Origin of the sequence: Pseudomonas moorei (genome assembly GCF_042846945.1) — a bacterium.
GTDB lineage: Bacteria > Pseudomonadota > Gammaproteobacteria > Pseudomonadales > Pseudomonadaceae > Aquipseudomonas > Aquipseudomonas moorei.
The window spans coordinates 2,458,825-2,688,578 of sequence record NZ_AP035776.1 but is presented as its reverse complement, the minus strand read 5'-3'; the positions used below and the strand labels follow the sequence as shown (position 1 = coordinate 2,688,578).

207 protein-coding genes, 2 tRNA genes and 2 pseudogenes (2 of these 211 only partly in view) are annotated in these 229,754 nt (G+C 59.5%); 100 read left to right on the top strand and 111 right to left on the bottom strand.

Annotated features, from left to right (window positions below; all coding sequences use genetic code 11):
- Both ACGJAX_RS12415 and pcaR read right to left on the bottom strand, forming a co-directional pair.
- Positions 1-574: the beginning of an aromatic acid/H+ symport family MFS transporter gene (locus ACGJAX_RS12415; protein ID WP_390959140.1), read on the bottom strand. It extends 773 nt beyond the left edge of the window; only the first 574 of its 1,347 coding nucleotides appear in the window; the start codon lies at positions 572-574; its stop codon lies off the left edge, out of view.
- Between the two features lie 288 nt (positions 575-862).
- A complete protein-coding gene (gene pcaR / locus ACGJAX_RS12410; RefSeq protein ID WP_090317180.1) occupies positions 863-1,705 on the bottom strand; it encodes a pca regulon transcriptional regulator PcaR in 843 nt (280 codons plus the stop codon).
- A 687-nt stretch (positions 1,706-2,392) separates the two neighbouring features.
- Here pcaR and ACGJAX_RS12405 point away from each other — a divergent pair.
- Together ACGJAX_RS12405 and ACGJAX_RS12400 are read left to right on the top strand one after the other, a co-directional pair.
- Entirely contained in the window at positions 2,393-2,593 is a 201-nt protein-coding gene (locus tag ACGJAX_RS12405; protein WP_090317178.1) for a hypothetical protein, read from the top strand.
- A gap of 376 nt (positions 2,594-2,969) precedes the next feature.
- The gene (locus ACGJAX_RS12400) at positions 2,970-4,445 is read left to right on the top strand and encodes an inorganic phosphate transporter (RefSeq protein WP_090317175.1); all 1,476 of its coding nucleotides are present in this window, start codon (positions 2,970-2,972) and stop codon (positions 4,443-4,445) included.
- Between the two features lie 183 nt (positions 4,446-4,628).
- Here ACGJAX_RS12400 and ccoM read toward each other — a convergent pair whose 3' ends face one another.
- From ccoM to ACGJAX_RS12385, 3 genes are all read right to left on the bottom strand, one after another.
- Entirely contained in the window at positions 4,629-4,745 is a 117-nt protein-coding gene (gene ccoM, locus ACGJAX_RS12395) for a cytochrome c oxidase subunit CcoM (RefSeq protein ID WP_046816669.1), read from the bottom strand.
- 142 nt (positions 4,746-4,887) lie between these two features.
- A complete protein-coding gene (locus ACGJAX_RS12390) occupies positions 4,888-5,049 on the bottom strand; it encodes a hypothetical protein (protein WP_007998358.1) in 162 nt (53 codons plus the stop codon).
- Positions 5,050-5,149: 100 nt separating this feature from the next.
- Positions 5,150-5,491 carry an aspartate-semialdehyde dehydrogenase gene (locus ACGJAX_RS12385; RefSeq protein WP_390959137.1) on the bottom strand — a complete coding sequence of 114 codons (342 nt, stop codon included), beginning with the start codon at positions 5,489-5,491 and terminating at the stop codon, positions 5,150-5,152.
- 218 nt (positions 5,492-5,709) lie between these two features.
- Between ACGJAX_RS12385 and rapA the strand changes: the two genes are divergently transcribed.
- Positions 5,710-8,556, top strand: coding sequence for an RNA polymerase-associated protein RapA (gene rapA / locus ACGJAX_RS12380; RefSeq protein ID WP_390959135.1), 2,847 nt, complete (start codon positions 5,710-5,712; stop codon positions 8,554-8,556).
- Positions 8,557-8,741: 185 nt separating this feature from the next.
- On the opposite strand, the gene ACGJAX_RS12375 is transcribed toward rapA, so the two are convergent.
- A complete protein-coding gene (locus tag ACGJAX_RS12375) occupies positions 8,742-10,091 on the bottom strand; it encodes an MFS transporter (RefSeq protein WP_390959133.1) in 1,350 nt (449 codons plus the stop codon).
- 291 nt (positions 10,092-10,382) lie between these two features.
- Here ACGJAX_RS12375 and ACGJAX_RS12370 point away from each other — a divergent pair, with 291 nt between their 5' ends.
- On the top strand, positions 10,383-12,599 hold the full coding sequence (locus tag ACGJAX_RS12370; RefSeq protein ID WP_390959857.1) for an EAL domain-containing protein: 2,217 nt from the start codon (positions 10,383-10,385) through the stop codon (positions 12,597-12,599).
- Here the strand turns inward: ACGJAX_RS12370 and ACGJAX_RS12365 are convergent.
- Complete coding sequence (locus ACGJAX_RS12365) at positions 12,556-13,452, bottom strand: NAD(P)-binding domain-containing protein (protein ID WP_390959131.1); 897 nt, start codon at positions 13,450-13,452, stop codon at positions 12,556-12,558. The two genes, ACGJAX_RS12370 and ACGJAX_RS12365, sit on opposite strands and share 44 nt — an antisense overlap.
- Positions 13,453-13,650: 198 nt before the next feature.
- Between ACGJAX_RS12365 and ACGJAX_RS12360 the strand changes: the two genes are divergently transcribed.
- Positions 13,651-15,855: a hypothetical protein gene (locus ACGJAX_RS12360; RefSeq protein WP_090317167.1), complete on the top strand. Its 2,205-nt coding sequence runs from the start codon at positions 13,651-13,653 to the stop codon at positions 15,853-15,855.
- A 242-nt stretch (positions 15,856-16,097) separates the two neighbouring features.
- Here the strand turns inward: ACGJAX_RS12360 and ACGJAX_RS12355 are convergent, their stop codons facing one another.
- Positions 16,098-16,403: a DUF2288 family protein gene (locus ACGJAX_RS12355; protein ID WP_390959129.1), complete on the bottom strand. Its 306-nt coding sequence runs from the start codon at positions 16,401-16,403 to the stop codon at positions 16,098-16,100.
- Positions 16,404-16,754: 351 nt separating this feature from the next.
- Between ACGJAX_RS12355 and ACGJAX_RS12350 the strand changes: the two genes are divergently transcribed.
- From ACGJAX_RS12350 to ACGJAX_RS12330, 5 genes are all read left to right on the top strand, one after another.
- The gene (locus ACGJAX_RS12350; protein ID WP_390959127.1) at positions 16,755-17,882 is read left to right on the top strand and encodes a high-affinity branched-chain amino acid ABC transporter substrate-binding protein; all 1,128 of its coding nucleotides are present in this window, start codon (positions 16,755-16,757) and stop codon (positions 17,880-17,882) included.
- A 232-nt stretch (positions 17,883-18,114) separates the two neighbouring features.
- On the top strand, positions 18,115-19,038 hold the full coding sequence (gene livH / locus ACGJAX_RS12345; protein WP_090317159.1) for a high-affinity branched-chain amino acid ABC transporter permease LivH: 924 nt from the start codon (positions 18,115-18,117) through the stop codon (positions 19,036-19,038).
- A complete protein-coding gene (locus ACGJAX_RS12340; protein ID WP_047526473.1) occupies positions 19,035-20,291 on the top strand; it encodes a high-affinity branched-chain amino acid ABC transporter permease LivM in 1,257 nt (418 codons plus the stop codon). The genes livH and ACGJAX_RS12340 overlap by 4 nt, the downstream gene beginning before the upstream one ends.
- Positions 20,288-21,055: a high-affinity branched-chain amino acid ABC transporter ATP-binding protein LivG gene (gene livG / locus ACGJAX_RS12335; RefSeq protein ID WP_247254828.1), complete on the top strand. Its 768-nt coding sequence runs from the start codon at positions 20,288-20,290 to the stop codon at positions 21,053-21,055. Before ACGJAX_RS12340 ends, livG begins: the two co-directional genes overlap by 4 nt.
- Positions 21,056-21,757 carry an ABC transporter ATP-binding protein gene (locus tag ACGJAX_RS12330; protein ID WP_060541114.1) on the top strand — a complete coding sequence of 234 codons (702 nt, stop codon included), beginning with the start codon at positions 21,056-21,058 and terminating at the stop codon, positions 21,755-21,757.
- Between the two features lie 178 nt (positions 21,758-21,935).
- On the opposite strand, the gene ACGJAX_RS12325 is transcribed toward ACGJAX_RS12330, so the two are convergent.
- A complete protein-coding gene (locus tag ACGJAX_RS12325) occupies positions 21,936-22,844 on the bottom strand; it encodes a LysR family transcriptional regulator (protein WP_248915685.1) in 909 nt (302 codons plus the stop codon).
- A 105-nt stretch (positions 22,845-22,949) separates the two neighbouring features.
- Here ACGJAX_RS12325 and ACGJAX_RS12320 point away from each other — a divergent pair, with 105 nt between their 5' ends.
- The 3 genes from ACGJAX_RS12320 (at position 22,950) to ACGJAX_RS12310 (ending at position 25,983) form a co-directional block, all read left to right on the top strand.
- Positions 22,950-23,549 (top strand): short chain dehydrogenase, encoded by a 600-nt coding sequence (locus ACGJAX_RS12320; protein WP_247254830.1) that lies wholly within the window; start codon positions 22,950-22,952, stop codon positions 23,547-23,549.
- A gap of 59 nt (positions 23,550-23,608) precedes the next feature.
- Positions 23,609-24,274, top strand: a complete 666-nt coding sequence (locus ACGJAX_RS12315) for a COG3650 family protein (protein ID WP_390959124.1) — start codon at positions 23,609-23,611, stop codon at positions 24,272-24,274.
- A gap of 95 nt (positions 24,275-24,369) precedes the next feature.
- On the top strand, positions 24,370-25,983 hold the full coding sequence (locus ACGJAX_RS12310) for an FAD-dependent protein (protein ID WP_390959122.1): 1,614 nt from the start codon (positions 24,370-24,372) through the stop codon (positions 25,981-25,983).
- Between the two features lie 116 nt (positions 25,984-26,099).
- Here the strand turns inward: ACGJAX_RS12310 and ACGJAX_RS12305 are convergent, their stop codons facing one another.
- Positions 26,100-27,197: a PLP-dependent cysteine synthase family protein gene (locus ACGJAX_RS12305; protein WP_174552472.1), complete on the bottom strand. Its 1,098-nt coding sequence runs from the start codon at positions 27,195-27,197 to the stop codon at positions 26,100-26,102.
- A 247-nt stretch (positions 27,198-27,444) separates the two neighbouring features.
- Between ACGJAX_RS12305 and nhaA the strand changes: the two genes are divergently transcribed.
- A complete protein-coding gene (nhaA, locus tag ACGJAX_RS12300) occupies positions 27,445-28,632 on the top strand; it encodes a Na+/H+ antiporter NhaA (protein WP_090317132.1) in 1,188 nt (395 codons plus the stop codon).
- Between the two features lie 141 nt (positions 28,633-28,773).
- Here the strand turns inward: nhaA and ACGJAX_RS12295 are convergent, their stop codons facing one another.
- A complete protein-coding gene (locus ACGJAX_RS12295) occupies positions 28,774-29,238 on the bottom strand; it encodes a glycine zipper 2TM domain-containing protein (RefSeq protein WP_090317129.1) in 465 nt (154 codons plus the stop codon).
- Between the two features lie 168 nt (positions 29,239-29,406).
- Between ACGJAX_RS12295 and ACGJAX_RS12290 the strand changes: the two genes are divergently transcribed.
- Positions 29,407-29,643: a hypothetical protein gene (locus ACGJAX_RS12290; RefSeq protein WP_390959119.1), complete on the top strand. Its 237-nt coding sequence runs from the start codon at positions 29,407-29,409 to the stop codon at positions 29,641-29,643.
- Between the two features lie 5 nt (positions 29,644-29,648).
- On the opposite strand, the gene pdxH is transcribed toward ACGJAX_RS12290, so the two are convergent.
- The 5 genes from pdxH to dinG all read right to left on the bottom strand — a co-directional run bounded on the left by pdxH (position 29,649) and on the right by dinG (position 37,566).
- Positions 29,649-30,296: a pyridoxamine 5'-phosphate oxidase gene (pdxH, locus tag ACGJAX_RS12285; RefSeq protein WP_390959117.1), complete on the bottom strand. Its 648-nt coding sequence runs from the start codon at positions 30,294-30,296 to the stop codon at positions 29,649-29,651.
- 24 nt (positions 30,297-30,320) lie between these two features.
- Complete coding sequence (locus ACGJAX_RS12280) at positions 30,321-31,319, bottom strand: OmpA family protein (protein ID WP_390959116.1); 999 nt, start codon at positions 31,317-31,319, stop codon at positions 30,321-30,323.
- Between the two features lie 113 nt (positions 31,320-31,432).
- Positions 31,433-32,578, bottom strand: coding sequence for a serine hydrolase (locus ACGJAX_RS12275; protein WP_390959114.1), 1,146 nt, complete (start codon positions 32,576-32,578; stop codon positions 31,433-31,435).
- 234 nt (positions 32,579-32,812) lie between these two features.
- Positions 32,813-35,326, bottom strand: a complete 2,514-nt coding sequence (locus ACGJAX_RS12270; RefSeq protein ID WP_390959112.1) for a beta-agarase — start codon at positions 35,324-35,326, stop codon at positions 32,813-32,815.
- Positions 35,327-35,421: 95 nt separating this feature from the next.
- Positions 35,422-37,566 carry an ATP-dependent DNA helicase DinG gene (gene dinG / locus ACGJAX_RS12265; RefSeq protein WP_390959110.1) on the bottom strand — a complete coding sequence of 715 codons (2,145 nt, stop codon included), beginning with the start codon at positions 37,564-37,566 and terminating at the stop codon, positions 35,422-35,424.
- 99 nt (positions 37,567-37,665) lie between these two features.
- Here dinG and ACGJAX_RS12260 point away from each other — a divergent pair, with 99 nt between their 5' ends.
- Positions 37,666-38,130 (top strand): CopD family protein, encoded by a 465-nt coding sequence (locus ACGJAX_RS12260; protein WP_090317107.1) that lies wholly within the window; start codon positions 37,666-37,668, stop codon positions 38,128-38,130.
- 164 nt (positions 38,131-38,294) lie between these two features.
- On the opposite strand, the gene ACGJAX_RS12255 is transcribed toward ACGJAX_RS12260, so the two are convergent.
- The 4 genes from ACGJAX_RS12255 to ACGJAX_RS12240 form a co-directional block, all read right to left on the bottom strand.
- On the bottom strand, positions 38,295-39,053 hold the full coding sequence (locus tag ACGJAX_RS12255) for a collagen-like protein (RefSeq protein WP_390959108.1): 759 nt from the start codon (positions 39,051-39,053) through the stop codon (positions 38,295-38,297).
- Entirely contained in the window at positions 39,046-39,324 is a 279-nt protein-coding gene (locus ACGJAX_RS12250; RefSeq protein ID WP_090317101.1) for a DUF1145 domain-containing protein, read from the bottom strand. The genes ACGJAX_RS12255 and ACGJAX_RS12250 overlap by 8 nt, the downstream gene beginning before the upstream one ends.
- A gap of 147 nt (positions 39,325-39,471) precedes the next feature.
- Positions 39,472-40,191 (bottom strand): OmpA family protein, encoded by a 720-nt coding sequence (locus ACGJAX_RS12245; protein ID WP_390959106.1) that lies wholly within the window; start codon positions 40,189-40,191, stop codon positions 39,472-39,474.
- Positions 40,192-40,281: 90 nt separating this feature from the next.
- Positions 40,282-40,977 carry an OmpA family protein gene (locus ACGJAX_RS12240; RefSeq protein ID WP_390959105.1) on the bottom strand — a complete coding sequence of 232 codons (696 nt, stop codon included), beginning with the start codon at positions 40,975-40,977 and terminating at the stop codon, positions 40,282-40,284.
- A 190-nt stretch (positions 40,978-41,167) separates the two neighbouring features.
- Here ACGJAX_RS12240 and ACGJAX_RS12235 point away from each other — a divergent pair, with 190 nt between their 5' ends.
- From ACGJAX_RS12235 to ACGJAX_RS12220, 4 genes are read left to right on the top strand one after another with little or no spacing between them, the layout of a single operon-like run.
- Positions 41,168-41,665 (top strand): DUF6231 family protein, encoded by a 498-nt coding sequence (locus ACGJAX_RS12235; protein WP_090317098.1) that lies wholly within the window; start codon positions 41,168-41,170, stop codon positions 41,663-41,665.
- 4 nt (positions 41,666-41,669) lie between these two features.
- Positions 41,670-42,146 (top strand): YchJ family protein, encoded by a 477-nt coding sequence (locus ACGJAX_RS12230; protein ID WP_090317097.1) that lies wholly within the window; start codon positions 41,670-41,672, stop codon positions 42,144-42,146.
- Positions 42,147-42,189: 43 nt separating this feature from the next.
- Positions 42,190-42,675 carry an LEA type 2 family protein gene (locus ACGJAX_RS12225; RefSeq protein WP_390959102.1) on the top strand — a complete coding sequence of 162 codons (486 nt, stop codon included), beginning with the start codon at positions 42,190-42,192 and terminating at the stop codon, positions 42,673-42,675.
- A 5-nt stretch (positions 42,676-42,680) separates the two neighbouring features.
- Positions 42,681-42,881, top strand: coding sequence for an SEC-C metal-binding domain-containing protein (locus ACGJAX_RS12220; protein ID WP_034146774.1), 201 nt, complete (start codon positions 42,681-42,683; stop codon positions 42,879-42,881).
- 101 nt (positions 42,882-42,982) lie between these two features.
- On the opposite strand, the gene ACGJAX_RS12215 is transcribed toward ACGJAX_RS12220, so the two are convergent.
- Positions 42,983-43,540 carry a cysteine hydrolase family protein gene (locus tag ACGJAX_RS12215; RefSeq protein WP_247254846.1) on the bottom strand — a complete coding sequence of 186 codons (558 nt, stop codon included), beginning with the start codon at positions 43,538-43,540 and terminating at the stop codon, positions 42,983-42,985.
- 190 nt (positions 43,541-43,730) lie between these two features.
- Between ACGJAX_RS12215 and ACGJAX_RS12210 the strand changes: the two genes are divergently transcribed.
- The 7 genes and pseudogenes from ACGJAX_RS12210 (at position 43,731) to ACGJAX_RS12180 (ending at position 51,599) form a co-directional block, all read left to right on the top strand.
- Positions 43,731-46,181, top strand: a complete 2,451-nt coding sequence (locus ACGJAX_RS12210; RefSeq protein WP_390959100.1) for a penicillin acylase family protein — start codon at positions 43,731-43,733, stop codon at positions 46,179-46,181.
- A gap of 225 nt (positions 46,182-46,406) precedes the next feature.
- Positions 46,407-47,008: pseudogene (locus ACGJAX_RS12205) on the top strand (ATP-dependent DNA ligase); the annotation flags it as partial.
- A gap of 406 nt (positions 47,009-47,414) precedes the next feature.
- Positions 47,415-48,197, top strand: coding sequence for a transporter substrate-binding domain-containing protein (locus ACGJAX_RS12200; RefSeq protein ID WP_090317093.1), 783 nt, complete (start codon positions 47,415-47,417; stop codon positions 48,195-48,197).
- A gap of 57 nt (positions 48,198-48,254) precedes the next feature.
- Complete coding sequence (locus ACGJAX_RS12195) at positions 48,255-48,983, top strand: ABC transporter permease (RefSeq protein ID WP_247254848.1); 729 nt, start codon at positions 48,255-48,257, stop codon at positions 48,981-48,983.
- Entirely contained in the window at positions 48,980-49,690 is a 711-nt protein-coding gene (locus tag ACGJAX_RS12190; protein WP_090317091.1) for an ABC transporter permease, read from the top strand. The genes ACGJAX_RS12195 and ACGJAX_RS12190 overlap by 4 nt, the downstream gene beginning before the upstream one ends.
- Positions 49,691-49,702: 12 nt before the next feature.
- Positions 49,703-50,821 carry a succinylglutamate desuccinylase/aspartoacylase family protein gene (locus ACGJAX_RS12185; protein ID WP_247254849.1) on the top strand — a complete coding sequence of 373 codons (1,119 nt, stop codon included), beginning with the start codon at positions 49,703-49,705 and terminating at the stop codon, positions 50,819-50,821.
- 13 nt (positions 50,822-50,834) lie between these two features.
- Positions 50,835-51,599, top strand: coding sequence for an ATP-binding cassette domain-containing protein (locus tag ACGJAX_RS12180; protein ID WP_390959097.1), 765 nt, complete (start codon positions 50,835-50,837; stop codon positions 51,597-51,599).
- A 53-nt stretch (positions 51,600-51,652) separates the two neighbouring features.
- Here the strand turns inward: ACGJAX_RS12180 and ACGJAX_RS12175 are convergent, their stop codons facing one another.
- From ACGJAX_RS12175 to dcd, 3 genes are all read right to left on the bottom strand, one after another.
- Entirely contained in the window at positions 51,653-52,033 is a 381-nt protein-coding gene (locus ACGJAX_RS12175) for a hypothetical protein (RefSeq protein WP_390959095.1), read from the bottom strand.
- A gap of 416 nt (positions 52,034-52,449) precedes the next feature.
- Positions 52,450-52,659 carry a hypothetical protein gene (locus ACGJAX_RS12170; protein ID WP_390959094.1) on the bottom strand — a complete coding sequence of 70 codons (210 nt, stop codon included), beginning with the start codon at positions 52,657-52,659 and terminating at the stop codon, positions 52,450-52,452.
- A 106-nt stretch (positions 52,660-52,765) separates the two neighbouring features.
- On the bottom strand, positions 52,766-53,332 hold the full coding sequence (gene dcd / locus ACGJAX_RS12165; protein WP_007904652.1) for a dCTP deaminase: 567 nt from the start codon (positions 53,330-53,332) through the stop codon (positions 52,766-52,768).
- On the opposite strand from dcd, the gene ACGJAX_RS12160 reads away from it, so the two are divergent.
- On the top strand, positions 53,313-53,531 hold the full coding sequence (locus tag ACGJAX_RS12160) for a hypothetical protein (protein ID WP_139204756.1): 219 nt from the start codon (positions 53,313-53,315) through the stop codon (positions 53,529-53,531). The genes dcd and ACGJAX_RS12160 overlap by 20 nt on opposite strands.
- Before the next feature lie 155 nt (positions 53,532-53,686).
- Positions 53,687-53,896, top strand: coding sequence for a cold-shock protein (locus ACGJAX_RS12155; protein WP_002554837.1), 210 nt, complete (start codon positions 53,687-53,689; stop codon positions 53,894-53,896).
- Between the two features lie 110 nt (positions 53,897-54,006).
- Here the strand turns inward: ACGJAX_RS12155 and ACGJAX_RS12150 are convergent, their stop codons facing one another.
- The gene (locus tag ACGJAX_RS12150; protein WP_390959090.1) at positions 54,007-55,014 is read right to left on the bottom strand and encodes a DUF481 domain-containing protein; all 1,008 of its coding nucleotides are present in this window, start codon (positions 55,012-55,014) and stop codon (positions 54,007-54,009) included.
- A 163-nt stretch (positions 55,015-55,177) separates the two neighbouring features.
- On the opposite strand from ACGJAX_RS12150, the gene ACGJAX_RS12145 reads away from it, so the two are divergent.
- From ACGJAX_RS12145 to ACGJAX_RS12130, 4 genes are all read left to right on the top strand, one after another.
- On the top strand, positions 55,178-55,531 hold the full coding sequence (locus ACGJAX_RS12145; RefSeq protein WP_090317072.1) for an MGMT family protein: 354 nt from the start codon (positions 55,178-55,180) through the stop codon (positions 55,529-55,531).
- A gap of 44 nt (positions 55,532-55,575) precedes the next feature.
- On the top strand, positions 55,576-57,135 hold the full coding sequence (locus tag ACGJAX_RS12140; protein WP_247254853.1) for an AmpG family muropeptide MFS transporter: 1,560 nt from the start codon (positions 55,576-55,578) through the stop codon (positions 57,133-57,135).
- Positions 57,136-57,278: 143 nt separating this feature from the next.
- Complete coding sequence (locus ACGJAX_RS12135; RefSeq protein WP_247254854.1) at positions 57,279-58,994, top strand: proline--tRNA ligase; 1,716 nt, start codon at positions 57,279-57,281, stop codon at positions 58,992-58,994.
- Between the two features lie 17 nt (positions 58,995-59,011).
- A complete protein-coding gene (locus ACGJAX_RS12130; protein ID WP_247254855.1) occupies positions 59,012-59,965 on the top strand; it encodes a hypothetical protein in 954 nt (317 codons plus the stop codon).
- Positions 59,966-60,026: 61 nt separating this feature from the next.
- Here ACGJAX_RS12130 and dinB read toward each other — a convergent pair whose 3' ends face one another.
- Entirely contained in the window at positions 60,027-61,088 is a 1,062-nt protein-coding gene (dinB, locus tag ACGJAX_RS12125) for a DNA polymerase IV (protein ID WP_390959087.1), read from the bottom strand.
- Positions 61,089-61,389: 301 nt separating this feature from the next.
- On the opposite strand from dinB, the gene ACGJAX_RS12120 reads away from it, so the two are divergent.
- From ACGJAX_RS12120 to ACGJAX_RS12105, 4 genes are all read left to right on the top strand, one after another.
- Positions 61,390-61,466 (top strand) — tRNA-Met (locus tag ACGJAX_RS12120).
- A gap of 228 nt (positions 61,467-61,694) precedes the next feature.
- A tRNA-Met gene (locus ACGJAX_RS12115) sits at positions 61,695-61,771 on the top strand.
- A gap of 276 nt (positions 61,772-62,047) precedes the next feature.
- On the top strand, positions 62,048-64,690 hold the full coding sequence (gene mprF, locus ACGJAX_RS12110) for a bifunctional lysylphosphatidylglycerol flippase/synthetase MprF (RefSeq protein WP_390959085.1): 2,643 nt from the start codon (positions 62,048-62,050) through the stop codon (positions 64,688-64,690).
- On the top strand, positions 64,690-65,988 hold the full coding sequence (locus tag ACGJAX_RS12105; RefSeq protein WP_390959083.1) for an AcvB/VirJ family lysyl-phosphatidylglycerol hydrolase: 1,299 nt from the start codon (positions 64,690-64,692) through the stop codon (positions 65,986-65,988). Before mprF ends, ACGJAX_RS12105 begins: the two co-directional genes overlap by 1 nt.
- 251 nt (positions 65,989-66,239) lie before the next feature.
- Here the strand turns inward: ACGJAX_RS12105 and ACGJAX_RS12100 are convergent, their stop codons facing one another.
- A complete protein-coding gene (locus ACGJAX_RS12100) occupies positions 66,240-68,081 on the bottom strand; it encodes a KUP/HAK/KT family potassium transporter (protein ID WP_390959855.1) in 1,842 nt (613 codons plus the stop codon).
- 351 nt (positions 68,082-68,432) lie between these two features.
- Here ACGJAX_RS12100 and rimO point away from each other — a divergent pair, with 351 nt between their 5' ends.
- The 6 genes from rimO (at position 68,433) to tsaA (ending at position 73,591) form a co-directional block, all read left to right on the top strand.
- Positions 68,433-69,770 (top strand): 30S ribosomal protein S12 methylthiotransferase RimO, encoded by a 1,338-nt coding sequence (rimO, locus tag ACGJAX_RS12095; protein ID WP_247254860.1) that lies wholly within the window; start codon positions 68,433-68,435, stop codon positions 69,768-69,770.
- Between the two features lie 124 nt (positions 69,771-69,894).
- The gene (locus ACGJAX_RS12090; RefSeq protein WP_090317044.1) at positions 69,895-70,368 is read left to right on the top strand and encodes a GNAT family N-acetyltransferase; all 474 of its coding nucleotides are present in this window, start codon (positions 69,895-69,897) and stop codon (positions 70,366-70,368) included.
- A gap of 184 nt (positions 70,369-70,552) precedes the next feature.
- On the top strand, positions 70,553-71,263 hold the full coding sequence (locus tag ACGJAX_RS12085) for a S4 domain-containing protein (RefSeq protein ID WP_390959081.1): 711 nt from the start codon (positions 70,553-70,555) through the stop codon (positions 71,261-71,263).
- Positions 71,264-71,338: 75 nt separating this feature from the next.
- Positions 71,339-71,809: a DUF1456 family protein gene (locus ACGJAX_RS12080; RefSeq protein ID WP_090317038.1), complete on the top strand. Its 471-nt coding sequence runs from the start codon at positions 71,339-71,341 to the stop codon at positions 71,807-71,809.
- Between the two features lie 198 nt (positions 71,810-72,007).
- Positions 72,008-72,778: an SDR family oxidoreductase gene (locus tag ACGJAX_RS12075; protein ID WP_390959079.1), complete on the top strand. Its 771-nt coding sequence runs from the start codon at positions 72,008-72,010 to the stop codon at positions 72,776-72,778.
- Positions 72,779-72,892: 114 nt separating this feature from the next.
- Positions 72,893-73,591: a tRNA (N6-threonylcarbamoyladenosine(37)-N6)-methyltransferase TrmO gene (tsaA, locus tag ACGJAX_RS12070; RefSeq protein WP_390959077.1), complete on the top strand. Its 699-nt coding sequence runs from the start codon at positions 72,893-72,895 to the stop codon at positions 73,589-73,591.
- 183 nt (positions 73,592-73,774) lie between these two features.
- Here the strand turns inward: tsaA and fpr are convergent, their stop codons facing one another.
- A complete protein-coding gene (gene fpr, locus ACGJAX_RS12065; RefSeq protein WP_003443014.1) occupies positions 73,775-74,554 on the bottom strand; it encodes a ferredoxin-NADP reductase in 780 nt (259 codons plus the stop codon).
- A 135-nt stretch (positions 74,555-74,689) separates the two neighbouring features.
- Here fpr and ACGJAX_RS12060 point away from each other — a divergent pair, with 135 nt between their 5' ends.
- Positions 74,690-75,616 carry a LysR family transcriptional regulator gene (locus tag ACGJAX_RS12060; protein ID WP_390959075.1) on the top strand — a complete coding sequence of 309 codons (927 nt, stop codon included), beginning with the start codon at positions 74,690-74,692 and terminating at the stop codon, positions 75,614-75,616.
- Here the strand turns inward: ACGJAX_RS12060 and ACGJAX_RS12055 are convergent.
- The 3 genes from ACGJAX_RS12055 to ACGJAX_RS12045 all read right to left on the bottom strand — a co-directional run bounded on the left by ACGJAX_RS12055 (position 75,613) and on the right by ACGJAX_RS12045 (position 77,653).
- Positions 75,613-75,975 carry a diacylglycerol kinase gene (locus tag ACGJAX_RS12055; protein WP_090317026.1) on the bottom strand — a complete coding sequence of 121 codons (363 nt, stop codon included), beginning with the start codon at positions 75,973-75,975 and terminating at the stop codon, positions 75,613-75,615. The genes ACGJAX_RS12060 and ACGJAX_RS12055 overlap by 4 nt on opposite strands.
- Before the next feature lie 76 nt (positions 75,976-76,051).
- On the bottom strand, positions 76,052-76,702 hold the full coding sequence (erdR, locus tag ACGJAX_RS12050) for a response regulator transcription factor ErdR (RefSeq protein ID WP_247254863.1): 651 nt from the start codon (positions 76,700-76,702) through the stop codon (positions 76,052-76,054).
- Positions 76,703-76,909: 207 nt separating this feature from the next.
- Positions 76,910-77,653 carry a tRNA-uridine aminocarboxypropyltransferase gene (locus ACGJAX_RS12045; protein ID WP_247254864.1) on the bottom strand — a complete coding sequence of 248 codons (744 nt, stop codon included), beginning with the start codon at positions 77,651-77,653 and terminating at the stop codon, positions 76,910-76,912.
- A 190-nt stretch (positions 77,654-77,843) separates the two neighbouring features.
- On the opposite strand from ACGJAX_RS12045, the gene ACGJAX_RS12040 reads away from it, so the two are divergent.
- Positions 77,844-78,266, top strand: coding sequence for a PA3611 family quorum-sensing-regulated virulence factor (locus tag ACGJAX_RS12040; RefSeq protein ID WP_247254865.1), 423 nt, complete (start codon positions 77,844-77,846; stop codon positions 78,264-78,266).
- On the opposite strand, the gene ACGJAX_RS12035 is transcribed toward ACGJAX_RS12040, so the two are convergent.
- Positions 78,267-78,467: a hypothetical protein gene (locus tag ACGJAX_RS12035; protein ID WP_390959072.1), complete on the bottom strand. Its 201-nt coding sequence runs from the start codon at positions 78,465-78,467 to the stop codon at positions 78,267-78,269. It abuts the gene before it with no gap.
- A 482-nt stretch (positions 78,468-78,949) separates the two neighbouring features.
- On the opposite strand from ACGJAX_RS12035, the gene ACGJAX_RS12030 reads away from it, so the two are divergent.
- Entirely contained in the window at positions 78,950-80,068 is a 1,119-nt protein-coding gene (locus ACGJAX_RS12030) for a TIGR00730 family Rossman fold protein (RefSeq protein ID WP_390959070.1), read from the top strand.
- Positions 80,069-80,111: 43 nt separating this feature from the next.
- Here ACGJAX_RS12030 and recX read toward each other — a convergent pair whose 3' ends face one another.
- The 5 genes from recX to ACGJAX_RS12005 form a co-directional block, all read right to left on the bottom strand.
- The gene (gene recX, locus ACGJAX_RS12025) at positions 80,112-80,579 is read right to left on the bottom strand and encodes a recombination regulator RecX (protein WP_390959068.1); all 468 of its coding nucleotides are present in this window, start codon (positions 80,577-80,579) and stop codon (positions 80,112-80,114) included.
- Between the two features lie 8 nt (positions 80,580-80,587).
- Positions 80,588-81,640, bottom strand: a complete 1,053-nt coding sequence (recA, locus tag ACGJAX_RS12020; RefSeq protein WP_090317008.1) for a recombinase RecA — start codon at positions 81,638-81,640, stop codon at positions 80,588-80,590.
- A gap of 83 nt (positions 81,641-81,723) precedes the next feature.
- Positions 81,724-82,224, bottom strand: coding sequence for a CinA family protein (locus tag ACGJAX_RS12015; protein WP_090318348.1), 501 nt, complete (start codon positions 82,222-82,224; stop codon positions 81,724-81,726).
- A gap of 167 nt (positions 82,225-82,391) precedes the next feature.
- Positions 82,392-82,742 carry a phage holin family protein gene (locus ACGJAX_RS12010; RefSeq protein WP_390959066.1) on the bottom strand — a complete coding sequence of 117 codons (351 nt, stop codon included), beginning with the start codon at positions 82,740-82,742 and terminating at the stop codon, positions 82,392-82,394.
- 278 nt (positions 82,743-83,020) lie between these two features.
- Entirely contained in the window at positions 83,021-83,755 is a 735-nt protein-coding gene (locus ACGJAX_RS12005; protein ID WP_248916828.1) for a S24 family peptidase, read from the bottom strand.
- A 188-nt stretch (positions 83,756-83,943) separates the two neighbouring features.
- On the opposite strand from ACGJAX_RS12005, the gene mutS reads away from it, so the two are divergent.
- Together mutS and fdxA are read left to right on the top strand one after the other, a co-directional pair.
- Complete coding sequence (gene mutS, locus ACGJAX_RS12000) at positions 83,944-86,523, top strand: DNA mismatch repair protein MutS (RefSeq protein WP_390959064.1); 2,580 nt, start codon at positions 83,944-83,946, stop codon at positions 86,521-86,523.
- A 141-nt stretch (positions 86,524-86,664) separates the two neighbouring features.
- Complete coding sequence (gene fdxA, locus ACGJAX_RS11995; protein ID WP_007908827.1) at positions 86,665-86,988, top strand: ferredoxin FdxA; 324 nt, start codon at positions 86,665-86,667, stop codon at positions 86,986-86,988.
- A gap of 117 nt (positions 86,989-87,105) precedes the next feature.
- Here fdxA and ACGJAX_RS11990 read toward each other — a convergent pair whose 3' ends face one another.
- From ACGJAX_RS11990 to ACGJAX_RS11950, 9 genes are all read right to left on the bottom strand, one after another.
- A complete protein-coding gene (locus ACGJAX_RS11990; RefSeq protein ID WP_390956034.1) occupies positions 87,106-88,524 on the bottom strand; it encodes an IS1182-like element ISPfl3 family transposase in 1,419 nt (472 codons plus the stop codon).
- A gap of 531 nt (positions 88,525-89,055) precedes the next feature.
- A complete protein-coding gene (gene rpoS / locus ACGJAX_RS11985; RefSeq protein ID WP_059407844.1) occupies positions 89,056-90,063 on the bottom strand; it encodes an RNA polymerase sigma factor RpoS in 1,008 nt (335 codons plus the stop codon).
- A gap of 103 nt (positions 90,064-90,166) precedes the next feature.
- Positions 90,167-91,024, bottom strand: a complete 858-nt coding sequence (locus ACGJAX_RS11980) for a peptidoglycan DD-metalloendopeptidase family protein (protein WP_090316990.1) — start codon at positions 91,022-91,024, stop codon at positions 90,167-90,169.
- A gap of 211 nt (positions 91,025-91,235) precedes the next feature.
- Positions 91,236-91,871 carry a protein-L-isoaspartate(D-aspartate) O-methyltransferase gene (locus tag ACGJAX_RS11975; protein WP_247254909.1) on the bottom strand — a complete coding sequence of 212 codons (636 nt, stop codon included), beginning with the start codon at positions 91,869-91,871 and terminating at the stop codon, positions 91,236-91,238.
- A 41-nt stretch (positions 91,872-91,912) separates the two neighbouring features.
- Positions 91,913-92,662 carry a 5'/3'-nucleotidase SurE gene (surE, locus tag ACGJAX_RS11970; RefSeq protein WP_247254872.1) on the bottom strand — a complete coding sequence of 250 codons (750 nt, stop codon included), beginning with the start codon at positions 92,660-92,662 and terminating at the stop codon, positions 91,913-91,915.
- Positions 92,650-93,708 (bottom strand): tRNA pseudouridine(13) synthase TruD, encoded by a 1,059-nt coding sequence (gene truD, locus ACGJAX_RS11965; protein WP_090316985.1) that lies wholly within the window; start codon positions 93,706-93,708, stop codon positions 92,650-92,652. Before truD ends, surE begins: the two co-directional genes overlap by 13 nt.
- The gene (gene ispF, locus ACGJAX_RS11960) at positions 93,705-94,178 is read right to left on the bottom strand and encodes a 2-C-methyl-D-erythritol 2,4-cyclodiphosphate synthase (protein ID WP_390959060.1); all 474 of its coding nucleotides are present in this window, start codon (positions 94,176-94,178) and stop codon (positions 93,705-93,707) included. The genes truD and ispF overlap by 4 nt, the downstream gene beginning before the upstream one ends.
- Before the next feature lie 103 nt (positions 94,179-94,281).
- The gene (gene fghA, locus ACGJAX_RS11955; RefSeq protein ID WP_390959058.1) at positions 94,282-95,151 is read right to left on the bottom strand and encodes an S-formylglutathione hydrolase; all 870 of its coding nucleotides are present in this window, start codon (positions 95,149-95,151) and stop codon (positions 94,282-94,284) included.
- Between the two features lie 8 nt (positions 95,152-95,159).
- A complete protein-coding gene (locus tag ACGJAX_RS11950; RefSeq protein ID WP_248916830.1) occupies positions 95,160-96,272 on the bottom strand; it encodes an S-(hydroxymethyl)glutathione dehydrogenase/class III alcohol dehydrogenase in 1,113 nt (370 codons plus the stop codon).
- Between the two features lie 107 nt (positions 96,273-96,379).
- On the opposite strand from ACGJAX_RS11950, the gene ACGJAX_RS11945 reads away from it, so the two are divergent.
- Positions 96,380-97,276 carry a LysR substrate-binding domain-containing protein gene (locus ACGJAX_RS11945; RefSeq protein WP_090316976.1) on the top strand — a complete coding sequence of 299 codons (897 nt, stop codon included), beginning with the start codon at positions 96,380-96,382 and terminating at the stop codon, positions 97,274-97,276.
- Positions 97,277-97,282: 6 nt separating this feature from the next.
- Here ACGJAX_RS11945 and ispD read toward each other — a convergent pair whose 3' ends face one another.
- The 23 genes from ispD to rpsB form a co-directional block, all read right to left on the bottom strand.
- On the bottom strand, positions 97,283-97,990 hold the full coding sequence (gene ispD, locus ACGJAX_RS11940) for a 2-C-methyl-D-erythritol 4-phosphate cytidylyltransferase (RefSeq protein ID WP_247254875.1): 708 nt from the start codon (positions 97,988-97,990) through the stop codon (positions 97,283-97,285).
- Complete coding sequence (gene ftsB / locus ACGJAX_RS11935; RefSeq protein ID WP_047526337.1) at positions 97,987-98,265, bottom strand: cell division protein FtsB; 279 nt, start codon at positions 98,263-98,265, stop codon at positions 97,987-97,989. Before ftsB ends, ispD begins: the two co-directional genes overlap by 4 nt.
- Positions 98,266-98,436: 171 nt before the next feature.
- A complete protein-coding gene (gene eno, locus ACGJAX_RS11930; RefSeq protein WP_090316970.1) occupies positions 98,437-99,726 on the bottom strand; it encodes a phosphopyruvate hydratase in 1,290 nt (429 codons plus the stop codon).
- Positions 99,727-99,882: 156 nt separating this feature from the next.
- A complete protein-coding gene (kdsA, locus tag ACGJAX_RS11925) occupies positions 99,883-100,728 on the bottom strand; it encodes a 3-deoxy-8-phosphooctulonate synthase (RefSeq protein ID WP_090316966.1) in 846 nt (281 codons plus the stop codon).
- Between the two features lie 5 nt (positions 100,729-100,733).
- Positions 100,734-102,365: a CTP synthase gene (locus ACGJAX_RS11920; protein WP_090316963.1), complete on the bottom strand. Its 1,632-nt coding sequence runs from the start codon at positions 102,363-102,365 to the stop codon at positions 100,734-100,736.
- 274 nt (positions 102,366-102,639) lie between these two features.
- Positions 102,640-103,968, bottom strand: a complete 1,329-nt coding sequence (gene tilS / locus ACGJAX_RS11915) for a tRNA lysidine(34) synthetase TilS (RefSeq protein ID WP_390959054.1) — start codon at positions 103,966-103,968, stop codon at positions 102,640-102,642.
- A gap of 138 nt (positions 103,969-104,106) precedes the next feature.
- Positions 104,107-105,054, bottom strand: a complete 948-nt coding sequence (locus tag ACGJAX_RS11910) for an acetyl-CoA carboxylase carboxyltransferase subunit alpha (protein ID WP_090316955.1) — start codon at positions 105,052-105,054, stop codon at positions 104,107-104,109.
- Between the two features lie 139 nt (positions 105,055-105,193).
- On the bottom strand, positions 105,194-108,715 hold the full coding sequence (dnaE, locus tag ACGJAX_RS11905; protein WP_390959052.1) for a DNA polymerase III subunit alpha: 3,522 nt from the start codon (positions 108,713-108,715) through the stop codon (positions 105,194-105,196).
- Between the two features lie 77 nt (positions 108,716-108,792).
- Positions 108,793-109,419, bottom strand: coding sequence for a ribonuclease HII (gene rnhB, locus ACGJAX_RS11900; RefSeq protein WP_096513158.1), 627 nt, complete (start codon positions 109,417-109,419; stop codon positions 108,793-108,795).
- Positions 109,420-109,430: 11 nt separating this feature from the next.
- Positions 109,431-110,561 carry a lipid-A-disaccharide synthase gene (gene lpxB, locus ACGJAX_RS11895; RefSeq protein WP_247254879.1) on the bottom strand — a complete coding sequence of 377 codons (1,131 nt, stop codon included), beginning with the start codon at positions 110,559-110,561 and terminating at the stop codon, positions 109,431-109,433.
- Positions 110,562-110,563: 2 nt separating this feature from the next.
- The gene (gene lpxA, locus ACGJAX_RS11890; protein WP_390959050.1) at positions 110,564-111,340 is read right to left on the bottom strand and encodes an acyl-ACP--UDP-N-acetylglucosamine O-acyltransferase; all 777 of its coding nucleotides are present in this window, start codon (positions 111,338-111,340) and stop codon (positions 110,564-110,566) included.
- Positions 111,337-111,777, bottom strand: a complete 441-nt coding sequence (gene fabZ / locus ACGJAX_RS11885; protein WP_007940511.1) for a 3-hydroxyacyl-ACP dehydratase FabZ — start codon at positions 111,775-111,777, stop codon at positions 111,337-111,339. Before fabZ ends, lpxA begins: the two co-directional genes overlap by 4 nt.
- Before the next feature lie 108 nt (positions 111,778-111,885).
- A complete protein-coding gene (lpxD, locus tag ACGJAX_RS11880; protein ID WP_390959048.1) occupies positions 111,886-112,941 on the bottom strand; it encodes a UDP-3-O-(3-hydroxymyristoyl)glucosamine N-acyltransferase in 1,056 nt (351 codons plus the stop codon).
- A 3-nt stretch (positions 112,942-112,944) separates the two neighbouring features.
- Entirely contained in the window at positions 112,945-113,448 is a 504-nt protein-coding gene (locus tag ACGJAX_RS11875) for an OmpH family outer membrane protein (protein WP_007990260.1), read from the bottom strand.
- Between the two features lie 45 nt (positions 113,449-113,493).
- Entirely contained in the window at positions 113,494-115,872 is a 2,379-nt protein-coding gene (gene bamA / locus ACGJAX_RS11870; protein WP_247254882.1) for an outer membrane protein assembly factor BamA, read from the bottom strand.
- A 72-nt stretch (positions 115,873-115,944) separates the two neighbouring features.
- Entirely contained in the window at positions 115,945-117,297 is a 1,353-nt protein-coding gene (gene rseP, locus ACGJAX_RS11865) for a sigma E protease regulator RseP (RefSeq protein WP_390959046.1), read from the bottom strand.
- A gap of 52 nt (positions 117,298-117,349) precedes the next feature.
- Positions 117,350-118,540: a 1-deoxy-D-xylulose-5-phosphate reductoisomerase gene (gene ispC, locus ACGJAX_RS11860; RefSeq protein WP_390959044.1), complete on the bottom strand. Its 1,191-nt coding sequence runs from the start codon at positions 118,538-118,540 to the stop codon at positions 117,350-117,352.
- On the bottom strand, positions 118,537-119,343 hold the full coding sequence (locus ACGJAX_RS11855; RefSeq protein ID WP_390959042.1) for a phosphatidate cytidylyltransferase: 807 nt from the start codon (positions 119,341-119,343) through the stop codon (positions 118,537-118,539). Before ACGJAX_RS11855 ends, ispC begins: the two co-directional genes overlap by 4 nt.
- Positions 119,343-120,098 (bottom strand): polyprenyl diphosphate synthase, encoded by a 756-nt coding sequence (gene uppS, locus ACGJAX_RS11850; RefSeq protein ID WP_247254886.1) that lies wholly within the window; start codon positions 120,096-120,098, stop codon positions 119,343-119,345. Before uppS ends, ACGJAX_RS11855 begins: the two co-directional genes overlap by 1 nt.
- 13 nt (positions 120,099-120,111) lie before the next feature.
- Positions 120,112-120,669 (bottom strand): ribosome recycling factor, encoded by a 558-nt coding sequence (frr, locus tag ACGJAX_RS11845; protein ID WP_007978385.1) that lies wholly within the window; start codon positions 120,667-120,669, stop codon positions 120,112-120,114.
- Positions 120,666-121,409, bottom strand: coding sequence for a UMP kinase (pyrH, locus tag ACGJAX_RS11840; protein WP_003222124.1), 744 nt, complete (start codon positions 121,407-121,409; stop codon positions 120,666-120,668). The genes frr and pyrH overlap by 4 nt, the downstream gene beginning before the upstream one ends.
- Positions 121,410-121,620: 211 nt before the next feature.
- Positions 121,621-122,487 (bottom strand): translation elongation factor Ts, encoded by an 867-nt coding sequence (tsf, locus tag ACGJAX_RS11835; RefSeq protein WP_090316925.1) that lies wholly within the window; start codon positions 122,485-122,487, stop codon positions 121,621-121,623.
- A 190-nt stretch (positions 122,488-122,677) separates the two neighbouring features.
- Positions 122,678-123,415: a 30S ribosomal protein S2 gene (gene rpsB / locus ACGJAX_RS11830; protein WP_008057307.1), complete on the bottom strand. Its 738-nt coding sequence runs from the start codon at positions 123,413-123,415 to the stop codon at positions 122,678-122,680.
- Positions 123,416-123,785: 370 nt separating this feature from the next.
- On the opposite strand from rpsB, the gene map reads away from it, so the two are divergent.
- The 3 genes from map (at position 123,786) to dapC (ending at position 128,698) form a co-directional block, all read left to right on the top strand.
- A complete protein-coding gene (gene map / locus ACGJAX_RS11825; RefSeq protein WP_247254887.1) occupies positions 123,786-124,568 on the top strand; it encodes a type I methionyl aminopeptidase in 783 nt (260 codons plus the stop codon).
- A gap of 45 nt (positions 124,569-124,613) precedes the next feature.
- Positions 124,614-127,316: a [protein-PII] uridylyltransferase gene (locus tag ACGJAX_RS11820; RefSeq protein ID WP_390959038.1), complete on the top strand. Its 2,703-nt coding sequence runs from the start codon at positions 124,614-124,616 to the stop codon at positions 127,314-127,316.
- Between the two features lie 182 nt (positions 127,317-127,498).
- Positions 127,499-128,698, top strand: coding sequence for a succinyldiaminopimelate transaminase (gene dapC, locus ACGJAX_RS11815; RefSeq protein ID WP_390959036.1), 1,200 nt, complete (start codon positions 127,499-127,501; stop codon positions 128,696-128,698).
- 536 nt (positions 128,699-129,234) lie between these two features.
- Here the strand turns inward: dapC and ACGJAX_RS11810 are convergent.
- Entirely contained in the window at positions 129,235-129,684 is a 450-nt protein-coding gene (locus ACGJAX_RS11810; RefSeq protein WP_390959034.1) for a hemerythrin domain-containing protein, read from the bottom strand.
- 798 nt (positions 129,685-130,482) lie between these two features.
- On the opposite strand from ACGJAX_RS11810, the gene ACGJAX_RS11805 reads away from it, so the two are divergent.
- The 4 genes from ACGJAX_RS11805 to ACGJAX_RS11790 all read left to right on the top strand — a co-directional run bounded on the left by ACGJAX_RS11805 (position 130,483) and on the right by ACGJAX_RS11790 (position 133,627).
- Entirely contained in the window at positions 130,483-130,791 is a 309-nt protein-coding gene (locus tag ACGJAX_RS11805) for a Spx/MgsR family RNA polymerase-binding regulatory protein (RefSeq protein ID WP_390959852.1), read from the top strand.
- A 32-nt stretch (positions 130,792-130,823) separates the two neighbouring features.
- Positions 130,824-131,858: a 2,3,4,5-tetrahydropyridine-2,6-dicarboxylate N-succinyltransferase gene (gene dapD / locus ACGJAX_RS11800; RefSeq protein ID WP_090316911.1), complete on the top strand. Its 1,035-nt coding sequence runs from the start codon at positions 130,824-130,826 to the stop codon at positions 131,856-131,858.
- A 162-nt stretch (positions 131,859-132,020) separates the two neighbouring features.
- Positions 132,021-133,226 (top strand): aminotransferase class V-fold PLP-dependent enzyme, encoded by a 1,206-nt coding sequence (locus ACGJAX_RS11795; protein WP_390959032.1) that lies wholly within the window; start codon positions 132,021-132,023, stop codon positions 133,224-133,226.
- Complete coding sequence (locus tag ACGJAX_RS11790; protein WP_390959030.1) at positions 133,223-133,627, top strand: SufE family protein; 405 nt, start codon at positions 133,223-133,225, stop codon at positions 133,625-133,627. Before ACGJAX_RS11795 ends, ACGJAX_RS11790 begins: the two co-directional genes overlap by 4 nt.
- Before the next feature lie 100 nt (positions 133,628-133,727).
- Here the strand turns inward: ACGJAX_RS11790 and tcdA are convergent, their stop codons facing one another.
- A complete protein-coding gene (gene tcdA / locus ACGJAX_RS11785; protein ID WP_189340452.1) occupies positions 133,728-134,540 on the bottom strand; it encodes a tRNA cyclic N6-threonylcarbamoyladenosine(37) synthase TcdA in 813 nt (270 codons plus the stop codon).
- Between the two features lie 224 nt (positions 134,541-134,764).
- On the opposite strand from tcdA, the gene ACGJAX_RS11780 reads away from it, so the two are divergent.
- The 4 genes from ACGJAX_RS11780 to ACGJAX_RS11765 all read left to right on the top strand — a co-directional run bounded on the left by ACGJAX_RS11780 (position 134,765) and on the right by ACGJAX_RS11765 (position 139,994).
- The gene (locus ACGJAX_RS11780; RefSeq protein ID WP_090316903.1) at positions 134,765-137,356 is read left to right on the top strand and encodes a glycosyltransferase; all 2,592 of its coding nucleotides are present in this window, start codon (positions 134,765-134,767) and stop codon (positions 137,354-137,356) included.
- Positions 137,357-137,575: 219 nt separating this feature from the next.
- Positions 137,576-138,727 (top strand): succinyl-diaminopimelate desuccinylase, encoded by a 1,152-nt coding sequence (dapE, locus tag ACGJAX_RS11775; RefSeq protein WP_390959027.1) that lies wholly within the window; start codon positions 137,576-137,578, stop codon positions 138,725-138,727.
- Complete coding sequence (locus ACGJAX_RS11770) at positions 138,727-139,536, top strand: putative RNA methyltransferase (protein ID WP_390959025.1); 810 nt, start codon at positions 138,727-138,729, stop codon at positions 139,534-139,536. Before dapE ends, ACGJAX_RS11770 begins: the two co-directional genes overlap by 1 nt.
- An 80-nt stretch (positions 139,537-139,616) precedes the next feature.
- Complete coding sequence (locus ACGJAX_RS11765) at positions 139,617-139,994, top strand: hypothetical protein (protein WP_020799880.1); 378 nt, start codon at positions 139,617-139,619, stop codon at positions 139,992-139,994.
- Between the two features lie 143 nt (positions 139,995-140,137).
- Here ACGJAX_RS11765 and ACGJAX_RS11760 read toward each other — a convergent pair whose 3' ends face one another.
- Positions 140,138-140,347, bottom strand: a complete 210-nt coding sequence (locus ACGJAX_RS11760) for a cold shock domain-containing protein (RefSeq protein WP_019647794.1) — start codon at positions 140,345-140,347, stop codon at positions 140,138-140,140.
- A 233-nt stretch (positions 140,348-140,580) separates the two neighbouring features.
- On the opposite strand from ACGJAX_RS11760, the gene plsB reads away from it, so the two are divergent.
- The 4 genes from plsB (at position 140,581) to ACGJAX_RS11740 (ending at position 144,831) form a co-directional block, all read left to right on the top strand.
- A complete protein-coding gene (gene plsB / locus ACGJAX_RS11755) occupies positions 140,581-143,073 on the top strand; it encodes a glycerol-3-phosphate 1-O-acyltransferase PlsB (RefSeq protein ID WP_390959023.1) in 2,493 nt (830 codons plus the stop codon).
- Between the two features lie 146 nt (positions 143,074-143,219).
- Positions 143,220-143,564, top strand: coding sequence for a YbaY family lipoprotein (locus ACGJAX_RS11750; protein ID WP_390959021.1), 345 nt, complete (start codon positions 143,220-143,222; stop codon positions 143,562-143,564).
- Between the two features lie 151 nt (positions 143,565-143,715).
- Positions 143,716-144,114, top strand: a complete 399-nt coding sequence (locus tag ACGJAX_RS11745; RefSeq protein ID WP_390959019.1) for a YbaY family lipoprotein — start codon at positions 143,716-143,718, stop codon at positions 144,112-144,114.
- 27 nt (positions 144,115-144,141) lie between these two features.
- Positions 144,142-144,831 (top strand): DUF4197 domain-containing protein, encoded by a 690-nt coding sequence (locus ACGJAX_RS11740; RefSeq protein ID WP_090316888.1) that lies wholly within the window; start codon positions 144,142-144,144, stop codon positions 144,829-144,831.
- A 525-nt stretch (positions 144,832-145,356) separates the two neighbouring features.
- Here the strand turns inward: ACGJAX_RS11740 and ACGJAX_RS11735 are convergent.
- The gene (locus ACGJAX_RS11735; RefSeq protein ID WP_390959017.1) at positions 145,357-148,422 is read right to left on the bottom strand and encodes an efflux RND transporter permease subunit; all 3,066 of its coding nucleotides are present in this window, start codon (positions 148,420-148,422) and stop codon (positions 145,357-145,359) included.
- A gap of 6 nt (positions 148,423-148,428) precedes the next feature.
- Positions 148,429-149,529 carry an efflux RND transporter periplasmic adaptor subunit gene (locus ACGJAX_RS11730; RefSeq protein WP_390959015.1) on the bottom strand — a complete coding sequence of 367 codons (1,101 nt, stop codon included), beginning with the start codon at positions 149,527-149,529 and terminating at the stop codon, positions 148,429-148,431.
- A 93-nt stretch (positions 149,530-149,622) separates the two neighbouring features.
- Between ACGJAX_RS11730 and ACGJAX_RS11725 the strand changes: the two genes are divergently transcribed.
- Positions 149,623-150,267 carry a TetR/AcrR family transcriptional regulator gene (locus tag ACGJAX_RS11725; RefSeq protein WP_247254900.1) on the top strand — a complete coding sequence of 215 codons (645 nt, stop codon included), beginning with the start codon at positions 149,623-149,625 and terminating at the stop codon, positions 150,265-150,267.
- A gap of 106 nt (positions 150,268-150,373) precedes the next feature.
- Here the strand turns inward: ACGJAX_RS11725 and ACGJAX_RS11720 are convergent, their stop codons facing one another.
- On the bottom strand, positions 150,374-151,156 hold the full coding sequence (locus tag ACGJAX_RS11720; protein WP_281439139.1) for a class I SAM-dependent methyltransferase: 783 nt from the start codon (positions 151,154-151,156) through the stop codon (positions 150,374-150,376).
- A gap of 93 nt (positions 151,157-151,249) precedes the next feature.
- On the opposite strand from ACGJAX_RS11720, the gene ACGJAX_RS11715 reads away from it, so the two are divergent.
- On the top strand, positions 151,250-151,870 hold the full coding sequence (locus tag ACGJAX_RS11715) for an energy transducer TonB (protein WP_090316873.1): 621 nt from the start codon (positions 151,250-151,252) through the stop codon (positions 151,868-151,870).
- Between the two features lie 22 nt (positions 151,871-151,892).
- On the opposite strand, the gene ACGJAX_RS11710 is transcribed toward ACGJAX_RS11715, so the two are convergent.
- The 6 genes from ACGJAX_RS11710 to ppc all read right to left on the bottom strand — a co-directional run bounded on the left by ACGJAX_RS11710 (position 151,893) and on the right by ppc (position 158,539).
- A complete protein-coding gene (locus ACGJAX_RS11710; protein ID WP_090316869.1) occupies positions 151,893-152,714 on the bottom strand; it encodes an oxaloacetate decarboxylase in 822 nt (273 codons plus the stop codon).
- A gap of 33 nt (positions 152,715-152,747) precedes the next feature.
- Complete coding sequence (locus tag ACGJAX_RS11705; RefSeq protein WP_390959012.1) at positions 152,748-153,608, bottom strand: DUF72 domain-containing protein; 861 nt, start codon at positions 153,606-153,608, stop codon at positions 152,748-152,750.
- A complete protein-coding gene (locus ACGJAX_RS11700) occupies positions 153,608-153,913 on the bottom strand; it encodes a hypothetical protein (RefSeq protein WP_390959010.1) in 306 nt (101 codons plus the stop codon). The genes ACGJAX_RS11705 and ACGJAX_RS11700 overlap by 1 nt, the downstream gene beginning before the upstream one ends.
- A 290-nt stretch (positions 153,914-154,203) precedes the next feature.
- Positions 154,204-154,878 (bottom strand): tRNA (adenosine(37)-N6)-threonylcarbamoyltransferase complex dimerization subunit type 1 TsaB, encoded by a 675-nt coding sequence (gene tsaB / locus ACGJAX_RS11695; protein WP_390959008.1) that lies wholly within the window; start codon positions 154,876-154,878, stop codon positions 154,204-154,206.
- A gap of 94 nt (positions 154,879-154,972) precedes the next feature.
- The gene (gene adk / locus ACGJAX_RS11690; protein ID WP_090316858.1) at positions 154,973-155,620 is read right to left on the bottom strand and encodes an adenylate kinase; all 648 of its coding nucleotides are present in this window, start codon (positions 155,618-155,620) and stop codon (positions 154,973-154,975) included.
- A gap of 288 nt (positions 155,621-155,908) precedes the next feature.
- Positions 155,909-158,539 (bottom strand): phosphoenolpyruvate carboxylase, encoded by a 2,631-nt coding sequence (gene ppc, locus ACGJAX_RS11685; RefSeq protein ID WP_390959006.1) that lies wholly within the window; start codon positions 158,537-158,539, stop codon positions 155,909-155,911.
- Between the two features lie 202 nt (positions 158,540-158,741).
- Here ppc and ACGJAX_RS11680 point away from each other — a divergent pair, with 202 nt between their 5' ends.
- The 3 genes from ACGJAX_RS11680 (at position 158,742) to ACGJAX_RS11670 (ending at position 160,669) form a co-directional block, all read left to right on the top strand.
- Positions 158,742-159,086, top strand: a complete 345-nt coding sequence (locus ACGJAX_RS11680) for a pilin assembly protein (RefSeq protein ID WP_090316851.1) — start codon at positions 158,742-158,744, stop codon at positions 159,084-159,086.
- Positions 159,087-159,397: 311 nt separating this feature from the next.
- Positions 159,398-159,811, top strand: a complete 414-nt coding sequence (locus ACGJAX_RS11675; RefSeq protein WP_390959004.1) for a DUF4398 domain-containing protein — start codon at positions 159,398-159,400, stop codon at positions 159,809-159,811.
- Positions 159,812-159,871: 60 nt separating this feature from the next.
- The gene (locus ACGJAX_RS11670; protein WP_090318342.1) at positions 159,872-160,669 is read left to right on the top strand and encodes an OmpA family protein; all 798 of its coding nucleotides are present in this window, start codon (positions 159,872-159,874) and stop codon (positions 160,667-160,669) included.
- 109 nt (positions 160,670-160,778) lie between these two features.
- Here the strand turns inward: ACGJAX_RS11670 and ACGJAX_RS11665 are convergent, their stop codons facing one another.
- The 15 genes from ACGJAX_RS11665 to ACGJAX_RS11595 all read right to left on the bottom strand — a co-directional run bounded on the left by ACGJAX_RS11665 (position 160,779) and on the right by ACGJAX_RS11595 (position 177,339).
- Complete coding sequence (locus tag ACGJAX_RS11665) at positions 160,779-161,108, bottom strand: hypothetical protein (protein ID WP_090316845.1); 330 nt, start codon at positions 161,106-161,108, stop codon at positions 160,779-160,781.
- 32 nt (positions 161,109-161,140) lie between these two features.
- Entirely contained in the window at positions 161,141-162,019 is an 879-nt protein-coding gene (locus ACGJAX_RS11660; protein WP_390959002.1) for an alpha/beta fold hydrolase, read from the bottom strand.
- A 130-nt stretch (positions 162,020-162,149) separates the two neighbouring features.
- On the bottom strand, positions 162,150-163,427 hold the full coding sequence (locus ACGJAX_RS11655; protein WP_090316839.1) for a flavohemoglobin expression-modulating QEGLA motif protein: 1,278 nt from the start codon (positions 163,425-163,427) through the stop codon (positions 162,150-162,152).
- Between the two features lie 31 nt (positions 163,428-163,458).
- On the bottom strand, positions 163,459-164,013 hold the full coding sequence (locus ACGJAX_RS11650; RefSeq protein ID WP_390959000.1) for a hypothetical protein: 555 nt from the start codon (positions 164,011-164,013) through the stop codon (positions 163,459-163,461).
- Between the two features lie 122 nt (positions 164,014-164,135).
- Positions 164,136-164,840 carry a TetR/AcrR family transcriptional regulator gene (locus tag ACGJAX_RS11645; RefSeq protein ID WP_090318336.1) on the bottom strand — a complete coding sequence of 235 codons (705 nt, stop codon included), beginning with the start codon at positions 164,838-164,840 and terminating at the stop codon, positions 164,136-164,138.
- 112 nt (positions 164,841-164,952) lie between these two features.
- Positions 164,953-166,455 (bottom strand): lysine--tRNA ligase, encoded by a 1,503-nt coding sequence (gene lysS, locus ACGJAX_RS11640; RefSeq protein ID WP_247258299.1) that lies wholly within the window; start codon positions 166,453-166,455, stop codon positions 164,953-164,955.
- A gap of 78 nt (positions 166,456-166,533) precedes the next feature.
- Positions 166,534-167,629 (bottom strand): peptide chain release factor 2 gene (gene prfB, locus ACGJAX_RS11635; RefSeq protein WP_103403637.1). Its coding sequence is split into 2 segments (ribosomal slippage): positions 166,534-167,556 and positions 167,558-167,629, totalling 1,095 coding nucleotides; the frame shifts between segments, so codons are not numbered across the junction.
- 258 nt (positions 167,630-167,887) lie between these two features.
- Positions 167,888-168,889 (bottom strand): diguanylate cyclase, encoded by a 1,002-nt coding sequence (locus tag ACGJAX_RS11630; protein ID WP_390958997.1) that lies wholly within the window; start codon positions 168,887-168,889, stop codon positions 167,888-167,890.
- A 48-nt stretch (positions 168,890-168,937) separates the two neighbouring features.
- On the bottom strand, positions 168,938-169,948 hold the full coding sequence (locus ACGJAX_RS11625) for a chemotaxis response regulator protein-glutamate methylesterase (RefSeq protein WP_090316827.1): 1,011 nt from the start codon (positions 169,946-169,948) through the stop codon (positions 168,938-168,940).
- Positions 169,945-172,230 (bottom strand): response regulator, encoded by a 2,286-nt coding sequence (locus tag ACGJAX_RS11620; RefSeq protein ID WP_390958995.1) that lies wholly within the window; start codon positions 172,228-172,230, stop codon positions 169,945-169,947. The genes ACGJAX_RS11625 and ACGJAX_RS11620 overlap by 4 nt, the downstream gene beginning before the upstream one ends.
- Complete coding sequence (locus ACGJAX_RS11615) at positions 172,227-172,910, bottom strand: chemotaxis protein CheW (RefSeq protein ID WP_390958993.1); 684 nt, start codon at positions 172,908-172,910, stop codon at positions 172,227-172,229. Before ACGJAX_RS11615 ends, ACGJAX_RS11620 begins: the two co-directional genes overlap by 4 nt.
- Entirely contained in the window at positions 172,907-174,178 is a 1,272-nt protein-coding gene (locus ACGJAX_RS11610) for a CheR family methyltransferase (RefSeq protein WP_390958991.1), read from the bottom strand. The genes ACGJAX_RS11615 and ACGJAX_RS11610 overlap by 4 nt, the downstream gene beginning before the upstream one ends.
- Positions 174,175-174,711, bottom strand: a complete 537-nt coding sequence (locus ACGJAX_RS11605) for a chemotaxis protein CheW (RefSeq protein WP_090316808.1) — start codon at positions 174,709-174,711, stop codon at positions 174,175-174,177. Before ACGJAX_RS11605 ends, ACGJAX_RS11610 begins: the two co-directional genes overlap by 4 nt.
- Positions 174,711-176,333, bottom strand: a complete 1,623-nt coding sequence (locus ACGJAX_RS11600) for a methyl-accepting chemotaxis protein (RefSeq protein WP_390958989.1) — start codon at positions 176,331-176,333, stop codon at positions 174,711-174,713. The genes ACGJAX_RS11605 and ACGJAX_RS11600 overlap by 1 nt, the downstream gene beginning before the upstream one ends.
- 283 nt (positions 176,334-176,616) lie before the next feature.
- Entirely contained in the window at positions 176,617-177,339 is a 723-nt protein-coding gene (locus ACGJAX_RS11595) for a DUF533 domain-containing protein (RefSeq protein ID WP_390958987.1), read from the bottom strand.
- A 188-nt stretch (positions 177,340-177,527) separates the two neighbouring features.
- Between ACGJAX_RS11595 and ACGJAX_RS11590 the strand changes: the two genes are divergently transcribed.
- From ACGJAX_RS11590 to ACGJAX_RS11565, 6 genes are all read left to right on the top strand, one after another.
- The gene (locus ACGJAX_RS11590; protein ID WP_090316798.1) at positions 177,528-178,442 is read left to right on the top strand and encodes a LysR family transcriptional regulator; all 915 of its coding nucleotides are present in this window, start codon (positions 177,528-177,530) and stop codon (positions 178,440-178,442) included.
- 99 nt (positions 178,443-178,541) lie between these two features.
- On the top strand, positions 178,542-180,029 hold the full coding sequence (locus ACGJAX_RS11585; protein WP_247257945.1) for a gamma-aminobutyraldehyde dehydrogenase: 1,488 nt from the start codon (positions 178,542-178,544) through the stop codon (positions 180,027-180,029).
- 84 nt (positions 180,030-180,113) lie between these two features.
- Positions 180,114-181,265, top strand: a complete 1,152-nt coding sequence (gene ydcS, locus ACGJAX_RS11580; RefSeq protein WP_390958984.1) for a putative ABC transporter substrate-binding protein YdcS — start codon at positions 180,114-180,116, stop codon at positions 181,263-181,265.
- Positions 181,266-181,481: 216 nt separating this feature from the next.
- Complete coding sequence (locus tag ACGJAX_RS11575; protein WP_247257946.1) at positions 181,482-182,519, top strand: ABC transporter ATP-binding protein; 1,038 nt, start codon at positions 181,482-181,484, stop codon at positions 182,517-182,519.
- Position 182,520: 1 nt separating this feature from the next.
- Complete coding sequence (locus ACGJAX_RS11570; RefSeq protein WP_247257947.1) at positions 182,521-183,468, top strand: ABC transporter permease; 948 nt, start codon at positions 182,521-182,523, stop codon at positions 183,466-183,468.
- Positions 183,458-184,267, top strand: a complete 810-nt coding sequence (locus tag ACGJAX_RS11565; protein WP_390958982.1) for an ABC transporter permease subunit — start codon at positions 183,458-183,460, stop codon at positions 184,265-184,267. Before ACGJAX_RS11570 ends, ACGJAX_RS11565 begins: the two co-directional genes overlap by 11 nt.
- A gap of 5 nt (positions 184,268-184,272) precedes the next feature.
- On the opposite strand, the gene ACGJAX_RS11560 is transcribed toward ACGJAX_RS11565, so the two are convergent.
- Positions 184,273-184,443, bottom strand: coding sequence for a hypothetical protein (locus ACGJAX_RS11560; protein ID WP_247257949.1), 171 nt, complete (start codon positions 184,441-184,443; stop codon positions 184,273-184,275).
- Here ACGJAX_RS11560 and ACGJAX_RS11555 point away from each other — a divergent pair.
- Both ACGJAX_RS11555 and ACGJAX_RS11550 read left to right on the top strand, forming a co-directional pair.
- The gene (locus ACGJAX_RS11555; RefSeq protein WP_090316780.1) at positions 184,442-185,866 is read left to right on the top strand and encodes a gamma-aminobutyraldehyde dehydrogenase; all 1,425 of its coding nucleotides are present in this window, start codon (positions 184,442-184,444) and stop codon (positions 185,864-185,866) included. The genes ACGJAX_RS11560 and ACGJAX_RS11555 overlap by 2 nt on opposite strands.
- Before the next feature lie 283 nt (positions 185,867-186,149).
- On the top strand, positions 186,150-187,634 hold the full coding sequence (locus ACGJAX_RS11550; protein ID WP_390958979.1) for an amino acid permease: 1,485 nt from the start codon (positions 186,150-186,152) through the stop codon (positions 187,632-187,634).
- Between the two features lie 214 nt (positions 187,635-187,848).
- Here the strand turns inward: ACGJAX_RS11550 and ACGJAX_RS11545 are convergent, their stop codons facing one another.
- Entirely contained in the window at positions 187,849-188,250 is a 402-nt protein-coding gene (locus ACGJAX_RS11545) for a type II toxin-antitoxin system VapC family toxin (RefSeq protein WP_248914457.1), read from the bottom strand.
- Positions 188,250-188,492, bottom strand: coding sequence for an AbrB/MazE/SpoVT family DNA-binding domain-containing protein (locus ACGJAX_RS11540; RefSeq protein WP_248914456.1), 243 nt, complete (start codon positions 188,490-188,492; stop codon positions 188,250-188,252). The genes ACGJAX_RS11545 and ACGJAX_RS11540 overlap by 1 nt, the downstream gene beginning before the upstream one ends.
- Before the next feature lie 504 nt (positions 188,493-188,996).
- Here ACGJAX_RS11540 and ACGJAX_RS11535 point away from each other — a divergent pair.
- A pseudogene (locus ACGJAX_RS11535) lies at positions 188,997-189,505 on the top strand (Bro-N domain-containing protein).
- A gap of 56 nt (positions 189,506-189,561) precedes the next feature.
- Here the strand turns inward: ACGJAX_RS11535 and ACGJAX_RS11530 are convergent.
- Positions 189,562-189,747 (bottom strand): hypothetical protein, encoded by a 186-nt coding sequence (locus ACGJAX_RS11530; protein WP_247257953.1) that lies wholly within the window; start codon positions 189,745-189,747, stop codon positions 189,562-189,564.
- A gap of 414 nt (positions 189,748-190,161) precedes the next feature.
- On the opposite strand from ACGJAX_RS11530, the gene ACGJAX_RS11525 reads away from it, so the two are divergent.
- The 10 genes from ACGJAX_RS11525 to ACGJAX_RS11480 all read left to right on the top strand — a co-directional run bounded on the left by ACGJAX_RS11525 (position 190,162) and on the right by ACGJAX_RS11480 (position 200,153).
- Positions 190,162-191,787: a glucan biosynthesis protein gene (locus tag ACGJAX_RS11525; protein WP_390958977.1), complete on the top strand. Its 1,626-nt coding sequence runs from the start codon at positions 190,162-190,164 to the stop codon at positions 191,785-191,787.
- Positions 191,788-192,062: 275 nt separating this feature from the next.
- A complete protein-coding gene (locus ACGJAX_RS11520) occupies positions 192,063-192,977 on the top strand; it encodes a glutamate/aspartate ABC transporter substrate-binding protein (RefSeq protein WP_090318333.1) in 915 nt (304 codons plus the stop codon).
- Between the two features lie 211 nt (positions 192,978-193,188).
- Positions 193,189-193,935 (top strand): amino acid ABC transporter permease, encoded by a 747-nt coding sequence (locus ACGJAX_RS11515; protein WP_047538290.1) that lies wholly within the window; start codon positions 193,189-193,191, stop codon positions 193,933-193,935.
- Entirely contained in the window at positions 193,935-194,606 is a 672-nt protein-coding gene (locus tag ACGJAX_RS11510) for an ABC transporter permease subunit (protein ID WP_390958974.1), read from the top strand. Before ACGJAX_RS11515 ends, ACGJAX_RS11510 begins: the two co-directional genes overlap by 1 nt.
- Positions 194,603-195,337 (top strand): amino acid ABC transporter ATP-binding protein, encoded by a 735-nt coding sequence (locus ACGJAX_RS11505; RefSeq protein WP_247257957.1) that lies wholly within the window; start codon positions 194,603-194,605, stop codon positions 195,335-195,337. Before ACGJAX_RS11510 ends, ACGJAX_RS11505 begins: the two co-directional genes overlap by 4 nt.
- Positions 195,338-195,556: 219 nt before the next feature.
- Complete coding sequence (locus ACGJAX_RS11500; RefSeq protein ID WP_248914452.1) at positions 195,557-197,458, top strand: sensor histidine kinase; 1,902 nt, start codon at positions 195,557-195,559, stop codon at positions 197,456-197,458.
- A gap of 44 nt (positions 197,459-197,502) precedes the next feature.
- Entirely contained in the window at positions 197,503-198,783 is a 1,281-nt protein-coding gene (locus ACGJAX_RS11495; RefSeq protein WP_245706672.1) for a sigma-54 dependent transcriptional regulator, read from the top strand.
- Positions 198,784-198,791: 8 nt separating this feature from the next.
- Entirely contained in the window at positions 198,792-199,121 is a 330-nt protein-coding gene (locus ACGJAX_RS11490) for a GlpM family protein (RefSeq protein ID WP_162493925.1), read from the top strand.
- Between the two features lie 248 nt (positions 199,122-199,369).
- Complete coding sequence (locus ACGJAX_RS11485) at positions 199,370-199,744, top strand: transporter (protein WP_390958972.1); 375 nt, start codon at positions 199,370-199,372, stop codon at positions 199,742-199,744.
- 10 nt (positions 199,745-199,754) lie between these two features.
- Positions 199,755-200,153 carry an EamA family transporter gene (locus ACGJAX_RS11480; protein ID WP_390959849.1) on the top strand — a complete coding sequence of 133 codons (399 nt, stop codon included), beginning with the start codon at positions 199,755-199,757 and terminating at the stop codon, positions 200,151-200,153.
- 50 nt (positions 200,154-200,203) lie between these two features.
- Here the strand turns inward: ACGJAX_RS11480 and ACGJAX_RS11475 are convergent, their stop codons facing one another.
- Positions 200,204-200,965, bottom strand: a complete 762-nt coding sequence (locus ACGJAX_RS11475) for a MipA/OmpV family protein (RefSeq protein WP_090316740.1) — start codon at positions 200,963-200,965, stop codon at positions 200,204-200,206.
- A gap of 219 nt (positions 200,966-201,184) precedes the next feature.
- On the opposite strand from ACGJAX_RS11475, the gene ACGJAX_RS11470 reads away from it, so the two are divergent.
- From ACGJAX_RS11470 to ACGJAX_RS11450, 5 genes are all read left to right on the top strand, one after another.
- A complete protein-coding gene (locus ACGJAX_RS11470) occupies positions 201,185-201,883 on the top strand; it encodes an MtnX-like HAD-IB family phosphatase (protein WP_090316738.1) in 699 nt (232 codons plus the stop codon).
- A complete protein-coding gene (locus tag ACGJAX_RS11465) occupies positions 201,876-203,270 on the top strand; it encodes an aspartate aminotransferase family protein (RefSeq protein ID WP_090316734.1) in 1,395 nt (464 codons plus the stop codon). The genes ACGJAX_RS11470 and ACGJAX_RS11465 overlap by 8 nt, the downstream gene beginning before the upstream one ends.
- Positions 203,267-204,157, top strand: coding sequence for an alpha/beta fold hydrolase (locus tag ACGJAX_RS11460; protein ID WP_390958969.1), 891 nt, complete (start codon positions 203,267-203,269; stop codon positions 204,155-204,157). The genes ACGJAX_RS11465 and ACGJAX_RS11460 overlap by 4 nt, the downstream gene beginning before the upstream one ends.
- A 113-nt stretch (positions 204,158-204,270) precedes the next feature.
- Entirely contained in the window at positions 204,271-206,043 is a 1,773-nt protein-coding gene (locus ACGJAX_RS11455; protein ID WP_390958967.1) for an ATP-binding protein, read from the top strand.
- Positions 206,033-207,424 carry a sigma 54-interacting transcriptional regulator gene (locus tag ACGJAX_RS11450; RefSeq protein ID WP_390958965.1) on the top strand — a complete coding sequence of 464 codons (1,392 nt, stop codon included), beginning with the start codon at positions 206,033-206,035 and terminating at the stop codon, positions 207,422-207,424. Before ACGJAX_RS11455 ends, ACGJAX_RS11450 begins: the two co-directional genes overlap by 11 nt.
- 61 nt (positions 207,425-207,485) lie before the next feature.
- Here ACGJAX_RS11450 and ACGJAX_RS11445 read toward each other — a convergent pair whose 3' ends face one another.
- On the bottom strand, positions 207,486-208,151 hold the full coding sequence (locus ACGJAX_RS11445; RefSeq protein ID WP_390958963.1) for a DsbA family protein: 666 nt from the start codon (positions 208,149-208,151) through the stop codon (positions 207,486-207,488).
- A gap of 143 nt (positions 208,152-208,294) precedes the next feature.
- Positions 208,295-209,314 (bottom strand): alpha/beta fold hydrolase, encoded by a 1,020-nt coding sequence (locus ACGJAX_RS11440; RefSeq protein ID WP_247257965.1) that lies wholly within the window; start codon positions 209,312-209,314, stop codon positions 208,295-208,297.
- A 208-nt stretch (positions 209,315-209,522) separates the two neighbouring features.
- Between ACGJAX_RS11440 and ACGJAX_RS11435 the strand changes: the two genes are divergently transcribed.
- Positions 209,523-214,739 carry a dermonecrotic toxin domain-containing protein gene (locus ACGJAX_RS11435; protein WP_390958960.1) on the top strand — a complete coding sequence of 1,739 codons (5,217 nt, stop codon included), beginning with the start codon at positions 209,523-209,525 and terminating at the stop codon, positions 214,737-214,739.
- A 61-nt stretch (positions 214,740-214,800) separates the two neighbouring features.
- Here the strand turns inward: ACGJAX_RS11435 and metE are convergent, their stop codons facing one another.
- Entirely contained in the window at positions 214,801-217,113 is a 2,313-nt protein-coding gene (metE, locus tag ACGJAX_RS11430; protein WP_390958958.1) for a 5-methyltetrahydropteroyltriglutamate--homocysteine S-methyltransferase, read from the bottom strand.
- Between the two features lie 107 nt (positions 217,114-217,220).
- Between metE and metR the strand changes: the two genes are divergently transcribed.
- Positions 217,221-218,138 carry a transcriptional regulator MetR gene (gene metR, locus ACGJAX_RS11425; protein ID WP_090316714.1) on the top strand — a complete coding sequence of 306 codons (918 nt, stop codon included), beginning with the start codon at positions 217,221-217,223 and terminating at the stop codon, positions 218,136-218,138.
- Positions 218,139-218,194: 56 nt separating this feature from the next.
- Here the strand turns inward: metR and ACGJAX_RS11420 are convergent, their stop codons facing one another.
- Genes ACGJAX_RS11420 through ACGJAX_RS11410 form a run of 3 tightly spaced genes read right to left on the bottom strand, consistent with a single transcriptional unit; the run spans position 218,195 to position 219,799 of the window.
- On the bottom strand, positions 218,195-218,692 hold the full coding sequence (locus ACGJAX_RS11420; protein ID WP_248914448.1) for a GNAT family N-acetyltransferase: 498 nt from the start codon (positions 218,690-218,692) through the stop codon (positions 218,195-218,197).
- A gap of 2 nt (positions 218,693-218,694) precedes the next feature.
- Positions 218,695-219,333: a LysE family transporter gene (locus ACGJAX_RS11415; protein WP_390958956.1), complete on the bottom strand. Its 639-nt coding sequence runs from the start codon at positions 219,331-219,333 to the stop codon at positions 218,695-218,697.
- A 22-nt stretch (positions 219,334-219,355) separates the two neighbouring features.
- Positions 219,356-219,799 (bottom strand): NUDIX domain-containing protein, encoded by a 444-nt coding sequence (locus ACGJAX_RS11410; RefSeq protein WP_390958954.1) that lies wholly within the window; start codon positions 219,797-219,799, stop codon positions 219,356-219,358.
- A 192-nt stretch (positions 219,800-219,991) separates the two neighbouring features.
- Between ACGJAX_RS11410 and ACGJAX_RS11405 the strand changes: the two genes are divergently transcribed.
- Complete coding sequence (locus ACGJAX_RS11405; protein ID WP_247257971.1) at positions 219,992-220,462, top strand: DUF4234 domain-containing protein; 471 nt, start codon at positions 219,992-219,994, stop codon at positions 220,460-220,462.
- Between the two features lie 265 nt (positions 220,463-220,727).
- On the opposite strand, the gene ACGJAX_RS11400 is transcribed toward ACGJAX_RS11405, so the two are convergent.
- On the bottom strand, positions 220,728-221,549 hold the full coding sequence (locus ACGJAX_RS11400) for a nitrilase-related carbon-nitrogen hydrolase (RefSeq protein WP_390958952.1): 822 nt from the start codon (positions 221,547-221,549) through the stop codon (positions 220,728-220,730).
- A gap of 126 nt (positions 221,550-221,675) precedes the next feature.
- Here ACGJAX_RS11400 and ACGJAX_RS11395 point away from each other — a divergent pair, with 126 nt between their 5' ends.
- The gene (locus ACGJAX_RS11395; protein ID WP_390958950.1) at positions 221,676-222,476 is read left to right on the top strand and encodes a LuxR C-terminal-related transcriptional regulator; all 801 of its coding nucleotides are present in this window, start codon (positions 221,676-221,678) and stop codon (positions 222,474-222,476) included.
- A 169-nt stretch (positions 222,477-222,645) separates the two neighbouring features.
- Positions 222,646-224,265, top strand: a complete 1,620-nt coding sequence (locus ACGJAX_RS11390; RefSeq protein ID WP_390958948.1) for a glutamate synthase-related protein — start codon at positions 222,646-222,648, stop codon at positions 224,263-224,265.
- 24 nt (positions 224,266-224,289) lie between these two features.
- On the opposite strand, the gene ACGJAX_RS11385 is transcribed toward ACGJAX_RS11390, so the two are convergent.
- Genes ACGJAX_RS11385 through ACGJAX_RS11375 form a run of 3 tightly spaced genes read right to left on the bottom strand, consistent with a single transcriptional unit; the run spans position 224,290 to position 227,112 of the window.
- Positions 224,290-225,798: a glucosyltransferase domain-containing protein gene (locus tag ACGJAX_RS11385; protein ID WP_390958946.1), complete on the bottom strand. Its 1,509-nt coding sequence runs from the start codon at positions 225,796-225,798 to the stop codon at positions 224,290-224,292.
- A gap of 1 nt (position 225,799) precedes the next feature.
- Positions 225,800-226,741, bottom strand: coding sequence for a glycosyltransferase (locus ACGJAX_RS11380; protein ID WP_390958944.1), 942 nt, complete (start codon positions 226,739-226,741; stop codon positions 225,800-225,802).
- Positions 226,738-227,112: a GtrA family protein gene (locus tag ACGJAX_RS11375; RefSeq protein ID WP_090316690.1), complete on the bottom strand. Its 375-nt coding sequence runs from the start codon at positions 227,110-227,112 to the stop codon at positions 226,738-226,740. Before ACGJAX_RS11375 ends, ACGJAX_RS11380 begins: the two co-directional genes overlap by 4 nt.
- A 249-nt stretch (positions 227,113-227,361) precedes the next feature.
- On the opposite strand from ACGJAX_RS11375, the gene ACGJAX_RS11370 reads away from it, so the two are divergent.
- Both ACGJAX_RS11370 and ACGJAX_RS11365 read left to right on the top strand, forming a co-directional pair.
- Complete coding sequence (locus tag ACGJAX_RS11370; protein ID WP_390958942.1) at positions 227,362-228,501, top strand: OpgC domain-containing protein; 1,140 nt, start codon at positions 227,362-227,364, stop codon at positions 228,499-228,501.
- Positions 228,502-228,767: 266 nt separating this feature from the next.
- Positions 228,768-229,754 carry the beginning of a transglycosylase domain-containing protein gene (locus tag ACGJAX_RS11365; protein WP_390959847.1) on the top strand. The gene runs 2,133 nt beyond the window's last position, so only the first 987 of its 3,120 coding nucleotides appear in the window; its start codon is at positions 228,768-228,770; its stop codon lies beyond the right edge, outside the window.

Below are 229,754 nucleotides of genomic sequence, written 5' to 3'. Positions count from 1 at the left end.
GGATCCCACCGATCAGCAACAGGCTGTGCCAGCCGAACGTCGGTATCAACTTGGCGGAGATGAATCCGCCCCCGGCCATGCCAAGGTTGAAACCGCAGAACATGCTGGTCACCAGCAAGGATTTCTTGCGCTCCGGGGTGTATTCCGACAGCAGCGTCGTGGCGTTGGGCATACCCGCCCCCAGTCCCAGGCCGGTCAGGAAACGCAGCACGAGCAACTGGTCGACATTGGTGCTGTAGGCCGAGGCCAGGCTAAACGCACCGAACAACAGCACCGCCCCCACCAATACGACTTTTCGCCCGAAGCGGTCAGCCAAGGGGCCGGAACCCAGTGCGCCGAAGACCATGCCGATCAGTGCCGCACTCATCACCGGGCCAAGGCTGGCCCGATCAATGCCCCAATCCTGGGACAGGGCCGGCGCGATAAACCCCATGGCGGCCGTGTCGAGGCCATCGAGGAAGACAATCAGGAAACACAGGATCACCACGCGCCACTGATAGCGCGAAATGGGTTGACCGTTGATGAAGGACTGCACATCAAGGCAGTGACCTACAGCAGACTGAGGCTGGTTCATTGTTTTTATTCCACGCAAAAAACGCAGTCGAACAGCTGCCAGCCGCGGCTGACGCTGTTACTGGGAAAGGGGTGTCGGGATCAGGCGATCCAGGTCTGGCAAGAAAAACAACGGGAACGCCAGCAGGTGGGGAACATGCGCATAGGGGAGCCTCTTCTCATTATTATGGGGTCGTCGTCCGGCGCCGATTCGGCATCGACAGCGCCGGGTGACGCTGCCGCGACATTAATGAGCCTGAGGAAAGAGCGTCAATTCGCCAAACGCGACTCTGTGCGTTTATCGAACAGCTTAGGTGAACAGCTGGGAACTGAGGTCGCGGCTGGCACTCAACAGGCCGGGCAGGAAGCGTTGCTCCAGTTCGTTGCGACTGACTCGCCCGGCGTGGGTGCTGACGTTCAGGGCCGCGACGACCTGGCCGGACGCGTCGTACACTGGAACGGCAATCGAGCGCAGCCCCTGTTCCAGCTCCTGATCGACGATGCACCAGCCCTGTTGCCGCACTTCTTGCAGGCACTCCAGCAGTGCTTCGGGGGTGTGGATGGTTCGACTGGTCTTGGCTTGCAGGTCGGCGTGGTCGAGATATTCACCCAGCGACGTGTCGTCCAGCGCAGCGAGCAGGATCCTGCCCATCGACGTGCAATAGGCCGGCAAGCGCCCGCCCACCGAGAGATCAACGGAAATCAGACGCTGAGTGGTCGCCGAACGGGCGATGTACAAAATGTCATCACCTTCCAGGGTCGCCATGTTGCAGGCCTCATGCAGTTGCTCGCTCATGCGGTCCAGATACGGCTGGGCAGAGACCGCCAGCGGCGTGGAAGAGACATAGGCGTGCCCGAGGGTCAGCACTTTGGGTAGCAGGGAATAGGTGCGCCCGTCGGTGGTGGCGTAGCCGAGTTTGATCAGCGTGTGCAGGCAACGGCGCACGGCGGCGCGGGGAATTTCCGTGCGATGACTGATCTGGGCGATGGTCAGGTGCCGCTTGCGCTCCTGGAATGCTTGCACGACGGCCAATCCACGTGCCAGGGAGGTCATGAAATCCGGATCGCCGGTCAGGGCCTGGATCCGCTTGGCTGGCGAGGCAACGATCGGCGGTGCCACTGAAGCGAAGGAGTTGCGCATTTGATCGTTCATTTAAGGTCCTTTTCCCACACGGATCAGCGACTATTACAAGCGGCTATCGACCTGCTATACAAGCCCGCACCGCCAACATTGGGCGATTATCGAACCATCGACCGATAATCGCAATTGACGCAGTCCGTGAACCGTACGCTCACTGACCGGGTCGTGCTGTCTTCCTTTAATAAGCTTTTACCCAGGCGCCAATGCGGACTTCAGGCTTCGCTATAGTTGCCTTACTTGTTCGGCTTAATGGCGCCAGAAAGGCATCGCTGCAAAGTGATACCCGCCAACGATCTAGTTCACACTAAAAGTTGCCTGCAACAACACAATCACACATCAAGATCTACTTTTACTGAGTTGACGATAGTGTTCTGTGATTCGCTCGCTATAATACAAACAGTAGCCAAGCGGCATTTTATTCGCCGAACACGCTACCCGGTGGCGCGATGTTCCATCGCTGCTGCCCTCGGCAAGCGCCCGACGCTGACCGCACAAGGTTCGCCATCACGCTCGCCGAAATAGGATACTGATGCTACGTCAGCTGTTTATCTCTGGTGCCGTAGCCGCCTGCAAAACGGAAGTATCGATCACACAACCGAAAACGATGGTTTTCGAGCCTCGCTGGTTCGACGAGTGTGGTCAATACATTGAACGCAGCGCGATTCACCAGAATTCATCTCAACTCAATCAGGTAGCACTGTGACGAAAGACGAACTGCGCGCGGAACTTGAGCGCCAGGAACAACGTTACAAGGAAGTTTACGGCGGGGAAGTCACCACCTACGCCGCCCAACCCGAGCCGGAACGCAAACCCTGGCGTAAACGCGCCACCGTTCAGGATCAGGCTTTCATTCAGGAATTGCAGAAAATGGAAAAGGAACTCAAAGCCGAAGAGCCATGACTGCTTCGGCCTGAATCCTTTCAAGGGTCTGCATTTGCCCCCGTTAAAAGCGGGATGTACTGATGTTGCCTTTTACGCCCGCCACGAGCGGGCTGAAGCTATCTTGTCCATCGGACGAGGTAAAAGGCTCATATCTGACCCTCATTTCAGAATTTTCACACAAGTACCCAGCTCCGCCTGCCGGTGAGGGAAACCCTTGTGGCGCAAGGCTTTCCAAATAAATTCAACGACTTGTGAAACCCGAAAATTCGCTGACGCTTCGGGTATGGATACAAAATAATTCGTTGAAGAATGTTACCGATGAGCAGCAAGTGCATCGATTCACAGTCTTTTCTGGCATAATCGCGCCCCCTTATGACCGGGTCAGAAAACCTTCATGATCGATTTATTCAGCGGACTGGATGCTTGGGTGCTTGTGAGCCTCTTGCTCGCCCTGGCTTTTGTCCTCGCCTTCGAGTTCATCAATGGATTTCATGACACCGCTAACGCGGTCGCCACTGTTATCTACACCAAAGCAATGCCGCCCCATCTGGCCGTGTTTTTTTCCGGTGTGTTCAATTTCCTCGGCGTATTGCTGGGCGGCGTTGGCGTGGCGTATGCCATCGTTCACCTGCTGCCGGTGGAGCTGCTGATCAATGTGAATACCGGCCACGGCCTGGCAATGGTGTTCTCGTTGCTCGCCGCCGCCATCGCCTGGAACCTGGGCACCTGGTATTTCGGTATCCCCGCCTCCAGCTCCCACACCCTGATCGGCTCGATCCTCGGCGTCGGTCTGGCCAACGCCCTGATCAACGACATTCCGTTGGCCGACGGGGTGAACTGGCAGAAAGCGATTGATATCGGCGCATCGCTGGTGTTCTCGCCGATGGCGGGTTTCCTGATTGCCGCATTGATCCTGATCGGTCTCAAATGGTGGCGTCCGCTGTCGAAGATGCACAAGACACCGGAAGAGCGCCGCAAGATCGACGACAAGAAACACCCGCCGTTCTGGAACCGCCTGGTGCTGGTGATTTCGGCAATGGCCGTGAGTTTCGTGCACGGTTCCAACGATGGCCAGAAAGGTATTGGCCTGATCATGCTGGTATTGATCGGTATCGTGCCGGCGCAGTTCGTGCTTGACCTGAACAGCACCACTTACCAGATCGAGCGCACCCGCGACGCGACCCTGCACCTGAGCCAGTTCTACCAGCGCAATCACGAGACCCTGGGTGAGTTCCTGGCCCTGGGCAAGAGCGTGGAAGGCGATCTTCCGGAGAAATTCCGTTGCAACCCGCAACAGACCGAACCGACCATTACCGCCCTGCTCGGCACGCTCAAGGGCGTAGCCGACTACCACTCGCTGACGTCGGAACACCGCATCGAAGTTCGTCGCTACTTGCTCTGCCTGGACGACACGGCGAAGAAAGTCAGCAAGTTGCCTGGCCTGGCAGCACGAGAAAAAGCTGACCTGGACAAGCTGCGCAAAGACCTGACCACCACCACCGAATACGCCCCGTTCTGGGTGATTCTGGCGGTCGCACTGGCCCTCGGCCTAGGCACCATGGTCGGCTGGAAACGCGTGGTACTGACCATCGGCGAGAAGATCGGCAAGCAGGGCATGACCTATTCCCAGGGCATGTCGGCACAGATCACCACCGCGAGCCTGATCGGCATGGCCAACATCTTCAGCCTGCCGGTGTCCACGACTCACGTCCTTTCCTCGGGTGTGGCCGGTACCATGGTCGCCAACAAAAGCGGACTGCAAGGCGGCACCGTCAGAAACATCCTGCTGGCCTGGGTCCTGACCCTGCCAGCCACGGTGGGCCTGTCGGCCGGTCTGTTCTGGCTGGCCTCGAAGGCACTCGGCAGCTGATACGCAGCCAAACGGAAAAGGCGCGCTCCGCAAGGACCGCGCCTTTTTTATTGCTGCAATTCTGCAGAAACAGCAATCCTCCTGTGTGCGAGCCCTGCATTGTCGGTCAGTTTTTCGCAGACAAAAAAAAGGGCAACCGAAGTTGCCCAAAATGCCTTGCGTGCCCATTACATCGAGAAAGACTTACGGTTTTTTCCGCTTGTGCGAGTCCTTCCAGATAAACAATCCGAATCCTGCAAAAAAAACAAACATGAGGCTGACGGTCAGCACTCCAGCGATCACCACGTTGTCGAAAAACATGACGCGTCTCCTGCAGTTGCCTTGTTGCGATGGGATTAAGTTAACCAAACAGGCAGGAGAAAATATTGACCGGGGTCAATGTCGCCCGATAACGGGGATAAAGGAGGGGAAAAACTGACCTACATCAATTAGCGCTATGGGCTTAGCGCTTTTTCGGTTTGTTTTTTGGCTTTTTCTTGGCTTTGCCCAAAGGCATGGCTTGCTCGAACGCCTGGCGCACTTCATTCAGGCGTTTGTCATTAAGGTCATGGATACGCTTGGCGCGTTCGGCGTTGAGGTCGATCAGCTTGTCGTCTTGGCTCATGGCGTTAAGTGCATCGCTTGAATTGAGGGTGCGCTGCCGCATCGGTTGGCAGGATTTTGCCAATAATGCGGTCTGACGACGGCGCTGACCAGCCGCCAACTCAAATCTCGATATCTACCCACAAGCCTTGACGGGGCTGATCCTCCATCAGTGGCACCACCGGCACGGTGTTATCGGCGTTAAGTTCATCGCCCGGAATCGCCAGGTGCGCTTCGGGGTCATCATCGGCTTCCCGACGGCGGCGCTGGCGTTCCTGCTGCCGACGCTGCTCCTCACGCAACAGCAAGGTAGCTTCGTCAGAATCGCGATGTTTCAGGTCGATCGTGCTGTCGCTGGAGCTCTCCTGCGCAGGAACCACGGGCGCGATGTCTGGGCGCGGACGGATCGGGTCATGCTGTGAGGTGATCGGTACGGCACTCAAGGGGAGCATCGGTGGCAGCATATTTATCAGTCTCCTGTGAGCAGGCTGTCGGCCGCGCAGAGGGCGACTTGAGCCATCGGTCGCAAACTGTGACCCGATTGGCACGAAAGAGTGCCCTTCCCCGCACACCTGACGCGGGTGGGCTAACGTAAGACTCAGAGTTTTTATGAGAGTCTTTTGGCCCTCAAGCCCTCATTCCGTTAAGATAGCCCGCTTTTTCAAGGTGGGAGTCAGGCAGCATGGCGCAGCAGTATCAACCGGGGCAACGCTGGATCAGTGACAGCGAAGCCGAGCTGGGTTTAGGCACCGTTCTGGCACAGGACGGCCGCTTGTTGACCGTGCTCTACCCGGCCACTGGCGACACCCGCCAGTACGCGCTTCGGAATGCGCCCCTCACCCGCGTGCGGTTCTCGCCGGGTGACACCATCACTCACTTCGAAGGCTGGAAGCTGATCGTTCGCGAAGTCGACGACATCGATGGGTTGCTGGTCTATCACGGCCTCAACGCACAGAACGAAGTGGTCACCCTGCCGGAAACCCAACTGTCGAATTTCATCCAGTTCCGCCTGGCCAGCGACCGCCTGTTCGCCGGGCAGATCGACCCGCTTCCCTGGTTCTCCCTGCGCTATCACACCCTGGAACACACCAGCCGCCAATTGCAATCCGCGCTCTGGGGCCTGGGTGGCGTGCGTGCGCAACCGATCGCGCACCAGCTGCACATCGCCCGTGAAGTCGCCGACCGTATCGCTCCACGGGTTTTGCTGGCCGACGAAGTGGGTCTGGGCAAGACCATCGAAGCCGGTCTGGTGATCCATCGCCAATTGCTGTCGGGGCGCGCCAATCGCGTGCTGATCCTGGTGCCGGAGAACCTTCAGCACCAGTGGCTGGTGGAAATGCGTCGCCGTTTCAACCTGCAGGTCGCGCTGTTCGACGAAGAACGCTTCATCGAAAGCGATGCCGGCAACCCGTTCGAAGACACTCAGCTCGCGCTGGTGGCACTCGAATGGCTGGTGGAAGATGAAAAAGCCCAGGACGCGCTGTTCGCAGCCGGTTGGGACTTGCTGGTTGTCGACGAAGCGCATCACCTGGTGTGGCACGAAGATCAGGTCAGCCCCGAGTACTCGCTGGTCGAGCAACTTGCCGAAACCATCCCGGGCGTGCTGCTGCTGACCGCGACCCCGGAACAACTGGGCCAGGACAGCCACTTCGCCCGTCTGCGCCTGCTCGATCCAAACCGTTTCCATGATCTGCACGCCTTCCGCGCCGAGAGCGAAAACTATCGCCCGGTGGCCGAGGCCGTCCAGGAACTGCTGGACCAGGGGCGTCTGTCGCCTGAAGCGCACAAGACCATCCATGGCTTCCTCGGTAACGAAGGCGAAGCCCTGCTGAGCGCAGTCAACGATGGCGATACCGAAGCCAGCGCCCGTCTCGTGCGCGAACTGCTGGACCGTCACGGCACTGGCCGCGTGCTGTTCCGTAACACCCGCGCGGCCGTGCAGGGTTTCCCGGAGCGCAAACTGCATCCGTACCCGCTGCCGTGCCCGGACGAATACCTCGAGCTGCCATTGGGCGATCACGCCGAGCTCTACCCGGAAGTCAGCTTCCAGGCGCAGCCGGACGCCAACGAAGAAGAGCGCTGGTGGAAATTCGACCCGCGCGTCGAGTGGCTGATCGACACCCTGAAGATGCTCAAGCGCACCAAGGTGCTGGTGATCTGCGCCCACGCTGAAACCGCCATGGACCTGGAAGACGCCCTGCGCGTGCGCTCGGGCATTCCGGCCACGGTGTTCCACGAGGGCATGAACATCCTCGAACGTGACCGTGCCGCCGCTTACTTCGCCGACGAGGAATTTGGCGCGCAAGTGCTGATCTGCTCGGAAATCGGCAGCGAAGGCCGCAACTTCCAGTTCTCCCATCACCTGGTGCTGTTCGATCTGCCGTCGCACCCGGACCTGCTTGAACAACGTATCGGTCGCCTGGACCGGATCGGTCAGAAGCACGTCATCGAATTGCATGTGCCATACCTGGAAACCAGCCCGCAAGAGCGCCTGTTCCAGTGGTACCACGAAGCGCTGAACGCGTTCCTCAATACTTGCCCGACCGGCAACGCCCTGCAGCATCAATTCGGCCCGCGTCTGCTGCCGCTGCTGGAAGAAGCCGACGACGCTGAATGGCAAGCGCTGATCAACGAAGCCCGCACCGAGCGCGAGCGCCTGGAAGCCGAGTTGCACACCGGCCGCGACCGTTTGCTGGAACTCAATTCCGGTGGCGCTGGCGAAGGCGATGCACTGGTCGAAGCCATCCTCGAGCAAGACGATCAGTTCACCCTGCCGATCTACATGGAAACCCTGTTCGATGCATTTGGCATCGACAGCGAAGACCATTCGGAAAACGCCCTGATCCTCAAGCCGAGCGAGAAAATGCTCGACGCCAGCTTCCCGCTGGGCGACGACGAAGGCGTGACCATCACCTACGACCGCAACCAGGCGCTGTCCCGCGAGGACATGCAGTTCATCACCTGGGAACACCCGATGGTTCAGGGCGGTATGGATTTGGTGCTGTCCGGCTCCATGGGTAACACCGCCGTGGCACTGATCAAGAACAAGGCATTGAAACCCGGCACGGTGTTGCTCGAATTGCTCTATGTCAGCGAAGTGGTTGCCCCGCGTTCGCTGCAACTGGGCCGCTACCTGCCACCGGCCGCCCTGCGCTGCCTGCTCGACCCGAACGGTAACGACCTGTCGGCCCGGGTATCGTTCGAGACCTTGAACGATCAGCTGGAAAGCGTACCGCGCGCCAGCGCCAACAAATTCATCCAGGCCCAGCGCGATCAGCTGACGCCACGGATCAATGCTGGCGAAGACAAGATCTACCCGCGTCACGCCGAGCGTGTGGCCGAGGCGCAACGTCGTCTGGCAGCCGATACCGATGAAGAACTGGCTCGCCTGACCGCCTTGCAAGCGGTCAACCCGACCGTACGTGACAGCGAACTGGTTGCCCTGCGCAAACAACGCGAGCAAGGCCTGGCCATGCTCGACAAGGCCGCGCTACGACTGGAAGCGATCCGGGTGTTGGTGGCGGGTTAAATCCCCTGCTCCACCGCTATAAATGAAAAGGCCCGCAGCGATGCGGGCCTTTTTTTGTTACCTGAATTTAATCGGGTGCTGCTGATGGCCTCTTCGCGAGCAAGCCCGCTCCTACGGTGTTCGAGTCGTGCACAGAATCTGTAAATACCCCAAACCTATGGGAGAGAGCTTGCTCGCGAAAGCGATTATGCAGTCGCTGCAACTCCGTCTGGCTCAACCACAGCAATCAACCCCTCCTTCATCCGCTTGGCATCGCGCACAAAACACCGCGAAGCCAGGAACAGAAACACCATGGTGAAAAACAGCGCCACCGGGATCAGGTACATCGCATCATGCAGGCCGACGGCCTTGAACGCCTCGGTCATCTGTTCGGCACCGGCGGCAAGCATCGCTGTATGGGCGAAGTGATCAGACAACGCGCCCACCACCACCGGACCCAGTCCACCGCCCAGCAGGTACAACCCGGCAAAAAACAGCGCCATGGCTGTCGCCCTCAGGCGCGGTTCGACCACGTCCTGAATCGCCGTGTACACGCAGGTGTAAAAATTATAGGCAAACAACCAGCCCAGACTGAACACCGCCACGAATACGCCAATCTCGATTCGCCCCGCATGCAGCGCCCAGGCCGTGCACAGGGTCGAGATAATCAGGCTCACCGCGGCAAACAGCAGACGCCCGTTGGCGACGCGCTGATGAATCTTGTCCGCGACCCAGCCACCCAGCGTCAGGCCGACCAACCCGGTCACACCGACAATCACACCGGTCGCCACCGCCGCCTCCTGCAACGGCATCAGGAAGTAACGCTGCAGCATCGGCACCAGAAACGAGTTGCAGGCATAGGTCGCGAAGTTGAAGCAGAGACCGGCCAACACCAGCCACAGGAAAGTCGGCACCGCCAACACCCGGCGAATTGGCCGGTCTACGCGCTCCTGCGAGACCTGTACGCTCTCGGCAGCGCCCCGTTTCGGTTCTTTGATGAAGAACATGAAGACCGCCAGGATCAGTCCCGGCACGGCAGCGATGAAGAACGGTGCGCGCCAGCTGTCGAATGCCTTGACCATCGCACCGATGGTGAAGAACGCCAGCAACAGCCCCAAAGGCAGGCCAAGCATGAAGATACCCATGGCCCGCGCCCGCCGGTGAGCCGGAAACAAATCGCCGATCAACGAGTTGGCGGCGGGCGCGTAACTGGCCTCCCCGATGCCGATGCCCATGCGCACGACCAGGAAACTCCAGAAACTGCCCACCATGCCGTTGATTGCGGTCAACCCGCTCCACACGGCCAGCCCCCAGCCCATCAACTTGCTGCGCGAACCGGTATCGGCCATCCGCCCCAATGGCAGGCCGGCGATGGCGTAGACGAGGGTGAAGGCGGTGCCGATGATCCCCAGTTGAAAGTCGCTGAGGTGCCATTCCATGCGGATCGGCTCAATGATGATGGCCGGGATGGTGCGGTCGAAAAAGTTGAACAGGTTGGCCAGGAACAGCAGGAACAGAATGCGCCAGGCATTCGCCGCTTGGGTCGAGTTCTGCATGGGTCCATCTCTTTTATTGTTATGGGGCTTCACTGCCAGCGCATCCGAGCCCGGAGTTTGCAATCTAGTCAGCCCCTCAAATGCTGTCTGTCATTATTCGCAAGACTGATACCCAACCATGGGGACGGGCGCAGCCCATGCAACAATTTATTTCCAAACGCTCTAAACCTAATTCCAAAAAGGTTGGGTTCAATTAGCCACTACGGCTTGCGCTTCGTACATGGCTTCTATACTCCAATGCATTCGCCAGCGCCGATTGCGCGGGCCGGGATGATCTTGATGGGGCATGCTATGGAGTGGCTTGGTTTGCATTTCATTACCGAGCTATCGGAAAGCGGGCAAGTCATACTCAATTGCATGCACGACCCATTTCTGGTGTTACTGGCCTATCTGGTCGCCTGTGCTGGCAGTTTTGCCACACTGGACATGGCCGAGCGGGTTGCCCATGCAGATAACCCTTCCTCCCAACGCCTTTGGCGCTGGGTCGGTGCCGGATGCCTGGCGGGCGGTATCTGGGCCATGCATTTCATTGGCATGCTCGCGTTCAAAGTGCCGGTGGATGTTCATTTCCAACTGCCCGTTACTTTGTTGTCCCTGTTGATCGCCCTGCTCACCTCCTGGCTGGTGATGTACACCCTCAGCCGTCCCGCCCTGAGCTTTTGGCGATGCCTTAAGGCATCGGTCTGGATCGGCATGGGCATCTCGACCATGCATTACGTGGGCATGGGTGCCATGAAGTCGCAGGCGATGGTCTACTACCAGCCAGTGTTGTTCGCGCTATCCATACTGGTCGCGATAGGCGCCAGTCTGGCGGCACTGTTACTGGCTCGCCATTTGCGCAACGGCACCGGGATGTTTCATCAGTTGCTCAAGTACAGCGCGAGCCTGGTGCTCGGGGCCGGCATCATCAGCATGCACTTCACGGGAATGGCGGCCTTCAATCTGGCGCTGCCAAGCGGCACCCCCTTGCCGCAGCCGGGGGAACACAACCACCTGCAGCTGGGGGTGACTGTCGCGATCATGACGCTGCTCATCATTGGCAGCTGCATCAGCGCAGCCCTGGCGGACAAGAAACTGCAAATCAAGGATCACGATTTGCAACGGGTGAACTCGTTGCTCAGCCAACTCGACCAGGCTCGAGTATCCCTGCAACAGGTCGCGCATTACGATGCCTTGACCAGCCTGATCAACCGACGCGGCTTCAACCAGATCTTCGCCGAGAAGCTCATCGAGAAAACCCACGAAGGCGGCATGCTCGCGGTCCTGTTCCTCGACATCGACCATTTCAAGAGGATCAACGACAGCCTTGGCCATGACGCTGGAGACGAACTGCTCAAGGTATTGGCCAGCCACATCAAGGCCTCCGTGCGCAGCCACGAAGATGTGGTTGCGCGCTTCGGTGGCGACGAGTTCTGCATCCTCATCGATCTGCACGATCGCGACGAGGCCCGGCAAATGGCCCAGCGCATCATGCAGAAAATGAAAGACCCCATCGAACTGGCCGGACGGCGCATGGTGATGACCACCAGCATCGGCATCAGCGTGTTCCCGGAGGACGGCAAGACTTGCGAGGAGCTGCTGAAGAATGCCGACCTGGCGCTGTATCAGTCCAAGGGTAGCGGGCGTAACGGCTTGAATTTTTTCAGCGCCAATCTCAAGGCCCGGGCCACGCTGGAGCTGCAACTGGAAGAAGAGCTGCGCCATGCCTTGCGAGAAGATGCTGGCCTGATGCTCTATTACCAACCCATCTATGACCTGAAGACCGGGCAAGTCAGCAAGCTTGAAGCGTTGATTCGCTGGCAGCATCCGATCCACGGATTTCTCGCACCGGACCGCTTCATTCCCATCGCCGAGGCCAATGGCCTGATCACCGAACTCGACAAGTGGGTGTTGCGCAAGGCCTGCGAGGACCTCGGCGAGCTATCGCGCCAGGGCCGCGAAAGCCTGAAGATCGCCGTGAATTGCTCACCCCTGACCCTCGTGCGCGAAGAGTTGCCCAGTGAAATCGAGCAGGCGCTACGCAGTGCCGGGGTCGCACCGCAACGGCTGGAGCTGGAGGTGACCGAGCATGCCCTGATGGGCAAAATCGCCGATACGCTGGTGTTGCTGCAGCAGATTCGCGCCCTGGGCGTGTCGCTGTCGATCGATGACTTTGGCACCGGCTACTCGTCCCTCGCGTACCTCAAGCGCTTGCCACTCAACACATTGAAGATCGATCGCTCGTTCATTGTCGACATCCCCAAGTCCGCCCAGGACATGGAAATCGTCCAGGCCATTATCGTGATGGCCCACACCCTGCACCTGGAAGTGGTCACTGAGGGCGTCGAGACTTTCGAGCAGTACCAGCTTCTCGAACACCACGGCTGCGACTACGTCCAGGGCTACCTGCTCAGCCGCCCGATACCACTGGCTGGCTTACGTCCGGTGCTGGATGAAATCAACCAGCGCAGGCACACCTTCAGCGTTACGCCCCTGAGCCTGGTTCACGGTACAACTGCACTAATGTAGCGGGATCTTTTTCCAGGAAACCCTGACTGCCATGCAATCGCATCAACTGCGCTGCCAGGCCACTGATCGGAGTTGCCGAGCCTTGCTCGCGGGAAAACTTCACCGCTGTATCCAGATCCTTGAGCAGGGTTCGCACGTGCCATTTGACCGGTTCGAAACGGCTGTCAGCCATTTGCGGGCCGAGGATCTGCAAGGGTTTCGAATCGGCAAAGCCACCGGCCAGCGCCTCGGCGATCAGACTCGCATCGACACCGGAGCGCTCGGCCAACGCCACCACTTCGGCAATCACCAGGGCGTTGCAGGCCACGATCATCTGGTTGCAGGCCTTGGTCACCTGCCCCGCGCCGACTGCGCCCATGTGCGTCACTCGCTGACCCAGGCTCAATAAAACAGGCTTGACCCGCTCAAGGTTTGCCGCATCGCCACCGACCATGATCGCCAGACTGCCGGCCTCGGCGCCGACCACGCCGCCGGATACCGGCGCATCCAGCCAGCCCATACCGGTTTTACTGACAAGCGCCGAAGCCATTTCCCGCGTTGCGGTAGGCTCCAGGCTGGAAAAATCCACCAGCAACTGGCCCTTTTTCGCGCCCTCGACAACCCCTGCCACACCAAAAACCACCTCACGTACCACCGAAGTGTCAGCCAGGCACAGCATCACCACATCGGCGTGCCGGCACAGCTCGGCAGGCGTCGCGACCTGGCGAGCGCCGGCTTCGACCAGTGATGCGCACTTGGCCGGATGACGGTTCCACACCGTCAGCGGATAACCCGCCGCGAGCAGGCGCCGGCACATCGGCAACCCCATCAAACCTATACCGGCGAACCCCAACGAAGGTAGCGTTGACATCATTTGGCCTCCTTTTGATTAAAGATCGCTGAATAGTGGCCGATTCATCATGACTTAGGAAAGGATTCTCCCGAGCGACGTTCAGGCCACGGCCACTGACGCTTGGACCCAATACGCGCTGAAAAAAGACGCGAGTTCTCATTCCGTGACAGTCGACGACAGTGAGTCGCCCGACCATCCAGCCCAGGTACATGGCGAACAATGACTTCTAAAAACAATCCGGCCACTGCGGTATCCGACCTGACCTTGAGCCCCGCAGCGAACGCGCCTGCCCTTGCTCCGTCAAAGCCTCTGCTGCCGTCACGCCCGCTGGGGACTCAGCAATACCTGTACTTCACGGAAACCAATACCGACCGCATCCTCGATAACCTCGATGGACTGCGCGACATGGTGTTCCCGCGCCCACCGCATCTGGAAGGCGACAACGAACAGCACAATGATCAGGAATTCCCGTCGGTGTGCCTGATCGGCCTGGGTCGTTGCGGCTCGAACATCGCCCTGGACGTCGCGGAGCTGGTGTACAACGCCCGCAAGTTCTACCTCAACGAATTCAATAACGAAGATCGTTTGTCGCCGGACAAACGCTTTGCCGAAAAGGGCTACAGCCCGGCACAGTGGATTCGCAACAATCTGCGCCTGGGGCCGAACAAGGCCACCAAACCGGTGTTCCTGGTAGAGCCGCTGGTCATGCTCGGAGACCTGGACAAAGACATCGCCGGCCGTATTCGCTTCTCGCGCAAGGGCGAAAAGAGCGGATTCCTGCGCGACTACAGCAAGATGAAAATCATGGACTTGTCGGAAGTCCACGCCGGAGGTGCCGGTAACGCGCCGATCCTGGGTCAGTACCTGGCCAAGATCATCCTTAACAAGGACACCCAGCGTTTCTCCAGCCCTGACTGGAAAATGATTCACTCGTACCTGATCGACAGCTGCGGCATCAAGGCCAACCAGTCGCGTCTTTACTTCTCGATCTTCAGTGCCGGTGGCGGTACCGGTTCAGGCATGGCTTCGGAGTTCGGCCTGGCCCAACAGCACTCGTACATGAACAAGACGTTCGACACCAAGCCGATGGACGAGCATGACGGCAAGAGTGGTCATTCCTTCGTCTTCGAGCCGATCTTCACCAGCGGCATCTGCGTGCTGCCGAACATTTCCGATCACCGCAGCGAAATGTCCGAAGCGTTGCATATCAACGCCGGTCGCCTGTTGTGCAAATACCTGTCGGAAGAGTGGGACTTCTCCTACAACTTCGCCAATGAAGACAGCAGCGAAGCGAGCGTCATGGGCCGTATCCGCCCATGGAACGCCATGATGCTGATCTCCAACGACATCATGCGTTACGCCGAAGAGAGCGACGACGGCAACATCCAGAACATTGATGTCAATGCCATGGAAAAGCATGCCAACCAATACATCTCGCAGCAGATCTTCAACATTCTGACGGCGCAAGCGGTCACCACCGACTACGACCAGAACTATTTCCGTCGCGCGGGCATCGACATCGGCGAGACCATTCGTCTCGATGCCAACGACCTGTTCATGAGTCTGGCCGGCCCGGTGGCCATTGCCTACGCCGAATCCGTCGTACCGGAAACCCCGCCGCCGACCAGCGACAAGTTCAAGGTGTTCGAGAAAGAGCCTCAGCGCCTGAACATCGACGACCTGTTCTTCCGCTCCATCGACCTGCCGCACTTCAACAAGGTCACCCAGGCCATCGAAGGCATCAGCCTGCTGCCCATCGAGTCCAAGCGTTATCGGGCGTCGCTGGAGCAGTACAAGAATTCGGGGTATGACGCGGCCGCATTGCACGACCTGCACTTCTTCAAGAACTGCTCGTCGGTGGTGTCGATCGTCTCCCTGCCGAAGGACTACAAACTGTCCTACATGGATCTGAACCGGCTCAAGACCCACCTCAACAGCCTGTTCCCCAACACCACGCTCAAGCGCTATGCACTGGTGATCGGCGCCTCGGCCAACCTGTCCCTGACCACGCTGATCGCCAAAAGCCCATGTCTGTCGGACGACTTCCTGACGCTGATCGTGGCGTTCATCAAGCGTTGCTTTGCGAAAACTCCGTACCGCTTCGATGACACCCTCGACAACTCGATCCTGGACTTCATCATTAATGAACAGTTCGACGAGGACCTGATTGACGACCTGCTCAACGAGTTCGAAAACCCGGCCAAGATCCTCGACACCAACTGGTATGCGATCAAGCCGATGTACGAGAAAAAGTATCGCGAACTGATCAACGACAAGGAGAAGTTTGTCTCGATCAACGACATTCGCCTGTCCCGGGACTGCGTGAAGAAAGCGATCAAGTACCTGCGCGAGATCTACCGTCACCGCATTGGCAAGACCAAGGTCATTTCGCTGAATAACCATACGGGTAAAACCGCTTACTGACACCGACGCCATACCGCGTCTTGGCCAATCGCGAGCGAGCTCGCTCGCGATGACGGCCTCGCAAACCATACAAATCACAACATCCAGAAACAATTAAGCAGCCCTCAGGCTGCTCTCTTAACTGTTCCCGTTACGTTTACGTCACCGTGAGGCTGTGGCATTTCTCTACGGCAACGTGCCATCACGCTACTCGCCTACACACTTTTAATCGTCCGCACGGAGCACCAAGAAGGTGCAGGCATTTACGCCATTGCCCTTTCCTGGATCATTATCCACGGCGAAACGACCACCGCCCACAACTCGGGATCACGTTCAAACAGATCCAGCGCCCGCGTTTCAGACAGCTTGGCGACCTTATCGGCAGCCAACCAGGCAGCCACTTTCTCGCTCTCATCAGTGGCCACAGCCTCGGCGGCGGCGATCAAATCCAGACCAGGGTCGACCCACAATAGGGCACCCTTGGCGAAGAACGGCTCCAACTCCTTCCAGGTAATAGATGCAGTTTCTCCAAGCAGCTTGGCATAGAGGGTGCTAGGTTCTTGAGTCATGGGTCCTGTCCGGAAAAGAAATCGACGCAATGATAACGTCGGTGATCTGGCAGAAAAACCCAGAAACACGTGGAGTCACCGAATGAAAAGAGCAGGAATGCCAAGGAATGCACGGAATCTGGCTATTAGCCCTCCAAAGACCCGCCGCAATTCTGTCTTTTTCTTTCAAAAAAGCGACACCCCCGAGTTTTGCCCCTCGCCGCCAGCTTCCCAGGCTGACAATCGGCGCTCTACACTGTACCGGTACAGTTGCCGGGGGGCTTTTCCGGGGGATGTCGTGGATATCTGACCCGGTTCTTGCTGCCAACGGCGCCAGGACTATAAAAAATACAACAGTAAGAGTGGAGCACTATGACTAAGGCTACTAAGCAGATTTCCAAACTGTTTGCCGCTATGGTTCTGGCCGGGGTTGCCAGCCATTCGTTCGCAGCTGACACCATCAAGATCGGCATTGCCGGCCCTAAAACCGGTCCTGTAGCCCAATACGGCGACATGCAGTTCAGTGGCGCCAAAATGGCCATCGAGCAAATCAACGCCAAGGGCGGCGTCGATGGCAAGAAACTCGAAGCCGTTGAATACGATGACGCCTGTGATCCAAAACAAGCGGTCGCGGTCGCGAACAAAGTCGTCAACGACGGCGTGAAATTCGTGGTTGGCCACCTGTGCTCCAGCTCCACTCAACCGGCTTCGGACATCTACGAAGACGAAGGTGTGATCATGATCACCCCGGCTGCCACCAGCCCGGACATCACCAACCGTGGTTACAAAATGGTGTTCCGCACCATCGGCCTGGACAGCGCCCAGGGCCCTGCCGCCGGTAACTACATTGCCGATCACGTAAAACCGAAAATCGTTGCTGTGCTGCACGACAAACAGCAATACGGTGAAGGCATCGCCACCGCCGTGAAGCAAACCCTCGAGAAGAAAGGCGTCAAGGTTGCCGTGTTCGAAGGCATCAACGCCGGCGACAAAGACTTCTCTTCGATGATCTCCAAGCTCAAGCAAGCCAACGTCGACTTCGTCTACTACGGCGGCTACCACCCGGAGCTGGGTCTGATCCTGCGTCAATCCCAGGAAAAAGGCCTGAAAGCCAAGTTCATGGGTCCGGAAGGCGTGGGTAACGACTCCATTTCGCAGATCGCCAAGGACGCTTCCGAAGGCCTGCTGGTGACCCTGCCGAAATCCTTCGACCAGGATCCGGCCAACGTCGCCCTGGCTGATGCGTTCAAAGCCAAGAAAGAAGATCCAAGCGGTCCGTTCGTGTTCCCGGCCTACTCGGCTGTTGAAGTCATTGCCGGCGGTATCGCTGCCGCCAAGAGCGAAGACACCGCCAAAGTGGCTGCTGCCATCCACGCTGGTACCTTCAAGACTCCAACTGGCGACCTGAGCTTCGACGCCAAGGGCGACCTGAAAGACTTCAAATTCGTGGTTTACGAGTGGCACTTCGGCAAACCTAAAACTGAAGTTTCGCCTCAGTAAGGCCTTGCCTGACTGACTGCCAACAAAGCCCACGGCGTGCCGTGGGCTTTGTTTTACGAACGTATTGGGCCGCGCTGGCGTGATCCGCTAGTCTCCCCACCTGAAAATCTCAAAACCGTCATCAGCGGTTCGCTGGCAAACCTCGAATTCGAAGTGGATGCAGATCCATGGGGCTCGAGCGGGAAAATGACTCCACCAGTGAAATGCGTATCAGGTTTTTAGGAGCGCTGTAATGCCTGACATCTATCACTTTTTCCAACAGCTGGTTAATGGTCTGACCATTGGCAGCACATATGCCCTGATCGCCATCGGCTATACGATGGTTTACGGCATCATTGGAATGATCAACTTCGCCCACGGCGAGGTGTACATGATCGGTTCCTACGTGGCGTTCATCGCCATCGCCGGACTGTCCATGCTGGGACTCGACAGTGTTCCACTGTTGATGACCGCCGCTTTTCTCGCCACCATCGTGGTAACCAGTGCCTACGGTTACAGCATCGAACGGATCGCCTACCGCCCACTTCGCGGCAGCAACCGTCTGATCCCGCTGATTTCCGCCATCGGCATGTCGATCTTCCTGCAGAACACGGTTCTGCTGGCGCAAGACTCCAAGGACAAATCCATTCCCAACCTGATTCCGGGCAACTTTTCCATCGGGCCAGGTGGCGCACATGAAGTGCTGATTTCCTACATGCAAATCGTGGTGTTCGTGGTGACCCTGGTCGCCATGCTCGGCCTCACGCTGTTCATCTCCCGCTCTCGCCTGGGTCGTGCCTGCCGCGCCTGCGCCGAAGACATCAAGATGGCCAACCTGCTGGGCATCAACACCAACAACATCATCGCCCTGACCTTCGTCATCGGTGCCGCGCTGGCGGCCATCGCTGCCGTGCTGCTGAGCATGCAATACGGCGTGATCAACCCGAACGCCGGATTCCTGGTCGGCCTCAAGGCCTTCACCGCTGCGGTATTGGGCGGTATCGGCAGCATTCCGGGCGCCATGCTCGGCGGGCTGGTGCTTGGCGTGGCGGAAGCCTTCGGTGCCGATATTTTCGGCGACCAGTACAAGGACGTCGTGGCGTTCGGCCTATTGGTTCTGGTGTTGTTGTTCCGGCCAACCGGCCTGCTGGGCCGTCCGGAGGTTGAGAAAGTATGACTAGGAATCTTAAACAGGCGTTGTTCAGCGCCTTGCTGGTGTGGGCCGTGGCCTACCCGGTACTCGGTCTGAAGCTGACCATCGTCGGCATCAACCTCGAAGTCCATGGCACCAGCAACGCCACGCTGATCACCATCGCCGTGTGCTCGGTGCTGATGTTCCTGCGTGTGATCTTCGACCGGGAGATCAGCTCGGCCTGGCGTTCCTCGCCCGGCGTGCCGCTGATTCCGGCCAAGGCCAGTAACTTCCTGACCCTGCCGACCACCCAGCGCTGGATCATCATTGCGCTGATCGCCGGTGCGCTGGTCTGGCCGTTCTTCGGCTCGCGCGGCGCGGTGGACATCGCGACCCTGGTGCTGATCTACGTGATGCTCGGCCTCGGCCTGAACATCGTGGTCGGCCTGGCCGGCCTGCTCGACCTCGGTTACGTCGGCTTCTACGCCGTCGGCGCCTACAGCTACGCGCTGCTGTCGCACTACTACGGTCTGAGCTTCTGGATCTGCCTGCCAATCGCCGGCCTGATGTCCGCCACCTTCGGCTTCCTGCTCGGCTTCCCGGTACTGCGTCTGCGCGGTGACTACCTGGCGATCGTGACCCTGGGCTTTGGTGAGATCATCCGTCTGTTCCTGCGTAACCTGACCGGCCTCACTGGCGGTCCGAACGGTATCAGCAACATCGAGAAGCCGACGTTCTTCGGCCTGACCTTCGAACGTAAAGCCGCTGAAGGGATGCAGACCTTCCACGAGTACTTCGGCCTGGAATACAACTCGATCAACAAGGTGATCTTCCTTTACCTGGTTGCGTTGCTCCTGGCACTGGGTGCGCTGTTCGTCATCAACCGCTTGCTGCGCATGCCTCTGGGCCGCGCGTGGGAAGCATTGCGTGAAGACGAAATCGCCTGCCGCGCACTGGGTCTGAACCCGACCGTCATCAAGCTTTCGGCCTTTACCCTGGGTGCCAGCTTCGCCGGTTTTGCCGGCAGCTTCTTCGCTGCCCGTCAGGGCCTGGTGACGCCAGAGTCCTTCACCTTCATCGAGTCGGCGATCATTCTCGCCATCGTCGTTTTGGGTGGCATGGGCTCGCAGCTGGGTGTGATCCTCGCGGCCGTGGTGATGATCCTGTTGCCGGAAATGATGCGTGAGTTCAGTGAGTACCGCATGTTGATGTTCGGTGCCTTGATGGTACTGATGATGATCTGGCGCCCTCAGGGTCTGCTGCCCATGCAACGTCCTCACATGGAGCTGCGCAAATGAGCCGCGAGATCCTGAAAGTAGAAAACCTGAGCATGCGCTTCGGCGGCTTGCTGGCGGTCAACGGCGTAGCCTTGAGCGTGAAAGAGAAACAAGTGGTTGCCCTGATCGGCCCCAACGGCGCCGGCAAGACCACCGTGTTCAACTGCCTGACCGGCTTCTACAAGCCGAGCGGCGGCAGCATCCTGCTGGACGGCGAGCCGATCGAAGGCCTGCCTGGCCACAAGATCGCCCTCAAAGGCGTGGTGCGCACCTTCCAGAACGTGCGGTTGTTCAAGGACATGACCGCGGTCGAGAACCTCTTGATCGCCCAGCATCGTCACCTGAACACCAACTTCCTGTCCGGCCTGTTCAAGACCCCGTCGTTCCGCAAAAGCGAACGCGAGGCCATGGAGTTCGCCGAATACTGGCTGGACAAGGTTCATCTCAAGGAGTTCGCCAACCGTCCGGCCGGCACCCTGGCCTACGGTCAGCAGCGTCGCCTGGAAATCGCCCGCTGCATGATGACCCGCCCGCGGATCCTCATGCTCGACGAGCCCGCAGCCGGCCTGAACCCGAAGGAAACCGAAGACCTCAAGGCGCTGATCAGCGTGCTGCGCGAAGAGCACAACGTCACCGTGCTGTTGATCGAGCACGACATGAAACTGGTCATGAGCATTTCCGACCACATCGTCGTGATCAACCAGGGCACGCCGTTGGCCGACGGTACGCCGGAACAGATCCGCGACAATCCTGAAGTGATCAAAGCCTACCTGGGGGAAGCGTAAATGCTGCAGTTCGAAAACGTTTCCACCTTCTATGGCAAGATCCAGGCCCTGCACAGCGTCAACGTGGAAATCCGCCAGGGCGAAATCGTGACGCTGATCGGCGCCAACGGCGCGGGCAAATCCACCCTGCTGATGACCCTCTGCGGTTCGCCGCAAGCTCACAGCGGCAGCATCCGTTACATGGGTGAAGAGCTGGTGGGGCAGACCTCGGCACAGATCATGCGCAAGAGTATTGCCGTGGTTCCGGAAGGCCGTCGGGTGTTCTCGCGCCTGACCGTGGAAGAAAACCTCTCCATGGGTGGTTTCTTCACCGCAAAGGGCGATTATCAGGAGCAAATGGACAAGGTCCTCGGACTTTTCCCACGCCTGAAAGAGCGCTTTAACCAACGCGGCGGCACCATGTCCGGCGGCGAACAGCAAATGCTTGCCATCGGCCGTGCGCTGATGAGCAAACCCAAGCTGCTGCTGCTCGACGAGCCATCGCTGGGCCTGGCACCGATCATCATCCAGCAGATCTTCGACATCATCGAACAACTGCGCAAGGACGGTGTGACGGTGTTCCTGGTAGAGCAAAACGCCAACCAGGCGCTGAAAATCGCCGACCGTGCCTACGTGCTGGAAAACGGTCGTGTGGTGATGCAAGGCACCGGTGAAGCACTGCTGACCGATCCGAAAGTGCGCGAAGCGTACCTCGGCGGCTAAGGCTTTACGGCAGACTAGAAACGGCCTTCGGGCCGTTTTTTATGCCCGCCACCTCTATAGCCATACAGATCCTTTGTAGGAGCGAGCTTGCTCGCGAAGAACCTGAGAGCGCCGCGTTCATCAAGGCTGTCCTCGTTAGCGTTGACGACCATCGTCGGACCCGCCCGGAGCAAGCTCGCTACAGCCGATCCAGTGCCTCCCCACTGCGTTTGAACCAGCCAATCAGATAATCCGACAACACTTGCGTACGCTTGGGCAGCCCACCCTGATACGGATGCACCAGGTACATCGGCATGCTCCGGGTCTGATAATCGCGCAGGAGCCAGCGCAAACGTCCGTCAGCCAATTCCGCGGGCAGCAAGTAGGACGGCAAACGCGCAATACCCGCACCGGCCAGGGCGGCCTTCTTCAACAGGTTGTAATGGTTGCTGGCAAAGGGCCCGGACACGCGCACCCGCAACAATTCATGTTGCTGGTGATACAGCCATTCTTCCCGACCGCTGTAGTGGCTGTTGAGCAGGCAGCGATGGTCAGCCAATGCCTGAGGCGTCAGCGGCTCACCGTATTGCTCGAGATACGCCGGGCTGGCGCAGGTCATTTCGTGCCACGCCAGCAACGGGCGAGCGACCAGGCGCTGGTCATTGGCCACATCCGAGCGAACCGCGAGATCATAGCCATCACGGGATAAATCGCGATAGTTGTTGCTCAGGTCCAACTCGATCTGCACCTGTGGGTACCGGCTCGAGAACTCCAGCAGCAAGCCATCGAAAAAGGTCTCTCCCAGCGAAACCGGGACTGTCATTCGCACCGGGCCGGCCATGTCGTCCTTCAGTCGTGCCAAGGCCTGACGCGCCCGATCGACCTGCACCACCAGCGCCTGCGCCTGCGGCAGCAAGGCAGCGCCAGCGGCCGTCAGGCTCAAGCGCCGTGTGGTGCGCTGCAGCAAGACCACGGAAAACTGCGCTTCCAGCTGACTGATCCGCTTGGACAGTTGCCCCTTGCTGCAACCCAATTGTTGCGCCGCCAGAGTAAAGCTCCCCGCCTCGACCAGCACCGCGAACGCCGCGAGATCGTCCATTTCGCTCATGGATTGTTTCCAATAGAAAACCAAATGTTGCCTATTAGCGCGCTTATCAACGAAAAAAACCACTCTAAACTGAAACCTCATTCCACCCACTCGAGGATCAGCACCATGAAAATTCTTTTGATCGGCGCAGGCGGCACCATCGGTTCAGCGGTCGACAAGGAGCTGTCTCAACGCCACGAAATCGTCCGCATCGGCCGCAAGAGCGGTGATTTTCAAGTGGACATCAGCGACAGCGGGTCGATTCGCAAACTGTTCGAGCAAACCGGAAAGTTCGATGCGCTGATCTGCGCCGCCGGTAACGTGACCTTCGCACCGCTGGCCGAAATGACGGAAGAGAGTTTCGCCCTGGGCCTCAAAGACAAACTGATGGGCCAGGTCAACCTGCTGCTGATCGGTCGCGAGTTCGCCAATGACGGCGCTTCGTTCACTTTCACCACCGGCGTACTCAGCCACGACCCGATCCGCAGCGGTGCCTCGGCAGCGTTGGTCAACGGTGCACTGGATAGTTTCGTCCGCGCCGCCGCCATCGAACTGCCACGTGGCCTGCGAGTGAACTCGATCAGCCCGAACGTACTGGTTGAAGCCATGGGCAAATACGCGCCGTACTTCCGTGGTTTCAAACCGGTACCTGCGGCGGATGTCGCACTGGCCTACGCCAAAAGCGTGGAAGGCCTGCAGACAGGCCAGACCATTCACGTGGGCTAAAGCCTTGTGATGAACGGTCAGGCTGAGTAACGTGGCGGCACTTGTCAGGAGACCCCAAGATGCGTGCCGCCCGTTCCTTAGTCCTCGTTGCCCTGCTTCCGTTGTTCGCCGCCTGCCAGTTATTCGACGGCTCGCGTGAAAGCGCCTCCCATGTCGGCCAGACCCGCCTGCAAGGCCAGTTGAGCGCAGCCGATGGCAAGCTGCTGTTCCAGCCTTGCGGCGAACAGCGTCGTTATGTGGTCAACGACACAGGCGGCACCAGCGTCCTGCAACAGGCGGCCAGCCTGGCCGATACCCAGGGCACGCTGTTTGCCGACGTGCGCGGGCGAATCGTTTCCGGCAGCGGCGACGGTCAGTTCGACCTGGAAACGCTGTACCGCGTCGAGCGCTCGGGCACGGCCTGTGACGATCCCAACTTCAAATTGCTGATCCTGCGGGCCGCCGGCCATTCCCCGGAGTGGAACGTCAAAGTCAGCGGCAAGGGCATGGTCATCGACCGTGCCGGCCAGCCTCCCCTCGCCGTCCCGTATGTCGAAGAACAACTGGGCGATGGCCGCTTCAACCTCAGCACCGAAGCCAACAATCAGCACATCGAACTGTGGGTCGCGCCGCAACGCTGCGTCGACGGCAGCACCGGCAGTATTCAGCACATGAGTGCCGAGTTGCGCATCGATGGGCAGGTACAGCGTGGCTGCGGGTATTTCGGCGGCTCGCGCAACGACTGATCGTTTTTGCCTCACGGGACCGGGCGTTTGAGGCTTATAATCGCCGGCTTCAAACGCCCTGGCGCAGTTGTGCGCCCCGCGAACCGGATCCCGTCATGTTACGAATCACCGAACTCAAGTTGCCGATCGACCATCCCGATGAAGACCTGCGCCCTGCCATTGTGCAGCGCCTGGGTATCGCCAGTGATGACCTGCTCGACTTCACCCTGTTCAAGCGCAGCTACGATGCGCGCAAGAAATCTTCCGAGCTGTGCTTCATCTACACCATCGACCTCACCGTGCGCGATGAGGCCTCGGTTCTGCACAAGTTCGCCGATGACCGTAACGTCAACGTGGCACCGGATGTCAGTTACAAAATGGTCGGCCAGGCGCCGGCTGGCCTGAGCGTCCGCCCGATCGTCGTCGGCTTCGGCCCCTGCGGGATTTTTGCCGGGCTGCTGCTCGCACAAATGGGTTTCAAGCCGATCATCCTCGAACGCGGTACCGAAGTGCGCCAGCGCACCAAGGACACCTGGGGCCTGTGGCGCAAAAGCGTGCTCAACCCCGAGTCCAATGTGCAGTTCGGTGAAGGCGGCGCGGGGACATTCTCCGACGGCAAGCTCTACAGCCAGATCAAGGACCCGAAATTCCTCGGTCGCAAGGTCCTGCATGAGTTCGTCAAGGCCGGTGCGCCGGAAGAAATCCTCTACGTCAGCAAACCGCACATCGGTACGTTCCGACTGACTGGCGTTGTGGAAAACATGCGTGAGCAGATTCGCGCCCTGGGCGGTGAAGTACGCTTCCAGCAGCGGGTTACCGACGTGTTGATCGAAGACGGTCAACTGGTTGGTGTCGAACTCAATGGTGACGAGCAAATCCACTCCAGGCACGTGATTCTGGCCCTCGGCCACAGTGCCCGCGACACCTTCCGCATGCTGCATGGCCGCGGCGTGTTCATGGAGGCCAAGCCGTTCTCCGTGGGTTTCCGCATCGAGCACCCGCAATCGCTGATCGACCGCGCACGCCTTGGCAAATACGCCGGGCACCCGAAACTCGGCGCCGCCGACTACAAACTGGTGCACCACGCCAGGAACGGTCGCTCGGTGTACAGCTTCTGCATGTGCCCAGGCGGCACGGTGGTGGCGGCGACTTCCGAGCCGAATCGAGTCGTCACCAACGGCATGAGCCAGTACTCGCGCAACGAGCGCAACGCCAACTCCGGGATCGTCGTCGGCATTACCCCGGAAGTCGATTATCCGGGCGGTCCACTGGCAGGTATCGAGTTGCAGGAACGCCTGGAGTCCCACGCCTTTGTGCTGGGCGGCAGCAACTATGAAGCCCCGGCGCAGCTGGTCGGCGACTTCATTGCCGGCAAGCCGTCCACCGAACTGGGCACTGTCGAGCCGTCCTACAAACCGGGCGTTGCCTTGGGTGACCTGGCCCTGGCCCTGCCGGCATTCGCCATCGAAGCGATTCGCGAAGCCTTGCCGGCGTTCGAGAAACAGATCCGTGGTTATTCGCTGCATGATGCGGTGTTGACCGGTATCGAAACCCGTACTTCGTCGCCGCTACGCATTACCCGTAACGAGTCGTTGCAAAGCCTGAACGTGAAGGGCTTGTTCCCGGCCGGTGAAGGCGCGGGTTATGCGGGTGGGATTCTGTCGGCGGGTGTCGATGGCATTCGCATTGCCGAAGCCGTGGCACGGGATATTCTCGGCCTGCAAGCCTGATACCAATCAAAGGTGGGAGCGGGCTTGCTCGCGAAAGCGGTTGATCAGTCAATATCTCTATTGAATGTGACCCGATATTCGCGAGCAAGCCCGCTCTCACATTGGTTTTCGGTGTGTCAGATATTGGCGCGCAGAATGCTGGCCGGCAGGGGCTCGCCGCGCTCGACCGTTGCCGCAACCGATTCGATCAACCCGCTCAACGCGTACCCCTCGGCCTTGAGCCAATCCTGATCGTAGTAAGTCGTGGCATAGCGCTCACCGCCATCGCACAAAATCGCCACGATCGACCCTGTCTCTCCCGCCGCGGCCATCTGCTGTGCCGCCATCAATGCCCCGATCAGGTTGGTCCCGCTTGATCCGCCCACATGACGACCCAGACGCTCGGCCAGGTAATGCATGGCCGCCAGTGACAATGCATCCGGCACCTTGACCATCGCGTCGATCACCTTGGGCAGAAACGATGCCTCTACCCGTGGCCGGCCTATGCCCTCAATGCGTGAGCCATGAGGCAGGCGCAAGCTGGCATCGCCGCTCTGGTAATAATCAAAAAACACCGAACGCTCGGCATCGGCACACAGCACGCGGGTGCAATGCTGGCGATAACGCACATAGCGCCCCAGGGTCGCCGTGGTGCCGCCGGTGCCAGGGCTGGAAATCAGCCAGCTCGGCTCTGGGTGCTGCTCGAAACGCATTTGCTGGAAAATCGATTCGGCGATGTTGTTGTTCGCCCGCCAGTCGGTGGCGCGTTCGGCGTATGTGAACTGATCGATGAAATGCCCATCGTGTTCACGGGCCAGGCGCTCGGACTCGGCATAGATCTGTGTCGGATCATCCACCAAATGACTCTGGCCGCCATAGAAAGCGATCTGTGCGATTTTTTCCCTGGAGGTGGTTGCCGGCATCACGGCAATGAACGGCAAGCCCAGCATGCGGGCGAAGTACGCCTCGGAAATCGCCGTCGAGCCGCTGGACGCCTCGATCACCGGCGCGCCGGGCTTGAGCCAGCCGTTACACAGGGCATAGAGGAACAATGAACGGGCCAGACGGTGCTTGAGGCTACCAGTGGGATGGCTTGATTCATCCTTGAAGTACAACTCGATGCCCGGAAAACCCGGCAGCGGCAAAGGGATCAGGTGGGTATCGGCGCTGCGCTGGAAGTCGGCTTCAATGATCCGGATGGCTTCGCGGGCCCACTGTCGGTTGTCGCTCATGATGGTTTTCTCGTGGAATCGGACAGGAGTCGGCCTTGTCGCAAGCCTCAGCCATCAAGCTTAGGAAAAATCCTACATCACGCACAGGTACAGCTGAGCTTCAATACGCCCGGCAACTGCTAGGCTCATGACCTTGCAGGACAATCGCGTTGTAACGACATATAACAAAAAAGAATATAACTTTTGTTTTAACAACTAACCGTACGGGTTAGGGTGTCCCACCTTTTTAATTCATCGATGGAGAGCAACCTTGCCTCTGCGTAGCACTTTCACGCGTTTCTTTCAGTTGGAAGCTGCCAGCGGTCTGTTACTGATCGCTGCGGCTGCCCTCGCTTTAGTCATCAACAACTCGCCGCTATCATGGCTGTACAGCAGCTTTCTGGATACGCCGGTGGTGGCGCAGATCGGTGCGCTGCAAATCGCCAAACCGGCGCTGCTCTGGATCAACGACGGCTTGATGGCCCTGTTCTTCCTGCTGATCGGCCTGGAGGTGAAGCGCGAGGTCCTCGACGGTCAGTTATCGAAACCTTCGCAGGTCGTCCTGCCCGGTGCCGCAGCAATTGGCGGCATGGTCGTGCCGGCTCTGGTCTACTGGTTTTTCAACCGTGACAACCCCGCCGCGCTCAGTGGTTGGGCCATTCCAATGGCGACTGATATCGCCTTCGCCCTTGGTGTCCTTGCACTGCTGGGCAAGCGCGTGCCGGTATCACTGAAACTGTTTTTGATGACCCTGGCCATCATCGATGACCTGGGCGCGATCATCGTCATCGCGATCTTCTACTCGGGAACCCTGTCGACCCTTTCATTGGCACTCGCCGGGACGTGCATTGTTGCATTGATCGCGATGAACCGGCTCGGCGTGGTCAAGCTCGGTCCTTACATGATCATCGGTTTGATCCTGTGGGTGTGCGTTCTCAAGAGCGGTGTCCACGCGACGCTGGCCGGCGTCACTCTGGCGTTCTGCATCCCGTTGCGCACGAAAAACGCCGAACCCTCACCACTGCTGAACCTGGAGCACGCCCTCCACCCATGGGTGGCCTACGGCATCCTGCCACTGTTCGCCTTCGCCAACGCCGGCCTGTCCCTGAGCGGCGTCACCGTCGAGAGCTTCACCCACCACGTGCCAATGGGCATCGCGGTCGGCCTGTTGCTGGGCAAGACCCTCGGCGTATTCGGCCTGACCTGGCTCGCGGTGAAAATCGGCATCGCCGCCCTGCCCCAAGGTGCCAACTGGGGTCAGGTGCTGGGTGTAGCGGTCCTCTGCGGGATCGGATTCACCATGAGCCTGTTTGTCGGCTCCCTGGCCTTCGAACCGGGTGTCAGCGACTATGCGGGTATGGATCGGATGGGGATTTTGACCGGTTCGATACTGGCTGCGTTGATCGGTTATGCGGTGACGGCGATGTCGAGTCGCAAGCACGCTGCGTTGCCATCCTGAGTATCAGAGGCCATTTTTAAGTTCGTCAAAGAGCCACCCTGAAGCCACAAGGTAGCCCGGCTCAGCCAGAACAACCGCTTCACCAACAAAAAACCCCGACCAGTTCACCTGATCGGGGTTTTCTTTAACGCTTGTTCCGGCTTAGTGCGAAACGCGGCTGGTCCCGCCAACGGTGGAAATGCGTACACGCTCACCCACGCGGAACACTTCGTTCGGCTGAACTTCCTGGACATAGGCGCGCATGCTGCCGTCGTCTTCGCGTACGGTGATCTCGACACCCTGGGTACGAGTCAGGCCTTCTTCGGCTGCCGAACCCACCAGGCCGCCGGCGACTGCGCCGATGACCGCAGCGACGATGCTGCCCTTGCCGCCACCGATGGCGCTACCGCCAACACCGCCAACGACTGCACCGGCAGCGCCGCCGATTGGGGTCTTGGTACCTTCGATTTTAACCGGACGCAGGGATTCGATGGTGCCCATGCGAACGGTCTGCACGCGACGCGCTTCGTCACGGGAGTAGGAGTCACCGGTCAGGCTCGATTGGCAGCCGGCGAGCAACATCGCCATCGTGGAAAAGGAAGCAACCAGCAAAACAGACTTACGCATAGCATCAACTCCAAAGGACAAGTAATCATTTAACTCCGAGGCTTGACGCCTGTCACGGCATCGCCCGGATAAAAATGTTTTGATTCAGGACATGTACAGGCACTTTCACGAATTTCAACACACGGTAGCGGGAAATTCTTCGATCTGCGCGACTGACCCAGGATTTTCATGGATTACTTTATCATTGTCGTCACTACGGTTGCCGGTTTGTACTTCCATGGGTGGTTGTACGTGCGGATCAAACGCTGGATGGACCGCGATCTGGCTCTGGCACTGGCCGGAAAGGACGAGCGGAAAAAAGCGTTCATGCTCCAGCAACTGGCAAACGCTCGAGTGCAAAAGATCAAGCGTCGAGATCTGCCGCAATGGCTGGAAGCCGCTGCGGCAGGCTATCCCGATCAGTAGACTGCTTAGGGTGCCAGACGCTCAAGCGTCCAGTCGGCGCCCTGCAAGCGATAGTTCAGGCGGTCGTGCAAGCGACTAGGACGACCTTGCCAGAACTCGATGCGCTCCGGCAGCAGACGGTAACCGCCCCAATGTTCCGGGCAGTGCGGCTGGGTGTCGCTGAAACGTTGTTCGGTGTCCTTGAGCAGCGCTTCCAGTTCGGCGCGGTCGGCAATCACCCGGCTCTGGGGCGAAGCCCAGGCACCGAGGCGGCTGCCCAACGGGCGAACCTGATAGTAAGCGTCGGACTCTTCAGGCGTGACCTTCTCCACCCGCCCCTCGATGCGCACCTGGCGCTCCAGGGTTGGCCAGTAAAAGGTCATGGCCGCGAACGGATTCGCAACCAGATGCTGGCCCTTGGCACTGTCGTAATTGGTGAAAAAGGTAAAACCCTGCGCATCCAGCCCCTTGAGCAAGAGGATACGGCAGTGCGGTCGACCGTCCTGATCGACCGTGGCCAAGGTCATGGCGTTTGCCTCCACCGGCGCCTGTTCGGTTTTCACCGCCTCGGCGAACCATTGGTGGAACAGCGCAAACGGCTCGGCCGGGGCTTGCGCCTCGGTCAAGCCATCACGGGTGTAATCGCGACGCATATCAACCAGGGCCTTGGTCATGGCATTTTCCTTTTGGTTAACGAATCACTGCTTAGTGGTATCGGCGTCGGCGGCTTTTTTCGTGTCTGCAGCAGCTTTGGCCGGTGCAGTCTTTTTCGCTGGAGTCGCGGTTTTAGCCGGAGTCTTCTTGGCGGTGGCTTTCTTGGCCGGTGCTTTTTTCTTCGCTGAAGCCGCAGCTTTCTTGGCCGCCGGTGCCGGGGTCACTGGCTTGGCAGCTGGCTTGACGTCTTGCGCGGCAACCATCGTCACCGGCGCCGGGGCCGGCATGTTGTACTTGCTCAGCAATGCAACCATGGTGTTCTGCGGAGTGACCAGCAACTCTACACGACGGTTCAAGGCACGGCCTTCAGCGCTGTCGTTGGCGGCACGCGGGGCATCACCGCCCATGCCGCGCAGCATCAGGCGATCACGCTGCAGGCCGCTGAGACGGAAAATCGCGGCCACCGCTTGCGCGCGCTCCTGACTCAACGTTACGTTGGCCGCTGCGGCTCCCGAGGTATCACTGTGGCCCAGCACCAGTACAGCAGTCTTCGGATCGACTTCGAGGACTTTCGCGACGCGGGTGAACGGGCCAAGGGTCACGGGCAGCAGCATCGCCGGGCGAGCCGGGTTGAACGAGCCTTCGACCGGTGCCGTCACCACCAGCACGTTTTCACGACGCTCAAGTTGCAGGTTGCTGCCCTTGATCGCTTCGCGCAGGCGCGGCTCGTAGTCGTCGAGCCAGGCCTGGGTCACTTTAGGGTCCGGCATCGGCACGGCCTTGGCGGTGCCCTGCTCCTTGGTGGTGTTCTGCTCCTTGCCACCGAACGGCCACCACCACTTGGTACCGGCATCGGCATCGGCCTTGGCAACCGGAGCGGCAACGGCAGGTTTCAGCGGGGCAGGCGCCGGGTCTTTGGCTGCGACTTTGTCTGATGAACCAAACGGCCACCAACTGCCGCCATCTGCATCATTTTTAGGAGTCTGTGCACAACCGGTAATAGCGAAGCACAGTGCCAAAGCGAGGGTTGGTTTGGATGACATTGGATATCCACAAAAATGAAGTCATAAAAATCAGGCCGGATTGGCCCGCTAAAACAGACGGTTGGAAACTTAAAAGGCTTTCGGGTTCCAGCTCCGGAACCCGAAAGCCTGATTTACAGACAAGTGGCCAATACCCGCACAAGCTTTTGCGCGCGCGGATCCATTAAGACGTACGGGCCCAGTGTATTTGTCACAAAACCGAAAGCTACATCGTGCTCCGGGTCAGCAAAACCGATGGAACCGCCCGCGCCCGGATGTCCGAACGCTCGCGGGCCCAGGCCGAACGTAGCGTTGGGCACATCCGGCTGATCGAGCATGCAACCCAGACCGAATCGTGTCCGGGTCAGTAAAGTCTTATCCTCGCCGAGGCTGTGCTCGCGGGTCAGTTCGCCGAGCATTTCGCCTTCGAGCAAGCTGCCATCGAGCAGACCGGCGTAGAACCCGGCCAGGCTGCGGGCGTTACCGTGGCCGTTGGCCGCAGGTTGCTGCATGCGCCGCCACTCCGGCTTGTTGGTGCTGGTCAGCACTGACGGAGGGTTGGTAAACGCCCGGGTGGTCATGGCCGCTGGTTCGCGCATCGTCACTTGCAGCAGCCGCTGGGCCGCTGCATCACCGACGTTGCCCTTGCCACGGGCGATATGCGCCACCCGATGAAACTCTTCGTCGGCCAGGCCGACGTGGAAATCCAGTCCCAAAGGCTTCGCTACCCGTGCCACGATGGACTCACCCGGCCCGCGCCCATCGGCACGACGCAACAGCTCACCGACCAGCCAGCCATAGGTGATTGCCGCATACCCGTGCCCCTGCCCCGGCGTCCACCACGGAGTTTCGGCAGCCAGGGCATCGACCATGGTTTGCCAGTCGTAAAGTGCTTCGGGCGCCAGCAACTCCCGTAGCGCCGGCAAACCGGCCTGGTGACAGAGCAATTGGCGCAACGTCACAGACTCTTTGCCGGCTGCGGCAAATTCCGGCCAGTACCGGGCAACCGGTGCATCCAGTTGCAGCTTTCCTTCGGCGACCAATTGCAGGGCAGTAACGGCAGCGAAGGTTTTGGTGCAAGAAAACAGGTTGGCGATGGTGTCGCTGTGCCAGGCTTGCGCGCCGTCCTTGTCGGAAGTACCGGCCCAGAGATCGACGACGGTTTCGCCACCGATCCGGATGCACAACGCCGCACCACGCTCCTGAGCATCGTCGAACAGCGCCGCGAACGCCTCGCGTACCGCTTCGAACTTGAGCTCGTAATAACCCTGAATCTGCACCCGCTACTCTCCGGATAAGCGTTCTACAAAATGCCCCGCATTGTTCCAGCCTTTGAGGGATTTGGGAACAGGGCCAGGCCGGGCGGTCAGCCGCCCCTGGAAGTGATCAGATTGTTTCTGGCGTCCGCACAGACGTCATCGCGAGCAGGCTCGCACACACTGGATTTCAATCGTTTCATAGGTTCCTGTGGGGCGAGCCTGCTCGCGATAAACGATAACGCGGTCCGTCCAGACTCAGTGCCCCTTGCCGGAATGCCCGCCAGTGGCCTTGCCTGGCCCTTGGCCGGCTTCGCCTTTGCGCCCGCCCTCGGTGTCATGGTTGGCTTTATTGGCCTCGGCACTGGCCTTCTGCGCCTCTTTGCCCAACTGTTCAATGGCTGCCAGGTTGCTTTTGCGCACACTGTCGACAAAGCCCTGGAATGGCAGATCGGTAATACCGACCAGGCCAAAATGACCGTTTTCGCCATCCAGCAGTCGCCCGGTTACGGGTTGGTCTAGGTATTGGAACCAGTGCACCCCGACAATCGACGGCTCGCTCAGTGCTTGCTTGAGGAAATTCGCGTAGGCCGGCCCACGGTCCTCTTCCTTCGCCAATTGAGTCACGCCGCCCCAGTATGGGCCGCGATCCGTCGAACCGAAGTTGAACTCAGTGATCAGCACCGGTTTGTCGAGGCTTTTCAGTTGGGCGAAGTCATAGCCGTCCTGGGGTTGCAGGGTGTACATGTTGAAACTCAGTACGTCGCAATACTGGGCACAGGACTCCACGGCTTCTGGCGTACTGATGGCAAAACGGCCACCGAGCAACAACTGGTTTGGCGCGTGCCACTTTAGCGAATCGGAAATGGTCTTGAAGTAAGTGTCGGCGAAGACCTTCTGGAAGTATTTGAAGTCGGCCTCGATTTCCGGGTGGTCAGCGCTTGGCAGCGGCGGCACGAAACCGGGGTCTTCCATTAATTCCCAGGCCGGCAGATCAATGCCCCAGGCTTTCGACAGCCCTGCCTGATTGCGGTACTTGTCGCGCAATTGCTTGAGGAACGCTCGTTTGGCCGGCACGTCGGTGGTCATTTTCAACGTACCGTAGGCCAGGGCGTAGCGGGCTTTGGGGTCGTCGCCCGGGCCAGCCCAGGCCAGTTCATTATCGGCGTAGTAACCGATCAGCCAAGGGTCATCACGATGATCGCGGGCCGCAATGGCCACCGCGCGCTCGGTGGCCATGGCGAAACGCGGATCGAACGGGTCTGGCATGCCGCCCCACCAGTCGGTCCCCGTGCTGATGCTGGCGTAATCGCCGACGATTGACAGCGGTAAGGTGTAGGGTACCCGTTCAGCATCGCCCAGCACCGGCGCGCTCCAGTTGCCGATGGTGTTGAAACCCCAGGCTTGCAGTCGATCAAGGGTGTGGCGGGTCCAGCGCGGCTCATCGATCGTCGTTTTGCAGGGGCCAGCAGGGGTTGGCTCAGCCGCTTTCGCTGCCGTGGCATCGGCGGCGCCGGTCTTGGCGGCTTCGGCGATACCGGCTTCGGCCGTTGAAGGAACCACGGGTTGCTCGGCAGCCTTCTCGGTCGTTGCCTCTACCGCTTCGGCCTTGGCCGCTTCAGCCACGCCAGACTTGGTATCGCGATCCAAAGCGCAAGGGTCGCCGTACAAACGCTGCAGATTCGCGCCGTAGAAGTCATACCATTGGCCGAAATTGAAGCCCCGGCCCAGGTCGACGCCGTTACCGCCACGGTTGTCGCCTTCACCGAAGTGATGAGCCAGTGCCTCATCAGCCTTGGGCAGGGACTCGAACATCCATTCGCGACCGGCGGTGTAAGTCTGATTGACGTCCGGGGTAACGGTGTTGACCCCCAGCGAATAGAACGGGTGCCCTTGTGGCGTCACCAGGTACCAGCGACCGTCGCGTTTCTCCGTGCGGAAGAAACCGCTGGCCTTGAATGACGGGCCTTTGGTCCAGCCACCGAATTTGTCCAGCGAAGACTTCTCGCGCTCGGCCAGCCAGGTTTTCAGTTGTTGCTGTTCCTTGGCCGCAGCGCTTTTCAGTTGTTCGTCGCTGCTGACCTTTTCCGGCCATTTGGCCCGGGTCGATTGACCGTAGGCATCCACCAATCCGCCATACACGGCCTGGGTCACGGCCTCGGCATTCTGCACACCGAAGCGCTCCAGCAGAATGCTCTGGGCGACTTTCGGCTGATCCATCGACACGCTCACCGACACGACCTGGCCGCGATCCAGATCACCAGCGCTGCTGGCCAGAAGGATGCGCTGACCCTCGACCGTCATCGGCATGGGCGGCCCGGCTTTCATGCCCATGCTCAACGGCGACGTCGGCTGCAACGGCACCAACAGGGTCTGCGCCGGGCCGGCCGGCAGATCGACACGGCTGACCAGGGTCTTGCCATCGTTGCTCTGGATGGCCACGTACAGGGTCAGCGCCCAATCCATGGCGTTTTGCACGCGCAAGCTCATGAAGCCTGACTGAGACCAGTCCCAGGCCCCGTTCTGGGGGCTCAAACGCAAGGTTGGCCGGGCGACCGGATTGAATGTCACCCGGCGCAGCACTTCACCTTCGGCGGTTTGCTCGGCGTTGGATTGCGGCAGGCTCGCATCCTGGGTCGCTACCTGGACCACATCGGCGGGACGCACAAAGTTGAACAGCGTCTGCTGGTTGGCAGTAGCCGCCAGCAAAGGCGATGCAAACAACAGGGCAAAAACGGCAGGTAACGATTGACGCAACGAACGGCGAATCATGAGAACGGAATTCTCCCTAGCGACCCGGATGGGCCAGTGGAAAAGCAATGACAGAGAGATAGACAACACGGTGGGCTGATTTGCCCACCGATGTGTCAGGAAATTTCACGACGAAATGGCGGCAACGCATTGAGGATCGCCTTGCCATAGCGCTGGGTGACCAGGCGCCGGTCAAGCAAGGTGATGGTGCCGCGGTCTTCTTCGGTGCGCAGCAAGCGGCCGCAAGCCTGTACCAGCTTCAGCGAAGCGTCGGGCACGGAGATTTCCATGAAGGGATTGCCGCCACGGGCTTCGATCCATTCGGCCAGCGCCGCCTCGACCGGGTCATCCGGCACCGAGAACGGAATCTTGGCGATCACCACATGCTCGCAATAGGCGCCGGGCAGGTCGACCCCTTCAGCGAAACTGGCCAGGCCGAACAGCACGCTGGAATCGCCGCCATCAACCCGCGCCTTGTGCTTGTTCAGGGTTTCCTGCTTCGACAGGTTGCCCTGAATGAACACTTGCTTGCGCCAATCGCGATCCAGGCCGTCGAACACGTCCTGCATCTGCTTGCGCGAGGAAAACAGCACCAGGGTGCCACGAGAGCCGTCTACCAGTTCCGGCAGATCGCGGATGATCGCGGCCGTGTGCGCTGCCGCATCCCGCGGGTCAGCATTCAGATTCGGCACCCGCAACACTCCGGCATCGGCGTGATGGAACGGGCTGGGCACCACGGCGGTCACCGCTTTTTTCGGCAGACCGGCGCGCATGCGGAAGCGGTCGAAGGTGCCGAGGGCGGTCAATGTGGCTGAGGTCACCAGCGCACCGTAGGCTACGTTCCACAAGTTGCGTCGCAGCATTTCCGCCGCGAGGATCGGACTGGCGTTAACTTCAATGTCGAACAGCGAGCCGCTCTCGGCCAGGGTCAGCCAGCGCGCCATGGGCGGGTTGTCTTCCGGATCTTCGACGGTGAAGGCGGTCCACAACTCCCAGTTGCCCGAAGAACGCGACAACAGGCTGCCGAACAGCGGATACCACTCTTCGGCCTGATTGCTGGCAATACCGATGTTGACCTCACCGTCCATGCCTTCCTTGAGCAAATCGGTGAGGCGCGTGAACAGGTCGGTCAGGCGGGCAAAGCCTTTTTTCAGCTCGATGCCCATTTCGCGCATGTGCTCGGGGATGACCCCGCCGACGAACCGGTGGCGCGGCCGCTCGCGACCTTCGACATCTTCGCCGGGTTTGAACTCAGCGACCTGCTCGCAGGCAGTAAACATGAACTGCTGCTGGGTCTTGATCTCCCGCGCCAGCTCCGGCACCTGCTCGATCAACTTGCCCAGATCGCCGGGCAACGGGTGTTGTGCCAGCAACTTGGTGAGGTTCTTGGCCGTGGTTTCCAGCCAATCAGCGGTGGAACGCAGGCGCGTGTAGTGGGCGAAATGGCCGATGGCCTTGTCCGGCAGGTGATGGCCTTCGTCGAATACGTAAATAGTGTCTCGCGGGTCCGGCAGCACGGCGCCGCCGCCCAGGGCCAGGTCAGCCAGGACCATGTCGTGGTTGGTGACGATGACGTCGACCTTGCCCATGCCTTCGCGGGCCTTATAGAAGGCGCACTGGCCGAAGTTCGGGCAATGTCGGTTGGTGCACTGGCTGTGATCGGTGGTCAGGCGCGCCCAGTCGGCGTCTTCCAGGGCGGTGGACCAGCTGTCACGATCGCCGTCCCATTTATTGCCGGCGAGTTTTTCGATCATGCTGGTGAACAGCTTCTGGCTGGCCTCATCGACCTCGATCTTGAAGCCTTCCTCTTCGAACAACTGTGCCGTGGCGGTCTGTGCGTGACCTTCCTGGAGCAACATGTCGAGTTTGGACAGGCACATGTAGCGCCCGCGCCCCTTGGCCAACGCAAAGCTGAAATTCAGCCCGCTGTTGCGCATCAAGTCAGGCAAGTCCTTGTAGACGATCTGCTCTTGCAGGGCGACGGTGGCCGTGGCGATCACCAGGCGTTTGTCGGCCGCTTTCGCCGTCGGGATGGCGGCCAGGCTGTAGGCGACGGTCTTGCCGGTACCGGTGCCGGCTTCCACCGCGACAATCGCGGGCTCGCCGCTGCGCCGGCCTTCGTCATCGGTGTCGATATCCCCGAGGACCTTGGCCACTTCGGCAATCATCAGGCGTTGGCCGTAGCGCGGCTTGAGGCTCTTGGCTTCGAGAAAACGCGAATAGGCGCCCTGGATCGTGGTTTTGAGTTCAGTGCTGATCATGGATTGTCGGGCGCAAAAAACGCTGGATAAATTTTCAGTGGTTCGGAACGACGGCTATCATACCCCGCTAATTAATCCCGCGCAGAACGGAGTACCCCAATGACCGCTTTTAGCCTTGTCTATAGCCTGCATGTCCTCGCCGCACTGGTGTGGGTAGGCGGCATGTTTTTCGCCTGGATGGTCTTGCGCCCCGCGGCTGTGAAGGCCCTTGAGGGCCCTGCCCGACTGAAGTTGTGGGTAGAAGTGTTTCAAGGTTTTTTCCGCTGGGTCTGGGTCGCCGTCGTACTGCTGCCCGTCAGCGGCGTGGGCATGTTGCATATGCACTTCAACGGTTTTGAAACCGCCCCGCGATATGTGCAGGTGATGATGGGCTTGTATGTGGTGATGACGGCGCTGTTCATCCGGATTCAGGCGCTGATGCTGCCTGAGTTGCGCACGGCGGTCACCGCACAGGATTGGCCGGTCGGGGCGGCGGTGCTCGGGAAGATTCGGCGCCTGGTGGGGATCAATCTGATTGTCGGCTTGCTGCTGGTGGCGATTGCCGCAGCGCGTCCGATGTTTTGATGAATACATAAGTTCTGTGGCGAGGGAGCTTGCTCCCGTTCGGCTGCATAGCAGTCGTCATCCAGCGACCCCGTACATTCTGGAAAAACACGATTGCCGATGTCGGGGCCGCTTCGCGGCCCAGCGGGAGCAAGCTCCCTCGCCACCAGGGTAGTCGGTTGTTCTTACAGCCGCTGAACCGTCACCTCTCCTGACGCACCGGCCGGCCCCGGCTGGCCATCGGCGCCAGGTTTGCCGCTTTTGCCGCCATCGGCCTCGTAGATGAAGCAACCCTTGGCTTTACCGCCCGCTCCAGGCTTGCCGCCGGGACCGGCCAAGCCACCAGCTCCACCGGCCACCTGAACCTTGATCTGCTGCGCAGGATAATCGCGCGGCACTATCAGCTTGACCAACGCCCCCGGCGCGCCTGGCTGACCGTTACTGCCATCGCTGCCATCGACACCGCGACCTGCCTGCCCCCAGGCGCAACCCGGCGCCTGGCCATTGGCCCCGTCGAGGCCGACAAATCCCGGCGCTCCCGTACCACCGCGAGCATCCACCAACAATTGCGGCGCCTTCAGTGCCTTGATCTGCAAGTTCAGATTACGCCCCGAGCGGGCGGCCTTCTGGTAAGTGCCGGGCGCACCGCGAGCGGTGATCTGGCTGCCCTCGGACAACTCGGCACGGCTGACCTTCAACTCCAGCGCTTGTTCACCGGGCACGATGGCAATCCGCGCATCACGCCCCAGGCGCAATTCACCGACGGTGACCTCGGTGACATTCGACGGGATCAGCAGAGTTCCGTAATCGGCCACTTCCAGACGTTCCAGCTGCAAGGTGCTGGCGGTGTTGGGCAGGCGCATCAGCGAGTTGGTTTCAACACTCACCACCTGCGCGCAGGCCAGAGGGCTGATGAGTACGGCGAGCAGACAGAGTTTACGCATGAGAAGCCTTCGGTGCGGTCGGAGCGGGAATGGTTTGCAGGTGGAATACGCCGAAAAAGAGGATTTTCAAGCGATCACGCCAGGGATGGTCGCGGCCCCTGAGGCTGCGGAAGCTGAAGACGGCCTCCAGCAGGTGGAGCCCTGCCAGCAGGCTGCCGGCCAGGTTGACCAACAGATGCAGCGGATGGATGAACGGCGTGAGCAGATTGACCAGCACCACTAACCAGAACAGCAGGGACAACAGCTTCCCCAGCCCCCATATCACCTTCATACGCTCCCCCGGTGAGAATTATTATTTGCACGCACAGTAACGGCTTCCGCGCGGGATAAGCCAGAGGGCAAACAAAAATTCTTCAAGAAGACCGCCGAATGGCTGCCGGAACGCCGCAAAAAAAGCCCGACAGCTCTATTCCGTGGCTTAGCGATTGATATGCAATTCCACCCGACGGTTTTTCGCGCGTCCTGCATCGGTTTCGTTATCGGCCACTGGCTGACTTTCACCCTTGCCCTCGCTGGTGAGTTTGTTCGGCGCCACGCCCTGGCTCAATAGGTATTGCGCGACACTGCTGGCGCGCCGCTCCGAGAGTGCCTGGTTGTAGGTATCGGACCCGACGCTGTCGGTGAAGCCAACCACCTTGATGCTGACCACATCGGCGTCCTCCAGCTTGCCCATGATCGCGTCCAGCTGACTCTTCGCGGCGGGCGTCAGCTCGGACTGATTAAAGGCAAACAGGACATCGCCGGCATCGCTCAGGGTGATGACCTCCGATTGCACCGGTTCGGCTGGCTTCACGCTGGCCGGATACTGCGGCAAAGGGCAACCATGATGATCGACAGGGGTATTGGCCGGTGTGTCAGGGCAGCGATCACGACGGTCGAAAACGCCATCGCCGTCCTCGTCGCCATCCTGGGCATAACAAATCAAACCACCGGTCAAAATACCGAGCGCCGCTCCGCCGGCCGCCCATCCACCACTTTCGAATGCGCCCAGGCCTCCGCCGACCAGTCCGCCAATGGCGCTGCAGATCGGCCAGGTACGTTGATTGAGGGGGGCAGTACCATCACTGTGAGTGGCGCAACCGGTCAACAGGCTGCCAAGCAGCAGAACCGGCAGGACGGTCCGTGTGAGTCTGGTCATTTTCAGAAGCTCCTGTGTCACCGGCCAGTGCCGGTTACACAGGAGTAAAGACCCGCATCCGCGACTGCACAAGGCACGGATGCGAGGGGCTTAGCGCTCGATTTTGATTTCCGTGCGACGGTTCTGCGCACGGCCGTCGGCGGTTTTGTTATCGGCAACCGGCTGGCTTTCACCGGCACCGGAAACAGACACGAAGTTGCTACGCGGCACGCCTTGCTGGATGAGGTACTCAACCACCGAATGGGCGCGTTTATCCGACAGTTTCTGGTTGTAGGTGGCACTGCCCACGCTGTCGGTATGACCCACAACGGTCATCCGTGCGGTAGGGGCTTCGGCTTTCAAGCGAGTGGCGATCTTATCGAGCACCTGCTTGTCAGACGCGGTGAGTGTCGCTTTGTCGAACTGGAAGTGAACATCGCGGATGACAATCGTTTCTTCCTTGACCACCACGGCCTCTTCGACCACTGGTGCAGGCGCCGGTGGTGGGCAACCATTGGCATCGACCTTCACGCCATGAGGCGTGCCTGGGCACTTGTCGCGGCTATCCGGCACACCATCGCCGTCTTCGTCGCCATCGCCGTGAACCCAGCAATAGGCCGCTGCCGTACCACCGACAATCAGCGCGCCATAACCCGCCCAGGAGGAGCTCTCGGTTGCCCCGAGACCCGCGCCCACGACACCACCGACGGCCGCACAGGTCGGCCAGTCGGTTTTTTGCAAACCTGCGCAACCAGTCAACACACTGGTTAGCAGAACCAGGGGTAATGCTGTCCGAACTATGCTCATCTAGTTTTCTCCTGAAGGATCGGCTTAGAACCGATTCAGGGAGTAAAGACCGGAGTTTTAATCTCCGCCAGCAATAGGCCATTGCTGTTTTGTCCAGTGTTCAGGACCAATCGCCACTTTTGCGTCAAAGCCGCTCTAGGCTCGGACTCGCAGGCAGGCTAGTCTTGGCAGATCTGACTGAGGATCTTTGATGATTGCAGGTAACTCTTCGCGCACGCCGCAGCAAGCGCTGGCCGCTTTGCTGGATCTTTACGCCCCTTCGCGCCTGTTGCTGATCGGCGCCAGCGAATTCCCGGCGCTTGAAGCTTTCAAGCTCGCCCATCCGGACACCTGCGTGGCGCACGCGGCACCAGGGCCATTGCCGGCCGAACTGGCGGCGCGCCGATTTGACCTGGCACTGGTAGTCGATTGCCTCGAGCACTTGCCCAAGCGTGACGGCCTGAATTTGCTCGGCGGTATCCGCAACCTCAATGCCAGCCGCATCGCGGTGCTGGCAGACCTGCCCGCTAGCGGCTGGCAAGAAACGGACTTCTTCTCCCTGGCCCTGCAAGCCAGCGAACGTTTCCAGCGTGACGATCAAGTGCTGACACTGTTCACCTATGATCTGCTTGACTACAAGCAAGTCCCCGACTGGCTCAACTCGCGGTTCTGGGCCAATCCGGAAAACTTCGGGAAATATTGGTGGTAACGCAATGAGTACATCCATTTGCCCTTGCGGCAGCGGCACTCTGCTCGATGCTTGCTGCGGTCATTACCATGCCGGGCACCCGGCCCCTTGCGCCGAAGCTCTGATGCGCTCGCGCTACAGCGCTTACGTGCTGGGCTTGATCGATTATCTGGTGGCGACGACCCTGCCCGCGCAGCAGGCCGGCCTTGATCGGCAATCGATCAGCAACTGGAGCGCCCAGAGCACCTGGCTGGGTCTTGAGGTAGAAAGCTCCGAAGTCCTCGGCGGTCAACCGGAACACGCCTTCGTGACCTTCACCGCACGCTGGCACGATGGCAGCGGCGAACACAGTCATCGTGAGCGTTCGTCATTCGTACAGAACGCCGGTCGCTGGTATTTCATCGATCCCACCGTGCCCCTCGACATCGGGCGTAACGACGCCTGCCCCTGCGCCAGCGGGCAAAAGTTCAAGAAGTGCTGCTCGGGTTATTTCGCCCGTTGAGGTAAATCCAGGGAGCTAGACTGGGCATCAAAGGAGTCCCGCCATGCTCAGTCGACGACGCACACTTCAAACCCTCATCCTGCTGGTGTTTCTTGGGCTCGGCGGTTGTGCGTCGTGGTTCAGCGATGAGGAACCGGACCCCGAGGTCCATCTGGTCAGGGTCGAAGTCGTGCGGGCCAAGTTGCTGGAGCAGCGGTTTGTGCTGCATTTCCGGATCGATAATCCCAACGACAGCGACCTGACGGTGCGAGGGCTGGAGTATCGCATTCATCTTGGCGACCTCCTGCTGGCCGAAGGCGAGCATGAACACTGGATCACCGTCGGGCCCAAAAGCAGCGGTTTTTACAACGTACCGATCCGCACCAACCTGTGGTCGAAAGTGAGGGATTTGGTCAAGCAACTGAAAAGCCCCAGGCAACCCGTCCCCTATCGGCTGGAAGGTGAAATGGAAACCGGTTTATTCATCGCCCACTACGTGCACCTGGCGCGTAATGGCGTGATAATCCCCGCCGATCTAATTCCGGAGTAACCCCGATGACCCAGCAACCCCATGTACATGGCCCAGACTGCAACCACGATCATGACCACCATGATCACGACCACGGCCATGTCCACGGCCCGAACTGCGGCCATGCTCACCAGGAACCGGTGCGCAATGCCCTGAAAGATGTTGGCCGCAATGACCCGTGCCCATGCGGCAATGGCAAGAAGTTCAAGAAGTGCCACGGCGCTTGATGGGTTAGACCCATTTCCCTGTGGAACCGGCTTGCTGGCGATCAATGCGACGCGTTTTGTCATACGCACCGCTTCGCCGGCAAGCCAGCTCCCTCAGGTTTTCAGTCGGCCATCAAGATCTGTGCGGTACTGACGACCGTCGCATACTCGCCATGCAGATTCCCCAGCGACATCCCGTGTACATCCTCGGCGGAACGGGCCTTACCGAAAAAGTCAGGCTTGTCGAAGGTAAAGCACGCATCCTCCACCACCCACGCATCGAACCCCAGATTGCCCGCGGTACGCGCAGTGGACTCCACGGAATTGTGGGTCGCCACGCCGACGATGATCAATTGTTCGATCCCCGATTCATGCAAACGCGCCTCCAGCCCCGTCGAACAAAACGCATCCGGCACTTGTTTTTGAATCAACTGCTCGCCAGGCAATGGCTGAAAGCGCTCCTGAAACTCCACGCCCGATTGCTGTGGCCAGAACACCGAATCCTGCGAGCGGGACAGGTGTTGCACGTGAATGATCGGCCGCCCGCTGCGACGCCAGTGGGCTAACAGCTCCAACATGCGATCTTCGGCCCGAGGATTGTTGCGCCGGCCGAGTCTGGGGTGAAGGATGCCTTTTTGTTGATCGATGATGATCAGTGCCGCGTTCTTCTCAAGCTCCATGCTCGCTCTTCTCACGCCAGGTCAGTTGATTCGCTGCACTTCAACATCGGCCCCGGCCGGTGGCAAGCCATCGAATGCAAACCGGATCCCGGACAAATCCTGAAATAACCTCGCCACCTGCTTGCGCGGCCACCTCCTGCTCACTAACGTAGCGCCTTTACTGACGTTACCGCCCCGCAGGAGCTTTGCCATGGCCTCGCCAGCCCTTACACATTTTCTACCCCGGTTCGGCGTTGCCGCAGCAGTTGCAGGTGTTTTGAGCCTGACCGGCTGTCAGAACTTCAACGCACAGGACACCGTTCCGCCGACTTCCGGCGTACAGCCGCTCAAAGGCCTGGCGCAGAACGTTTCGGTGCGCCGTAATGCCATGGGCATGCCGCTGATCGAAAGCAGCAGCTTCCACGACGCTCTGTTCACCCTCGGCTACGTGCATGCCAGCGACCGTATCACGCAGATGGTCACCTTGCGCTTGCTGGCCCAGGGCCGTCTGGCCGAGATGCGCGGTTCGGACCTGCTCGATGCCGACCGCTACATGCGCGCAGTCAACCTGAAGAAAAGCGCAGGAGAGCTATACAAGGCGTCTTCGCCACGCCTCAAGCGTTTCTTTGAGGTCTATGCCCGCGGGGTCAACGCTTACCTGTTCCGCTACCGCGACAAGCTGCCGGCCGATCTCGCCGCCAGCGGCTACAAACCTGAATACTGGCAACCGGAAGATTCGGCGCTGATTTTCTGCCTGTTCAACTTCAGCCAGTCAGCCAACCTGCCCGAAGAAATCTCCGCGCTGGTGCTGGCCCAAACGGTGCCCACCGACAAGCTGCCGTGGCTGATCCCTTCTGCCCCGGATGAACAATTGCCAGTGGCCGAAAGCGAAAAGCTGCAAGGCATCAAGCTCAACGGGCAAATACCGGGGCTGGCTGATATCAGCAAAGCCACGAGCCAGCTAGCCGAGCTGAATCTGCTCGGTGCCACTTCATCGAACAACTGGGCCATCGCCCCGCAACGCAGCCGCAGCGGCAAGAGCCTGCTGGCCAGCGACAGCCATGGGCCGATGGGCGTGCCGTCGTTGTTCAGCTACGTGCAGATTCGCGCACCGAAATATCAGGCGTCCGGCGTGACCATTGCCGGCTTGCCAATGGTGCTCGGCGGGTTCAACGGCAAAGTCGCGTGGAGCACGACCAGCGTCATGGGCGACAACCAGGACCTGTTCCTGGAAAAAATCAAACGCCAGGGCAACGGCCTGGCCTACGAAAACGGCGGCAAGTGGCAGCCGGCAAGCGTGCGTAACGAAACCTACTTCATCAAAGGCCAGCGGCCGATTCGCGAAGCAGTGTACGAAACCCGCCACGGCCCGCTGCTCAACAGCACCCAGGGTCTTGCCCAGGGCAGCGGCTTCGGCCTGGCCTTGCAGACGCCGAGCTTCACCGATGACAAAACCCTGGATGCTTTTTTTGACCTGTCCCGCGCACAGAATGTCGAGAAGGCGTCGGACGCCAGCCGCGAGATCCGTGCCATTGCACTGAATCTGGTGTTTGCCGATGCCAGCAACATTGGCTGGCAAGTCACCGGTCGCTACCCGAACCGTCGTGAAGGCGAAGGCCTGCTGCCCTCGCCGGGTTGGGAGGGTCGCTACGATTGGGACGGCTACGCCGACCCGATGCTGCACCCCTATGATCAAGACCCGGCCCAGGGCTGGCTCGGCACCGCGAACCAGCGGGTCATCCCCCATGGCTATGGCATGCAACTGTCCAATTCCTGGTCGGCGCCGGAACGTGGCGAACGCCTGGCTGAACTGGCCGGCGTGGGCAAACATGACACCCGTAGCCTGATCGCGATGCAGTACGACCAGACCACCACCTTCGCCGCCAAACTGAAAAAAATGTTCGAAGCGCCGGGCATGTCGCAACCGCTCAAACAAGCCATCGCGGCATTGCCCGCAGCGGATGGAGCCAAGGCACGAGAGGCACTGAGCCGCTTGATGGCATTCGATGGCAAGCTCAGCCCGACCTCCGCCGACGCGGCGATCTACGAGCTGTTCCTGCAGGAAAGCGCCAAGCAGATTTTCCTCGACGAACTGGGACCGGAAAGCAGCCCGGCGTGGAAAGCCTTTGTCGCCAACGGCAAGTTGTCCTACTCCGCCCAGGCCGATCACCTGTTGGGCCGCGAAGACAGTCCATTCTGGGATGACGTGCGCACCGCGCAAAAAGAAGACAAACCGGCGACTCTCGCCCGCAGCCTGGCAGCGGCGATCAGCGCCGGGGACAGTCAGCTGGGTGGCGACCACAAAGCCTGGCAGTGGGGCAAACTGCACCGCTACGAATGGAAGAATGCCAGTGGCCAGACCGTGCGCGGTCCGCTGCCGGCCGGCGGCGATCACACCACGCTCAACACCGCTGCGTTCGCCTGGGGCCAGGACTTCAACACCACGCTGGCGCCTGCCATGCGCTTTATCGTCGACTTCGGCCTGGCCGAACCGCTGATGGGCCAGAACGCCACCGGCCAGTCCGGCAACCCGGCCAGTGCGAATTACCTGAACAGTATCGACCCCTGGCTGAAAGGCCAGTACATGAGCCTGCCGATGCAGCCGCAGAACTTTGACAAGGTCTACGGAACCCAGCGTCTGACCCTGACGCCGGGTAAATAAGGACCGACACCCATACCCGGTGGGAGCCCGCTCGCGATGAGGCCATGCCAGTCAACTCAAGAGGTGACTGACAGGCCGCCATCGCGAGCAGGCTCCCACATCGGTACAGCGCCACCCCATCAAATCCCGATAGAACTTCTCGCTCCACGCCAGCCTCCTGGCTAACAAGCCATCCACTCTGCTCACCATCATGGTTCTTGTTATCGCGCGTCCCGAAGGTTTGTACTGCCCCGCCAACGAGTGGCAAGTGGAATATATGTGGGATGGCATCCGCGCCCAACTGATCAAACGCCGGCAGCACCCGCCGTGCAACCGTTCGCCCTTCTGCAGCAGCGGATTGGCCGTAAAACCTTGGCAGAAAAATACTCAATGACGTGCCGGTAGTGATCCTTGCCTACGTTTTGCTGGAGTGGGAAGGCCAGGACTGGCACAACCAGCCTCAGGCCCGGCGGCGCAGTCAGATGGAACAGGTCATCGTCCGAGGCAACAACCCGGTATTGCTCGCCTCGCCACTGCTGACCGGCAACGACTGGTTCGACCTGGCCCGCCAGCGCGAAGCGTCGCGCAGCCTGGGCGTCGAAGGCATGATGCTCAAGGCCCGGGAGGCGTTGTATGGCGTTGGTCGCACCAAGGAAATGAGGGTGTGATGGAAATGGAAAGTCGACCCGTTCAGCATCGACGCGGTGCTCATTTATGCGCAACGCGGTCATGGCCGCTGGGCAAGCCTCTATAGCGACTACACTTTCGCCGTCTGGGACGGCCCGCCCGATGCCAGTGAACGCTCGCTGGTGCCCTTCGCAAAGGCTTACTCGGGGCTGACCGACGAGGCTGACCATCTCGGCACGTTGCAGGACTTACTCAGTTAACCAGCCCCTGTGAACACCAGTCCCCTGTGGCGAGGGAGCTTGCTCCGCTCGGCTACGAAACAGCCGTAATCGCGCCTCATCAGGGCCGACTACAGAATTGTGTACACAGGTTTTGCGGTCGCTTCGCAACCCAGCGGGAGCAAGCGCCCTCGCCACAGGCATTGGCATCAAGTCGAACCGAAATAGTGCAGGCTTCCCACGCCGCCCATTTTCGTGCACTAATCCCATCCGGCAATTTCCTGAACACCTTTTAAAACGCTTGTTCGGCACTCTGGTTCGGAAATTGCTACTTTCAGTAGGTCTTACGCTTACCAGTAACAATAAATCTGCGCCACAAGCGCTCATATTGGTTCTTAGGGATTGAATAATGAAAAAAGCATTGCTGACCCTTTCTGCACTGGCATTGTGCGTAGCTGCTGGCTCCGCGCTGGCAAAGGAATACAAAGAGTTGCGTTTTGGCGTTGACCCTTCCTACGCACCGTTCGAGTCGAAAGCGGCCGACGGCAGCCTGGTAGGTTTCGACATCGACCTGGGGAACGCGATCTGTGCCGAACTGAAGGTCAAGTGCAAATGGGTCGAAAGCGATTTCGACGGCATGATTCCTGGCCTGAAGGCCAATAAATTCGACGGCGTGATCTCTTCGATGACCGTCACCCCGGCCCGCGAAAAAGTCATCGACTTCTCCAGCGAGCTGTTCTCCGGCCCGACTGCCTACGTGTCCAAGAAAGGTTCTGGCATCACTGCAGACGTCGCTTCGCTCAAAGGCAAAACCGTCGGCTACGAGCAAGGCACCATTCAGGAAGCCTATGCCAAGGCCGTTCTGGACAAGGCTGGCGTGAAAACCCAGGCCTATCAAAACCAGGACCAGGTGTATTCCGACCTGACTTCCGGTCGTCTCGACGCCGGTATCCAGGACATGCTGCAAGCCGAACTGGGCTTCCTGAAGTCGCCAAACGGTGCCAATTTCGAAATCAGCAAGCCGGTCGATAACGAACTGCTGCCGGCTAAAACAGCGGTCGGTATTAAGAAAGGTAACACTGAGCTGAAAGCACTTTTGGATAAAGGTATCAAAGCGTTACACGATGATGGCACCTACGCCACCATTCAGAAGAAACACTTTGGCGATCTGAATCTGTATAGCGGCAAATAATGCCCGGCGCCCATCTCGCGATGGGCGCTTTTTTCTTCCGATCTGGTTGCTGATTTTATGTTTGAAAACCTCCTGCAAAATCTGGGGCTCGCAGCCTTCAGCCTCAAGGGTTTCGGCCCGTTGCTGATGGAAGGCACCTGGATGACCATCAAATTATCGGCGATGTCGCTGCTGGTGGCCGTGTTGCTCGGCCTGCTCGGCGCCAGTGCCAAACTGTCAAAAGTCAAATTGCTGCGCTTGCCTGCCCAGTGCTACACAACGCTGATTCGCGGCGTGCCGGATCTGGTACTGATGCTCTTGATCTTCTACAGCCTGCAAACCTGGCTGACGTCGTTCACCGACTACATGGAATGGGAATACATCGAGATCAACCCGTTCAGCGCCGGGGTCATTACCCTGGGTTTCATTTATGGCGCGTATTTCACCGAAACCTTCCGTGGCGCGATTCTCGCAGTACCGCGGGGTCAGGTCGAAGCCGCCACCGCCTATGGCCTCAAACGCGGCCAGCGCTTCTGGATCGTGGTGTTTCCGCAGATGATGCGTTTTGCCCTGCCGGGTATCGGCAACAACTGGATGGTCATGCTCAAGGCCACCGCGCTGGTATCGATCATTGGCCTGGCCGACCTGGTCAAGGCTGCGCAGGACGCCGGTAAAAGCAGCTATCAGCTGTTCTATTTCCTGGTACTCGCCGCCTTGATCTACCTGGCGATCACCAGTGCCTCCAACTTCATTCTGCGCAGGCTGGAACGCCGGTACGCCGCCGGTACACGGGAGGCCGTGCGATGATCGAACTCTTGCAGGAATACTGGAAAGCCTTCCTCTACACAGACGGCCAGAACATCACCGGCCTGGCCATGACCCTGTGGCTGCTCAGCGCGTCGATCTTCTTCGGCTTCCTGGTGTCGATCCCACTGTCCATCGCCCGGGTCTCGCCGCAGCTCTACATTCGCTGGCCCGTGCAGTTCTACACCTACCTGTTCCGTGGTACGCCGCTGTATATCCAATTGCTGATTTGCTACACAGGCATTTACAGCCTGGCCGCCGTGCGCGCGCAGCCGCTGCTCGACAGTTTTTTCCGCGATGCGATGAACTGCACCATCCTGGCCTTCGCCCTGAACACCTGCGCCTACACCACGGAGATCTTCGCCGGGGCCATTCGCAGCATGAACCACGGTGAAGTCGAAGCGGCCAAGGCTTACGGCCTGACCGGCTGGAAGTTGTATGCCTACGTGATCATGCCGTCGGCCCTGCGTCGCTCGTTGCCGTACTACAGCAACGAAGTGATTCTGATGCTGCACTCGACCACCGTGGCGTTCACCGCGACCATCCCGGACATTCTGAAAGTCGCTCGGGACGCCAACTCGGCGACCTTCCTGACCTTCCAGTCGTTCGGCATTGCCGCGTTGATCTACCTGACCGTCACCTTTGCGCTGGTCGGCCTGTTCCGTCTCGCCGAACGCCGATGGCTGGCCTTCCTCGGGCCGACCCACTAGGACTTCTCGCACATGCGCCACCAGATACATGACTTGCTGTCCCCGCTGCCGGGGACCGCACGACAGATCCACAGTTTTCACTTCGGGCCGCAACCGGCCAAAGGCAAGATTTACATCCAGTCATCCCTTCACGCCGATGAATTGCCCGGCATGCTGGTGGCCTGGCACCTCAAGCAACGCCTGGCGGAGCTGGAAGCCGCCGGCCGCCTGCGCAGCGAAATCGTTCTGGTGCCGGTGGCCAATCCGGTCGGCCTGGAGCAAGTGCTGATGGACGTGCCGCTGGGCCGCTACGAACTGGAAAGCGGTCAGAACTTCAACCGCTGGTTCGTCGATCTGAGCGAAGAGGTCGGCAACGAGATCGAAGGCCAACTGGGCGACGACCCGCAGCGCAATCTCGAACTGATCCGCATCAGCCTGCGCCACGCACTTGCCCGGCAGACCGCCAGCACCCAACTGCAATCCCAACGCCTGACCCTACAACGACTGGCCTGCGATGCCGACATGGTGCTGGACCTGCATTGCGATTTCGAAGCCGTCGCGCACCTGTACACCACGCCGGATGCCTGGCCGCAGGTCGAGCCGCTGGCCCGTTATATCGGCGCCGAGGCCAGCCTGTTGGCCACCGACTCCGGTGGTCAGTCGTTCGACGAATGCTTCACCTTGCTCTGGTGGCAGTTGAAAGAACGCTTCGGCGAACAGTTCGAGATTCCGCCCGGCAGCTTTTCCGTCACCGTCGAACTGCGCGGTCAGGGCGACGTCAACCACCCGCTGGCCAGCCTGGACAGCCAGGCACTGATCGATTACCTGATTCATTTCGGAGCGATTGCCGGCGAACCGGCGCCCCTGCCCGAGCTACCCTACCCGGCCACTCCACTGGCCGGTGTCGAACCTGTGGCCACGCCTGTCGGCGGGCTACTGGTGTTCGCCGCGCTGCCAGGAGAGTACCTGGAAGCCGGGCAATTGATCGCTGAAATCATTGATCCGATCGCTGATCGCGTCACTCCTGTTCATTGCACCGCCGCCGGGTTGATGTACGCCCGCTCGCTGCGCCGCATGGCCACTGCCGGCATGGTGATCGCCCATGTCGCGGGCACCGAAGCCTATCGCAGCGGTTACCTACTTTCGCCTTGAGGATGTCTGTTCCATGTACAAACTGACCATCGAAGACCTGCATAAAAGCTACGGCGATCATCAGGTGCTCAAAGGCGTTTCCCTCAAGGCCAACACCGGCGACGTCATCAGTCTGATCGGCGCCAGCGGCTCGGGCAAAAGTACCTTTCTGCGCTGCATCAATTTTCTCGAACAACCCAACGACGGCGCCATGAGCCTCGATGGCCAGGCGATCCGCATGATCAAGGATCGACACGGCATGCATGTCGCCGATCCGGATGAACTGCAACGGATCCGTACCCGCCTGGCCATGGTGTTCCAGCATTTCAACTTGTGGAGCCACATGACCGTACTGGAGAACATCACCATGGCTCCGCGCCGGGTGCTGGGTTGCGGCAAGCAGGAAGCCGAAGACCGCGCGCGCCGCTATCTGGACAAGGTTGGCCTGCCTGCGCGTGTGGCGGACCAATATCCGGCGTTCCTGTCCGGCGGTCAGCAACAGCGGGTGGCCATTGCCAGGGCACTGGCCATGGAGCCGGAGGTCATGCTGTTCGATGAGCCCACATCGGCGCTGGACCCGGAACTGGTGGGTGAGGTACTGCGCGTGATCCAGGGCCTGGCCGAAGAAGGCCGGACCATGATCATGGTGACCCACGAAATGAGCTTCGCCCGCAAGGTCTCGAGCCAGGTGCTGTTCCTGCATCAGGGTCTGGTGGAAGAGGAAGGCGCGCCGGAAGACATGCTGGGCAATCCGAAGAGTGAACGGTTGAAGCAATTCCTCAGCGGTAACCTGAAATAAACGCCGAGCGAAAAAAGGGGGGAGCCGTATTCCCGGCTCCCCCCACTCAAACGTCAAACAGTCGCTTCGTGCTCAAGCCTGAAACGGCCATTGGTCACTTCCAGACCGTCAGCATCCATACCGCTGAAGCTCCCGGCAAACTGCGCTTCCCCGCCCACCGTCAACTCAAGCACGCCTCGATACAAATCCGCTTCGGAGGTGCCTGTCACGTGGATAATCATCGGGGAGCTTTCAGTAAGCCCTAAATTGAAACTGCCGCTCTGGATACCAACCGGCAGATAGACATAAAACGCCGTCCCTTGCCCGTTATCAGCCTCGATACAGTGGATACCTGGCCGATCATAGAAGTAGAGTCCGTGCGTCACGCGAAACGGCTGGGGACCGTCGGCCGTGTTCACATCGGCACTTAAATGCCCTGCTCGATTTGTACTCATTTGAAGTCCTTTTCATAGACATGGATAACTGCTCGACGCCGACCCTTCCCAAAGGGTCGCAGAACGAGTAACGCCGGGATAAGAACACGGCAGGATCACCAAGTGGTTTCGACGGCGATTACAGTTATTGCCGGATATGAATCGATCAACACGGGAGCGAGCCTCGCCCGCACCGAAGCACAAGCAGCACTCTCGGCATTACGCAGGGTGGTGGTCGATAAATGGCACGAATTGCCCGGCAACAAGCGTGGCGTGCAACTGCAGTGGGCTATGGCCCGATGCGTTTACTGGTGGCTATGAAATCCGCCGGGGCGACAACTGTAGGGCGGTGTCATCGGCGACAACGAAATATGGCCAGTCAGCTGAAGTCTTCGCAGACCTCAGTTGACTGGCCATTCATTTTTCTGCGCAGTGAATCAGACCACGGGCGCGGGAGGCGGCTCATCCGGCAGGGTGGGCTCACCAGGCTCGTTGGGTTGTTCGTTGGGCGTATCGGGATCGGGTTGACCGGGGATGCCCCCTGCCATGTTGATCGGCGGGTGTGCCAACAAGGACCAGGCCAAGACGCCAACCTGATTGGGCTCCAGCCTTGCCAGTTCGGCACTTATTCGCGGGTCGATCTTCATAAAGCACTCCTGAGCGATGGCCCGATCCGCCTTGCGCGAATCGGAGCGTACACTCCATAGAGTGTACGCTCGCTCAAGAATTCCCACGGTTTGTCAGACGGCTGACTCAGGTCCGCGGCAAGGTCACGCCACGCTGGCCCTGGTACTTGCCGCCGCGATCCTTATAGGAAACTTCACACTCTTCGTCAGACTCGAGGAACAGCATCTGCGCCACGCCTTCATTGGCGTAGATTTTCGCCGGCAGATTGGTGGTATTGGAGAACTCCAGGGTGACGTGACCTTCCCACTCAGGCTCCAGCGGCGTGACGTTGACGATGATGCCGCAGCGCGCGTAGGTGCTTTTACCCAGGCAGATAGTCAACACATTACGCGGAATGCGGAAGTATTCGACGGTACTGGCCAGGGCGAAGGAGTTGGGCGGAATGATGCACACGTCGCTGTGGATATCGACGAAGCTGCCTGCATCGAAGTTCTTCGGGTCGACGATTGCCGAATTGATGTTGGTGAACACCTTGAAATGATTAGTGCAACGCACATCGTAGCCGTAGCTCGAAACACCGTAGGAGATCACCCGGCTATCGTCGCTGCCGCGCACCTGGCGTTCTACGAAGGGCTCGATCATGCCGTGCTCTTGCGCCATGCGGCGAATCCACTTGTCCGATTTGATGCTCATGGCGGGTGTCCTGAATAACGTGGTGGAAAAAATCTGTCCGGCATCTTACCGGGGCGCGCCGCCGGGTTCAAAGCGCGAGGCACAATTCTCGACGATCCTGCCGGATTTACGGACCTTCGAAGCAATACCCCGCACCGTCAGTCATGAAAACAGAGAAACCTTCGCAAGAAACATTGGCACGTTCCGGAAAAAGGGTTAAGGTGACGTCACTGTGCTGCTTGTGTCACTGAGAATCTCTACACGATATGTTGAATTTCGATCCAACCATCTACAAGAATTTTTCCTGCTCTTTGCACTCAGTCTCGGCCAGGGTTCTTCCTGAGTCGCAGTTATCTTTGTTCAAGGAGTTACACCATGTCTAATCGCCAAACCGGTACCGTTAAGTGGTTCAACGATGAAAAAGGCTTCGGCTTCATCACTCCACAATCCGGTGACGACCTGTTCGTTCACTTCAAAGCTATCCAATCCGACGGCTTCAAAAGCCTGAAAGAAGGCCAACAGGTTTCTTTCATCGCTACCCGCGGTCAGAAAGGCATGCAAGCTGAAGAAGTTCAAGTTATCTAACTTGTACTTGCTTTAGTAGAAAGCCCCGCCCTCAACAGCGGGGCTTTTTTGTGCCTGCGTGCTTTTTTCCAGGCATGAAAAAACGCAGCCCAAGCTGCGTTTTCCAGCATTTACCAGGTCACGCCAAACCCTGCGGTGTAACGGGTCTTGCTCAAGTCAGCCTCATCGGAACCACTGACGATATCCCTCTCCGCCTTCAGGTTCAGTGACGCCCAATCGGTCACTTTGTAGCGCAAGCCCATCTCGGCATCCAGCGCGTAGTCGGCCACGCCCGACAACGGCTTGCCCACCTCGCCATTGGTGAAGAATTCTACCTTCTTGCCTATCAGGTAACGGTTGTAATCCCACTTCATGGCCAAAGAATAGAAATTCTCCTGGCTACCGTCGCGATACTCGTAATCGGTGCGGTTGACCAGCGACCCCAGGGAAAAGGCACCCAATTCGTCATCCCAGAACTGATAGCCGGGACCGGTACCCACGGTACGCTGACGAGACAGGTCTTCTACCTTGTCGCGCTTGTAAACCAGGCGACCTTCCCAGAACCATTTGTCGGTGATAAAGCGGTCGAGGGAGTATTCGGCCCGCCAGTTATCCGTGGTGACGACGCCATCCTGGAACTCGCGGTTGTATTCGCCTTCCGCGATATGCCGCCAACGACCATGGCGCGCAGTGGTCTTGAAGTCGATGCCGTAATCATCGGTATCTTTGTCCGCACGCTGGTAATCCAGGGCCGCGTCGATATTGCCCTTCCATACCAGATCCTCGACCACCGGCTTGGGCTTGAGGATCTGCTGGACACTGGCCAGCTCTACCGTCTTGGGTGCCTCACCGTTGGCCAAAGTGACTTTGCCCTCATCAGCCGCCTGCAGCGACTTGGCCTTCTCACCCGTATAGGCGTCCTGCTTGACCAACAACTCCTGATCACTTTCCAGGGTTTTGACCTGCTTCCAGTCAATCGGCACCGCGCCGGCATACCCGGTCTGGATCAGCAGCTTGCCACCGTCGAACAGAATGATCTTGCCACTCAACTTGTCACCGTTCTTCAACCAGACGGTATCCGCGAGCACGGGGGTGGAAGCACTGACGATGGCGAGGCACAGCAAGGTTTTGGAGAACATAAGCAAATAAAGGCTCAGGTACGCGAAAAAATCGGCATTATCCGCTGGAATAAGCCCCTAGCAAGGACTGACCCCGACGCTATCTGCTGAGTTCATTTCTCAATGGGCGATCGAGGATTTACTCTAAAGACAGTACTGCGAATTTTTTTCAGGAAGCCCGGACGTGATCGACCCCACCACTGCCCCCGAGAGCGCGGCACAAATCCGACGCACGGCACTCTACCTGACACTCGCGCAAGTGCCAGAAGGCAAAGTAGTGAGTTATGGCCAATTGGCCGAGCTGGCCGGATTGGGTCGCGCAGCCCGCTGGGTCGGACGAACACTGAGCCAATTACCTGGCGACAGTAAACTACCCTGGCACCGCGTTCTCGCAGCCGGAGGGCGCATCAGCCTGCCTGCGGGCAGTCCATCCGGGGACGAACAACGCGCCCGATTGCGCATGGAGGGCATCAGTATCCTGAACAATCGTGTTGATATTCAGCGCCATGGCTGGCGTCCAGTAGAGCACAGCGGTTAGAGTGCGCGCTTTGTTTCCGTATTTCTTGAGGCAGACTCCAGCCCATGCCCCGTAAAACCTGGCGCGCCGCGCTCGCCGCTTATGCCAGCCCCTCGACGCTCGTACTGTTGTTGTTGGGTTTCGCCGCCGGCCTGCCCTACATGTTGGTGTTTTCGACCCTTTCAGTCTGGCTGCGCGAAGCCGGCGTGGCTCGCGAAACCATCGGTTATGCAAGCCTGATCGGTCTGGCCTACGCCTTCAAATGGGTCTGGTCGCCACTGCTCGACCAATGGCGCCTGCCGCTGCTGGGCAAGCTCGGTCGACGCCGCTCCTGGCTTGTGTTGTCCCAATCCCTGATAATTCTGGGCCTGATCGGGATGGGTTTCTGCGACCCGCAAAAACATCTGTCCTGGCTGATCGCCATCGCGGTCGTTGTCGCATTCGCCTCGGCGACGCAAGACATCGCCGTGGACGCCTACCGTCTGGAAATTGCCGAAGACAGTCGCCAGGCCGCGCTGGCCGCCAGTTACATGTCCGGTTATCGGATTGCCGCTTTGCTGGCTACGGCAGGCGCGCTGTTCTTCGCTGAAGGGTTTGGCTCAACCGGCTTCAACTATAAGCACTCCGCCTGGACCGGCACCTACGTGCTGTTCGGCGTGCTGATGATCCCGGCGCTGCTGACCTCCTTCTTCATGCGCGAACCACCGGTCCCGCTGCGCACCCAACTGCAAGCCGGGCGTTACAGCTTCGCGCATCAGTTGGCTTCCGTGTTCGTGCTGATTGTACTGCTGGTGTCCGTCCCGGCCATGTTCACCCAGCTGTACAACACCGACTTTGCCAGCGTGCTGTTCAAAGGCGTGAGCCTGCTCGACCTTCTGCTCGAGGACCGCGCATTCCTGCGGGCAATCCTCTATACCACGCTGACCGCACTGTGCCTGTCGACCATGGGTCGCCGTGGGTTGGCGCCAGTGCTGACGCCGGTCAACGACTTTATTATTCGTTACCGCTGGCAGGCCTTGCTGCTGCTTGGGCTGATCGCCACCTATCGGATGTCCGATACGGTCATGGGGGTGATGGCCAACGTTTTCTACATCGACCAAGGCTTCACCAAGGACCAGATTGCCGGCGTCAGTAAGATTTTCGGCCTGATCATGACCCTGGTGGGCGCCGGCATGGGTGGCCTGCTGATCGTGCGCTTCGGCATTCTGCCAATCCTGTTCATCGGTGGCGCCGCATCGGCAGCGACCAACCTGCTATTCCTGATGCTCGCGGACATGGGCCCCAACCTGAACATGCTGATCGTGACCATTTCACTGGATAACTTCGCTTCGGGCATGGCGACTTCAGCCTTCGTCGCTTACCTGTCGAGCCTGACCAACCTCAAATTCTCGGCGACCCAATATGCCCTGCTCAGCTCGATCATGCTCTTGCTGCCACGCTTGATCGGCGGCTACTCAGGCGTCATGGTGGAGAAGTTCGGTTACCACAACTTCTTCCTGATTACCGCCCTGCTGGGCATTCCAACCCTGATATTGATCGCCCTGCACTGGTTCCAGGAGAGCCGCCGTGCAGGACCGACACCGACGCCGGAACCGGTTCCGACCCAGGTTGCGGAAGAATCGTAGGAAACATCCGCAGGAAACCTTGCAGAGGGCGCTGAGATTCCCGCCCTCCTGCCATACCGCCGACCGCACGCCTGTACGACAGCGGATCTCGCCCGTACAATGCTCCGTCATTTCTCGTCATTAGCAACCGACAACGGCCAACCATGCGCACCAGTCAATTTTTGCTCGCCACACAGAAAGAAACGCCTTCCGATGCGGTCGTGATCAGCCACCAGTTGATGCTGCGCGCCGGCATGATCCGCAAACTCGCCTCGGGCCTGTACACCTGGCTGCCGATGGGCTTGCGAGTAATGCGCAAGGTCGAAGCCGTCGTTCGTGAAGAAATGAACGCCGCCGGCTCGCTTGAAGTGTTGATGCCGAGCACTCAACCGGCAGAGCTGTGGCAGGAATCCGGTCGCTGGGAAGAGTACGGCCCTGAATTGCTGCGCTTCAAGGATCGCCACGGTCGCGATTTCTGCGCCGGCCCGACCCACGAAGAAGTCATCACCGATCTGATGCGCAACGAATTGAGCAGCTACAAACAGCTGCCGATCAACCTTTACCAGATCCAGACCAAGTTCCGTGACGAAATCCGCCCACGCTTCGGTTTGATGCGCGGTCGCGAATTCATCATGAAGGACGCCTATTCGTTCCACGCTGACCAGCCATCGCTGCAAGTCACCTACGACCGCATGCATCAGGCGTACTGCAACGTGTTCACCCGCCTGGGCCTGAAATTCCGCCCGGTTGAAGCCGACAACGGCTCCATCGGCGGTGCCGGCTCCCACGAGTTCCACGTACTGGCCGAGTCCGGTGAAGACGATATCGTCTTCAGCAACGGTTCCGACTACGCCGCGAACATCGAGAAAGCCGAAGCCGTGCCGCGCGAAACCTCCCGCGCAGCGCCGACCGAAGAACTGCGCCTGGTCGACACGCCGAACGCCAAGACCATCGCGCAACTGGTCGAAGGCTTCAACCTGCCGATCGAGAAAACCATCAAGACCCTCGTGGTTCACGCTGAAGAGAAAGGCAAGCTGATTGCCCTGATCATCCGTGGCGACCATGAACTGAACGAAATCAAGGCCGCCAACCAGCCTGGCGTTGCCAGCCCGCTGGTCATGGCCTCCGAAACCGAACTGCGCGACGCCATCGGCGCCGGTGCCGGCTCCCTCGGCCCGCTTAACCTGCCACTGCCAATCATTATCGACCGCTCGGTCGAACTGATGAGCGACTTCGGCATTGGGGCGAACATCGACGACAAGCACTACTTCGGCGTGAACTGGGAACGCGACCTGCCGGTTCCGACCGTTGCCGACCTGCGTAACGTTGTCAGCGGCGACCCAAGCCCGGATGGCAAGGGCACCCTGGAAATCAAACGCGGCATCGAAGTCGGGCACATCTTCCAGCTGGGCAACAAGTACAGCAAAGCGATGAAGTGTGAAGTGCTGGGCGAGAACGGCAAGCCGATCACCCTGGAAATGGGCTGCTACGGCATTGGCGTTTCCCGTGTGGTTGCAGCTGCCATCGAGCAGAACAACGACGAAAAAGGGATTATCTGGAGTGACGCGCTCGCACCGTTCCAGATCGCCCTGGTGCCACTGCGCTACGAAACCGATCTGGTTCGCGAAGCCACCGACAAGCTGTATGCAGAACTGACTGCAGCCGGCTTCGAAGTGCTGCTGGACGATCGCGACAAGAAAACCAGCCCGGGCATCAAGTTCGCGGACATGGAGCTGATCGGCATTCCTCACCGGATCGTGGTCAGCGACCGCGGCCTTGCCGAAGGCAACCTGGAATACAAGAGTCGTACCGAGGCCGAGCCGCAAGCGCTCCCGGTCGCTGACGTACTGTCTTTCCTGCAGGCCCGTATCCGCCGCTGAAACCAGATAGAGACGTCATGTTCAAGCGAAACACCTTAGGCCTCGGTGGTGCCGCCCTGTGCGGCACCCTGTTGGTCAGCGGCTGTGCCAATCACATGTCACAGCGCAGCGAGCACGAGGAACGGGTCGAGCGTAAATTGCTCGACCACAGTCTGCAGATCGATGTCGGTGAGCCCAAGGTACTTGAGCTGCCACAACGCCGGGTGAAAATCCACGAGCAGAAGACCTTCGAAGTCACCGAGTTCGACGTCACCCGTCATTATGATCGCTACACCCCATACCAACCCTGGCGGAAGATCTACGAGATCCCGCTCGGCGCGGTAGCGGTGGTGGGTGGTGTCTGTGCGAACGTGGTCAACGTCTTTGCCTTCGGCAACCTGCCCGACAGCATGACCAAGGACTGGCTCAGCTACGGTTTCGCCGGACTCAATCCGTTCATGAACATGCAATCCAACGGTCGCGCGCAGCAGAACCTGGCTGGCATCGACGAAGTCCAGCGCGACAAGCGCATGGAATATTCGAGCCTGCCCTGGAGCGAGCGTCCGGTCGAAGTCAAGGCCGGCAAGGAAACCTTCGAGCTGACCACCGACAAGAACGGCGTGCTCCGCCTGAATCTGCTGGACAGTCCGTTCGCCGAATATGACCTCAATCATCTGGGCAAGCTGCAGATCAGTGTCAGTGACTCAAAGGGCGATGTGCATACCGACTCCTCCCTTGTGCTCAGCAGCACCCTGCGCGGCAAATTGCTCGAAGCTCACAGTCTGATTTACGACGACCTCGAAGACGACGAAGTGAGCCAGTGGGTACACCGGGTCAAACGCCTGTCGGAGCTGGGTCTTGAAGAAGAAGCGAGCGAACTGGAGCAGAGCCTGGTCGAATTGACCCGCAACGATCCTGAGCTGCAGACCGAATTCCTCAAGTCCCTGACCAAGAATGCCGGACGCCTGGTGGCGGATCCAGGACCGAACTAACGCTCAAAGCTTCGCGGGCAAGTCGAGTCGCCCGCGAAGCGGCCTCACAGGCACCGCAAAACTACCGCTCAAACAACTCCATCTGCTCAAACCCGCCCCGCAAATCCTCCAGCCTTACTCCCACGCCCAATAATCGCACCGGCTTGCCACCTCGATTGAACGCCTGCGTCAGCATCAACTGGTAACTGCCCAAGTCCCGCCCTGCCCCTGCCTGCTCAAGTGTGGTCTGGGTAAAATCATGGAACTTCACTTTGACGAACGGCTTGCCCGGTCGATAGCTGCTGTCGATTCGCTCCATGCGGGTTCTGAGGGTTTCCAGTAACTCCGGCAGCTTATCCAGACAACTGCGCAGATCCGGCAGATCGACATCGTAAGTATTTTCGACGCTGATCGACTGCCGACGACTGTCGTTATGCACCAGACGGTCATCGATCCCGCGGGCCAGACTCCAGAGACGCTCGCCAAAACTGCCGAATTCGCGCACCAGCGCCAACTTGTCCCACTCGCGAAGTTGCAAACAGTCGACAATCCCGAGCTTGGCCAGCTTGTCGGCGGTCACTTTGCCAACGCCATGCAGCTTATTGACCGTCAAGCCACTGACAAAGTCATCGACCTGATCCGGCGTGATGACAAACAACCCATTGGGCTTTTTCCAGTCGCTGGCGATCTTGGCGAGAAACTTGTTTGGCGCCACGCCCGCCGAAACGGTGATATGCAACTGATTGGAGACCCTTCGACGGATGTCCTGGGCAATTCGGGTGGCACTTCCACCGAAATGCGCGCTGTCCGACACATCCAGGTAGGCCTCATCCAGGGAAAGTGGCTCGATGATGTCGGTGTAATCGCGAAAGATCGTATGAATTTCCTTCGATGCTTCTCTATAGGCGTCCATTCGCGGCTTGACGATGGTCAGGTCCGGGCAGAGTTTCAACGCGTGCCCGGACGACATCGCGGACCGCACGCCATAGGCCCGTGCCTCGTAATTGCAGGTGGCGATCACTCCACGCCGATCCGCCGACCCACCTACCGCCAGCGGCTTGCCGGCCAGGCGCGGATCGTCACGCATCTCGATGGCGGCGTAGAAGCAGTCACAATCGACGTGGATGATTTTTCGCTGAGTCATATCAACGCGGTGTTCATGAAGAGGAAATGTCGTCTTGCCGTGTCGGACATTCAGTATCTCACTGACACCTGTATATAGCACCAGTACTCAGAATGTTCTTTTCCAATTGTGGGAAAGCGCCCGATAAATTTATTTTCTTAATCGAAAGGCGCGCACCAATAGAGCTGAAACCCTTGCCACGCCTGCCTCACAGCGATACTCGACCACCTTCAAATCAAGCTAAGCGTTTGAACAGGAACAGGTTTTATCGAAATTGGTGATTGACACCCCGGCGTATCTCTATAGAATGCCGATCCACAGACGCGGGATGGAGCAGTCTGGTAGCTCGTCGGGCTCATAACCCGAAGGTCGTCGGTTCAAATCCGGCTCCCGCAACCAAACATCAAAAAAGGCTACTCGAAAGAGTGGCCTTTTTTGTGCGCGCCTGTTTTGTGCAGAAGGTGCGACATTAGCGCAGGCACCCCCGCCACAGAAATCAGAAATCGTTCTGGTTCCGAATCTTAAGCCGCTCCCGCGACCGTTTGCCGCTCTTTTACGTTTATTTGACCGGGTTCAGGATTAACGGTTGACACTCAGGCGTATCTCTATAGAATGCCGCCACACAGACGCGGGATGGAGCAGTCTGGTAGCTCGTCGGGCTCATAACCCGAAGGTCGTCGGTTCAAATCCGGCTCCCGCAACCAAACATCAAAAAAGGCTACTCGAAAGAGTGGCCTTTTTTGTATCTGTTGAAAAAGCCCTTTCGCAACAATGATCTGTCACTGTGTAGTGAGCCGTCCGGGGTCACCTAAGCGCTGAGTTCCGACTATGCTCAAACGCACACTTTCCCCCCACGACTGATGACATGCCGTCGCCGAGAGCCGGTGATAGCGTTAATATTTGTGATTATTTTTTTCTACAGGGATTGGTAACTTGGCTGGATACCCCCATCCTGTCGCGCACAATCCAAGAGGTGATTGATGCGCGCCAACTCGTCTGATTCACAAGACACCGTCACAGCGACACATCCGATCAAGGCGGAGCGCTTGCGCCTGCTCGATCTGATCAGCAAATACCGGCAGCCCATCGGCCTGGCGGTCACTCTGCTGCTGTTCGCGATTGCGCTGATTGCCTGTCGTCATCTGCTGAGCGAGCTCGATCTGGATGCTCTGCACGACTCGATCCTCGACGTTCCGAAACCCGCATTGCTGGGCGCCCTGGGCGCAACCGTGGCGGGCTTCATCATTTTGCTGGGGTACGAATGGTCAGCCAGTCGCTACGCCGGCGTGAACCTGGCGCCACGCACCCTGGCCCTGGGAGGCTTCACCGCTTTCGCCATCGGGAATGCCATCGGTCTTTCGATGCTGTCGGGCGGTTCGGTTCGCTACCGCCTGTATGCACGTCATGGTCTGGGGGCCGCTGAGGTCGCCCACATGACATTGTTCGCCAGCCTCTCCCTGGGCTGCGCCTTGCCACCGCTCGCCGCACTGGCGACGCTCAGCGACCTTCCAGCGGCCTCCATTGCACTGGGCCTGTCCGAAGTCCTGCTGGGTTCGGTAGCCACGGCTGTATTACTGCTGTTTTCGGTACTGGCCATCGGCATCTACCGCCGCCGCCTGCCGGAACAACCCTACGCGGACAACCTGATGGTCAAGGTCGGCCGTCGTACCTTGCGCCTGCCGGGACGCCGCCTGACCTTCCTGCAACTGATCATTACCGCGCTGGACGTGGCCGCCGCCGCGACCGTGCTTTACCTGTTACTGCCGGAAGCACCGCCGTTCGGTGCGTTCCTGCTGGTCTATCTGCTGGCCTTGGCTGCTGGCGTTCTCAGCCATGTGCCGGGCGGTGTCGGCGTATTCGAAGCGATTTTGCTGGCGGCCTTCTCCGACAAACTCGGCGCCGCCCCACTGGCCGCTGCCCTGTTGCTGTATCGCCTGATCTACGTCGTCCTGCCGATGCTGGTGGCCTGCCTGTTGTTGCTGATCAACGAAGGTCAGCGCATCTTCCAGACCCGCCAGTCCTTGCGTGCAGCATCGGGCATGGCCGCACCGATTCTGGCTGTGCTGGTGTTTCTCTCCGGCGTGGTTCTGCTGTTCTCCGGCGCGACACCGGAAATCGACACTCGCCTGGAACACATCGGCTTTCTCATTCCCCATCGACTGGTTGATGCTTCGCACTTTGGTGCCAGCCTGATTGGCGTACTGTGCCTGCTACTGGCCCAGGGCCTGCGTCGTCGACTGTCGGCTGCCTGGATGCTGACCACCATTCTGTTGCTGGTGGGCGCCCTGCTCTCGCTGCTAAAGGGCTTCGACTGGGAAGAAGCCTGCCTGATGACCTTGACCGCAGCTTTACTGGGGGTTTTCCGGCGTTCGTTCTATCGCCCCAGCCGCCTGACAGAAGTGCCTTTCTCACCACTCTATCTAGTGTCGAGCCTGTGCGTGCTTGGCGCCTCCATGTGGCTGCTTCTGTTCGCCTATCAGGATGTTCCGTACAGCCATCAACTCTGGTGGCAATTCACCCTCGATGCCGATGCCCCTCGTGGCTTGCGTTCGCTGCTCGGTGCCGCCGTGTTGCTGGTGGTGGTTTCCCTGACCTGGCTGCTGCGTACCGCCCGTCCGGTCATCCATCTGCCGACCCCGGACGAACTGGAGCGCGCGAGCAAGATCCTGATGGCCTCGTCGCAACCGGATGGCGGCCTGGCCCTGACCGGCGACAAGGCACTGCTGTTTCACCCCAACGATCAAGCGTTCCTGATGTACGCCCGCCGCGGCCGCAGCCTGGTAGCGCTGTATGACCCGATCGGTCCGAGCCAGCAACGGGCGGAAATGATCTGGCAGTTCCGCGACCTGTGCGATATCCACCATGCGCGCCCCGTGTTCTATCAAGTGCGCGCGGAAAACCTGCCGTACTACATGGACATCGGCCTGACGGCGATCAAACTCGGCGAAGAAGCCAGGGTCGACCTGCACCGCTTTGATCTCGACGCCAAGGGCAAAGAGATGAAGGACCTGCGCTACACCTGGAACCGCGGCACACGGGATGGCCTGTCACTGGAGATCTTCGAGCCGGGCCAGGCGCCGATGGACGAGTTGAAGGTGATTTCCGATGCCTGGCTGACAGGCAAGAACGTACGCGAAAAAGGCTTCTCCCTCGGCCGCTTCAGTGATGACTACCTCAAGTACTTCCGCATTGCGGTCATCCGCTTCGAAGGACGTCCGGTGGCGTTCGCCAACCTGCTCGAGACCTACAGCCACGACCTGGCCAGCCTCGACCTGATGCGCGCCCACCCGGACGCCCCCAAACTGACCATGGAATTCATGATGGTCGGCTTGATTCAACATTATAAAAATCATGGTTACGCGCGCTTCAGCCTGGGCATGGTGCCGTTGTCGGGGCTGCAACCCCGTCGCGGCGCCCCCTTGACCCAGCGTCTGGGCTCGATGGTTTTCCGCCGTGGTGAGCAGCTCTACAACTTCCAAGGCTTGCGCCGCTTCAAAGACAAATTCCAGCCTGACTGGGAACCCCGTTATATGGCCGTGCCCGCCGGACTCGATCCGCTGGTTGCCCTGGCCGATACTGCTGCCCTGATCGCGGGCGGCTTGACTGGATTGGTGAAACGCTGATGATTCGACGCTCCTTGCGGTACGTTCTGGGCACACTGGTGGTGCTGGCCCTGATTCTCGGTGGTGGCTACTGGTACCTGAAACGCCCGGCACCGGAACCGACCCTCGAACAGCTGACCCCGGCCGACGGCACGGCCATGACCCGTGTCATCCCGGGCAACACGCCTCGCGCCCAGGTGCTGGTGGCGGTCACTGAGGAACAGAAGCTCAGCGACAATCAATTGATGACCCTGAGTCGCAGCGGTTCGGCGCAGATTGTCCAGGTAGTCCTGCCCCAGGACTGTCTGCTGCAAAGCCGCGCCTTGCAATCGGGCTTGAGGGAACTCAAAGGCCCGGCAACCCTGGTCAGCGGTATCGGCCCAGGTGCGGTACTCGCCTGGCGCTGGTTGTCCGAGCAGAAAAATGACAACGCCCAAGCCGTCTCGGTCGACCTGGCCCTGGAAAAGGGTGGCTGCACTCACCTGCTACCGAAAAGCGCTTCTCACGGCCATTGGCTGGTGGCGTGGAACGACAACCCGGATGACACCAGTGCCGGCTTCGTGCGCGACCAACCCAACGCCGAAACCAGTATCAGTGACTACGACATCAACCTGCCGCAAGTGCTGAACAATGAACTGCGCAAGCTCCTGGTCGGTGGCGACAAGGCCTCCGGCGGGCTGCAGATTCCCGTGGTTGAAGTGCCGGCCGGCCAGGCCAAGGACACCGTGACCCTGTTCCTGTCCGGTGACGGTGGCTGGCGTGACCTCGACCGCGACGTGGCGGGCGAAATGGCGAAGATCGGCTACCCGGTGGTCGGCATCGATACCCTGCGCTACTACTGGCAGCACAAGAGCCCCGAGCAAAGCGCGCTGGACCTTGCCGAACTGATGCAGCACTACCGGCAGAAATGGGGCACCAAGCGCTTCATCCTCACGGGCTACTCGTTTGGCGCCGATGTGTTGCCTGCGATCTACAACCGCCTGGCAGAGTCCGAGCAGCAGCGTGTCGACGCGATCATCCTGCTGGCCTTTGCCCGCACCGGCAGCTTCGAAATCGAAGTCGAAGGCTGGCTTGGCAACGCCGGCAAAGAAGCCGCCACCGGCCCGGAAATGGCCAAGCTGCCCGCCGCCAAAGTGGTGTGCATCTACGGTGAAGAAGAAGTCAATGAAAGTGGCTGCACCGACAAGACCGCCGTGGGCGAAGCCATCAAGCTGCCTGGGGGTCACCACTTCGACGAGAACTACCCGGCCCTGGCCAAGCGCCTGGTGGACATCATCATAAAACGCCAGGCCAAGGACGAGGCAACAGCGCAGGAGTGATGTGAGCCGCGCAAACAAAAAAGCCCCTACCGCTACATAAGCGTGGGGGCTTTTTCATTTCAGCAAGTACTGCATATCCTGTGTGTGCGAGCCTGCTCGCGAAAGCGATGGGTCAGTCAACATAGAAGTTAAATGTCAGCCCGCCTTCGCGAGCACGCTTGCACACAGCGGTATCCGCGCAAGGTTCATTCAATTGCCAGGCAACAAAAAGCCCCCGATACCGCGAGGCATCGGGGGCTGTTGATTCAGGCTTACATCTCGACCTGAGTACCCAGCTCAATCACCCGGTTCAGCGGCAGATTGAAGAAGCGCAGATTGCTGTTGGCGTTTTTCAACATGAAGGCGAACAGCGCCTCACGCCAGCGGGCCATGCCTTCGATTTTAGAGGCGATGACCGTCTCACGACTGAGGAAGTAGGTCGTGCGCATCGGGCTGAAGTCCAGTTCATCCAGATGGCACAGCTTCAGCGCTTGCGGCACATCCGGCTCGTCGGTGAAACCGAAGTGCAGGATCACCCGGAAGAAACCCTCACCGTAGGAGTCGACCTCGAACCGGCGTGACGGCGGCACACGCGGGATATCCTCGTACACCACCGTCAATAGCACCACTTGCTCGTGCAACACCTGGTTATGCAACAGATTGTGCAGCAGGGCATGAGGCACGGCATCTGGCCGTGCGGTGAGGAATACAGCAGTACCCTGAACACGATGCGGCGGTTGTACGGCGATACTGCTGATGAAAATCGGCAGCGGCAAGCCACCTTCGTCCAGACGCTCCACCAGCAGCTCCTTACCGCGCTTCCAGGTGGTCATAAGAATGAAGAGTACGATCCCCGCCAAAACCGGGAACGCACCGCCTTGAATGATCTTCGGCACGTTGGCCGCAAAGAACAGTCCATCGACCAAAATGAAGCCGATCAGAATCGGTACTGCCAGCAATGGCGGCCACTTCCAGAGCAGGAGTATCACCGCCGCCACCAGAATACTGGTAATCAGCATGGTGCCGGTCACCGCTACGCCATAGGCCGAAGCCAGCGCCCCGGAGGACTCAAAGCCGATGACAAGCAGAATTACACCGACCATCAGCGCCCAGTTCACCGCCCCGATGTAAATCTGTCCCTGCTCGGCGCTGGAAGTGTGCTGAATGTGCATGCGTGGAATGTAGCCCAGCTGAATGGCCTGTCGAGTCAACGAGAAAGCACCGGAAATCACCGCTTGCGAAGCAATGACCGTTGCCAGAGTGGCCAGCACCACTAATGGCACCAACGCCCAATTAGGCGCCAACAGATAGAACGGGTTACGCGCCGCCTCAGGGTTTTCCAGCAACAAAGCGCCCTGACCGAAGTAGTTCAGCACCAGAGCCGGCAGCACCAGCGCCAGCCAGGCGCGGGCAATCGGCTTGCGTCCGAAGTGGCCCATGTCGGCGTAAAGAGCTTCGGCACCGGTCAATGCCAGCACGACTGCGCCCAGGATCGCCACGCCCATGCCGGGATGCACGATAAAGAAACGCACGCCCCACATCGGGTTCAAGGCACTCAACACCTCTGGGTGCTTGATGATGCCGCTGATACCGAGAATGGCCAGCACCAGAAACCACGCCACCATGACGGGGCCGAACAACTTGCCGATACGATCGGTGCCATGTTTCTGGATCAGGAACAACGCGACCAAAACCACCAGCGACATGGGCACGACCCAGCGCTCTAGTCCGTCGAACGCCAGTTCCAGACCTTCAACCGCTGACAATACAGAAATGGCAGGTGTGATCATGCTGTCGCCGTAGAACAGCGCCGCACCAATCAGCCCCAGAATCACCAGCACTGCACGCAACTTCGGGTAAGCGTGTGCGGCACGCCGGGCCAGCGCCGTCAGCGCCATGATCCCGCCCTCTCCCTGGTTGTCGGCACGCAATACGAACAGTACGTACTTGATCGTAACCACCCAGACCAACGACCAGAAAATCAATGCAAGAATCCCGAAGACCCCGTCCTGATTGACCGGTACTCCGTAATGCTCGGAAAAAACCTCTTTAAGGGTATACAACGGGCTTGTGCCGATGTCGCCGTAAACCACCCCGACTGCCGCGACCAGCATGCTCAACGGTTTTGCTACCGAATGTCCGGCATCTGCCGTCTGACTACTTGCCTGCCCCATCCAACACTCCCTACTTCTCAGACCCGGCTTCTTCGAATGAAGCACTATGCTTTGTCGTGCAGCATGCGCTGTTTTACTTCAGGTTACAGACGTTTTGTTGACTGTAAAAATTCGGTAAAGCCCAACGGCGCGAAGCATAGCGCAGCACTCGTCGTATTTCCCTGCATAAAGCTGGTCAAGTGCGCTCCCCATCGATAGAATTGCGCACTTTTTGATCAGAGGCGCGATAGAGCGTCCTTTTGTCGCCTTGCCGATCATGGCTGGAGGCGTCACAAAATACCGAGGTTAGACATGTCCACCACTCCTGCGCCGGCCAATCCAAAGGTTGGCTTCGTATCCCTGGGTTGCCCGAAAGCACTGGTCGACTCCGAGCGCATCCTCACCCAACTGCGGATGGAAGGCTATGACGTCGTGTCCACTTATCAGGACGCTGACGTAGTGGTGGTCAACACCTGCGGCTTCATCGATTCGGCCAAGGCGGAATCCCTGGAAGTAATCGGCGAAGCCATCAAGGAAAACGGCAAGGTCATCGTGACCGGCTGCATGGGCGTCGAAGAAGGCAACATCCGCAACGTGCACCCGAGCGTGCTGGCCGTGACTGGCCCGCAGCAGTACGAGCAAGTGGTCAACGCCGTGCATGAAGTCGTGCCGCCGCGTCAGGATCACAACCCGCTGATCGACCTGGTGCCGCCACAAGGCATCAAACTGACCCCGCGCCACTACGCCTACCTGAAGATTTCCGAAGGCTGCAACCATAGCTGCAGCTTCTGCATCATCCCGTCGATGCGCGGCAAGCTGGTCAGCCGCCCGGTCGGTGACGTGCTCGACGAGGCCCAGCGCCTGGTCAAATCCGGCGTAAAAGAGCTGTTGGTGATCTCCCAGGACACCAGCGCCTACGGCGTCGACGTGAAATACCGCACCGGCTTCTGGAACGGCGCGCCAGTGAAAACCCGCATGACAGAACTCTGCGAGGCCCTCAGCACCCTGGGCGTCTGGGTTCGTCTGCACTACGTCTACCCGTATCCGCACGTTGACGAACTGATCCCGCTGATGGCCGCCGGCAAGATCCTTCCGTACCTGGACATCCCGTTCCAGCACGCCAGCCCGAAAGTGCTCAAGGCGATGAAACGCCCGGCCTTCGAAGACAAGACCCTGGCGCGCATCAAGAACTGGCGCGAAATCTGCCCGGACCTGATTATCCGTTCGACCTTCATCGTCGGCTTCCCGGGCGAAACCGAGGAAGACTTCCAGTACCTGCTGAACTGGCTGACCGAAGCGCAACTCGACCGCGTCGGCTGCTTCCAGTATTCGCCGGTTGAAGGCGCTCCAGCCAACGACCTGGATCTGGAAGTCGTTCCGGACGAGGTCAAACAGGACCGCTGGGAGCGCTTCATGGCGCACCAGCAGGCGATCAGCTCGGCGCGCCTGCAACTGCGCATCGGCCGTGAAATCGAAGTGCTGGTCGATGAAGTCGACGAGCAAGGCGCCGTTGGCCGTTGCTTCTTCGATGCCCCGGAAATTGACGGCAACGTGTTCATCGACAATGGCAGCAACTTGAAGCCGGGCGACAAGGTCTGGTGCAAAGTGACCGACGCCGACGAATACGATCTGTGGGCTGAACAGATCTAAACGCCAAAAATACGAAAAGCCCCGCTCTCTTGACGAGATGCGGGGCTTTTTTACGGCTATCGTTTTATGAAGAACGGAGTCTCATCTCATAATAGTCGGTTGAAAAAAGAAGGAGCAGTCAGGCATGCGCCAACATTCGGTCATCCATACGCCGAAACAGAGCGACTACGAAGAGCTGACACGGGTTTGGGAAGCTTCAGTGCGCGCGACCCACGACTTTCTTCCAGAGAGTTATATCGAATTGTTGAAGAACCTGGTGCTGACCCGTTACCTCGACGCGGTCATGCTGATCTGCACCAAAGACCCACGCCAGCGCATTACCGGATTTGCCGGTGTAGCGGCTGGCAAGATCGAAATGCTGTTCATCGACCCGGCGCATCGCGGTCAGGGCCTGGGCAAGCAGTTGTTGCGCTATGCCATGGAAAACCTCAACGCCGATGAACTGGACGTCAACGAACAGAACCCGCAAGCCATCGGCTTTTACTTCAAACAGGGCTTCGAAGTCATTGGTCGCTCAGAAGTCGACGGCATGGGGCAGCCGTATCCATTACTGCATATGCGGATGCGCCAAAACCACACACGTTCGCAACACGGCTGACACCGCACAAAACAACTGTAGGAGCTGGCTTGCCAGCGAAGAGACCCGAGCGCCTTGCAGCGATCAATCGGCCGCCTTCGTTGGCAAGCCAAATCCTACAAAAAGCCCCTGCGGCAAAATGGATCCGGGATTAACCGGCGCCAGGCAGGTACAATGCCCACCCCTTTTTTCTTGCGGCCCTGTCATGACTGACCCGATTCGACTCTCCAAACGCCTCATCGAACTCGTCGGCTGCTCCCGTCGGGAGGCTGATCTGTTCATCGAGGGCGGCTGGGTGACCGTCGACGGCGAAGTCATCGATGAACCGCAGTTCAAGGTCGGCGACCAGAAAGTCGAGCTCGACAAGGACGCCAAGGCTACCGCGCCGGAGCCGGTGACCATTCTGCTCAATGTGCCCGCCGGCATGGACGCGGACACTGCCATGGCGACCATCAGCGCCGAAACCCTGAGCGAAGAACACCGCTACGGCAAACGCCCGCTCAAGGGTCACTTCCTGCGCCTGACCGCCAGCACCGACCTGCAGGCCAATGCGAGCGGCTTGCTGGTGTTCACCCAGGACTGGAAGATCCTGCGCAAACTCACCGCTGACGCGAGCAAGATCGAGCAGGAATACGTGGTCGAAGTCGAAGGCGACATGCTTGAGCACGGCCTCAATCGCTTGCAGCACGGCCTGACCTACAAGGGCAAGGAGCTGCCGCCTGTGAAGGCCAGCTGGCAAAACGAAAACCGCCTGCGGTTTGCCATGAAGAACCCGCAACCGGGCGTGATCGCCCTGTTCTGCCAGGCCGTCGGCCTGAAGGTCGTGGGCATCCGCCGCATCCGCATCGGCGGCGTGTCCATCGGCAAAGTGCCCCTGGGGCAATGGCGCTACCTGACCGGCAAAGAGAAGTTCTAAGACGCTCGCGCCGCCACACATTTCGGCGTCGCTGTTTTCTGCGACGCCCATAGCTGAATTATCAGGATTGCTCACATGATTCATAACGACGTACTGCGCAGCGTGCGCTACATGCTCGACATCAGCGACAAGAAAGTCATCGAGATCATCAAGCTCGGTGGCATGGACGTGCCCTTGGCCGATCTGGTGAGCTACCTCGACAAAAAAGAGGAAGACGAAGAAGGCTTCGTACGCTGCCCGGATGAAGTCATGGCGCATTTCCTCGACGGCCTGGTGATCTTCAAGCGCGGCAAGGACGAAAGCCGTCCTCCGCAGCCGATCGAAGTGCCGGTGACCAACAACATCATCCTGAAAAAGCTGCGCGTGGCCTTCGAACTGAAAGAAGACGACATGCACGCGATCCTCAAGGCCGCCGAGTTCCCGGTGTCCAAACCCGAGTTGAGCGCCCTGTTCCGCAAGTTCGGCCACACCAACTATCGCCCGTGCGGCGACCAGTTGCTGCGCAACTTCCTCAAGGGCCTGACCCTGCGCGTACGCCCGCAGTAACTGCTCCGCCTGGAGCTGGCTTGCCAGCGAAGCCTTCAATAACGCCGCGTCGATCCAGTCGATACGCGTTATCGTTAGCGACCTTCGCAGGCAAACCAGCTCAGGGCCGAATGGCCCTCCATTCCGCTTGAAAATAGTGGCTCCGCTTCCAGCGGCTGACGACTAGGGTGTTAAGACCCTCAGCTCTCAGGACTCGCCATGCACCCCTACTTTTCCCTGCAAGGCCGCACCGCTCTGGTGACCGGCGGCACTCGTGGTATCGGCAAAATGATCGCCAAGGCGTACGTCGAGGCGGGCGCGACCGTGTACGTCTGCGCTCGCGATGTCGAAGCCTGCCGGCAAACGGCTGATGAGCTCGGCGCACTTGGACGCTGCCACGCAGTCGCTGCCAATCTGGCCACGGAAGAAGGCGTGCAGCAATTGGCCGCCCGCCTGAGCGAGCAGATCAGCCACCTCAATATCCTGGTGAACAACGCAGGCACCACCTGGGGTGCACCACTGGAGAGCTACCCGGTCAAAGGCTGGGGAAAAGTCATGCAACTCAATGTGACGTCGGTGTTCAACTGCATCCAGCAATTCCTGCCACTGCTGCGCAAGGCCGGCTCACCGGCGAATCCGGCACGGATCATCAACATTGGCTCAGTGGCGGGGATTTCCTCCTTCGGCGAACAGGCTTATGCCTATGGACCGAGCAAGGCGGCCCTGCATCAACTGTCGCGCATTCTGGCGCGGGAACTGGTGAGCCAGCACATCAACGTCAATGTGATCGCGCCGGGACGTTTTCCGAGCAAGATGACCCAGCACATCGGCAACGATGAGCAGGCATTGGCCGAAGATACGGCGTTGATTCCAATGAAGCGCTGGGGTCGGGAGGAAGAGATGGCGGCCCTGGCGATCAGTCTGGCAAGTACGGCGGGGGCCTACATGACCGGGAATATCATTCCGCTGGATGGCGGCTTCAGTCTCTGAAATTGGCGGTGCGGCCATCGCGGGCAAGCCCGCGATGGCGAGTTGACAGTCACCACCGATACAAAGGTTGATCGGGTTATCATGCCTGCCCGCTCCCCGCCTCGATTTCAAACCATGACCTACAGCGTTTCTCCCATCGGCTTCGTGCGCTCCTGCTTCAAGGAGAAGTTCGCCATCCCGCGCCAACCCCAACTGGCCCCGGCCGCACGCGGCGTGCTGGAACTGGTGGCGCCATTCGATCAGGGCGACGCGGTGCAGGGTCTGGAGCAGGTCAGTCACGTCTGGCTGTTGTTCCTGTTTCATCAAGCCCTGGAAGACAAGCCACGGCTGAAGGTCCGCCCCCCGCGCCTCGGCGGCAACAAATCCATGGGGGTGTTTGCCACTCGCGCTACACACCGGCCCAATGGCATTGGCCAGTCCGTGGTCAAGCTGGACAAGGTCGAAGCCAATCGCTTGTGGATATCCGGCATCGACCTGTTGGACGGCACGCCGATTCTCGACATCAAGCCCTACGTGCCTTACGCCGATATCATCGACAGCGCCACCAACACCATCGCCAGCGCCGCGCCCCGGTTGATTGCCGTGCAATGGACGGACACCGCGCTGCAACAGGCCCATGGGCATGCTCAGCGCCTTCAGGAGCCACTGGTCGAGCTGATCGAGCAATGCCTGGCGCAAGATCCTCGCCCGGCTTACCAGTCGCCTGTACCGGAACGGGAGTACGGCGCGCAGTTCTGGGACCTCGATGTGCGTTGGCATTACCCGACACCGGAGCTGATCCGTGTGCTCGAAGTCATTCCTGCAAAGGGCTGAATGGCGGAAACGAAAAAGCCCGCATGACCTGACCAGGTCATGCGGGCTTTTCAGATGCGCTGCAAAACTACTGTAGGAGCGAGCCCGCTCGCGAAAAACCTGAGGACGCCTCGGGGCATCATGCTTCCCGCGTTAACGTTGACCTCCATCACGAGCTGGCTCGCTCCTACGGGTGACCTACGGTCACTTCTCGACGAACGCACGCTCGATCAAGTAATCACCCGGCTCACGCATCCGTGGCGATACTTTCAGGCCAAAGCTGTTCAGTACTTCGCTGGTCTCGTCGAGCATGCTCGGGCTGCCGCACAGCATGGCGCGGTCGTCCTGCGGGTTGATCGGTGGCAGACCGATGTCGCTGAACAGCTTGCCACTGCGCATCAGGTCGGTCAGGCGGCCTTCGTTCTCGAACGGCTCACGGGTCACGGTCGGGTAGTAGATCAGCTTGTCACGCAGCGCTTCGCCGAAGAACTCGTTCTGCGGCAGGTGCTCGGTGATGAACTCGCGGTAGGCGACTTCGTTGACGTAGCGTACGCCGTGGCACAGGATCACTTTTTCGAAGCGCTCGTAGGTTTCCGGATCCTGGATGACGCTCATGAACGGCGCCAGGCCGGTGCCGGTGCTGAGCAGGTACAAATGTTTGCCAGGCTTCAAGTCATCCAGTACCAGCGTGCCGGTAGGCTTCTTGCTGATGATGATCTCGTCGCCTTCCTTCAGGTGTTGCAACTGCGAAGTCAGCGGACCATCAGGTACCTTGATGCTGAAGAACTCGAGATGCTCTTCCCAGTTCGGGCTGGCAATCGAGTAAGCGCGCATAAGCGGGCGGCCATTGGGCTGTTGCAGGCCGATCATCACGAACTGACCGTTCTCGAAGCGCAGGCCCGGATCACGGGTGCACTTGAAGCTGAACAGAGTGTCATTCCAGTGATGAACACTGAGGACACGCTCGTGGTTCATGTTGCTCATGTACGGGGACTCCTGGAGATTTGTCTGCGCGCCCTGCGAAAAATAGCTGGCTTCGCACAATTGCATCGCATTCTAAAGGCAGCGACAATATCTGTTAAATGGATTATTAAGATAAGGGTTATCGGTTATATCGATATGCGATTTACTCTCCGTCAACTGCAAGTATTTGTCGCCGTCGCCCAGCAGGAAAGCGTGTCCCGTGCCGCGGGCCTGCTTAACCTCTCGCAATCGGCGGCGAGTACCTCGATCACCGAGCTGGAACGCCAGTCGAGCTGCCAATTGTTCGACCGCGCTGGCAAACGGCTGAGCCTCAACGCCCTTGGTAAACAGCTGCTGCCGCAAGCAGTGGCCATGCTCGACCAGGCCAAGGAAATCGAAGACCTGCTCAATGGCAAGTCCGGATTCGGCTCATTGGCGGTAGGCGCAACCCTGACCATTGGCAATTACCTGGCAACCCTGCTGATTGGCGGCTTCATGCAACGCCACCCGGAAAGCCAAGTGAAGCTGCATGTGCAGAACACTGCTAACATCGTGCATCAAGTGGCCCACTATGAAATTGATCTGGGTCTGATCGAAGGCGATTGCAGCCATCCGGACATCGAAGTGCAAAGCTGGGTCGAAGATGAACTGGTGGTGTTCTGCGCGCCCCAGCATCCACTGGCCAAACGCGGCACGGCTACCATGGATGAGTTGAGCCACGAAGCCTGGATTTTGCGCGAGCAGGGTTCGGGCACGCGACTGACCTTCGATCAGGCCATGCGCCATCACCGAAGCGCGCTGAACATACGCCTGGAGCTGGAGCACACCGAAGCGATCAAACGCGCCGTGGAGTCCGGACTGGGGATCGGTTGTATTTCGCGGCTGGCGCTACGGGATGCGTTCCGGCGCGGCAGCCTCGTACCGGTGGAGACACCGGATCTGGACCTGGCGCGACAGTTTTATTTCATCTGGCACAAACAGAAGTATCAGACATCGGCAATGCGTGAGTTCCTCGATCTGTGCCGCGCCTTCACCGCCGGGGTTCAGCGCAGCGACGAGATCGTACTGCCGACGATTGCTTAAAGCAGAATCACTGCCCACACCAGCGCGATCATGCTCAATGCCACGAGTTGCGCGGCACTGCCCATGTCCTTGGCGTTTTTCGACAATGGGTGCAATTCAAGGGAAATACGGTCGATGGCCGCTTCCACCGCCGAATTGAGCAACTCGACAATCAAGGCCAGCAGACAGACTGCAATCAACAGCGCCCGCTCGACACGGCTTACGCTCAGGAAAAAAGACAGCGGAATCAGGATGACGTTGAGCAGTACCAGTTGCCGAAAAGCCGCTTCGCCGGTGAAGGCTGCGCGTAGACCGTCCAGAGAATAACCAGAGGCGTTGAGGATGCGTTTCAGGCCGGTCTGGCCTTTGAAAGGTGACATAGGGTATGCAACTGACCAAAAAAGAAGTGGGAAAGCTAGATTAGCCACAGTCAAAAAAGCGTGAAGACGCCTTTCCTTAATGGCTCGGAATTGACTCAAGTTGTTGCAGAAGCAGCGCGGCCTGGGTTCGGGTCCGGACATTCAGTTTACGGAAAATCGCGGTTACGTGAGCTTTGATCGTCGCCTCGGAAACACTCAGCTCGTAAGCGATCTGCTTGTTCAGCAGCCCTTCACAGACCATGGTCAACACGCGAAACTGCTGCGGCGTCAGGCTCGCAAGGCCCTCACTGGCCGCCTTTGCCTCATCGGAAACACTGACGGCCTCGAACGCTTGCGGTGGCCAGTAAACATCGCCATCCAGGACCGCTCGCACGGCTTTCTGGATCACACTCAGGTCACTGGACTTGGGGATGAAGCCACTGGCGCCAAATTCACGGGACTTGACCATGATCGTGGCTTCTTCCTGAGCCGAGACCATGACCACCGGAATTTGCGGATACTGACCGCGCAACAATACAAGCCCGGAAAAACCGTAAGCACCCGGCATGTTCAGATCCAGCAACACCAGATCCCAATCAGCCTTTTCTGTCAGACGGGTTTCCAGCTCGGCAATGCTCGCCACTTCGACAAGACGGACATCCGGGCCAAGACCCAGCGTCAACGCTTGATGCAAGGCCGAACGAAAAAGCGGGTGGTCATCGGCAATCAGGATTTCGTATGTGGCCATTTTCAAATGATCCTGTTCTTCAAACACTCAAGGTGCAGCCACGGAGCCGCACCAGCAGGGCACGTTCAACGCCAATCACGTGGCTCTCACGTTAAAGAAACGGCGTATGAATCCTTGGCCGCGCCCCAATCGGCGCCAAGCATGCCCAGCGTAGCCGGGGTGGTCAAGGTGCATGGCCCGGACAGTTCTTTGCAGTATGGGCGACAATCAGTTCATTGAGGCGGCACTACCCTGCACGAACGGCATCAACTCGGCGTGCGCCGGTGTTTCAACGTTCATTTCAAGCTGACGCTTGGCATCAAGGTAATGCTGGCTAAACACGTCGAAATAAGCGTCCAGTGCCGATGCAGCCTGCACATCGCCTGCAAGATCGAGGCACAACGCCGCGACTTCCGCGGTGCACAGGTGTTCGCTCCGGGTAGAGCGGCGCAATTGATAGCGGGAGAGTTTTTCCGGCAGCAGGCTGAGGATCGGCAATGCGTCGAAGTAGGGACTTTTGCGAAAAATCTTGCGTGCTTCGGTCCAGGTCGCGTCGAGCAATATGAACAGCGGCCGCTTGGTGCTATCAAGCGTCACGCTGTGGGTTACCCGCTCAGGCGCGACGTATTCGCCCGGGAACACCAGGTAAGGCTGCCATTGCGGGTCGGACAGCAATGCCAAAAGCTCTGGGTCGACCTCGGTGCGCGACCAGATGAACGCGTGATTGTCACGAACCACATCGGCGATCAACCAGCCGGTATTGCTCGGCTTGAACACTTCCTTGTTCGTCATGATCAGGCACACACCCGAGCGGGTTTCCACCAGCGGACGCCACGCGCACAAGCAATGGCTCTCGATCACACGACAGGCACGGCAACGGGTCGCCCGCCAGCCACGGGCCTGAATCGGCTTGATGCCTTCTTCTTCGCGCTGATCGCGCAAGCGGGCTACGGCGTTAGGAGCATGGCTCATCGCGTGCAACGCCGAAAAAATGGGGAAATCGACACGTACAATTCTCGGCAAGGCAATAAAAGTCGGCAGTTTAACAGAGCGATGAGCGCAATCCTGTACCGTCCCGACCACCTCCCCTATAATTCACCGCCACTGAACGCACAGTCACGTGACTGGTCGAAGCACTCAGTCACTGAATCAGGAGAGTTTCATGCTGCGCCTTATCGTTCCCACCGCTGCCATTTTGCTGGCGGCGTCCTTCAATGCCCAGGCTGCGTCCCTGAGTGAACAGAATCTGAACAAAGAGCTGCAGAACGTCGCCACCCAAAGCAGTGTTGGCACTCCACGGGCGATCAATGAAGACATTCTCGATCAGGGCTATACCGTCGAGGGAACGACGCTGATTAACCATCTGAGCGTACAAAGCAGCCACGCCAACAAGATGCGCGCCGATCCAAAAGCCGTGTATTTCCAACTCGGTGCCGCGGTATGCAACAACCCGTCGTACCGCAAGCTGATGGCCAAAGGTGCAACCATGCGTTACGACTTCACCGAAGTGAAGACCAATCGCGCGGTCGGCTCTGCCAGCTACCAGGAATCGGATTGCCCGAAAGCCCCTCAGAAGAAAAAGTAATCAGTGAGACTTGGCGCGCCGCTGTTCATCTTCGGCGCGCAATTCCGCCACCAACGCCTGCAAGTAACGTGAACGCCGCTCCGCGTCCATAAGACGCCGGCAGCACTCCTCCTCAAGACTTAGATGATTGGTCTCGGCTGATGACTTCAGCAATCGATACAGTTGCGTATCGATCTCTATTTCCAGAATGACTCTGGCCATGGCTCCCGCCTCCTTGCTCCTCGCTCTTTTGAGCGACAAATCCTTAAACCGCTCGTACGGTGCGCCTACCCTTGACGCCAAGTTGTCGTGATACACCTGTAGGTTAGTTAATCAGAATGCTGCTCCTTGGGCGTGCCTTCAGACGAGTGGTGAAACCACCTCGCAAATCGTCAATAAGCGGTTGCCAGGAAAGACTTTGCGGCGCAATGATCAAGGCAGCGAAAATTTCCGCGAGGGTCTAAATTTCAACGTATCCACAATCACTTTTTCAGGGCAGGAAAGGGGCCGCCCGTAACGTATTGCGTTGTGCGAACGTTTCTTCAATCCAAGGAAAAACAGAACCTCTATGGATGACCCGCCAATCATTCGGGTTATGTGGATCGCCCAGGCATGGGCTTGGGCAGACAACGACACAAGAGGTGTCGTGGTGGCGACGAACGAATTCGTCGCTACCGAAGGTTCTGTGCAGAAGGAGAAGTTGAATGCCTTACCAACCGAATGACCTCTTGAGCCGTCATTTTGAACAAAGCGGCCACGACCTCATCAACAAGGTCGAAGAACAACTCAACCTGGTCTCACCCAACAGCCCGAATATTCCGATTTACCGCGACATGATCCTGACCGTGCTGCGCATGGCCCAGGAAGACCACAACCGCTGGAATGCCAAAATCACCCTTCAAACCCTGCGCGAATTGGAGCAGGCCTTCCGCGTACTGGAGCAGTTCAAAGGACGGCGTAAAGTCACTGTTTTCGGCTCGGCCCGTACGCCTATAGAGCATCCGCTGTACGGAATGGCCCGTGAACTCGGCGCCGCACTGGCCCGCTCAGATCTGATGGTTATCACCGGTGCCGGTGGCGGTATCATGGCCGCAGCCCATGAAGGGGCTGGCCTGACACACAGCCTGGGCTTCAACATCACTCTGCCCTTCGAACAACACGCCAACCCGACCGTCAACGGCACCACCAACCTGCTGCCCTTCCACTTCTTCTTCACGCGCAAACTGTTCTTCGTCAAGGAAGCCGACGCGCTGGTGCTATGCCCAGGTGGCTTTGGCACGCTGGATGAAGCACTGGAAGTACTGACGCTGATCCAGACCGGAAAAACGCCATTGGTGCCGGTCGTGCTGCTGGACGCTCCCGGCGGCAAATTCTGGCAGGTCGCGTTAGACTTCATTCACCAGCAATTGGTGGAAAACCGCTACATCCTGCCCACTGATATGAAACTGGTGAAACTGGTCTACTGCGTCGATGAAGCGGTAGAGCACATCAACCAGTTCTACAGCAACTTCCACTCCAGCCGCTGGCTCAAGCATCAATTCCTGATTCGCATGAATCACACACTCAGTGACCGGGCGCTCGAACACATGCAAGTGGCGTTCGCCGATCTTTGCCTGAGCGATCATTTCCATCAACACGTCTACAGCAGCGAGGAACATGACGAAGCCGAGTTCAGTCATCTGGCAAGACTGGCATTCAACTTCAATGCCCGTGATCATGGCCGGCTGCGAGAACTGGTGGATTACATCAATCTGCCGGAAAACTGGGCGCAGTCCCAACCTCAGGTGCAACAGCACACTCGTGAAACGTCAAAGGTTATCTGAGGCATAAAAAAACGGCCCGCTATGCAATAGCGAGCCGTTTCAGTCAATCATCCATCCCTCGGCCACTGAACAAGCGGCTGATCATTTCCATGGAGTACCCCCGATACGCCAGGAACCTGCCTTGTTTGGCACGCTCCCGGGTGTCGATTGGCAAATGCCCGGAAAACTTGCGCCGCCAGGTGTCTTCCAGATGTACCTGCCAGTCTATTCCGCTCTCGCGCAACGCAAGGTCGATATCGCTGCGCTGCAGGCCACGCTGGCTCAACTCTTCGCGAATGCGCATGGGACCGTAACCGGAGCGAGCTCGGTAGGAAACGAAGCTTTCGAGATAACGGGATTCAGATAACAGCCCCTCTTCCGTCAATCGGTCGAGTGCTGTTTCGATCATTTCAGGGAGAGCGCCGCGCTGACGCAGCTTGCGCGTCAGCTCGACTCGACCATGCTCGCGACGTGCGAGCAGGTCCATTGCGGTTCGCCGCACCGCGACGAGGGTATCGAGTACGGCGGTCATCGGTTCTATCAGATATCAGCGTCAGCCAGGTCATCTTCAGTCTCTTTGACTGGCGAAGCCTTGACGTCCGGCGCTGGGGTCAGCAGTTTGTCGCGAAGTTGTTTCTCAAGGGCCGCAGCAACTTCCGGGTTATCCGCCAGGAACTTGGCCGAGTTGGCTTTACCCTGACCGATCTTGGTGCCGTTGTAGGCATACCATGCACCGGATTTTTCAACGAAACCGTGCAAAACACCCAGGTCGATCATCTCGCCATTGAGGTAGATGCCCTTGCCGTAAAGAATCTGGAACTCGGCCTGCCGGAACGGCGAAGCCACCTTGTTCTTCACAACCTTGACGCGGGTCTCGCTACCAACGACTTCGTCACCTTCTTTCACTGCGCCAGTACGGCGGATATCCAGACGAACCGAAGCATAGAATTTCAGTGCGTTACCACCCGTGGTAGTTTCCGGGCTGCCGAACATCACGCCGATTTTCATACGGATCTGGTTGATGAAGATCACCAGGCAGTTGGCGTTCTTGATGTTACCAGTGATCTTACGCAGCGCCTGGGACATCAGACGGGCTTGCAAGCCCACGTGCATGTCACCCATTTCGCCTTCGATTTCTGCTTTTGGCACCAGCGCCGCCACGGAGTCGACGATGATCACGTCAACGGCATTGGAACGCACCAGCATGTCGGTGATTTCCAGTGCTTGCTCGCCGGTGTCCGGCTGGGAAACCAGCAGGTCGTCGACGTTGACGCCCAGCTTGCCGGCGTATTCAGGATCGAGGGCGTGTTCAGCATCGACGAATGCGCACGTCGCGCCAGCTTTTTGAGCCTGGGCGATCACGGACAAGGTCAGTGTGGTTTTACCGGAAGATTCAGGACCGTAGATTTCAACAATACGGCCTTTTGGCAGACCGCCAATGCCCAATGCGATATCCAGCCCCAAAGAGCCGGTGGAGATGGATGGAATCGCCTGACGGTCCTGATCGCCCATACGCATTACGGCACCCTTGCCGAATTGACGTTCGATCTGACCCAGGGCCGCAGCCAAGGCTTTCTTCTTGTTGTCGTCCATTAAAGTCCTCACGTAATCAATAAGGCCTGACGGCCAACACCTGTATAAGTAGACAGTATTATTCCACAGCGTTCGAGGATCGCCTACCCCTGATTTGAGATTTCTCCGGCGGCATGTCGCAGCAGCCCCTCTAGCGCGGCCTTCACCGTTTGTCGGCGAACTTCGTCGCGGTTGCCCGGGAAGTGTTGCAACTCACTGAACACTTGCTCGCCCACGCCCCAGGCCAGCCATACGGTGCCCACTGGTTTGCCTGGCGAGCCGCCGTCCGGCCCGGCGATGCCGCTGACCGCCACGGCAAAACGCGCATGGCTTTTTTCCTGTGCGCCACGGACCATGGCTTCGACGACCTCGCGACTGACCGCCCCCACTGTTGAAAACAACTCGGCAGGGACATTCAACTGCTGGGTCTTCTGGCGGTTGGAGTAAGTAACGTAACCCGCCTCGAACCATGCCGAACTACCCGGGATCCGGGTTATCGCTTCGGAAATTCCGCCGCCCGTACAGGACTCTGCTGCGGTGACATGGGCGTTGAGAACCTGCAAGCGTCTGCCGAGTTCGGCGGCCAGTTGTGTGATTTCTTTCACAGTCATCTCCTGATCGGGCGGAATGAGACCTACCGTACACGAGCGAACCATGCTTGCAAGTTACGGAGTCGATCGAAATGTTAGCGAGCACGCGCTCTGAGATAGGTACGACTCGTGACCGACCCGCGCAAGAAACGCAGTCACGCGTTTGGGTGTATCGACGGGATTCATTGTTGGTCCGGACGGGAATCTCGGGGCGGCATTTCACAAATGCCAATCCGCCTGGCCGCCCAACGCTCATAAAGACCGATCGCCACGTCCGCACCAGCCATCGCGGTGAGGCACCCGAAGGCGCCTGCGACCCAGATCGACAGGCCGGCGGCATACAACAGCATGATCGCCGAGACCCCGCCGACCATACAGGCCCCGGAGCGCAGGACCAGCCGTCGCAGCAGCGTCCAGCCACGAGCGCCATCCTTGTCGGCGCGCCACATTTCACCTGACAGCCCACCCACTAAGGCAAGCACGATGACCAGCCAGATTGGCATGTCCAACAACGCTTGTTGCTCAATTGTCATGTCACGCCTCCTGGGGTAATTGATGGGCGATGTGCAAGTGCACTTAACCATTACGCAGCCTTGCTTTAGATACGCAGAGAACTTCGGTTAGATCTGCTTTATAGAACGCCTTGACAGCAAATTTATGCATCAATGCATATTCAGTCAATGACAAAATGCATTTGCTCATACATTAAAAATGCACCAGCGCACAAAAACGCCCATAAACAGGGATGCCGGGCCTTTTGGCAGGCGAAAAAAAACCCGCCTGATGACGGGTTCATCTGACAGTGACAAGATTATCGGGCGTACATGCCCCACCAGAAGACATGACCGAGGATGACGATTTGCTCCTCCTGGATTTCCTGGAAGGTGTAGTCCTCGTCCGGGTGTTCTTCGCGATTGAAGCTGCGCAGCCGAATTCCGGTAGGCAGGCGATAAAGCTGTTTCACCCGCAGTTGACCGTTGTGGTTGATGGCATAGAGGTCGCCATCGACGATGTCGCCAATCCCGCACTTGCCGGCATTGACCCCGACCGTGGCGCCGTCGCGCAGCACAGGCAGCATGCTATTGCCACGCACGGTCACGCATTTGGCCTGGTCGAATTGCACACCATTATGGCGCAAGCTGCGCTTGCCGAAGCGCAGACTAGAGCGCTCACTCTCTTCGATGACGAATCTTCCCGATCCCGCAGCCAATTCAACTTCTCGAAGAAAGGGGACCGACACCTCGTCGTCATCGACAGGGGTATCGTCGTCCCACAGACTGATGTCCTTGAGTTCAGGATGCAATTCATCGCGTCTCCCATGGTAGGCCGACGCGACATCTGCGCGACCGCGCAACTGATCGGTGCTCACGGCGAAGTACTCGGCGATCTTCGAGATGTGTTTATCCGACGGGTCGACGATCTTCCCGCTGAGGATCCGCGAGAGGGTGGATTGAGGCACGCCAGTGCGACGGTAAAGCTCCGTGGGGGAGATCCCGTGCTGGTCGAGCAGTGCTCTTAAGACGGTAGAAACGTTGCGTTTTTGCATACCCCACATAGTGCTTGTTCTGTTCCCGGAAGACAAATGCATAATTGCATAAATTAGTAGAAGCAAGCCGCGAGGCGTTCATGCCTGCGTCCGGCGGACCGCCCATGTTAATCTTGCGCCCATTGCGGAAAAGCCCGGCGATTGCCCCGCTTTTGCCCCACACCTTTCAATGAGTTTTCCGATTCCCGATGAATAAAGCCCTTTCCGACCTGTCCTCCCACACGCCGATGATGCAGCAGTACTGGCGCCTGAAGAACCAGCACCCTGATCAGTTGATGTTCTACCGCATGGGCGACTTCTACGAGATCTTCTATGAAGACGCGAAGAAGGCCGCCAAGCTGCTGGACATCACCCTGACCGCCCGTGGGCAGTCGGCCGGGCAAGCGATTCCGATGTGCGGAATTCCTTACCACGCCGCCGAAGGTTATTTGGCGAAATTGGTGAAGCTTGGCGAGTCGGTGGTGATCTGTGAACAGGTTGGCGACCCGGCGACCAGCAAAGGGCCGGTGGATCGCCAGGTCGTACGGATCATCACGCCGGGGACAGTGAGCGACGAAGCGCTGCTGGATGAGCGTCGAGACAACCTGATCGCCGCGGTACTGGGTGACGAACGCCTGTTCGGTCTGGCAGTGCTGGACATCACCAGCGGCAATTTCAGTGTGCTGGAAATCAAAGGCTGGGAAAACCTGCTGGCGGAACTGGAGCGGGTCAATCCGGTGGAGCTTTTGATACCGGATGACTGGCCGAAAGACCTTCCGGCGGAAAAACGTCGCGGGGTGCGTCGCCGTGCGCCGTGGGATTTCGAGCGTGATTCGGCGCTGAAAAGTCTTTGCCAGCAATTCGCTACCCAGGATCTGAAAGGCTTCGGTTGCGAAAACCTGACCCTGGCCATCGGCGCCGCCGGTTGCCTGCTGGCTTACGCGAAAGAAACCCAGCGCACCGCACTCCCACACCTGCGCAGCTTGCGTCATGAACGCCTGGACGACACCGTCGTACTCGACGGCGCAAGCCGGCGCAACCTGGAGTTGGACACCAACCTGGCCGGCGGTCGTGACAACACTCTGCAATCGGTGGTCGACCGTTGCCAGACGGCCATGGGCAGCCGCCTTCTGACCCGTTGGCTGAACCGCCCGCTACGCGACCTCACGGTATTGCTGGCCCGCCAGACGTCGATCACCTGCCTGCTCGACGGCTATCGTTTCGAGAAGCTGCAACCGCAGCTCAAGGAAATCGGCGACATCGAGCGAATTCTCGCGCGAATCGGCCTGCGCAACGCTCGCCCGCGTGACCTTGCGCGATTGCGCGACGCCCTCGGTGCACTGCCGCAATTGCAAGTGGCGATGACTGAGCTTGAAGCCCCGCACATTATCCAACTGGCCAAGACCACCAGTACCTACCCGGAATTGGCGGCATTGCTGGAAAAAGCCATCATCGACAATCCGCCAGCAGTGATTCGCGATGGCGGTGTATTGAAGACCGGTTACGACAGTGAGCTCGATGAACTGCAATCACTCAGCGAGAACGCCGGGCAGTTCCTGATTGACCTCGAAGCACGAGAAAAGGCCCGCACCGGCCTCTCGCACCTGAAAGTTGGCTACAACCGCATTCACGGTTACTTCATCGAACTGCCAAGCAAGCAGGCCGAATCAGCACCGGCTGACTACATCCGCCGCCAGACGCTCAAAGGCGCCGAACGCTTCATTACACCGGAACTGAAAGCCTTCGAAGACAAGGCGCTTTCGGCCAAGAGCCGTGCCCTGGCGCGGGAAAAAATGCTCTACGAAGCGCTGCTCGAAGACCTGATTACACAGTTGCCACCGCTGCAGGATACCGCTGCGGCGCTGGCCGAGCTGGACGTGCTGAGCAACCTGGCCGAGCGCGCATTGAACCTCGACCTGAACTGCCCGCGCTTCGTCAGCGAGCCGTGCATGCGCATTACCCAGGGGCGTCACCCGGTAGTTGAGCAAGTTCTGACCACACCGTTTGTCGCCAACGACCTGAGCCTGGACGATAACACTCGGATGCTGGTGATTACCGGTCCGAACATGGGCGGTAAATCCACCTATATGAGGCAAACCGCGCTGATCGTGCTGCTGGCACACATCGGCAGCTTCGTGCCGGCGGCCAGTTGTGAGCTGTCCCTGGTCGACCGCATATTCACCCGGATCGGCTCCAGTGACGATCTGGCAGGCGGACGTTCGACTTTCATGGTCGAAATGAGCGAAACCGCCAACATCCTGCACAACGCCACCGAGCGCAGCCTGGTGCTGATGGATGAAGTCGGGCGTGGCACCAGTACTTTCGATGGTCTCTCCCTGGCGTGGGCGGCAGCGGAGCGCCTGGCGCACCTGCAGGCCTATACCCTGTTCGCCACCCACTACTTTGAACTGACGGTCCTGCCGGAAGCCCAGCCGTTGGTGGCCAACGTGCACCTCAATGCCACCGAGCACAATGAACGTATCGTGTTCCTGCACCACGTCCTGCCGGGGCCTGCCAGCCAAAGCTATGGCCTGGCGGTTGCGCAACTGGCCGGCGTGCCGAGTGAAGTGATCTTGCGTGCCCGAGAGCATTTGAGCCGCCTGGAAGATACCGCCCTGCCGCATGAGGCGCCCAAGCCCGCCAAAGGCAAGCCGGCCGCGCCGCAACAAAGCGATATGTTCGCCAGCCTGCCCCATCCGGTACTGGATGAACTGGCAAAACTCGACCTGGATGACATGACGCCGCGTCGCGCGCTCGAAATGCTCTATACACTAAAGACACGGATCTAACGCATAAGCTTGCAAGCTGTTAGAATCTCGCGCGGTTTGGGATGCTGCAGGCTATAGCCTGGCCTGCAGACTATCGCTCTCAAACCTGGCGACCCCAACGTGAAGGGGCTCCGCTGCCGCCGCCTGAGGAGAAAATTAGAAATGACCTTCGTCGTCACCGACAACTGCATCAAGTGCAAGTACACCGACTGCGTAGAAGTGTGTCCGGTGGACTGCTTTTACGAAGGCCCGAATTTCCTGGTGATTCACCCGGATGAGTGCATCGACTGCGCACTGTGCGAACCCGAATGCCCTGCCGTGGCCATCTTCTCCGAAGATGAAGTCCCGGAAGAGATGCAGGAATTCATTCAGCTCAACGTTGAGCTGGCTGAAATCTGGCCTAACATCACCGAGAAGAAAGAATCGTTGCCCGATGCCGAAGAGTGGGATGGCGTCAAAGGCAAGATCAAAGATCTCGAACGCTGATTACCCCCGCGTTTACGAAAAGGCCCCTTGTCAGACTGTGTGAAAACACACTGACAGACCTTAGACCAAACGCCCCGACTTGTTCGGGGCGTTTGTTTTTGTGCTGAAAAAGGCTCTTCAGCCCATTAGTTGCATCATTTTCTTGGCTCCCAGGACACTGATCGCCCGCTTGAAATTGTACGCGGTCACGGCCAGGGCCATTTCAGCTTTCGTCCCTTCAAGTTGTCGTAGCAAGAACCGCCCGTTCCCAAATAGCCATTGTTTGAGATTGCCAAACGGGTGCTCCACGATGGATCTGCGTCGCTCCATCATCTCTGGATGCAGTTGCATCCGCTGTGCCATACGCTCAAAGGCTTCCTCTTGTGCGTGACGTGAGACATAGCGGCGCTGAGCCGTTGTACATTGGGCTTTCAGCGCACATCCAGTGCAGTCGCTGACTGCCGCCTGGTAGATCCGGTCGCCTTTGTAACGCTGCTTCAGGGTTAGCCATTGACCTGCCGGGCACTGGTATCGATCCTGTTCAGCGTCATAGGTAAAGTCCTGGCGCTCGAATAATGTCTCTCCGCCTGGGTTCGAAGTTCGGTTTGGCGGCACGTACACGGTAATGGAGGCCTCCTCGCACGCCTGGAATTGCTGGCCATTTGAGTAGCCCATATCGGCTGTCACGGTCAGCGTGTCCTGCCCCAGTTCGGCCTTGGCAGCTTTAGCTATGGGTTCAAGCTGTTTGCGGTCGTCACCATCTTGCGTCACCTCATGGTGCAAAATCAGACAGTGCTCTGCGTCCACGGCTGTTTGCACGTTATAGGCAACACGCGCCCCCTTTGGCGTGCGCATCATTCGGGCATCGCTTTCGTGCGTGTTGAATTGCTCCAGCCCCATCGACTTCATCAAAGCTTGGCAACTACGGTTGTCTTGCTGCTTGGCCTCAAGCTTCGCCAGTGCCGCCTTGATCGCAGTGCGATCGACCACTTGCTCGCCCTCTGCTTTATCAGCGGCATCCAGGTCAGCCAGGTATTGGGCAATCCGCTTATCCAGCTTCTCCTCCTGACGCTTGAGCTGATTCAAATTCAGGTGGCGTCGCGAGGAAGCGACAGCCTGAAACTTACTGCCGTCGATCGCAACCAGATCACCCGCAATCAAGCCGACGGATCGGCAGAACTGCACAAAAGCTCGGCACGTCGTAACGAAAGCTACTTTGTTGTTCTTGCGAAAGTCGGCGATGGTCTTGAAGTCGGGTTTAAGCCGGTTGATCAACCACATCACTTCGATGTTGCGTTGGCACTCAGCTTCTAGGCGCCGCGACGAGCGAATGCGCTGAAAATAGCCATAGAGATAGAGCTTGAGCTGATCGGCGGGGTCGTAAGCAGGGCGCCCAGTGGCCTTGGGCTGAGCTTTCTCAAAACCGAGCTGGCCCAGATCGAGCTTGGCGACATACAGGTCGATGACCCGTACGAGGTGATCTTCAGGGATCAGTTCCTCCAGCGAGACCGGGAACAGGCTGGTCTGGCTACGGGACTCTCCTTGTATGTAGGCCATAACGAAAAATGCTCCGTATCTTTCGATACGGAGCATTCTCTTAAAGGGCCGGACAGATTGCTAGGTTTTCACACAGTCTGTTGTGGGCCTTTTTGCTTTTCCATGGGCGAAAAAAAAGGGGCGGTTTGACCCGCCCACATTTTTTCCTTATTCCCTTTGTTCCTTTTCATCGTCCTGATGAATCGCTTCCTGCGATGTCCCTTCCCTTCGTCCTTGAAGGGCGTGTCTGTCCGTCGACACAGCCCGAATACTAGAGCGTTCAGCGGTAAGAGCAATCGGGCTCCGGGGCTGGCCCGGCTTGTCATATATCGTAAATCTTAAGTTTTTTACCTACGTTTCAATGGGATAGATCTTCTCTGTCAGATGTATAACCGACGACTGCCCTGGAAAAATAACGAACACTTACGAAAGAGTAAGCAATGACTTACAACGCAAGACTACGAACCAGAGGTCATGCCCGGGGATGCAGTCGTTTTATCTCCAACAACAAAAAGCCCCGAACCAGTCGGGGCTTTTTTAGCTACGAGACAGTTACTGGAACAGCGACTCGCTGGACAGGCCGTTTTTCTCCAGAATCTCCCGAAGACGCTTCAGGCCTTCAACCTGAATCTGTCTGACTCGTTCCCGAGTCAGGCCAATCTCAAGGCCTACGTCTTCAAGGGTGCTGCTTTCGTGGCCGCGCAGACCGAAACGCCGCACCACCACTTCGCGCTGCTTGTCGGTCAACTCTGAAAGCCACTGATCGATGCTCTGGGACAGGTCGTCATCCTGCAACAGTTCGCATGGATCGGTTGGGCGATCGTCAGTAAGGGTATCCAGCAGGGTTTTATCCGAATCCGGACCCAGCGAGACGTCGACCGAAGAAACCCGCTCGTTCAGGCCCAGCATGCGCTTGACCTCACCTACCGGTTTTTCCAGCAGGTTGGCTATTTCTTCGGGTGAGGGTTCATGGTCGAGTTTTTGCGTCAGCTCCCGTGCGGCCCGCAGGTACACGTTGAGCTCTTTGACCACATGAATCGGCAACCGGATGGTCCGGGTCTGATTCATGATTGCGCGTTCGATGGTTTGACGAATCCACCAGGTTGCGTAGGTCGAGAAGCGGAAGCCGCGTTCAGGGTCAAATTTCTCTACCGCGCGGATCAACCCCAGGTTGCCCTCCTCGATCAGATCCAGCAACGACAAACCGCGATTGACGTAACGCCGGGCAATTTTCACTACCAGCCGCAAGTTACTTTCGATCATGCGTTTGCGTCCGGCCGGATCGCCACTTTGCGACAGGCGCGCAAAATGAACTTCTTCTTCGGGGGACAATAATGGGGAAAAACCGATTTCATTGAGATACAGCTGCGTGGCATCGAGTGCACGCGTGTAATCAATGTATTTGTGCTGCTTTAACGACGCGGAGTGTTTGGATTTGGCACGAACGGAAGGTGGAGCCGCCCCTTCATCATTCGACATCGAATCCGTACCGATGCCGGTCTCCATAAGGAGAACCTCATCGTCGATGTCAAACTCCGGCACTTCTTTACTGAGAGCCATTGTTATAGTCCTTTGGTGAGTTCGACCTCAAGCTCAAGCGGCGCCTTTATCCTTGGCAACGCTGGAGCCTGTCCCCTCTACGATGGAACAGGCTGGTAAGCGATCAACGACGTGGCAGGAATTGCAGCGGATCTACAGGTTTACCTTGCCGGCGAATCTCAAAATGCAGTTTCACCCGGTCCGTACCCGTTGACCCCATTTCGGCAATTGTCTGTCCGACCTTGACCTGCTGCCCCTCCCGAACCAACAGCCTGCGGTTGTGTCCGTAGGCACTGACGTAGGTTTCGCTGTGTTTGATGATCACTAATTCGCCGTAGCCCCTTAAGCCACTCCCGGCGTATACGACAGTCCCATCAGACGCAGCTAAAACAGGCTGTCCCAAATCCCCGGCGATATCAATTCCTTTATTCAAACTACCGTTTGAAGAGAATTTTCCAATTAAAATGCCATTAGATGGCCATCCCCAGCCGGTCGGGGCCGGGCCCGGGGGAGGCAATGGTTCGGGAGCCGGCTTGTTGGCGACGGACGGTACCACCGTCGGCGCAGTGGTGGTCGAACCGTTTACCGGACGACGGATCACCGTGGTTTTAATCGAGGACGATGGCGTTGAATTTGACGAACTGACTGTCGTTGTCGACGTTGAATCGCTGCGTCCGTCGAAGCGAATCGTCTGACCCGGATGGATCGTATAAGGCGCAGGAATGTTGTTGCGCGCCGCCAGGGCCTTGTAGTCCCAGCCATAGCGAAAGGCAATGGAAAACAGGGTGTCTTTGGGGCGAACGACGTACTGCCCCGTCGTCACGGCCGGACGCTGGGCCACGGCATTGTTGCGATCGACCACGCGTACATCGCTGGATTTGTTGCTGGAACATCCGACCAGCAAGGTGCTCAAGACAAGGCCAGTCACCAGGCGCTGAAAGCTCGTTATACCCATACGCTGCGCAATGACTGTGAGACTCACCCGCCGCTCCCTTTATGGTGGCTGAAAATGTGATTTGCCGTGTTTAGGCATGAAGTGTCGCAAGTATAACGGGCCGGGCACGCTTTACCTTTAATGAAGCGAAATGGCTTCGCGCACACGTTTGCTGCCCGATAAAACAACCTGTTTAACTGATCGACGCCGCTATAAGACAAAGGCAATCGAGGAGAATTCAGCGGGCCGAAACAAATGCTCAGGCCAGTGGCCCGTTGAGCAACGGAACGAAGCGCACCGCCTCCAGAACGCGCCTGGAAAAGCCGTGTTCTTCTCGAATGATCAGCAGCAACTGCTGAACCTCTCCCGACCCCACCGGGATCACCATACGCCCGCCGGGTGCCAGTTGATCGAGGAGCGCCTGCGGGACATCGGTCGCCACCGCTGTCACGATAATGCCATTGTACGGCGCCAGCGCCGGCCAGCCTTCCCAGCCATCGCCCCAACGAAACACCACATTGCGCAGGTTCAATTCAACCAGGCGTTCCTTGGCGCGATCCTGAAGGACTTTGATGCGCTCGACGGAAAACACTCGTTCGACCAGCTGCGACAAAACAGCCGTCTGATAACCCGACCCCGTTCCGATTTCCAGCACTTTGTCCAATGGGCCGGCTTCCAGTAGCAGCTCGCTCATGCGCGCCACCATATAAGGCTGGGAAATGGTCTGGTTATGCCCGATCGGCAGCGCCGTATCTTCGTAGGCGCGGTGCGCCAGCGCTTCGTCGACGAACAAGTGACGAGGTGTGCGGCGGATGACTTCCAGCACCTTGGCGTTCGACAACCCTTCCTCGTACAAACGCTGGATAAGGCGCTCACGGGTCCGTTGCGACGTCATCCCGATGCCGCGACGCAGCATATCGTCGTGCTCACGAGACATTAGCGCAGCCCCTCCAGCCAGCCATCGAGACTTCTGAAGGCGTCATTGAAGGTACGATCCAGTTGCAATGGGGTAATGGACACATAGCCCTGCATGACCGCATGAAAATCAGTGCCCGGACCGCCGTCCTCGGCATCCCCGGCAGCCGCGATCCAGTATCCGGCCTTGCCTCGCGGGTCGACCACCTGCGTCGGCGCCGCCGCACGGGCGCGATGGCCGAGACGGGTCAACTGGATACCGCGGATGTGGGCCAGCGGCAAATTCGGAATGTTCACGTTCAATACCGTACGCGGAGGAAGTTCAAGTTCAGCATGAGCTTCGACCAGTTTGCGCGCAAAGTACGCTGCCGTTGGAAGGTTCTCGACTTGTCGTGAGACCAACGAAAAGGCGAACGAAGGGCGTGCCAGGAAACGCCCTTCGAGCGCGGCCGCCACGGTTCCGGAATACAGGACATCGTCCCCCAGGTTGGCGCCCAGGTTGATCCCGGACACCACCATATCCGCTTCACGCTCCAGCAAGCCATTGAGGCCCAGGTGCACGCAATCGGTCGGCGTGCCATTCACGCTGATAAAGCCATTGGTCAGCGTCTGCGGGTGCAACGGACGGTCGAGCGTCAATGAGCTGCTGGCGCCGCTTTTGTCCTGGTCCGGGGCGATAACCACGCACTCGGTGTAATCCGCCAGCGCAGCATAAAGCGCGGCGAGACCGGGTGCGGTTACCCCATCGTCGTTTGAAATCAGAATACGCATGGGCTGTCCGTTTGCCCCACCGGCACCAGATCAACGAGTTCGCGCACCAATACAGTGGCGAAGCATCCGGCCGGCAGGACGAATTCCAGTTGCAGAATGTCAGGCTCGGGATAATGCCACGTCAACCCGGCTATGGGCAGTCGCAGGATGCGACGTTCGTGGCTCATTCCGGCGTTAATCAACCAATCGCGAAGGTCGGCTTCGCGGGCGGCGATTGCCTGCTCCAGTTCATGGACAGCGCCCGCGGTCGGCGAGTCACCTTCGCCCCACTGCGGGCCGGTCGGATGCAGATCGAGAATCGCCAGACGCGGGTCGCTGCACTCGGCCTCACCGGCCGGAAAGAAGCTGCGGCTATCGGTGAATGCCAGCAAATCACCCACTTGGGCGCGCTGCCAGGTGCCATCGGCGACACGGGCGGCCAACACCTGGTTGAACAGAAAACTACGGGCTGTGGAGAGCAGGCGCGACCTGACGTTGCGTTGCTCTGGCAAGGCCTTGCGCGCAGCCCAGGCGCGGGCATCGACCACATTGCCGCCATCGTGCCCGAAGCGCTGGGCGCCGAAATAGTTGGGGATGCCTTGTTGGGCGATCAACTGCAGGCGCTCTTCAATGGCCGCCTTGTCGCCGGCGAACTGCGTCAGGCGCAAAGTAAAGCCATTGGCCGAGTGGGCGCCGCGTTGCAGCTTGCGTTTGTGCCGACTGGTCTTGAGGATTTTCAGCGTGTCGTTTTCTGCCGCCGACAGATCCGGATCGGCCTTGCCCGGCAACTGCACGCTGAACCACTGTCGTGTCAGCGCCTGGCGATCCTTGAGCCCGGCATAGCTGACGGTGCGCAATGGCACGCCAGCGGCCTTGGCAATGCGCCGCGCTGCTTCTTCCGTATTCAGGCCGCGTTTTTCCACCCAGATCCACAGGTGTTCGCCATCACCGCTCAAAGGGATATCAAGGACTTCGTCGACCTGAAAATCTTCCGCGATGGCTTTCAAGACTGCGGTGCCGAGGGCTTCACCATAGGCCCGCGGGCCGAGCAATTGCAGTTCGTTCATGCGCGCAGCAACAAGGCAACGGAATGTACCGCAATGCCTTCTTCGCGACCGACAAAGCCAAGCTTTTCGGTAGTGGTAGCCTTGACGTTCACTTGATCCAACTCAACTTGAAGATCCGCGGCAATCAGCGCGCGCATCGATTCGATATGCGGGGCCATTTTCGGCGCCTGGGCGACGATGGTGTTATCGACGTTGCCGATCTTCCAGCCCTTGGCGTGAATCAGTGCGACGACATGACGCAACAGCCCACGGCTGTCGGCGCCCTTGAATTGCGGGTCGGTGTCCGGGAAATGCTTGCCGATGTCACCCAGCGCAGCCGCGCCGAGCAAGGCATCGCTCAAGGCGTGGAGCAGGACGTCACCGTCGGAATGGGCGAGCAGCCCGAAGCCGTGTGCAATGCGCACGCCGCCCAAAGTGATGAAATCGCCTTCAGCGAAACGGTGCACATCATAGCCGTGGCCAATACGCATAAAAAAACGCCCCGATTTTTGTCAGGGCAAGATTCTACCTGCTATTGAGCGGCTAGTGTCCTGTCTCACAAGTACGTTCCTCTTTTGACGACAACAGACGCCGTCAAAAAGGAACAGTACTTGCGAGACGGGGCACTAAAGCATGCGCGTGATGCCGCAAGTGATCATCGATGAAACTGGCGATGAAGAAATAGCTGTGGTCATAGCCGGGCTGCAAGCGCAACGTCAGCGGATGACCGGCCAGTTTGGCGACCTGTTGCAAGGCTTCGGGCTTAAGCTGAGTGGCCAGGAAATCATCGCGATCACCCTGATCGACCAACAGCGGCAACTTCTCGTCAGCCTCGGCAATCAATGCGCAGGCATCCCACTCGCGCCACTTGGAACGGTCTTCCCCGAGGTATCGGGAAAAAGCCTTCTGCCCCCAAGGGCAGTCCATCGGATTGTTGATCGGCGAAAACGCCGACACCGAGAGATAACGCCCCGGGTTGCGCAAGGCGCAGACCAACGCACCGTGTCCGCCCATGGAGTGACCGCTGATGCCGCGCTTGTCCGACGCAGGGAAATGAGCCTCAACCAAGGCAGGCAATTCCTGCACGACGTAGTCATGCATCCGATAGTGACGCGACCAGGGTTCCTGCGTGGCATTCAGATAAAAACCTGCGCCGAGACCGAAGTCCCAGGCGCCTTCCGGATCGCCCGCCACCTCCGGACCACGAGGGCTGGTGTCCGGTGCAACGATGATCAATCCCAGCTCGGCAGCCATGCGCATCGCGCCGGCCTTCTGCATGAAGTTCTCGTCGGTGCAGGTCAGGCCGGACAGCCAGTACAGCACCGGCAGTTGACCGCCCTGCTCCGCCTGCGGCGGCAGGTACACGGCAAACACCATGTCGCAGCCGAGCACGTCTGAGCGATGCCGGTAACGCTTGTGCCAGCCGCCGAAGCTTTTCTGGCAGGAAATATTTTCCAGGCTCATGGCTGACCTCAGAAATGGATGACGGTGCGGATGCTTTTTCCTTCATGCATCAGGTCGAAAGCCTTGTTTATATCTTCCAGGCCCATGGTGTGGGTGATGAAGGTGTCCAACGGGATTTCCCCGGTTTCGGCCATTTCCACGTAGCTTGGCAACTCGGTACGGCCGCGCACGCCACCGAACGCCGAACCGCGCCAGACGCGACCGGTGACCAACTGGAACGGACGGGTGGAGATTTCCTGACCGGCACCGGCCACACCGATGATGACCGACTCGCCCCATCCCTTGTGGCAGCACTCCAGTGCGGCACGCATCAATTGGACATTGCCGATGCATTCGAAGGAGAAGTCGACGCCACCATCGGTCATGTCGACGATGACTTCCTGAATCGGACGGTCGAAGTCTTTCGGGTTCACGCAGTCGGTTGCACCCAACTGTTTGGCGATTTCAAATTTGGCCGGGTTGATATCGATGGCAATGATACGGCCGGCCTTGGCTTTGACTGCACCGATGACAGCCGACAGACCGATACCGCCAAGGCCGAAAATGGCCACGGTATCACCGGGTTTCACCTTGGCAGTGTTGAGGACTGCGCCGATGCCGGTGGTGACACCACAACCCAACAGGCAGACTTTTTCCAGGGGTGCTTCTTTAGCGATCTTGGCCACGGAGATTTCCGGCAACACGGTGTACTCGGAAAAAGTCGAAGTGCCCATGTAGTGGAAAATCGTTTCACCCTTGTAGGAAAAACGCGAAGTGCCATCCGGCATCAGACCTTTGCCCTGAGTTGCGCGAATTGCCTGGCAAAGGTTGGTTTTGCCCGACAGACAGAATTTGCACTGACGGCATTCAGGGGTGTACAGCGGGATCACATGGTCGCCGACGGCCACAGAGGTCACGCCCTCGCCAATGGCTTCGACAATCGCACCACCTTCGTGACCGAGAATCGACGGAAAGATACCTTCCGGGTCGGCACCGGACAGGGTGTAGGCATCGGTATGGCAAACACCGGAAGCCACCACGCGCAGCAACACTTCACCGGCCTTGGGCATGGCGACATCGACTTCAACAATCTCCAGAGGTTTCTTGGCCTCGAAGGCAACGGCGGCGCGCGACTTGATCATGGTGATTCTCCAGTGAATAAAAACGAGACAGGGAGTGTATTACAGCGCCTTACGGTGAATAATCCGGACAAAAGCAAAACATTATTGCTACACAGGGATAATCCAGGATGTCCGAAAATCGCTGGGAAGGTATCGACGAATTTGTCGCGGTCGCCGAATGCAGTCAGTTCACCGCTGCCGCCGAACGCCTGGGGGTTTCTTCCTCCCACATCAGTCGACAAATCGTACGACTGGAAGAACGCCTGCAAACCCGCTTGCTCTATCGCAGTACGCGCCGGGTCGCGCTGACCGAAGCCGGGCAAACTTTTTTGCAACATTGCCAGCGTTTGCAGGACGGTCGCGAGGAGGCGTTGCGCGCGGTCGGCGACTTGACCAGCGAGCCCAAGGGCATGTTGCGCATGACCTGCGCCGTAGCCTACGGCGAACGCTTTATCGTGCCACTGGTCACGCGTTTCATGGGGCTCTATCCGCAGTTGCGGATCGACATTGAACTGAGCAATCGCCAGCTCGATCTGGTGCATGAGGGCCTGGACCTGGCCATCCGCCTGGGTCGCTTGCAGGACTCGCGACTGGTCGCCACCCGCCTCGCGCCACGGCGCATGTTTCTTTGCGCGTCGCCTTCCTACCTGGAACGTTATGGTCGCCCACACAGTTTGTCGGAATTGAGCCGTCATAACTGCCTGATCGGCAGCTCCGATCTCTGGCAACTGGAACAGAACGGGCGGGAATTTTCCCAGCGCGTCCAGGGAAACTGGCGCTGTAACAGTGGGCAAGCGGTGCTGGATGCGGCGCTACAGGGCGTAGGGTTATGCCAGCTGCCGGATTATTACGTGCTGGAGCATTTGAAAAGCGGTGCGTTGATTTCGCTATTGGAGGCGCATCAGCCGCCGAACACTGCGGTGTGGGCGCTTTATCCACAGCAACGGCATCTGTCGCCCAAGGTGCGCAAACTGGTCGATTATCTGAAGGAAGGATTGGCCGAAAGACCCGAATATCGGGGTTAGGATCGACTAGCCTCGGTTAGCCCAACGTTGACGCAACCACTCCAAATCTTCAGGGCGAGTGACCTTGAGATTATCGGCGCGCCCTTCGATCAGGCGCGGCGCCATCCCCGCCCACTCCATGGCCGAAGCTTCGTCGGTAATGACGGCGTCGGCCACCAGGCTGTCCGCCAGCGCGCGATGCAATGCGCCAAGACGGAACATCTGCGGCGTATAGGCTTGCCAGATCACGCTGCGATCCACGGTTTCCACCACACGCCCCTGCTTATCGACCCGTTTCAAGGTATCCCGTGCCGGCACCGCCAGCAGTCCACCCACCGGATCCTCCGCCAGGTCGCCCAGCAACTTGTCCAGATCATCGCGACTCAGATTGGGCCGGGCAGCATCGTGCACCAACACCCAATCCTCATCGTCCGCACCTAACGCATGCAAGTGCAGCAACGCATTGAGTACCGATCCGGAACGCTCGGCACCGCCGTCAACGCGTTGAATGCGCCGATCGGAAGCACACGCCAGGTTCGGCCAGTAAGGATCATCAACAGCAAGACTGACCACCAACCCCTTGAGGGCCGGGTGATCAAGGAAACAGCCGAGGCTGTGTTCGAGAATAGTGCGCCCGCCCAATTGCAGGTATTGCTTGGGACGGTCTGCGGCCATACGGGCACCGACGCCCGCGGCAGGAATCACGGCCCAGAAGGCCGGTAGAGACACGTTCATTGCGCCAGCTGGTAAAGGGTTTCACCGTCCTTGACCATGCCCAGCTCATGGCGAGCCCGCTCTTCAACAGTCTCCATGCCCTTTTTCAACTCGCTGACTTCAGCGTCCATCACCCGATTGCGCTCCAGCAACGACTCGTTCTCAGCGTGCTGATCCGCGATCTGCTGAGTCAGTTCGGCCACTTGCGCCAGACTGCCATTGCCCACCCACAGGCGGTACTGCAGGCCAGCCAGCAGCAGGAGCAAAACGAGGAACAACCAATTGGGACTGCGCATCGAATATCAGGTATCCAGTGAAAAAAGACAGCCATACCAAAACATGAAGCTACTGATAGCACGAAGCCTGGATGAACCAGGCTTGTGCTTATAAGGCATCAGATTAGTGGTAAAAACGTCGCCGCAGCGATTTTTCCGACACAATCCGGTGTCTTTTTTACTATGTACTGGTTAGCCGCGGAATTCGCTGCGGCCGTTGTACTTGGCTTTGCCGTTCAACTGCTCTTCGATACGCAGCAGTTGGTTGTACTTGGAAACGCGATCGGAGCGGCACAGGGAGCCGGTCTTGATCTGGCCAGCCGAGGTGCCCACAGCCAGGTCGGCAATGGTCGAGTCTTCGGTTTCGCCGGAGCGGTGCGAGATCACGGCGGTGTAACCAGCGGCCTTGGCCATCTGGATGGCTTCCAGGGTTTCGGTCAGGGTGCCGATCTGGTTGAACTTGATCAGGATCGAGTTGGCGATCTTTTTGTCGATGCCTTCTTTCAGGATCTTGGTGTTGGTCACGAACAGGTCGTCGCCTACCAGCTGGGTCTTCTCGCCGATCTTGTCGGTGAGGATTTTCCAGCCAGCCCAGTCGGACTCGTCCAGACCGTCTTCGATGGAAATGATTGGGTAACGCTCGGTCAGACCTTTCAGGTAATCAGCAAAACCTTCAGCGGTGAAGACTTGGCCTTCGCCCGACAGGTTGTATTTACCGTCTTCGTAGAATTCGCTGGCCGCGCAGTCCAGAGCCAGGGTCACGTCGGTGCCCAGCTTGTAACCGGCATTGGCCACGGCTTCGGAGATCACTTTCAAAGCGTCTTCGTTGGAGGCCAGGTTCGGCGCGAAACCACCTTCGTCACCGACGGCAGTGCTCAGGCCACGGGCCTTCAGCACGGCTTTGAGGTGATGGAAAATCTCGGTGCCCATGCGCAGACCTTCCGAGAAAGTCTTGGCGCCTACTGGCTGAACCATGAATTCCTGGATATCGACGTTGTTGTCGGCGTGCTCGCCACCGTTGATGATGTTCATCATCGGAACCGGCATCGAGTAAACACCCGGGGTGCCGTTCAGGTTGGCAATGTGAGCGTACAGCGGCAGATCCTGGTCCTGTGCAGCTGCCTTGGCCGCAGCCAGGGAAACGGCGAGGATCGCGTTGGCGCCCAGGGTTGCCTTGTTTTCAGTACCGTCGAGCTTGATCATCGCCAGATCCAGCGCTTTCTGGTCGCTTGGGTCTGTACCTTTCAACAGGTCGCGGATCGGACCATTGATGTTGGCAACGGCCTTCAGTACGCCCTTGCCCAGGTAACGGCTTTTGTCGCCATCACGCAGCTCGAGCGCTTCACGCGAGCCAGTGGAAGCACCGGACGGCGCGCAGGCGCTGCCGATGATGCCGTTGTCGAGAAGCACGTCCGCTTCCACGGTGGGATTGCCACGGGAGTCGAGAACTTCACGACCTTTGATGTCGACGATTTTAGCCATTGTTGTAAACACTCCAAAGTTGACGAAAACGACGCAGCTGTAGGAAATCTTTTATCGTCGGCAAGTGATGTGCAGCGGGCAGACTTGCGGACGACAAGGCCCAGACCCGAGGGCCTGAGCGTTAAATCGTGCGGTACTTTACCGGAGAAATGAGGATTACGCGGTTTCTACCGTCGGAAAACTCTTCACCAGTTCGTCCAGGGCTTTTAGCTGGGCCAGGAATGGCTCCAGTTTGTCCAGACGCAAGGCGCAAGGGCCGTCGCACTTGGCGTTGTCCGGGTCCGGGTGGGCTTCCAGGAACAGGCCAGCCAGGGACTGACTCATGCCTGCCTTGGCCAGATCGGTGACCTGGGCGCGACGACCACCGGCGGAATCGGAGCGACCGCCAGGCATTTGCAGGGCGTGGGTCACATCGAAGAACACCGGGTATTCGAACTGCTTCATGATGCCGAAGCCGAGCATGTCGACGACCAGGTTGTTGTAGCCAAAACTCGAACCGCGCTCGCAGAGGATCAACTGATCATTACCGGCCTCCACGCACTTGTTCAGGATGTGTTTCATTTCCTGAGGTGCGAGGAATTGAGCCTTCTTGATATTGATCACGGCCCCCGTCTTGGCCATCGCGACCACCAGGTCGGTCTGGCGCGACAGGAAGGCCGGCAGCTGAATGATGTCGCAGACCTCAGCAACGACCGCGGCCTGCTCCGGCTCATGGACGTCGGTGATGATCGGCACACCAAAGGCTTGCTTGATGTCCTGGAAGATCCGCATGCCCTCTTCCAGGCCGGGGCCACGGTAAGAGGTCACGGAGGAGCGGTTAGCCTTGTCGAAACTGGCCTTGAACACGTAAGGGATACCGAGCTTCTCGGTAACCTTCACGTATTCTTCGCAGACCTGCATTGCCATGTCGCGGCTTTCCAGCACGTTCATGCCACCGAACAGCACCATTGGCTTGTCGTTGGCAATCTCGATATCGCCTACACGGATGATCTTCTGCGCCATAAGGTTCAAGCCTTCTTCTGGTGTTGAGCCAAAGCGGCTTTGACGAAACCACTGAACAACGGGTGACCGTCGCGAGGTGTCGAGGTGAACTCAGGGTGGAACTGGCAAGCAACGAACCATGGGTGATCCGGTGCTTCAACCACCTCAACCAGCGCGCCATCACCGGAACGACCGGAGATTTTCAGGCCGGCTTCGATGATTTGCGGCAGCAGGTTGTTGTTCACTTCGTAGCGATGACGGTGACGTTCGACAATCACGTCCTTGCCGTAGCAATCGTGAACCAGGGAACCCGGCTCCAGCAGGCAGTCCTGCGCACCGAGGCGCATGGTGCCGCCCAGATCGGACGCTTCGGTACGGATTTCGACGGCACCTGTGGCATCTTCCCACTCGGTGATCAGGCCCACGACCGGGTGACCGCTGGCGCGATCAAACTCGGTGGAGTTGGCGTCTTTCCAGCCCATGACGTTACGAGCGAACTCGATCACGGCCACCTGCATGCCCAGGCAGATACCCAGGTATGGCACCTTGTTTTCGCGAGCGTATTGAACGGCAGTGATCTTGCCTTCCACGCCACGCAGACCAAAGCCACCCGGGACCAGGATTGCATCAACGCCTTCGAGCAGCGCGGTGCCCTGGTTTTCGATGTCTTCGGAATCGATGTAGCGCAGGTTGACCTTGGTACGGTTGCTGATGCCGGCATGACTCATCGCTTCGATCAGCGACTTGTAGGCGTCCAGCAGCTCCATGTACTTGCCGACCATGGCGATGGTGACTTCGTGCTCCGGGTTCAGCTTGGCGTCGACCACAGCTTCCCACTCAGACAGATCGGCACCGCCACATTGCAGGCCGAAACGCTCGACGACGAAATCGTCCAGACCCTGGGAATGCAGAATGCCCGGGATCTTGTAGATGGTGTCGGCGTCTTCCAGCGCGATCACTGCACGTTCTTCAACGTTGGTGAATTGCGCGATCTTGCGACGCGAAGACACATCGATCGGATGATCGGAACGGCAAACCAGCACGTCAGGTTGCAGGCCGATGGAGCGCAGCTCCTTGACCGAGTGCTGGGTTGGCTTGGTTTTGGTTTCGCCGGCAGTGGCGATGTACGGCACCAGCGTCAGGTGCATCAGCATCGCGCGCTTGGCGCCGACTTCGAAACGCAACTGGCGGATGGCTTCGAGGAACGGTTGGGATTCGATGTCACCCACGGTGCCACCGATCTCGACCATCGCCACGTCGGCGTCGCCGGCGCCCTTGATGATACGGCGCTTGATTTCGTCGGTGATGTGCGGGATGACCTGGATGGTTGCGCCCAGGTAGTCACCACGACGCTCTTTGCGCAGCACATGCTCATAGACACGGCCGGTGGTGAAGTTGTTGTTCTGGGTCATGGTCGTGCGGATGAACCGCTCGTAGTGGCCCAGGTCCAGGTCGGTCTCGGCGCCGTCGTGGGTGACGAACACTTCTCCGTGCTGGAACGGGCTCATGGTGCCCGGGTCGACGTTGATGTACGGGTCCAGCTTCAGCATGGTGACCTTAAGTCCCCGCGCCTCCAGGATGGCCGCCAATGATGCCGATGCAATGCCTTTCCCCAATGAAGAAACAACACCGCCCGTGACGAATATGTAGCGCGTCATGAAAAACCCTAGAAGTCTGCGTTAAAGCGGTCCGAGCCGCCGGGGAAAGCGAAGGAAGGCCGAAGCCCCCGATCACCTGCATTAATCACAGTGCACCTTTCAAAAAAACCGCCGCGTTGGGACAGACCGGAAGATGAAACACCGGTACGTTGCTCGCTACACATTTTTTGGAATCGCCCAGCAAAGACTGCTTGGTAATCGGCAACTCCTGCAATTCAGGCGAATCCACAGAAGTTGTATCAAGAAGGGAGCGTAGTCTACCGGAAAGCCCCTTTCAGCTCAAACCTTGATCTTCGCTCGGCGGTTGCCAGCACAATTTCCAGCCATCTGCCGTACTGCCATCCAGCCCCGGAAGGTTCGCCACCGCCAGCAATTGCTGACCTTTGTACAGCAGCGGCAATCTGCCGCGGACGAACAACGGTACAGCGCTTTCGTTGAGCAAACGCTTCAAGTCGCGATGACCCCGACCTGGCAAATCCATCACCTCGCCCCCTTCACGATAGCGGATCTGCAAAGGACCATCGGGCATTTGCCCGGTGAGGGCAAGCACACCATTGTCGGGTAGGACCCGTGGCAGCACAGGGTCGGGCCACGCGCCAACAGCAGGAGGCGGACGCAACCAGGTGCCGGATAACCACCAGACTCGCCCCCCGGCGCGATGCAACTCACCCTCCGCCAAGCGCCAGAGGGGCCGCGCATCGCCAGTGGCATCGCGCAAATCCTCCCAACCCGACCAATGGTCGCTGTCCGGGAGGTTTGTCAGGGGCTCGAGCCAGTGACTCAACGCGTTGCGTTGGCGCGCGTCGGAGAGTTTTTCCAACGGTGCCAATTCCAGCGACGGCAATCCCAGCCAGTCGAAATCACCGGGTGTGCTGGCCTGGCTCAAGTCGATTTGTGCCAACTCGCCGAGCAATCCTTGCGCTTCGCCCATATGCCCAGCGCTGCGGGCCATACTCGCGATTGCCTGCGGCCAGCGCGCGGTCAATACCGGCAACACCTGATGACGCAGATAATTGCGCGAGAAGTGTTGATCCAGGTTAGAAGGGTCCTCGATCCAGCTCAATTGATGCTCGGCCGCGTAGGCTTCCAGATCGGTGCGAGTCGCATCCAGCAAGGGCCGCAACAGATAGCCCTTGCCCAGCCGACGCTGGCGAGGCATCCCCGACAGACCTCGCACCCCGGCCCCCCGCAACAATCGGAACAGCAGCGTTTCCGCCTGGTCGTCACGATGCTGTCCAGTCAACAAAACTTCATTGGCCCGGGTGACCTCGACGAACACACCATAACGGGCATCCCGGGCCGCACGCTCGAGGCTGGCGCCAGGCTGAACCTGCACCCGACTCACGTGCAATGGCACTTGCAGTGCGTCACACACCGACCGGCAATGATCCGGCCAGGCATCAGCCACAGGCTGAAGACCGTGATGGACATGAATGGCACTCAATGGCGGCACGGATTCGGTTTTCGCGAGTTTTGCGAGAAGGTGCAGCAGGACGGTGGAGTCGAGACCACCGGAGAACGCGATGTGCCAGGCTTTGGCGTTGCGCCAGGGCGCGAGATTCAGGAGAAGTCTGGTGGGCAGATCAATATTTGACTGACTCATAACCTTCATTCACTTAAATCAAATGTGGGAGCGAGCTTGCTCGCGATAGCGGTATAACAGACAACGAATTGGTTGAATGTTAAGACCCCATCGCGAGCAAGCTCGCTCCCACATGGTAAAGCGAACAGCGAGGTCAGGTCAGAGACCGTAGCTCATCAGACGCTCGTAACGACGATCCAGCAACGCCTTGTGATCGAGCTTCTTCAGCATCGCCAGTTGCGAGCTCAGTTCGGCACGGATATTGGCAGCGGCCGCCGCTGGATCACGGTGCGCACCGCCCAAAGGCTCGCTGATCACTTTGTCCACGATGCCCAGGCCTTTGAGGCGCTCGGCGGTAATGCCCATGGCTTCAGCGGCGTCCGGTGCCTTCTCGGCGGTTTTCCACAGGATCGAAGCGCAACCTTCCGGCGAGATCACCGCGTAGGTCGAGTACTGCAGCATGTTCAACTGATCGCAAACACCGATCGCCAAAGCGCCACCGGAACCACCCTCACCGATCACGGTGGCGATGATTGGGGTTTTCAGGCGAGCCATGACACGCAGGTTCCAGGCAATGGCTTCGCTCTGGTTGCGCTCTTCGGCGTCGATGCCAGGGTAAGCGCCCGGCGTATCGATGAAGGTCAGAATCGGCATCTTGAAGCGTTCGGCCATTTCCATCAGGCGGCAGGCCTTGCGGTAGCCTTCCGGACGCGGCATGCCGAAGTTGCGGCGAACCTTTTCGCGCACTTCACGGCCTTTCTGGTGACCGATCACCATCACTGGCTGGTCATCCAGACGAGCGATACCGCCTACGATGGCGGCGTCGTCGGAGAAGTGGCGGTCGCCGTGCAACTCATCGAACTCGGTGAAGATATGTTCGATGTAGTCCAGGGTGTATGGGCGACGCGGGTGACGCGCCAGACGCGCGATCTGCCAGCTGGTCAGCTTGCCGAAGATGTCTTCGGTCAGGGTGCTGCTTTTATCCTGCAGGCGGGAGATCTCATCGCCGATATTCAGCGAATTGTCATTACCGACCAAGCGCAACTCTTCGATCTTGGCTTGCAGGTCGGCGATCGGCTGTTCGAAATCTAGAAAATTCGGGTTCATAGGCGTCCGTCTTGGGTCGACGTCCAAGAGAGCTTGGGCCGGCCGGTTGTCTATTCGCGCCCTACCTTAAGGGACAGGCGCGTTCAGGTCGAGATTAAAAATTCAGGTCAAGGTCAGGGCGATCCAACAGCCCTGACCGTCAACGGTATTGGAGGAAGACGTTGTCTCGCCCGAACTGGTCACGCAGGGCTTGAATCAACGCATCCGCCGGATCGATTCGCCAGCCTTCGCCGAACTGCAGCAAGGCTTTCGCATCGGGACTGGTGTAGTCCATGGTGATCGGGCACGCACCGCGGTGACGCTTGAGCAACTCACCCAGCCAGCGTAGCTGATCACCTTTCAAATCTTTCGCGTTCAACTTCAGGCGCAGGCTCTCAGCCAGGTTGGTACGCGCATCTTCCATGCTCATTACCCGCTTGACCCGCAACCGCAGGCCGCCTGAGAAGTCATCGTTGCTGACTTCGCCTTCAACTACCACCATTGCATCGGTCTGCAACAGTGATTGCGCGGAATGGAACGCATCGGCAAACAGCGACGCCTCGATCCGCCCGGAACGGTCATCAAGGGTAATGAACCCCATCTTGTCGCCCTTTTTGTTCTTCATTACCCGCAGGGCGATGATCATGCCGGCGACCGTCTGGGTATCGCGCGCAGGCTTGAGATCAATGATGCGCTGACGGGCGAAACGGCGTATTTCACCTTCGTATTCGTCAATCGGGTGACCGGTCAGGTACAGGCCCAGGGTGTCTTTTTCCCCTTTCAACCGCTCCTTGAGGGTCAGTTCCTTGGCTCTGCGATGATTGGCGTAGACATCGGCATCTTCTTCGACGAACAAACCGCCAAACAGGTCGGCATGGCCGCTGTCGTGGGTTCGGGCAGTCTGCTCGGCAGCCTTGATCGCCTCTTCCATGGCCGTCAGCAGGACGGCACGATTGCGGTCGATATTGGCTTGATAGGCCTTCGGCTCGTCGTGGAAATACGGGCCAAGACGATCCAGCGCACCGCTGCGGATCAAGCCGTCGAGAGTGCGCTTGTTGATGCGCTTGAGGTCGACCCGGGCACAGAAATCGAACAGATCCTTGAACGGACCGTCCAGGCGCGCTTCGGTGATCGCTTCGACCGGCCCCTCGCCCACGCCCTTGATCGCGCCCAGGCCGTAAATGATCCGGCCTTCGTCGTTCACCGTGAACTTGAACTCCGAGGTGTTCACATCCGGTGCATCCAGGCGCAACTTCATCGTGCGCACTTCTTCTATCAAGGTCACGACCTTGTCGGTGTTGTGCATATCCGCCGAAAGCACCGCCGCCATGAATGGCGCCGGGTAGTGCGCCTTGAGCCATGCCGTCTGGTACGAGACCAGACCATAAGCGGCGGAGTGGGATTTGTTGAAGCCGTAGCCGGCGAACTTTTCCACCAGGTCGAAGATGTTACCGGCCAGGTCAGCATCGATATTGTTGGTGGCGCAACCTTCAATGAAACCGCCACGCTGCTTGGCCATTTCTTCGGGCTTTTTCTTACCCATCGCCCGACGCAGCATGTCCGCACCGCCAAGGGTGTAGCCGGCCATGACCTGGGCAATCTGCATCACCTGTTCCTGATACAGGATGATGCCGTAGGTTGGCGCCAATACGGGTTTGAGGCCTTCGTACTGGTAATCCGAGTGCGGGTACGCCAGTTCGGCGCGACCGTGTTTACGGTTGATGAAGTCATCCACCATGCCCGATTGCAGCGGGCCGGGACGGAACAGCGCCACCAGTGCGATCAAGTCTTCCAGGCAGTCGGGCTTGAGCTTCTTGATCAGCTCTTTCATGCCGCGGGATTCGAGCTGGAACACCGCCGTGGTTTCGGCTTTTTGCAGCAGCGTGTAGGTCGGCTTGTCGTCCAGCGGGATAAACGCGATATCCAGTGGCGGCTCGTTGACCTTGGCGCGGTCGCGATTGATGGTTTTCAGCGCCCAGTCGATGATCGTCAGGGTCCGCAGGCCGAGGAAGTCGAACTTCACCAGACCGGCGGCTTCAACGTCGTCCTTGTCGAACTGGGTCACCAGGCCATCGCCTGCTTCGTCGCAATAGATCGGCGAGAAGTCGGTCAGTTTGGTAGGCGCGATCACCACGCCACCGGCGTGCTTGCCGACGTTACGCACCACACCTTCAAGCTTGCGGGCCATCTCCCAGATTTCCGCGGCTTCTTCATCGACCTTGATGAAGTCACGCAGGATCTCTTCCTGTTCGTAGGCCTTTTCCAGGGTCATGCCGACTTCGAACGGAATCATCTTCGACAGACGATCCGCCAGGCCATAAGACTTGCCCTGCACCCGCGCCACGTCACGGACCACGGCTTTTGCGGCCATGGAACCGAAGGTGATGATCTGGCTTACCGCGTTGCGGCCGTACTTTTCGGCCACGTAGTCGATCACCCGGTCACGACCATCCATGCAGAAGTCGACGTCGAAGTCGGGCATGGAGACCCGTTCCGGGTTAAGGAAACGTTCGAACAGCAGGTCATATTCCAGCGGGTCGAGGTCGGTGATCTTCTGTACATAGGCCACCAGCGACCCGGCACCCGATCCACGGCCAGGCCCCACCGGCACGCCGTTGTTCTTGGCCCACTGGATAAAGTCCATCACGATCAGGAAGTAACCCGGGAATCCCATCTGGATGATGATATCCAGCTCGAAATTCAGCCGGTCGACATAGACCTGGCGCTTGGCCTCATAGTCTTCAGTGGTGTCCTTGGGCAGCAGAACCGCAAGCCGCTCCTCAAGACCTTCGAAGGAAACCTTGCGGAAATATTCGTCGATGGTCATGCCATCGGGAATCGGGAAGTTGGGCAGGAAGTGCGTGCCCAGCTTGACTTCGATGTTGCAGCGCTTGGCGATCTCGACCGTGTTTTCCAGCGCTTCGGGAATATCGCTGAACAGCTCGGCCATTTCCTCGGCGCTTTTGAGGTACTGCTGATCGCTGTAATTCTTCGAACGCCGCGGATCGTCGAGGGCACGGCCCTCGCCGATGCAAACGCGGGTTTCGTGGGCCGCGAAGTCTTCCTGCTTGATGAAGCGCACATCGTTGGTCGCCACCAGCGGCGCACCGATTTTCTCGGCCAGCGCCACGGCGCCGTGCAGTTGCTCTTCGTCGTTGGGGCGGTTGGTGCGCTGGATTTCCAGATAGAAGCGGTCCGGGAACACTGCCATCCACTCCCGCGCCAAGGCTTCGGCTTCGTCCGGGTTGCCACTGAGCATCGCCTGGCCGATTTCACCCTCTTTCGCTGCCGACAGCATGATCAAGCCTGCACTGGCTTCAGCAACCCACTCGCGCTCGATGATGATCGAACCGTTACGCTGGCCGTCGATAAAGCCCCGTGAAATCAGCTCGGTAAGATTGCGATAACCTTCGGCGTTCATCACCAACAGGCTGATCCGGCTCAGCGGGTTGTCCGGATCCTTGTTCGACAGCCACAGGTCGGCGCCGCAGATCGGCTTGATCCCGGCACCCATGGCGGCTTTATAGAATTTGACCAGGGAACACATGTTGTTCTGATCGGTGACCGCAACGGCAGGCATGTTCATGCCTACCAGGGTCTTGACCAGCGGCTTGATCCGCACCAGACCGTCGACCAGGGAATATTCAGTGTGCAGGCGTAGATGAACGAATGAAGCCGGCATAGTGATCCTGCGTATATTCATGAAAACAACAAGGCCCGGATTGTACCGGGCCTTGGCAAAAAAAATCAGCCTTGCTGCTAACTCTCGATCAGGCTTTCCCGCGCTTCATAAGCCAGACGCACAGGTGCAAACGAACGTCGGTGGATAGGCGTCGGCCCAAGGCGTGCGAGCGCTTCCAGATGAACTGGCGTCGGGTAGCCTTTATGGCCGCCGATACCATAACCAGGGTAAATCAGCTCGAAAGCCGCCATTTCCCGATCACGACTGACCTTGGCCAGAATCGAAGCCGCTGCAATGGCCGGTACCTTGCCATCCCCCTGCACCACCGCTTCGGCGCGCATCGGCAATTTCGGACAGCGATTCCCGTCGATCATCGCCAGTTTCGGCTGGATATGCAGCCCTGCTACTGCGCGCTGCATGGCCAGCATGGTGGCATGCAGGATGTTCAGCTCGTCGATCTCTTCGACTTCCGCGCGGGCGATACACCAGCTCAGGGCTTTCTCGCAGATTTCATCGTAGAGTTTTTCGCGGCGAGCTTCGGTGAGTTTCTTGGAGTCATTCAAACCGAGAATCGGACGGTTCGGATCAAGGATTACCGCAGCCGTCACCACGGCGCCGCAGAGCGGACCGCGACCAACTTCGTCGACACCGGCAACCAAATCTTCCACTTCAGCGACCAAGGTGAAATCCAGCCCCATCTGCATGCTTGCTTTACTCATTGTACTTGGCCGATCAGGTTCAGCACCGCATCCGCCGCCTGATTAGAGGCATCCAGACGCAAGGTACGGTGGATTTCATCAAAACCGCGGGTTTGCTCTTCGCCACCCTCGATCAGCGGCGACAGGGTCTGGGCCAGGGCTTCGACCGTCGCATCGTCTTGCAGCAACTCGGGCACCAGCAGACGCTGGGCCAGCAGGTTCGGCAGAGAGACGTAGGGGCTTTTCACCATCCGCTTGAGAATCCAGAACGTCAGCGGCGCCAAGCGATACGCGACCACCATGGGCCGCTTGTACAACAGGGCTTCAAGCGTTGCGGTTCCAGAGGCGATCAGTACCGCATCACACGCCGCCAAGGCCAGATGGGATTTGCCATCGAGCAACGTGAGCGGCAGATCGCGACCGGCCAACAGCTCTTCAAGCTGCGCGCGGCGCTGCGGATTGGCACATGGCAAGACAAACCGCACGCCTGGACGCAGCGCCCGCAGGCGTTGGGCCGCGTCGAGAAACAAGGCACCGAGACGGCCCACTTCGCCGCCTCGACTGCCGGGCATCAGGGCGACCAACGGCCCATCAGGCAATCCAAGCTCGGCCCGCGCTGCTGCGCGGTCTGCCTCGAGCGGAATGGCATCGGCAAGGGTGTGCCCGACAAACCGTACCGGCACGCCCTTCTCTTCATAGAACTTTGCTTCGAATGGAAATAGCGTGAGCATCAGATCGCAACCTTCGCGAATCTTCAGCACCCGCTTCTGCCGCCATGCCCAGACCGACGGGCTGACGTAATGCACGGTCTTGATGCCGGCCTGACGCAGCTTGAGTTCGATATTGAGATTGAAGTCCGGGGCATCGATTCCGATGAACACGTCCGGCTTCGCAGCAATCAGGTCCGCGACCAGTTTCTTGCGACGCGCCAGCAATTCGCGCAACCGACCCAGCACTTCCACCAGGCCCATGACGGACAGGCGCTCCATCGGGAAATACGAGGTCAGGCCCTCAGCCTGCATCAATGGACCGCCGACACCGATGAACTCGACTGCCGGGTGTTGAGCCTTGAGCGCACGCATCAGCCCCGCACCCAGAATGTCACCGGAAGCCTCACCCGCCACCAGCGCGATTCGCAGATTGGCCATGACTAGCGGGTGATGCCGCGGGTCGAAGACTGGATGGAGTCGCGGAACACCGCCACTTCCGGGAATTGCTCAGACGATTCGGCCAGCTCGGCGAGCGCCTGCTCAACCGTCAGCCCCTGGCGGTAGACCACCTTGTAGGCGCGACGCAGGGCGTGGATTGCATCTTCGCTGAAACCACGACGGCGCATGCCCTCGAAGTTCATGCTGCGGGCCTCGGCCGGGTTGCCGAACACCGTGACATAAGCGGGAACGTCTTTACCAATGGCGGTTCCCATGCCGGAGAAGCTATGGGCGCCAATGTGGCAATACTGGTGAACCAGGGTAAAACCGGAAAGGATCGCCCAGTCGTCAACGTGCACATGACCGGCAAGTGCAGTGTTATTGACCAGAATGCAATGGTTGCCGATGACACTGTCGTGACCGATGTGCGCGTAGGCCATGATCAGGTTGTGGTCACCCAGGGTGGTTTCCGAACGGTCTTGAATAGTGCCCCGGTGAATGGTCACGCCTTCGCGAATGACGTTATGGTCGCCAATGACCAGTCGGGTTTCTTCACCCTTGTATTTCAGATCAGGCGTGTCCTCGCCTACCGAGGAAAACTGATAGATGCGATTGTGCTTACCGATTCGGGTCGGACCTTTAAGAATCACGTGCGGCCCGATCACTGTTCCCTCGCCGATTTCCACACCTGCGCCGACGATCGACCACGGGCCGACCTCGACACCGTCGGCCAGAACAGCCGTCGGATCGATGATTGCGCGAGGGTCAATCAAACTCATAGTTTGCGTTCCGCGCAGATGATTTCAGCAGAGCAGACTGGTTTGCCATCGACCGAAGCCTGGCATTCGAACTTCCAGATCTGACGCTTGCAGCTGATGAACTTGGCTTCAAGGATCAACTGGTCACCCGGCAACACCGGCTGGCGGAAACGCAGCTTGTCGGAACCGACGAAGTAGTAAAGCGTGCCATCAGCCGGCTTCACGTCGAGCATTTTGAAACCAAGGATCCCGGCAGCCTGAGCCATCGCCTCGATGATCAGCACGCCCGGCATGATTGGATGCGCGGGGAAGTGACCATTGAAGAATGGTTCGTTGATGCTGACATTCTTGTAGGCGCGAATGCGCTTGCCTTCCACATCCAGATCCACGACCCGATCCACCAGCAGGAACGGGTAACGGTGAGGCAGGTATTCGCGAATCTCGTTGATGTCCATCATTTCGGGGGGAAGCCTATGTAAAGATTGGAAGCGCGCGACTGACGCGCACTCCTCTAGCAAATCAAGGGCGCAGTCTAGCGGCTGTGCACGCTTGATATGGAAATGGTATCAGCCATCTGATGAAGCATTACCGTCAGGGGTCACTTCCCCTACTTGCTTTTCAAGCTGTCGCAAACGCCGTGCGATATCATCAAGCTGACGGATACGGGCCGCGCTTTTGCGCCACTCGGCCGCTGGCTGCATTGCCGTACCGGAAGAGTAGGAACCTGGCTCGGTGATCGAGTGGGTCACCATGGTCATCCCGGTAATGAAAACGTTGTCGCAAATATCGATATGCCCCACCAGCCCCACACCACCAGCAAGCATGCAATGCTTACCGATTTTGGTGCTGCCGGAAATCCCCACGCACGCAGCCATAGCCGTGTGATCACCAATCTGGACGTTGTGGGCGATCTGAATCTGGTTGTCGAGCTTAACGCCATTACCAATGACGGTATCGGCCAGCGCACCGCGGTCGATGGCGGTGTTCACGCCAATTTCCACATCGTCACCAACCAGCACGCCACCGATCTGGGCGATTTTCTGCCAGATACCCTTCTGGTTGGCAAAACCAAAGCCTTCACCACCGAGTACGGCACCGGACTGGATAACCACCCGCTTCCCGACGCGTACATCGTGATAGAGCGTGACCCGCGGCGCGAGCCAGCCACCTTCGCCGATGACACTACGAGCGCCGATGAAGCAGTGCGCACCAACCGTCACACCCGCGCCAATATGCGCCCCGCTTTCGATGACCGCAAAAGCACCAATACTTGCCGCAGGATCGACCACTGCGTCATGCGCAATCACGGCCGTGGGATGAACACCCGCAGCAACCTTGGGCTTGGGATCGAACAAGTGAGAAATACGAGCGTAGGCGGCGTATGGGTCAGGTACCACCAGTGCATCACCGGCAAAACCTTCAGCATCAGCAGCTTTGAGCAACAAAGCTGCGGCTTGACTGCCTGCCAGGTATTTACGGTACTGGGGATTTGCGAGAAAGCTCAACTGAGTTGGGCCAGCCTCCTGCAAGGTAGCTAGCCCAGTAATTGCTTTGTCCGGGTCGCCACTGAGGGTGGCACCGAGGAACTCGGCCAACTGGCCGAGCTTGATAGTCACGGTCATGGATTATTTCAGCTGATTCATGCGCTCGATAACCTGGCGCGTGATGTCGTACTGAGGTTTGACATCAATCACTGCACCACGCTCGAACACCAGGTCGAAAGCACCTTTCTTGATGACTTCTTCTACAGCGCTATCCAGTTTCGGCTTGAGCTGCTTCAGCATTTCACGGTCGGCAACGGCTTTGGCTTCATTCAACTCCTTGGACTGGAATTGGAAGTCACGAGCCTTTTGCTTGAATTCAAGCTCCAGACGCTCACGCTCGCCTTGCTGCATTTTGTCACCACCAGCCATCAGACGATCCTGAATGCCCTTGGCACTGCTTTCCAGTGTCTTGAGCTTGGTCAGCTGCGGACCAAATTTTTTCTCGGCATCAACGGCGTATTTCTTGGCCGCATCAGACTCCAGCAATGCCATCTGATAGTTCAGAACAGCGATTTTCATGTCGGCAAAAGCCGGGCCTGCTACCAGTACGGAAGCCAGGAGAACCAATTGAGTCAACTTACGCACGATGCACTCCTACAAAATCCATTGTCATTATCTTGGGTCAGACGCTTAGAACGTCTGGCCGAGGGAGAATTGGAACACTTGAGTCTCGGCATTGCTGTCCGGTTTTTTAACTGGCATCGCCAACGCGAAGCTCAACGGACCAAGGGCGGTAACCCAAGTCACACCGACACCCACAGAACTGGCCATATTGCTCAGGCTGATGTCATTACATTGAGTATTGGACTTCGAGCCATCGGCGTTGGTGCTCTGCTTGCAAGTCGAATCGAACACGTTACCCACATCCCAGAATACCGAGGTACGCAAGGAGCGCTGATCTTTCACGAACGGCAACGGGAACAGAAGCTCTACACCACCCTGAATCAGGACGTTACCACCAAACGGCAGCGGATCCTGGTCCGGATCGACTGCGGTCCCCGGGTTCACGCCCCGGCTCGGAGTACTACGAGGCCCCAGAGTGCTGTCCTTGAAGCCACGAACCGAGTTGAAACCACCAGCATAGTAGTTTTCATAGAATGGCAAGCCATCAGTGGAACCATAACCATCGCCATAACCCAGTTCGGTGTGCAGACGCATGGTGTAGTTTTCAGACAACGGCTGGAACAGTTGACCACGGTAATCCAGTTTGAAGAACGACAAATCGCTGCCCGGTGTTGTCGCTTCCGCAGTCAGGCTTTGGGAATGACCACGGGTCGCCAATACGCCTTTGTTCAATGTGGACTCGGACCAACCGGCCGACGCCTTGAAGTTCAGGTACTGATCGCCTTGCTGGTTAACGAAGTTGAAGATTTCGTCGACTGTGTAAAGACCCGTCTTGATCTTGTCCTGTTGCGCCGTCAAACCAAAGGTAAGACGCGAAGTCTCGCTGATCGGATAACCGACACTGACGCCCGCTCCCAAGCTGTCTACGGCGTAGCTGGCAACGTTTACATCAAGATTTTTATAGTCGGTCGTACGATAGAACGCGTTGTAACCCAGGCTCACACCATCAGCAGTCCAGTACGGGTCGACATAACCGAAGTTATAGCGACTTTGATATTGGCTGCGAGTCAAGCCGATGCTGACCTTGTTACCCGTACCCAGAAAGTTGTTCTGGGTAATCGAACCACCGAGAATCAGACCTGCACTCTGTGCAAAACCAATACTCGCGGTAATCGAACCGGACGCTTGCTCTTCAACGCTGTAATTCACGTCCACCTGGTCATCGACGCCAGGCACGGCTGGTGTTTCAACGTTGACTTCCTTGAAGAAGCCCAGTCGTTCCAGACGAGTCTTGGATTGATCGATCAGGTAAGTCGACGCCCAACCACCTTCCATCTGACGCATTTCACGACGCAGCACTTCGTCTTCGGACTTGGTGTTGCCACGGAAGTTGATGCGGTTGACGTAAGCACGCTTGCCCGGATCCACAGCAAAGGTGATATCTACGGTGTGGTCTTCATCATGAGGCTGCGGCACGCCGTTGACGTTGGCGAAGGTATAGCCTTCGTTACCCAGGCGACGAGTGATCAGCTCGGACGTAGTGGTCATCAGCTTGCGCGAGAATACCTGGCCTTTCTGCACCAGGAGCAGGGACTTGACCTGATCCTCGGGGACCTTCAGGTCACCGCTCAACTTGACGTCACGTACGGTGTATTTTTCGCCTTCGTTAATATTGACGGTGATGTAGACATGCTTCTTGTCCGGGGTGATGGAGACCTGGGTCGAAGCGATATCCATGTTGATATAGCCACGGTCCAGGTAGTAGGAACGCAGACGCTCCAGGTCACCGGACAGTTTTTCACGAGCGTACTTGTCGTCGTTCTTGAAGAACGACAACCAGTTGGTTGTCTTGAGTTCAAACAGATCAATGAGGTCTTCATCAGGGAAGACAGTGTTGCCTACCACGTTGATGTGCTGGATAGCTGCGACGGTGCCTTCGTTGATGTTGACCTTCAAGCCGACGCGGTTGCGCGGCTGCGGTACCACCTCGGTGTCGACGGTAGCGGAGTAGCGACCCTGAGCGACGTATTGGCGCTGCAGCTCGTTACGTACACCTTCGAGGGTAGCGCGCTGGAAGATCTCGCCTTCGGCCAGGCCGGATTGTTTAAGGCCCTTCATCAGGTCTTCAGTGGAAATCGCCTTGTTACCTTCGATCTCGATACTGGCGACCGACGGACGCTCGACTACAGTAATAACCAGGACGTTGCCATCGCGGCCCAGCTGGATATCTTGAAAGAAACCGGTTTTGAACAACGCACGAGTGGATTCCACCAGGCGACGATCATCCGCCTGTTCGCCGACGTTCAACGGCAAAGCACCAAAGACGCTACCCGCGGAGACCCGCTGGAGGCCATTGACGCGAATATCAGAGATAGTGAAGGACTCGGCGTGAACTTCGGCGATCATCAATACGGTGAGAACCGCAGTTAGCAGCAGACGTTTCATGAAGTCCTTTCTTATTCCAACTGGCAATAAACAAACTGCCGCAAAATGCGGCAGATTCGCAATTCAGCGACGTTACAGACGACCCAGATCATTGACCAGAGCAAGCAACATCACTCCGACCACCAAACTGATACCGATCTGTATCCCCCAACCTTGCACCCGATCCGACAAGGGACGACCACGCGCCCACTCAATCAGATAAAACAACAAATGCCCCCCATCCAGCACAGGAATGGGCAGCAAATTCAGAACACCCAAGCTAATACTCAGATAAGCAAGGAAATTCAGGAAATCAGCAACACCCGACTGGGCCGAAGCGCCCGCCACTTTAGCAATGGTTATCGGTCCACTCAAGTTTTTTACCGAGAGCTCACCGAACAACATTTTCTTGAGTGAATCCAGGGTCAGCACGCTCATTGTCCAGGTGCGTCGAGCCCCCTCAGCAATTGCGGCCACTGGCCCGTAACTGACCTCGCGAATCATCTCGGGCGGCCAGTCGACAGCCTTCACCCCAGCCCCCAGGTAACCAGTGGGGGCTTTGCTTTCGCCACGGGCAGCCAGCGTGACAGGGACGTCAATTTGAGCACTATCACGTTCAACCCGCAGCATGATTTTGGTACCAGGATGCATACGAACGGTATCGACCACCTGCTGCCAGTCATCCAGCGCCTTGCCATCCAGTGCCAACAATCGGTCGCCGGTTTTCAGGCCAGCCGCTTGAGCCGGGCCCTTCGGATCCAGTTCGGCCAGTACCGGCGGCAATGCAGGGCGCCAAGGACGGATACCCAGCGAACGAATCGGATCCGGCTCATCAGCCCCCTTGAGCCATTTATCCAGCGCCAGCTCACGAGGAGAGTCAACCGTGGAGCCCTGATCACGAACCAACACCTGCAGCGAACCGCTCTCCCCCAGTCGGCGGACCAATTGCAAATTCACCGCCGCCCAGCCGGTAGTCGGCTCACCGTCGATGGAGATAATTTCCTGTCCAGGGCTCAAACCGGCCCTGGCGGCGATACTGCCCGACTCCACAGCACCGATGACCGGGCGCACCTGCTCGCTACCGAGCATGGCCAATACCCAGAAAAACACCATCGCCAACAGAAAGTTGGCGATCGGTCCCGCTGCCACGATGGCAATGCGCTGGCGCACGGATTTGCGATTGAAGGAATGATCGAGCTGATCGACAGGCACTTCACCTTCGCGCTCATCAAGCATTTTGACGTAGCCGCCCAAAGGGATGGCGGCTATCACGAACTCAGTGCCTTTCTTGTCGTGCCAGCGCAGCAGCGGCATCCCGAAGCCCACGGAAAAGCGCAGCACTTTGACCCCACAGCGACGCGCAACCCAAAAATGGCCGAACTCGTGGAAGGTAACCAGCACGCCCAGAGCCACCAGGGTGCCGACAATCATATAGAGCGCGCTCATCTACTTTCTCCGCATTCCTATCCGGTGCTGCATGGGCCAACGCAGTGCACACTTACCGCCCGTATCGACTCAACCATTGTTCGGCCAGTACACGCGCCTTCGCATCTGCCGTGAACACTGCCTCGAGATCATCCACTGCTACCACAGGCTCGAGATTCAACGTTTCCTCGATGATACTCGCGATTTCGGGGTAGCGGACCCGCCCGTCGAGAAAGGCTGCTACCGCGACCTCATTTGCCGCATTCAACATGGCCGGAGCACTGTTGCCTGCTTCGGCCGCCAGGCGCGCCAGCCGCAGACAAGGAAACCGCTCTTCGTCGGGCGCCTGGAAGTCCAGGCGCGCGATAGCAAACAGATCCAGCGGTGCCACCCCCGAATCGATTCGCTCTGGCCAGGCCAGGGCGTTGGCGATTGGCGTGCGCATGTCCGGGTTGCCCAACTGAGCCAACACCGAGCCATCGATGTAATCGACCAGCGAATGAATCACGCTCTGCGGATGAACCACCACTTCGACCTGCGACGGCGTGGCATCGAATAGCCAGCAGGCTTCGATCAATTCGAGACCTTTATTCATCATGCTGGCCGAATCGACCGAAATCTTGCGCCCCATGGACCAGTTCGGATGAGCGCAGGCCTGCTCGGGAGTCACATGGGCCAGTTCAGCCATGGGCGTCTGGCGGAACGGGCCGCCAGAGGCTGTCAGCAAAATCCGACGCACACCCACCGCACCGAGACCACGGGCAAAATCCTGCGGCATGCACTGGAATATCGCGTTGTGCTCACTGTCGATCGGCAGCAACACCGAACCACTCTTGCGCACGGCCTGCATGAACAACGCACCGGACATTACCAGCGCTTCTTTGTTGGCCAGGAGAATTTTCTTGCCCGCCTCGACGGCCGCCAGGGTTGGACGCAATCCCGCCGCACCGACAATGGCCGCCATGACCGCATCGACTTCAGGGTCCGCAGCAATCTGACACAGCCCTTCTTCCCCCACCAGAACCCGGGTTGAAAGCCCCGCTGCATGCAGATCATCCTGCAAGGCTCGAGCGACTCCTGCCTCTGGCACAACAGCGAACCGCGGCGCGTGACGCACGCATAGTGCCAACAACTCACGCAAACGCGTGAAGCCGCTCAGGGCAAAGACTTGATAACGCCCGGGATGGCGAGCAATGACATCGAGAGTACTCAGACCGATCGAACCGGTCGCTCCCAGAACGGTAATCTGCTGTGGGCGGTTCAAGGCGCAGCCATCCACAACAGTACGGCAAACACGGGAATAGCCGCCGTCAGACTGTCGATCCGATCCAGCACTCCGCCATGCCCCGGCAACAGATTACTGCTGTCCTTGATCCCGGACTGACGCTTGAACATGCTTTCGGTGAGGTCACCCACAACCGAGACAAACACGATCAAGGCTGCGCCGACCAACCCCTTGAACAGCTGAGCAACCGTCCAGTCCCGAACAAATCCGACGATGACAGTGATGAGCAGGCTCGCCACCAAACCGCCGTAAACGCCTTCCCAACTCTTGCCAGGACTGACCTGCGGCGCCAGCTTGCGCTTGCCAAAGGCCCGGCCGGAAAAATATGCACCGATATCGGCGCCCCAGACCAGCACCATCACCGCCATGATCAACCAGTTCCCCAGCGGTTCCTGCTTGATCAAGACCAGCCCCTGCCAGGCTGGCAATAGAATCAACAGTCCGACCACCAGCTTGCAGGCCGCGCTGGCCCAATGCTCGCTGGTCTGCGGATAGGTAAGCACGAGATAGGTCGCAACCCCCCACCAGATGACAGAAGCCCCCAGTATCCAGGGCGCGAGACCGGGTAGCAGGTGCATGACCAACAACATCACCGCGACGACAGCAGCATAACCAATACGCATCGACTGGGCGGTAAAGCCTGCCAGGCGAGCCCATTCCCAGGCACCGAGAGTCACAACCAACCCGATGAACAAGGCAAAAGCGGAACCCTCGAGGAGAAAAAAACCGCACAGGGCAATCGGCAGCAGGATCAATGCCGTGATGATTCGTTGTTTAAGCATTAAACCCGGGCTCCAGCCTCTACCTGCTCGCTCGTTTTACCGAAGCGGCGCTGGCGAGATGCGAAATCGGCCAGCGCGTTCCGCATGGCATCGTGTTTGAAGTCCGGCCAGAACAGGTCGGAAAAATACAACTCGGCATAAGCCAACTGCCACAGCAGAAAGTTGCTGATGCGGTGCTCGCCTCCGGTACGGATGCACAGATCCGGCAACGGCAGATCGCCCGTAGCCAGACAGGTTTGCAGCAGTTCCGGGGTGATGTCTTCAGGACGCAGATGCCCGGCCTGAACTTCCCGCGCCAGGCGCTGTGCGGCTTGCGCGATATCCCATTGACCGCCGTAGTTGGCCGCGATCTGCAGGATGAAGCGATTGGTGCCAGCCGTCATGGCCTCGGCCTCACGCATGGCAGCCTGTAGCTCCGGGTGAAAACGCGAGCGGTCGCCAATGATGCGCAAACTGATGTTGTTCTCATTGAGGCGCTTGGCCTCACGACGCAATGCCTTGAAGAACAAGTCCATCAAGGCACTGACCTCATCGGCCGGACGCTGCCAGTTCTCGCTCGAGAACGCGAACAAGGTGAGCACTTCGACTCCTGCCTCGGCACACACCTCGATAACCGCACGAACCGCATCCACACCCGCTTTATGCCCGGCGACGCCAGGCATAAAGCGTTTTTTCGCCCAGCGATTATTACCATCCATGATGATCGCGACATGGCGCGGCACCGTGGACGGTGCAACCTGCTTGGTCTTTTCCATGAAAACGCGACCCTTATACGGCCATCAGGTCTTTTTCTTTCTCTGCCAGCTTCGCGTCGATTTCAGCCACGAACTTCTTGGTCAGATCGTCGATTTCGCCGGTGGCGCGACGCTCTTCGTCTTCGCTGATTTCTTTTTCCTTGACCAGATCCTTCAGCGAGCTGTTGGCATCACGACGGATGTTGCGCACGGCTACACGGGCGTCTTCGGCAACGTCACGAGCCTGCTTGGTGAAGCCCCGACGGGTTTCTTCAGTCAGGGCAGGCATGGAGATCAGCAGCAACTCGCCAAGGTTGGTCGGGTTCAGGTTCAGACCGGCGCTGCCGATCGCCTTGTCGACGGCGCCGAGCATGTTGCGCTCGAATGCAACGACTTGCAGGGTACGAGCATCTTTAACGGTGATGTTGGCCACTTGCTTGATCGGAGTATCGGAACCGTAGTACGGCACCATCACGCCTTCCAGGATGCTTGGGTGTGCTTGACCGGTACGAATACGGCCGAAGTTGTGCGCCAGCGACTCCACGGATTTCTGCATGCGCTCTTTAGCGTCTTTCTTGATTTCGTTGATCATTGTTGGCCTTCCTCGATCAGGGTCCCTTCAGCGCCGCCGTGCACGATGTTCAGCAGGGCGCCGGGCTTGTTCATGTTAAATACGCGCAATGGCATCTTGTGGTCGCGGCACAGGCAAATGGCCGTCAGATCCATCACCCCAAGCTTGCGATCCAGTACTTCATCGTAGGTCAGATGATCGAACTTCTCGGCATGCGGGTCTTTGAATGGGTCAGCGGTGTAGACGCCATCGACCTTGGTCGCCTTGAGCACGACATCGGCATCGATTTCGATCGCGCGCAGGCAGGCTGCCGAATCCGTAGTGAAGAATGGATTGCCGGTACCGGCCGCGAAAATCACTACATCCTTGGAGTTGAGGTGGCGCATGGCCTTGCGGCGATCATAATGATCGGTTACGCCAACCATGGAAATGGCCGACATCACGATGGCGGAGATATTGGCACGTTCGAGCGCGTCGCGCATGGCCAAGGCGTTCATCACAGTGGCCAGCATGCCCATGTGGTCGCCAGTGACCCGATCCATGCCAGCCTTGCTCAGCGCCTCGCCGCGGAACAGGTTTCCGCCGCCGATCACCAGACCGACCTGAACACCGATGCCAACCAGCTGGCCAACTTCCAGCGCCATGCGATCCAGAACTTTCGGATCGATCCCGAACTCTTCCGAGCCCATCAGGGCCTCGCCGCTAAGCTTGAGTAGAATGCGTTTATAGCGAGCCTGATAACCACTGCCCTGCTGAGCCATTGCGAATCTCTCCTGCGGCGTATTTTAAAAATTCTTTGCGAGCTGTTTTCAGCTGGCGTTCACTCTAGCTTGGCGCTGCTTCAGCGCCATCGGAACATGGCTTTGTAAGCCAGTTCCAAAAGGAAACCAATTAAAAATTGGTACCCCATCTGAAAAGAGGCTGCGCGCGTGAGCGGGCAGCCTCTTCAGGGCGACAGTTAAAAAAACCGTCTTATTGCTTGGAAGCAGCCGCAACCTGAGCAGCAACTTCTTCAGCGAAGTTGTCAACTGGCTTCTCGATGCCTTCGCCAACCTTGAAGTAGGTGAAGGATACGATTTCTGCGCCAGCTTTCTTGGCCAGAGCACCAACGGTGACTTCTGGATTCATGACGAAAGCTTGCTCGACCAGGCTGGCTTCGGCCAGGAACTTGGTGATACGGCCGGCGATCATCTTCTCGACGATTTCTGCTGGCTTGCCTTTCATCTTGTCTTCGTTCAGGGTCAGGAAAACACCCTTCTCGCGCTCGATGGCTTCTGGCGAAACCTGCGATGGCAGCAGGAACTCAGGGTTGCTTGCCGCCACGTGCATGGCGATCTCTTTGGCCAGCTGAACATCGCCGCCCTTCAGAACAACAGCAACACCGATCTTGTTACCGTGCAGGTAGGTGCCGACAACATCACCCTCTACGCGTACCAGACGACGAATGTTGACGTTTTCGCCAACCTTGGCAACCAGGGCTTCACGAGCCGATTCCTGAGCGGCGATCAGCGGAGCTGCGTCGGTCAGTTTTTCGGCGAAAGCTTTTTCTACGCTGGCAGCAACGAAGTTCTTGAAGTCATCTTGCAGGGCCAGGAAGTCGGTCTGCGAGTTCACTTCCAGCAGTACCGCGGACTTGTCGTCAGCCTTGATGGCGATTGCGCCTTCAGCAGCAACGTTACCCGCTTTCTTGGCAGCCTTGATGGCGCCCGAAGCACGCATGTCATCAATGGCTTTTTCGATGTCGCCGCCAGCCTTGGTCAAGGCTTTTTTGCAGTCCATCATGCCTTCGCCAGTACGCTCGCGCAGTTCTTTGACCAACGCTGCAGTAATCTCTGCCATTTCAAAATTCCTCTTGGATAGGTTATCAACCATTCCACCCGATCGAACGGGCGTTCAATTCTTCCCGAACCACCCTTGTTAGCTGCCGCACGTTACAGATAAAGCAGTGGGCGCCGACAAATGGTTTTCGAGGTGGCAAAAAGGGGGCCAAGCCCCCTTTTTGCTTACTGAGTCAACGCCAGGGCGTCAATTACTCAGCTGCAGCTGCCGGAGCTTCTTCAACGAAAACTTCGGTGCCGCCAGCAACGTTGTTGCGACCACGGATAACAGCGTCAGCCATCGAACCCATGTACAGCTGGATAGCGCGGATTGCGTCATCGTTGCCTGGGATGATGTAGTCAACGCCTTCCGGGCTGCTGTTGGTATCGACTACGCCGATAACCGGGATGCCCAGCTTGTTGGCTTCGGTGATCGCGATGCGCTCGTGATCAACGTCGATTACGAACAGAGCGTCTGGCAGACCGCCCATGTCCTTGATACCACCCAGGGAACGATCCAGCTTTTCCAGGTCACGGGAGCGCATCAGCGCTTCTTTCTTGGTCAGCTTGGCGAAAGTACCGTCTTCGGCTTGTACTTCAAGGTCACGCAGACGCTTGATGGAAGCACGGATGGTTTTGAAGTTGGTCAGCATGCCGCCCAACCAGCGGTGGTCGACGTACGGCGAACCGCAACGTGCTGCTTCTTCAGCAACGATCTTGCCAGCGGAACGCTTGGTGCCGACGAACAGAATCTTGTTTTTGCCCTGGGCCAGACGCTCTACGAAAGTCAGAGCTTCGTTGAACATTGGCAGGGTTTTTTCAAGGTTGATGATGTGGATCTTGTTACGCGCGCCGAAAATGTATTTACCCATTTTCGGGTTCCAGTAACGGGTCTGGTGACCGAAGTGCACACCGGCCTTCAGCATATCGCGCATGTTGACTTGGGACATGATAGTTCCTTAATAAGTCGGGTTTGGCCTCCACGTATCCCAATGACCAACCAGCAGCATCAGCTGAAGGCACCCAGGTCATCGTGTCGACACGTGTGTGGATTTAGGCTTTTCGGGGCATCCCCGGAAAGCGGCGCATTTTATATCACAGGGGAGGAAAAAACGAAACCCGGATTCTGAAATCCTGGCGACCACGCAGCTCCATCCCTTGGAATCCGCCCACAATGCACCATTCTATGGAGAGAAGCGATGCACAGAGCGGCGGATTTGCCCTGATCGTCTGTTAGAATTGCGTTTTTCAGGGCTGCGAAGTTCGATTGCGCAACGCCCTTTTCGTTGAGAAGCGCCATCGAGCGCAGAGAGAGCCTGTATGACCGTCACCCTCAAAACCCCCGAGGACATCGCAAAAATGCGCGTCGCCGGCAAACTGGCCGCCGATGTGCTGGAAATGATTGCCGAATACGTCAAGCCGGGTGTGACCACCGATCAACTGAACCAGATCTGCCACGACTATATTGTCAACGAGCAGAAAGCCATCCCTGCCCCGCTGAATTACAAGGGCTACCCGAAGTCGATTTGCACGTCGATCAACCACGTGGTCTGCCACGGCATCCCGAACGACAAGCCGCTGAAAGATGGCGACACCCTGAACATCGACGTCACTGTCATCAAGGACGGCTTCCACGGTGATACCAGCCGCATGTTCCACGTCGGCACCGTGCCGGTCTGGGCCGAGCGTCTGTCGCAAGTGACCCAGGAATGCATGTACAAGGCGATTGAAATCGTCAAACCCGGTTGCCGCCTTGGCGACATCGGTGAAATCATCCAGAAACACGCTGAAAAGAATGGTTTCTCGGTGGTTCGCGAATTCTGTGGTCACGGCATCGGCAAAGTCTTCCACGAAGAACCGCAGATCCTGCATTACGGACGCGCAGGCACCGGCATGGAACTGCAAGCCGGCATGACCTTCACCATCGAGCCGATGATCAACCAGGGCAAGGCTGACACCAAGGTGCTGGGTGACGGCTGGACTGCGATCACCAAGGACCGCAAGCTGTCGGCACAGTGGGAACACACGCTGCTGGTGACCGAGACCGGTTACGAGATCTTCACCTTGCGCAGCGATGACACCATCCCGCGCATTTCGGCCTGATCCGCCCCGCTCCACTCCCAGCCTTATAGAAAGGAAAGCCAATCGATGCCGCAGGTGGATCCAGAACTCTTCGATCGCGGCCAGTTCCAGGCTGAACTGGCCCTGAAGGCAAGCCCCATTGCGGCCTTCAAGAAGGCGATCCGCCAGGCCCGCGAGGTGCTCGACGGGCGCTTTCGCAGCGGCCGGGACATTCGCCGGCTGATCGAGGACCGTGCCTGGTTCGTCGATAACATCCTGCAAAAGGCCTGGGAGCAGTTCAACTGGAGTGAAGACGCCGACATCGCACTGGTAGCGGTCGGTGGCTATGGTCGGGGCGAACTGCACCCGTATTCAGACATTGACCTGTTGATCCTGCTCGACAGCGCCGATCACGAAATCTTCCGTGACTCCATCGAGCGCTTTCTGACGTTGCTGTGGGACATTGGCCTGGAAGTCGGTCAGAGCGTTCGCTCGGTCGAAGAGTGCGCCGTCGAGGCCCGCGCCGATCTGACGGTTGTCACCAACCTGATGGAAAGCCGCACCATCTGTGGCCCCGAGCGCTTGCGCCAACGCATGCTGGACGTCACCAGCACCGCACACATGTGGCCGAGCAAGGATTTCTTCCTGGCCAAGCGTGCCGAACAGAAGGCCCGTCACCACAAGTACAACGACACCGAATACAACCTGGAACCCAACGTCAAAGGCTCGCCGGGCGGACTAAGGGATATTCAGACGATTCTGTGGGTGGCTCGTCGCGAGTACGGCACCCTGAACCTGCGCGCACTGGCAGGAGAAGGTTTCTTGGTAGAAAGCGAAAACGCCCTGCTGGCCTCGTCCCAGGAGTTCCTGTGGAAGGTGCGTTACGCCCTGCACATGCTCGCTGGACGTTCGGAAGATCGCCTGCTGTTCGATCACCAGCGCACCATTGCCAAGCTGCTGGGGTTCGAAGGTGACGATGCCAAGCAAGCCATCGAAAACTTCATGCAGCAGTATTACCGGGTGGTGATGAGCATCGCTCAGCTCAGCGACTTGATCATCCAGCACTTCGAAGAGGTCATCCTCGCGCCGGATGATCAAGCGCCGCCGCAGCCGATCAACTCGCGATTCCAGCTCCACGATGGCTACATCGAGGCGCGCAACGACAACGTGTTCCGCCGCACTCCGTTTGCCATGCTCGAAATCTTCGTGCTGATGGCCCAGCAACCGGAAATCAAGGGCGTACGTGCCGACACCATTCGCCTGCTGCGTGAGAACCGGCACCTGATCGACGACGATTTCCGCAACGATATTCGCAACACCAGCCTGTTCATCGAATTGTTCAAGTGCAAGATCGGCATCCATCGCAACCTGCGACGCATGAACCGTTACGGCATCCTCGGGCGCTATCTGCCGGAATTCGGCTTTATCGTCGGACAGATGCAGCACGACCTGTTTCACATCTATACGGTCGACGCCCACACTCTGAATCTGATCAAACACCTGCGTAAGTTGCAGTACACGCAGGTGTCGGAAAAATTCCCGCTAGCCAGCAAGCTCATGGGCAAACTGCCCAAACCCGAGCTGATCTACCTGGCCGGGCTGTATCACGACATCGGCAAGGGCCGGCATGGCGACCACTCGGATATCGGCGCCGTGGATGCGGAGGCTTTTTGCCAGCGTCACCAACTGCCCGTGTGGGACAGTCGCCTGATCGTCTGGCTGGTGCAGAACCATCTGGTGATGTCGACCACCGCCCAGCGCAAGGACTTGTCAGACCCGCAGGTGATCCACGATTTCGCACAGATCGTCGGCGATGAAACCCGCCTCAATTACCTCTACGTGTTGACCGTCGCCGACATCAACGCCACCAACCCGACGCTGTGGAACTCCTGGCGCGCCAGCCTCCTGCGCCAGCTCTACACCGAAACCAAGCGTGCCCTTCGACGCGGCCTGGAAAACCCGGTTGATCGCGAAGAGCAGATCCGCCAGACCCAGAGCGCCGCCCTGGACATCCTGGTGCGCGGCGGCACCGATCCGGACGATGTCGAGCAGCTTTGGGCGCAACTGGGCGATGACTATTTCCTGCGCCATACCGCCGGCGACGTGGCCTGGCACAGCGATGCGATCCTTCAGCAGCCAGCCGATGGCGGGCCACTGGTGCTGATCAAGGAAACCACTCAGCGCGAGTTCGAGGGTGGCACGCAGATCTTCATCTACGCCCCCGACCAGCACGACTTCTTTGCCGTGACCGTCGCCGCGATGGACCAGCTCAACCTGAACATCCACGACGCCCGGGTCATCACCTCCAGCAGCCAGTTCACCCTCGACACCTACATTGTGCTCGACGCGGATGGCGACTCGATCGGCGATAACCCGGAGCGGGTCAAGGAGATCCGCGACGGACTGACCGAAGCCTTGCGAAATCCGGACGACTACCCGACCATCATCCAGCGCCGGGTCCCCCGCCAGCTCAAGCATTTCGCCTTCGCGCCGCAGGTGACGATCCACAACGACGCCCAGCGCCCGGTCACCGTGCTTGAACTGACCGCTCCCGACCGCCCTGGCCTGCTGGCGCGGATCGGAACGATCTTCCTGGAATTCGACCTGTCGTTGCAGAACGCCAAGATTGCGACCTTGGGCGAACGGGTGGAAGACGTGTTTTTCATCACCGACGCCAACAACCAGCCATTGTCCGACCCGCAGCTGTGCAGCCGGTTACAGGATGCAATCGTCGAGCAGTTAAGCGTCAATCAGGAACCCGAAATCAAACTGTCGCGAATCAGTATCTGACATGACAAATTTTCCCCTGTGGAAGCGAGCCAGCCCTTTGTAGGAGCCGGCTTGCCAGCGATGGACCCAAGAACACCGCGTTTACCCGGCAAGCACGCGTTATCGTTAACGACCATCGCTGGCAAGCCGGCTCCCACAGGAAACATGGGTTGCCCACACCCCGCACCGAACGAGATCTACCGATGAACAACGCTCTGACCCAGCTCCAGCCCTACCCTTTCGAAAAGCTCCGCGCGCTGCTCGGTAGCGTCACGCCAAACCCGGAAAAACGTGCCATCGCACTGTCCATCGGCGAGCCGAAACACCGTTCGCCAAGCTTTGTCGCCGAAGCCCTGGCAAGCAATCTGGATCAGATGGCCGTATACCCGACCACCCTCGGCATCCCGGCCCTGCGTGAAGCCATCGCCGCGTGGTGCGAGCGTCGCTTCAACGTCCCTAACGGCTGGATTGACCCGGCGCGCAACGTGCTGCCAGTCAACGGTACCCGTGAAGCGCTGTTCGCCTTCACCCAGACCGTCATCAACCGTGGCGACGATGCATTGGTGGTCAGCCCGAACCCGTTCTATCAGATCTACGAAGGCGCCGCGTTCCTGGCCGGAGCCAAGCCGCACTACTTGCCATGCCTGGATGAAAACGGCTTCAACCCGGATTTCGACGCCGTTTCACCGGACATCTGGAAACGCTGCCAGATCCTGTTCCTGTGCTCGCCAGGCAATCCGACCGGCGCACTGATCCCGGTCGAAACGCTGAAAAATCTGATTTCCCTGGCCGATGAGTACGACTTCGTGATCGCTGCCGACGAGTGCTACAGCGAACTGTACTTCGACGAACAAACCCCGCCGGCCGGCCTGCTCAGTGCCTGCGTGGAACTGGGCCGCAAGGACTTCAAGCGTTGCGTGGTATTCCATAGCCTGTCCAAGCGCTCGAACCTGCCGGGCCTGCGTTCGGGTTTTGTCGCCGGTGATGCGGACATTCTCAAAGGCTTCTTGCTGTATCGCACTTACCACGGCTGCGCGATGCCGGTGCAAACCCAACTGGCCAGCGTTGCCGCGTGGAACGACGAAGTGCACGTGCGCGCCAACCGTGCGTTGTACCGCGAGAAGTATGACGCGGTGCTGGAGATCCTCAGCCCGGTCATGGACGTACAGCGCCCGGATGGTGGTTTTTACCTGTGGCCGAATGTGGCCGGTGACGACGCGGCCTTCTGCCGTGACCTGTTCGAACAGGAGCATGTGACCGTGGTGCCGGGCTCCTACCTGTCGCGGGATGTCGATGGCGTCAACCCGGGTGCTGGCCGTGTGCGCATGGCCCTGGTTGCACCGTTGGCTGAATGTGTCGAGGCTGCAGAACGTATCCGCGACTTCATCCAGCGCCGTAAATAAGCGCAATACCTGCAGGAACCGAGTTTGCTCGCGATGGTGTATTCAAGAGCTCCATCGCCGGCAAGCCCTACTCTTGCTGGACAAACGGTTATTTGACCTGACCGAGTTTCGCCCCACTCAAGTCCTGTTCACCCAGTACCTCGCGCAGTACGTCATCGGCAATCTGGTGGACAGCCGCCAGACGCTCTGCCCCCAGAAAAACCGCAACACCAGCAGCACCAGGAATATAACTGGGCTTCTTGGGCCGTTCTGTAATTCAGAGTCAGGATGAAGCAAGGCAGGGCTTGGCCTTGAAGATTTTGTCCCGTGCAAAACTCTATCTCACACAGTGTGTGATCGTTGTTAAATAGTCTTTGATCTTTGTGTAGTTGGCACAGACGCCAAAGCGAAAGGACTTGCAACGAGAAACAGTCAATACACAGACACCCCGGCGAGCCAATGAGACTGGGGAAAAAATTACCTGGCACCCACACAACCACTAAATCAGGTCGAATACTAAGTAGTCGTTAAACTTTAACGTCTACGGTGAACTCCAATTAATGCCATTGACGCTTTATTTCCTGCCACTGGTTGTCTGACAGCCACTTATCTGCCACCGGAAAGAAAATATTCTCCTCCGCGTCCATATGATCGTAATATTTTTTGATGAAGTCATCGATAGTGTCAGCAATCACTCTCGTTTCCTGAGTTGTGTCCTCCAACATCTTCAGCTGTCCAGCAATGCGCCCAAACGCCTGATGATCTCGCTCGATATCCTTGACCCGCTGGTGGATCGGTGCATCAGTCGCTAGCAAGGCCAGTCGAATAAGTTCTTCATTTTCATGGTGGTGTCGCTCTGCATCACCATGCAAGGCTTCCAACATCTTGAACAACGGACTGCAGTCATTGGAGCCATGTCTCAGCTGCCTCAGCAACTCATTGATCTGAGTAATTTTTATAGCCACTTCATGATGATAGGCCTGAAGTTCTTTCAACAAGACGTTCATATCAAATCCTCGTCACGACACCAAACCATCACAGAAAAATATTTTTAACAAGCAACCTCATTTGATACCCACGCCTTTAAATTTCCATAATTTCCAACACCTTGCAGCACGCGTCGACTAATACTATTTAACCTATTTAGTATAGGCGAGCGAAGAGCTCTCACCCCGGGAAATTTGCCGCCCTTGGAACAAATTAAAATATCAAGTGAATGTTCATATGCACTATTTAATTTGCTGGATGGCCGCCTGCGAATATGAGAGGAAAAAGCAGCACCCATCATCGACGCACCATCGACCGGCGACCATGAGCTTGATCCAGTCGGCACGGCTCAAGAGGCATGAACCGTATGCTTATCTGAGGGGTCGCTCTCACATGCCTGCCGACTCACCGGGCGAGTGAGATCGCCCGTCCGATCAGACGTGAAATGCCGATCAATATGAGCATGATCCGAACGGTGTAGGCGGTTTGCATAACGCTGGATTTCCGGGCGATCGACAGCATTGAAGTGCCACATTAGCCGCTTAGACTGTGCACTGACCTTTGCACCAATGTCGCACGCAGCAATCACCGCTATCACCCCAAACCCTGCAGGAGCCTTGCTTGCTCACGATAGCGTCGGATCAGCCATCATCAATGTTGAATGTTAAGCCGCCATCGCGAGCAAGCTCGCTTCCACAGGATTTGCGCTTCCATGGCATAATCCCGGACCTTTCATTTCCGGCACCTGTAAAGGGGGCGATTCCTTGACCGTTTCAAGTAAAACGTTGCACCTTTTCGGCATCAAAGCCTGCGACACCATGAAAAAGGCGCGCACCTGGCTTGATGAACACGCTGTCAGCTATGACTGCCATGATTACAAGGCGGTCGGTATCGACCGTGAACACCTGACCCAATGGTGCAACGAGCACGGCTGGGAAGTGGTGTTGAACCGTGCAGGCACGACCTTTCGCAAGCTCGACGACGAACGCAAAGCCGATCTCGACCAGTCGAAAGCCATCGAGCTGATGCTCGCACAACCTTCGATGATCAAGCGCCCGGTGCTCGATCTCGGTGACCGAACCCTGATTGGCTTCAAGCCAGATATCTACGCGGCAGCACTCAAGTAAGCAGCCCGTTCCAATTTGCTAGAGGTATCAACATGTCCACTACCCCGTTCAGCCTGGCCTTTGGTGTCGGCACTCAAAACCGTCAAGGCGCATGGCTGGAAGTGTTTTACGCGCAGCCATTGCTCAATCCGTCCGCCGAACTGATCGCTGCCATTGCCCCGATTCTGGGCTACACCGAAGGCAACCAGGCCATCGCCTTCACCACCGCACAGGCTTCGCAACTGGCTGAAGCGGTCAAAGCGGTCGACGCTGCCCAGGCCGCCCTGCTGACCCGTCTGGCCGAGAGCCACAAGCCGTTGGTCGCGACCATTCTGGCCGAAGACGCTCAACTGACTTCCACACCTGAGGCTTACCTCAAGCTGCACCTGCTGTCCCATCGTCTGGTCAAGCCGCACGGCCTGAACCTGGCCGGTGTGTTCCCGCTGCTGCCAAACGTGGCATGGACCAGCCAGGGTGCAATCGACCTGGCCGAACTGGCCGAGCATCAACTGGAAGCCCGCCTGCGTGGCGAATTGCTCGAAGTGTTCTCGGTAGACAAGTTCCCGAAAATGACCGACTACGTCGTACCGGCCGGCGTGCGTATCGCTGACGCGGCACGTCTGCGCCTGGGCGCTTACGTTGGTGAAGGCACCACCGTGATGCACGAAGGTTTCGTCAACTTCAACGCTGGCACCGAAGGTCCGGGGATGATCGAAGGCCGTGTATCGGCTGGCGTGTTCGTCGGCAAAGGCTCTGACCTGGGCGGCGGCTGCTCGACCATGGGCACCCTGTCGGGCGGCGGCAACATCGTGATCAAGGTGGGCGAAGGCTGCCTGATCGGCGCCAACGCCGGTATCGGTATCCCGCTGGGCGACCGCAACACCGTTGAATCGGGCCTGTACGTGACCGCTGGCACCAAAGTGGCGCTGCTGGACGAGAAAAACCAGTTGGTCAAAGTGGTCAAGGCCCGTGAACTGGCCGGTCAGCCTGACCTGCTGTTCCGTCGCAATTCGGAAACCGGTGCCGTGGAGTGCAAAACCCACAAATCGGCGATCGAACTGAACGAAGCGCTGCACGCTCACAACTAAGCGTCACACAAGCTCACCTGTAGGAGCGAGCCTGCTCGCGATGGACGTCAACGATAACGCGGGGCATCAGATAGCCCGTGTCGTCCACTCGATCATCGCGAGCAGGCTCGCTCCCACAGGGGTCTGGCGTACGCCCGCCCAAGTTCAACAGGGCTCAAAAGCATGATGATTCCCTCCCCCTGGCGCGCCGACTTTCCGGCCATCGCCGCGCTGCAACGGCAAGACCAGACCTATCTGGACAACGCCGCCACCACGCAAAAACCTCAAGCCCTGCTCGATGCCCTCACGCATTACTACGCCAATGGCGCGGCCAACGTGCATCGGGCGCAACACCTGCCAGGTGCTCACGCCACCCAGGCGTTCGAGGACAGCCGCAGCAAAGTCGCCCAGTGGCTCAATGCCGGTGACAGCGGGCAGATTATCTTCACCCACGGCGCGACGTCTGCGCTGAATCTCCTGGCCTATGGCCTGGAACACGTATTCAACCCGGGCGATGAAATTGTCATCAGCGCCCTGGAACATCACGCCAACCTGCTGCCATGGCAGCAACTGGCGAAGCGTCGCGCATTGAAACTGGTGATCCTGCCGCTGAACGCCGACGGTCTGATCGACCTCGAAGCCGCGGCGCAATTGATCGGCCCGCACACACGCCTGTTGGCGGTCAGCCAATTGTCCAACGTGCTCGGCGCCTGGCAACCGCTGCCCGCATTGTTGGCGATGGCCAAGGCGCACAATGCATTGACTGTGATCGACGGTGCCCAAGGCGTGGTCCATGGTCGACATGACGTCCAGGCACTGGGTTGCGACTTCTATGTGTTTTCCAGCCACAAGCTCTATGGCCCCGATGGCCTGGGCGTGCTGTTTGGACGCCATGAAGCTCTGAAACAGCTTCAGCCCTGGCAGTTCGGCGGCGAGATGGTGCTGGACGCCAACTACCACGACGCACGTTTTCGCCCTGCACCGCTGGGATTTGAGGCGGGCACACCGCCCATTGCCAGTGTGATCGGTCTGGGCGCGACTCTGGATTACCTCGCCGGGCTTGATCAGGACGCCGTGTCCGCCCATGAAGCGGCACTGCATGACTATCTGATCAAAGGCCTTGAGGCGCGCAACGGCATCCGCCTGCTGGGTACACCGCAAGTGGCACTGGCCAGTTTTACCGTCGAGGGTGTGCATAACTCCGATCTGGCCCACTTGCTGACCGAGCAAGGGATCGCCGTTCGCGCCGGTCATCACTGCGCCATGCCATTGCTCAAAAGCCTTCAACTGGCCGGGGCGATTAGGGTGTCGCTGGGGTTATACAATGACTCTGAAGACCTTGAGCGCTTCTTTGAAGCCCTGGACCAGGCACTGGAGTTGCTTCGATGAGTTTGCCCGACGATGCCGTGACCGCCCTGCAAGCCTTTCAGAATGCGCCCGGCTGGGAACAACGGGCACGCCTGTTGATGCAATGGGGCGAACGCCTGCCGGCGTTGAGCGATGAGGATAAAGTCGAGGCCAACCGCGTGCACGGCTGTGAAAGCCAGGTATGGCTGGTGGGCGAGCTGCGCGATGGTCATTGGCAGTTCAGCGCCAACAGCGATGCGCGGTTGATTCGCGGATTGGTGGCGTTGCTGCTGGCGCGAGTCAACGGCTTGTCGGCGATTGAGTTGCAACAGGTGGATTTGCCGGACTGGTTCAATCAGCTGGGGCTCGGTCGCCAGTTGTCCCAGTCCCGTAGCAATGGTTTGAATGCTGTTTTACAGCGGATGCGTGACTTGGCAGGTTAATAGCCATCGCGAGCTGGCTCGTTCCCACCAGGGATTTGTATTCGACGCCTATCCAATGTGTGTGCGAGCCTGCTCGCGATGAGGCCATCAGCAACAACCATCAAACCTCAGGTTTGACCCGATCCGCCGGCCGCCGCACCCCCGCCACGATCTTATCCACAGCCTTGGTCGCCGCGACCATGCCGAACGTCGCCGTCACCATCATCACCGCGCCAAACCCGCCGGCGCAGTCGAGCTTCACACCATCACCGACAAAACTCTTCTGCAGGCAAATGCTGCCGTCCGGTTTCGGGTAGCGCAGCTGCTCGGTGGAAAACACGCAGGGCACGCTGTAATGGCGGGTCACGGTGCGCGAGAAGCCATAGTCGCGGCGCAGGGTTGAGCGCACTTTCGAGGCCAATGGGTCGTTGAAGGTGCGGTTGAGGTCACAGACCTGGATCAATGTCGGATCAATCTGCCCGCCCGCGCCGCCAGTGGTGATGATCTGGATCTTGCGGCGCTTGCACCAGGCGATCAGCGCCGCCTTCGCATTGACGCTGTCGATGCAATCGATCACGCAGTCGATGTTCGGCGTGATGTACTCGGCCATGGTCTCGCGGGTGACGAAATCCGCCACCGCGTGCACGGTACAGTCCGGGTTGATACCGCGCAGGCGCTCGGCCATCACCTCGACCTTGGGCTTGCCAACGGTGCTGTCCAGCGCATGCAACTGACGGTTGGCATTGCTGACGCAAACGTCGTCCAGGTCGAACAGCGAAATCTCGCCCACGCCGCTACGGGCCATGGCTTCCGCCGCCCAGGAACCGACACCTCCGACGCCGACGATCGCCACATGGGCCGCGCGCAGGCGCTCAAGGCCTTCGATGCCATACAAACGGGCAATACCAGCAAACCGCGGATCTTCTGTACTCATGACCATTACCCCAAAAACCGGCGCGCATTATAGAGGGTGTCCGGCCTTCTAATAAGATTTAACTTTCAAGCTACAAGTGTAAGAACTTATGTGAAAGCACATTGCCCAATGTCGGGCATTTCCCTGTCCGCTGTACGGTCAGTGAATCGCCGGTGTAGGATGCGCGCCCCTTGGCGGTAGCCAACCGTTCCTTCGTTCCACAGCCTTTGGAACCCGAAATAGCTATGTCATCGCGTAAATTTGGACTCAATCTGGTGGTGGTGCTCGCCATCGCCGCCTTGTTTACCGGCTTCTGGGCGCTGATCAATCGCCCGGTCACCGCTCCCAACTGGCCTGAACAGATTTCCGGCTTCTCGTATTCGCCGTTCCAGCAGGGCCAATTCCCACAGAAGGACCAGTACCCCACTGACGACCAGATGCGACGTGATCTGGAGATCATGAGCAAGCTGACGGACAACATCCGTATTTACTCGGTCGACGGCACGCTGGAGGACATCCCCAAGCTCGCGGAAGAATTCGGCCTGCGGGTGACCCTGGGGATCTGGATCAGCCCGGACCAGGAGCGTAACGAGCGAGAAATCGCCCGGGCCATCGAGCTGGCCAACACTTCGCGCAGCGTCGTGCGTGTGGTTGTAGGCAACGAGGCGATTTTCCGTAAGGAAATTACCGCCCAGGAACTCAGCGTACTGCTGGACCGCGTTCGCGCCGCCGTGAAGGTGCCGGTCACCACGTCCGAGCAGTGGCACGTCTGGGAAGAACACCCGGAACTGGCCAAGCACGTCGACCTGATCGCCGCGCACGTTCTTCCTTACTGGGAATTTATCCCGGTGGACAAGGCTCAGCAGTTCGTTCTGGACCGCGCCCGCGACCTGAAAAAGCTGTTCCCGAAAAAACCGCTGTTGCTGTCTGAAGTCGGCTGGCCGAGCAACGGCCGCATGCGCGGGGGCGCCGACGCGTCGCCGGCAGACCAGGCGATCTACTTGCGCAACCTGGTCAACAAACTCAACCGCCAGGGCTTCAACTACTTCGTGATCGAGGCCTTTGACCAGCCGTGGAAGGCCAGCGACGAAGGTTCGGTGGGTGCGTATTGGGGCGTGTTCAATGCCGCGCGCCAGCAGAAATTCAACTTCGAAGGCCCGGTAGTCGCCATTCCGCAATGGCGCGTACTGGCTATTGGCTCGGTGGTGCTCGCACTGCTGTCGCTGACCCTGCTGATGATCGACGGTTCGGCCCTGCGCCAACGTGGTCGTACCTTCCTGACGTTTATCGCGTTCCTCTGCGGTTCGGTGTTGGTATGGATCGGTTATGACTACAGCCAGCAATACAGCACCTGGTTCAGCCTGACGGTGGGCTTCCTGCTCGCCCTTGGTGCGCTCGGGGTGTTTATCGTGCTGCTCACCGAGGCACATGAACTGGCCGAGGCGGTGTGGACTCACAAGCGCCGCCGGGAATTCCTGCCGGTGGTCGGTGATTCGAGCTACCGTCCCAAAGTGTCAATTCACGTGCCCTGCTACAACGAGCCGCCCGAGATGGTCAAACAGACCCTCGATGCCCTGGCCAACCTTGACTATCCGGACTTCGAAGTCCTGATTATCGACAACAACACCAAGGACCCGGCGGTCTGGGAACCGGTGCGTGACTACTGCGAAACCCTCGGCCCGCGCTTCAAGTTTTTCCACGTCGCGCCATTGGCCGGCTTCAAGGGCGGTGCGCTGAACTACCTGATTCCGCATACCGCCAAGGACGCCGAAGTCATCGCAGTCATCGACTCGGATTATTGTGTGCATCCGAACTGGCTCAAGCATATGGTGCCGCACTTCGCCGATCCGAAAATCGCCGTGGTGCAATCGCCACAGGACTATCGCGACCAGAACGAAAGCACCTTCAAGAAGCTCTGCTACGCGGAATACAAAGGCTTCTTCCACATCGGCATGGTCACCCGCAACGACCGTGACGCGATCATCCAGCACGGCACCATGACCATGACCCGTCGCTCGGTGCTCGAAGAACTGGGCTGGGCCGACTGGTGCATCTGTGAGGACGCCGAGCTGGGTCTGCGGGTGTTCGAAAAAGGTCTGTCGGCGGCGTACTACCACGACAGTTACGGCAAGGGCCTGATGCCCGATACCTTTATCGACTTCAAGAAACAGCGGTTCCGCTGGGCCTACGGTGCCATTCAGATCATCAAGCGCCACACCGCCAGCCTGCTGCGCGGCAAGGACACCCAACTGACCCGCGGCCAGCGTTATCACTTCCTCGCGGGCTGGTTGCCGTGGGTGGCGGACGGCATGAACATCTTCTTCACCGTTGGTGCACTGCTGTGGTCGGCGGCGATGATCATCGTGCCGCAACGGGTCGATCCGCCGCTGCTGATCTTCGCAATCCCGCCTCTGGCACTGTTCGTGTTCAAGGTCGGCAAGATCATCTTCCTCTACCGCCGTGCGGTGGGCGTGAACCTGAAAGACGCGTTCTGCGCGGCCCTGGCCGGGCTGGCGTTGTCGCACACCATCGCCAAAGCGGTGCTGTACGGCTTCTTCACCAGCAGCATTCCGTTCTTCCGCACCCCGAAAAATGCCGACAACCACGGCTTCTGGGTGGCGATTTCGGAAGCTCGCGAAGAGGTGTTCATCATGCTGCTGCTATGGGGCGCGGCGCTGGGGATCTTCCTGGTCAACGGCATGCCGAGCAATGACATGCGCTTCTGGGTCACCATGTTGCTGGTGCAATCGCTGCCTTACCTGGCGGCGCTGATCATGGCGTTCCTGTCGTCGCTGCCAAAACCCGTGGCCGAGACGGCAACGGCACCTGCGGTCTAAATCTTCGCGGATGCACTAAACGGCGGCCTATGGTCGCCGTTTTGCTTTAAGATAACCGCCATTTTGCAGGGCTTGGCGCAATACGAATCCCTGTGGGAGGGAGCCTGCTCACGATGACGATGTAACAATCACAGATTATGTTGACTGACACGCCGCCATCGCGAGCGGCTCGCTCCCACATTGGCCCTTGCCCATATTCAAGTTTTCCGGAGTTTTCACATGACGGCCCACGCCGACCTTTCGCCGACCCTTCAACTCGCCATCGACCTGATCCGTCGTCCATCCGTGACGCCGGTCGACGCCGATTGCCAGAAGCAGATGATGCAGCGCCTGGGCGATGCCGGTTTTGCGCTCGAGCCGATGCGCATCGAGGATGTGGATAACTTCTGGGCTACCCACGGTAATCACGACAGTCCCGTACTGTGCTTTGCCGGTCACACCGACGTCGTACCGACCGGCCCTGTGACCGCCTGGCAGATCGACCCGTTCAACGCGGTGATCGACGAACACGGTATGCTCTGCGGCCGTGGCGCGGCGGACATGAAAGGCAGCCTCGCCGCCATGACCGTGGCCGCCGAACGTTTCGTCGCCGACTACCCGGATCACAAGGGCAAGGTCGCGTTCCTGATCACCAGTGACGAAGAAGGCCCGGCGCACCATGGCACCAAAGCCGTGGTCGAGCGCCTGGCCGCGCGCAAGGAGCGTCTGGACTGGTGCATCGTCGGCGAGCCGTCGAGCACAACCCTGGTCGGTGACGTGGTCAAGAACGGCCGTCGCGGTTCCCTTGGCGCCAAGCTGACCGTCCGCGGCCTGCAGGGCCATGTCGCCTATCCGCATCTGGCGAAGAACCCGATCCACCTCGCTGCCCCGGCCCTGGCCGAACTGGCCGCCGAGCACTGGGATCACGGCAACGATTTTTTCCCGCCGACCAGTTTCCAGATTTCCAACGTCAACTCCGGCACCGGTGCGACCAACGTCATCCCCGGCGACCTGGTAGCGGTGTTCAACTTCCGCTTCTCTACCGAGTCGACCGTCGAAGGCCTGCAAAAACGCGTGGCCGACATCCTCGACAAACACCGTCTGGACTGGCACATCGACTGGGCACTGTCCGGCCTGCCATTCCTCACCGAACCGGGCGCGCTGCTCGACGCAGTCTCGTCCAGCATCAAGGACATCACCGGTCGCGAGACCAAGGCGTCCACCAGCGGCGGCACCTCCGACGGGCGTTTCATCGCCACCCTGGGCACGCAAGTGGTTGAGCTGGGGCCGGTCAACGCGACCATCCACCAGGTCAACGAACGGGTTCTGGCGGCTGATCTCGACGTGCTGACCGAAATCTATTACCAGACCCTGATCAAGTTGCTCGCCTGATGCTGGCCTGCCCGATATGCAGCGAACCGCTCAACGCGGTAGACAACGGCGTGGCCTGCCCCGCCGGGCATCGTTTCGACCGAGCACGCCAGGGTTACCTGAACCTGCTGCCGGTGCAGCACAAGAACAGCCGCGATCCCGGGGACAACCAGGCGATGGTCGAAGCCCGCCGCGACTTTCTGAACGCTGGGCACTACGCGCCGGTGGCCAGGCGCCTGGCGGAGCTGGCGGCCGGGTATGCGCCGCAGCGCTGGCTGGACATCGGTTGTGGCGAGGGTTACTACACCGCGCAGATCGCCGATGCCTTGCCGGACGCCGACGGTTACGCGCTGGACATTTCCCGGGAAGCGGTCAAACGCGCCTGCAAACGCAATCCGCAACTGACCTGGTTGATCGCCAGCATGGCCCGCGTCCCCCTGGCCTCTGGCAGTTGCCAGTTCCTGGCCAGCGTCTTCAGCCCGCTGGACTGGCAAGAAGCCAAACGCCTGCTCAGCCCTGGCGGTGGACTGATGAAAGTCGGACCGACCAGCGGCCACCTGATGGAATTGCGCGAGCGGCTGTATGACGAAGTCCGCGAATACATTGACGACAAGCATCTGGACCTGGTGCCGGAAGGCATGGTGCTGGCGCACAGTGAAACCCTGGAATTCCGATTGACGCTCACCCGCGGTCAGGATCGTGCCAACCTGCTGGCCATGACGCCCCATGGTTGGCGCGCCAGTGCCGAGCGCCGCGCCGCGGTGATCGAGCAGGCCGAGCCGTTCGAGGTCACCGTGTCGATGCGCTACGATTATTTCGTTCTTCAATAACTTTCAATTTTGGCCTTGGGCGATCCCCCAAGGCCGGCTAAATCCGCGAATGGATTTTTCAGACCGCAGTGAGGACATCCATGCGCCAACCCGATATCGAGATTTACCTGAAAGACGCCGACGTCGACCACAAGGCCATCTCCGCCTGGCTCGGCGCCGCCCTGGGCCCGTGCACCGACTGGGTTCAGAAAGGCCAGACCTACAAGTGCAAGGCCGGTAACGTGCCGGTGACCTGGTTGCCGAAAGCCGTAGGAAAATGGAACAGCCTGTACCTGGAAAGCGACCAGACGCCGTGGGAAGACGACATCGCTTGTGCACGCGCCGCCTTTGCCGCGCTGAACGTCGAAGTGCGTTGCGCACCGGGGAGCTGGGTCGAGGAGGAAGGTGAGGAGACGGCCGATCGCTGGATTCGCATCAGTGCCGACGGTGAAGAAGAAATCACCTGGAAGACCGCTTAAAGCCTGAACATCGCACCTGTAGGAGCGAGCTTGCTCGCGATGGTCGTCAACGATAACGCGCCAATTCCGGAAAGCGCGGCTTCCTTGAGATCTTCGCGAGCAGGCTCGCTCCCACAGTGTTTTTTCTGGTCCGATGAATGTGCTTACAACCCCACCACATCCTCAGCCTGCAAACCCTTCTGCCCTTCCACCACCGCATATTCAACCTGCTGGCCTTCGGTCAGCGAGCGATGCCCCTCACCACGAATGGCCCGGTAGTGCACGAACACGTCCACCCCGTCCGCGCGCTGGATAAAACCGTAGCCCTTGGCGTCGTTGAACCACTTCACGTTGCCGGTTTCACGTGTTGCCATCTGTTCATACTCCTTTTTTATTATTGATCGGGCTTTTCGCAGGAAAGCCTCGAGAACATTGCTTGCACTGGTCGTGCCACTGTCTGGCCAGCGCGGGCTCGCCGAGTATATGACAGCCGTAAAAACTCTCAACTCACTTTACTTAGCCGCTTTTTTGCCGATTTTCAGCGAATCCGGCACACTATCGACCGCCCGAGCATTTGCTTGGTTTTATTCACTCACGCAGAAGCCGTATGACCCGTTCCCCCCTCCGCCGTCTTGTGTTTGGCACCCTGCGCCGACTTTTGTACCTCTGGGTTCGCTCGGAGACGATCAACCAGTCGTCGTTCACCCTTGACCTCGACCGCAGTCGCCCGGTGTTCTACGTCCTGCAAAATCCTTCGCTGACCGACCTCGCCGTGGTCGACACCGAATGCACCAAGGCCGGTCTGCCGCGCCCGGTGCTGCCGGTCTCGGTGGGCAATCTGCTGGAACCGGCCGCGTTCTTCTACCTGACACCGGACCCGGACTGGCTCGGCCGCCAGGACAAGCGCGGCGCTCCACCCACCTTGACCCGCCTGGTCAGCGCCTTGAGCCAGAACGCGGCCGAAGACGCACAGATCATTCCGGTCAGCGTGTTCTGGGGCCAGTCGCCGGACAGCGAATCCAGTCCGTGGAAACTCCTGTTCGCCGACAGCTGGGCCGTCACCGGGCGCCTGCGTCGCTTGCTCAGCATCATCGTGCTGGGGCGCAAGACCCGCGTGCAGTTCTCCGCGCCGATCCACCTGCGCGAACTGATCGACCACAACAAGGGCCACGAGCGCACCGTGCGCATGGCCCAGCGCATCCTGCGGGTGCACTTTCGCAACCTGAAAGCCGCCGTGATCGGCCCGGACATTTCCCACCGCCGCAATCTGGTCAAGGGCTTGCTCAACCAGCCACTGGTCAAACAGGCGATCATCGAAGAGGCCGAGCGCGAAAACATCTCACTGGAAAAAGCCAAGGCCCAGGCCCTGCGCTATGGCAACGAGATCGCCTCGGACTACACCTACACAGCGATCCGCTTCCTGGAAGTGGTACTGAGCTGGTTCTGGAACAAGATCTACGACGGCATCAAGGTCAATCACATCGAAGGTGTGCAGAAAGTCGCCCAGGGTCACGAAGTGATCTATGTGCCGTGCCACCGCAGCCACATCGACTACCTGCTGCTCTCCTATCTGCTGTTTCGCAACGGCCTGACCCCGCCGCACATTGCCGCCGGGATCAACCTCAACATGCCGATCATCGGCGGCCTGCTGCGGCGTGGCGGTGCGTTTTTCATGCGCCGTACCTTCAAGGGCAACCCGCTGTACACCTCGGTGTTCAACGAATACCTGCACACCCTGTTCACCAAGGGGTTCCCGGTGGAGTACTTCGTCGAAGGCGGGCGCTCACGCACCGGGCGCATGCTGCAACCGAAAACCGGGATGCTCGCGATCACCTTGCGCAGCTTCCTGCGTTCGTCGCGCATGCCCATCGTGTTCATACCGGTGTACATCGGCTACGAACGCGTACTGGAAGGCCGGACCTACCTCGGCGAATTGCGCGGCGCGAGCAAGAAGAAAGAATCGATCTTCGACATTTTCAAAGTCATCGGCGCGCTCAAGCAGCGCTTCGGCCAGGTGGCGGTGAACTTTGGCGAGCCGATCAAACTGGCGGAGTTCCTCGATAGCGAACAGCCGGGCTGGCGTAAACAGGAGCTTGGCCCGCAGTTCAAACCGGCCTGGCTCAACGAAACCACCAACCGTCTCGGCGAGAAAGTCGCGCAACATCTGAACGAAGCTGCCGCGATCAACCCGGTCAACCTGGTCGCTCTGGCACTGCTGTCCACCAGCCGCCTGGCGCTGGACGATCGCGCCATGGCGCGGGTGCTCGACCTGTATCTGGCGCTGCTGCGTAAAGTCCCGTACTCACCGCACACCACGTTGCCGGAAGGCGACGGCCGCGCGCTGATAGAGCATGTCAAGGACATGGACTTGCTGTCCGAGCAGAGCGATGCCTTGGGCAAGATCCTGTATCTGGACGAGCAGAACGCTGTCCTGATGACCTATTACCGCAACAACGTGCTGCACATTTTCGCGCTGCCGGCGCTGCTGGCGAGTTTCTTCCAGAGCGCCTCGCGCATGAACCGCGAACAGATCCTTCGCTACACCCGCGCGCTGTATCCGTACCTGCAAGCGGAGCTGTTCATACGCTGGTCGCTGGACGAACTCGATGCAGTGATCGATCAATGGCTCGAGGCCTTCGTCGAGCAGGGCCTGCTGCGCTTCGAGAACGGCGTATACCTGCGCCCGGCACCGAGCTCACGTCATTTCGTGCTGCTGACGCTGCTGTCAAAAAGCATCGCCCAGACCCTGCAGCGCTTCTACATGACCGTTTCCCTGCTGCTCAACAGCGGCCAGAACAGCATCAGCGCCGAAGAACTGGAAGACCTGTGCACGGTCATGGCCCAGCGCCTGTCGATCCTGCATGGCCTGAACGCTCCGGAATTCTTCGACAAAAGCCTGTTCCGCCACTTCATCCAGACCCTGCTCGACCTCGACGTGCTCAAACGCGATGCAGCCGGCAAGCTGGGCTATCACGAATTGCTCGGCGAACTGGCCGAAGGTGCGGCCAAACGGGTGTTGCCAGCGGAGATTCGTTTGTCGATCCGTCAGGTGGCCATGCATCGCAGTGAAGATGCAGCAGAGCTGGCAACGCCGCGCTGACCCGGATCGCAGAAGCAAGGAAGCTTCTCATCTAAATGACCGCACTTTCGCTGTCGCGCGCAGGACTTTCCCTACATTGGATTGAGTACTGAAGGAATATGCTGTCGGCTCGTCACTTTCGACGAGTCAATGATAAGGAAATCAACATGAGCAACGAAAACACCCTGAGCATCAGCGGCAACGTTCACTATCTGGAAAAGATTGCGCTTTTGCCAAGCTCGACACTTTACGTCAGCCTGCAAGACGTTTCACTGGCTGATGCCCCTGCCAAACAACTGGCCGCTCAAGTCATCCCTCATGCAGAAAGCGCAGGCTTGACCTTCAATCTTCAGTACAGCACCGCAGACGTCCTGCCCCGTCATACCTATGCCATCAGTGCACAAATCAAAACCGATGGCAAACTGGTCTTTACCACCACTGAGCATCACCCGGTAGAGCTGGGCGTCGACGGCGTGCAGCCTGTTGAAGTGCTGGTCCACAGGGTAAGGTAGACCTATGGCAACAATTCTTAAAACCCTGAGCGTTAACGCCAGACTCCCCGTCAGGCGCCTGCAATACCTTGCCGGGCGATATTGCCGGTAATTTCCTTTAAATTATCGTTGGCGCCGAGCTTCTTCGGCGTCAACGACATGGATTCCAATGATGAAAAAACTTTCGCTTCTGGGACTGACAGCTCTGCTTGGAGCTTGCCAATCGATACAACCTGCCGCCAAGACCAGCCTGGACGGTGAAGTCTTCTACTTGCAACGCATCGCCCTGCCCCCTGAAGCCGTCTTGAACGTGAGCCTGCAAGACGTGTCGCTGGCCGATGCGCCGGCGGTGGTTCTCGACGAACAGAAAGGCCAGATCAAGGGCCAGGTGCCGCTTCCCTTTCATCTGAGTTACGATCCTGCGCAGGTCAAACCGGGTCATCGCTATTCGGTCAGTGCGCGCATTGAGGTCGATGGCAAGTTACTGTTCATCACCACCGAAAATCACGCTGTGAAGCTTGATGGCAACGATCCGCAACCGTTGAAAATCCGCGTTGACGCCGCCCGCTAATTCTCATTTTTGAACAAGGAAGCTGCCATGCTCCGCCCCACCCTCCGCTTTGCTGGCCTGTGTGCTGGCTTGATGATCTGCGCCAACGCCATGGCACTGTCCCTCAGCGACCTGTCGCAAAAAGACGCCACTGGCGGCCTCAGGGATGCACTGACTCAAGGCGCACAACTGGCCGTGAAACAGCTCGGTACGCCGGGTGGTTTCAGCAACAATCCGGAGGTGAAAATCGAACTGCCGGGCAAACTGGGCAAGGTTGCCAGCAAAATGAAACAGTTCGGCATGGGCGATCAGGTCGATCAACTGGAAGTCAGCATGAACAAAGCGGCGGAAACCGCCGTGGTCCAGGCTCAGCCGATCCTCGTGGATGCGGTGAAGAAAATGACCGTGGAAGACGCCAAGGGCATTCTCAGTGGCGGCAACGACTCGGCCACCCAGTACCTGAACAAAACCAGTCGCGAACAGATCCGCGCCAAGTTCCTGCCTATCGTCAAGCAAGCCACCGACCACGTCGGCCTGGCCCAACAGTACAACTCGTTCGCCGGCCAGGCCGCGACCATGGGTGTGATCGACACCAAGAATGCCAACATCGAGAGCTACGTCACCGAACAGGCACTGAACGGCCTGTTCGAAATGATCGGCAAACAGGAAGAAACCATCCGCCAGAACCCCGCAGCTGCCGCGACCAGCCTGGCGAAGAAGGTGTTTGGTACGCTCTAAGCCGAAACACAAATCCTGTGGGAGCAGGAACATCCGAGGGATATTGGTCGGCTGGCAGGCCGCCATCGCTGCGATGCGGCGCCCCGACAAGCCAGCTCCCACAGAAAAGCAAGTCGGCGTACACCCACCCGCTCCTCACCACTCATCAGGCCGAGCGTTAGCTCGCCTGCAGCTCTTGATCCTGATCTACCCGCCCCTTCGGGAGGCTGAGTGGAGGTGTTCATCCGGGGAGTGGCGCGCAGCGCCGTTCGACGCAGTCGAACACGCTGCATGCAGGTCGTCGCGAAGCATACCGGAGGGCAGTGTCCCCGGATGGATACCGCAGCGAAGGAACGCCGAGCCTTAGCGAGGGGCCGGACGCTCGGGGCGAGCCTTTTTGGGTACTTTTTGCTGGGCCGGCACTCCGGCGTTTGAAAAAAGTGCCTCGCCGTAAGGGCGAAACCCTAAGCCGCCGTTACCGCAGCAACGGATATGTACTCAATCAACCAAGAGCCTGGTCGGCCCGAAGGCCGCCACGCCCAAAGATCAGACCGACTCTTTCCTGACCCGGAACCAAGCCGCATACAACGCCGGCAAAAACAGTAAAGTCAGCGCCGTCGCCACGATCAACCCGCCCATGATCGCCACCGCCATTGGCCCGAAAAACACGCTGCGTGACAGCGGAATCATCGCCAGCACCGCCGCCAGTGCGGTCAGTACAATCGGTCGGAACCGCCGCACCGTCGCCTCGATAATCGCCTGCCATGGCTTGAGCCCGGCCGCGATGTCCTGCTCGATCTGATCCACCAGAATCACCGAGTTACGCATGATCATCCCTGACAATGCGATCGTTCCGAGCATCGCGACAAAACCAAACGGCTGCCGGAACACCATCAGGAACAGGGTCACCCCGATCAGCCCCAAGGGCGCTGTCAGAAACACCATCGCCGTGCGAGAAAAACTGCGCAGTTGCAGCATCAGCAACGTCAGCACGACCACGATGAACAGCGGTACGCCAGCCTTGACCGAGTTCTGCCCGCGTGCCGAGTCCTCCACCGTACCGCCGACATCCAGCAAATAGCCGTCAGGCAGTTCCGCGCGAATCGGATCGAGAGTCGGCAAGATCTGCTGCACCAGGGTCGCTGGTTGCTCCTTGCCATAAATGTCGGCGCGAACCGTCACGTTCGGCAAACGGTTACGGTGCCAGATCACGCCTTCCTCAAAGCCGTATTCCAGCGTTGCGATCTGCGACAGGGCCACGCTACGACCGTTATCGGTCGGCACCGCCAGGCTTGGCAGCAACGACAGTTCGCTGCGTTCATGCAAGGTGCCGCGCAGCAGGATCTCGATCAACTCGTTGTCTTCGCGGTACTGGCTGACACTGGAGCCGGTGAGTGAACTTTGCAGGAACTTCGACAGGTTCGCCGTGCTCACGCCCAATGCTCGAGCGCGGTCCTGATCGACGTTCAGATACACGACTTTGCTCGGTTCTTCCCAGTCCAGGTGGACATTGACCACGTGCGGATTTTCGCGAACCTTGGCCGCGACTTTGCGAGCAAGTGCGCGGACTTCCTCAATGTGTTCACCGGTCACGCGGAACTGCACCGGATAACCAACCGGCGGGCCGTTTTCCAGGCGTGTAACCCGCGAGCGCAGGGCCGGGAATTTTTCGTTGAGGGTGTCGATCAGCCAGGTGCGCAGCGCTTCACGCTCCTCGATGGTCTTGGCCAGGACGACAAACTGAGCGAAGCTCGCTGCGGGAAGTTGCTGGTCCAGTGGCAGGTAAAAACGCGGCGAGCCGGTGCCGACGTAAGCCACGTAGTTATCGATTCCGGCTTTGTCCTTAAGCAGCGCTTCGAGGCGTTTGACCTCCTCGGTGGTATTGCTCAGGGAAGCGCCTTCGGCCAGTTTCAGGTCGACCATCAACTCCAGTCGCCCGGAGGCCGGAAAGAACTGCTGCGGCACAAAGCGGAACAGCACGATGGAGGCAATGAACAACACCACGGTCAAGGCGATAACGGTTTTGCGCCAGCGCACACACCACTCCACCAGACGTCTGACGCGCTGATAGAACGGCGTGCCATAAGGGTCGGGCTGGCCCGTGCCGTGTTTGGCTGCGTGAATTTTCGCCAGGTCCGGCAGGAGTTTTTCCCCCAGATACGGTACGAAAACCACAGCGGCCACCCAGGAGGCGAGCAGCGCGATCGTCACCACCTGGAAGATCGAGCGGGTGTATTCGCCCGTACCCGATTGCGCGGTGGCAATCGGCAGGAAGCCGGCGGCGGTGATCAGCGTGCCGGTCAGCATGGGGAAGGCGGTGCTGGTCCAGGCGTAGCTGGCGGCTTTTATGCGATCGAAGCCTTGCTCCATTTTGATCGCCATCATTTCCACGGCGATGATCGCATCGTCCACCAGCAACCCCAGCGCCAGCACCAGCGCGCCGAGGGAAATCTTGTGCAGACCGATGCCCAGGTAATACATGCAGGCGAAGGTCATTGCCAACACCAGCGGAATCGCCAGGGCGACCACCATGCCCGTGCGCACACCGAGAGAGAAAAAACTCACCAGCAGCACAATCACCAAGGCTTCCACCAGCACCTGAACGAACTCACCGACGCCGGTTTTCACCGCGGCGGGCTGGTCGGACACCTTGCGCAACTGCATGCCGGCCGGGAGGTTTTTCTGGATGCGGGCGAACTCGACTTCCAGGGCTTTGCCCAGCACCAGGATGTCGCCACCGTCTTTCATGGCCACGGCCAGACCAATCGCATCTTCAGCCATGAAGCGCATGCGCGGTGCGGGAGGATCGTTGAAACCGCGGCGTACGTCAGCCACATCGGAGATACGGAAGGTGCGATCCCCGACCCGTATCGGAAAGTTCTTTATCTCATCGACTGTCTGAAAATTTCCCGATACCCGTAGCTGCAATCGCTCGCTGCTGGTTTCAAAGAAGCCGGCGGTGGACACCGCGTTCTGTTCTTCAAGCGCCTGCTGCACGGCCGCCAATGGCAGGCCAAGGGTGGCAAGCTTGACGTTGGAAAGCTCGATCCAGATTTTTTCATCCTGCAACCCGAGCAGGTCAACCTTGCCCACATCCTTGACCCGCTGCAGCTGGATTTGAATGCGGTCGGCGTAGTCCTTGAGCACGGCGTAGTCGAATCCTTCGCCGGTCAAGGCGTAGATATTGCCGAAGGTGGTACCGAACTCATCGTTAAAAAATGGCCCCTGGATGCCCGGTGGCAGGGTATGGCGGATGTCGTTGACCTTCTTGCGCACCTGATACCAGAGGTCCGGGATTTCCACCGAGTGCATGGAGTCGCGCGCGATGAACGTCACCTGGGATTCACCCGGACGGGAGAACGACACGATGCGCTCGTACTCGCCGGTTTCCATCAGTTTCTTTTCGATGCGCTCGGTCACCTGACGCGAGACTTCCTGCGCCGTCGCCCCCGGCCAGTTGGTGCGGATCACCATGGCCTTGAAGGTAAACGGCGGGTCTTCGCTTTGACCGAGCTTGGTGTAGGACAGTGCACCAACGATTGCCAGCAACAGCATCAGGAACAGTACGATCTGGCGGTTACGCAGCGCCCATTCGGAAAGATTGAAGCCCATCGGGGATTACTCCTTGTCCGCCAGATTGACCACGCGGTTGGAGCGATCCACCGGGCGCACATGCTGCCCGTCGAGAAGCACATGGACGCCAGCGGCCACGACCCAGTCGCTGGCATTGAGACCTTCGAGCACCGGGACGGTCTTCTCACCGAAGGCACCGACCCGCACAGGGGTCTTCTTCAACGTATTGTTGGCGCTGAGCACCCAGACGTAGGTCACGCCATTTTCCGCGGTCAACGCCGAAAGCGGCACGGACAGCGGGATCACCTCAGCGGTCTGCACAAACACTCGGGCGCTCTGGCCCAGCTCGGCAGGGACCTTGCCACCGGTGAAGGCGATGCGAGCGGCAAAGGTGCGGGATTTTGGATCAGCGGCCGGCGACAGTTCGCGGATACGCCCGGCGAAGCGTTGATCGGGTTGCGTCCACAGCTCCACCGAAACCGGCTGCCCGACCTTGAAACGGCCGAAGCTCTGTTCCGGCAGGCTGATCAACACTTCACGCTCGCCATCGGTGGCCAGGGTAAACACGGTTTGCCCGGCCGCCACTACCTGCCCGACTTCTACGGCACGCTTGGCCACCACCCCGTCCTGCGGCGCACGCAGCACGGCATAGCTGGCCTGGTTGGTCGAGACGTTGAACTCGGCTTTGATCTGCTTGAGGCGTGCTTCACCGGATCGATAGAGGTTTTCGGCGTTGTCGTACTGCGAACGACTGACCAGCTGACGGTCCATCAGGGTCTTGTAACGATCGCGCTCGGAACGTACCAGGTTGAGGTTGGCTTCGGCGGCGGCGACCTGGGCGCGGGTGGCCTCCAGTTGCAGGCGAACGTCTTGGGGATCGAGCTCTGCCAGCGGTTGATCGGCCTTGACCCGCTGCCCCTCTTCGACCAGTCGTCGGCTGACTTTACCGCCAATCCGGAACGCCAGGTCGGGCTCATAGCGGGCACGAACTTCACCGGGATAGCTTTCCATCGCCTGCGCCGAAGGCTCTGGCTGAACCACCATGGCCGGACGAATGCTGATTTGGGGCGCCTCTTCGTGACCGCACGCAGACAATAAAAACGCCAGACTGACTGGCAACGCGAGGGGCAAGGCATAGCGGAACATGGTGAAGGACCTTTCGCTAATAGTGCTTGGAATATTTATACTGGCCAGTATGTTATTAATAGCAAACTGACCAGTCCAGTAATAAAAGCGAATATGCCGAACAATCTTTCAGCACCCAGCGGCCCAGGCCGCCCCAAGGATCTGGCCAAGCGCCAGGCGATCCTCGATGCGGCGAAAACGCTGTTTTTGAGCAAGGGTTACGCCAGCACCAGCATGGACGCCGTCGCAGCCGAGGCCGGTGTGTCGAAGCTGACGGTCTATAGCCACTTCAACGACAAGGAGACGCTGTTCTCCGCCGCCGTGATGGCCAAGTGCGAGGAGCAATTGCCGCCGCTGTTCTTCGAACTGCCGCAAGGCGTGGCGGTGGAAACGGTGCTGCTGAATATCGCGCGCGGGTTTCATCAGCTGATCAACAGCGACGAGTCGGTGAACCTGCACCGGTTGATGATGACCCTGGGCAGTCAGGACCCGAAGCTCTCGCAGATTTTCTTCGAAGCCGGGCCACAGCGCATGCTGCAGGGCATGGAGCGTCTGTTGACCCGGATCAACGACAGTGGCGTGTTGAGCATCGACAAACCACACAATGCGGCCGAGCACTTCTTCTGCCTGCTCAAGGGGGCGGGGAATTTTCGTTTGCTGTACGGCTGCGGTGAACCGCCGGTGGGCGAGGCGGCGGAGAGCCATGTGCGGGAAGTGGTGGGGTTGTTTATGCGGGCCTATCGGCCTGATCCCGTGTGAGAGATTTGTAGTGTTCTGGTAGACGCCATCGCGAGCAGGCTCGCTTCCACAGGGTCAGTGGAGAACCTGTGGAAGCGAGCCTGCTCGCGATGGGGGCAACCCGGTCTTAAGGCTTGAGCGCCTTCTTCGGATAGATGTCATACCGACTGGATTTGCCATCCAGCGCATGACTGGGCTTGGGCCCTTCAATGCACGGTGCCTTGCGCGGTCGCTTGACCACCACCCGATGGCTGGCCAGCGCCAACGCCGCTTCAAGCAGTGCCGGCGCGTCCGGGTCATCGCCCACCAGCGGCCGGAACAGGCGCATTTCCTTTTTCACCAATGCGGTTTTCTCACGGTGCGGGAACATCGGGTCGAGGTAGATCACCTGCGGTGGCTCGCCTTCCCAGTTGCGCATCACATCGATGGAGTTGCCCTTGAGCAAACGCATGCGCGCCACGATCGGCGCCACGTCGAAATCTTCCGCGCCGCGGGCAAGACCATCTTCGAGCAAGGCGCCGATCAGCGGCTGACGCTCGATCAGGCTCATCTCGCAACCCAGGCTGGCCAGCACGAATGCATCCTTGCCCAGCCCTGCCGTGGCATCCAGTACACGTGGACGCACGCCCTGAGCGATGCCAACGGCCTTGGCGATCATCTGCCCGCTGCCACCCCCGTATAAACGACGGTGAGCCGCGCCACCCTCGACGAAATCAACTCGCACCGGCCCCGGCGCATCCGGTCCCAGTTGTTGCAGCTGCAAACCCTGCTCGCCCACCTGCAAGGCAAACTCGCCGTCGGCCACCTGCAATGGCAGGCCCAGGCGCTCGGCCCACTGCTCGGCTTGCGGCTCGAACGCCGCGTCCAGGGCCTCGACATGAATGCGGCAGGCCGCGGGTTGATCAATCATCGGAAAACACGCTCAAAAAATTAATGATCGGCAAAAACTGCCGATAACAAAACTATCGAGCATTTTGCCAGAGCTGAGCGTCGACCGAGAGAAATGTCAGACATTCAACCCACAATCACAGGTTTTATCTCGCCCTACGGCAATTACAACCTGCGAAATACCCAGGCACTAAGCGGTGTCAGTCACATCTGGCAGGATTTCTTTGCCCGTGCGCTGTCCGATCAGTCGGGTGATGTGCTGCCGCAATCTCTCAACTTTCCACCGGTCGATCTCGAAAGCCCGGTTGAGCCCACCGTTGGCAGCGACCTGCTGGCGCACATCGTTTCCCAGCGCGAGTGCGACGTGAAAGACAACGTGGTACGCCCGCCCGAGCCCCTGTTCCTGCCGATCGCCGAGTTTGAAATGGACCTGGCCGACAAGCCGTTCCCACCATTCCCGCCGGAAGAAATCGCCGCCCAGCAGAAACAGCAGGACTTCGAAAGTGGCTGGGTTCGTCCGATCGTGTTGACCGCCGGTCAACCTGTGCCAGCTGCCGGTCCCGCGCCGCAACCGCGTCCCCTGCACCTGCCGATCGCCGAGTTTGATCTCGACCTGCTGGACAAGCCTTTCCCGCCCTTCTCCCCCGAAGAACTGATCGAGCAACAGAAGCAACTCGACTTCGATAACGGCTGGGCACGGCCGATCATCCTGCAAAACCTGCGTCTGGCCGCCTGACCCTCAGCGACACCTGCGCTGTTCAGTCCTTGAACAATGAATTGGCCTGCTGGAACGGCATGGAGCGCGACGTGAAACCGAATGTCCCCGAATCGCGGATCTCCTGGGCGGCCCGGAAGAACTCGCCATAGGCTGCCAATGCCAGCGCCGAACCGACACTGATACGTTTAACGCCCATCTCACTCAACTGCTCGACCGATAACTTCAGGCCGCCGGACATCAACACGTTGACCGGTTTCGGCGCCACGGCGCGGACCACCGCCAATACGTCTTCGGCGCTGCGCAGGCCCGGCGCATACAGGACGTCGGCACCGGCCTCGGCAAACGCCTGCAAGCGGCGAATGGTATCGGCCAGATCCGGATTGCCGTGCAGAAAGTTCTCGGCCCGCGCGGTCAGCGTGAACGGAAAAGGCAAACTACGGGCGGCAGCGACGGCGGCTTCGATGCGCGCCACGGCATGTTCGAAGCAGTAGATCGGGCCCTCTTCACGCCCGGTGGCGTCTTCGATCGAGCCACCGACCGCCCCCACTTGCGCCGCCCGCAAAATACTCGTCGCGCATTCGGCCGGATTGTCGGCAAAGCCGTTTTCCAAGTCGACCGCCACCGGCAAATCACTGGCCGCAACAATCGCCTGAACGTTCAACAGGGTTTCGTCGAGGGTCAACCCGCCATCGGGACGCGCCCTGGAAAACGCATAACCTGCACTGGTGGTCGCCAACGCCTCGAAGCCCAGGCTGGCGAGCATTTTTGCTGAACCGGCGTCCCACGGATTGGGAATCACGAAAGCGCCTTTGCGCTCGTGCAGGGCTTTGAAGGCTTGGGCTCGAAGGGTTTGTGCGTCCATTGGCAGGCTCCTGAAAAGGCGAACGAATCCGCTTCAGAGCAGGCCAAGTTGCTCGGCGGCGGGTTCTCTGTATAGCTCAGGCAGCGGCGGCAAGCCAGGCAGACGCAACATCAATCTGGCGTGAAACCGCTGCGCCAGTTTCGCCGCCAACACGTTGTCGGCGGTGTGCAGGAAGATATAAGGCGTGCGCCCCTCTTCGATCCACAGGGCAATTTTCTCCACCCACGGCAGCAGAAACGGATCGTTGGCTTCCAACTGCGGATGGCCGATGAAGCGCACCTGGGGACATTGCGTGAACGCCGCCGGACGGGGTGGGACCCGCGGTTTCTTCGATTGGGCGTGGAGCACCGAGGGGTCGGTCGATGTGCAACTGAACAGCGCGCGCGAATCGAGACAAATGCGCTCGACGCCGCGATCCAGCAACAGGCGGTTGAGCTCGCGTTCGCTGTCACCCTTGGCGAAAAAGGCGTCATGCCGCACTTCCACCGCCAGTGGTCGCTCAAGGGCATCGATAAAACCCGCCAACTCGGGCAAGCGTTGCGGTGTAAAGCTCTTCGATAGCTGCAACCACAACGGCGCTACCCGCGCGCCGAGCGGGCTGAGCAACTGCGTGAAGGTTACGGCGGCGGTCAGTTGTTCACGCAGGTCGCCGCCATGACTGATGTCACCGGGGAACTTGGCGGTGAAGCGAAAGTGTTCGGGCAGGGTTTCGGCCCAGCGCTGCACGGTGGTGGCGGCCGGGCTGGCGTAGAAGGTCGTGTTGCCTTCCACAGCGTTGAACACTTGGGAATACAGACTCAGAAACTCGGCGGGTCTGGCGTCCGCCGGATACAGATACTCACGCCAGGCGTTTTCGCTCCAGGACGGGCATCCGAGGTAGTACGGCAGCATCATCAGATGTACAGGTCGAGACCCAGTACTTCAGCATCCCAATCGACAAAACCGGCGGTGCTCAAGTAGCTGGCCAAAGCCATCGCCACACTTTTGCTCATGGCACGGTGGTAAATCATGTCTTGCTGACGGGCAGGGAGATTGCTCAGTTTTTGTGCGGAGGCTCTGGCGGCTCGGGCGGCCAGTTGCTCTTCGGACGGAAATTCCAGCTCACCGTCGATATCGACGGATTCGTCTTCCACCACAGGGCCTTTGCGAGGCTTGCGCTTGATGGGGTAAGACTGAGAAGAAAAGCCGTCTATACGCATAATTGTATGCTCGGTATCAGTGATGGCAGTTTAGTGGCGCATAACCCACTTCGCAAACCGCCGAGTGATAACTAGAACACATAAAAAGCAAAAGGTTTAAAAGCGGGAATTAGAAACTGACGATTGGTTTGGATTGGCACACTTTGTGGCGAGGGAGCTTGCTCCCGCCGGCTGCAAAGCGGCGTCATTCCTACAGCCTCACCTTGCCACCAGGTATTGCGACGGCTTCGCCGCCGAACGGGAGCAAGCGCCCTCGCCACAAAAGTGTCCTCAGCACTGAATCGGGTAAATCAACGTGCCTTCGGCGTCGCAACCTTGTCCCGCAAATAAACCGGCTGTGCTTCATCCGCCACAATCGCCTCACCGCGCTCCCAGGCAAATCGCGCCAGCGTCAGCAAGTCTTCGGCATGGGGCAGCATGCCCGCGTCCTGACCGCTCAGGTGGACGCCGATGCGCTCGGCATACCCCCAACCGGTGCCCGCGCCAAACCATTCGCCACTGGCATCAGCCGGCAATGCAGCCACTTCCGGGGCCAATACCGCTTCAGCCCCGACCAGTCGCATCTCCCCTGCCGTTTCGCGGTAGCAGCCCCAATACACCTCGTCCATCCGCGCATCGATGGCCGCCGCGACCTGGCTGACGCCATGCTCGCGATACGCACGCTGGGCCAGTACGGCCAGGTTCGACACCGGCAACACCGGGCGATCCAGGGCAAATGCCAGGCCCTGCACCACGCCGATGGCAATCCGCACGCCTGTGAATGCGCCCGGTCCGCGACCGAAAGCGATGGCGTCGACCGCTTGCAGCGTGGTCCCGGCATCGGCCAGCAACTGCTGGATCATGGGCAACAGCTTCTGCGCATGCAGGCGCGGGATCACCTCGTAATGGCTCGTGACCTTGCCGTCATGCAGCAAGGCAACGGAGCAAGCTTCAGTCGCGGTGTCCAGGGCCAGCAAGGTGCTCATCGATGTATCCGTAAAAGAGGTCAGAAAAAAGTGCGTCAGTATAAACAACTACGGCCCGCAAGCGGGCCGTGGATGATGCAGCAAATCAGACTTTTCAGCTCAGGGCAGCCAGCACCTTGGCGGTGATCGCTTCAACCGAACCGACACCTTCGATATGACTGTACTTCGGCTTGCCATTGGCAGCCGAGAGCTTCTGGTAGAAGTCCACCAACGGCTTGGTCTGCGAATGGTAGACCGACAGGCGATGACGCACGGTTTCTTCGGTGTCGTCCTTGCGCTGTACCAGGTCTTCACCGGTGATGTCGTCTTTGCCCGCGATTTTCGGCGGGTTGTAGACGATGTGGTACACGCGACCGCTGGCCTCGTGAACACGGCGACCGGCGATACGCTGAACGATTTCTTCGTCTTCAACGGCGATTTCAACCACGGCATCCAGCTCGACGCCAGCCGTCACCAGGGCTTCAGCCTGAGGAATGGTGCGCGGGAAACCGTCGAACAGGAAACCGTTGACGCAGTCGGACTGGGCAATGCGGTCCTTGACCAGTGCGATGATCAGGTCATCGGATACCAGGCCGCCCGCATCCATGATGCTCTTGGCTTTGATGCCCAGCTCGGTGCCGGCCTTGACCGCTGCGCGCAGCATGTCGCCGGTGGAGATTTGCGGAATACCGAATTTCTCGGTGATGAACTTAGCCTGAGTACCTTTACCGGCCCCGGGAGCTCCCAGCAGAATGACGCGCATCGATGTGCTCCTCAATTTTTTTATATAGATAACGTCAGATTCGCCTCATGGGGCCAATCTCAAAAATAGGGTCGTGACCGCCCAAACGGCCAAAGGCTGATCAAGATACACAGCAGGCTGCGCCCACACAAGCCGCCAAAAGTCGGAGAAACCGCCGCCTCCTGCGACCTTTTGGCGCGGTTCCCCTGGTCGCAACCCCATCATTAACTGTCGCCTTGCCGCACTTTCTTGCTTGCCTTTGACCGGCATCCGCCCCCTGCAGCGAATGCCTGCCCCAGGGCAAAAACCTTAGCCGGTATTGCGCAAACCGGCAGCAATCCCCGCCACAGACACCAGCAATGCCTGTTCTACCGGGCTGCCCTGTGCCACGTCCTGTTGTCGCGAGCGCGCCAACAACTCCGCCTGCAATAGATGAAGCGGGTCGAGGTAGGTATTGCGCAAGCGGATGAATTCAAGGGTGTCAGGGCTATGTGCCAGTAGCTGCGACTGTCCGGTCAGACCCAGGACGATCGCGCATGCCTGCGACAATAGGTCGCGTAAGTGCGCGCCCAACGGCAGCAATTGCGGTTCCACCAGACGCTCATCGTAGGACCGGGCGATGTCCGCGTCGGCCTTGGCCAGGACCATTTCCAGCATATCGATGCGCGTACGGAAGAACGGCCACTGCTCGCGCATTTGCCCCAGCAGCTCACCTTCACCGCGCTCCAGGGCCTTGCTCAAGGCCGCTTCCCAACCGAGCCAGGCCGGCAGCATCAGGCGCGTCTGGGTCCAGCCGAAGATCCACGGGATCGCCCGCAGGCTTTCGATCCCGCCCGCCCTGCGCTTGGCGGGGCGGCTGCCCAACGGCAGACGTCCAAGCTCCTGCTCAGGGGTGGACTGGCGGAAGTATTCAACGAATTGCGGATTTTCCCGCACTACGGCGCGATAAGCGCTCACGCCGTCGGCCGCCAGTTCGTCCATCAGATGGCGCCACTGCGGGGTCGGAGGGGGCGGTGGCAACAGGGTCGCTTCCAGCACCGCCGCCAGATACAGATTGAGGTTTTGCTCGGCGATGTCCGGCAGGCCGAATTTGAACCGGATCATTTCCCCCTGCTCGGTGGTACGGAAACGCCCTGCGACCGAACCCGGCGGCTGCGACAGAATGGCCGCATGAGCCGGGCCGCCGCCACGGCCCACGGTGCCGCCGCGACCGTGGAACAACAGCAGCTCCACCTGCTGCTCGCGGCAGATATCCACCAACCGTTCCTGCGCCCGATATTGCGCCCAGGCCGCCGCCGTGGTGCCGGCGTCCTTGGCGGAGTCGGAGTAGCCGATCATGACCTCCTGCGGCCCTTGCAGGCGCGAGCGATATCCCGGCAGCAGCAGAAGTTTCTCGATCACCGGCCCGGCGTTATCCAGGTCCGCGAGGGTTTCGAACAACGGCACCACGCGCATCGGCCGCAACACGCCAGACTCTTTGAGCAGCAGTTGCACGGCGAGCACATCGGAAGCGGCACCGGCCATGGAGATCACATACGAACCGAGGGATGCCCCCGGCGCCGCGGCGATTTCCCGACAGGTCGCCAGCACTTCGGCGGTGTCGGCAGACGGCTTGTAGTGCGGCGGCAGCAAGGGCCGACGGTTGTTCAGTTCACGCATCAGGAAGGCAATGCGCTCTTCTTCGCTCCAGTCTTCGTAGCGACCCAGGCCAAGGTAATCGGTGATTTCGGTCATGGCTGCACTGTGCCGCGACGAGTCCTGGCGCACATCGAGACGCACCAGGAACAGGCCGAAGGTGACCGCCCGGCGCAAGCAGTCGAGCAACGGGCCGTCGGCGATCACGCCCATGCCGCATTGATGCAGCGAGTGATAGCACAGCTCCAGCGGATCGAGCAGTTCCCGATTGTTCTGCAAGACATCGGCCGGTGCCGGCGCAGGTGTGGTCAACGCAGCGTGAGCCCAGTTGCGCGTCGCACGCAGGCGCTCGCGCAGTTGTTTGAGGACCGCGCGATAGGGCTCGGCACTGTCGCCGGCCCTGGCTTTCAATTCGTCGCTGGCCTGCTGCATCGATAGCTCGGCGGCGAGCTGATCGACGTCACGCAGGTACAAATCCGCCGCCATCCAGCGTGCCAGCAACAACACTTCACGGGTAACGGCGGCGGTCACGTTCGGGTTGCCGTCGCGGTCGCCGCCCATCCACGAAGCAAAGCGAATCGGCGCGGCTTCCAGGGGCAAGCGCAGGCCCGTGGCGGCATGCAGGGCCTGATCGGCCTTGCGCAGATAATTGGGAATGGCTTGCCACAGCGAATGCTCGATCACCGCGAAGCCCCATTTGGCTTCATCAACCGGTGTCGGACGTGTACGACGGATCTCTTCGGTGTGCCACGCTTCGGCGATCAGGCGCTGCAGTGTCGACTTGATCTGCTCGCGTTCGGCGCCGGTCAGGTCGCGATGGTCCAGGGCCGCCAGTTGCGCGGCGATGGCATCGTACTTCTGGATCAAGGTGCGACGCGCGACTTCGGTCGGGTGCGCGGTGAGAACCAGCTCGATTTCCAGCCGCCCCAATTGCCGGGCCAGGGACTCGGCGCCATGGCCTTCGGCGCGCAGCCGGGCAAGCAGTTCCGGCAGCACACGCGCTTCGAAAGGCGCCGGCCTGGATTCTTCGCGGCGGTGAATCAGCTGATATTGCTCGGCGATGTTGGCCAGATTGAGGAACTGATTGAACGCCCGCGCTACCGGCAGCAACTCGTCCTCGGTCAACTGATTGAGGCTGGCGCTCAATTCGGCGTCCATGGAACCGCGGCGATCGGCCTTGGCCCCTTTGCGGATCTGCTCGATCTTGTCGAGGAAACCATCCCCGTACTGGTCACGAATGGTGTTGCCCAACAGCTCACCCAACAGGTGAACATCCTCGCGCAAGCGTGCATCGATATCGGTCATCAGCAGTTCTCCAGCGAAAAGTCCGGGCGGCCATGAACTTAAAGAGTGCCGCTCCAGAGCGCTTCTTACAAGCAAGACGACGAAGGGACTTTAAACCTTGGGCGTTAAGGCTAGTCTGAACTATGAGCCGTACAACGACTGTCACCGGCCAATGCCGGACACTCACCCGGCCTGCCACGAGCAGGAGCGCAATGAGGTCATTATGAAAATCCGCGAACTGGCCCAGCATTGGGAAGAAAATGCCAAGGGTCGCCTGACCAAGACGGGCTACACGATTCATCTGGACGTGGAAGCCGCCGCACGCCTGGCGGCCATTACCGAGATGTACCCCAAACGACAACCCGAGGAGCTGCTCGGTGAACTGATCGGCGCCGCGCTGGAAGAACTGGAAAAAAGCTTTCCCTATGTGAAAGGCTCGACCGTGGTGGCCACTGACGAAGAAGGTGATCCACTGTATGAGGACATCGGCCCGACCCCTCGCTTTCTCGCCTTGTCCCGCCGGCACTTGCATGACTTGTCAGCAGGCAACGACAAGCAAAAACACTGATTTCCCCTACGGATGATCCCCCTGTAGGAGCGAGCCAGCTCCGGGCGGCGTTCCGACGATGGTCGTCAACGAAAACGCGTGATACCCGAGTAACGCGGCGCGTCGAAATCCATCGTCGGAACGCCGCCCGGAGCTGGCTCGCTCCTGCAAGCGCCAGACCTCACGCCTGATTAATTTCTCTGAACTTTCGAAAAACCCCTCGGGTCAACCCAGTAACCATGCCTGGGACGGCCGTATCAAATCCCCTCGAAACCGTAGCTCGCGGCTCCTTTGCCCAGGATGGATTTTTTTGTTGTTCAGGAGTTAGTCCAATGGAGTTGAAGATCATGAAAACAGGTACTGGCAAATCCTCATCCACCCCTCTGCATGGCCTGAAAATGGCAGCCCTCGCCCTCGGCGGCAGTCTCGTACTGGCCGGTTGCGCCGGTAACCCGCCCACCGAACAATTCGCCGTCACCGAGTCAGCGGTCAATAACGCTGTCAGCGCCGGCGGGACTGAATTCGCGGCGGTGGAAATGAAGTCTGCGCAAGACAAGCTCAAACAAGCCGAAATCGCCATGCACGACAAGAAGTACGAGCAAGCGAAAACCCTGGCCGAGCAAGCCGAATGGGATGCTCGCGTGGCCGAACGCAAAGCCCAGGCGATGAAAGCCGAACAAGCGCTGAAGGATGCTCGCCAAGGGGTTCAGGAACTGCGTCAGGAAAGCCAGCGCACCGTTCAGTAACGGCGCGGCACGACGTATTTCTTACTCGACTAAAAGGACGAAACCATGATTTCCAAATGCATGAATTCCAAACAATTGATGATCCCTGCCCTGCTGGCCGCCAGTATTGCCCTGGCAGCGTGCTCGACACCGCCCAACGCCAATCTTGAACAGGCCCGCACCAACTATTCCGGCCTGCAGGCCAACCCGCAGGCGAGCAAAGTCGCAGCGCTGGAAACCAAGGATGCCAGTGATTATCTGGACAAGGCCGACAAGGCCTATCTGGACAAGGAAGACCCGGCCAAAGTCGATCAACTGGCCTATCTGACCAACCAGCGTGTCGAAGTGGCGAAACAGACCATCGCCCTGCGTACGGCGGAAGCCAACCTTAAAAACGCTTCTGCGCAACGTGCCCAGGCCCGCCTGGATGCCCGTGACCAGCAGATCAAGCAATTGCAGGACAGCCTCAACGCCAGGCAAACCGATCGCGGCACGCTGGTGACCTTCGGTGACGTGCTGTTTGCCACCGACAAGGCCGAGCTGAAATCCAACGGTCTGATGAACATCAACAAACTGGCGCAGTACCTCCAGGAAAACCCCGACCGCAAGGTCATCGTCGAAGGCTACACCGACAGCACCGGTACGGCGTCGCACAACCAGTCGCTGTCAGAACGTCGCGCCAACTCCGTGCGCATGGCACTGGTGAAAATGGGCGTCGACCCGACCCGCATCGTCGCCCAGGGTTATGGCAAGGAATACCCGGTGGCGGACAATACCAGCGTGTCGGGACGGGCACAGAATCGTCGGGTGGAAGTGACGATTTCCAATGATAACCAACCGGTGATTCCACGGTCGGCGGTGAGTGCCAACACCCAATAAAAACCACAGTGGGAGCGAGCCTGCTCGCGATGAGGCCTGGACATTCAACATCTGTGTTGACTGTCACGCCGCCATCGCGAGCAGGCTCGCTCCCACGTCAGGTTTCTGTTCAGGGTTGCAGTTGCTGCGGCGTTTCCTGGCCCATGCAACGCACGGCTTTTTTCTTGCTGTCGATCAGCACCCCGGTCAGGCCTTTCTGTTCGGTGTCGAACAGCACCAGCACACCATCGATGCACTGCGCCACTTGGGCGGCCGGTTCCAGGGAGACTTTATAGTCCTCGCCCGGCACGGTCTTGAGCATGGTGAACTCGTTGAGCAGCAACGCATCCTCAGGCTTGGCGAAGTGCAGGTAGCCGTACCACCACAGGGCACCCACAGTGCCGAGGATGCTGCAAATACCGGTGATGATCAGCGGGATGGCGTTACGTTCTTCACTCATTGCGGACTCTCTGGTGGTTCATCTTCAGAATGTTAGGGCGCCGGGTAATTGGGGATCTCACCCAGGCGGCGCAGACCGTTGAAATGCTGCGGGTCATCAAGAAAACGCAGCATGACCTTGCGCCAGACCGGATCGGCGAACGTCTGCACGTGACCCCCGCGGGTCAGTTGCAGCACGCGCGGCGGCGGCGCAGCTTGATACAGACGGATGCCGTTGGAAAGAGGCACGAGCGGGTCGTCGATGCTGTGGAAGATCAGTTTCGGCACGCCATTGATCTTCCCCATCGAGTTGATTGCACTGTCGCCGTCCGGCACCAGCCACGACAACGGCACCTGAAACGCCCAGGTCAGCCATGAGTTGCTCAGGGCATATCGGCCGACACTGCGGTAACTGGCGGGCACGCCGTCGAGCACGAACGCCTTGAGTTGTTTCTGCCGCTCCGGGTGCAGAGCCAGGTAATGCACGGCCATCGAGCCGCCGAGGCTTTGCCCGAGGAGGATCACCGGCTTGCCCTTGACCTCCGGCGCCTGGTCCAGCCAGGCGAATGCCGCGTCGATGTCCAGATAGATCTCCGGCAGGCTCGGCTCGCCTTCGGACAGGCCATAACCGCGATAGTCCACCAGCAACACTTGGTAACCCTTTTCCGGCAACCAATAGCTGCCGCCCAGATGCATGGGCAGGTTTCCGCCATTGCCGTGCAGGTGCAGCACCGTGCCCTTGACCTCTACCCCCTTTTTCGCCGGCAACCACCAGGCATGCAGGCGCAGGCCGTCGGCAGTGGTCAGGGTGACGTCGCGGTATTCGAGCCTGGCTTTTTCCGGGGTGAACAACTGGCCGGGTTCGGGGTAGAACAGCAGCGAGCTGCAACCGCTCAGGGCCAGGAGCAGGCAGATGACGCCGAGGATTCTCATCCGTTGAAACCTCGCAAAAAAGAAGAAGGCCGAACACCGAACCCTGTGGGAGCGAGCCTGCTCGCGATGGCGGTGCATCAGTCAACATTGAGGTTGAATGCTCGCTCCCACAATGGTCCATGGCTTACCGCTACAGGATGTTGGAGTAATCCGCCTCGATCCGGTCCAGGCTCAGGTGATTGAGGAAGTTGGAGAAGCACATCCACGCCGACAACGCATTCATGTCGCGGAACTGCTCCGGCAGGTACTTCGGCGGTACCACCAGCCCTTCATCCACCAACTGCCGCAGGGTGCGCATGTCTTCCAGCGTGGTCTTGCCGCAAAACAGCAGCGGTATCTGCTCCAGTTTGCCTTTGCGCACGGCCAGCTGAATGTAGTTGTAAATCATGATGAAGCCCTTGAGGTAGGACAAGTCTTTGGTAAATGGCAGACCTGTCGGCACCGAACCTCGAAAAACGCGACTGGTGTTGCTGTAGCTTTCCGCCATTTCGAAACCCTGCTCGCGGAAAAACTCGAACACCTGCAGGAAGTCGGCACCCTCCTCCACCATGTGAATGGCGCGGGTACGGTTGGTCAGTTTGCGCAGGCGACTCGGATAGGAGGCGAAGGTGATGATTTCCATCAGGATCGCCAGGCCTTCCTGGGTCACCGTCGACGAGGGCGGGCCCTTGGCCAGGAAGGTGCAGATCGGCTGGTTCAGGCCATTGAGCGTGGTGCCGACGTGCACCAGTCCTTCGTGGACTTCCAGGGCGCGCACATCGCGCTGGTTGAACATCGCGTCGGCGCGGATCTTGATGTAGTCGGCACCGGCCGCCGCATCGGCGACGATACCGTCGGACTCGAACACCCGAATGGTTTCCTCGGCCTCGCCGAACACCTTGTTCAAGCGATGCTGCAGCATTTCCACCGCATCCTTGGCCGTCAGCGTCTTCGGTTCATCCTTGAGGTCGCCACGGCCATCGATGTTGTTCAGGTAATCGGAGAGCATCAGCCCCAGGTCGGACAGGGTCGGGTCACCGGCGTGGAACGCGTCGGACGCGGCGCCGTACAACTCCTGGGAAATCAGGCCGAAATCCTCGGTGCCGCGCGCTTCAAGCATGCGCACCACCATCCGGTATTCCTTGCACATGCGCCGCATGATCTGGCCGACCGGGTTGAACTGGCCGAGCTGGCGGGTGATGTCGCGCTCGATGTTCTGGAACTCCAGCTTCACTTTGCTGGAGTCGAAGGACAGCGGCCGGTTCAGGTAATAGTCGCGGTCCACCGCCGGCATTTCCTTGCCCTTGGCCTTGAGGAAACCCTTGCGGATGTTGTCGTCCCACTTGACCGCATCGAGGACGCGGATCGGCGTCTGCGCCAGCACAATGCGATCGGACAAAATGCGTATCGACTGCTGGTATTCGTCCACCCGAAACTCCTGTTGAAAGCGTTATGTGGGTTTATTTGGCCTTGGCCTGGCGCTGATAACGCACCACCTCGACGAACACATCGGAATTGGCCGGGTCATCGAGGTAGGCGGACACCTGGTCCATCTTGCTGTTGATCAACACGCCGTCGCCTTCAGCCGTTTGAAAGCCATCGCCGTTCAGGGCCTTCTGCTGCAATGCCTGATTGATTTGCTCGAGGTCGAGGTTGTAGACCACCAGTTCATGTTTGTCGGTCAGTTCGAAGCCGGCGATGGTGAAATGCCCGCCGAACTGCGCTGGCACTTTCGCCGACAGATACCAGCGACTGCCATGTCGCGACACCGTGAAAGGATAGGCTTCGCGCTCCTTGGGTTTGGCGCGAAAGTAGCTGATCGCCTGGTACTGGTTATCACCGATGCGCGTCAACTCCAGATTCAGCGGCTCACCCCAGGCGTTGGTGCTGGTCCATTTGCCGAGCAACCCTTTGGGCGCGGGTTCGCTCGTGGGCAGCGGCTCCTTGAAGGTCACCAGGCAGCCACTGAGCAGCAGGAACGACAGGGCGATCACTGCGACATGCCAGGCTTTCATTCAACACTCCCTATGAACGGACTCCGCACCCAGCAGGAACGAGCTTGCTCGCGATGGCGGCGTGTCAGACAACACAGATGCTGAATGTCAGACCATCGCGAGCAAGCTCACTCCTACAGTTATTACACCGACGCCAATACCAAATGCATGTAGCGCGTCAGGATGCCGAGCATTTCCTCTTCGGCCACCGGTTCGGCGTCGTTGAGCAGGCCCTGATATTCCATCCGTCCGATGATAGCCGTCAACACTTTGGCATCCTGTTGCGGCTCGCGCGAACCCAATACCTGAAACAGCTGGCAGGAGCCCTGCAGGAGAATCTGCTGGTGCGAGCGCACCAACTCGGCCAGGCGCGGGTTCAACAGCGCTTCCTGGCGGAATGCCTGTTCGGCCATCAGGTGTTCGCGACGGGTGAGCAGTTGCCGGTGCACATAGTCCGCCATCAGCCGTGCGATATCGTCCGCCAGCTTCGAACGGGCCTCTGGACTGCCATCGCCACTGTCGACCATTTCGCGCAGCAGGCCTTCGTTATTCACCCACAACTTGGCCATGTAGGCTGCGCTGCGTTCAACGTATTGAGCGAAGGTATCGGTGAGCAGGTCATCGATATCCTTGAAGTAGTAGGTGGTCGCCGACAACGGCACATTGGCCTCGGCAGCCACTGCGCGGTGGCGCACGGCCCGCACGCCATCGCGCACGACAATGCGCATTGCAGCATCGAGAATCTCCTGTCGACGCTGTTCGCTGCCCTGTCGGCTGGCCTTGCGGCCCTGGTACTGAACACTTTCAGCGACCGCAGTGGCGACACCCGCTGCACCTTCTTGAGCCATTGCACCGTTCACGACAGGATTCCTCTCTCACTTCAAAAGTAACCATTTGATACGTTTGTACCAGACAGGCAATAAAAAACCGCCTGAAAAGGCGGCTTTTTAATTAAAACACTTACGCTTGCGGCCGCATGTGCGGGAACAGGATCACGTCGCGGATCGACGGTGAGTTGGTCAGCAGCATCACCAGACGGTCGATGCCGATACCTTCACCCGCTGTTGGCGGCATGCCGTATTCCAGCGCGCGAACGAAGTCGGCGTCATAGTGCATGGCTTCGTCGTCGCCGGCGTCCTTGTCGGCCACCTGCGCCATGAAGCGTTCGGCCTGGTCTTCCGCGTCGTTCAACTCGGAGTAGGCGTTAGCGATTTCACGGCCGCCAATGAACAGCTCGAAACGGTCGGTGACGTTCGGGTTCTCGTCGTTACGACGAGCCAGCGGCGACACTTCGAACGGGTACTGGGTGATGAAGTGCGGCTGTTCCAGCTTGTGCTCGACCAGCTCTTCGAAAATCATCACCTGCAGCTTGCCCAGGCCTTCGAAGCCCAGCACCTTGGCGCCGGCCTTCCTGGCGATGTCGCGGGCCTTGTCGATGTCGTTCAGATCGTCAGCGGTCAGCTCAGGGTTGTACTTGAGGATCGAGTCGAACACCGACAGACGCACGAACGGCTCGCCGAAGTGGAACACCTTGTCGCCGTACGGCACGTCGGTGCTGCCCAGAACCAGCTGCGCCAGTTCACGGAACAGTTCTTCGGTCAGGTCCATGTTGTCTTCGTAGTCGGCGTAAGCCTGGTAGAACTCCAACATGGTGAATTCAGGGTTGTGACGAGTCGAAACGCCTTCGTTACGGAAGTTGCGGTTGATCTCGAACACTTTTTCAAAACCACCGACCACCAGACGCTTGAGGTACAGCTCAGGCGCGATACGCAGGAACATTTCCATGTCCAGCGCGTTGTGGTGGGTTTCGAACGGTTTGGCTGCCGCGCCGCCCGGAATGGTTTGCAGCATCGGCGTTTCCACTTCCAGGAAGTCACGCTTCATCAGGAAGCTGCGGATGTGGGCGATGACTTGCGAACGCACGCGGAAAGTCTGACGCACGTCCTCGTTGACGATCAGGTCAACATAACGCTGACGGTAGCGTTGCTCGGTGTCGGTCAGGCCGTGGTGTTTGTCCGGCAGCGGGCGCAGGGATTTGGTCAGCAGGCGCACGCTGGTCATTTCGACGTACAGGTCGCCTTTGCCGGAGCGGGCCAGGGTACCTTCGGCGGCAATGATGTCGCCCATGTCCCAGGTTTTCACCGAGGCCAGGGTTTCTTCGGACAGGGTCTTGCGGTTGACGTAGACCTGGATACGCCCGGTCATGTCCTGGATCACCATGAACGAGCCACGGTTGAGCATGATACGACCGGCAACCTTGACCGGAATCGCAGCCTCTGCCAGCTCTTCCTTGGTCTTGTCCGCGTACTGCTTCTGCAAGGCATCGCAGTAGTTTTCGCGGCGGAAGTCGTTCGGGAAGGCATTGCCCTTGGCGCGCTCGGCAGCAAGCTTTTCCTTGCGCAGGGCGATCAGGGAGTTTTCTTCCTGTTGCAGGGCTTGCGGGTCGAGTTCTAGGTCGCTCATGTCTTTAAATTTTCCATCAGGTTCGTTGTCCCCGACCTGCGGTCGGGGAGCGCCGGCACGCCGGCTCCTAAAAAAGGGTTACAGGCCGGATTTCAGGCTGGCTTCCAGGTATTCGTCGATGTCGCCATCGAGCACCTTGTCGCAGTCGCTGCGTTCGATGTTGGTGCGCAGATCCTTGATCCGCGAGGCATCCAGCACGTACGAACGAATCTGGTGACCCCAGCCGATATCGGACTTGGTGTCTTCCAGGGCCTGGGAGGCCGCGTTGCGTTTCTGCATTTCCTGCTCGTACAACTTGGCCCGCAGCATTTTCATCGCGGTGTCCTTGTTGGCGTGCTGGGAACGTTCGTTCTGGCAGCTGACCACGGTGTTGGTCGGTACGTGGGTGATACGTACGGCCGAGTCGGTGGTGTTTACGTGCTGACCACCGGCACCGGAGGAACGATAGGTATCGATCCGCAGGTCTGCCGGGTTGATCTCGATTTCCACCTTGTCATCGATCTCGGGGGAAACGAACACCGCAGAGAACGAGGTGTGGCGACGGTTGCCGGAGTCGAACGGGCTCTTGCGCACCAGACGGTGTACGCCGATCTCGGTACGCAGCCAGCCAAAGGCGTATTCGCCCTTGATGTGCACGGTAGCGCCCTTGATCCCGGCGACTTCGCCGGCGGACAACTCCATGATGGTGGCGTCGAAACCGCGTTTGTCGGCCCAGCGCAGGTACATGCGCAACAGGATGTTGGCCCAGTCCTGGGCTTCGGTGCCGCCGGAGCCGGCCTGGATGTCCAGGTAGGCATTGTTCGGGTCCATTTCGTGGCTGAACATGCGGCGGAATTCAAGCTTGGCGAGGTTTTCCTCGAGACGGGCCAGCTCGGCGACCACATCGCCCACCGCGCCTTCGTCGTTTTCTTCGACAGCCATGTCCAGCAGGTCGCGGCAATCGGCCAGACCGGCGTTCAGCTCGTCCAGGGTTTCGACGATCTGGGCCAGCGCAGAGCGCTCGCGGCCCAGTTCCTGGGCGTACTCAGGTTTGTTCCAGACATTCGGATCTTCAAGCTCGCGATTGACCTCGGTCAGACGCTCATGCTTTTGATCGTAGTCAAAGATACCCCCGAATGGTTTCGGAGCGCTCGGACAGGTCCTTGATGGTGTTAAGGATCGGGTTGATTTCCATGGCGGGCAGCACTCGTTGGCGAACTTTTGAAAGCCGGCGAGTATAACGGCAAACGGCCGGAAACGGCAGTCCGCTTGGCTGAAAAGGCAGGGTTTAGGGGAAATGTTGATCGGTTAAAACACCAAACCTGTGCGAGCTCGCTTTGGGCGGCGTTCCGACGATGGCGGTATAACCTTCAACATCGATGTTGACTGACCCGCCGTTTTCGCGAGCAAGCTTGCTCCCACAAGAAATGCGTTGATGAGCAGAACAGGCGACTCACCCGATCCCCACCTGATTACGCCCATTCTTCTTCGCCAGATACAGCCCCTTGTCCGCCGCCGAGATCAATTCGCGGCAATGGCTGCCTGCTGCCGGGGTGATGGTCGACAGGCCGATGCTGACGGTCAGGCTGGAGCCTTCGGTCGGGGAAATGTGCGGGATCTTCAGGGCTTCGATGGTCATGCGCAGTTTTTCCGCCACCAGTCGGGCTCCGCCCTGAGAGGTGTTGGGCAGGACCAGGGCGAACTCTTCACCGCCGTAACGGGCCGGCAAGTCCGAAGGCCGGGCGCTGGCATCGCGGATCGCCGCGGCGACCCTGCGCAGGGCCTCGTCGCCTTCGAGATGGCCGAAGGAGTCGTTGTAGGTCTTGAAGTAATCCACATCGATCATCAGCAGCGACAACTGGCTCTGCTCGCGCAGGGAACGACGCCACTCAAGCTCCATGTATTCATCGAAATGCCGACGGTTCGACAGCCCGGTCAGGCCGTCGGAGTTCATCAGGCGCTGCAGCACCAGATTGGTGTCGAGCAACTGCTGCTGGCTCACGCGCAAGGCACGATACGCCGCGTCCCGCTGCAACAGGGTCATGTAGGAGCGCGAGTGATAGCGGATGCGCGCAACCAGTTCGATGTTGTCCGGCAGCTTGACCAGGTAATCGTTGGCCCCGGCCGCGAACGCCGCGCTCTTGATCAGCGGGTCTTCCTTGGTCGACAGGACAATGATCGGGATGTCCTTGGTCGCCGGGTGATTGCGGTACTCGCGCACCAGGCTCAGGCCGTCCAGACCGGGCATGACCAGGTCTTGAAGGATCACCGTCGGCTTGATGCGAACCGCATGGGCAACAGCCTGGTGCGGGTCGGCGCAGAAATGGAAGTCGATGTTTTCTTCGTTCGACAACCCGCGGCGCACCGCCTCGCCGATCATTGCCTGATCGTCCACCAACAGCACCATGGCGGCGTTTTCGTCAGTCTTGAAGTCGTCGAGCTGTAAATCAGTCATGTGCGTTCACCTGAATACTGCCTGGGCCAGGATTGCCGGGAAAAGTCGTCATTTGGGGAAAATCTCGAGCAATCGTGGCGCTATTTTTTCCAGCGGGCGAATTTCCATGGCGGCGTCGATGGCCGCGGCCGCCTTCGGCATGCCATACACCGCACTGCTTTGTTGGTCCTGCGCGATGGTCAGGTAGCCTTGCTGGCGCATGAGTTTAAGCCCTTGTGCACCATCACGCCCCATGCCGGTGAGCAAAACGCCCACTGCATCGCCGTTCCAGTGATTGGCCACGCTCTCGAAAAACACATCGATGGAAGGCCGATAGATTTCGTTGACCGGCTCGGCGGTGTAAGCCAGCGTGCCGTTTTTCAACAAACGAATATGGTGATTGGTGCCGGCCAGCAAAACCGTGCCGCTTTGCGGCGTTTCGCCTTCCTGAGCCAGGCGCACGTTGAGACCGCTGGCGCTGCCGAGCCATTCGGCCATGCCGGCGGCGAACACCTGGTCAACGTGTTGCACCAGCACGATGGCGGCGGAGAAATCCTTCGGCAGGCCCTTGAGCAAGACCTCCAGCGCCGCCGGCCCACCTGCCGAGGAACCGATGGCGATCAGGCGCTTGGCCGAGGCCGAACCGCGCAACGGACTCGGTGCCGGCCGCTCCCGATGCCCCTTGTCGCCGATCAGCCAGCCGATGTTCATGATCTTGCGCAGCAGGGGCGCAGCCGCTTCCTGGGCGTTACCCGCACCGAGGGACGGGGTGTCGACCACATCCAGGGCACCATGGCCCATGGCTTCGAACACCCGGTGCACGTTTTGCTGGCGATCCACGGTGACGATGACAATGGCGCACGGGGTTTCGGCCATGATCCGCCGCGTGGCCTCTACCCCGTCCATCACCGGCATGATCAGGTCCATCAGAATCAGATCCGGCGTCTGTTCGGCAGCCTTTTGCACGGCCTCCCTGCCGTTGGTGGCGACCCAGATCACCTGGTGCGCCGGCTCGAAGGCCAGCGCCCGGCGCAGCGCCTCCACGGCCATGGGCATGTCGTTGACGATGGCGATTTTCATGCCCGCGCTCCTCCTATGAGCTCAACCACTGCATCGAGCAGGGCGTCGTCATGAAAACTGGCTTTGGCTAGATAATAGTCGGCTCCAGCGTCCAGTCCACGACGACGATCCTCTTCACGATCCTTGTAAGACACCACCATCACCGGCAGCGATTGCAGGCGATTGTCCCGACGCAACAGCGACACCAGTTCAATGCCGTCCATGCGCGGCATATCAATGTCGGTAATCAACAGATCGAAATCCTCCGAGCGCAGCGCATTCCAGCCATCCATGCCGTCGACCGCCACGGCCACGTCATAGCCCCGATTGAGCAACAGCTTGCGTTGCAACTCACGCACGGTCAGGGAGTCATCGACCACCAGAATCCGCTTGCGGGCCGCCTCGGCGGCCTGGTTGCCGTGTCGGGCAATGCGCTCCAGGCGCCCGGTATTGAGCAGTTTGTCCACCGAACGCAGCATGTCCTCGACGTCGACGATCAGCACCACCGAACCGTCGTCGAGCAAGGCCCCGGCAGAAATGTCCTGGATCTTGCCCAGACGCTCATCCAGCGGCAACACGACCAGGGTCCGCTCACCGATAAAGCGCTCGACCGCCACCCCGTAGATCGTATCGCGCTCGCGGATCACCACGACTTTCAGAGTCTGCTGGTGGCCTTGATTCACCGGGCGCTGCAACAGCTGACTGGCCGCCACCAGGCCAACGTGCCGGCCTTCATGCCAGAAATGCTGACGACCCTCGAGCTGCACGATGTCGGCCGAATCCAGATCGCACATGCGCTCGATGTGGGCCAGCGGAAAGGCATAGGCCTCTCCGCCGACGTCCACCACCAGACTGCGCACCACCGACAGGGTCAGCGGCACTTCCAGATGAAAGCGACTGCCCTCGCCCGCCGTCTGCTCCAGTACCACCGCGCCCCGCAACTGGCGGACCATGTGCTGCACCGCATCCAGACCGACACCGCGTCCGGAGACTTCAGTGACGGTGTCGCGCAGGCTGAAACCCGGCAGGAACAGGAAAGTCAGCAGCTCCTCTTCGCTGAGCTGGGCAGCGGTTTGAGCTGGGGACAATTGGCGTTCGATGATGCTGCGGCGGACGTTCTCAAGGTCGACGCCGTTGCCGTCATCGCTCAGTTCCAGCACCAGCAAGCCCGCCTGATGGGAGGCACGCAAGCGAATCACGCCCTCGGCCGGTTTGCCCGCCAACAGCCGTTGTTCAGGGGTTTCGATACCGTGATCGACCGCATTGCGCAGCAGGTGCGTCAGCGGCGCTTCGAGTTTTTCCAGCACGTCGCGGTCAACCTGGGTCTTCTCGCCCTCGATTTCCAGACGCACTTGTTTACCGAGACTGCGCCCGAGGTCGCGGACCATTCGCACCTGACCGTTCAAGACATCAGCGAAGGGCCGCATGCGACAGGCCAGCGCGGTGTCGTACAACACCTGCGCGCGCTGGCTGGCCTGCCAGACGAACTCATCCAGCTCGGCGTTTTTTTCCACCAGCAATTGCTGGGACTCGGCCAACAGTCGACGCGCATCTTCGAGGGCTTCCCGGGCTTCGAGGCTCAGGGCGTGCTCCTTGAGATGGACGTTGAGGTTTTCCAGTGCTCGCAGGCTGTTGTTCTGGATGCGCTTGAGACGCTGCATGGTGGCCAGGTGCGGTTTGAGGCGCAGGGTTTCCACCAGGGATTTGCTCGACAGGTCGAGCAAGCTGTTCAGGCGCTCGGCGGTGACTCGCAACACGCGCTCGCCATTCTCGGTGGTGCGCCTGGACTTTTTCGGCACTTGCGCAATCGGCTCGACGGCAGGAGCAGGTTCTTCGGCAAAGGGTGCAGGCGCTTCAAGTTGAAGCTCTGCCATCAGGGATGCAGCCGTTGCCGTGACCGGTACGGCAGCCGCCGCCGGATCAAGCAGGCGTCCCATCAGGGCGACATAGGCCTCGATTTCCGCCGGTACCGGAGCGTTGCTCGGCGTCGCGATACGCATCAACAAATCGGTGCCTTGCAGCAATGCATCGATGTGTTCGGGACGCAGCAGCAGGCGGCCTTCCTGGGCGCTGACCAGGCAGTCCTCCATCACGTGGGCAACGCTGACCCCGGCATCGACACCGACGATCCGCGCCGCGCCTTTGAGCGAGTGTGCCGCGCGCATGCACGATTCGAGTTGGTCGGCCTGGGTCGGATTGCGCTCCAGGGCCAGCAGACCGGTACTGAGCACTTGGGTCTGGGCCTCGGCTTCGAGGCTGAACAGTTCCAGCAAAGAGGCGTCGCGCATCTGCTCGGGGGTCATGTGAGGCTCCGGGTCACGGCGGACAACAGCTGCTCTTCATCCAGCCAACGCAGGCTGCGCCCCCTGAATTGCAAGACGCCACGGGTGTACCGGGCACTGGCCTGGGTGCCGGAGCGCGAGGCCGCATCAAGGATCTGCTCGTCGATGGCATAAATGCCGTCCACTTCGTCCACCGGCACCACCACGGGCCCGCCATGGGCGGCGATGATCAGCATGCGCGGCATGACCCGTGTGCCGGGGGCGACATTGCTGATGCTGTCGAGCCCCAACAATTCGACCAACGAGAGGCACGCCACCAGCGCACCGCGCACGTTCGCCACGCCGAGCAAGGCGCCGGAGCGCTGATGCGGCAGCGAGTGAATCGCTTGCAGTGGCGCAACTTCAACCAGACTGCGAGTGGCCAGCCCCAACCATTCTTCGCCAAGGCGGAACATCAACAGCGAGCGGGTTTTCACCTCGCTCTCCACGGCGCTGGACACCTGCAAGCGGTCGTCCTGCTGCAAGGCATAACGATCCAGCAGGCGCGTGGCGGCCGCCGAATACACGGCGCAATTGCGGCAATGAATGTGTTCGCTCAGCAGCGGGCAGGACTTGTCGCCATGGATACCGATACGGTTCCAGCAATCATCGATGGCCTGGGCATCTTCACGGGTGACGCTAAAGGTGGCGGAGGCGATCATCGTTTGCGCTCACTGTCAGCGGCGCGCTCGCTGCGGGCGGCGCGGTCCTGTAATCGTCTGGCTCCCACGGTGTCGCCCTGGGATTGCAGCAAGGCGGCCAGGTGCATCAACGCGTCGGGATGTTGCGGCTCGAGGTACAACGCCTTGCGATAAAAACCCTGGGCTTCCAGGACACTGCCGGCCACATCGCTGAGCAACCCGAGCCAGTAAAACACCTGGGCCACAGGTTCGTGGCTACGCAAGTAACTTTCGCACGCGGCACGGGCTTGGGCACTCCTGCCTTCGTTGGCCAGCGAAGCGATGTTGGCCAGCAGCGTGGCAGCGTCGGCGCCGTCAGTTTTTGCCGTATGCGCTGTCGGCGCCACGGACGCGAACGGGCGTCTGTGTACTGGCGCCGGCACCACGTTGCGTACCGGTCGCGGCACAGGCAATGGCGCAGGAACCATGGCCGGTAAAGGTTCGGGCTCCGCAGCGTGGTGACGGCTGAAGGCAAAGGACTGTGCAATGCCAATGGAGCGCATGCCGAACCGTCCCAGCAGGCTGCCTTCGGCCGGGCCGATAAACAACACACCGTCGACGTGGGTCAGGCGCTTGAGCACTTCGAAAACCTGCTTTTGCGTGTCCTGATCGAAATAGATCAGCAGGTTCCGACAAAACACGAAGTCGTAGGGCGGCTCGTTGGCGAGCAACGCCGGATCGAGCACGTTGCCGACCTGAAAACGCACTTGATCCAGCACCCGTCCATCGAGGCGAAACCCGTCGTTTTCTGCCACGAAATACCGGTCGCGAAAGGCAATATCCTGCCCACGGAACGAATTCTTGCCGTAGAGCGCGCGCCGGGCTTTTTCCACCGACAGCGGGCTGACGTCCATGCCGTCGACCTTGAACTGGTGCGGCATCAGCCCGGCATCCAGCAACGTCATGGCAATCGAATAGGGTTCTTCGCCGGTTGAGCAAGGCAGGCTGAGAATCCGCAAAGCACGCAGGTTGTTGATCTCGGACAGGCGTTTGATCGCCAGTTTCGCCAGGGTGGCGAAGGACTCCGGGTAACGGAAAAACCAGGTTTCGGGGACGATCACCGCTTCGATCAGCGCCTGCTGTTCGTCTCGGGAACCCTGCAAGGTTTGCCAGTATTCATCGGTGGTCAACGCATTGGACGCGGTGCTGCGCTGGCGCACTGCACGCTCGATGATGGCGGGCCCCACGGAGGTGACGTCGAGGCCGATGCGTTCCTTGAGGAAATCGAAAAACCGCTGATCACCGCTCATGACCGCTCCTCAAGCAGCGCCAGATCCAGCGGCGGCGATGGGAACAGCAGCGCGCGGACCTGATCGTCCAGCAAATCGGCGACCCGTACCCATTGCAGTAAACCCTGCGCATCTTCGCGCACAGGCCCGAGGTACGGCGCCTGGCGATTATCGAGGCCGTAGGGCTGAAAATCCGCCGGGTTGCAACGCAAGGTGTCAGTGGCCTGTTCCAGAATCAGCCCGAGCAATTTCGGCGCGGCGCGTTCATCCGCGCGGTAATGGACCAGTACCAGACGCGTGCTGGTTCGAGCCTGGGCCGGGATACCAAACGTCAAGGCGCACAAGTCGATCACCGGCACCACCGCACCACGACAGGCGAATACCCCGGCGACCCAGTGCGGCGCGTGGGCAATCGGCTTCAGCGGCAGGCGCGGCAGCACTTCCGCGACCTCGGTGGCTTGCAAGGCATAGCGCTCGCTGCCGATGCGGAACACCAGAAACAACGCATGCAACGCCTGCTTCACGGCAGGGCGTTTGGCCGTGAGTTCGCTCATCAGACTTTGAATCGCGAGACGCCGCTACGCAGCCCCACGGCCACCTGACTCAGCTCGTCGATGGCGAAACTGGCCTGACGCAGGGATTCGACGGTCTGGCTGCTGGCATCGCCCAGTTGCACCAGGGCGTGGTTGATCTGTTCAGCGCCGGTGGCCTGGGCCTGCATGCCCTCATTGACCATCAATACGCGCGGCGCCAGCGCCTGAACCTGATGGATGATTTGCGACAGCTGTTCGCCAACCTGCTGCACTTCGGACATGCCGCGGCGCACTTCCTCGGAGAACTTGTCCATGCCCATCACACCGGCCGACACCGCCGACTGAATCTCGCGCACCATCTGCTCGATGTCATAGGTGGCGACGGCGGTCTGGTCCGCCAGACGCCGCACTTCGGTCGCCACCACGGCAAACCCGCGGCCGTACTCCCCGGCCTTCTCGGCTTCGATCGCCGCATTGAGCGACAGCAGGTTGGTCTGGTCGGCGACTTTGACGATGGTCACCACCACCTGATTGATGTTGCCGGCCTTCTCGTTGAGGATCGCCAGTTTGGCGTTGACCAGATCGGCCGCCCCCATTACCGAGTGCATGGTTTCTTCCATGCGCGCCAACCCCTGCTGCCCGGAACCGGCGGCCACCGAGGCCTGATCGGCAGCGGTGGAGACCTCGGTCATGGTGCGGACCAGATCACGGGAAGTGGCCGCGATTTCACGGGAAGTCGCGCCGATTTCGGTCGTGGTGGCGGCGGTTTCGGTGGCGGTGGCCTGTTGCTGCCTGGACGTGGCGGCGATCTCGGTGACCGACGTGGTGACCTGCACCGACGAGCGTTGGGCCTGGGACACCAGCGAGGTCAGTTCGGTCATCATGTCGTTGAAGCCGGTTTCGACGGCACCGAATTCGTCCTTGCGCTCCAGGTTCAGACGATTGCTGAGGTCGCCGGTGCGCATCACTTCGAGGATGCTGACGATGCGGTTCATCGGCGCCATGATCGCGCGCATCAACAGCAGGCCGCAGAGGCCGGCAGCCAGTACGGCAACCAGCAGAGAGATGCCCATGCTGATTTTTGCCGTGACCACCGCGTTATCGATGGCCACTATGTCCTTGTCTGCCACCACTTTGTTTTCGTGGATGATGTCATCAAGCTTCATGCGGCCTGCCATCCAGGCCGGGATCAGCTGCTCATTAAACGTCTTGATCGCGTCTGCTGCCTGATTGCGCTTATGCAAGTCGAGTACAGCCGCTAACGCATTGTTGTAATCCGCATGGAGCTTTTCGAAGGCCGCAAACTCGACTTTGTCTTCATCGGTGGTGATCGTGCCGCGATAGTTACTGATTTCCTCCTGCAGATGCGCTTCGTATTTTTTGTAATCCTCGACATCTTCTTTACTGATGCCCGAACTTTGCTTCAAACCCAGCAACTCCTGGGTCTGAATGAAACTTTCGGACCAGGCGCCGCGAATCATCGAGCTGTAATACACCCCCGGCAACGCGTCATCACGCACGCTGGCTTCGCTTTCCTCGATTTTCAATAACCGTGAATAAGAGGCGACGACCATCAACAGCATGATGGCGATAATTACCGCAAAGCTCGCCAAAATGCGTTGGCGCAACGTCCAGTTCTTCACAGTCAGTCCTCGGGGGCCATTTCAAATGTTGGGGAGTATAGCCGAGGGCGGTGTTTCATTTATAAGACGCTTGTGCACCACTTCTCATCCCGCCGAAATAGGCGGGACCGGCTCTGGATCGGGACTTTGCGCCATGGTTCAGGATACTGGCCAGTGGCGTTGTGCAAGAAGGGGGCGTGAATGGGCCATGAATGACGTTGTCGTGGCTCAAAAGGCTTCTCTGGCAAGCCAGCTCAGATGGATTCTGTAGGAGCTGGCTTGCCGGCGAAGGCAACCGGAAGGGCTACACCGAAGCCTGCCGGACCTGCTTCTCCAGCTCCGCTTTCAAACCCGGTTCCAGCTTGAGCTGACGTGCCAGTTCATCCAGGTAGGACTTTTCCATAAAGCTTTCCTCATCCACCAGCATCACACTGGCGATGTACATCTCGGCGGCCATCTCCGGGGTGCTGGCCGCGCGGGCGACGTCGGCCGGGTCCAATGGCTTGTTGAGTTCGGCGTGCAACCAGTGTGCAAGCGCCTGATCGTTGTCCAGCCGGGTGAACTCACCCTCAATCAATTCGCGTTCGCGCTCGTCGATATGACCGTCGGCCTTGGCCGCCGCCACCAGGGCCTTGAGAATCGCCTGGCTGTGCGCTTCGACTTGCGCCATCGGTAAACGGTCAAGGGTTTGCGGCTCATGCCTGGGTGTCGTGCCCTGCTGGGCCTGCCAGTTGCCGTATGCCTTGTAGGCCAATACACCCAGCGCCGCGAGGCCACCGTACACAGCCACCTTGCCTCCGACTTTGCGTGCCTTCTTGCTGCCCAGCAGCAAACCCATGGCGCCCGCCGCCAGTGAACCGCCGCCAGCGCCCGAAAGCAGACCGCCAAGCCCGCTCGAGCCACCACTGCGGCCCCCAAGCATTCCGCCCAAGCCAGCGGACGTCTTGTTCTGCGTGCCGCCCGCCTTGTTCTGCAACAAGTCCTGGCCAGATTTGAGTAGCTGATCGAGCAATCCGCGGGTATTCATATTCCGCCTCCATAAAAGGTGTAACCGGATTTGAGGCCCCAGCCTAGTTCGAAAGTGCCCGACGGCCGCCAGGGAGAGTGCTTCCAGATGTTGCTCTGGCGCTTTCGCTTACCGCTTGAAGCCTGTTTCGGTTTTTTAGATATACACTCGAACAAATCGATAAAAACCGCCCACCGGGTACGCTTCCCATGATGACCTTGCGTCAAATCCGTCATTTCATTGCCGTGGCCGAGACCGGCTCGATCTCCGCCGCCGCGCAAACCGCCTTTATTTCCCAATCCACCCTGACCCTGGCCATCCAGCAACTGGAGGAGGAAATAGGCGTCAGCCTGTTCAGCCGTCACGCCAAAGGCATGACCCTGACCCACCAGGGCCATCAATTCCTGCGCCAGGCACACTTGATCCTGGCCACCGTGGACAACGCCAAACGCAGCCTGCAACAGAGCACCGATCAGGTCGCCGGGCAGTTGATCATCGGAGTGACCAGCCTGGTGGCCGGTTATTACCTGGCGGACTTGCTCACCCGCTTCCAGCGCGCCTACCCCAATGTCGAAATCCGCGTGATGGAAGACGAACGCCCCTACATCGAACATTTGCTGGTCAGCGGCGAGATTGATGTCGGCGTGCTGATCCTCTCCAACCTCGAAGACCGCCACGCCCTGCAGACCGAGGTACTGACCCACTCACCCCACCGGCTCTGGCTGCCCGCCCAGCACCCGCTGCTGGAGCACGACAGCATCAACCTGGCCGATGTCGCCCGCGAACCGTTGATTCAATTGAACGTCGATGAAATGGACCGCAATGCCCAACGCATGTGGACAGCAGCCTCACTTCAACCGCGCATTACCTTGCGCACCGCCTCGACCGAAGCCGTGCGAAGCCTGGTGGCCGCAGGCCTTGGCGTGTCCATTCAACCGGACATGACCTACCGCCCATGGTCACTGGAAGGCGACATCATCGAGGCGCGGCCGATTGCCGACCTCAGCCAGACCCTCGACGTCGGCCTGGCATGGCGGCGCGGCACGGCGCGCCCGGCCCTGGTGGACCCGTTCCTGACCGTCGCCCGCGAACAACCCCACGGCGGACGCAAGCCATCTATTTAATCGAACGCCACCTTCAGTATTTAGTATTTGTCGACCTCGGGTCCGCGCACTAGTCTTGCTCCATCTATAAGACGGCCGGCCCCAGTCACAGGGAGCAGCATGGCCACACAAGAAAAGAGAATCCGAAAAATGGCTGGCGCGCAGACCCCGTTGTTCACCGCCTTGTTGATCGATGGCGAACTGGTCGCGGGCCAGGGATTTGTCGAGCCGATTCTCAACCCGGCGACCGGCGAAGTCCTGACGCAGATCGCCGAAGCCAGCACCGAGCAAGTCGAAGCCGCCATCCTCGCCGCCCACCGCGCCTTCGCCAGCTGGTCGCGGACCACTCCGCAGCAGCGTTCGAACCTGTTGCTGGACATCGCCAATGCCATCGAAAAAAACGCCGACCTGCTCGCCCGCCTCGAATCCCTGAACTGCGGCAAGCCGCTGCACCTGGCTCGCCAGGACGACTTGAGCGCGACAGTCGACGTGTTCCGTTTCTTCGCCGGTGCCGTGCGCTGCCAGACCGGGCAGCTCAGCGGCGAATACCTGCCGGGCTACACCAGCATGGTGCGGCGCGACCCTATCGGGGTCGTGGCGTCCATTGCGCCTTGGAACTACCCGATCATGATGGCCGCGTGGAAAATCGCCCCGGCCCTGGCCGCCGGCAACACGCTGGTGTTCAAACCGTCCGAGCACACGCCACTGTCGATCCTGGCCCTGGCGCCGGCATTGGCCGAGATTCTGCCGCGCGGCGTGATCAACATCGTCTGCGGCGGCGGTGAAGGCGTCGGCAGTCACCTGGTCAGCCACCCGAAAGTGCGCATGGTGTCGTTGACCGGCGATATCGTCACCGGGCAAAAAATCCTCCAGGCCGCGGCCAAAACCCTCAAGCGCACCCACCTCGAACTCGGCGGCAAGGCCCCGGTGATCGTCTGCAACGATGCCGACATTCAGGCGGTGGTCGAGGGCGTGCGCGCCTATGGCTATTACAACGCGGGCCAGGACTGCACCGCCGCCTGCCGGATTTATGCGCAGAACGGGATTCACGATCGCCTGGTGGCCGAACTCGGTGCGGCGGTCAGCAGCTTGCGCTTCGCCGGCAAACGCGATGCCGACAACGAACTCGGTCCGCTGATCAGCACTCGCCAACGTGACCGTGTGGCCAGTTTCGTCGAACGCGCCCTTGGCCAGCCGCACATCGAACGGGTGACGGGCGCTGCCGTGCATTCCGGCGCCGGTTTCTACTACCAGCCAACCTTGCTGGCCGGCTGCAAACAGTCCGACGAAATCGTTCAGCGCGAAGTGTTCGGACCGGTGGTCACCGTGACCCGCTTCGATGAGCTGGAGCAAGCAGTGGACTGGGCCAACGATTCGGAATACGGCCTGGCGTCCTCGGTCTGGACCCAGAACCTCGACAAGGCGATGCAGGTCGCCGCGCGATTGCAGTACGGCTGCACCTGGATCAACAGCCATTTCATGCTGGTCAGCGAGATGCCCCATGGTGGCCTGAAGCGTTCGGGCTACGGCAAGGACCTGTCCAGCGATTCGCTCCAGGACTACAGCGTGGTACGGCACATCATGGCCCGCCACGGACAGCATCTCTGACTACGCTAATAACAAGCCGCTAACGGCATGCTTCACCCCGTTCAAAAACTGCCCCGACCATAATTTGAAGAAGAGGGAATTCCCATGTTCGTGCACAAGACCGCACTGCTCAGTGCAATCACCACCGCGCTGCTGGCCAGTGCCAGTGTCCAGGCCGCCGAGCCGCTGAAAGCTGTCAGGGCGGGCGAAGGCCAACTGGATATTGTGGCTTGGCCTGGCTACATCGAACGGGGCGAAAGCGACAAGGCCTACGATTGGGTCACGGGTTTCGAGAAGGAAACCGGCTGCAAGGTCAATGTAAAAACCGCCGCGACCTCCGACGAGATGGTCAGCCTGATGGCCAAGGGTGGTTACGACCTGGTGACAGCCTCCGGCGACGCCTCGCTGCGCCTGATCGTCGGCAAGCGTGTGCAGCCGATCAACACTTCGCTGATCCCGAACTGGAAAAACATCGACCCGCGCCTCAAGGACGGACCGTGGTACGTCGTCAATAAACAGACCTACGGCACCCCGTACCAGTGGGGTCCGAACGTATTGATGTACAACACCAACGTGTTCAAGACCGCACCTGACAGCTGGGGCGTGGTGTTCGAGGAACAGACCCTGCCGGATGGCAAGTCCAATAAAGGTCGCGTGCAGGCTTACGACGGCCCGATCTACATCGCCGATGCGGCGCTGTACCTCAAGGCGACCAAGCCGGAACTGGGTATCAAGAACCCCTACGAGCTGAACGAAGAGCAATACAAAGCGGCGCTGGCCCTGCTGCGCAAGCAACAGCCGTTGATCCACCGCTATTGGCATGATGCGACCGTGCAGATGAGCGACGTCAAAAACGAAGGCGTGGTGGCCTCCAGTAGCTGGGGCTACATGGTCAACGGCCTGGTGGCGGACAAGCAGCCAGTGGCCTCGGTCATTCCGAAAGAAGGTTCCACGGGCTGGGCCGACACCACCATGATGCACGTCGATGCCCAGCACCCGAACTGCGCCTACAAGTGGATGGACTGGTCGCTGCAACCGAAAGTCCAGGGTGACGTGGCGGCATGGTTCGGCTCGCTGCCAGCGGTGCCGGCGGCGTGCAAGGAGAGCGAGTTGCTCGGCGCCGAAGGCTGCAAAACCAACGGTTTCGACCAGTTCGACAAGATCGCCTTCTGGAAAACCCCGCAAGCTGAAGGCGGCAAATTCGTGCCGTACAGCCGCTGGACCCAGGACTACATCGCGATCATGGGCGGCCGCTAACACACCCCACCCTGTGGGAGCGAGCCTGCTCGCGATGAGGCCGGCACAGTCAACATCGCGGTTGCCTGAAACACCGCCATCGCGAGCAGGCTCGCTCCCACACTTGATCATCGCCGTTGCCACTACCGCATTCGGCTTGCAGATAAAAGATTCAGATTTTTCAGAAGTCCAGGCAGGGCCGCTGCGACGGCCCTCGCCTTTTTGGAGCACCGCACCATGACGCTTGCAGTCCAGTTCACCAACGTTTCCCGTCAGTTCGGCGAAGTGAAAGCCGTTGACCGGGTTTCCATCGACATCCAGGACGGCGAGTTTTTCTCCATGCTGGGGCCTTCCGGCTCGGGCAAAACCACCTGTTTGCGCCTGATCGCCGGTTTCGAACAACCGAGCGCGGGCTCTATCCGGATTCATGGCGAGGAAGCCGCCGGGCTCCCGCCGTACCAGCGTGACGTGAACACCGTGTTCCAGGATTACGCGCTGTTTCCGCACATGAACGTTCTCGACAACGTCGCCTATGGTTTGAAAGTCAAAGGCGTCGGCAAGACCGAACGCCTCAAACGCGCCGAAGAAGCCCTCGACATGGTCGCCCTCGGCGGTTACGGCGAGCGCAAGCCGGTGCAACTCTCCGGCGGCCAGCGCCAACGCGTGGCCCTGGCCCGCGCGCTGGTCAATCGTCCGCGCGTGCTGCTGCTCGACGAACCCCTCGGCGCGCTGGACCTGAAACTGCGCGAACAAATGCAGGGCGAGCTGAAGAAGCTGCAACGCCAGCTCGGCATTACCTTCATCTTCGTCACCCACGACCAGACCGAAGCGCTGTCCATGTCCGATCGCGTGGCCGTGTTCAACAAGGGACGCATCGAACAAGTCGACAGCCCGCGCAATCTCTACATGAAACCGGCGACCACCTTTGTCGCCGAATTCGTCGGCACCTCCAACGTGATTCGCGGCGACCTGGCGAAACAGCTGAGCGGCAATCCACAGCCGTTTTCGATTCGCCCGGAACACGTGCGTTTCGCCGAAGGCCCGCTGGCCGCACACGAAATTGAAGTCAGCGGCTTGCTGCACGACATCCAGTACCAGGGCAGTGCCACCCGCTATGAACTGAAGCTGGAAAACGGCCAGACCCTGAACATCAGCCAGGCCAACAACCAGTGGCTGGATGTCAGCGCCCAGCACCAGACCGGGCAACGCATCAGCGCACGCTGGGCTCGCGAAGCCATGGTGCCGCTGTTCGACACCGTTGCAGGCGGGGTGTGACATGAACACCGTGGCACTCTCTCAAACCCGGTCGGGCGGCTCACCGTTGCACAGGTTTTCCAATCTGCTGTATCGCCGGCCAAACCTGTACCTGTCGCTATTGCTGGTGCCGCCGCTGCTGTGGTTCGGCGCGATCTACCTGGGCTCGTTGCTGACCTTGTTGTGGCAGGGTTTCTACACCTTCGATGACTTCACCATGGCGGTCACGCCGGAACTGACCCTGGCGAACTTCGCCGCGCTGTTCCAGCCATCGAACTTCGACATCATCCTGCGCACCCTGAGCATGGCCATCGTGGTCTCGATCGCCAGCGCCATCGTTGCGTTTCCGATCGCCTACTACATGGCGCGCTACACCACTGGCAAGACCAAGGCGTTTTTCTACATCGCGGTGATGATGCCGATGTGGGCCAGTTACATCGTCAAGGCCTATGCCTGGACCTTGCTGCTGGCCAAGGGCGGCGTAGCACAGTGGTTCGTGCAGCACCTGGGCCTGGAGCCGGTTTTACAGTTCGTGCTGGGCATTCCCGGTGTGGGCGGCAGCACCTTGTCGACCTCGCACCTGGGGCGCTTCATGGTGTTTGTCTATATCTGGCTGCCGTTCATGATCCTGCCGATCCAGGCGTCGCTGGAACGCCTGCCGCCGTCGCTGCTGCAAGCGTCCGCCGACCTCGGCGCCAAGCCGCGCCAGACGTTCATGCAAGTGATTCTGCCGCTGTCGATTCCGGGCATTGCCGCCGGTTCGATCTTTACGTTCTCGCTGACCCTCGGCGACTTCATCGTGCCGCAACTGATCGGTCCGCCGGGTTACTTCGTCGGCAGCATGGTGTACGCCCAACAAGGCGCGATCGGCAACATGCCGATGGCCGCTGCCTTCACCCTGGTGCCGATCGTGCTGATCGCCATTTACCTGTCCATCGTCAAACGCCTGGGGGCCTTCGATGCACTCTGAAAAGGCTTCAATCGGTCTGAAAATCGCGGCCTGGGGCGGGTTGGTGTTCTTGCACTTCCCGATCCTGATCATCTTCATGTACGCCTTCAACACCGAAGACGCGGCGTTCAGCTTTCCGCCCAAGGGCTTCACCCTGAAGTGGATTGGCGTGGCGTTCTCGCGGCCTGACGTACTGGAAGCGATCAAGCTGTCGCTGCAGATTGCCTCGATTGCCACGCTGATCGCCCTGGTCCTTGGCACGCTGGCATCGGCGGCGCTGTACCGCCGGGAATTCTTCGGCAAGCAAGGCATTTCGCTGATGCTGATCCTGCCGATCGCCCTGCCAGGGATCATCACCGGTATCGCGCTGCTGGCGACCTTCAAGACGCTGGGCATCGAGCCGGGAATGTTCACCATCATCGTCGGTCACGCGACCTTCTGTGTGGTGATCGTCTACAACAACGTCATCGCCCGCTTGCGCCGCACCTCGCACAGTTTGATCGAGGCCTCGATGGACCTCGGCGCCGACGGCTGGCAGACCTTCCGCTACATCGTCCTGCCGAACCTCGGCTCGGCGCTGCTGGCCGGCGGCATGCTCGCTTTCGCGCTGTCGTTCGACGAAATCATCGTGACCACCTTCACCGCCGGCCATGAACGCACCCTGCCGCTGTGGCTGCTCAATCAGCTGAGCCGCCCACGGGACGTGCCGGTAACCAACGTCGTCGCGATGCTGGTGATGATGGTGACCATGCTGCCGATCCTCGGCGCTTACTACCTGACCCGTGGCGGTGAAAGCGTTGCGGGCAGTGGCGGCAAATAACCGAATCACCAGAGGAACCCGGCCCCTGTAGGAGCGAGCTTGCTCGCGATGATCTCAAACACACCGCGCGCAACCAGACTGAACGCGTCATCGTTCACGTCCATCGCGAGCAAGCTCGCTCCTACAGGGCCCGGTTCAGACAGAAAAACAAACAGTTCCGAAGAGGAGAAGAACATGCAAACCCAACTCTTGATCAACGGCCAGCTCGTCAATGGCGAAGGCCCTGCCCAACCCGTGTTCAACCCGGCGCTGGGCCGCGTGCTGGTGGAAATCAACGAAGCCAGCGAAGTCCAGGTCGATGCTGCCGTGCGCGCCGCCGATGCCGCGTTTGACAGCTGGTCACACACCCCGCCGAAAGAGCGCTCGCTGCTGCTGCTCAAACTGGCCGACGCCATCGAAGCCCATGGTGAAGAGCTGGCCAAACTGGAATCGGACAACTGCGGCAAACCCTACAGCGCTGCGCTGAACGACGAGATCCCGGCGATTGCCGACGTGTTCCGTTTCTTCGCCGGTGCCAGCCGCTGCATGAGCGGTTCGGCCGGGGGTGAATACCTGCCGGGCCACACCTCGATGATCCGCCGCGACCCGGTGGGCGTGATCGCCTCCATCGCGCCGTGGAACTACCCGCTGATGATGGTCGCCTGGAAAATCGCCCCGGCCCTCGCCGCCGGTAATACCGTGGTGCTCAAGCCGTCGGAACAAACGCCGCTGACCGCACTTCGCCTGGCACAACTGGCGTCGGAAATTTTCCCGGCCGGCGTGCTCAACCTGGTGTTCGGCCGTGGCCCTACCGTGGGTAGCCCGCTGGTCACCCATCCGAAAGTGCGCATGGTGTCGCTGACCGGTTCGATCGCCACCGGTTCGAACATCATTTCCAGCACCGCCGACAGCGTCAAACGCATGCACATGGAACTGGGCGGCAAGGCCCCGGTGATCATCTTCGACGACGCCGATATTGACGCCGCCGTGGAAGGCATTCGCACCTTCGGCTTCTACAACGCCGGGCAGGACTGCACTGCTGCCTGCCGCATCTACGCGCAGGAAGGCATCTACGACAAGTTCGTCGAGAAACTCGGCGCGGCCGTCAGCAGCATCAAGTACGGCTTGCAGGACGACCCGTCGACCGAGCTCGGCCCACTGATCACCGCGCAACATCGCGACCGCGTGGCCGGGTTCGTCGAGCGCGCCGTGGCGCAACCGCACATCCGGTTGATCACCGGCGGCAAAGCGGTGGAAGGCAACGGTTTCTTCTTCGAACCGACGGTGCTGGCCGATGCCCAGCAGGACGACGAAATCGTCCGTCGCGAAGTGTTCGGGCCGGTGGTGTCGGTGACCAAATTCACCGATGAAGCGCAGGTATTGGGCTGGGCCAACGATTCGGACTACGGCCTGGCCTCGTCGGTGTGGACCGCCGACGTCGGTCGTGCCCATCGCCTGTCGGCGCGCTTGCAGTACGGCTGCACCTGGGTGAACACCCACTTCATGCTGGTCAGTGAAATGCCTCACGGCGGTCAGAAACTCTCCGGCTACGGCAAGGACATGTCCATGTATGGCCTGGAGGATTACACCGTCGTGCGGCATGTGATGTTCAAGCATTAACAGCTTCGCCTGTAGGAGCGAGCCTGCTCGCGATGGACGTCAACGATGACGCGGGGAGCCTGACGCCCCGCGGTGTCCTCAGGTTCCTCGCGAGCAATCGAGCGTCGACCGGCTGCTCCTACAGTGAATGACTCACCTCGGTTTCAAGGCAGAAACCGGCAGTACGCACCACCAGGTTCCAACCAAAGAAGCCAAAACAATAACCACCGATCCGGGCAGCGCCGCCAAGGCTCTGCCACGGTTTCGGACATCCGAAATCTGCCGATTTTCCGGAGCAACCACTATGAGTGCAACACCCGAACTCTCTGCCGGCGTGGTCGATAGCGACGCCGAGCAGCTACGTAAACTGGGTTATACGTCCAATTTCAATCGCAGCATGAGCCTGTGGGAAAACTTCGCCCTGGGCTTCACTTATCTGTCCCCGGTCGTAGGGGTTTATACCCTCTTCGGCCTGTGCCTCGCTGCTGGCGGGCCACCGATGTTCTGGGCTTACCTGCTGGTCGGTTGCGGCCAACTGCTGGTGTGCCTGATCTTCGGTGAAGTGGTGTCGCAATTCCCGATTTCCGGTGGGGTATACCCATGGGCCCGTCGATTGGTGGGCAAACGCTGGGCGTGGATGGTCGGCTGGATCTACTCCATCGCCCTGTGCGTGACCATCGCTGCCGTTGCCGTGGGTGCAGGTCCTTACCTCGCCGCCATGATGGGTTTTGAACCGAACAACAACACCAACATCGTCATCGCCCTGTTCCTAACGCTGTTCGCCACGCTGATCAACCTCAGCGGCACCAAGATGCTGGCGCGCATTGCCATGTTCGGCTTCCTCTGCGAACTGATCGGCGCGGTGATCGTCGGTGTCTACCTGTTGGTTTTCGAACGCCACCAGCCGCTCAGCGTGCTGCTCAACACCTTCGACATCAGCGTCGACGGCTCGTACCTGCCGGCCTTCCTCACCGCCTCGCTGGCAGGGATGTTCCTGTACTACGGCTTCGAGGCCTGCGGCGACGTCGCCGAAGAAACGCCGAACCCGAGTGCAAAAATCCCGGTGGCCATGCGCATGACCATCTACATCGGCGGCATCGCGGCGATGTTCGCCTGCCTGGCGCTGATCCTCGCCGTGCCGGACATGCAAGCAGTGATCAACGGCACCGACAAGGACCCGGTCACCACCATCCTCAACAACGCCTTCGGCCCGGTGGGTTCGAAAGTGGTGATGGGCGTGGTCATGATTTCCTTCATCTCCTGCGTCATCAGCCTGCAAGCGGCGGCGAGCCGACTGCTGTATTCCTACGCGCGTGACGAGATGGTGATCGGCAGCCGACTGCTGAAAAAGATTTCTCCTACGACTCAAGTTCCGGTTTCTGCGCTGTTCGTGTCCGGTGTCCTGCCGGCCCTCATCATCATCCTCGGCTTCTTCCTGCAGGATGCCGTGGCCACCATCGTCAGCTTCGCCGCCATCGGCATCTACCTGGCGTTCCAGATGATCGTGCTCGCGGCGCTGTTTGCCCGACTCAAAGGCTGGAAACCGAGCGGCAAATTCACCCTCGGTGCCTGGGGCTGGCTGGTGAACATCGGTGCACTGGCCTATGGCCTCGGCGCCATCGTCAACATGGCCTGGCCACGTACCCCGGACGCTGCGTGGTACATCAACTACGCCATGGTCCTGAGCACCGCCATCGTCATTGGCCTGGGCCTGCTGTACATGTGGATCGCCAAGCCGTACGACCACGGCACCGCGCCTGCCGGGGATGCCTGGAAGGTGAGTCGGTAACGGTATTTGCCCCTTGATCGAAGACCCTGCCCGCAGTGATGCGGGTGGGGTTCGAGTGGCCAAAGCGGTTGTGGCTGGATGAGCGTTTCGATGCACAAAAAACCGCCCTTGGAGGCGGTTTTGCTTTTACAGAAGGCGGCCTTAACCCTGTTGCCTGGACAGCGTTCTGCTCTCTTTGCCAGACCCTGTAAAACAAAAGAGCGCTAGATTCAGCTCAGCCGGGAACAATCAAATTGACCGAAGGGAAATAGCTCCGATATCGCCTGGCATCTCGTGTCAGCAACGGCAGCCTTTTCACGGCTGCATGGGCGCCAATGAAAAAATCTGCCAACACATTGTGCTTGCTGCCACCCACTTTCCGATATCGAACGAATGCTTTACCAGCCAGAAACAACGCTGGTCGGGGAACTTCCTGCATCACCAACCCGAGTTGATTCACCACATCATCCAGCGCTTCAAATGTTGAGAACGCCTGAGACAGCTCGGCGTAGATAATCGGGTTTATCACCAGTTCATGCACCCGGGATTGAGCGCGCATCTGCTGGATAGACCAATCAGCCCACGTGGGATCGTCTTCCAGAACATCGATCAGTACATTTGTATCGACCAAGACCATCAATCGTCCCCACGAAGTAAAGCCATCAGTTCATCTGTTCGCCATTTGATATCCGCCTTGCCTCGCACAGCATCGAATCGATCAGGCGCATTGGCCTTGCCTGATTTGATCCTGGCACTGTGCAACACCACTTCGCCTTGTTCGTTGACACTGAATTCTACGGCCGCCCCCGGCGTCAGATGCAATGCATCCCGAATGGGCTTAGGAATGGTTACCTGGCCTTTGCTGGTCATGGTCGACATACCACTCTCCTTTGAGTATTACCAATCAGAACAAAGTAATACCTGACCTGAGCCTCTGCAACCGCCACTTGTCGAAGGGTTGCTCTGTTCCCAGACGCCAATAAATAAAGAATAAATTGCCCATTGGGTGCCGTGTTCCTGCGTCCTGCGTAAAAACAGAAGGCTCCTACAGATATAGCCTTCCGGAAAAACCCGCGATTCCTACATCACGCGTCGCCAGAGTAGACTTGGCGCCGCGAGCGCCTGACCGATAGGCTTTGTCCCGTCGCTGCACAATCAGCGACCCGGAGTCGAAGCCGGAACATATCAACATGGCGCATCCGCGCCCCCATACAAGCTGGGGCATTTTTTTGCCTTTCAGTTTCGTGTTATGGCGGGCCGTGTGGCGCGGGCCTCTCGGCTTCCATGTTGATCGAGAATGTTCCGACTTCGAACGCCGCACGGTCCGCCACCCCAATCTGTCGAAGGATGAGTGGCGGCTCTTTTTCAACATGGAGTCGAACAATGCACAGACACGCGTCAAATCCATCTGACACTTATCCCTGCTTTATTCCTACAGTCTTCACCCGCCACAACCGATTCCTCCACGCCTTATCCAGGACCATCAAGCCTGGTTCTGCGTTCAGGACCTTGGCCGCCTGATGGGCAAACCATTGAACGAACGCCTCATCCAGAAGCTCGACCCCGATCAGCGTCGTAGCGTTTGTTTGCTCAAGGACGGGAAGGTCGTCGATGCATTGATGGTCAGCGAGTCGGGCATGTACGCGCTGCTGGTTCACCATTTCATCCCGGAAAACCGCCATCTGAGGCAATGGTTGAGCAACGAAGTCGTGCCCCTGTTGCGCAATGCACAGGCATCATCGTCGGAAGACCTGCCCAGCCTGAGCGCCTTGAATTGGGCAGGCGTCTCGGTGCCTTTGCTGCATTACCAACATCACGCCTGGATCAAGTGGCGGGACATGCCTGAGTTGATGCAAACGCAACGCCCGCTGCCAATAGCCGGAATTCGCTGAATCGATTCGATTGGCAAAAGGGCGAACTTCATCGTCCGCCCTTTTGATTCTCTTACCTAAAACCTCGAAACACTGCGCATCGCATCCACCAGATACCTCATCGCAATCCGGTCGCTCTCCGACAATTCGCGATAGCGCTCCACCAGTTTCATTTCTTCGGAATTCAATCGGCGCCTTCGCCGCCCGCTGCCCAGGCACGGAAAGATTCCCAGTATTTCGGTGATGCCTTGTACTTTCGACATGGACGATGTCCTTCTCTACGTCATAGAAAACTTCAAAAACCGCATCGCCCTACCCCTTTTCAGCAGCCTTCTTGTGCCGACTGAATCGCACCGGCCCGAAGGGCATAAACCGGTCATGCCCACAGAATAGAAAGTATCGGGACGCTGAAAAGCGTTTTTTAGAGTAATTAGTCGAAAAAAGCAGAAATGCCCTCTAAATCAGACGTCACTGTCGGAAATCTTTACCGACACGTCTTGTTTCATTGCCGCGCTAGCGTCGTGCCATCAATCAATTTTGCTCTGCCATCGAACGGTTTAAGCTATTCGGCATCTGTTTAAAGTCCGTTGCGTTTGGCCGAAGGCATGTCCGAACCCCTATTTCTGATCCAGCACGTGCCAGGAACGGCGCGGGATTGTTCACGACAGGTTGTATTTATGCACCGCAGGAATTTGCTCAAAGCCTCCATGGCCATCGCTGCCTACACCGGTTTGTCGGCCACCGGCCTGCTCGCCGCCCGCGCCTGGGCTGCCACCGGGGCTGCCGATGGTGAAGCCCAGGCCTTCGATTTCGAGTCGCTGAAAGTGCAGGCCAAGCAACTGGCCAGCAATCGCTATCAGAACACCAAGCAAGTGTTGCCACCGACCCTGGCGACCATGACCCCACAGAATTTCAACGCGATCCGCTACGACGGCAATCATTCGCTGTGGAATGAATTGAACGGTCAGCTGGATGTGCAGTTTTTCCACGTCGGCATGGGGTTCAAGCAGCCGGTGCGCATGTACAGCGTCGATCCGAAAACCCGCATGGCCCGTGAAGTGCATTTCCGCCCGTCGCTGTTCAACTACGAGAACACCACGGTTGACACCAAACAATTGACCGGCGATCTGGGTTTCTCCGGGTTCAAGCTGTTCAAGGCGCCGGAGCTGGACAAGCACGACGTGGTGTCGTTTCTCGGTGCCAGTTACTTCCGCGCGGTGGATGCCACTGGCCAGTACGGTTTGTCGGCCCGTGGCCTGGCGATCGATACCTACGCCAAAAAGCGTGAAGAGTTTCCCGACTTCACCAAGTTCTGGTTCGAGACGCCGGACAAGGACAGCACCCGTTTCGTGGTCTATGCCCTGCTCGACTCGCCGAGCGCCACCGGTGCCTACCGCTTTGACATCGACTGCCAGGCCGAGCGCGTGGTGATGGAAGTCGATGCCCACGTCAACGCACGTACCGCCATCGAACAACTGGGCATCGCGCCAATGACCAGCATGTTCAGCTGCGGCACCCACGAACGCCGCATGTGCGACACCATTCACCCGCAGATCCACGACTCCGATCGCCTGGCGATGTGGCGCGGCAACGGCGAGTGGATCTGCCGTCCGCTGAACAACCCGGCCACCCTGCAATTCAATGCCTTCGCCGACAAGGACCCGAAGGGTTTCGGCCTGGTGCAGACCGATCACGAGTTCGCCAGTTATCAGGACACCGTCGACTGGTACAGCCGGCGCCCGAGCCTGTGGGTCGAACCGACCACCGCCTGGGGCGAAGGCTCCGTCGATCTGCTGGAAATCCCTACGACCGGCGAGACCCTCGACAACATCGTTGCGTTCTGGACCCCGAAAAAACCGGTGGCGCCCGGTGATTCACTGAACTACGGCTACAAGCTCTACTGGAGCGCCCTGCCACCCGTGGGCACACCGCTGGCGCGGGTCAACGCAACGCGTTCGGGCATGGGTGGTTTCACCGAGGGCTGGGCACCGGGCGAGCATTACCCGGAGGTTTGGGCCCGGCGTTTCGCGGTGGACTTCACCGGAGGTGGCCTGGACCGCTTGCCGGAAGGCGCGGGCATCGAGCCGGTGGTGACCTGCTCGAATGGCCAGGTCAAGGACTTCAACGTGCTGGTGCTCGATGAGATCAAGGGCTACCGCATCACGTTCGACTGGTACCCGACCAACGACAGTGTGGATCCCGTGGAACTGCGCCTGTTCATCCGCACCCATGATCGCACGCTGAGTGAAACCTGGTTGTACCAGTACTTCCCGCCAGCGCCAGACAAGCGCAAATACACCTGATTACCGGTTGCGCCCTCTCACCATTCGGTTTTCCGAACGCGACTCACCGGTCAGTTCGGTTAACCGGATTATTTAGCGCTGAAAAATCCGGAAAAACAATTTAATTCCCTTATAAATCAATAGCTTGAATCGTTCAGCCTGGCCTGGCATGAGTCATGCTCTACACTTCCTCGACGAATGCCTGCGGTGCCAACACTTCAGGAGCTCAGGCATCCGCAGCACAAAAAGGGCCGATGAACTGGCTCCATAAAAAAAACAATGTCGAGGAAAATTTGATGCGCATCGTTCCCCATATCCTGGGCGCAGCCATTGCTGCCGCTCTGATCAGCACGCCAGTTTTCGCCGCCGAACTCACCGGCACCCTGAAGAAGATCAAAGAGTCCGGTGTGATCACCCTCGGGCATCGTGACGCTTCCATTCCGTTTTCCTACATTGCAGACGCTTCCGGCAAACCGGTCGGCTACTCCCACGATATTCAACTGAAAATCGTCGAAGCCATCAAAAAAGACCTGGACCTGCCTAACCTGCAAGTCAAATACAACCTGGTCACTTCGCAAACCCGTATCCCGCTGGTGCAGAACGGCACCGTGGACCTGGAGTGCGGTTCCACCACCAACAACGTCGAGCGTCAGCAGCAAGTTGACTTCTCCGTTGGCATCTTCGAAATCGGTACCCGTCTGCTGACCAAGAAAGGCTCGGCGTACAAGGACTTCGATGACCTCAAAGGCAAGAACGTCGTGACCACCGCCGGTACCACGTCCGAGCGCATCCTCAAGTCGATGAACGCCGACAAGCAAATGGGCATGAACGTCATCTCCGCCAAAGACCACGGCGAATCCTTCCAGATGCTGGAATCGGGCCGTGCCGTCGCGTTCATGATGGACGACGCACTGCTGGCCGGTGAGGCCGCCAAAGCCAAGAAGGCGGATGACTGGGCCGTGACCGGCACGCCACAGTCCTACGAAATCTACGGCTGCATGGTGCGTAAGGGCGACGAGCCGTTCAAGAAAGCCGTGGATGATGCCATCAAGGCCACCTACGCTTCGGGCGAGATCAACAAGATCTACGACAAATGGTTCATGCAACCCATCCCGCCTAAAGGCCTGAACCTGAACTTCCCGATGAGCGACGAGCTCAAGGCCCTGATCGCCAACCCGACCGACAAAGCGGCTGACGACAAGAAATCCTGATTTCTGACTAACCTTATCTCCTGGGAGGGCCTCGGCCCTTTCCGGAGATTGTCATTCCCTGCTGGCATTTCTGGAAGCACTCGAACCGGTGGCTGTCGAGCCGATCGCGTGTGCCTGATCGAACTGACCCCTGTGGTCACCGGATCGGGCGGGAACGGAGCTTTCCCCAGGCGGGTACTTGTACATCGATCGAATCCGAGGGGAGACCCTAATGAATTACAACTGGGACTGGGGCGTGTTCTTCAAGTCCACCGGCGTGGGCAGCGAGACCTATCTCGACTGGTACATCGCCGGTCTGGGCTGGACCATCGCCATCGCCATCGTGGCCTGGATCATCGCCCTCACACTGGGCTCGATTCTGGGCGTCATGCGCACCGTGCCGAATCGCATCGTATCGGGCATCGCCACCTGCTACGTCGAGCTTTTCCGTAACGTGCCGCTGCTGGTTCAGCTGTTCATCTGGTACTTCCTGGTGCCGGACCTGCTGCCGCAGAACCTGCAAGACTGGTACAAGCAGGATCTGAACCCGACGACCTCGGCCTTCCTCAGCGTTGTCGTCTGCCTGGGCCTGTTCACCACCGCTCGCGTCTGCGAACAAGTGCGCACCGGTATCCAGGCCCTGCCCAAAGGCCAGGAATCCGCGGCCCGCGCCATGGGCTTCAAGCTGCCGCAGATCTACTGGAACGTGCTGCTGCCGCAGGCTTACCGGATCATCATTCCGCCGCTCACCTCGGAATTCCTGAACGTCTTCAAGAACACCTCCGTGGCTTCGCTGATCGGCCTGATGGAGCTGCTGGCGCAGACCAAACAGACCGCCGAATTCTCCGCCAACCTGTTCGAAGCCTTCACCCTGGCAACGCTCATTTACTTCACCCTGAACATGAGCCTGATGTTGCTGATGCGTCTGGTCGAGAAGAAAGTCGCCGTACCAGGCCTGATCTCCGTGGGGGGTAAATAATGGAACTCGACTTCTCGGGCATCATCCCGTCCCTGCCAGGCTTGTGGAACGGCATGCTCATGACCCTGCAACTGATGGCGCTGGGCGTCATCGGCGGGATCATCCTCGGCACCCTCCTGGCGCTGTGCCGTCTGTCCCACAGCAAACTGCTGTCGAACCTGGCCGGTGCCTACGTCAACTACTTCCGCTCGATCCCGCTGCTGCTGGTCATCACCTGGTTCTACCTGGCGGTGCCATTCGTGCTGCGCTGGATCACCGGCGAAGACACCCCGATCGGCGCGTTCGCCTCGTGCATCGTGGCCTTCATGATGTTCGAAGCGGCGTACTTCTGCGAAATCGTCCGGGCCGGCGTGCAGTCGATCCCCAAGGGCCAGATGGGAGCAGCCCAGGCGCTGGGCATGACCTATGGCCAGATGATGCGCCTGATCATCCTGCCCCAGGCATTCCGCAAGATGACCCCGCTGTTGCTGCAACAGAGCATCATCCTGTTCCAGGACACGTCGCTGGTTTATGCGGTGGGCCTGGTGGACTTCCTCAATGCCTCGCGCGCCAGTGGCGACATCATTGGCCGTTCCAATGAGTTCCTGATCTTCGCAGGTCTCGTGTACTTCATCATCAGCTTTGCCGCCTCGCAGCTGGTCAAGCGTCTGCAAAAAAGGTTTGCCGTATGATCTCTATCAAGAATGTCAACAAGTGGTATGGCGACTTCCAGGTACTGACTGACTGCAGCACCGAGGTCAAAAAAGGCGAAGTGATCGTGGTCTGCGGGCCGTCCGGCTCGGGCAAATCGACCCTGATCAAATGCGTCAACGCCCTGGAACCGTTCCAGAAGGGTGACATCGTGGTCGATGGCACGTCCATCGCCGACCCGAAGACCAACCTGCCGAAACTGCGCTCCCGTGTGGGCATGGTGTTCCAGCACTTCGAGCTGTTCCCGCACCTGACCATCACCGAAAACCTGACCATTGCGCAGATCAAGGTATTGGGCCGCAGCAAGGAAGAAGCCACCAGGAAAGGCCTGCAACTGCTTGAGCGCGTCGGTCTTTCGGCCCATGCCCACAAGCACCCCGGCCAACTGTCCGGTGGTCAGCAGCAGCGCGTGGCGATTGCCCGGGCGCTGGCGATGGACCCGATCGTCATGCTGTTCGACGAACCGACCTCGGCGCTGGACCCGGAAATGGTCAACGAAGTGCTCGACGTGATGGTGCAACTGGCCCACGAAGGCATGACCATGATGTGCGTGACCCACGAAATGGGCTTCGCCCGTAAAGTTGCCGACCGGGTGATTTTCATGGACGCCGGCAAAATCATCGAAGACTGCAAGAAAGAAGAGTTCTTCGGCGACATCAACCACCGTGCCGAGCGTACCCAGCACTTCCTGAACAAGATTCTGCAGCACTAATCAGCAACTGGCTTTGCTCCTTGTGGCGAGGGAGCTTGCTCCCGCTGGGTCGCGCAGCGGCCCCGAAACCTGTAAATGCAATTTTTCTGACACACCGCATTCATCGGTTTTACGACTGCTTCGCAGCCGAGCGGGAGCAAGCTCCCTCGCCACAGGTTCTTCGTTCGGCAGGAACCAGAGCAAGCACGTTGCCATGCTGGTTGACCCAAGGCATCTGTGATGAAATGCGACCCCAATCCCTATCGCGCCCCGCCGCCATCACTCGCCGTGAAACCCCGTCTGATTCGTCATTTGTTCCTGCCGCCGCTGATCATCGCGCTGATGATCGGATTGGGTTATGTCGGCTTCTGGCTCAGTGAGCACTACGGCATTCGCAGCCTGAGCGAGAACGGCCAGCGTCAGCTGGAGCTGCACGCCCGTGCCGTCGAAAGCGAAATCAGCAAATACACCTACCTGCCCAGCCTGCTGGAACTCGAATCCAGTGTCTCGCAGTTACTGGCCGACCCGACCCCGGAGCACCGGCAAACGGTCAATGATTACCTTGAAGGCCTGAACCGGCGCAGCCGCAGTCGGGCCATTTACGTGATGGACACCACCGGTCGCGTCATGGCCACCAGCAACTGGCGCGATGTCGACAGTTATCTGGGTGAAGACCTGTCCTTCCGTGCCTATTTCCAGAATGCCGTGCGCGGCCAGCCGGGGCGTTTCTATGGCATCGGCAGCACCAACGGCGAACCCGGTTATTACCTGGCCCACGGCCTGGAAGAACACGGCAAGATCATCGGCGTGGCCGTGGTCAAGGTTCGCCTCGAAGCCATGGAAGAGCGCTGGCAGCGGGCGCGCCTGGAAGCCTTCGTCAGCGACGAGAACGGCATCATCATTCTGTCCAGCGACCCGGCGCGGCGACTCAAATCCGTGGTGCCGCTGAGCGACGAGACCAAGGAAAAACTGGCCCGCAGCCTGCAGTACTACTGGTTCCCGTTGAACGAACTGCAACCCCTGGCCCGGGAAACCCTGTCCGAAGGCGTGGAAAAACTGACCTTTCCCGCCAACAGCGAGCTGGACTCCGATAAAGAAAACATCAGCTATCTGGCGCAGACCCGGCCATTAAGCGATACCCCATGGAATTTCACCCTGCTCACGCCGCTGCAGGATTTGCGCCGCGAAGCGATCAATCAGGGCGTTCTGGTGGCGGTGGCCTTCGCCCTCGTGGCGTTCCTGCTGATCGCCTGGAACGAACGGCGCAAGGTGATTTCCACCCGCCTCGCCGCCCGCGAGGCCTTGCAGGAAGCCAACAATCAACTGGAGCGTCGGATTACCGAACGCACCGTCGACCTGCGCGCCAGCAATGAACGGCTCAAGGGCCAGATCCGCGAAAGACGTCAAGCCGAAGAGACCTTGCGCCGCGCCCAGGATGAACTGGTGCAGGCCGGAAAACTCGCCGCCATCGGCCAGATGTCCACCAGCATCGCCCACGAACTGAACCAGCCGCTGGCGGCGCTGCGCACCCTGTCCGGCAACACCGTACGCTTTCTGGAGCGCGGTCAACTGGACGTGGCCAGCACCAACCTCAAGACCATCAACGAACTGATCGACCGCATGGGCCGGATCACCGCCAGCCTGCGCTCCTTCGCCCGACGCGGTGACGACAAGGGCCAGGCTGGCCTCGGCAAAGCCGTGGAGGCTGCCTTGCAACTGCTCGGCGGCCGGGTGGAAAATGCCCATCTGCAGGTGCACCACCATTTCGACGACGTACAACTGCAGATCGACCAGACGCGCCTGGAGCAGATTCTGGTCAACCTGATTGGCAACGCCCTCGATGCCATGCAGGCGCAGCCGCAGCCCGAGCTGTGGCTCGAAGGTGAAGTGTTCGAGGGCAAGTATCGACTGCGCGTCAGGGACAACGGCCACGGTATCGATGCCGAAGCGCGCAAGCACCTGTTCGAACCCTTCTTCACCACCAAACCCGGCGAACAAGGGCTGGGCCTGGGCCTGACGCTTTCCGCGAGCCTGGCCGCCGCCACTGGCGGGCACCTGGGCGTCGAACACCCCGCCAGCGGTGGTACCGCTTTCGTCCTCAGTTTACCGTTGGTAAGCCCCACACCTGCCGAGCCAATATGAACAACGACCTTAGTGTGCTGATTGTCGAAGACGACCCCCATGTGCTGCTCGGCTGCCAGCAGGCGCTGAGCCTGGAAGACATTCCCTGTATCGGCGTCGGCAGCGCCGAAGAAGCCCTGGAGCGGGTCGGCGACAATTTTGCCGGCATCGTCATCAGCGACATTCGCCTGCCGGGTATCGATGGACTGGAACTGTTGAACCGGCTCAAGGCCCGCGACCGCAGCCTGCCGGTGGTGCTGATCACCGGTCATGGCGACATCTCGATGGCCGTCGGCGCGATGCAGAAAGGCGCCTACGACTTCATGGAAAAACCCTTTTCCCCGGAGCGTCTGGTGGACGTGGCCCGCCGCGCCCTGGAACAACGCAGCCTGGCGCGGGAGGTGACGTCGCTGCGTCGGCAATTGGCCGAACGCGATTCCCTCGAAGGGCGCATCATCGGTCGCTCGCCGGCCATGCAGAATCTGCGCGAGTTGATCGCCAACGTCGCCGATACCTCAGCCAACGTGCTGATCGAAGGCGAAACCGGCACCGGCAAGGAACTGGTTGCCCGTTGCCTGCATGATTTCAGCCGTCGCCACAGCAAGCAGTTCGTCGCCTTGAACTGCGGCGGCCTGCCGGAAAACCTTTTCGAAAGTGAAATTTTCGGCCATGAAGCCAACGCCTTCACCGGCGCGGGCAAGCGGCGCATCGGCAAGATCGAGCACGCCGACGGCGGCACGCTGTTCCTCGATGAAGTGGAAAGCATGCCCCTGCCCTTGCAGATCAAACTGCTGCGGGTGTTGCAGGAGCGTACCCTCGAGCGACTCGGTTCGAACCAGAGCGTGGCGGTCGATTGCCGGGTGATTGCCGCGACCAAGTCCGACCTCGTCGAGTCGAGCAAGGCCGGGGAATTTCGCAGCGACCTGTATTACCGCCTCAACGTGGTCACCCTGGAACTGCCACCGTTGCGCGAACGTCGCGAAGACATCCTGCAATTGTTCGAGCATTTTCTGCAGCAGTCGTCCCTGCGCTTCGACCGTGCCGCGCCGGAACTGGATAACCAGACCCTGTCCAACCTGATGAGCCATGACTGGCCGGGCAACGTGCGCGAACTGCGCAACGTCGCCGAACGCTTTGCCCTGGGTCTGCCAGCCTTCAAGAAACCCGGCGCCAGCGCCGGCAATCAGGGCCTGGCCTTTGCCGAAGCGGTGGAAGCCTTCGAACGCAACCTGCTCGGCGACGCCTTGCAACGCAGCGGTGGCAACCTGACCCAGGCCAGCCAGGAACTGGGCATGGCCAAGACCACCTTGTTCGACAAAGTGAAGAAGTACGGGCTGAGTCACTGATGGATCTGATGCTCAAGGCAACACTGGGCGCGGCGGTGGTGCTGATCCTCGCCGCATTGGCCAGGACCAAAAACTATTACATCGCCGGCCTGGTGCCGCTGTTTCCTACCTTTGCCCTGATCGCCCATTACATCGTCGGCAAGGGCCGCTCCCTGGAAGACCTGAAGACCACCATCCTGTTTGGCATGTGGTCGATCATTCCGTACTTCGTCTACCTGGCCACGCTCTACGTGATGGTGGACCGGATGCGCCTGGAAGCTTCTCTCGCGGTAGCCGCAGTGGCCTGGTTGATGGCGGCGACCGTGCTTGTCTCCCTCTGGGTTCGCCTGCACACCTGACACCCCCTTGTGGGAGCGAGCCTGCTCGCGATGGCGATCTGTAAGCGGCATCAATGTCGACTGATCTACCGTCATCGCGAGCAGGCTCGCTCCCACAGAAGTTGTCCCGGGTTTGGCCCATCCCTTGCATTTACCCCCAAAAGCCCTCTCCCCCGGCCTGCATGCCGGTTGAACCTTCGGAGGGCGTCCGCTAAAGGGTGAATCCTGACTGTGAACATCGTTATTGCAAACCGAAAGGCACTACACCCATGACTTTCACCGTGATCATGCTGGTGGCGTGTTCCATTGTGATGGACGTCATTGGCCAGCTCTGCTTCAAGCTCGGCCTGGACCGATTGCCGGAGCTCGAAGGCGGCTTTCGCCTCAATGCGTTCTGGGGCCAGGTATTCAACGCGCCGCTGCTGTGGTGCGGGATCGGCGCCTTCGTGGTCGAGTTTCTGGTCTGGCTCGAAGCCCTGTCCCGGGCACCGCTGAGCCTGCTGTTTCCGGCAGCGGCGCTGGCCTACTGCGGCGTGGTGCTGGCGAGCAAGCTGGTCCTCGGTGAAACCGTCAGTCGCCGTCGCTGGCTGGGTACGCTGGTGATTTCGGCGGGCGTGATGCTCGTGTGTGTCTGCCATGGATGAGGGTCAATCGATGATCGGCAGCAAGACTGACTGGCTGCACGAACGGCTCGGCACCCTCATTCTCTGGGCATTGCTGATCAGCTTCGAAAGCGCCGGCCAGATCGCCAGCAAAGTCGGCGGCGATCAACTCGGGCAGATGGATTTCACCCTGCATTGGCTGTTGGCCGTGGCAGACAATCCCGGGGTGTGGGTGGCGATCGGCTGCTACATCGGGGCGTTCTTCGTCTGGATGCTGATCCTGCGACGCAGCAGTCTCTCCCTGGCGTTTCCCCTGAGTTCACTGGTGTTTGTCGGGGTACTGCTGGGATCGTGGCTGGGGTTGGGCGAGCAGATCAGTGTGCTGCACTGGGTCGGGGTGGTGGTGATCATGGGTGGGGTGGCGTTGCTGGCCGAGGGTGGGCAAACCTGAAGACACCGCAACGTGTGTGGCGAGGGAGCACGCTCCCTCGCCACGCAATCTCATTTGAACTTGTAGGCTATCGCCACCTGCGCTTCACCCTGATTGGTATCGCCAACGGCCTTGACAATGCTGCTGTCGGCCGCCGACCCCGTCAGATGAATCCAGCTCGCGCTGGTCAGCAGCGACCAATGCGCGGCCAGGGGAAACTCGAAGCTCTGGGTCAGCGCCACGTTCTGCAACCCGCCGCCAGCGTTGTAGCGACGAATCCCCGAAGCCTGTGACTCATCGCTGCTGACGCCGAAGTAAGTCTGGGTTTGTCGGGCATCGGCGAAGTGCGCCGTCAGGTTCGTGCTGCCGATCACCCCGCCGCCCAGCGGATAACCCACCTCGCCACCGACCCGCCCCAGCACCCCACCCTGCCCGCTGCCGCCGCCCACTGCCTGGCCGACCGACGCAAACACCCGCCAGAAATCAGCCGGGGCGTACTGCACGAACCCGCCCACCTCGGCCATATCCGGCACATCGCGCAGGCCGCGCAACGTCCCGTTCGCGGTTCGACCCGGCAGGTAGTTCGCAAAGGGCCCGGCACTGAATCCGTTGGCCTTGAAGGCACTCCAGGTCAATCCGTCATCAGTGCTGAGACTGACATCGCCCCAGTCCAGATCGAGGTAAGGTATCGGCTTGGTTTCGTATCGACTGCCGGTCGGGTCATGGGGTTGATAGCCCAGGCCCAGCCCGGCTTCACCCGTGAGGCTATCGGCGTTGGCGTTGATGGAAAGACAGGTCAGCGCGGTAAAGAGCGCAACGGTAATCCTCGACATGAGGTAATTCCTTATACGGTACATGCGCGCATCAATCCCTGAATTGACGCCATCAGGCAAGCACTCATGTTGTTTGTAGCAACCTACAAAAATTGTAGCTTCCTCTTCTCGAACACGGACCAGAACCCCCGCCATGCTGGGCCGGACACAATTGGCACGGTCTCTGCTGTACCCCGTTGGCAAGCGCAAACAGCGCGAAACGCTTAATAGGTACAACAGATGATTGACTGGCATATCGTGTGTGATTTCGACGGGACCATCACCCGCACCGACGTGATCGACAGCATCCTCCAACGATTCGCCGACCCGAGCTGGGAAGCGATCGAAGAGGAGTGGCTGACAGGCAACATCGGCTCCCGTGAATGCCTCAGCCGCCAGCTCGCGCTGGTCAAGGCCACCCCGACCGAACTGCTCGACTTCTTCGACAGCATCGAAATCGACCAGGACTTTCCTGACTTCGTCGACCACGTCATCGGCCTCGGCGCGTCCCTGGAAGTGGTCAGCGACGGCATCGAACAAGGCATCGCGCGCATCCTGGCGCGCAATTACGTCAGCCTCCTGCCGATCCTCGCCAACCGCTTGCGTCAGGTCGATCACGACAGCTGGCGCATCGACTTCCCGTACGCCAACGATGCCTGCCGCGCCGCTGCCGGCAACTGCAAATGCAAATCCACGCCCAAGGCCAAGCGTGTGCTGGTGATCGGTGACGGTCAGTCCGACATGTGCGTGGCTTCCACCGCCGATTTCGTGTTCGCCAAGGATCGCCTGGCCGAGCACTGCGAGCGCAACGGCATTGCCTTTGCGCGCTTCGACAGCTTCGCGCAACTACCGGCAATGTTGGCCCTTTTACCCAATGCAAACGCCGCCAACGCCACCTCTTTCAACACAGAAACACAGGAACTTTTCCACCATGTCTGATATTCGAATCGCGACTGCCGAAGACCAAATTTTGCTGGAAAAGGAAGCCAAGTACTGCTCCTACGGCGACACCGTTCACTACATCGAGCCGCCGCGCATTTTCAGTCGCTGCGAAGGCTCCTACGTCTGGGACACCAGTGACCAGGCCTATCTCGACCTGCAAATGTGGTACTCGGCGGTCAACTTCGGTTACGCCAACCCGCGCCTGAACAATGCGCTGAAACAGCAGATCGACACCCTGCCGCAGATCGCCAGCCAATACCTGCACAAAGGCAAGATCGAGCTCTCGGAAATGATCGCCGTGGACGCGAAGAAGAAGTTCGGCCTCGACGGTCGCGTGCACTTCAACGTCGGCGGCTCGCAGTCCATCGAGGACTCGCTGAAAGTCGTGCGCAACGCCACCAACGGCAAGAGCCTGATGTTCGCCTTCGAAGGCGGTTATCACGGCCGCACCCTCGGCGCCTCGTCGATCACCTCCAGCTACCGCTATCGCCGCCGCTACGGCCACTTCGGCGAGCGCGCCAACTTCATTCCGTTCCCATACCACTTCCGCGGCCCCAAAGGCATGACCAAGGAAGAGTACGGCAGCCACTGCGTGCAGCAATTCGCCCGCTTGTTCGAGACCGAATACAACGGCGTCTGGGACCCGAAAGTCGGCCAGAGCGAGTACGCCGCGTTCTACGTCGAGCCGATCCAGGGCACCGGCGGCTACGTGATCCCGCCGATGAACTTCTACAGCGAACTCAAGCAGGTGCTCGACCAGCACGGCATCCTGATGGTGGTCGACGAAATCCAGATGGGCTTCTACCGTACCGGCAAGTTGTGGTCGATCGAGCATTTCGACGTCAAACCGGACGTGATCGTCTTCGGCAAGGCCCTGACCAACGGTCTCAATCCGCTGGGCGGCATCTGGGCCAAAGAAGAGCTGATCAACCCTAAAGTCTTCCCGCCGGGCTCCACCCACTCGACCTTTGCCTCCAACCCATTGGGCACGGCGGTGGGTCTGGAAATGTTCAAGATGACCAGCGAAGTCGACTACGGCGCGATGGTCATGAACAAGGGCAAGTACTTCCTTGAAGGCCTGAAAGACCTGCAGAAACGCTACCCGATCATCGGCGACGTCGATGGCCTGGGCCTGGCTCTGCGTTGCGAAATCTGTGGCCCGGACGGCTTCACGCCGGACAAGGCGACGCTCGATTTCATGGTCGAGGAAGGCATGAAGGGCGACATCGAAATCGACGGCAAACGCCTGGGCTTGATCCTTGATGTCGGCGGTTACTACAAGAACGTCATCACCCTGGCCCCATCGCTGGAAATCAGCTATGCGGAAATCGACCTCGGTATCGCCCTGCTCGATCGCCTGCTGCACCGGGCAATGAAACGATGAACACGACGGCATCACCGGACGCGATCGACATGGGCGAAGGCCGCGCCGGGTTTGTCATCGGCAATGGGGAGGTCGCGGTGTTGTTGATCCACGGCCTCACCGGCACCCCGACGGAACTCCGTCGGGTGGCCATGGGCCTGGCGAAAGCCGGGCACACGGTCTACGTGCCGACCCTGGCCGGCCACTGCGGAGGCAACGCCGACCTGCAAGCCACCGGCTGGCGCGACTGGTATGAAAGCGCTCGCAGGACTTTCGTCGGGATACGGCGCAAGCACGCGCGCGTGTTCGTCGGTGGTTTGTCGATGGGCGCGGTACTGTCGATGTACCTGGCCGCCGAGCACCCCGGGCAAATCGAAGGCTTGATGTTGTATTCCACCACCCTGCGCTACGACGGCTGGAGCATCCACAAACTGGCGTTCCTCACGCCCTTGCTGATGAAAATCCCGTTCGGCGTGCACCTGTGCAGCTTCGAAGAAAAACCGCCCTATGGCATCAAGAACGAACGCCTGCGAGCGATCGTCGAACGCCAGATGAAAGAAGGCGAAAGCAGCCAGGCCGGTCTGTTGACCATGGAAGGCGTGACCGTGCGCGAACTGCACCGACTCAATGCCGTGGTGAAAAAACGCATGCCGTCGATCACCACACCCACATTGGTCGTGCACTCCCTGGAGGACGACATCACCAGCCGCTGGAACGCCGACTATGTCGAACGCAAGCTCGGCGGGCCGGTGATCAAGGTCATGCTGGACGACTGCTATCACATGATCACGGTCGACCTGCAATACCACCGGGTGATCGAACTGAGCGTGGACTTCATCCAGCAGCGCTTCATCGAGCAACATTCCGTGCAACAGCCCCCACACGGGGAGTATCGGCAACTGGCCTGAGTCCGTGGCGAGCCCGAAAGCAGACGGCTCGCCACTGGAGGGGTAATGTCGGCTACTGTATTACACCAGGCTTCACGATTTGTCCCGCCATGGCTTTCGACAAGCGAAACCCGATGACCAAACACCAACCCGCCAACGCCCGACCCTTCGCCATTTCCGGCTGGAGCCTGCAACGCAAACTGGTGCTGGCCTTCTGGCTGGTCAGCGTGATCCCGACCATGATCGCCGCCGAACTCGCGGCCACCACCCTGTCGCAGATTTTCGACAGCAACGTGCGTGTCTGGCTGCAGGAGTCGACCAAGATCGTCGAAGACGAAATCGGCGAAATCCTGCGGGAGAATGCCCGGGCCGCACAGCTGTTCCTGCGCTACCTGCGCCCGCCCATCGATCAACTGTCGAGCCAGAACGACAAACTGACCGCCGATATCGCCGACGCCGTCGGCATCGACGTGGTGGCGCTGGTGCGCAACAGCGATCACAAAGTGCTCTTCAGCACGGCCTCCGACGACATCGTCCAGCAGATCAGCATCGCCCCCAAAGCCGTCCTGCAAACCCTGCAAGTCGGCGGCATCACCACCGGTACGGTGGTCTCGACCTTCGAGACCGAGCAGGCCGGCGTCGGTTACAAACTGGTGGTGGCCACTTACCTGGACAGCAGCTTCCTCACCAGCGTGGCCGAGGTGCACTCCCTGGACCTGCGGTTGTACCTGGCCAAGGCCAATGACTTCTCGGAAGTGTTCTCCTCTCAGCGCTTCGAAGATCACCCGCCGGCCGTCCCGGAAAAAATCGAACAGATCCTGCGCGCAACCAGGCAGCCCACCGAGCAATTCACCAGTCGCTACAGTGGCATCTACCGCCCGATCTTCAATGAAGACGGTGATTTGCAAGGCGTGATCTTCAGCGGTCTGCTCCGCCACAGCAGCCTGTTGGGCCTGGTCAATCAAAGCAATCTGTTCATCCTGATTTTCCTGCTCAGCTCGGCGGCGTCCCTGACGGTCGGCTGGCTGGTCTCGCAGCGTCTGACCAAACCGTTGCGCGGTCTGTCCCGCGGCGTTCAAGCCGTAATCGTCGGTGACTACCGACAACGCTTGCCGGTGACCGGCAGTGACGAACTGGCGGAACTGAGCAGCACCTTCAACCACATGAGTGAGCGCCTCGGCGAGTTGCAGCACCTGGAATCGCAGTTGCGCCGCCGCGATCGCCTGCATGCGCTGGGCGAAGTCGCGATGGGGCTGGCCCATGAAATCCGCAACCCGTTGGGCATCATCAAAACCGCCACGCAACTGCTGCATCGGCGCGCCGATCTGCCCGAGAGCGACAAACGGCATCTGGAATACGTGGTCAGTGAAGTCAGTCGGATCAATGACCTGATCACCGACTTCCTCGATTTTGCCAAGCCCAGCGCCCCGATGCGCTCGACGCAATCGGCGCGACTTCTGGTGGATGATCTGGCCGGGTTTTGCGCGCCGGAACTGGCCAGCCACAACATCAACGTGCGCATCGACGATCAGGCCCCCGGCGCCACGGTTTACGCCGACGCACGGCAACTGAAACAGGCCGGCCTGAACCTGATCGTCAACGCCATCGACGCCATGCCAGACGGCGGTTGCCTTACCCTGGGCATCAGCCGCGATGGCCCCTACACCGTAATCAGCTTCGGCGACACTGGTCAGGGCATCGAGCCGGACATGCTGGAACGCATCTTCACACCGTTCGTCACCACCAAAGCCTCTGGTACCGGGCTAGGTCTGGCGAAGGTCTTCTCGATCATGGAAAGTCATGACGGACGCATCGAATGTGCCAGTGAAAAATATGCCGGGGCCACATTCAGCCTGTACATTCCGGCCAATGGCGCCGACTTCGACGAGGACAGCGATGACACATAACGTACTGGTGGTCGATGACGAGCCCAAGCTCTGCGACCTGCTCGCCTCGGCGTTGAGCCAGAACGGCATCAGCGTCTTCACCGCGGGCAATGGCCTGCACGCACTCAAGGTGCTGGAGGTCGAAGACATCGATCTGGTGATCAGCGACTGGCGCATGCCCGGCATGGACGGCCCGCAATTGCTGGCAGAAATCAAAAGCCGTTTCCCGCAGCTGCCGGTGATCGTCATGACCGCCTACAGCACGGTGAAAAACGCCGTGCAGTCGATGCGCAACGGGGCCTTTGACTACATTGCCAAACCGTTCGACATTGACGAACTGGACATCACCGTCAGCAAGGCCTTGCAATTTCGCGACATTCTCAAAGACAACCAGCGCATGCGCGCCGAGCTCGATGAACACCAGCAGATCGACAGCCTTGTCGGTGACAGCCCGAGTTTCCGGCAGGTGCTGCATGCGATCGACTCAGTACGCGAAAGCAACGCAACGATCCTGCTGACCGGCGAAAGCGGCACCGGCAAGGAAATGGTCGCCCGGGCGATCCACAAGCACGGCAATCGCGCCGACAAACCTTTCGTCGCGGTGAACTGCGCGGCCATTCCCGAAGGTTTGCTGGAAAGCGAAATGTTCGGCCATCGCAAAGGCGCCTTCACCGGCGCCGTGACCGACCGGGTCGGACGGTTCCAGCAGGCCGACAAGGGCACGCTGTTCCTCGATGAAATCGGCGAAATGCCCCTGGCGTTGCAGGCGAAAATCCTTCGGGCCTTGCAGGAACGGGTGATCGAGCCGGTGGGCGATCCCCGGGAGCGCAAGGTCGATGTGCGGGTCATCGCCGCGACCAATAAAAACCTGCTGGACGCGGTGGCCAACAAGGAGTTTCGCGAAGACCTCTACTATCGGCTCAATGTGTTCCCGATTCCCCTGCCGGCCCTGCGCGAACGGGTCGAAGATATCGCCCCGCTGGCCCGGCACTTCGCCCATACGCTGGGTGCTGCCGCCGGCAAGCGCATTACCGGTTTCAGCCCGGAGGCGTTACAGGCCATGGCCAATTACTCATGGCCGGGGAACATCCGCGAACTGCAAAACTGTGTGGAGCGCGCCACCATCGTCGCCTCGGGGGCGGTGATTGAAGACAATGATCTGCCGGCGTATCTGTTTGCTGCGTCGCCAGCCAGCACCAGCGCCTTACTCAACGAGGGCGCCAGCGTGCCGCCGGATCTGGATGCCGCGTTGGCGGAAGTCGAAAAGGCCTACATTCTGGCAGCCCTGGCACAGAGCAACGGCGTACAGGCCGCCGCCGCGCAGTTGATCGGAATCTCTGAGCGCAGCTTCTGGTACCGGCTTAAAAAGCTCGGGATTCATGTGGACAAGATTGTGCGCTGAGCCAGGAAGCACACCGCCCTCTGTAGGGCTCGCTCCTTCAGAGGGCGCGCTTTGCGCAGGATCAACTGACGGTTCCGCCCTTCGCTTCGCTCATGATCTGCCGGATCGCCCCGACGAAGGTTTCCACCGGTTGCCCGCCCGTGACCGCGTATTGGCCGTTGAAAACCACCGTCGGCACCGAATTCACCCCGCGTGAGAGCCACAGCTGTTCCTCTTCGCGAACCGCGTTGGCGAATTCATCCGACGCCAGAATCGCCTCGGCCCGCTGCCGGTCCAGACCAACGCTTTGCGCAATCTGCGCCAGCTGAACGGGGTCGGACGGGTTACCGCCATCACTGAAATACGCCTTGAACAAGGCCTCTTTCAGCGGCAGTTGCAAGCCTTCCAGAGCTGCCCAGTGCAGCAGGCGGTGTGCATCGAAGGTGTTGTAGATCCGGCTGTTGCCGTCCGTGCGAAAAGAAAACCCCAGCTCGGCGCCGCGCGCGCGGATCATCTCGCGATTTTTCTGTGACTGCTCGGGTGTCGAACCATACTTCTCGGTGATGTGTTCGGTAATGTTCTGCCCTTCGGGGCCCATCTTCGGGTTCAGTTCGAACGGCTGGAACCGGATCTCTGCCCGGACCTCGTCGCGCAGGATCTCCAGGGCGCGGGTCAGGCCGTACAGACCGACGACGCACCAGGGGCAGGACACGTCGCTGACGAAATCGATTTTCAAGGGGCTGCTCATCACATACCTCGCTGGCGGGACACAGGTCGTAAAGCTCGAACGATACACCTGTCGCCCACCCTGCAGGAGCCGGCTTGCCGGCGAACCGGACGACGCGGTACAGCAAGCATGCCGGCATTGCTGGCAAGCCCGCGTCTACAGCGTTACAGGAGATTGTGTCCGGCCACCGGCTCGATCTGCGCCCAATGCGAGGTGTCCTCGCGATGAGCCCGCAAGTACGGCAACACTGCCGCCAGCAACGGCGCCTTGAACGCCTCCTGGAAACGGTGGGCCAGTCCCGGTATCAAGATCAACTCACTGCCACGCAAATGCGCCGCCAGGTGCACGCCATGCATCACCGGCAACAGCGGATCGGCCGTGCCATGCACCACCAGCGCCGGCACGCGCAACTGGTTGAGCAACGCCACCCGACTGGGCTCGGCCAGGATCGCCATGATCTGCCGTTTCACCCCTTCAGGATTGAAGGCCCGGTCATAGGACACGGCTGCCTGATGCAACAGGGCCTGGCGATCATCGCTCACTGCCGGGCTGCCCAGCGCCGCCAGCAGGTCGGCCTGTTGCTCCAGGGCGACTTCACGATTGGGCGCGCCACGACGCGCCAGCAACCGCACCAACGCCTCACTCGGCGCGGGCAGGCCTTCGGCCCCGGAACTGGTCATGATCAGGGTCAGGCTTTCGACCCGCTGCGGGGCCATGGCCGCCATATGCTGGGCGATCATTCCGCCCATGCTCGCCCCCAGCACATGGAATTGATCGATGTGCAAGGCATCCATCAATCCCAGGCCATCTTCGGCCATGTCGGTCAGCGAGTAGGGCGCCGAGACCGGCAAACCGAGCTTGTAGCGCAACACTTCGAAGGTCAGATTGGCCTCGTCCGGCGGTTGCCGCCAGGTGGACAGGCCGACATCGCGATTGTCATAACGAATCACCCGAAAGCCCTGCTCACACAAGGCGACCACCACTTCATCGGGCCAATGAATCAGTTGCCCGCCCAGGCCCATCACCAGCAACAGCGCCGGATCAGACGCACGACCGATGCTCTGGTAGGCCAGGCTCACCTGCGCCAGCTCCGCCCGTTCGGTTGGAACATTGACGTCACAACGAGACGCCGCCCATGACGGCAGGCCAAAAAACAATGCGGCCAGAAGTAAAAATACACGCATGAAAAACACCGAAACGCAGAACCCCAGTAGAGCGCGAGTCTGATGAAGTTTGTTCAAGCGCGCTGCCACAGTTCGATGACAGTTTGATGAAGGGTGCCGGACGGTCATCAGGGCACCTTCAGCACCACGCGATAACTATGTACCACCCGCCCCCCGCTCGACCGACCTCTAATGGCCCCGATTTTTTCACCCATCGGAGTCATTCTTCATGCTCGAAACACCCACCCCACCGCCGGCCGACTTCGGCCTCGGCCAGCCATTGGCCCAAAGTACCGACGAAAACCTGTACCTGAGCGCCTCGGCGCGCTGGAACCATTGCCGCGATCAGTGGCTGGCACTCATGGCACAGAACCCCCAAGCCCCCTTGACCGCCGACTGGTGGCAGGCACGGGCCCGCGGCACCGACCGGTCACGCCAGGCACAGGCCATTGGCCTGTATCGCCAGCATTTCGAGGCGTCGTGCCAATGGGCATTCGCCCGAGGCACCTTGAATGCCGAACAGCTCAATGTGCTGCTGGACCTCATCAACCCGACCGCGCAAGCAGTCACCCCCGAAATTCTGGTTTATGTCGAAACACTGTCGCTCAGGGCCGACAGCGGTGTGACGGTCGAACTGCCGGGCGCCCTGGTCATTACCCGCAATACCGACCAACCGGTTACCCAAATGCTCTATTGGCCGTCTCGGCCAGTACCGTGGATGACCTTTGAAAGCCGCAACGATCTGGAACGTTGGTTGATCCAGCAGCAACCTCAACTGGAGACCCGCCGCGTCACGGTCGACTACACCGTGCTCGACAAACCCGAACTGCCAAAAAGTGCCGAGTCCCTGTTGGCGCGACTGGCCACGGCTGGCGACGAGCGCCAGCGCAACGACAGTGTTTTTGCCTTGCCCCCCGACCTGTCCTTGCCGGACGCCAGTGACGACGTCGCCCCGTTCGCTCAACTGAGCCCGGACATTCCATTTGAGCGGCGCCGCAGTGCGGTACTGCAACAGCAAACGGCACTGGAGAACCTGCTGGGCCCGGACTTCCCTGCCACGCCCGACGACCCACGCCTAAAGCGGCTGCAACTGCAATTCGACACCCTGCGCGCCGCCGAGCAGGCCAGCACCGAGGCCGCAAACGCCCTCCTGGGTACCGACAACGTTCCGCAACTGCTGGAACTTCGCCACCAGCCTGGGCCCCATTACGCGGCGCTTTACCAGGCGCGCCTGAGCGGCCTGCGTGCCGAAGCCGACCTGCAATTGAGCCTGAATCAGATCAGCAACGATGAATTTCAGTGGCTCACGACCGTACTTGACGCACCCGATCAACCGCGACCGGCCGATTGCGTGGTCACACGGCTGGTGCTGTCAGCGACAGCCAGCGAGGGCGACGGCGCCACCACGCAGACTCAGGAACTGGACGGCGTATTAGTGTTTTCCCGCCCATCGGCTGTGCTGCCGTCCGCCAGCGACAGTCTGCTGCTCTACTGGCCCGGACGCTTCGGCGGCCTGCAACGGTTCGACTCTCGCCAGGCACTGGAGCAGCAGCTATTCAAGCGGCCAGTCAACGACGACACGCAAACCCTCCAACTCGCGGTGCTGACCGGCAACCCGTTCGAATACGCCTTGCAAACCCAGCTGCACAGCTGTGAACAACAGGCGGCTCGGCTGATGACTGCCAACCCCCTTCCATCCCATGCCGACCAACGCGCGGCGGAACTGGAAAACCTGCGCGAACAGACCCTCGCCCGCCTGACCGTCCCCACAGCCCCCGCGCGGGAGCTGGCTTTTGCCCACATCGTCGAGCAACACCGCAGCGTCCTGCTGGCCACCGGCTTGCCGTCGTCCCTCAGCGCACTGTCCGCGGCACAACGCGAGCGCCTCAAGGCGCTGTTCACCGCCTACATCACAGCGATGAAGCGCGCCCATCAATGGCTTGAACGGGAGCTGCCGCTACGCGAGACCTTCAGCAAAAAGGCTATCAACGCCCGCCTGCACCAAGACTTCGGGCTCACGCAAGACGTCGAGGTGTTGCTGGACATCCCCGACACCACCACCTGGCGCAAAGAGCTGATCGAGGGCGCGACGCCAGGCACACCGCAAAAAAGCGTATTGGTCGGCAGCGAGCAACGCAGCCGGTTGTCCCTCGCCGAACTGGCGCAAAGCAATATCGATCAGCCGATGTGGTTGCGCGTGTCGTTGATGCGGGTCGAGATCAGCGGTGCTGACGAGGCGCAACGGCAGAAGGTGAAAAACGGCATCACCCAGGACTACCTGCGCAAACTGGTGACCGAGCTCGATCTGGCCGGGAAATATGAGTCGTTGATCCGCGAGACCTTCCTGGGCACCCCGACAGCCTCGGCCTTCAGCAATGAACATCGGCGTGAATGCCTCAGCGAACCGTGGCGCCTGATGCTTGAACTGCAAGGCGAGTTCGCCGTGCTTGCCAAGGACATCGACGTCGCCGGCCAGCGCGTGCTGCAGATCGCCATCGACGCCAACAGTCGTGAAGCCTTTGCGGCCGACGGCAAGCGCATCGTGCTGCTACCCGCACACCTGACCGTGGGCGGTACGGACACGCCGGGCCAGGGACCAAGCACCCTGGCGGGCGTGACATTTATCGTCGAGCAAATCAGCGGCCTGACCCTGCTCTATCGGCCTGACTGCCCCGACGGGGTCTTTCTGCGTCAGTTCGACAGCCTCGACCAGGCGCGGATGTTCCTGTTCAACCAATGCCTGAACAGCACCATGGTCAACTACCTGGCCGGTCGCGCCCTGACCGGGGAATTCGCCTGGCACGTCAGCCGGATCAACCAGGCCCGACTGAAAAACTTTGACGCCCTGATCGGCGTCGGCACCGCCTGGCCCGCCAGCACCTCCCTGGCTGTGCATCTGCTCAATGTTCACATGGGCCGCCTGCTCGAAGCACATCGGGCGACCTCGCGTTCCAACGATGCCTTGTATCTGGAACTCGTCGCGCTGCGCTCCGGGGCCCTGTTCAACTACCTGAAAATGGCGCTGGGCGTCGTGCCTTTCATCGGCACGGCCATTGCCCTGTACGACGCCTGGCACAGCACCAACCTGGCCGTCGCGGCTTTCTTGCGCGGCGATGTCGGCCATGGCCTGGCCGAGGTGGAAGCGGTGTTGCTGTCATTGATCGACGCTGCCATGGACGTGCTACCCGGCGCCAGCGCGACGTCCGGCGCAGCGCGTGCCGCCACGCGCGGGCGACAATTGCGCGCCATGACGAAAAACCCGGGAGCCTTGCAGCTGTCGACCCCGCAGCAGGTCAAACGCACACTGGAGCGCTTCAGGGGCTATGAATACGAACACGAGATTTCCCTGGCCGGCCTGCAACCGGGCACCGAAGGCCTTTATCGCAACGTTTATCGACACCCTGACGGCGACTTCATGGTCAGCCAGGGTCGCCTCTATCGCATCGAATTGACCGACAACCCACCGCAATGGCGCTTGAGCGCCACGAGCACCCGAACCTACAAACAACCCATCGCCCTGGACGAAGCCGGCGACTGGAACACCCACTACGCGGTGTACGGCACCGTGACAGCCGGAGGGGGTGCCGGTGGCGGCGCGGTGCTCGGGCATATGGCTGACGGCCTCGACCCGCTCTGGCCCGCCGCGATTCGCCGCTGGTTGCCGCGCTGGTGGGCCGACCGGGCCCTGCGTCGCCAGTTGACCCTGACCAACACCGTCGATGCCTACACCCGGCGACTGCAAACCCAGACCAACAGCTCGAACGCCGTCCTGGAGCACTACTTCAGCCTTGATCTGAACCAGCGCCGCCCCCTTCGTGCCAATGTCGACATCGCCTGCGTGAACGACATCGAGCTTGCACAGACGCTGTACCTGAACCTTGAAGAGTTGATGCTGTTCAGCCATGGCCGAAAACGCACGCAGATCGAAGATTTTCAAAGCCGCTGTGCCTGGGTCATCGTCGATCGCACAGTGCGGCGGGTTGGCCTGGCCAAGGAGCGGCTGGTGGAACATCTCGACCGGATCGATCAGGTGATCGCCCGTTCGGACGCCACGCCCTATAACGATACCGCCACACACGTGCAATTGATGGCGCAACGCAAGGAAATACGAATCGAGTTTCTCAAGGACTATGACCAGCTTCACACACAGGTCACAGAAGCCAATCGATGGAACGGCCGGATCACCCAACGCACGCAAAAATCGAAGATGGCCCCGGAAATGGCCACCGTTAACGATAAATTCAGCGATGCCAATTACTACTACCTGAAAGCGGCGCATGTACTGGAGATCATCACCCACTACACCGCCGTCACCGACCAGTCCTGGGTCTACTTTCACGTGCAATTGAAAGAGGCCCGCAACAAGGTCGGGCGCGCCCTGCTGACCCAGCATCAGTTGCCTGAAGTGCAGGCCACGATTACCCAGCGCAACAAAGTGCTCGAAGACTGCCTGACGACCTATGCCGAATTTCGTCGCAACCTTGGCGCCTGGTCGCTGGGTTATCCGCAGCATCTGGATCTGGAGCACGTCACCGCGTTTCTCGACAACCTGGAAAAAGTCGAAGCGTCGGCTCGTCATGCCATCAAGACACGCCCATCCAGCACCGCGAAACCGGGAAGCGCCGCAAAGCAACTGTTCGAGACCGAAGACAACCAGTTGCTCATCGGCGTAGCCAGCACAGATGCCGCGACCCGACAACAGCGCTTCACCATCGAGGGGGTCGATGGTCACAGGGAAACCTGGTTACCCCGCTCCTCAAGCGGCAAATATCACCTCAGTCAACCCGTGGTTGCTGTGCCAACGGAGCTGGCGACCGATATCACACCGTTGCTGGTGGAGGCCAGGAAACGACTTGGCGCCGTGGACGCCTACAAAAGCAAAGTCGACGGCTACGCCCGGCAGGACATGTTGCCGGTCGATCTGGAGCACATGATGACCCGTGAGGCCGCGGAACTGAACATGCGGGCCCAGGCCATTGAACGGCTGTCACCCACGGAGACGGTCGCCCTGCAATTGCGCAATCGCGCGAATGAATTGTCCCAAGCCGGCCGCACGCTGCGAATTGACCAGACCCTGAAGAGCAAAACTCCGACCGAGGGTTATCTGGACTATCTGCTCGAACAACGGGTGGTCGACATCCGCAAGGAGGGCGGCCTGCGCGATCTGGGTAAACGCGCGGACGGGCGCAGGGATTTCCTCCAGGAATACGAGATCCGCGATGTGCGCGGCGAGTCTCCCCAGACCTTGTGGTATGCACATTTCCACTACACCTCGGCGAAACCTGCGTTCAACGATTTCGTCAAAGGTCATTTGAAACTGCCGGAGCAACGCAACCTCGGCCTGCAATGGCAGCAGGCCCAGGCTGAGAGTGGTGCCCATGTGCAAGCAATCTGGCGCGGCGACATCGGCAAACCGCTGGGGATCAAACACTTCTCCGAACTCTAAACACCGCAAACCGCAAAATCCTGTAGGAGCGAGCCGGCTCGCTCCTACAGGGGGGAGGTGGTCAAGCCAATTGGCTGCGCAACTGTCGCGCCGCCGCCACCATGTTCACCAGCGCCGCTTCGGTTTCCGGCCAGGCGCGGGTTTTCAGACCGCAATCGGGATTGACCCACAAACGCTCGGCCGCAATGCGTTTCGCGGCTTTGCTCATCAGTTTGACCATCTCGGCGGTGTCCGGCACCCGTGGCGAGTGGATGTCGTAGACGCCCGGACCGATGTCGTTCGGGTAGTCGAACGCGTTGAAGGCCTCCAGCAACTCCATGTCGGAACGCGAGGTTTCCAGGGTGATCACGTCCGCGTCCATGGCCGCGATGGCTTCGATCACGTCGTTGAATTCGCTGTAGCACATGTGGGTGTGGATCTGGGTTTCGTCACGCACACCGCTGGCACTCAGGCGGAACGCCTCCACCGCCCAGTCGAGATATTCCTGCCATTGCGCCCGGCGCAGCGGCAGGCCTTCACGGAAGGCGGCTTCGTCGATCTGCACGATCTTGATGCCGGCAGCTTCCAGGTCCAGCACTTCGTCACGCAACGCCAAGGCCAATTGTTGCGCCTGGACTTTGCGCGAAACGTCCTCACGGGGGAACGACCACATCAGCATGGTCACGGGACCGGTGAGCATGCCTTTCATGACCTTGTCGGTCTGGCCCTGTGCATAAGTGATCCAGTCGACGGTCATGGCGTTCGGTCGGCTCAGGTCACTATAAATGATCGCCGGTTTCACGCAGCGCGAACCGTAACTCTGCACCCAGCCGAAACGGGTAAACAGGTAGCCGTCCAGCTGTTCGGCGAAGTACTCGACCATGTCGTTGCGCTCGGCCTCACCATGGACCAGCACATCCAGCCCCAGGCGCTCCTGAATCTGCACGGAGTGGCGGATTTCGTGGCGCATGGCATCGGTGTAGTCATTGGCCGACAGCTTGCCTTGCCTGAAGGCCTGGCGTGCCAGACGGATCGAAGCGGTCTGCGGGAACGAGCCGATGGTGGTGGTCGGGAACGCCGGCAGTTTCAGGTGTGCACGCTGCTGTTCGATGCGCTTGGCAAACGGCGAATGACGCTGACTGTCCGCCGGGCCGATCGCCGCGACACGTGCCTGAACGTCGGCCTTGTGGATGCGCGGCGACTCGGCGCGGCTGAGCTGGACGGCGCGGCTCTCGGCCAGGGCGGCTTGCACCTTGGGCGCCTGTGGATCGTTCAAGGCATCGCGAAGCACTGCGATTTCGCCACACTTTTGTACCGCAAACGCGAGCCAGCTTTTGAGCTCCGGATCGAGTTTGTCTTCACGCTCCACATCCACCGGACTGTGCAGCAGCGAGCAGGAACTGCTGACCCACAGATTGTCGCCAAAGCGTTCCTGGGCGGCCTGCAGTTGTGCGAGCACCGGCTCCAGCTCGCAGCGCCAGACGTTGCGGCCATTGACCAGGCCCACCGAGAGAATCTTGTAGGTGGGCAGGCGATCGAGCACATGCAGCAGTTGGTCGGGCGCGCGCACCGCATCGATGTGCAAACCCTGCACCGGCAAGCCGACGGCGAGGCCGAGATTGTCTTGCAGGCCGCTGAAGTAAGTCGCCACGAGTTTTTTCAGTGGCGAGTACTGAAGGATGTGGTAGACGCGTTCGAAGGCGTTTTTCCAGGCTTGCGGCAGGTCGAGGGTCAGGATCGGTTCGTCGATCTGCACCCATTCCACGCCTTGGGCCGCCAGGCGACCGAGGATTTCGTTGTACACCGGCAGCAAGCGTTCCAGCAGGTCGAGCTTGTCGAAGGGGTTGCCTTTGGCCTTGCCCAGCCACAGGTAGGTCAGCGGACCGATGATCACCGGTTTGACGTTGTGACCGAGGGCCCTGGCTTCGTCGACTTCGTCGAACAGCTGTTCCCAGCTCAGCTTGAATGTTTGCTCGGCGCTGAATTCCGGGACCAGGTAGTGGTAGTTGGTGTCGAACCACTTGGTCAATTCCTGGGCGTATTGCGCCTGGCCATGTTCACCGCCGCAGCAGGTCGCCGTGGCGCCACGGGCCATGGCGAACAGGGTGTCGAGGGTCGGCAGGCCGTGCGCGTCCCTGGTGCTGTCGAAGCGCTCGGGGACCACACCGAAGGCCAGTGAGTGGCTCAGCACCTGGTCGTACCAGGCGAAGTCACCGACGGGCAACAGGTCGATGCCGGCGTCTTTTTGCAATTGCCAGTGGGTGGCGCGCAACTGGCGGCCGACGCTTTGCAGCGCCTCCTGGTCGAGATCGCCCTTCCAGTAGGATTCGAGGGCTTTTTTCAATTCGCGGTCGGCGCCGATGCGCGGAAAACCTAGGGTGTGGGCCAAGGCCATGGTGAGTTTCCTCCCTTAAAAGATGGCGCCATTGTCGACAGCCAGACCAACATGAGACAAACTCAACCTTTTCGTGTTGATCACAAGTTTTCCTCATGGAGCCCACGGTGCTTGAAATCCGTCACCTCAAGACCCTGCACGCCTTGCGCGAAGCCGACAGCCTGGTGGATGCGGCCGACCGCCTGCATTTGACCCAGTCGGCGCTGTCCCACCAGTTCAAGGAACTGGAAGAGCGCATGGGCATGCCGCTGTTCGTGCGCAAGACCAAACCGGTGCGCTTCACCAGCGCCGGATTGCGCCTGCTGCAACTGGCCGATGCCACCCTGCCGCTGCTGCGCGCCGCTGAACGCGACATCGCGCGGCTGGCCGGTGGCACCGCCGGGCGTTTGCACATGGCGATCGAGTGCCACAGTTGCTTTCAGTGGCTGATGCCAACCATCGATCAATTCCGCGACGCCTGGCCGGAGGTCGAACTGGACCTGGCTTCCGGTTTCTCCTTCGCGCCTTTGCCGGCCCTGGCCCGTGGCGATCTGGACCTGGTGGTGACCTCCGATCCACTGGATCTGGTCGGGATCACTTACGTACCGCTGTTCACCTACGAGGCGATGCTCGCCGTGGCCAACCAGCACCGTCTGGCGAGCAAGGCCTACATCGTCCCGGAAGACTTGGTCACGGAAACCTTGATCACCTACCCGGTGGAGCGCGACCGGCTGGACATCTTCACCCGCTTCCTGGAACCGGCCGATATCGAACCGGCGCAGGTGCGCACCTCGGAACTGACGGTGATGATGATGCAGCTGGTGGCCAGCGGACGCGGCGTCTGCGGCATGCCCCATTGGGCGCTGCACGAGTACAGTTCACGGGGTTACGTGAAGGCCAAGCGGCTCGGCGAGAAAGGGTTGTTCGCGACGCTGTACGCGGCGGTGCGCACCGACATGCTCGATGCACCGTACATGCGTGATTTCCTGCTGACGGCGAAGGACACGTCGTTTTCGACGCTGGATGGGGTTAGCGCGGTTCGCTAGAACACCACACCCTTTGTGAGCGGGCTTGCCCGCTCCCACAGGGATTTGCGGCGCACTTACAACTGTCGCCACATATGAATCTTGTCGAAATACTCCTCGCCCACCCGCACTGCCATCGGCTCAAGTCCGAACTGGACGAACCCGCAACGCTGGTACAGGTAGAACGCGGCGTCATTGCCGGCGGTGACGGTCAGTTTAATCAGCCGCAGTTCCGGATGCTGCTGCGCCTCGGCCAACACCGCCTGCACCAGCTGATAGCCAAGCCCGCGTTGCCGGACATCGGCGGACACGTACATGCCAAAGAGCGTGGCCTTGTGCCTGGCCTTTTCCCGAGGCTCCAGGGCCAGCCCGGCAATGCCCGCCAACCTGCCCTCTTCGAACGCGCCGAACACCCGATCCAGCTTGCTGGTCAGGCGCGACTCCCACCACTGCAATGGCATGGAGGCACGCTCGCGCACGCTAGAGGTGAAGGCCTGCGGGTGACGGTCATAGGCTTCGAGCATCAACTCCCGGTAAGCCAGGGCGTGGCTGGCATCCAGACGTTCAATCCACATGGTCAGGCCATCCGGCGTTGTTCAAGCATCAGCCGCAGCGCCAGCGCCGACAGCACGAAGCCCATGAAATAACGCTGCAGCGCCAGCCAGGTCGGGTTGTTGACGAACCACGAGGCGATGCCCGCGGCAAACAGGGCGATCATCAGGTTGACGCAGAAACTGACGCTGATCTGGGTCAGGCCCAGCACGATGCTCTGGGTGAACACCGAACCGTGTTCGGGGCTGATGAACTGCGGAAACACCGAGAGGTAGAACACCGCGATCTTCGGGTTCAGGGCACTGGTCAGAAAACCCATGGTGATCAGTTTGCGCGACGAATCCGGCGGCAACTGCTGTGCCTCGAACGGCGAACGCGCCCCGGGTTTCACCGCCTGCCAGGCCAGCCACAGCAGGTACAGCGCGCCGGCCCATTTCAACACTTCATAAGCCATCGGCACCGCCAGGAACACGGCGGTCAAACCGGCAGCCGCGGCGAACAGGTGCACGAAAAAACCCGAGACCACACCCAGCAACGACGTCACACCGGCCTTGCGCCCCTGGCAGATCGAACGGGAGATCAGATAGATCATGTTCGGCCCCGGCGTCAGCACCATCAGCAACGCGGCAGCGGCGAAAATCAGCAAATCCTGAAGCGGGATCATGGCGGTTCCTTGGCGTGGATGATCAGGCGATTGCGGCCAGCGAAGCCCGATAAAACGGCAGGATCAGGTCCCGTGTCAATGGCGCCAGGGTGACATTGCCGTCGGTGGCCGGGTCGATCCAGATCACTTCTTCGATCTCTGCTGCCGGGGAAACTTCGGCCTCAATGGTCAGCAGAAAGATTTCCGCCTGTACGATAAAACCCGGCTCGTTGGCAGCCGGAGCTGAGAACTGCCCGAGAAAAGTCGCGTTCGCTGGATCGATGATCAATCCCAACTCTTCGTCCAACTCACGGGCCAGGGCATGAATCGGTTGTTCATCGGCTTCGATCTTGCCCCCCGGCTGCATGAATGCCTCGGTGCCGCGCTTGCGCACCAGCAAGGTACGGCCGTCGGGGCCGATCAGCAGGGCGGCGGCGATGTGGATAAGTGCGGAATCAATGAGAGAAGCATCAGTAGGAAAAGACATTGCTGACCAAGGGTGCGTGTAAGGGCTGTAAAGAATCCCACGCCTTTTTGCCTCGGCCAAGGGCTGGGGCTCGCCGAGGACCAGAACGGTCCGCTGGCAAGCCCGGAAATTTCCCACGAACGACTTTGGTAGCGTGGTTGTACCGATTTTCAACGGTCCACCGCCACGTTCGCAGCCTATGGAAGCCCTTGCATGTCCGACATCTCAACGCTGAAAGAAAAAATCAACACCAAGACATTTCATCTCTTTCTTTTGTCTCTGGTGACATGGGGGCTCTATTCATATATCTGGCTGTACAAAACCTCTACAGCAATTGAAGAGGTCACTCGCATCAAGGTCATGAGTACATCTTTTCTGGTCGGGTATCTGACTTTCATCAGCATGGGGGCCTTTCTGGTCCCCCTCGTTGCCCCCTTCGCCCATTGGCTAACAGTATTCTGGTCCGTCGCGATCTGGTTGATTACCGTCAATTGGTGCTTCCGCGTAAGAACGGCACTCAGGACGTACGCCTTGACTGAGCACAATTTCGCGCCACGAATAAACCGGATATTTTCGGTGCTTTTCACCTTTTACCACGTCAACTACTGCATCAACGCCCTTGCGAGCGACAAGCAGAAGCACGAAGACAAAAAGCGGGCGAAGCAGCAAGCTATTCAAGCTTGAACGAAAAAGGCGCACCCCCGAGAGGATGTTCGCCGTTTTTGCTCTTCGCCACATCATCAACCCACAAGGAAGCCATGCAGCCGTAGCTCATGGCGGTGAAAAACAGTGAGTTGTCATGGGGGTGTATCGTTTGACCGGGCCTCATCGCGAGCAGGCTCGCTCCCACAAGGGATTGGGTTTGATCACAAGGGCACGGCTCACACAGATCCAATGTGGCAGCGAGCTTGCTCGCGATGGTGCTAGGGCAGATGCCAAAGAATCCGGATCAACGCGCCGGTATCAGCAGCTCTCGCAACCCGGATGCATGCTCAACCACCGCCCCCGGCAACTTCAGCCGCTGATCATCCAGATACCGATAATCCTGGCGTGCCGCCGTCAACCGGTTCAGGTCCAACTCGACCGCAAACTGCCCTTCCTCGCGCCCGGCCTCGAACAGCAAGCTGCCCAGCGGATCCACCAACGCGCTGCCGCCGGCGAACAGCAAGCCGCCATCGCCCGCTTCCACGCGGTTGACCATCAGCGCAAACGCCTGGTTTTCCTGGGCACGAGCCATGATTGCGGTGCGGTGGGTCGGGCCGTAGGGGTCCATATTGCCATTGGTGACCAGCAGCAACTCGGCGCCCAATTGCGCCAGGGCACGGGCGGTTTCGGGGAATTCGATGTCGTAGCAAATCAGCAGGCCGACGCGCACGCCGTTCCACAGGCAAGTGGCATAGCGGTCGCCCGCTTCATAGACGCCGCGATCCGAGGCCCACAGGTGCGTCTTGCGATATTTCAGCGCGATGCCTTCGGGCGTGATCAGCAGCGTGGTGTTGTAGAAACGGCCGTTGTCGTTCTCGGCGGTGCCGATGACCACGGCAATCTTGCGTTCACGGGCGGCGGCGACAATGGCGCTGACGGTCGGACCGTCCAGTGGTTCGGCGATCTCGGCCACGGATTCGGCCGACGGGAAGCCCATCAAATGGCTTTCCGGGATCAGGATCAGTTGTGTATCGGCGGCGCAGGCATTGATCGCCGCCAGAGCGCGTTCGAGGTTGTAAGCCGTGTCGTTGTCACGGCCCGCCAGTTGGGCGAGTTCGACCTTCATGGGGATTCCTTGTCATGGATGCCGGGCGCCGGAAAGATTGCCCGGTCGCTGTCTGTGCGCCAGTATGCGCAGCAAGCACGCAGGCGGGGAATTACGCCGCTGGGGTAACACGATAGGGGTAGAGGCATGACACTCTCGTTGGACGACATCGCCTGGCACCGTTCGGTCGGGCACCTGATCGACGCCCTGGACAAGCCCAATTTCTGGACGCAACTGGTGCGTTTGCTGGATCAGTACGTGCCGTGCGACAGCTGGGTGGCCCTGCTGTTCAGCGCCGATCAGCACCCGCAGGTGTTCGCCGAATGCCCTGGCGAAGACGGCGGCCCCGATCAGTTGTTTCAGGATTACCTGCGCGGGCTGTACCTGCTCGACCCGTTTTACATCGCCTGCCGCGAACAATCGCGCACCGGGTTGTATCGCCTCTCTGAAGTGGCGCCGGAGCATTTCGAACTCACCGAGTACTATCAACGCTACTTTCGTGTGAATGTCGTGGCGGACGAAATCCAGTTTAATTGCCAGCTCGAAGGCGACCGCACGCTGTGCCTGTCCCTGGGCAGCAAGCAGCGCTTCAGTGCCGGGCAGATTGCCTTGCTGTCGCTGATCCAGCCGTGGGTGCTTGGCCTGTTGCGCCAGCGTCTAGCCTATGAAATCAACGAGATGGTGGCGCTTGCGCCGACCCCGGTACAAGGCGACTGGCGCGTGCAACTGGAAGCGTCGGTGCAGCAACTCAAAGGCGCGCAGTTGACCGCCAGGGAGCTGGATGTCGGGCGCTTGATGCTGAGCGGTTGCTCCAGCAAGGAAATCGCCCGCAAACTGGAAATTTCCATCGAAACCGTGAAGGTCCATAAGAAACACATGTACAGCAAGCTCGGGATCAAGTCCCAGTCCGAGCTGTTTTCGATTTTTCTGCAGGCACAGAATGCCTGACATAACACGGAAATGCTTTTCCGCAGGAGCGCGCCTGCTCGCAATGATCGTGAACGATAACGCGGGAAACCTGATGCCCCGTGGTGTTCTCTGGTTCATCGCCAGCAGGCTCGCGCCTACAGTGATTTGCGTTTAGCCGAATAATTGAGTCCGAACCCAAGGAAACCGTATGAGCCTGTCGCTGCTGAGCCGCTACGCCTTCTTTGCCGTCTGCGTGATATTCACCCTCGCCAGTCTGCCCTTTCTCGAACACGACTGGCTGTGGCCGATCACCGCTGTCACGGGCGTACTCAGCCTGATCGGTGTTTTCGATTTGCTGCAAAGCCCGCACGCGGTGCGCCGTAATTACCCGATCCTCGGCAATATTCGTTACCTGGTCGAAGCCATTCGCCCGGAAATCCGCCAGTACCTGCTCGAATCCGACAGCGACGCCCTGCCCTTTTCCCGGGCCCAGCGTTCGCTGGTCTACTCCCGCGCCAAGAATGAAAGCGCCGACAAGCCGTTCGGCACCCTGATCGACGTGTATCAGTCGGGTTTCGAGTTCATCGGCCATTCCATGCGTCCGGCGCCGCTGAGCGACCCCAGCGGTTTCCGCGTGATGGTCGGCGGCCCGCAATGCACCCAACCGTATTCGGCGTCGGTGTTCAACATTTCGGCCATGAGCTTCGGCTCGCTCAGCGCCAACGCCATTCGCGCGTTGAACCAGGGCGCCAAACTCGGCAACTTCGCCCATGACACCGGCGAGGGCAGCATCAGCCCGTATCACCGCGAACACGGCGGCGACCTGACCTGGGAACTGGGCAGCGGCTACTTCGGTTGCCGCACCCCGGACGGACGTTTCGACCCGGAACGCTTCGCCGCGCAGGCGCAGACGCCACAGGTGCGGATGATCGAAATCAAGATGAGCCAGGGCGCCAAACCGGGCCACGGCGGGATTCTGCCCAAACACAAGGTCACCCAGGAAATCGCCGATACCCGCGGCATCCAGATGGGCGAAGACTGCATCTCGCCGTCACGCCACAGCGCGTTTTCCACGCCGATCGAAATGATGCATTTCATCCAGCAGTTGCGTGAACTGTCCGGCGGCAAACCGGTGGGCTTCAAGTTCTGCCTCGGTCATCCGTGGGAGTTCATGGGGATCGCCAAGGCCATGCTGGAAACCGGCATCCTCCCGGACTTCATCGTGGTCGACGGCAAGGAAGGCGGCACCGGCGCCGCGCCCGTCGAGTTCACCGACCACATCGGCGTGCCGATGCGCGAAGGGCTGCTGTTCGTGCACAACACCCTGGTGGGCCTGAACCTGCGGGACAAGATCAAACTCGGCGCCAGCGGCAAGATCGTCAGCGCCTTCGATATCGCCAGCGTCCTGGCCATCGGAGCCGACTGGGCCAACTCGGCGCGTGGCTTCATGTTTGCCATCGGCTGTATCCAGTCGCAAAGCTGCCACACCAACAAATGCCCGACCGGCGTTGCCACCCAGGACACCTTGCGCCAACGGGCGCTGGTTGTGCCGGACAAAGCCCAGCGCGTCTACAACTTCCACCGCAACACCCTCAAGGGCCTGGCCGAGATGCTCGCCGCCGCCGGCCTCGAACATCCGTCGCAGTTGTCGGCCAGGCACCTGGTGCGGCGCATGTCGGCGACCGAGATCAAACTGTTCTCGCAGCTGCATGTGTTCCTGAAGCCGGGCGAACTGCTGACCGGAGAAGTGAACGGCGAGTTTTACTCGCGGATGTGGCAAATGGCGCGGGCCGACAGTTTCGAGCCCAATGAGGTCGCGGCTGCCTGACCGCCACGGCCTCGTCACTGCGCTTCACCAATGAAGCGTTTTGATCGGGGCCGGTTCTTTCATCACGATAAAGCCGTAATCACCGATCAGGTAGATCCGGTAGAACTGGCTCTCCACCAACGCGGGAAAGCCTTGATACCCCACCTTCGTCGCGTTACGTCGTTCCTTCTCCGCAACCACGTTGGTGATGCCCACCGTGGGCAGGTTTTCAGCCAGCATGAAGAAGTCGGTATTCAGCAGATAGTGCAACACCGGCATGTGCTTGAACGAGCCCGAGGCCCCCGCCAGCCAATGATCGGAATAAGTCACCGACAGGTAGATGCGCTTGGCCTCGCGCAATGCCCGATGGCTGGCGATGTCGTACTCAAGGCTGTACAGCGCGCTGCTGGCGAAGGTTTTCTGCTGCGTCAGTACCCGGCCATAGGCGAACGACAGTGACAGCATCGCCACCAGCGGCACCACCAGCAGCAGCGGAAATCGCTCGTGCAGGGGTGCCAGTGCCAGATGAGCCAGGTAGAACATCAGCACCAGCAAGACGGCGAAGCCCATCAAGGTTCTGGCGCCTTCGTTGAAGTCGCGGAAAAACAGGGCAACACCCGACACCAACAGCAGCACGATGGGCACGCACAGCACACACAGCAGGCCGATCAACCATTTCACCGGCCCACTGTCCGGACGCTGCACAACCCGTGAACCCAGGTGAACCGCACCGACAACGGCGCACAGCAACAACCCGGCGAACACCCAGGCAAATCCGCCATGGAACAACAACACCACCTTTTCCAGCACCCGACCGATGTTGATCTGGATTTGCAGCAAGGGATGCGCGCCCCAGTTCAGCAACTGCGTGCGCCGCTCTCCCATGAAGGGGTAGGCGCTGACGCCGTAGATCAGCCAGCCCAGCATGACCTGAGCGAGCTTCCAGCCGATCAGGCCGCCCCACTGCGGCCAGGCCACTTTGTCGTTGGCGGCCCGCAGCACCTCCAGGCAACACAGGCCGAGAAACACATTGAGGCTCACCTGATACAGCCCGAGCGCCAGTGCAATCAGGAACGACGGCACCAGCCATTGCACATTGCGCGAGGGGTGGCGAAAGGTGATGGCGTAGATCACCGCCACCACGCTCAGGACCATGATCGGGCCGTCGTAGTGATAGGACAGGTTTTGCAGGAAGAACGGGTTGTACCAGAGCGGCAACAGCACCAGACAGCTGGCGACCGTCGGTTGACGGAAGTAATGAAAGGTCAGGCTGGTCAGTGCCGAGGCCATGGCCACGGTCGCGATCAACAGCGGCAACGGAAAGATGTTCGGCGCGGCGTTGCTGAAGGTCAGCAGGTTATAGAACAGCTCGGCGAACAGCCGCCCCTCTTCGGCCCAGGCCATCCCCGCCGACAGCGAGCGCCAGTTATCATCAATGTAGGGGTAATCCGCCAGGATCAGCGGCAACACATACAAAAAGGTCGCCAGCAGGAAAAACAGCCAGACCTGTCGGCGTCCGAGTTCCCTGACGAAGAAATCACTGAATCTGCCCATGCTAAGGCCCATGCCTGCTTTTGCCGCCGACGATGTCTTTGACCACATAGCGCGGCCGGTGCTTGGACTCGATGTAGATTCGGCCGATGTATTCACCGAGGACGCCGATGCCGATCAACTGCACACCGCCAAGAAACAGAATGGCGGTCATCAACGACGGATAACCGGGCACGCTGTTGCCGAAGAAAATCTTGTCCAGCACCATGTACACCGCGTAAAGCACGGCGAAGATCGATACGCAGCCACCGACGTACGTCCATAAGCGCAGCGGCACGGTGCTGAACGAAGTCACGCCTTCCAGTGCCAGGTTCCACAACTTCCAGCCGTTGAACTTGCTGTCCCCCGCCACCCGCCTGGCCCGCTCGTATTCCACCACGACGCTGTTGAACCCGGCCCACGACAGCACGCCCTTCATGAACAGCTGATGCTCGGGCAAGGCGCGAATCACGTCGACCACCTTGCGGTCCATGAGGCGGAAGTCACCGACGTTCTCTTCGATCCGGGTGTACGAAATCCGGTTCAACAGGTGATAGAACAGCGAGGCACTGTGGCGTTTCAGATAACTGTCGGTGGCCCGATTGCGACGCTTGGCCAGCACCACATCGGCGCCCTTTTGCCATTGCTCGATCAACAAGGGAATGACGCTGATCGGGTCCTGCAGGTCGACGTCCATCGGGATCACCGCATCGCCGGTGGCATATTCCAGGCCGGCGAACAGGGCGGGCTCCTTGCCGAAATTGCGCGAGAAATTGATCAGCATGACCTGATCGTCCGCCTGCGCCAGGGCTGTGGCCTGCTCGCCCGTAAGGTCTGAGCTGCCATCATTGATGAAGACGATCTCTACCTCGGTCCGGTCAAGCCTCAATTCACGACGCACCGCCTGGTAAAACAGGTTGATCGCCTGTTCTTCATTGAATACCTGGACGATGAGCGACACTTTCATGCTTCACGCTCGCGAAACACCACGTACTTGGAAAACAGGAAGCCGAACACCAGGCTTAACGCCGAAAACAGCGCCACGGTCAGCAGGCCGTGCAGCCGCCATGCGTCACCGAGGTGCCCGACGCCCAGGCTCAGCGCGCCCATCGCCACAAGAAACAACAGATAACCGCCCACCGAGGCCTTGGCATCGAAGGTGTACAGCGCATTCATGTAGAACGAAAACGAGGCCGCCACGCAGAAGGCTGCAAGATTGCTGGCAGCCTGAGTCAAACCGGCCGCCACGCTGAGCAGGAAAAAGATCTGCCAGTGAATCAACGTGTTTGCAACGCCAATCACCGTGTAGCTGGACAAGCCTTTCCACACCCGTCTCATGCTGACAACCCTGTGTTGGAACCTGGTACATCCACAGTCATTTGAGCTTGTCTACTGTCAGAAATCACAGGTATCGCAGCCTTTCAGACCAGCGGTTAAACGCTGCCACCACGCCACGAGACATTCCGAAATATCCCGCCTTTGCATTTGCCGGCGAATCACGCCACCCTGCGCGCCGCCGATGTGCGGGCGCAACCTTTCGCCCTTCCCGGACTCCTTTGTTCAACACCCGTTCAAGAGCCTGATGTCATGACGTTAGAGCGCGATCACCGGATCGACTTTTTTCGTGGCCTGGCACTGATCTTCATTTTCTGGGATCACGTGCCCCACAACCCTCTGGGTCAAATCACCCTGCGTAACTTCGGTTTTAGCGATGCTGCCGAAGTCTTCGTGTTTCTGGCCGGTTATGCGGCAGTGCTGGCCTACGGCAAAGTCCTCGCGCGCGAGGGGTTTCTGATTGCCTGCGTGAAGATCCTGCGCCGGGCCTGGGTGCTCTACGTGGTGCATATTTTCCTGTTGGCGATGCTGATGGGCATTGTGTTCTTCGCCAACAGTCACGTGGAGACCCGGGATCTGGTAGAGGAAATGGGCATGCACCACTTCATCGCCAGCCCGCAACAGGCCCTGATCGATGAACTGCTGCTGCGCTTCAAACCGAACCTGATGGACCCGCTGCCGCTGTACATCGTATTGCTGGCCGGGTTACCGCTGGTACTGCCGCTGCTGGTGCGCAAGCCCTGGGCGGTGGTGGCGGTGTCATTGACGGTGTACCTGCTGGCGCAGTGGCTGGGCTGGAACCTGGCCGCCATCAAGGACGGCGTGTGGTACTTCAACCCGGTCGCCTGGCAGTTGCTGTTCGTGCTCGGTGGTGCGGCGGCGATTCACTCACAGCGCCCGCGCTTGCCCGAGCCCCGACCTTTGATTCGCCAGCCGTTGTTCATGACGGCAGCGGCATACGTTGTGGTCGCCGGTGTGCTGACGGTGTTGTGGCGCTGGCCGCAGATCCACGACGCGCTGATGCCGGCCGGCCTGAGTAACCTGTTGTACCCGATCAGCAAGACCAACCTGTCACCCGTGCGCCTGCTGCACTTTCTGGCGCTGGCCTACGTCACCGCAAAACTGCTGCCTGACAGCGGCTGGACGCAAAACTGGCTGGCCCGGCAAAGCTGCCGCATGGGTCGTTTCTCCCTGGAAATCTTCTGCCTGGGCGTGCTGCTGGCGCCCCTGGCGGACATGGTCAATGCGATGACCGACGATGCCTTCGCCATGCAGATCTTCACGGCGCTGGTGGGGGCGGGGTTGATGGCGTTGCTGGGGGCCTGGCTGGAGTTCAACAAACGCTTGAATCAGACCATTAAAAGATCACAGGCGGTATCAGTGCCTGCCTGAGGCAATTACTTGTGGCGAGCGAGCCTGCTCCGGGCGGCGTTCCGACGCTGGAGCGCGAAGCGGCCCCAACCCCTGTCATCGGGTTATGTCTGACTGAACCGGTTGACTGGTGTTCGACTGCTGCGCATTCGAGCCGGACCAATCTCCCTCGCCACAGAAATCAGAAGAAACCCGATAGTTGGAGGTTCACAATTTTTTCACCATCGCCAACCACCGTCTAAGCTTCAGACAAGTCAGATCAATCTGCGTGAATGGATCAGTCGACTATGGGCGCGTTATGGCAAACCGATTCGAGTAAAACTGTGGTCCCGACTGAACGTGTGGATGAAGCGCCTATACCTGAAAAACCCCGTCGCAGCCGCATCAAGCACGGGTGGAAGGCGTTCTGGTTGCTGATATTGATCATTGCGATTGTCGTAGGCCTGGCGGCGTCCAAGGAGATGCGCACGTCGAGGTTTCAAGCGCGAGAGGTCAGCAAGTTTGCCGGAACCCTGAGTTATGAACTCAAACCCGGCCCCAGTGACGCCATTCGCTACCCCGGCGCCGGTCCGTTCGACCAGCGTCTGGGCTACAGCTCGCTGGGTGAGTTCCTGCCCCGTCTGCTCAAGCGCAATTTCGTCATCGAAGCGCAAACCCGCTTTTCCCCGGCACTGATGAGCTACGCCGACAAAGGCCTGTTCGTACCCTACGCCGAAAAAATCCAGGCCGGGTTATCGATCACCGATTGCCGCGCCGCGCCGTTGTACCAATACAACTATCCGCAACAGCTTTACTCCAGCTTTGACTCCATCCCGCCGGTGGTGGTCAACAGCCTGCTGTTCATCGAGAACCGTTTTCTGCTTGACCCCAAACAACCCCTGGCCAACCCCGCCGTGGACTGGCCGCGTTTCGGCATGGCGGCATGGTCCCAGGTTGCCAAAATGTTGCATGTGCCTGGTCAATCGGCCGGCGGCAGTACCCTGGCCACTCAGCTGGAAAAATACCGGCACTCGCCCGATGGCTTGACGGTCAATGGCGCGGAAAAAATCCGCCAGATGATTTCCGCCACCGTGCGCGCCTATCAGGCCGGGCCACAGACCCTCGCTGCCCGGCAGAACATTGTTCGCGACTACCTCAACAGCGTGCCGCTGTCAGCCGTGCCCGGCCACGGCGAAGTGCACGGCATGGCCGAAGGCTTGCGGGTGTGGTACGGCTCCGATTTCAACCAGGCCAACGAGGTCCTGACCAGCACTGCGACGGACCCGAAAACCATG

Coding starts and splice junctions, on each gene's coding strand:
- ACGJAX_RS12250 (WP_090317101.1), bottom strand. CDS start 39,324: ATGAAGGTGATATGGGGGCTGGGGAAGCTGTTGTCCCTGCTGTTCTGG.
- ACGJAX_RS11945 (WP_090316976.1), top strand. CDS start 96,380: ATGTCCGAAAATCGCTGGGAAGGTATCGACGAATTTGTCGCGGTCGCC.
- ACGJAX_RS11585 (WP_247257945.1), top strand. CDS start 178,542: ATGGCCACACAAGAAAAGAGAATCCGAAAAATGGCTGGCGCGCAGACC.
- ACGJAX_RS12350 (WP_390959127.1), top strand. CDS start 16,755: ATGACTAAGGCTACTAAGCAGATTTCCAAACTGTTTGCCGCTATGGTT.
- ACGJAX_RS11855 (WP_390959042.1), bottom strand. CDS start 119,343: ATGCTTAAACAACGAATCATCACGGCATTGATCCTGCTGCCGATTGCC.
- ACGJAX_RS12060 (WP_390959075.1), top strand. CDS start 74,690: ATGCGATTTACTCTCCGTCAACTGCAAGTATTTGTCGCCGTCGCCCAG.
- rapA (WP_390959135.1), top strand. CDS start 5,710: ATGGCGCAGCAGTATCAACCGGGGCAACGCTGGATCAGTGACAGCGAA.
- ACGJAX_RS11390 (WP_390958948.1), top strand. CDS start 222,646: ATGAGCCTGTCGCTGCTGAGCCGCTACGCCTTCTTTGCCGTCTGCGTG.
- ACGJAX_RS11435 (WP_390958960.1), top strand. CDS start 209,523: ATGCTCGAAACACCCACCCCACCGCCGGCCGACTTCGGCCTCGGCCAG.
- rseP (WP_390959046.1), bottom strand. CDS start 117,297: ATGAGCGCGCTCTATATGATTGTCGGCACCCTGGTGGCTCTGGGCGTG.
- ACGJAX_RS11395 (WP_390958950.1), top strand. CDS start 221,676: ATGACACTCTCGTTGGACGACATCGCCTGGCACCGTTCGGTCGGGCAC.
- ACGJAX_RS11445 (WP_390958963.1), bottom strand. CDS start 208,151: ATGAGCAGCCCCTTGAAAATCGATTTCGTCAGCGACGTGTCCTGCCCC.
- ACGJAX_RS12370 (WP_390959857.1), top strand. CDS start 10,383: ATGGAGTGGCTTGGTTTGCATTTCATTACCGAGCTATCGGAAAGCGGG.
- ACGJAX_RS12340 (WP_047526473.1), top strand. CDS start 19,035: ATGACTAGGAATCTTAAACAGGCGTTGTTCAGCGCCTTGCTGGTGTGG.
- ACGJAX_RS12255 (WP_390959108.1), bottom strand. CDS start 39,053: ATGCGTAAACTCTGTCTGCTCGCCGTACTCATCAGCCCTCTGGCCTGC.
- mprF (WP_390959085.1), top strand. CDS start 62,048: ATGCGCGCCAACTCGTCTGATTCACAAGACACCGTCACAGCGACACAT.
- ACGJAX_RS11805 (WP_390959852.1), top strand. CDS start 130,483: ATGAAAAAGGCGCGCACCTGGCTTGATGAACACGCTGTCAGCTATGAC.
- ACGJAX_RS12190 (WP_090317091.1), top strand. CDS start 48,980: ATGATCGAACTCTTGCAGGAATACTGGAAAGCCTTCCTCTACACAGAC.
- ACGJAX_RS11820 (WP_390959038.1), top strand. CDS start 124,614: ATGCCGCAGGTGGATCCAGAACTCTTCGATCGCGGCCAGTTCCAGGCT.
- ACGJAX_RS11515 (WP_047538290.1), top strand. CDS start 193,189: ATGAATTACAACTGGGACTGGGGCGTGTTCTTCAAGTCCACCGGCGTG.
- ACGJAX_RS12245 (WP_390959106.1), bottom strand. CDS start 40,191: ATGACCAGACTCACACGGACCGTCCTGCCGGTTCTGCTGCTTGGCAGC.
- ACGJAX_RS11370 (WP_390958942.1), top strand. CDS start 227,362: ATGACGTTAGAGCGCGATCACCGGATCGACTTTTTTCGTGGCCTGGCA.
- ispF (WP_390959060.1), bottom strand. CDS start 94,178: ATGCGTATTGGCCACGGCTATGATGTGCACCGTTTCGCTGAAGGCGAT.
- ACGJAX_RS12055 (WP_090317026.1), bottom strand. CDS start 75,975: ATGTCACCTTTCAAAGGCCAGACCGGCCTGAAACGCATCCTCAACGCC.
- ACGJAX_RS11520 (WP_090318333.1), top strand. CDS start 192,063: ATGCGCATCGTTCCCCATATCCTGGGCGCAGCCATTGCTGCCGCTCTG.
- ACGJAX_RS12045 (WP_247254864.1), bottom strand. CDS start 77,653: ATGAGCCATGCTCCTAACGCCGTAGCCCGCTTGCGCGATCAGCGCGAA.
- ACGJAX_RS11620 (WP_390958995.1), bottom strand. CDS start 172,230: ATGACCCCCGAGCAGATGCGCGACGCCTCTTTGCTGGAACTGTTCAGC.
- ACGJAX_RS11605 (WP_090316808.1), bottom strand. CDS start 174,711: ATGAGCGAACTCACGGCCAAACGCCCTGCCGTGAAGCAGGCGTTGCAT.
- ACGJAX_RS11675 (WP_390959004.1), top strand. CDS start 159,398: ATGGAGTTGAAGATCATGAAAACAGGTACTGGCAAATCCTCATCCACC.
- ACGJAX_RS11385 (WP_390958946.1), bottom strand. CDS start 225,798: ATGGGCAGATTCAGTGATTTCTTCGTCAGGGAACTCGGACGCCGACAG.
- ACGJAX_RS11720 (WP_281439139.1), bottom strand. CDS start 151,156: ATGATTGATCAACCCGCGGCCTGCCGCATTCATGTCGAGGCCCTGGAC.
- tilS (WP_390959054.1), bottom strand. CDS start 103,968: ATGAGTCAGTCAAATATTGATCTGCCCACCAGACTTCTCCTGAATCTC.
- ACGJAX_RS11700 (WP_390959010.1), bottom strand. CDS start 153,913: ATGCGTATAGACGGCTTTTCTTCTCAGTCTTACCCCATCAAGCGCAAG.
- dcd (WP_007904652.1), bottom strand. CDS start 53,332: ATGAGCATCAAATCGGACAAGTGGATTCGCCGCATGGCGCAAGAGCAC.
- recA (WP_090317008.1), bottom strand. CDS start 81,640: ATGGACGACAACAAGAAGAAAGCCTTGGCTGCGGCCCTGGGTCAGATC.
- ACGJAX_RS11410 (WP_390958954.1), bottom strand. CDS start 219,799: ATGTCTTTTCCTACTGATGCTTCTCTCATTGATTCCGCACTTATCCAC.
- metE (WP_390958958.1), bottom strand. CDS start 217,113: ATGGCCTTGGCCCACACCCTAGGTTTTCCGCGCATCGGCGCCGACCGC.
- lysS (WP_247258299.1), bottom strand. CDS start 166,455: ATGAGCGACCTAGAACTCGACCCGCAAGCCCTGCAACAGGAAGAAAAC.
- recX (WP_390959068.1), bottom strand. CDS start 80,579: ATGACCGCCGTACTCGATACCCTCGTCGCGGTGCGGCGAACCGCAATG.
- ACGJAX_RS11990 (WP_390956034.1), bottom strand. CDS start 88,524: ATGGCCTACATACAAGGAGAGTCCCGTAGCCAGACCAGCCTGTTCCCG.
- ACGJAX_RS11730 (WP_390959015.1), bottom strand. CDS start 149,529: ATGTTCCGCTATGCCTTGCCCCTCGCGTTGCCAGTCAGTCTGGCGTTT.
- ACGJAX_RS12135 (WP_247254854.1), top strand. CDS start 57,279: ATGCGCACCAGTCAATTTTTGCTCGCCACACAGAAAGAAACGCCTTCC.
- lpxA (WP_390959050.1), bottom strand. CDS start 111,340: ATGAGTTTGATTGACCCTCGCGCAATCATCGATCCGACGGCTGTTCTG.
- ACGJAX_RS11460 (WP_390958969.1), top strand. CDS start 203,267: ATGAACACGACGGCATCACCGGACGCGATCGACATGGGCGAAGGCCGC.
- lpxB (WP_247254879.1), bottom strand. CDS start 110,561: ATGGCCAATCTGCGAATCGCGCTGGTGGCGGGTGAGGCTTCCGGTGAC.
- ACGJAX_RS11530 (WP_247257953.1), bottom strand. CDS start 189,747: ATGTCGAAAGTACAAGGCATCACCGAAATACTGGGAATCTTTCCGTGC.
- ACGJAX_RS11705 (WP_390959012.1), bottom strand. CDS start 153,608: ATGATGCTGCCGTACTACCTCGGATGCCCGTCCTGGAGCGAAAACGCC.
- ACGJAX_RS11745 (WP_390959019.1), top strand. CDS start 143,716: ATGAAAAAACTTTCGCTTCTGGGACTGACAGCTCTGCTTGGAGCTTGC.
- dinG (WP_390959110.1), bottom strand. CDS start 37,566: ATGATCAGCACTGAACTCAAAACCACGATCCAGGGCGCCTATTCGCGT.
- ACGJAX_RS11650 (WP_390959000.1), bottom strand. CDS start 164,013: ATGAAAGCCTGGCATGTCGCAGTGATCGCCCTGTCGTTCCTGCTGCTC.
- ACGJAX_RS11545 (WP_248914457.1), bottom strand. CDS start 188,250: ATGGTCTTGGTCGATACAAATGTACTGATCGATGTTCTGGAAGACGAT.
- ppc (WP_390959006.1), bottom strand. CDS start 158,539: ATGACCGATATCGATGCACGCTTGCGCGAGGATGTTCACCTGTTGGGT.
- ACGJAX_RS12270 (WP_390959112.1), bottom strand. CDS start 35,326: ATGATTCGCCGTTCGTTGCGTCAATCGTTACCTGCCGTTTTTGCCCTG.
- surE (WP_247254872.1), bottom strand. CDS start 92,662: ATGCGTATTCTGATTTCAAACGACGATGGGGTAACCGCACCCGGTCTC.
- livG (WP_247254828.1), top strand. CDS start 20,288: ATGAGCCGCGAGATCCTGAAAGTAGAAAACCTGAGCATGCGCTTCGGC.
- ACGJAX_RS11455 (WP_390958967.1), top strand. CDS start 204,271: ATGACCAAACACCAACCCGCCAACGCCCGACCCTTCGCCATTTCCGGC.
- ACGJAX_RS11660 (WP_390959002.1), bottom strand. CDS start 162,019: ATGAGAATCCTCGGCGTCATCTGCCTGCTCCTGGCCCTGAGCGGTTGC.
- ACGJAX_RS12215 (WP_247254846.1), bottom strand. CDS start 43,540: ATGGAGCTTGAGAAGAACGCGGCACTGATCATCATCGATCAACAAAAA.
- ACGJAX_RS11780 (WP_090316903.1), top strand. CDS start 134,765: ATGTCATCGCGTAAATTTGGACTCAATCTGGTGGTGGTGCTCGCCATC.
- ACGJAX_RS12315 (WP_390959124.1), top strand. CDS start 23,609: ATGCGTGCCGCCCGTTCCTTAGTCCTCGTTGCCCTGCTTCCGTTGTTC.
- ACGJAX_RS11375 (WP_090316690.1), bottom strand. CDS start 227,112: ATGAGACGGGTGTGGAAAGGCTTGTCCAGCTACACGGTGATTGGCGTT.
- ACGJAX_RS11920 (WP_090316963.1), bottom strand. CDS start 102,365: ATGACGCGCTACATATTCGTCACGGGCGGTGTTGTTTCTTCATTGGGG.
- ACGJAX_RS11510 (WP_390958974.1), top strand. CDS start 193,935: ATGGAACTCGACTTCTCGGGCATCATCCCGTCCCTGCCAGGCTTGTGG.
- tsf (WP_090316925.1), bottom strand. CDS start 122,487: ATGGCAGAGATTACTGCAGCGTTGGTCAAAGAACTGCGCGAGCGTACT.
- uppS (WP_247254886.1), bottom strand. CDS start 120,098: ATGGAAAAGACCAAGCAGGTTGCACCGTCCACGGTGCCGCGCCATGTC.
- ACGJAX_RS11525 (WP_390958977.1), top strand. CDS start 190,162: ATGCACCGCAGGAATTTGCTCAAAGCCTCCATGGCCATCGCTGCCTAC.
- ACGJAX_RS12035 (WP_390959072.1), bottom strand. CDS start 78,467: ATGGCCAGAGTCATTCTGGAAATAGAGATCGATACGCAACTGTATCGA.
- bamA (WP_247254882.1), bottom strand. CDS start 115,872: ATGAAACGTCTGCTGCTAACTGCGGTTCTCACCGTATTGATGATCGCC.
- ACGJAX_RS12220 (WP_034146774.1), top strand. CDS start 42,681: ATGACCCAGCAACCCCATGTACATGGCCCAGACTGCAACCACGATCAT.
- ACGJAX_RS12325 (WP_248915685.1), bottom strand. CDS start 22,844: ATGAGCGAAATGGACGATCTCGCGGCGTTCGCGGTGCTGGTCGAGGCG.
- ACGJAX_RS12240 (WP_390959105.1), bottom strand. CDS start 40,977: ATGAGCATAGTTCGGACAGCATTACCCCTGGTTCTGCTAACCAGTGTG.
- ACGJAX_RS12375 (WP_390959133.1), bottom strand. CDS start 10,091: ATGCAGAACTCGACCCAAGCGGCGAATGCCTGGCGCATTCTGTTCCTG.
- ACGJAX_RS12170 (WP_390959094.1), bottom strand. CDS start 52,659: ATGAAGATCGACCCGCGAATAAGTGCCGAACTGGCAAGGCTGGAGCCC.
- ACGJAX_RS11625 (WP_090316827.1), bottom strand. CDS start 169,948: ATGAAAATCGCCATCGTCAACGACATGCCCATGGCCGTGGAGGCGCTG.
- dapD (WP_090316911.1), top strand. CDS start 130,824: ATGTCCACTACCCCGTTCAGCCTGGCCTTTGGTGTCGGCACTCAAAAC.
- ACGJAX_RS12225 (WP_390959102.1), top strand. CDS start 42,190: ATGCTCAGTCGACGACGCACACTTCAAACCCTCATCCTGCTGGTGTTT.
- ACGJAX_RS11475 (WP_090316740.1), bottom strand. CDS start 200,965: ATGTCGAGGATTACCGTTGCGCTCTTTACCGCGCTGACCTGTCTTTCC.
- ACGJAX_RS12130 (WP_247254855.1), top strand. CDS start 59,012: ATGTTCAAGCGAAACACCTTAGGCCTCGGTGGTGCCGCCCTGTGCGGC.
- dapE (WP_390959027.1), top strand. CDS start 137,576: ATGACGGCCCACGCCGACCTTTCGCCGACCCTTCAACTCGCCATCGAC.
- livH (WP_090317159.1), top strand. CDS start 18,115: ATGCCTGACATCTATCACTTTTTCCAACAGCTGGTTAATGGTCTGACC.
- dnaE (WP_390959052.1), bottom strand. CDS start 108,715: ATGCCGGCTTCATTCGTTCATCTACGCCTGCACACTGAATATTCCCTG.
- fpr (WP_003443014.1), bottom strand. CDS start 74,554: ATGAGCAACATGAACCACGAGCGTGTCCTCAGTGTTCATCACTGGAAT.
- ACGJAX_RS12150 (WP_390959090.1), bottom strand. CDS start 55,014: ATGTTCTCCAAAACCTTGCTGTGCCTCGCCATCGTCAGTGCTTCCACC.
- ACGJAX_RS12230 (WP_090317097.1), top strand. CDS start 41,670: ATGAGTACATCCATTTGCCCTTGCGGCAGCGGCACTCTGCTCGATGCT.
- ACGJAX_RS11540 (WP_248914456.1), bottom strand. CDS start 188,492: ATGTCGACCATGACCAGCAAAGGCCAGGTAACCATTCCTAAGCCCATT.
- ACGJAX_RS11950 (WP_248916830.1), bottom strand. CDS start 96,272: ATGATCAAGTCGCGCGCCGCCGTTGCCTTCGAGGCCAAGAAACCTCTG.
- ACGJAX_RS12195 (WP_247254848.1), top strand. CDS start 48,255: ATGTTTGAAAACCTCCTGCAAAATCTGGGGCTCGCAGCCTTCAGCCTC.
- ACGJAX_RS11595 (WP_390958987.1), bottom strand. CDS start 177,339: ATGAATACCCGCGGATTGCTCGATCAGCTACTCAAATCTGGCCAGGAC.
- ispD (WP_247254875.1), bottom strand. CDS start 97,990: ATGAACGTGTCTCTACCGGCCTTCTGGGCCGTGATTCCTGCCGCGGGC.
- ACGJAX_RS12005 (WP_248916828.1), bottom strand. CDS start 83,755: ATGCAAAAACGCAACGTTTCTACCGTCTTAAGAGCACTGCTCGACCAG.
- ACGJAX_RS11480 (WP_390959849.1), top strand. CDS start 199,755: ATGATCGGCAGCAAGACTGACTGGCTGCACGAACGGCTCGGCACCCTC.
- ACGJAX_RS11725 (WP_247254900.1), top strand. CDS start 149,623: ATGCCGAACAATCTTTCAGCACCCAGCGGCCCAGGCCGCCCCAAGGAT.
- ACGJAX_RS11575 (WP_247257946.1), top strand. CDS start 181,482: ATGACGCTTGCAGTCCAGTTCACCAACGTTTCCCGTCAGTTCGGCGAA.
- ACGJAX_RS11975 (WP_247254909.1), bottom strand. CDS start 91,871: ATGACGTCGCAACGGACCCGTGAGCGCCTTATCCAGCGTTTGTACGAG.
- ACGJAX_RS11665 (WP_090316845.1), bottom strand. CDS start 161,108: ATGAGTGAAGAACGTAACGCCATCCCGCTGATCATCACCGGTATTTGC.
- ACGJAX_RS11760 (WP_019647794.1), bottom strand. CDS start 140,347: ATGGCAACACGTGAAACCGGCAACGTGAAGTGGTTCAACGACGCCAAG.
- map (WP_247254887.1), top strand. CDS start 123,786: ATGACCGTCACCCTCAAAACCCCCGAGGACATCGCAAAAATGCGCGTC.
- ACGJAX_RS11670 (WP_090318342.1), top strand. CDS start 159,872: ATGAATTCCAAACAATTGATGATCCCTGCCCTGCTGGCCGCCAGTATT.
- ACGJAX_RS11560 (WP_247257949.1), bottom strand. CDS start 184,443: ATGTTCTTCTCCTCTTCGGAACTGTTTGTTTTTCTGTCTGAACCGGGC.
- ACGJAX_RS12030 (WP_390959070.1), top strand. CDS start 78,950: ATGCCTTACCAACCGAATGACCTCTTGAGCCGTCATTTTGAACAAAGC.
- ACGJAX_RS11550 (WP_390958979.1), top strand. CDS start 186,150: ATGAGTGCAACACCCGAACTCTCTGCCGGCGTGGTCGATAGCGACGCC.
- ACGJAX_RS12330 (WP_060541114.1), top strand. CDS start 21,056: ATGCTGCAGTTCGAAAACGTTTCCACCTTCTATGGCAAGATCCAGGCC.
- ACGJAX_RS11790 (WP_390959030.1), top strand. CDS start 133,223: ATGAGTTTGCCCGACGATGCCGTGACCGCCCTGCAAGCCTTTCAGAAT.
- ACGJAX_RS12355 (WP_390959129.1), bottom strand. CDS start 16,403: ATGACTCAAGAACCTAGCACCCTCTATGCCAAGCTGCTTGGAGAAACT.
- ACGJAX_RS12080 (WP_090317038.1), top strand. CDS start 71,339: ATGATTCATAACGACGTACTGCGCAGCGTGCGCTACATGCTCGACATC.
- erdR (WP_247254863.1), bottom strand. CDS start 76,702: ATGGCCACATACGAAATCCTGATTGCCGATGACCACCCGCTTTTTCGT.
- ACGJAX_RS11630 (WP_390958997.1), bottom strand. CDS start 168,889: ATGACTGATTTACAGCTCGACGACTTCAAGACTGACGAAAACGCCGCC.
- ACGJAX_RS12295 (WP_090317129.1), bottom strand. CDS start 29,238: ATGCGTAAGTCTGTTTTGCTGGTTGCTTCCTTTTCCACGATGGCGATG.
- ACGJAX_RS11380 (WP_390958944.1), bottom strand. CDS start 226,741: ATGAAAGTGTCGCTCATCGTCCAGGTATTCAATGAAGAACAGGCGATC.
- frr (WP_007978385.1), bottom strand. CDS start 120,669: ATGATCAACGAAATCAAGAAAGACGCTAAAGAGCGCATGCAGAAATCC.
- ACGJAX_RS11770 (WP_390959025.1), top strand. CDS start 138,727: ATGCTGGCCTGCCCGATATGCAGCGAACCGCTCAACGCGGTAGACAAC.
- ccoM (WP_046816669.1), bottom strand. CDS start 4,745: ATGTTTTTCGACAACGTGGTGATCGCTGGAGTGCTGACCGTCAGCCTC.
- ACGJAX_RS12235 (WP_090317098.1), top strand. CDS start 41,168: ATGATTGCAGGTAACTCTTCGCGCACGCCGCAGCAAGCGCTGGCCGCT.
- ACGJAX_RS12260 (WP_090317107.1), top strand. CDS start 37,666: ATGACCGCTTTTAGCCTTGTCTATAGCCTGCATGTCCTCGCCGCACTG.
- eno (WP_090316970.1), bottom strand. CDS start 99,726: ATGGCTAAAATCGTCGACATCAAAGGTCGTGAAGTTCTCGACTCCCGT.
- ACGJAX_RS12090 (WP_090317044.1), top strand. CDS start 69,895: ATGCGCCAACATTCGGTCATCCATACGCCGAAACAGAGCGACTACGAA.
- ACGJAX_RS11735 (WP_390959017.1), bottom strand. CDS start 148,422: ATGGGCTTCAATCTTTCCGAATGGGCGCTGCGTAACCGCCAGATCGTA.
- ACGJAX_RS11420 (WP_248914448.1), bottom strand. CDS start 218,692: ATGTGGATTGAACGTCTGGATGCCAGCCACGCCCTGGCTTACCGGGAG.
- adk (WP_090316858.1), bottom strand. CDS start 155,620: ATGCGCGTCATTCTGCTGGGAGCTCCCGGGGCCGGTAAAGGTACTCAG.
- rpoS (WP_059407844.1), bottom strand. CDS start 90,063: ATGGCTCTCAGTAAAGAAGTGCCGGAGTTTGACATCGACGATGAGGTT.
- ACGJAX_RS11765 (WP_020799880.1), top strand. CDS start 139,617: ATGCGCCAACCCGATATCGAGATTTACCTGAAAGACGCCGACGTCGAC.
- ACGJAX_RS11810 (WP_390959034.1), bottom strand. CDS start 129,684: ATGAACGTCTTGTTGAAAGAACTTCAGGCCTATCATCATGAAGTGGCT.
- ACGJAX_RS12290 (WP_390959119.1), top strand. CDS start 29,407: ATGGATTACTTTATCATTGTCGTCACTACGGTTGCCGGTTTGTACTTC.
- ACGJAX_RS11555 (WP_090316780.1), top strand. CDS start 184,442: ATGCAAACCCAACTCTTGATCAACGGCCAGCTCGTCAATGGCGAAGGC.
- ACGJAX_RS12075 (WP_390959079.1), top strand. CDS start 72,008: ATGCACCCCTACTTTTCCCTGCAAGGCCGCACCGCTCTGGTGACCGGC.
- ACGJAX_RS11490 (WP_162493925.1), top strand. CDS start 198,792: ATGCTCAAGGCAACACTGGGCGCGGCGGTGGTGCTGATCCTCGCCGCA.
- ACGJAX_RS12385 (WP_390959137.1), bottom strand. CDS start 5,491: ATGCTGCCACCGATGCTCCCCTTGAGTGCCGTACCGATCACCTCACAG.
- ACGJAX_RS12210 (WP_390959100.1), top strand. CDS start 43,731: ATGGCCTCGCCAGCCCTTACACATTTTCTACCCCGGTTCGGCGTTGCC.
- ACGJAX_RS12105 (WP_390959083.1), top strand. CDS start 64,690: ATGATTCGACGCTCCTTGCGGTACGTTCTGGGCACACTGGTGGTGCTG.
- ACGJAX_RS12140 (WP_247254853.1), top strand. CDS start 55,576: ATGCCCCGTAAAACCTGGCGCGCCGCGCTCGCCGCTTATGCCAGCCCC.
- ftsB (WP_047526337.1), bottom strand. CDS start 98,265: ATGCGCAGTCCCAATTGGTTGTTCCTCGTTTTGCTCCTGCTGCTGGCT.
- ACGJAX_RS11400 (WP_390958952.1), bottom strand. CDS start 221,549: ATGAAGGTCGAACTCGCCCAACTGGCGGGCCGTGACAACGACACGGCT.
- pyrH (WP_003222124.1), bottom strand. CDS start 121,409: ATGGCTCAGCAGGGCAGTGGTTATCAGGCTCGCTATAAACGCATTCTA.
- ACGJAX_RS11610 (WP_390958991.1), bottom strand. CDS start 174,178: ATGAGCGGTGATCAGCGGTTTTTCGATTTCCTCAAGGAACGCATCGGC.
- ACGJAX_RS11750 (WP_390959021.1), top strand. CDS start 143,220: ATGAGCAACGAAAACACCCTGAGCATCAGCGGCAACGTTCACTATCTG.
- ACGJAX_RS11440 (WP_247257965.1), bottom strand. CDS start 209,314: ATGCGTGTATTTTTACTTCTGGCCGCATTGTTTTTTGGCCTGCCGTCA.
- ACGJAX_RS11570 (WP_247257947.1), top strand. CDS start 182,521: ATGAACACCGTGGCACTCTCTCAAACCCGGTCGGGCGGCTCACCGTTG.
- ACGJAX_RS12320 (WP_247254830.1), top strand. CDS start 22,950: ATGAAAATTCTTTTGATCGGCGCAGGCGGCACCATCGGTTCAGCGGTC.
- ACGJAX_RS11565 (WP_390958982.1), top strand. CDS start 183,458: ATGCACTCTGAAAAGGCTTCAATCGGTCTGAAAATCGCGGCCTGGGGC.
- pdxH (WP_390959117.1), bottom strand. CDS start 30,296: ATGACCAAGGCCCTGGTTGATATGCGTCGCGATTACACCCGTGATGGC.
- lpxD (WP_390959048.1), bottom strand. CDS start 112,941: ATGACCGTGACTATCAAGCTCGGCCAGTTGGCCGAGTTCCTCGGTGCC.
- ACGJAX_RS12280 (WP_390959116.1), bottom strand. CDS start 31,319: ATGTCATCCAAACCAACCCTCGCTTTGGCACTGTGCTTCGCTATTACC.
- dinB (WP_390959087.1), bottom strand. CDS start 61,088: ATGACTCAGCGAAAAATCATCCACGTCGATTGTGACTGCTTCTACGCC.
- ydcS (WP_390958984.1), top strand. CDS start 180,114: ATGTTCGTGCACAAGACCGCACTGCTCAGTGCAATCACCACCGCGCTG.
- ACGJAX_RS12310 (WP_390959122.1), top strand. CDS start 24,370: ATGTTACGAATCACCGAACTCAAGTTGCCGATCGACCATCCCGATGAA.
- ACGJAX_RS12365 (WP_390959131.1), bottom strand. CDS start 13,452: ATGATGTCAACGCTACCTTCGTTGGGGTTCGCCGGTATAGGTTTGATG.
- ACGJAX_RS11680 (WP_090316851.1), top strand. CDS start 158,742: ATGAAAATCCGCGAACTGGCCCAGCATTGGGAAGAAAATGCCAAGGGT.
- ACGJAX_RS11505 (WP_247257957.1), top strand. CDS start 194,603: ATGATCTCTATCAAGAATGTCAACAAGTGGTATGGCGACTTCCAGGTA.
- ACGJAX_RS12085 (WP_390959081.1), top strand. CDS start 70,553: ATGACTGACCCGATTCGACTCTCCAAACGCCTCATCGAACTCGTCGGC.
- tsaA (WP_390959077.1), top strand. CDS start 72,893: ATGACCTACAGCGTTTCTCCCATCGGCTTCGTGCGCTCCTGCTTCAAG.
- ACGJAX_RS12180 (WP_390959097.1), top strand. CDS start 50,835: ATGTACAAACTGACCATCGAAGACCTGCATAAAAGCTACGGCGATCAT.
- ACGJAX_RS12010 (WP_390959066.1), bottom strand. CDS start 82,742: ATGACAATTGAGCAACAAGCGTTGTTGGACATGCCAATCTGGCTGGTC.
- fghA (WP_390959058.1), bottom strand. CDS start 95,151: ATGAGCCTGGAAAATATTTCCTGCCAGAAAAGCTTCGGCGGCTGGCAC.
- ACGJAX_RS11910 (WP_090316955.1), bottom strand. CDS start 105,054: ATGAACCCGAATTTTCTAGATTTCGAACAGCCGATCGCCGACCTGCAA.
- rpsB (WP_008057307.1), bottom strand. CDS start 123,415: ATGTCCCAAGTCAACATGCGCGATATGCTGAAGGCCGGTGTGCACTTC.
- ACGJAX_RS11590 (WP_090316798.1), top strand. CDS start 177,528: ATGATGACCTTGCGTCAAATCCGTCATTTCATTGCCGTGGCCGAGACC.
- ACGJAX_RS11450 (WP_390958965.1), top strand. CDS start 206,033: ATGACACATAACGTACTGGTGGTCGATGACGAGCCCAAGCTCTGCGAC.
- ACGJAX_RS11470 (WP_090316738.1), top strand. CDS start 201,185: ATGATTGACTGGCATATCGTGTGTGATTTCGACGGGACCATCACCCGC.
- ACGJAX_RS11485 (WP_390958972.1), top strand. CDS start 199,370: ATGACTTTCACCGTGATCATGCTGGTGGCGTGTTCCATTGTGATGGAC.
- rimO (WP_247254860.1), top strand. CDS start 68,433: ATGTCCACCACTCCTGCGCCGGCCAATCCAAAGGTTGGCTTCGTATCC.
- ACGJAX_RS11615 (WP_390958993.1), bottom strand. CDS start 172,910: ATGATCGCCTCCGCCACCTTTAGCGTCACCCGTGAAGATGCCCAGGCC.
- tsaB (WP_390959008.1), bottom strand. CDS start 154,878: ATGAGCACCTTGCTGGCCCTGGACACCGCGACTGAAGCTTGCTCCGTT.
- ACGJAX_RS11795 (WP_390959032.1), top strand. CDS start 132,021: ATGATGATTCCCTCCCCCTGGCGCGCCGACTTTCCGGCCATCGCCGCG.
- ACGJAX_RS11645 (WP_090318336.1), bottom strand. CDS start 164,840: ATGGCTCAAGAAGGTGCAGCGGGTGTCGCCACTGCGGTCGCTGAAAGT.
- mutS (WP_390959064.1), top strand. CDS start 83,944: ATGAATAAAGCCCTTTCCGACCTGTCCTCCCACACGCCGATGATGCAG.
- ACGJAX_RS12200 (WP_090317093.1), top strand. CDS start 47,415: ATGAAAAAAGCATTGCTGACCCTTTCTGCACTGGCATTGTGCGTAGCT.
- rnhB (WP_096513158.1), bottom strand. CDS start 109,419: ATGCAGATGGGGCTGGATTTCACCTTGGTCGCTGAAGTGGAAGATTTG.
- plsB (WP_390959023.1), top strand. CDS start 140,581: ATGACCCGTTCCCCCCTCCGCCGTCTTGTGTTTGGCACCCTGCGCCGA.
- truD (WP_090316985.1), bottom strand. CDS start 93,708: ATGAACGAACTGCAATTGCTCGGCCCGCGGGCCTATGGTGAAGCCCTC.
- ACGJAX_RS12390 (WP_007998358.1), bottom strand. CDS start 5,049: ATGAGCCAAGACGACAAGCTGATCGACCTCAACGCCGAACGCGCCAAG.
- ACGJAX_RS11415 (WP_390958956.1), bottom strand. CDS start 219,333: ATGATCCCGCTTCAGGATTTGCTGATTTTCGCCGCTGCCGCGTTGCTG.
- ACGJAX_RS12040 (WP_247254865.1), top strand. CDS start 77,844: ATGCTGCGCCTTATCGTTCCCACCGCTGCCATTTTGCTGGCGGCGTCC.
- ACGJAX_RS11740 (WP_090316888.1), top strand. CDS start 144,142: ATGCTCCGCCCCACCCTCCGCTTTGCTGGCCTGTGTGCTGGCTTGATG.
- ACGJAX_RS11465 (WP_090316734.1), top strand. CDS start 201,876: ATGTCTGATATTCGAATCGCGACTGCCGAAGACCAAATTTTGCTGGAA.
- dapC (WP_390959036.1), top strand. CDS start 127,499: ATGAACAACGCTCTGACCCAGCTCCAGCCCTACCCTTTCGAAAAGCTC.
- ACGJAX_RS12175 (WP_390959095.1), bottom strand. CDS start 52,033: ATGAGTACAAATCGAGCAGGGCATTTAAGTGCCGATGTGAACACGGCC.
- ACGJAX_RS12155 (WP_002554837.1), top strand. CDS start 53,687: ATGTCTAATCGCCAAACCGGTACCGTTAAGTGGTTCAACGATGAAAAA.
- ACGJAX_RS12100 (WP_390959855.1), bottom strand. CDS start 68,081: ATGCTGGTCGCGGCAGTCGGGGTGGTTTACGGCGACATCGGCACAAGC.
- pcaR (WP_090317180.1), bottom strand. CDS start 1,705: ATGAACGATCAAATGCGCAACTCCTTCGCTTCAGTGGCACCGCCGATC.
- ACGJAX_RS12360 (WP_090317167.1), top strand. CDS start 13,651: ATGACTTCTAAAAACAATCCGGCCACTGCGGTATCCGACCTGACCTTG.
- ACGJAX_RS11715 (WP_090316873.1), top strand. CDS start 151,250: ATGTCAGACATTCAACCCACAATCACAGGTTTTATCTCGCCCTACGGC.
- ACGJAX_RS11405 (WP_247257971.1), top strand. CDS start 219,992: ATGTCCGACATCTCAACGCTGAAAGAAAAAATCAACACCAAGACATTT.
- tcdA (WP_189340452.1), bottom strand. CDS start 134,540: ATGAGTACAGAAGATCCGCGGTTTGCTGGTATTGCCCGTTTGTATGGC.
- ACGJAX_RS12400 (WP_090317175.1), top strand. CDS start 2,970: ATGATCGATTTATTCAGCGGACTGGATGCTTGGGTGCTTGTGAGCCTC.
- ACGJAX_RS11500 (WP_248914452.1), top strand. CDS start 195,557: ATGAAATGCGACCCCAATCCCTATCGCGCCCCGCCGCCATCACTCGCC.
- kdsA (WP_090316966.1), bottom strand. CDS start 100,728: ATGGCGCAGAAGATCATCCGTGTAGGCGATATCGAGATTGCCAACGAC.
- ACGJAX_RS11710 (WP_090316869.1), bottom strand. CDS start 152,714: ATGGACGCACAAACCCTTCGAGCCCAAGCCTTCAAAGCCCTGCACGAG.
- fdxA (WP_007908827.1), top strand. CDS start 86,665: ATGACCTTCGTCGTCACCGACAACTGCATCAAGTGCAAGTACACCGAC.
- fabZ (WP_007940511.1), bottom strand. CDS start 111,777: ATGATGGACATCAACGAGATTCGCGAATACCTGCCTCACCGTTACCCG.
- ACGJAX_RS12185 (WP_247254849.1), top strand. CDS start 49,703: ATGCGCCACCAGATACATGACTTGCTGTCCCCGCTGCCGGGGACCGCA.